Origin of the sequence: Streptomyces sp. V4I23 (assembly GCF_030817975.1) — a bacterium.
In the GTDB taxonomy this organism is placed as follows: domain Bacteria; phylum Actinomycetota; class Actinomycetes; order Streptomycetales; family Streptomycetaceae; genus Streptomyces.
In genome coordinates, this window is the sequence record NZ_JAUSZW010000004.1 from 2,917,091 (window position 1) to 3,141,832 (window position 224,742).

Consider the following 224,742-nt stretch of genomic DNA (forward strand, 5'->3'; position numbering starts at 1 on the left):
CGGCCCGGTCCGCGGTCATGGGCCCAGGGACCCAGGTTCGCGGGCCGGGGCCCACTGCGGTACGGATCGGGTCCGCACGCCGCCGCCCGGCGCTACGGTCTGGGCCATGCGTACATGGCGGGACGGAACAGCGGAGTTGACGGTCCCCGGCCGGGACACCCCGGTCGGCCTGCGGATCGCCGCCTCGTACCGGGCACGCACCCGCGGGCTGCTCGGCCGGGACGGGATCGACGGCGCGCTCATGCTGACCCCGTGCGCCGGCGTCCACACCTTCCGGATGCGTTTCACGATCGACGTGGCGTACCTGGACAGGGAGTTGAGGGTGCTGGACGTGGTGACGATGAAGCCGGGGCGCCTCGGCCGGGTCCGCTTGCGTTCCCGGCACGCCCTGGAGGCGGAGGCCGGGGCGATGGCGCGGTGGGGGGTGCGGCCGGGCGTACGGCTGGGCATACGGCCGGCCGGTGTCTAGGGCAGCTTCGCCGTCTGTGCGCGGATCAGCTCGGCCGGGACCTCGGGCGTCCTCGCGTCGACGAAGTTCGCCGTGTAGAAGGTGACGACGCTCGCGCCCCGGCGTACGACATGGAAGACGAGCGGCACCTCCGCGCCCGTGACCGCGCCCGTCACCTGGTAGGCGAAGGACTCGTCACCGGCCCGCGGTGCGGGCAGCGTCCGCACCGCGGAGTAGGTCGAGACCGAGTCCGCGCCGCGCGTGGTGAAGCCCCCCGCGCAGGCGTCCACGGCGGTGCGCAGCGAAGCGAGGACCTGCCGGGCGCCGCCGTTCCCGTGCGAGGTGAGGATCAGCGTGACCACGGTCTGCGTCTCCTCGCCCTCCTCCCTGGAGTCGACGGCGGTGCTGTACACGGTCGCCGCGGCGGCGGGTTCCGGCGTTCCGTTGATCACGGCGGCCAGCGGGGCGCAGGCCGGCCTGTCCGCCTTCTCCGTGCCGGGCTCGTCACCGCCCTGGAGGGGCGTGACCTCGTAACCGGGCACCTCGCCGGTGGCCAGCACGGCCTTGGCCAACTCGGCCTCGGTGAGGGTCCTGCCCGTGCTCGGGGGTTCGGCGGCGGGCGGCGCGGCGGAGCCGGACGGAGTCGGTGCGGTGTCCTTCCCGGCGGTGCCGGTCGGCGACACGGTCGCGTCGGCGGCCCTGCCGTCGCCGCCGTCCTTCGCCTCGTCCTCGCAGGCGGTGGCCGTCCCGGCCGTGAGCGCGACGGCCAGCGCGGCCGTCGCGACGCGCCGTGCCGTCCTGGTCCGGATCCCCGTGTTCATTGCGCTCCCGCCCGCTCGCCGATGTGCGTGGCACGCTAACAACCCGAACCGTCACGGCACATGGGCCCACGGGCCCATGCCCTCGGCCCCGCGCCGCGCGCTCTACCCGTGGGCGGACACCGGAGGGCGCAGCGACTCCAGCACCGTGTCGCCGCCGTGCTTCGCCACCCAGTCCGCCTCGTCCGCCCTGTTCCCCATACGGATGCCGAAGGTCCAGGCCGGGTCCAGGAACAGGCTGCGACCGCCGGCGAAGTCCAGCGCGAGGCCCCGGATGACCGGCGTAGGCGTGCCGCCTGCGCGTCCGGCACCCGACACGTACGCCCGCACCGCCAGGCAGCTCCACTCCTCCCTGCCGTCGCCGAACAACTGCTCGCCGTACGACGCCACCACGACCTCGTCCTCCGCCTCGGCCAGCAGCTCCACGTCGGACCAGTCGGCGGCCGTGACCCGCCGGGCGGTCAGGTGGTCGTACTGGCCCTCGGACGCGAGGCGCACCAGGCCCTCGTCGAGCCGCAGCCACACGATGAGCGGCTGCGGCCGGAACTCGGGGACAAAGTCGTCCCGGTCGATCCAGCCCGGGACGAGGACATCGCGCACACTGCGTCCCGTGAGCATCCCCGCGACCTCGCGCGCCATGCTGCTCATGAGGTCAGCCCTTCTTCTTCGGCACCTTCTTCGTGATCTGGATCCCGGTGTCCAGGCCCTCGCCGGTCGTGAGGGCGGTCCAGAAGTCACCGTTCTCCCGCAGGACGATCGTCACGCCCTTGCCACGATAGATCAGCGCCTCCGGCTCGCCCTTCTTCAACGTGCCCTTGCCGACGAGTTCGAACGTGCCGTCCTTGATCGCGTTCGCGATGTCCTCGCGGAAGCGCGGGCCGTCGTCCTTGAGCTTCTTGTACTTGGTGCCCAGGGCGTCCTCGACGAGCTTCTTGTGCCGCAGGAAGTGGTCCTTGAACTTCTTCGGGTCCCCCTCGCCGACGTCCGGGTTCCTGGCCGCGTCGACCTCCTCGGCGGACATGTCGCAGTCGTTGTTGTGCACGAGGGCACTGGCGGCGCCCACTCCGACGAAGTACGTGTGCACACCGGCCACCGCGAGGTCGTACGTCGTCTGCCGCTGCACGTAGTGCCGGGCCGCCAGCACGGTGAGGCTGCCGCCGGACCCGGTGCGGAGCCGGGCGCCGGGCCGGATGTCACCGGCGTCCTCCCAGCGGCGCTCACCGGCGAGCCAGAACGGGTGCGTGTCGGTGGCGGTGACGACGGCGGCACCGGATGCCGTCCGCACGGTGAGCCGGGTGAACTCCTTGTCGTCGTACGTCGTGAACGTCCGGGTGACCCGTCGGCCGCCGCTCTCCCCCGTACCGGGGTCCGCGGCCGCCACGCGTGTTCCGATGCGCACGGTCTCGATCGGCACCCGGCGTCCGTCGGCGAGCAGGACGGGCGTGCCGGACGGGAAGCTGTGCCGGACGGGGCAGGTCGTCGGTTTGTCGTCCGGTCTGTCCTCGTCCGGTTTCTTCTGGTTCGGGTCGTACTTCTTCCTGGCGTCCTCGAGCGCCTTCTCCGCGTCCTTGACGCGCTTGCGGTTCTTGAGGAGACCGGTCAGGCCGTCGTAGAGGTCGCCGCCGTGTTTCCTGAGCCGCTGGATGAGTTCGTACGCCTTCTTCCACTTCCACGGCGCTCCGTACTTGGCGGCGAGCTTGCCGACCGCGCCGCCGACGAGGCTGAGCAGCACGTTGATCAGCGTCTCGGTGCATGCCCCCATGTCGCCCTTGGTGACGCAGTCGAGGGCGTCGGTGATGCCGAGTTCGTCGGCGAGGATCTTGGCCAGCTCCTTGGCGGCCTGGACCGCCTTGTCCTGGTCGGCCTTCTCGGCGGCCTGGGCGTCCTGGAGCTCCTTGAGGGCCTTCTCGTAGACGATCTGTTCCGGAGTCCTCGGCACGGAGGAGTCGTCGCCCGGCACATCGGCCGGGTCGTCCTGCGTCGGCCTGCCGTCCTGTGCCTCGTTCCGCCGGCCGCCGTCGCCGCAGTCCCCGCCGCCCGTGATCCGGCAGACCTGCGCGTTGATCTTCTGCGTCAGCTCGGCGCCGATCCCGGTGGCCACGAGGGAGCCGATGATGGCCACGATCACGAGGCCCAGACCGACGTACTCCAACGGCGTCTGGCCACGGTCGTGCCGACGACGCCTGCGCAGACCGAGCAGCCGCGCATCGGTCCGGGGGGTGATCCCCCGCAGCCACCGGCGGCCGTGTCGGCGCACATCCCCCAGTACAGACATGGCTGCCAAGCTACGGACGGCCGGGGTGCCCGTCATGGGCCCAGGGGCCCATCGCAGGGCTCAACGAGCCTGTCGCGTTGGGATGTTGCGCCCCGCTGCGGCAGCATGCCGCGGTGTCCGGGGAGGCAGTTCTGCGCGCGAACGGGAATGTGAGGCCTACCGGCTCAGCGCCGGCAGGCCCCCACGCCACGAGCCTCGGCGAGAGCCGGTCAGGCGCGCGTGGCGCCGAGCAGCGGTATCCGCCTCTCTGCCATCCAGCGGCTACCGGCCGTCATGCGCGAGGTGACAGGGATCTCTCGGCACGCAGTTGCAGCCAGGTGGCCGTCAGCAGAGCTGCGGTGGCGGTGGACAGCACGGCCAGGGCAGTGCTGGTGTCCGGGGACCCGGGGGTGGAACTCCACCAGTACAGCTTCCACTGCGCGTCTTCGGGGAATTCCGTCCAGGAGGCGATCCAGTAATGCGGTGTCCAGGCACGGAAGTCCGTGGTGACGAGCGGCAGGGTGGCCGCCACGGGCCCCGCTCCCAGGACGGCGGCCGGGATGACGGCCCGCGCAGCGGCAGCCGCGCACGCGGTGAGCGTTGCGTAGAACGACAACACCAGCAGCGTCTTGGCGCAGGCGCCCATCGCATCGCCCCAGCCGGGTGGGGCCACCCCGGCCTCCACGGCCTCGGGATCAGCGGGCGTCGTCGGCCGCAGACCGGGCGGCGGACCGCCCGGAGGTTGCACGGCGTGGCTCACCTTTACGGCCACCCACAGCACCACCGCGGTGACGACCACGCTGAGCGCTGCGAGGAACAGCACGACGACGAGCTTGCGCACCACCAGCAGCGACACCCGTGTCTGGTACAGCCGCACCAGCGGCCACGTTCCGCTCTCCAGGCCCTCGGCCAGTACCACGCCGCCGACCAGCGCGACGAACGCCAGCCCGAGCAGGGAGGCATGGTGCCAGGCGGCCGCCTGCAACGCGCCGGCCGGAGTGGCGAGTGCGATCAGGCCCTTGTCCAGCCCGGCCGTCCCGCGCGGTACGGCCTCGAGGTACAGGAACACCGCACGTGCCGCCGCAGCAGCGGCGATCAGGACCGTCAGTACGGCTGCCGGCTGAGCCGCCAGCCGCACCTCTGCCCGCAATGGGGCAATGATCCGTGTCATGTCCCGCCTCTCACACCAGATTGCGCGGGCGGGTACGCCAGCTCTGCCACAACGCCAGGGAAAGCAGCGCGATCCAGGGCAGTGTCCGTACAGCGGGGGGAGTGGCCGAGTCCGACGCCGTGGTCCACAGATGGTCGTAGACGTTCAGCCCGGCGGACAGGCCCATTCCGTCGGCCAGGACGGGACCGGGCAGCCACTCCGTGACGGGCAGCGCGGTAACAGCCAGGACCAGCACCCCTACGAGCACCGTGCGCAACGGCATCCGTACCACTGCCGCCAGAGCGACAGCGGCCACACAGGCCACGCCGAGCACCAGCACGCCGGTACCGGCCCGCTGAAGTGCGAAGGACGAGACGTCGCCCGGCGAAACCAGGTGGTGGAGCGGAAGGGCGCGACGCGTGTGCATCACGGCCAGCAGCCATACCCCGGCAGACGCCACCGCGGCCGCCAGCAACGACCACAGCCAGAGCACGGCGGCCTTGGCCGACAGCAGTCGCCACAGCCGCTGCTCCTGAAGCAGCAGCGGCACGGCCGTCCCGCGTGACCATTCGCCGGCCGTGAAGAACGCGGCAAGAACCAGTACCGCGATCAGGCCGGGTGCGGTGGCGAGCCAGCCGAACGCCCAGCCGACGGCACCGAGGGGATGCTGGGCGAGTGCCATGTGCTCCGCGGTGGCGGTGAAGCCGGCCTCGATGTCCTGGTAGGCCGCGCGCGTGGTCTCCAGACCGGCCAAGCAGTCCTTGAGGAACGGCTCGGCAGGGACGTCGGGCGGGAGATTCGCCGTGTCCTCGGCGCAGCCCTCGGGGGTCAGCTTCTCCAGCCCGATACGCACGTTCTTCACGTTGTTGTGGGAAACGCGCTGCACGTTGAGTGTCTGGAGGGTGATGCCGACGGCCAGCAGCAGGAGAAGTGTCACGGGGAGCAGGCGGGGCAGTGTGCGGCGCAGTTCCGCGCCGAGGACGCGCAGCCAGGACTTCATGATCGCCCGCCTTCCGGCTCACCGGCTCGGGCCACCGGCCGCTGCTGGTTGAAGAACCAGTCCTCCAGGCCCTGTGGGCCGTCTGCCGCACCCAGCCCGAGTTGATCGACGGTGCCCGAGGCGCTCACGACGCCTTGGGAGATCATGACGATGCTGTCGCAGAGCCGGGCGATCTCGTCCAGTTGGTGGCTGGAGATGAGGATTCCGGCGCCGCGGGCCGCCTCCTCGGCAACGATGCTCCGAACCAGCCGGACTCCGGCCGGGTCGAGCCCGTTCGTCGGTTCGTCGAGGATCAGCAGATCGGGCTCCTTCAGCAGCGCGGCGGCCAGGGCGAGCCGCTGGCGCATGCCTTGGGAGTACGCACCGGCGCGACGCCGTGCGGCATCGGCGAGGCCGACTCGTTCCAGAACGCGATCGATGCGCCCGTCGTCGGGCAGGCCCGCAGTGTCGAGCAGCGTGCGCAGCATGCCGCGCCCGGTCATCCAACGGTAGAAGGCAGGGGCGTCCAGTGCCGCGCCGACGCGGGCGAGAACGGCGGGACGGAGCGGCAAGGGCCGGCCGAGAACCTGTACCTCGCCCGCGGTCGGGGCGACGAGGCCGGTGGCTATGCGCATGAGGGTGGTCTTGCCTGCCCCGTTGAGGCCGAGGAGGCCGGTCACCCGACCGGCCTCCACGCTCAGGGACACGCCGTCCAGCACGGTGCGCTTACCGTACGTCTTGACCACACCGCGACAGGAGAGAACGGGTGCCATGAGGGAATCCTTGCAGGTGATCAGGGGGAGGTGACGCGGTTGATGCTGAGGTTGAGCTCATCGACCACGCCGCCGGCGGGGGTCGATGCGACCCTCGCGTAGTAGTAGCCGTTGCCCTGGCCGGTGTAGCTCTTGGTGTAGGGGGCGTTGTCACACGACCAGTCGCGCCAGGCAACCCACTCGTCGAAGCCGGTGACCGACTTCTTGAAGTCGTAGGCGATGCGCCCCGAGTAGCGGGTCTGACACTGCGTCTGGTTGATGTACTGCGTGTAGGTGCCGACCGCGTACCACGTGGTGGTCTCATCTCCCGCCACGGCAGAGCGGAGGTAGCGGTTCGACGTGCTCCACGTGGCCGCAGAGGCACTGGTGGCAACTGCGCCTACCGCGAGAACGGCGAGCAGAGCGGTAACGCCGGCGCGGCGTATGCGGGCAGGGTTGATCGACATAAGTACTCCAGAGCGTGGCCGCGGCTCGTCCAAGGAGGGCGGCGAAAAGATTCAGCCAGCTGGCTGCTGCGTGATCATGAAGCGAAGCTCGAGTGACTGTCAAGTGGCGGATATGTAAAGGAGTTTGCGCGGCCCGTCGCACTCGCACAGCGCTTCGCCCGTGAAGCGCTTTCCTGCACCGCGCCCAGCTCACGCTGTGGGCATCCGCCGCCACTTCCTGCTGATACGAACCTCGGTCCCGCAGACCCCCACCACCTGCCGCAGACCTCGACGACGAAACCCAGCAGGCGCCGGAGCGCGATCCCGCTCAGGGTGTCCGCGACCGGCGCGACGATCTCGGACGCGACCGGCACCGGGGCAGCACAAACCGTCGAGCGCATGCGCCCTGCAATACGGAGATAACGGCGACGCGGGCGAGCGGCGGGGCCGGGTCAGCTCCGGCGGCCGGGGGCCGGCTCCCGTGCGTCGTGCTCCGCTCGCGCCTGCTCGACGTCGTCCAGGTGGAGGGCCGCCCACTCGGCCAGGGTGGCGAACAGCGGTGCCAGACTGCGCCCCAGCTCGCTGATCTCGTACTCCACGCGCGGGGGCACCTCGGGGTGGTACGTGCGCACGACCAGCCCGTCGCGCTCCAGTTGCCGCAGCCGCTGGGTCAGCACCTTGGGCGTGATGGTGGCGATGCGGCGTTCCAGCTCGACGAAGCGATGCCGGCCGTAGGTGTGGAGCGCCCACAGGATCGGCGTGGTCCAGCGGCTGAAGACGATGTCGACCACCGGGGCGATGGGGCAGGCCTGTTCCGGGTCGGCGCCGGGAGGCACCACGTGCATTGTGCTGTCGGTCACAACAAGCCCCTCTCCCCATTACTTTCCTCTAGGTACCTACTATGCCCGGGCCGATAGCTTCCTCGAGTCCACGGAGAAACGCGACACCGGGAGCGATACGTGATTGTGGTAACTGGGGCTACGGGCAACGTCGGTCGGCCGCTCGTGCACGCACTCGCCGAGGCCGGCGAACAGGTGACGGCGCTCTCGCGCGGGATGTCCGCGCCGCTGGACGTGCCGGCGGGCGTACGGCACCGGCGGGCCGACCTCGCCGATCCGGAGAGCCTGAAACCGGCCTTCGACGGGGCCGACGCGCTTTTCCTCCTGTACTCGGGCGACATGCTGGCGGCCGGCGCCGATGCGGGAGCCATCCTCGACGCGGGGCGGGCCGGTGGCGTCCGCCGGGTCGTCTTCCTGTCCTCCCAGGGAGTCGGAACGGGCCGCCACTCCCCTGAGTTCGAGGACCGCGTCAAGAGGTCGGGACTGGAGTGGACGGTGCTGCGACCGGGCGGTTTCGACTCCAACGCCTTCCAGTGGGCGGAGGCCGTCCGCACGCGGCGGACGGTGACCGCGCCGTTCGGTGACGTCGCCCTGCCCGCCATCGACCCGGACGACATCGCCGCGGTCGCCGAGGCCGCACTGCGCGAACCGGGGCACGGCGGCAGCACGTACGTGCTGACCGGGCCGGAGCCGGTCTCGCCCCGGCAGCAGGCCGCGGCGATCGGGGACGCGCTCGGCGAAGAGGTGCGGTTCGTCGAGCAGAGCCGCACGGAGGCACGGACGCAGATGCTGCGGTTCATGCCCGAGCCGGTCGTGGAGGCGACGCTCGGCATCCTGGGCGATCCGTCGCCCGAGGAACAACGGGTGAGCCCCGACGTCGCACGCGTCCTCGGCCGCGCGCCCGGCACGTTCGCCGAGTGGGCGACGCGCAACGTGGCGGCGTTCAGGTGAGTGGCATCTGACGGGCGCCGTCACACGGTTGGTGGGCCACCTCCTGCAGCCGACAGCACGCGCAGGCCGGGCCGCGTCGTGGCGCGCGGCCCGGCCTGGGTGGCGTCAGCCCTGGGAGCCACCGCCGCGTGGGTAGGAGACCTCCACGCGGCGGTTCTTCTTGCGGCCCTCCTCGTCGGAGTTGTCCGCGATCGGGAACTGCTCGCCGTAGCCGCGGACTTCGTAGGTGATTCCCGCGTCGCTGAGCGCCTTGGACAGGACCGAGTGCACGGCGTCCGCCCGCTGCTTCGACAGGACGTCGCCATGGGCGGAGGAACCGAGGTTGTCGGTGAATCCGAAGATACGGACCTGCTTCGCGTTCTCCTTCTTGATCTCGTTGGCGATCGCCTGGATCCGGCCGTTCGCCGCTGGGCTGAGCTTCGCGCTGTCCTTGCCGAAGAGGACTTCGGCCTGGAGGGCGTACTTCACGTCCGAGTTCGTGTCCTCCCGGCGCTCCTCACCGCCCTCGGACTCGATGACGGACTTGATGTCCAGCACCTTGGCCGGGGCGAGGGTGGCGCCGTCGACCATCTTGAGACCCGGGTTGTCCGCGTCCACCTCGACGGGCGGCGAGGCGGACGCCTCGGTGCCCGGCGGCACGCTCGGCTTGTCGTCCGCCCGTGCCTCGGTCGCGGACAGGACGTGGGATCCGACGAGGAGGGCTGCGGCGGTGAACGCCGTGAGCACGAACCGGGTGGACGGCCGGCGCATGGGGGTGTGGGTCATGGCGGCACTCACCCGGAGATCTCGACCGAGACGGTCGGGAACGTCGGCAGCTGGAAATCGATCTCGGTGGTCGACTCCGGAGGTGCCGGGAACTGGAAGAAGACCGGGATGGACTTCCCCGGGTCGATCTTGTCGAGACCGGAGGTGCACAGACAACGACCGTCGGTGTCGCGGAGAATGTAGTAACGCTTCTTGCCCGCCTTGTCGACGAGCGTCGCACCCGCCACCGAAATGCCTCCGGCGAGCACCTCCTGCTCCGTACCGCGCCACGGCGACATGTCGTAGAAGGCCTCGGCGCCGTTGTTCTTCATCTGACCGTTGACGGTGACGAAGCCGCCTGATTCCCGCTTGACGGAATTGATGACGAGATCGATGTCCTTCGGGCCCTTCACGGTCGCAAGAGTCGTACCGGTGTCCGGTACGACCTCTCCGGAGTCGTTGTTCTCCGAGCCGGGCTTCGCCGACGCGGTCTTCTCCTTCTCCGGCTTCTTGTCCGAATCCCCGCCGCAGCCGGCCACTGTGAGGGCCAGGGTGGCGGTGATCACCACCGCTGCCGCCCCCCTGCGGGCCTTCAGGATGCGCCGAATGCTCATGAGTGGAGTTCCTTCTCTCGTCGTTCGCTTGTCAATCGACCAACTGGACGTCGAAGAGGTCCTTCGCGTCGGGCAGGTCCGTCGGGTCGTCCTCGAGGTCCCAGCTCTTGGTCTTGCAGGTGAGCGTGGGAAGGATCTCGGCGTCGTCGGGAGGGTCGAAGGTGCACAGAGGCTTGACTGCGGCCTTGGCGTCGGCCGTGGCGTGCTTGCTCTCTGTTCCCGGGATGATCGACGTACCGACCGGCTTCTGCGTCTTGACGTAGGCGATGAAGGTCGGCCACGGCTCGAACGTCCGGTAGCACCCTTCCGCGTCAAGCACCGCGCCGTTCTTCTCGGCAAAGCGTGCGGCCGCTCCGCACGACGGAGCGATCTCCACCTTGCCGTCGAAGATGTCCTGCCACTTGGTCGGATCCTTGAGGGAGTCGAGCCACCGGCCCGCGAGCTTGTCACGCGCGTCCTGTGCCGCCGCGAGCGCCGCGGCGTCCGCCGCGCCCTGTGCGGTGTTCCGAGTGGCCGACGCCTGCCCCACTGCGAAGAAAGCGAACGCGAGGAAGAGCAGGCCCCCCACCATCACCACATAGATGGGGAATGCCTGCCCTTGATCCCTCGTGCTGCGGTTCGGCAAGCGGCTCAGCCGGCCTTGATCTTGTCGATCTGCTCGTTGATCTTGGTGGTGATCTTGCCGCCGATGCCCGTGCCCACGATCGCGCCGATGATCACGACGACCACCATGATGATGCCCAGGTACTCCAGCGCGGTCTGGCCCTTGGAGCGCTCGCGGTCGGTCATGCGGCTGACGACGGTGTTCTTCCAGCCGTTGACGCGGACCTGCGTGCCGACCGCGGCCTTCAGCAGAGTGTCGTTCGACATGTCGTCCCCCTTCGGGTTCGGCCGACCGGGCGCCGGCCGACTCGTACGTCTCTGTTGCGACGCCGGAAACGTACGGCCGACATGCGGTCGCCGAAGAGGGCCCCAGGGCCCAATCCGGGGCCCAATCAGCGGGCTGGGTCCTGCCGTGTTCAGCCACGGCCCCTCCCCGGGCCGCCATCGCTGCGTGCCGTGCCGATCCACACGGCGATCGCCTCGCTCCTGCTGACACTGTGAAGCTTCGCGAAGATACGATTGATGTGGTTCTTGACGGTCTTCTCGCTGATGAAGCAGGTGGCGGCGATCTGCTGATTGCTCATGCCCGACGCGATCAGGTCCATCACCTCCACCTCCCTCGCACTCAGGCCGAACTGGTCTTTGTCACGGGCAGGTTGTGGCACACCGGCGGAAAGCCCGGCGTCACCCCCGTGCCGCACGGACGACTGTCCCACATTCGATTGCAGATGCGAAGCATCTTCGCTCGGATTCCAGGAAGTCGAGACAATCGGAGCGGCGGGATGCGGCCGCACGGCCGGATGGCCGCCCGTGGGCGGGGCCGGTGGTTCGTACGCCGTGCCGAGTCCGTCCGGCAGCGGCTGCCCGCCCTGCCGGCCGGGCGCATGGCCGCCGCGGAACTCGGCCAGGAGCGCGTTCGCCGCGGTCGCCGTGAAGTGGGCGCGGCCCTCCCTCACGTCCCGTACGGCGGCGACGAGCTGGTCCGCGGTGAACTCGCCGTGCACGAGGTAGCCGCCCGCCCCCAGTCGCAGGGCCTCCTGCACGATCTCGTTCTCCCGGCTGTACGTCAGCATCATCACCGGCGCCGCCTGCACCAGATAGGGCAGGGCCGAGATGCCGTCGACGCCGGGCATGCGGACGTCGAGCAGGATGACGTCGGGCCGGTGCCGGCGGGCCGCTTCCACCGCCTGCCTGCCGTCGGCAGCCTCGGCGACCACCCGGATGTCGTCGCGCCCGCCGAGCAGGACCGTCAGCCCGGCTCTGACGACCGGGTTGTCGTCGGCGATGACCACCCGCAGGGGTGAGGAGGGAGGTGGGGGGAACGGCGGGGCCGAGTGGAGCGGAGTGGCGTGGGACGACGTGTGCTGTGAGACGTGGGGGGCGATGAACTGCTGACCCGACGTGCGTGAGCTCTCGTCCGGCATCGTGCGGCCTCCTCTCAGGAGTTGGTGCTTCGTGGGGAGCGGTAAATGTCGGGCTGCGCAGGCAGGACGGCCGCCAGCGGGAGGTCGAGGCGGACCTCCGTGCCTGCGGCCGTGCCGCGTCCGATACGGATACGTGCACCGATGCCCGCCGCGCGTTCGACCATCCCGACGAGGCCGAAGTGACCGGCCTTGCGCAGGGAGTCGAGCGTCGTTCCCGCGGGCAGCCCGCTGCCGTTGTCGAGGACGCTGATGCGCAGCATCCCGTCGACGATCCCCGTCTCGGCCCGCACCCGGGTGGCGTGCGCGTGGCGGCCGCTGTTCTCCAGCGCCTCGCCGGCGATCGTAAGCATCTGCCGGGCGACCGCGCGTGGGACCGGCGGTACGGGCGGGCCGCCGAGCCTGCGGAACTCCGCGCCGATGCCGGTGCGCCAGCCGAAGTCGTCCACCTTGGCGCGCAGTTCCTCGGTGACATCGACCCCGTCCGAGCGGAGGTCGTCGCTGCGGCGCAGGTCGCTGAGCAGTTCACGGGACTCGGCCGCGGCTCGGCGCGCGGAGCGGGCGACCAGTTCGGCCTGGTGCTTGACGGTGAGCGGGTCCATGCGGTCGGCCGTGGAGGCGAGGCCGTCGGCGGCGAGTGCCAGGCCGTGCAGGGTCTTGGCGACGGAGTCGTGCATCTCGCGGGCCAGCCGGGCCCGTTCGCCGCCGACCGCCTCGTTGACGGCGAGCCGGGCCCGGGCCTCGGTGAGGGCCTGGCTCGCGGCGCCGAAGCGCAGCAGCAGATTCCGCAGGGTGACCCCTATGGCGCCGGTGACGACGCAGAAGCCCGGCAGCAGCAGGGAGTTCCCCGCGGTGGCGACGGCGTCGGAGTCGGCGCCGTACACGGCGAACAGGATCAGGGCCTGGAGGCAGGCGAAGAAGGCCGCGCCGCGCCACCCGTAGGCGAGCCCGGCGAGCAGGGGCGTGCAGATGGTGACGTACCCGAGGGTGCTGTCGGGTCCGGCCGTGATGAGCAGGAGGGCGCCGAAGAGGGCGTCGAGGGCGAGCAGCGCGGGGTGCCTGAGCAGCAGCGGTCCCCAGCGCTCCCAGTCCCGGAAGAGCCCGTAGGAGAACATGAAGGTGACGAGCACGCCGGAGGCCACGAGGTAGGTGGGCACGCCCGGGTTGGCCGCGCCGAGTGCCAGCGGGGTGGCCAGGCCGATCATCGCCAGCCGGAAGCCGAAGACCTGGCGGCACAGCGCCTGCAGGGCGTTGACCTGGATGGCCAGGGTCGGCGCCTGGTCGGGATCTGCCGTGGCGCGGGCCAGGGAGGCCGGTCCGAGGCCTCCCGTTATCCTCCCGATGTGCAGGGCCACTGCGGTCCCCCCTCTGGCGGCGACGGCGTCACGGTGTCAGCCGCCGACCGAGCTGAAGTCGGCGTCGGCGCCGAAGACGAAGGCCGCGACGAGGAGGATCATGGTCGCCGGGACCATGATCGACGTGATGGTCAGCGTGGCCTTCGGGACCGCCTTGGACGCCCTGCGGCGGGCGTTCTGGGCGTCGGTGCGGCGCATGTCGTTGGCGATCTGGATCAGGGTCTCGGTGATCGGCGCGCCCAGCTCCTCGCCCTGCTGGAGGGCGGTGACGAACTGGGCGACCTGCTCCGACTCGTTGCGCCGGCGGAGCTCGTCGAAGGCTTTGCGGCGGCCGACGCCCATGTCCATCTGGCGCAGGGTGATGCGCAGTTCGTCGGCCCAGGGGCCCTCGTACTTGTCGGCGACGCGTTCCAGTGCCTCGCGGAAGCCGAGGCCGGCGCTGACCACGACGGCGAGGACGTCGAGGAAGTCCGGCAGAGTGCGCTCGATCTGCTCCTTGCGCTGCCGGACGGCGGCGAGGATGCCGACCTCCACCCAGAACAGCCCGAACGCGACCATGAAGAGGGCGAGGAAGGGCTGGCCGCGCAGGATCATGGCGAAGGCCCCGAAGAGACCGAGGAATCCGTAGACGGCGCGGCGGGCCGCGTACCGGTCGATGGTGAGGCCGCCGGGGTTTCCGGCGAGGTCGATCCTGCGGCGGACCTTGTTGACCCGAGCGGGGCCCATCATCCGCAGCACCGCGGGCGCGTAGCGCATGCCGAGGCGGTCGACGGCGGAGCCGACCGCGGTGGTGCGGGTGGCGCCGACCTCCAGGGCGACGGCGAGATCGCCGGGGAGCTTGGCGTCGGCGCGGTACATGCGGATGCCGTGGAAGGCTCCGACGACGCAGAGCGCCACGGCGAGGGCCAGGCCGAGTGCGATCATCGCGGTGCGCTCCTCCTCAGATGTCGATCTTGGACAGCCGGCGGATGACGAAGACGCCGAGGGCGTAGAGCACGAGGGCGACGACGACGGCGGCCTGGCCGATGAACGAGCTGGTCATGCGGTCGATCGCGCCGGGCATCACGCGGTCGAGCAGCAGCAGCGCGCCGAGTCCCATGGCGGGGACCGCGTAGGCGGTCATGTTGACCTGGGACAGCTGGGTGCGGACCTCGCGCCGGGTCTCCTTGCGTTCCTCCAGCGTCTCGGTGAGGTTGCGCAGGGAGCCGACCAGGGTGCCGCCGGCCCGGTTGGACAGGACCAGGGTGGTGACGAGCACGACGAGTTCACGGGAGGGGAGGCGTTCGGCGAGTTCGCCCAGGGCGTCGTCGACGGAGTGGCCGACGGCCAGCTTGTCGGCGACCCGGCCCAGTTCCTCACCGGCCGGCGCCTCCAGCTCCTCGGCGGCCATGGACAGCGCGGTGCGCAGGGCGAGGCCGGCCTGGGTCGCGTTGGCGAGGATGCGGGAGAGCTCGGGCAGCTGGTTGATGAACTTCTCGATGCGTTTGGCGCGCTGCCAGTTGAGGAAGGCGAACGCGCCCCAGATGCCGAGCAGTCCCGCGATGGGCCCGAAGAAGGACGCGAGGAGTGTCTGCGCCGTGATCCAGAGGCCTGCGGTCACCGCGACCATGTAGACGAAGAACTCGCCGGGCGTGAGGTCGAGGCCGGTCGCGGCGAGGCGCAGCTCGATCTTCCTTCCGAGGCCGGTCCCCCGCAGTCTGCGGTCGACGGCCGTGAAGCGCCGCCGGCGGCCGCCGCTCTCCTCGGTGCGGCCGGTGTGGGAGAGCCGGTCGAGCAGCGCGTGGTGCTGCGAGCGGCCCGCTGACCAGGCGTGGACGCCCATCACCGCGAGCACGCCGAACAAGAGCGTGCCGCCGATCGTGAGCAGTGCGGTGGTGGTCATGCGCGCTCCCTACTTGGCCTCTCGGACGGCGAGCTGGTCCTCGTACGCGGCGACGCCGAAGGCCTGCGGGACGGGCTGGCTCGCCATGAAGAGCCGGTCGGCGAGGCGCCGTGGCAGGGGGAAGTGCTCGTACGTTCCGTGGACGCGTCCGTCCGCGCCCATCGGCCGCGCGGCGAAGCGGGCGACGGTGGCCAGCCGGTACGGCTCCTGGCCCCGGGAGTGGAGGACCGCGATCTCGCTGATCTTGCGCGCGCCGTCGGCGTGGCGGGTGAGCTGCACGATGCAGTCGACGGCGCTGTTGATCTGGTCGCGCAGCGCCTCGAAGGGGATCTTCACCTCGGACATGGAGGCCAGCGTCTGGAGGCGCATCAGCGCGTCCTCACCGCTGTTGGCGTGGACGGTGGCGAGCGATCCGTCGTGACCGGTCGACATCGCCTGGAGCATGTCGAGGGTCTCGCCGCCGCGGACCTCACCGACGACGATGCGGTCGGGACGCATGCGCAGGGAGTTGCGCACCAGGTCGCGGATGGTGATCCGGCCCTTGCCCTCGACGTTCGCCGGGCGGGACTCCAGGCGGATCACGTGCTGCTGCTGGAGCTGGAGTTCCGCGGAGTCCTCGATCGTGATGACCCGCTCGCCCTCCGGGATGAGTCCGGACAGCGCGTTGAGCAGGGTCGTCTTGCCGGTGCCGGTCGCCCCCGAGACGATGATGTTCAGTCTGGCCTGGACGAGGGCGGAGAGCAGGTGGAGCATGTGCTCGTCGAGCGAGCCGAAGCCGATCATCTCCGAGAGCGTGAAGGCGCGCGGGAAGCGCCGGATGGTGAGCGTGGGGCCGGACAGGGACAGCGGCGGGATGATGACGTTGACACGCTCGCCGGAGGGCAGGCGGGCGTCCACCATCGGGTTGGACTCGTCGACCCTGCGGTTGACCGTCGACACGATGCGCTCGATCGTCTGCATGAGCTGCTCGTTGGAGGCGAAGCGCAGCGGCAGCATCTCGACGCGGCCGCCGCGCTCGACGAAGATCTGGTCCGGCCCGTTCACCATGATCTCGGTGATGGACGCGTCCTCCAGGAGCGGTTCCAGTACGCCGAGGCCGAGCGCCTCGTCCACGACCCGGCGGATGAGCTGGGAGCGCTCGGACGCGGAGAGGACCGGCCCCTCACGGCTGATGATGTGCCCGAGCACGCGCTCCAGCCTCGCCCGGCGCTCGGCCGCGGCCAGCGCCGACATCTCCGCGAGGTCGATCTCCTCGAGCAGCTTGGCCCGGTACGTGGCCACCAGATGGCCGTCGTCCCGCCCGCCCCCTCGGTCCTCGGGGGCCGTGATGCGTGCCCGCAGGCTCATGTGCGACTCCTTGGCGTACGGCGGTCTCAGTCCTTGGGCATGGTGGAACTGCGCTCGGCGTGGCCCCAGTCGTCGATTCCGGGCACGACGGAGGGGATCCTGACCCGGACGGTGGCGGTCACCTCGCCGCCTCCCGGCCGTGCGCTGTAGTCGAAGTCCCCCGGACCGTCGGACAGCCAGTCGCTGACGGCGCTGCGGCCCGCACGGCCGCCGTCCGTCCGCCAGTTGTCGTCGCTCTCGGCGCGTGCGGCGGCCCGTGCGGCCGTGCCCGCCTGGGAGGTGGCGTAGGCGGCGACGCCGAGTTGGACGGCTGCGAGCGCGAGGATCAGCAGCAGCGGCAGGAATCCCGCGAACTCCAGGGCCACCTGCCCGCGGTCGCTTCTCTTCGCCCCCGTCACGGCACCGCCCCCTCGTCCACCGCACTGGCGTGGCCCTCGACCTCGAAGGGGAAGTCGACGAAGCCGGGGAAGAGGACGGGGACCTTGAGCGTCACATCGGCCGCGTACATCCCTCCGGACGCCGGGCCGCAGGCGATGTCCCCGTTCCAGCTGCCCAGGTCCTCCCTGACCGCCGACCGGCACCGCTGATCCGACGACTGCCCGTAGGCGTCGGCCGCTCCCTGCCGAGCGCCCTCGTCGGCCGCGTTGCCCGCGCGGATGTACGTGTAGCCCAGCAGGGCCGACTGCCACAGCAGGACGCAGACGGCCGCGATGAGCGGCAGCATGCCCACGAACTCGACCGCCACCTGCCCTCGGTCGCCGCCGCGTCCGCGGGCCCGTGGCCGCCGCGGGTCACGGCCTGGCGTGGTACCGGCCCGTCCCGTGCTCGGTGGTGCGCTCTGCACGCGCATCGCTCAACTCTCCCCCTTGAGACCGCCGCCTCGCCGGCGGCGTACTCCGATGGAGCCCCGGTCGCCCCGGAACCTGCCGGCTCTGTCCTTCCCTTCGGGCGCCTTCACGATGCCCAGCTCGCCCGCGAGGCCCCACAGGGCCTGTTTCACCGTGGACTTGGCCTCCAGGTCCTGCATGCGGCCGGCGTCGACGGCGCCCTGCAGTTCCTTGAAGTTCGCGGGGACGACGGATCGCGCGGCGCGTGTGCCGGTGATCCGTTCGATCAGGGCGGGCTGGATCTCGGCGTTGCGTGTGAACCGGTTGACGAGCGTGATCGTCTCCTCGGCCTTGCGGATCTGCAGCCGGTCCCAGAGCCGGACCATGCGCTTGGCGGCCCGGACCGCCACCACGTCCGGGGTCGTCACCAGCACGGTCGTGTCGGCCATCTCGACGGCCGCCGCGTTGGCGCTGTTCATCTGGGTGCCGCAGTCGATGACCACGACCTCGTAGCGGTTGCGCAGGGCGCTGACGATCTGGCGCACCGCCCGGTCGTTGACCTCCTCGCCGCGTTCTCCGTCGGCGGGGGCGAGCAGCAGTCCGATGCCGGTGTCGTGGGTGAAGACGACGTCCTGGAGCACGCGGGGCGATATGTCCTGGATGCCGGCGAGGTCGACGATCGACCTCCGGAACTGCACGTCCAGGTAGGAGGCCACATCACCGGCCTGCAGGTCCATGTCCGCCAGCGCCGTCGTCATGCCCGAGGCGCGGGCGGCCAGCGCGAGCTGGACCGAGGCGAGCGTGGTGCCGACGCCTCCCTTCGCCCCGGACACGGTCACCACGATGCCGCCGGGGCCGGTGAACACGTCGCCGCTGTGGCCGAGATGGCGGCGCACGCCGAGCGACCAGGAGGCCGCGGCCTGGACGCGCTGGGTCAGTTCCTCGTACGAGAGCGGAAGCGCGACCAGCCCGCGCGCGCCGGAGTCCATGGCCGACGAGTACAGGCCGGGACTCGCGTCGGCGGTGACCAGGACGACGCCGACCGCGGGGAAGCGCAGCGCCACCTCCCGGATCAGCTCCAATGCCGGCACCGGCCCGATCCGCTCGTGCACCAGCACGACCTCGGGCAGCTCGTCCAGCGACTCGCCCGCCAGGCGCGCGAGCGTGTCGAGCAGCGAGGTCGAATCGGCCACCGGCGCGGCCGGTTCGGCCTCGGGCAGCTGGCTGAGCAGGGTGGCGATGGATCGGGCGGCGTCGGCGTCGCCGACGGCCGGGAGGATGCGTGTCGTCATCCGGCCCTCACTTGTTCCTGTCCTCGTCGAGGGTGTAGGTGCCTTCACCTGGACGAAGCGTGGTCGGACTGCCCTTGGCGATCAGGGCCAGGCGTACGTGGACGGCGAACGACTCGGCGAACGCCACGCGCTGGGCGTCCTGGGTGTTCAGGGCGAACGTGATGGGCACGGCCTGGGTCGCGGCGGCGTCGCGGTCGTCGCCCTTGGGCTCCAGGGCGGTGAGCCTGCCGACGTCGATGACCTTGGCGTTGGGGACGATGATCCGGGACTCGGCGACCTGGCCCTTGTCCCGGCCCTCGTCGTCGAAGGTGGCGAAGATGTTGACCAGATCGCCGGGGGTGATCTTGCCCGCGACACCGGTGGCGGCGTCGATCATGATGGCGATCTCCTGCTCGCCGTTCTCCAGCGCGGGGCGCTTGACGATCATGTCGGCCTGGAGCAGCGACCCTTTGTGCAGCTGGGTGACGGCGATCTTCCCCTCCACCACGGACAGGTCGGTGACCGCACTCGACGAGAGCCAGCGCTTCGGCATCGTGATCTTTTCGAACTGGCTCGGCTGGAGTTCCGTGTACGGAGCGACGTCCGATTTTATCCGGTAGGCCGTCACCTCCGGTCCGACCTTGGAATTCACATCGCTGATCACGGAAAGCACGCCGACGAACGCGCCGAAGGCGCACAGGACGGACAGGAGCAGAAGAATGACACCGCGGCGCTGCCGTGAATTCATGGGCGGGACGACCTCGTGGGGAGACGGACGGTTGGCGGACGGTGCGGGGACGGCCGGTGCCCGTGCCGGGTTTTCTCCCGCCACCGGTCCGGACGACCGCCCTGGTGCGACTACGATCCGGGACGCATAGGTGTTCCGTGGTTCAGGACACCGGGGCTCGATGTCCGGTTCTCCGCCGGCGCGAGCGGCGCCGAACAGAATTCACAGCGGTCGCCGATGATTTCGATGCCGCACCAGGAGCACTTCTCCCGTTTGACCGACGAGACGAGCTGGTAGACGAGCGTGATGTCGGGGAGGTGGGCGGCGAATTCGATCATTTTCGAGGTGCCCCACCAGCGGGGCGAATCACCCGGCAGTGCGGTCTCGTGCAGGGCCTGGCAGCGCCATGCGGGGGCGAGGGTCGCGGTGACCCACTCGCTCTGCAACTGCCCCTTCGCGACGATCAGCCGGTTGCCGAACTCCGGTCCGGCGAGCTCTCCGCTGCCGATCCTGATCAGGTGCGGCCGCGGGTTGGCCAGGACCGCGAACTGGGAGCCCGGCACCCAGGACTTGGCGTGCGACGTGAGGCTCACCGGCACCCGGTCGAGCCTGGCGACGGAGTTCAGCAGGGCCCCGGCGTAGACGTAGTGCGCGAGGAGCCGGGCGGCGGAGGCGACGATGCCCGCGCCGAAGTCGCAGATCGACAGCTGGCGCAGCTGGCGGACGAGCACGGCCACACCGAGCGGCGGCAGCGCCAGCTTCATCAGGGCGATGCGGTCGCTCTCCAGGACGGAGCGCACGGTGTGCAGTCTGCGTTCGTGGGCGACGGGGATCGAGGCGGGATACAGCGCCACCACATAGCCGTGCTGGTCCAGCAGCACCTGCATGTCGACGAGGGCGGCGTCGAGGGGCTGCGCGTGGGGAGGCGGCAACAGCGCTGCCGTGGGCGTGTGTTGGTCGGTGGGCGGTAACACCAGGTCAGCGCTGGTGACAGCGATCGCGGTCTGCACGCTCATTTCCCCGTTCGAATCCGGTCGCCGAACGTACGGCGACCGCTTCCTCACTGCTCGTGCTGCTGCATCAGCACTCTAACCACGTCCTGTGAGGCAGAGAACACCTTTCAGGTACCCCGCGGGCAACCCGTACGACTCGCACACGGCTGAAGGGGGACGAAGTCGTCGATTGCCGACTCCCGTCACACCAGTCAAGTTGCCGTGGTCACGACTGCCTTTGGGCCCTCGATTGGGTCCGCAGGCCCACGCCGGGCAGTCGTCGCCGTGCGTACGCTCCGATTCCGATTCCGCGTGCGAAAGGTGTGCGCGGCCGGGGAGGGGGACGTCGGATGAGACGGGACCAGGGGGCCACGGCGACCGAGTATCTCGGCGTGGTCGTGGTCGTCGCCACCGTCATCGGTGCCGTGACCGGATCCGGCTTGGGCAGCGCGATCACCGAAAAGATCATTTGCGCGATCGACGGTGGTCGGTGCGCCCCGGGAGGCACGTCCCGGGCCGCGCCGAAAACCGACGCCGACTACGAACCCCCGCTCTGCCAGATCTCCTCCATCAGCGACAGAGCCGGAGCCAAATCCAAGATCCTTTTCATCGAGTGGGGCGAGGAATACGGCTTCCAGCAACAGGTATTCCGCGCCAGGAACGACGTCAACGGCGACGGCAAGGTCGACGACGACGACCAGCAGGTCACGATGACCTTCACCGACGCCGCGTCCGTCGCCGCCAAGAAGGACTGGAAACCCGGCGCCAAGGTGGGCAAGTTCGGCTCCGACAAGGTCGAGCTCGGGGCCGGTGTCAAGGTCACCAACGGCGACACCTGGGTCTTCGACAGCGAGGCCGACGCCAAGGCCTTCCGGGACGACATCGAGCTGCTGAAGACGTACGAGCTCACCAACCGGCACGCGAACGCGCACGGCGGCGGCCTCGGCAACAGCATCCTCTACCTCTTCGGCAAGGGCCCCATGGCCGAGGAGGAGAAGCTGCGCGACCGCATCGAGGAGAAGCTGGGCGACCGGCACATCAGCTACGGCAAGGTCGGCCTGGAGGCCAGTGCCGCCGGCGGACTCAAGCTGAGCGCGGGCGACGAGAAGAAGCTCGGCGCCACGCTCGGCGGGAACTTCAAGTTCTCGCCCGAGGCCACCTGGACCGACAACGACCACAAGGGCACCAAGTCCTACACGTACTCCGCCGCCGTCGAGTACGGCGGCAAGGTCGGGTACGAGGCCGGGCCGATCAGCGGGGAGTCCTCCGCGTCCACCACGCAGACCGGCACCATCACCGTCACCCACGACAAGAGGACCGGCGAGCTCCTGCGCATCGACATGACCCGTACCGTCGAGAAGGGCGCCACCAAGGACGGCGCCAAGGTGGGCGGCGACAACGGCAGGTCCGGGGACGACAAGCGCGGCGGCAGCGGCGGCGTCAAGGGCTCCGACCAGACCACGGGCATCGAGGTCGTCACCAACTCGATCGTCGTCGAGCCCGGCGCCGAGGGCGCCGAGCAGCGCAGGATCGCGCAGGCGTGGCTGGACGGCAACGGGGACCGGGGGGCGCCGTTCGGCTACATGTTCTCCGACCACGCGCCGACGACCCGGCCCGGGAACGATGACCCGTTCGGCCAGTTGCTCTTCGACGAGGGGCTGTCGAGCCGGACGACGTACACGGGGCAGACCGAGGCGGCGGAGTACGGGTTCGAGCTCAACCTGGGGCTGAGCCTCGGCTTCTCGGTGTCGACCGAGAAGAAGGAGGAGACCCTCGACGACGCCCACTTCCTCGGAGCGCCGAACGGAAACAGCCGTGACTACGTCCCGTACAGCTACTGTGCGAACTGACCTGGCCGAGGGGAGCGCACACACCATGAGCAGCGGCACCTGCGTCAGCACCTGGAGCGGGCGAAGGGCGACCGGGCACAGACGTACGGCCCGGCGGGCGCTCGCGGCAGTCGTCCTCGTGGCGGCCGTCTCGTTCACCGCCGCGTGCGGGAACGGTCCGGCCGGGGCCGAGGTCCCCGAGGGCTGGCCCCGGCTGGCGACGGACTCCGTCACCGTGGCCCACCCGCCGGCGTTCAGGGAGCAGGGTGCGGGCGAGCGCAGCAAGTTCAACGCGGCCGCCGCCACCCTGGAGGAGGGCGGCCGGACGGTCGCCATGATCTCCGTCCAGCTCGACTACACCAACGCCGATTCGGTGGAGGAGGCCGCGATCGGCGCCGAGGCCGGTATCGCCCTCGGCGCCACCCTCGAGGGCCAGGAGGACCTGCGGGTCGCGGGGCCCGAGAAGGCGCGGGACGCGAAGCGGATCGACTTCACGTTCACCTCGACCGGTGAACAGGGCACGCCCGCCAAGGGCACCCGGGTCGCGGGCGTGATCGTCGCCGGCCTCGACTCCCGGGAGTCGACGTACGCGGTACGGATCGACGCGGCCGAGGGGCGCCTGTCCCCCGACGAGCTGAAGAAGATCATCGACAGCATCGCGGTCAAGTAGGCCCTCGACGCCCTGGAGGCTGCATCATGACGCGCTACGGCCACCCGGCGGTGCCCGCCCGGCGGGACGAGGGGCCGGGAGCGGGATTTCTCGCGCTGACGAAGTCCTGGGCGGCGGGCATCGTGGTGCTGCTGTTCACCGAGTACCTCCAGGTCACCCTGGTCTACGACACCTTCGGCGCCGCCCCGGCCGGGCTCGGTTCCTTCGGCGGGCGGCTGCTGCTGATCCACCTGCCGAACGCGCTGTGCGTCGCGCTGTCCGTCTGGGCCGCCGCACGGCTGCACCGGCCGCCCTTCCGGTACGTGACCGTCCGCCATCTGACGGCGGCTCTCGCCGTACCCGTGGCGGCCCAGGTGCTCGACATCGTGGTCCAGTGGCAGAACCTGGCCGCCGAGGGCCTGCTGATGTCCCATGCCGTGCTGGCGCTCGGCTGCGTGGCGGGGTGGTCCGCCGACCGGCTCCAGGAAGGGGACTGAGACGGGCGGCCGGGGCCCGCCTTCCTCCAGAGGTCTTGACAACCAGATTGGTCTGGACCAACTTGTACCTCCACGGTGGCCACCGTTCCGGGTCTCGGCTCCGGATCCTCCACACCCCCCAACTCCCCCACCGGAGGCTGCAAGTGGACCGCACCACACGCGCACGCAGATGGCTCGGCGCCGGCCTGGCGCTGGCCGTCGGCACCGGACTCGGTCTCATGGGCACGGCAGGCACCGCAGAGGCGGCCGACGTCAACGTCGCCAGGAACGCGGGCTTCGAGTCGGGGCTCGCCAACTGGACCTGTTCCGCGGGCAGCGGGGCCTCCGTGTCCTCCCCCGTGCACGGCGGCGCATCGGCCCTCAAGGCCACCCCCGCCGGCCAGGACAACGCCAAGTGCACCCAGACCGTGACCGTGAGGCCCAACTCGACGTACACGCTGAGCGCCTGGGTGCAGGGCGGCTACGCCTACCTCGGCGCGAGCGGCACCGGCACGAACGACGTGTCCGCCTGGACGCCCGGGACCGGCAGCTGGACCAGGCTGTCGACCTCCTTCACCACGGGTGCGAACACCACCTCGGTGACCGTCTACACCCACGGCTGGTACGGCCAGGCCGCCTACTACGCCGACGACGTGAGCGTCTTCGGACCCGACGGCGGAGGCGGCTCCGACCCCGACCCGGTCGTCCCCGCGGCCCCGGCCGCTCCGACCGTCGGGACCGTCACCTCCTCCTCCGTGGCACTGAACTGGCGGGCGGTGACCGGCGCGACCGGCTACAACGTGTACCGCGACGGCGCCAGGGTCCAGTCCGTGAGCGGCACGTCGGCCACGGTGACCGGACTGGCCGCGAGCACCGCGTACCGCTTCCAGGTGACGGCGACCAACGCGGCGGGCGAGTCCGCGAAGTCGGCCGCGGTCACCGGGACCACCGCTCCCGGCGGCAACCCGGGCAACCCGGCCGTGCCCCGGCACGCGCTGACCGGCTACTGGCAGAACTTCGACAACGGCGCGACGGTGCAGAAGCTGCGCGACGTGCAGGCGCAGTACGACATCATCGCCGTGTCGTTCGCGGACTCCACGGCCACCCCGGGCCAGATCACCTTCAACCTCGACCCGGCCGTCGGCTACTCCTCCGTCGCCGACTTCAAGGCGGACATCGCCGCCAAGAAGGCGGCGGGCAAGTCGGTGATCATCTCGGTCGGCGGCGAGAAGGGCAACGTCACCATCAACAGCGACGCCTCGGCGACGGCCTTCGCCGACAGCGCGTACGCCCTGATGCAGGAGTACGGCTTCAGCGGCGTCGACATCGACCTGGAGCACGGCATCAACGCCACGTACCTGACCAAGGCGCTGCGCCAGCTCTCCCAGAAGGCGGGTTCGTCCCTGGTCCTGACGATGGCCCCGCAGACCATCGACATGCAGAACACCGGCACCGAGTACTTCAAGACCGCGCTCGCCGTGAAGGACATTCTCACGGTGGTCAACATGCAGTACTACAACAGCGGTTCGATGCTCGGCTGCGACGGCAAGGTGTACTCGCAGGGCTCCTGGACTTCCTCACGGCGCTCGCCTGCATCCAGCTGGAGGGCGGCCTGGACGCCTCCCAGGTCGGCCTGGGCGTCCCCGCCTCGACGCGCGGCGCGGGCAGCGGCTACGTCGACCCGTCCGTCGTGAAGAACGCACTGGACTGCCTGACCCGCGGCGCCAACTGCGGTTCCTTCAAGCCCTCGAAGACCTACCCGGCCCTGCGCGGCGCCATGACCTGGTCCACCAACTGGGACGCGACGGCCGGCAACGCCTGGTCCAACGCCGTCGGCCCGCACGTCCACAGCCTGCCGTGACGGCACGCTGATCGACGAGGGCCCGTGCCGCCGCTCCCGGCGGCACGGGCCCCTGGGGGGTGCCCGGCGGATCGTGGCCGGGCACCCCCTCGTCGCACCCTGCGAGGTTCACCAGGGCAGGTCCCGCACCTGCTGCACGCACAGCACGACGAACAGCAGGCCCGCTCCCGCCAGCATCACGTTGCTGAGGATGCCGTTGCGCCACTCGGCGGGCGTCCGGGAGGAGTTGAGCAGCCAGACCAGCGTGAGCGCGAGGAACGGCATGAAGAACGCGCCGATCACGCCGTAGACGATCACCAGGCCGAACGGCTGGTCCAGGAAGAGCAGCGCCATGGGCGGGAAGGTGAGCCACAGCAGGTACGCGCGGAACGGCAGCGACTTCTCCCGGCTGCCGGACGCCACCTCCGTACCCGTCGTCGCCTCTCCCCTCTTGCGGTAGTTGGAGACGAAGTCGGCGAACATCAGGCTCACGCCGTGCCAGACGCCGATCAGCGAGGTGAAGGACGTGGCGAAGAAGCCGACGAGGAAGAGCTTGGCCGTGACGGTCCCGTAGCGGTCCGCGAGGACGTCGCCCAGGTCGAGCAGGCCCTTGTCGCCCTTGGCCAGTGCGACGCCCGAGGAGTGCAGCAGCTCGGCTCCGACGAAGAGCATGGCGACGACGAAGATGCCGGTCGTGAGGTAGGCGACCCGGTTGTCCAGGCGCATCACCTTCATCCAGCCGGTGTCGGTCCAGCCCTTGGCGTTGACCCAGTAGCCGTACGCGGCGAGCGTGATGGTGCCGCCGACGCCGCCGATCAGGCCGAGCGTGTAGATCAGCGAGCCGTCCGGCAGGACCGGCGCGAGGCCCGCGAAGGCGTCGCCGAGGTTGGGGGTCACCCGGACGGCCAGGTAGACGGTGATGACGAACATCACGCCGACCAGCACGGTCATGACCTTCTCGAACACGGCGTACCGGTTGAACCAGACGAACACCAGCCCGACCAGACCGCACAGCACGGCCCACCACTTGAGGTCCATCGTCCCGGGGAACAGGGCGTCGAGCGGGAGTGCGCTGGAGGACATCGCGGCGGCGCCGTAGACGAAGCCCCAGACGACGACGTAGATGACGAAGTAGACCGTGGTCCAGGACCCGAGGCTGCGCCAGCCGTCGAAAAGGGTCCGTCCGGTGGCGAGGTGCCAGCGCCCGGCAGCCTCCGCCAGGGAGATCTTCACGAGGCAGCCGATGACCGCGGCCCACAGGAGTGTGTAGCCGAACTTGCTGCCTGCGATGAGGGTGGCGACCAGGTCGCCGGCCCCGACACCGGTCGCCGCGACGACGATGCCCGGTCCGATGTACCGCCAGCTCGCCTTGCGCGGCCGGGAGGTGACCTCGCCGGTGCTCTCTTCGGTGGTGCCTGTCATGCGCAGCCGCCTTCCCGCTCGTCCCTCCGATGTGACTGGGTTACCCAAGCCGGATGCCGGTGATCCCGCAAGAGGTCCGGAAGGTGTCCGGCATCCGGCGGGCGGGCGTATGGCCGGGAGTCGCTATTGACCGGAGCATGCCAGAGTCGCACCATGAGCGCGCGAGCCACCGCCGCCGCGACCGCACACGCGCACACCCGTACCCCGCGCACACACATCCGCACGCACACCCCGTACCCCGCACCCCGCACACGCACTGAGCAACCCCCCACACCTCAGGAGCAGTTGCATGCGAATCCGCCCCCTGGGCAAACGGTCCGCCGCACTCGCGGCCGTCGTCGCCCTCGCCCTGGCAGCACCCCTGACCGCCAGCGCCTCGCCGTCGGCCGACCGGCCCGCGCCGGCCACCGCCGGTGAGGAGGAACGCACCCGGCAGTACCGCATCCACGGCCCCGACAGCGCCGCCGACCGCACGGCCGTCGCCGCCACCGGGGTGTCCGTCGACGAGGTGGACGACCACACGATCGTCGTCAGCGCCACCGCCGCCCAGGCGAAGCGGCTGCGCGCCCTCGGACACACCCTCACGGCCCTGCCCGGGCCGCCGGATCGCTCGGCGACGGCCGGCGTCGAGCCGTTCGACTTCCCCTCGGCCGACGCCAAGTACCACAACTACGCCGAGATGACGGCCGAGATCGACCAGCGCATCGCCCAGTACCCGGCCATCATGAGCAAGCGCGTCATCGGCAAGAGCTACCAGGGCCGCGACATCGTCGCCGTCAAGATCAGCGACAACGTGGCGACCGACGAGAACGAGCCCGAGGTCCTGTTCACCCACCACCAGCACGCGCGCGAGCACCTCACCGTGGAGATGGCGCTCTACCTGCTGCGCGAGTTCGGCGAGGACTACGGCAGCGACGCACGGATCAGGAACGCCGTGAACAGCCGCGAGATCTGGATCGTCCCCGACCTCAACCCGGACGGCGGCGAGTACGACATCGCCACCGGCTCCTACCGCAGCTGGCGCAAGAACCGGCAGCCCAACTCCGGATCCTCGTACGTCGGCACCGACATGAACCGCAACTGGAACTACAAGTGGGGCTGCTGCGGCGGTTCCTCGGGCTCCCCCGGCTCCGACACCTACCGGGGCACGTCCGCCGAGTCGGCGCCCGAGGTGAAGGTCGTCGCCGACTTCGTGCGCTCCCGGGCCGTCGGCGGCAGGCAGCAGATCAGGACGGCCATCGACTTCCACACCTACAGCGAGCTGGTGCTGTGGCCGTACGGGTACACGTACAGCGACACGGCCGCCGGCATGACGCAGGACGACCGCGACGCCTTCGCCGCCGTCGGCCGGAAGATGGCGGCGAGCAACGGCTACACGGCCGAGCAGTCGAGCGACCTCTACATCACCGACGGCTCGATCGACGACTGGCTGTGGGGCAACCAGAAGATCTTCGGCTACACCTTCGAGATGTACCCGCGCTCCTCGTCGGGAGGCGGCTTCTACCCGCCCGACGAGGTGATAGAGCGTGAGACCTCCCGCAACCGGGACGCCGTGCTCCAGCTGCTGGAGAACTCCGACTGCATGTACCGGTCGATCGGCAAGGAGTCCCAGTACTGCACCGGCTGATCCACTGCCTGACGGCGCCCGGGACCGGCGGTCCCGGGCGCCGTCAGGTGAACGCGATCCTCGACCACGGCCGGTCGGGGTCCCACTCCGGTACGACGCGCGCCATCGTCCGTCGGAACTCCTCCTCCGTGCGGGCCTCGTACAGCGGCGCGAACACCGGGTTGGAGCCGAACTCCCAGACCGCGCACAGGGGGTGCCGGGGCCGGCGGCCGGTCCGGTGCTGGGGGTGTGACCACCCGTCGACCCTGGAGGACGCGGAAGGGGCAGAGCTCGCGCCCTGCCCCTCCCCGTCGAAGCCCGCCCGCTAGATGACGAGGCTGAGCGCCGCCGCGACGGCGAAGCCCGCGACCGACAGCACCGACTCCAGGACCGTCCAGGACTTCAGGGTGTCCCGTTCCGAGATGCCGAAGTACTTGGAGACGATCCAGAACCCGCCGTCGTTGACGTGCGAGGCGAAGATCGAGCCCGCCGAGATCGCCATGATGACCAGCGCCAGGAACGGCTGCGAGTGGTCGCCGTTCTCGACCAGGGGCACGACGATGCCCGCGGTGGTGACGATCGCGACGGTCGCCGATCCCTGCGCCACGCGCAGCACCAGCGATATCAGGTACGCGAGGACGATGACCGGCAGGCCCACGTCGTTGAAGGTGTCCGACAGCGCCTGCGCGACACCGCTGGCCTTGAGCACGGCGCCGAAGACGCCGCCCGCGCCGACGACGAGCAGGATGTTGCCGACCGGCTTGAGGGACTGCGTGGACACCGACTCGAGGGACTTGCGGGTCCAGCCGCGCCGGATGCCCAGCAGCCAGTACGCCATGACCAGCGCGATCGTCAGGGCGACGAAGGGGCTGCCGAAGAACTCGATGACCGAGCGCGGGGTGGAGGGGTCGAGCGTGATGGAGGAGAACGTCGCGGCGAGGATGAGGATCAGCGGCGTACCGATGATCGTGAGCACGGTCCCCAGCGAGACCGGCGCCTCCTGGGGCACCCGGCCGGCAGCGGCCTGCTCGGCGTGGACGGCGGCCCTGGCGTCCTCCGCGGCCTCCACCATGTCCTGCGGGACCTCGACGAACAGCCGCTTGCCGATCCAGGCGGCGTAGCCCCAGGCGGCGAGCACGGCGGGGATGCCGACCACGACGCCCATGACGATGACCCAGCCGAGGGAGACGTTGAACAGGCCGGCGGCGGCGACCGGGCCGGGGTGCGGCGGCAGGAAGGCGTGGGTCATCGACAGACCGGCGAGCAGCGGCATCGCGTAGAGGATGATCGACTTGCCGGACCGCTTGGCGGCCGCGTAGACGATCGGCGCGAGGACGAAGATGCCGACGTCGAAGAAGACCGGGATACCGAAGATCAGGCCGGTGAGGCCCATGGCGAGCGGGGCGCGCTTCTCGCCGAACAGGCCGAGCAGGCGCGAGCTCAGCACCTCGGCGCCGCCCGACACCTCGAGTATCGCGCCGAGCATCGTGCCGAGGCCGATGATGATGGTGACGTGGCCGAGGATGCCGCCCATGCCGGTCTCGATGACGGAGACGGCGGCGGACCGCTGGACGGTGCCGAAGAGTTCGGTGACGGACAGGCCCGCGGCGAGTCCGACCGCGATGGACACGGCGAGCAGCGCGACGAACGGCTGCAGCCGCACCTTGATGATCAGCAGGAGAAGCAGGGCGATACCGAGGGCGGCGACGGTGAGGAGACCGGCGGTGCCGTCGATGAGGGTGAGCAGACCACCGGTGTGCGGGGTGGGTGGTGGGGGTGCGTCAGCGGCGATGAGCATGGGGGAGTGTCCGTTCCAGGCGGTTTTCGGCAAGGGGGGACCGCGGCACGGCGCATCGGGGAGGAGCGCCGTGCCGTACTGCTGCGGGTTCAGAAGGATCAGTCCAGGACTGCCAGGGCGTCGATCTCGATGAGCAGGCCGGCGGGGAGGCCGACGTAGACCGTCGTACGGGCGGCGGGGGCCACCGTCAGGTCCTTGAAGTACTCGTTGTAGATCTCGTTCATCTCGGCGAAGTGGGCCGTGTCGGTGAGGTAGACGCGGATCATCATCACGTCGTCCCAGGACGCGCCGCCCTCCTCGAGGATCGCCTTGACGTTGGCGAGCGTCTGGAGGGTCTGCTCGCGCAGGGTCGGCCCGGCCGGGGTGGGCGCCTGGCCCTCGACAGCGGGGAGGAACCCGACCTGTCCGGCGACCTGGAGGATGTTGCCCTTCCTGACGCCGTGCGAGAACTTCGCGGGCGGGGCGGTGTGGGTGCTCGGGGTGATCGCGGTCTTCTCGCTCATGCGCGTGCTTCCTTCTGAGGGGTGTGACCTGAGTACTCCCGCGTGATGGCGTCGGCGGTGCGCCGCACGAGCGGGAGAAGGGTGAGGAGTTCGTCGGCGGTGACGACGACGTTCGGCGCGGACACCGACATGGCGGCGACGGCCCGGCCGTCCGCACCGCGGATGGGGGCCGCGATGCAGTTGATCGACTCCTCGTGGCCGCCGAGGTCGGTGGCCCAGCCCTGTTCGCGCACGCTCGCCAGCTCCTTGAGGAAGGCGCCGGCGTTCGGGGTCGAACGGGACGTGTACATGGGGTAGTCGAGCTTCTCGGCGACGGTGCGCCGCTCGGGCTCGGGGAGGTCGGCCAGCAGCAGCTTGGCCACGGCCGCGACGGTGATGGCGACGGGCTTGCCGATCCGGGAGTACATCCGGACCGGGTAGCGGCTCTCGACCTTGTCGATGTAGAGGACTTCGCTCTCCTCGTGCACCGCGAGGTGGACGGTGTGCCCGATCTTCTCGTTGAGGTCGACGAGGTGGGGGTGCGCGATCTCGCGTACGTCGAGGTTCTCGACGGCCTCCTGCGCGAGGGCGATCAGCCTGGCGCCGAGGCGGTAGCGCTGGTCCTGCTGGCGGTAGACGAGGCCGTGCTCGTGCAGCGTGCGCAGCAGGCGCAGCGCGGTGGACTTGTGGACGCCGAGCCGGTCGGCGACCTGTCCGAGGTCGGCGGGCCCCTGCGCGAGCAGCGGCAGGATGCTCAGCGCGCGGTCGACGGTCTGGCTCATGGTGTACGTACCTCCTGGTCTGCCCCTGTCCACCCGGGGCCGAGGTGCAGTCTCCCCCAGGCGTCGTCGTCGAGGGCGACGAGCCGGTCGGCGTGCGCGGCGGCGGGAGGGGCGCCCAGGTCACCGGCGACGGTGAGGGTGGCGGCTGCGTACAGGTGCCCGTGCCGGAGCCGGTCCTTCACGGGCAGCCCGCGGAGGCTGCCGCCGAGGAAGCCGGCGGCGAAGGCGTCCCCGGCGCCGGTGGCGGCGACGACGCGTACGGACGGGGCGGGCACGTGCGTGACGCTGTCGTCGCGCGAAGCCGTTTCCCGCCCCGCCCTCCCCCTACGCCTGGCGGCGTGGGTGGTACCCCCATCCCGGACCGGGGCAGGCCCCGGATCCCGGAACGCCCCTCGGTGGTTGTCAGGGCTCCTCCCCGGGCCTCGCGCCTCGAGCTCCCCCAGACTTCGTCCGGGGGTGCCCCCAGGCGCGGCTGGATCTCGCGGAGCGGAGTCAGGCCGGCCGGGGGAGCTCGAGGACACCGCGCGGAGCGCGGTACGGGTCCGGGCGGAGCCCGGTTCGGGGAGTGGGGGCGCCCCGACGCCGCCAGGCGTAGGAGGGGCGGGGATAACCCCGCGGTCGAACGCCACCGCGCCCGCCGCGCCCCGCTTCACCACCAGCACCGACGGCTCCGGCAGCGCCTCGCGGATCGCGTCGGCGCCCCGCAGGCCCCACGCCTCCTCCGCCTCGTCCTCGCCCACGAACACGATGTCCGCGCCCCGGGCGAGCTCCAGCAGCACCCGCGCGCCCGACGCCGGGTCGCGCCACAGGCCCGGCCGGTGGTTCACGTCGAAGGAGACCGGCGGCCGGCCGTCCCGTCGTGCGGTCAGCTCCCGCATCAGCGCGAGGCAGTCCGGGGACAGGGCGGCGGTGATGCCCGAGAGGTGCAGCAGACGCCCGGACCACAGGTCCTCGCCCCGCACGTTCGCCGGCGACATCGCCGACGCCGCCGAGCCCGCCCGGTAGTACACGACCTCGTGCTCGTCCGTCGCCCGGTCGCCCGCCGTGCGGAAGTACACGCCCGTGGGGCGCTCGGCGTCGCACGTGACGGTCGAGGTGTCCACTCCGTACGCCGCGATCGCCTCCACGAGGTGGTCGCCGAAACCGTCCGCGCCCACGCGCCCGACCCAGCGCGCCCGGTGGCCCGCCGCCGCGAGGGCGCAGGCCACGTTGGACTCTGCGCCGCCGATGCCGCGGACGAACGACGGCACATCGGCGAGGCGGCCCGCACGGGTCGGCAGGAACGTGACCATGGACTCGCCGAGGCAGACGACGTCCACGGGGGCCTGCACGGTCACGGTCATGATCGCGGGGGCTCCTTGCTGGTCGGTCGCCAGGCACCATTGACCCGGCGTTGGCTCGGATGTTAGACAGCGCTAAGCGAAATACGCAATGGTCGTTGCAGAGAGTGCAACGCCACAGAGGAGGGCCCCATGGCTGCCGACAACGCCGTCGCACGACTCGCCGACGAACCGGTCGACCACCGCTTCAAGGCGCTCCCGCCCGACGCCGAGGGCCGGACCGTCGGCGAACTGGCGGCCGCCCGGCTCAACCTCTTCACCGGCGGCTTCACCACCCCCGTCCTGGCGCTGTCCGCCGAGTCGGTGGAGCACAACCTGGCACTCCTGGAGACGTACGCCGAGCGCCACGGCCTCGCCTTCGCTCCGCACGGCAAGACCTCCATGTCGCCGCAGCTCTTCGCCCGCCAGCTGAAGTACGGCGCCTGGGGCATCACGGCCGCCGTGCCGCACCAGGTCCGCGTCTACCGGGCGTACGGGATCGAGCGGATCTTCCTGGCCAACGAGGTGGTCGACGCGGCCGCCCTGCGCTGGATCGGACAGGAGCTCGACGCCGACCCCGGCTTCCGCCTCGTCTGCTACGTCGACTCCGTGCGCGGCGTCGAGCTGATGGACCAGGCGCTGCGCGGCACCTCGCGCCCGCTGGACGTCGTCGTCGAGCTGGGCGCGGGCGAGGGCGCGCGCACGGGCGCCCGTACGGAGGCGGACTGCGCGGCGGTGGCCGACGCGGTGGCCGCCACCCGGACCCTGCGGCTGGTCGGCGTCGCCGGATACGAGGGCGAGGTCCCTCAGGCCGACGCCGAGAGCGTGCGCGCCTGGCTGCGCCGGCTGGTGGCAGTGGCGGTGGACTTCGACAAGGCGGGCCGGTTCGCGGACTCCGGCGAGATCGTGGTCAGCGCGGGCGGCAGCGCGTGGTTCGACGCGGTGGCGGACGTGTTCGCCGAGATCCCCGAACTGTCCGCGCCGGTCCTCAAGTTGCTGCGCTCCGGCGCGTACGTCTCGCACGACGACGGCCACTACCGCCATCTGACCCCCTTCAACCGGGTGCCGGACGAGGGCGCGCTCCAGCCGGCGTTCCGCCTGTGGGCGCAGGTCGTCTCGCGTCCCACTCCGGAGCAGGCGTTCGTGAACGCGGGCAAGCGGGACGCGGCGTACGACCTCGACCTCCCGCAGGCGCAGGTCGTCCGCGACGCCCGCACCGGCGAGATCCGCCCGGCCACCGGCCTGACGGTCACGGCCCTGTCCGACCAGCACGGCTGGCTGCGGACCGAGCCGGGGGCGCGGCTGGAGGTCGGGGACTGGGTGGGACTGGGGCTGTCGCACCCGTGCACGAGCTTCGACAAGTGGCAGCTGATTCCGCTGGTGGAGGCGGACGGCACGGTCACGGACTACATCCGCACGTTCTTCTGAGCGGGAGCCGTTCCCCACCCCGAGAGGACCCCCATGGACCTGGTCATCCGCGACGTGCGCGTCATCGACGGCAGTGGCGGCGCCTCCTACCGCGCCGACGTCGGCCTCGCCCGCGGCCGCGTAGCCGCGATACGCCGGGAGGGCGAGCCCGCCCTCTCCGGCGCCCGCACTCTCGACGCCCACGGCCTCGCGCTCTCCCCCGGCTTCATCGACATGCACGCCCACAGCGACCTCGCCCTGCTGCGCGACCCCGACCACAGCGCCAAGGCGGCCCAGGGCGTGACCCTCGAAGTGCTGGGGCAGGACGGTCTGTCGTACGCGCCCGTCGACGACGCCACGCTCGCCCAGGTCCGCACGGCGATCACCGGCTGGAACGGCGGTGCGCCCGGAGACACGACCGTCGACTTCGACTGGCGCACGGTCGGCGAGTACCTCGACAGGCTCGACCGCGGCATCGCCGTGAACGCCGCGTACCTCGTCCCGCAGGGCACGGTGCGCATGTACGCCGTGGGCTGGGAGGACCGTCCCGCCACCGACGCCGAGCTGGCCCGGATGAAGCAGCTCGTCGCCGAGGGGCTGGAGCAGGGCGCCGTCGGCCTCTCGTCGGGGCTGACGTACACCCCCGGGATGTACGCGAACGACTCCGAACTCACCGAACTGTGCCGCGTCGTGGCCGCGTACGACGGCTACTACTGCCCCCACCACCGCTCCTACGGCGCGGGGGCCCTCGAGGCGTACGAGGAGATGGTGGCGCTCACCCGCGAGGCGGGCTGCGCGCTCCATCTCGCCCACGCCACCATGAACTTCGGGGTCAACAAGGGCCGGGCCCCGCAGCTGCTGACCCTGCTCGACGACGCGCTGGACGCGGGCGCCGACATCACCCTGGACACCTACCCGTACACCCCCGGCTGCACGACGCTCGTCGCCGTGCTGCCGAGCTGGGCGGGCGAGGGCGGTCCCGACGCGGTGCTCGCCCGGCTCCGGGACGACGAGACCGCGGAGCGCATCCGCCACCATCTGGAGGAGATCGGCTCCGACGGCTGCCACGGCGTGCCGGTGGAGTGGGACACGATCGAGATCTCCGGCGTGAACGACCCCGCCCTGGCGGACCACGTCGGCCGCACGGTGCTCGAGTCCGCGAAGGCGCGTGGCGAGGAGCCCTGGGTCACCGCCCGACGCCTGTTGATCGAGGACCGGCTCGGCTCGACGATCCTGCAGCACGTCGGCCACGAGGAGAACGTCCGCGCGATCATGCGCCACCGCGTCCACACCGGCGGCAGCGACGGCATCCTCCAGGGCCTCAAGCCGCATCCGCGCGCGTACGGCACCTTCCCGCACTACCTGGGCCGGTACGCCCGTGACCTGGGGATCCTGTCTTTGGAGGAGACGGTCGCCCATCTGACCTCGCGCCCGGCGGCCCGTCTGCGGCTGCCGGACCGCGGCCTGGTGCGCGAGGGCTACCGCGCCGATCTCGTCCTGTTCGACCCGGACACGGTCGCGGCCGGCTCCACCTTCGAGGCCCCGCGCACCCTGGCGACGGGCATCCCGCATGTGCTGATCGACGGCCGGTTCGTGATCGAGGACGGGGTCCGTACGGATGTGCTCGCCGGCCGCTCCGTACGGCGCACCCCCAACTGACGTGCCACGATCCCCCCGGATGCCAGGCGGCGTCCGCGGGATCGTCGCCCGGCACCCGCTAGTTCACCCCGCGCGGGCGGAACTGCACGCTGATCCGCGGGCCCACCGGACGCGCCGTCTTCGGCACGGCGTGCTCCCAGGTGCGCTGGCAGGAGCCGCCCATCACGACCAGGTCGCCGTGTCCGAGCGGGCGGCGGACCTGGATGCCGCCGCCGTGCAGCGGCCGCAGGACGAGATCGCGCGGGTCGCCGACGGACACGATGGCGACCATGGTGTCCTCCCGGGCTCCCCGGCCGATCCGGTCGCCGTGCCAGGCGACGCTGTCGTGGCCGTCACGGTAGTAGCAGAGCCCGGCCGTGACGAAGGGCTCGCCCAGCTCGTGCGCGTAGTGGCGCGACAGGGCGTCCCGCGCCTGTTCCAGCACGGGATGCGGCAGGGGGTCGTCCTCGCCGTAGTAGGCGAGCAGCCGGGGGACGTCCACGGTGCGCTCGTACATCCGGCGCCGCTCGGCACGCCACGGCACGGTGCCGACGAGCTCGTCGAACAGCAGATCGGCGCCGGTGAGCCAGCCCGGCAGCGCGTCCAGCCACGCCCCGTGCCCGAGGACCGTGCGGCGCACGCCGTCCAGGGGTGCGAGGCCGATCTCGTCGGCCTGGTCGAAGAGCGAAGCCTGCAGATGTGCTGCCATGCCCTCCACAGTAACCCCGTAACCGAACGTACGATCGAACGGAGACGTTCGTCCGGTGCGGCACAGGGCCGAGGCCGAGCACGCCTGGCCCCGCACGCCGACCTCCTCCGCAAGGGTCAGACTTCGCCCCGATCCGTTACCGGTGTCCGTTTGCGGCGTTGAACGAGAAGTGAAGGTCGCAAATCCCTGCGGCCCCCTCTGTTCCTTACAAGGAGAAGTTGATGTCGCGTATCGCGAAGGCCGCCGCTGTTGTCGCCAGCACGGGCGCCATCCTTGCCGGCGGCGCCGGCATTGCTGCCGCCGACGCCGGGACCCTCGGTGAGGCCGTCGGTTCCCCGGGCGTCGCCTCGGGCAACCTGCTCCAGGTCCCCCTCCACGTGCCGGCCAACGTCTGTGGCACCACGGTGGACGCCATCGCACTGCTCAACCCGGCCTTCGGCACCAGCTGCCTCAACGGCGACGCCGCCTGAGCACCGCTGCACCGGTCGCGGCCTCCCCTGTACCACTGGGGGAGGCCGCGACCCCGTTCCGTGCACGACGTCGCATGCGGACATCGAGGGCCGGCCGGAAGTCTCCCAGCCGGCCCTCGATCCGCACTTCGACATGCCGTCGCCCCTCCCCGTGGGTTGCTCTTGCGAAGCAATGGCGCTTCGGTGTTGACGACTTGGGCGCCCCCCCGCCTCACGCGGGAATCCCGCCGCGTGCACTCGAAAGGCCGTTCCCGCCGTACCCCGGTCGCACCGGCGCGGCAGTGACCTCGGCCGACGGATGCGCGTTGGCCCGCGTATGGCAAGGACTACCGCGCCGACTCGTTGGCAGCGCGTGCAGACGAGAACCGATTCGACGCCTGCGGCCCAGCAGCCGGGCAGCAGCCCCATCTACGAACAGCTGGCACGGGAGTGGGCGGCGGGCGGCCGGACCCTGCCGGGCCGGCCGGACGGGGACTGGGCACGGCTCACCCGCTTCCCCGCCCCCTCCGCCGAGGAGCAGCAGGTCCGTCCCGCTCCCCCGCCACCGCGGCGCGGCTGGCTCCACGACCGGCACGACACCTGAGCCAGGACTCGCTCAACAAGCCCTGCGTCGGCCCGCCGGCCAAGGCCGACGCCGGCTCCGTCGCCGCCGCGGGTGCCACGCCGCTGTCGCGCATCCTCAGCGGCATCCCGGTCCTGTCGGGCAACGGCACGAGCAACGACTGACGCCTCGCACACAGGAGCCCCGGCGCCGTCAGGGCGGCCGGGGCTCCTGCGCGTTTGGGCCCGGTCCGCCGGGACCGGCGGACCCTTCGTGTCAGCCGGTCCAGAAGTCCCACCACCGGGTCAGCACCAGCATCCCGATGATGCCGATGTGCAGCACCGGCAGCACCCACGTGAACTCGCCGAAGAAACCGCGCAGTCCGGCCGGCACGGGCAGCAGCCCGTGCCGCACGTTGTGCGAGGTCACGTACCAGAACATGACGATCGTGGCGACCCACGCCAGGCAGCACCACAGGCACAGCGCGTTGATCTCGTACAGCGACTGCTGCATCAGCCACGTGCAGAACCCGACCCCGAACAGCGTCCCCGCGTTGAACGTCAGCCAGTACCAGCCCGGAAAACGCGCGCCCGCCAGCAGGCTCACCCCGACGCCGATCACGACCGCGTATGTCACCAGCCCCAGCATCGGGTTGGGAAAGCCGAACGCGGACGCCTGGCCGCTCTCCATCACGCTGCCGCAGGACACCACCGGATTGAGACTGCACCCCGGCGTGAAGGTCGTGCCCGCGATCTTCGCCTCGAGGATCTTGAACTTGTCCAGCGTGATGACCCACGCCGCGAGCAGCCCCGCCGCACCCGTCACCACCAGCATCCAGGCGAAGGCGCGCCCCACGCCGACCGCCCCGCGGGCGGGACCCCTGACCGCCCGCCGCCTTCCCCTCTGTTCGACGGACAAGGATCCGGTCGCCGTATTTGTCATATTGAATTCACCACTCGCTCGACCTGATGGATTCGCCTATTGTGCCGCACGCGAAGTCGGCGATCGGGGCGCGGAATCCGTTCAGCATCACGGGTGAACGTGATGGCACCGACGACTCGTGCAACCCGTGTGCGGCATTCAGGTGAAGGTCCGCAACCGAACACACCGGTGCCAGTTGACCCGGCTGCACCGCGTTCGCGCGTTCATGACGAAACGGCCTGCCGGCCAAGGCCGACGGTCGGCTCCGTCGTCGGACTCGCCCCGGTCGCCGCGGTCAGCGACGTGCCGGTCCCCTCCGCCCCGCAGAACCAGCAGTGCGTCGAGAACTCCACCCCTGAGCACAGGGGCACTCCCATGCCCGGAATCAAATTCCGAACAAAAGCCGTGAAAATTCCTCAACTGATTCCGCGCACCTGTTCGAATCATTATATGTGGGGCATACGAGTGACTTTCCGAACCGGCAGTGGCCGACCGGTTTCCGACCGGGAATCGCATCGTTACTAGTTCTGCGGAAGGCGCATGCCCGCATGAAGGAAATGCGGCTGCGCGGCACGAAGGCCGTACCGCGTACCGTGCCCACTGCTGAAAGGATCGAAATGAAGCACAAGAAGGCTGCAGCCGTCGCCGCCGGTCTCGTCCTGGCTCTGGGCGGCGCCGCGCCCGCCGTTGCCGATGTGGGCGCCGAGGGCCTTGCCACCGGTTCCCCGGGCCTGCTTTCCGGCAACGTCATTCAGCTCCCGCTCCACGTCCCGCTGAACCTCTGCGGCAACTCGGCCAACCTGCTCGGTCTGCTGAACCCGGCCGCCGGCAGCACCTGCCTCAACGGCTGACGTTCCCTCCCTCGTCCCTGACGCGACATCGGATGGGGCCCCGAGGAGCGACGACGCTCCTCGGGGCTTCTCCGTGCCCCTGACACGCCCGCGCGCCGACGGACTGCGGACGAGGAGCGTGCCGCGCGCGTGGACCGGTCCGGGCGGTCTACGCGGACCGGACGCCGATCACCACCGTCGCGTCCAGTTCCTCGCACGCCTCGATCCGCGGAGCGAGGCCGTGCCGGGCGAAGGCTTCCGCGGTCCGCGCGGCCTGCCGCTCGCTCGTCTCGATGAGCAGCGCTCCGCCGGGCGCCAGCCACCGCGCGGCCCCCGCCGTCACCCGGCGCTGGATGTCGAGCCCGTCCGTGCCGCCGTCCAGCGCGACCAGCGGCTCGTGGTCACGGGCCTCGGGCGGCAGGAGGCCGATCTCACGGGTCGGCACATACGGGGCGTTGGCGACGAGGACGTCGACACGGCCCCGGAGCTCGGCGGGCAGGGGTGCGTAGAGGTCCCCCTCGTACACCCGGCCGCCGACGGTCGCGACATTGCGGCGCGCGCAGCGTACGGCGGCGGGCTCGATGTCGGCGGCGTGCAGTTCCCCGCCGCCGAGCGCGTGCAGCACGGCGGTGCCGAGGGCGCCCGAGCCGCAGCACAGGTCGACGACGACGGCACCGGGCGGGGCGAGCTCGACCGCGCACTCGACCAGGAACTCACTGCGCCGCCTGGGCACGAACACCCCTTCGTCGACGGCCATCCGCAGACCGCGGAATGCGGCCCAGCCGAGGACGTGCTCCAGGGGCCGGCCCGCCACCCGGCGCCCGATCATGGCGTCCAGCTCGGCGGCGTCACGGGCGGTGGAGAGCAGCAGTTGCGCCTCGTCCTCGGCGAAGACGCAGCCGGCGGCGCGGAGGGTGGTGACGACGGCGGAGACGTCGACGGGAACAACGGAGGGGGAGGAGAGAAGAGGGATCGGCGGAACCGACATGGAAGGCCTTTCGGAGACCGAAGGGCACCCGTACTCACCCGTGCCCGGTCACTCCGGGCCGTCCGCACGGTTACGGGGAGAGGGAACCCTGCCTGCATTCGCGGAAATGGGATCTCACCTCCCGGGTCGGTCCGTGCACTGCGTGAACGCACACCCTATCCCGCGGACCGGGCACTCCCCCGCCCAGGGGTGACTAGCGCCACATCCGCGGGCGTAACGACGGATTTCGTAGGTGGTCCCGGGGTCCGCAAAGCGCATTCGAAGGGGCTCGGGCGCGCCCACCAGCGGAAGCTGCAAAACGGGACATTCGCGCCACGCTTCCGTGGTCAGGAACTCGAAGCGATCACCGCCGGGCACCCGTAAGCTCGCGTCATGCAGGTGATCCAGTCCACGAAGCTCGCAAACGTCTGTTACGAAATCCGAGGCCCGGTCCTCGAGGAGGCGATGCGGCTCGAGGCAGCAGGTCATCGCATCCTCAAGCTCAACACCGGCAACCCCGCCGCCTTCGGATTCGACTGCCCGCCGGAGATCCTCGAGGACATCCTGCGCAACGTCGGCGGTGCGCACGGCTACGGGGACGCGAAGGGGCTGCTGTCCGCCCGTCGCGCGGTCATGCAGCACTACCAGACCAAGGGCATCGACCTCGACGTCGAGGACGTCTACCTGGGCAACGGCGTCTCCGAGCTGATCCAGATGTCGATGCAGGCGCTGCTCGACGACGGCGACGAGGTGCTGGTGCCCGCGCCCGACTACCCGCTGTGGACGGCGTCCGTGTCGCTGTCCGGCGGCACGGCCGTGCACTACCGCTGCGACGAGCAGTCGGACTGGATGCCCGACCTCGCGGACATCGAGCGCAAGATCACCGACCGCACCAAGGCGATCGTGATCATCAACCCGAACAACCCGACGGGCGCCGTCTACGACGACGAGATGCTGCGCAGTCTCACGGAGATCGCCCGGCGGCACCGTCTCGTCGTCTGCTCCGACGAGATCTACGACAAGATCCTCTACGACGGGGCGACCCACACGCCGACCGCCGCGATCGCCCCCGACCTGCTGGTGCTCACCTTCAACGGGCTCTCCAAGAACTACCGGGTCGCGGGCTACCGCTCCGGCTGGCTCGCGGTGTGCGGCCCGAAGGCGCACGCCTCCTCGTACATCGAGGGCCTGACGATCCTCGCCAACATGCGGCTGTGCGCCAACATGCCCGCACAGCACGCGGTGGCCACGGCGCTCGGCGGCCGGCAGTCGATCGAGCAGCTGGTCCTGCCCGGCGGGCGGCTGCTGGAGCAGCGCGACACCGCGTACGACCTGCTGACGCAGATCCCCGGAGTCACCTGCGTGAAGCCGAAGGGGGCTCTGTACCTGTTCCCGCGGCTCGACCCGTCGGTCCACAAGGTCAAGGACGACCGTCAGATGGTGCTCGACCTGCTGCGGGCCGAGAAGATCATGGTGGTGCACGGGACGGGCTTCAACTGGCCGGAACCGGATCACTTCCGCATCGTGACGCTGCCCTCGGCGAAGGACCTGGCGGACGCCGTCGGCCGGATCGGCAGCTTCCTGGGCGGCTACAGCCAGCACTGAGCACGACGGGCAGATGACGAAGTCCGGCTCCGCCACCGCATGCAGCTGACAAAGTCCCGATCGGACTCAACTTTAGACTGAATCCAATGTAGGATGGTCTCCTGACCGTGAGCAGGAGGCCATCCATGTACGAGCCGATCCGCACCAAGTCGGTCCACTCGATGGCCGACCAGGCGCAGTACCCGCACCGCAGCCGCGAGGAGGAGCTGGACATCCAGCTCGCCGGGCATCTCGCCGCACTCCTCGCCGTCACCGACGAGCTCGGTCTCGACACCGCGGCGGAGGCCATCGCGACCCAGGTGTCCCGGCTGCGCGGCGCGCCGCCCGCCCGGCATGCCGCGCTGACCCACGCCGACTCCGCCGCGCTCCACCAGCGCGCGCACGCTCTCGCGGGCCGCGCCCTGGTGGTCGCCGCGTCCCGCGCCGACACAGCCGCCGCGATCCTCGCCGCCGAGCGGATGGACGCGCACACCGCCGCGCTGCGCGACACGCAGCTGATCGGCGCTCCCTGACGGCCCCGGTCCGCGTGCCGAAGAAGGCGCGCGGACCGGGTGCCACCCGAGACATCGCGTGAGGCTGCCTTCCTTCATCGCTGCCCGACAGCCCCTCGGACCGGGCATGGCACGGCAACCGCTGCCCACACCCGACGGGCCGGGCCGGCCCCCGGCAGCCGAACACATCGTGAGCCGGTCACCCGCCCTCGGCCACCTCCGGCGTGTCGGACTGCTGGGCGTTCGGCGGCTCGCTTCCCTCGGGGCTCCTCTCCCCCGCACCGGCGGAATGACCGGCTGTTGCCCGACGGGTGCGCCGGAGAGCGAGCCGCGGATGCACGACGGCATCGGGCCGCCTTCGCGTCGCAGAGACCGTCGTCGCGACTCCGAACTGACCGGGACTCAGGCAATCTTCGCCATCCGCAGTGCACCCTGCCGTGATCAAAACACTGCGCGACAATACGTATGCCGCCACGGGCGCATCACCCCTGGCGACAATGGCAACGGCCTTTTCGTCGATGACGAATTGCCGAGCGGGCGAGCCCAAGGGACCGGCAGCGGCCGGGGGTTCACGACTTCCACGCCCCGCGCACCGCACCTCTCATGCGTACATTCGGGTGGACTGTACGCCCTGAGTCCCCGACGAATAGCGGCGGCATAAGGACCACCTCGTAACTTTGGTGAGCATGACGGTGGTTCGGACTCCGGTATCGCCGGCACCGCCCACGGGCTCCTGCATGTCAGCCACCTGAATCAGCCAAGTCCATTCCCTCCCTCACCGACTCCATGAGATGTGACCAAGTGAAACGTAGGCGATTGTGGGCAGGGCTCGCCGTAACGGCGGCGGCTGCCACCGGGGGCGTCATCTGGGCGATTCAGTCCCAGTCGGCCGCTGCCCCGGAAGCCGAGGACGCGTCGGCGACCCGGAAGGCCGTGGAGGCGCAAGCGCTTTTGCAGGCCGGCATTTTGCAGGGGAAGTACGAGGATTACGACGGGGCGGCCCGTACCTACAGGCGAGTGCTGGAACTGGATCCTGCAGCGAGCACGCCTGGTACAACCTGGGGGTCCTCGCGCAGCAGGACGGCAGGACGGCTGATGCCCGTGCCGCCTATGACAAGGCGCTGAGGATCGATCCGTCGTTCACGTCGGCTCTCTTCAATCAGGCGCTGCTGCTGAAATCGAGTGAGCCCGACCGGGCTCTCACACTCCTGAAGCGTGCCGTTGCCGCCAACCCGAAGGCGGCCACGGCCCATCTGCATATCGGGAACATCCTGGCGAAGAAGGACCGCGACGAAGAGGCCGAGGCTTCATTCCGTCGTGCCGTTGCGGCCGATTCCTCGCTGCATTCTCAACTGCCGGAATCCTTCAAGGATTCCGTAAGTCCCTCACCCTCACCGACATCGCGCCAGGCAGGTACCAGATGACGTCGACTGCGACACCGAGGTTCTCCGTCTTCACCCCCAGCCACCAGCCGCGTTTTCTCGATGAGTGCCTGGCGACGTTGCAGGCGCAGACCTGTTCGGACTGGGAGTGGATCGTCGTGCTCAACAACGGCGCCCGGTGGCGGCCGGAGCGACCCGACGAGCGTGTCCGTGTGGAGATCGCCGACGAAATCCGCGGCGTCGGAGCGGCCAAGCGCAGGGCCTGTGAACTGGCGCGCGGCGAGATCCTCGTGGAACTCGACCACGACGATCTCCTGGCAAAGGCGTGTCTGGCGGAGCTCGGCAAGGCATTCGACGCGCATCCCGACGCCGTTTTCGTCTACAGCAACACCGCGCACATCACCGAGGACGGGAAGCGGGACGAGTCCCGCTTCAACGAGACACACGGCTGGCAGTACGAGGAAGTCCGTGTCGACGGCCGCAAGCTGCTGGCAGCCAAGTCCATGGAACCGACGCCGCACAACGTCGCCTACATCTGGTACGCGCCCAACCACGTGCGGGCGTTCCGCAAGGACGCCTACGAGAAGGTCGGCGGGTACGACGCCACCCGTACGGTCCTGGACGACCAGGACCTGATGTGCCGTCTCTTCCATGCAGGGCTTCGGCGTAGTCGGGTGACGTCCGTTTCGTGATCATGTGAGTCCGAGGATGCTGAGGGGGCGGCGCGGGTCGCGGGCGTTGTGGCGGAGGCTGGCTGCGATGTTCCTGGTGCCATTCAGCCGGAGGGCTCCGATGGCGAGGTTGCGCCAGGTAGCCATGGCCCGGGGTGCGTTGCCGGTTCGCAGTTGGGAGGCGTCCTCGGCGAACGTGGTGTCTCTGACGTGGTGCAGGGCCTCGACTTTCCAGTGGTCGCGGACGAGTGTCGCCAGTTGGGCGGGGGTGGCCTGGCCGGCGGTCAGGCTGGTGACGGCGTAGACGGTCTTGACGGTGGTCTTGCCGGTCTTGCGGTCGGTTCGGCGGCGCTTGATCTGGACGGCTTGGCGGGCTCCGGGGAAGAACAGGTTGTTCACGGTGGCGGCCTTGATCCGGCGGATCTCCGAGCGGCCGTGGCCGGCGCCGTTGGTGCGGCCCTGAAGAGGGATGTCCTTCCAGGGAAGGGACTTGAGCTGTCTGCGCAGCTTCTTCTGGTTCCCCTTGACGATCGCGATGTAGTGGGCGCCGCGACTCAGGAGGTAGCCGGCGTGTTCGCGCTGGGTGTGCAGTGCGTCGCTGGTGACCACTACTCCGGCCAGGTCGGCGAGGTTGTCCAGCAGCGGTTGGAAGCAGGTGATTTCATTCGTCTTCTCCTGCACGTCGAGCTGGGCCAGCACGAGGCCGGTGGTGTGGTCGAGCGCGGCCAGCAGGTGGATCTTGCGGCCCTTGGCCCTGGCCGCGCCGCGCAGACTCTTTCCGTCGACGGCCAGTCCCCGTAATTGGCCCACGGTGTGGGTGCGGCGGTCTGCGAGCCAGGAGCCCACGGCCCGGTCCAGTGCGTCGCCGTCGATGCGGGCCAGCAGTCTGCGTACCGTCGTTTCCGCAGGAAGAAGCCGCTTCGGGCACAGTGGATCGGGCCTGACGCCGACGAGTTCGAGCAGGTGGGACGGGGTGTCCCCGATCCACTCGCCGACCGCCAGCAGAGAGGTGGCCCCGGCCAGCACCGCGCACGCGGTCAGTGCGAGCACGGCAGCCAGAGCGTGCCGTACTCCGCGTGGATCGCGCGGGTCGGGTACCTCGGCCAGCCGTTGCAGAAGGCCGGGGACTTCTGTCGGCATGGCTTCGGGATGCTCGCTGAGTTGGTCAAGGGCAGGCGGGATCAGCGATGATGCGTCGGCAGGCACGGTCTTCCTGGCAGGTCATGGGGCGTCGAGAACTCCATGATCTTGGAAGTCCGTGCCTGTCACTTCGCCAGGAGCCGTCGAGTGAGCAGACCCTCACAAGCGGTGTGCTGTCCCACTACGCCAAGACCCTGACTGCCATCGGCTCTGAAGAAGGCTAACCGAGCGGCAACTGCACACGTCGTCCGAGGCCGATCTCCTCCGCCTCATTGTTCGTGATCACCGCGAACGTTCCGCCCGGGATGCCCCGAAGTCCGGCCACACGCGACGCGACGGCCAAGAGATCTTCCTCAGCGGCCCCTGCGACGAAGAAGACGTACGACTCGCCGTACTCCTCTCCGTCGTCATGCACCTCCGCGTCTTCCTGTTCAACCAGGAAGTCCTCGACCAGGTCGATCCAGGGGAAGGGGTCGGAACCCTCCGGAGTGCCCGGGGCTTCCCGGAGGGGCACATGGATCTCAACGATGGTGTCCATGAAGGGCATTGTCACTGGTCAAGGCGCGGGCGCATGCACCCTTGCCCACTCCCGGAGCACCGCGCGACAGGAAAATCATCGTGAACCGGACATCGCGTGACTACGCCGAAGCCCTGTTCACGCGGGAACTTCGGATCGTTCTACGGCTCACAAGAGAACCTTTCTCATGAGACTTGAAGTGACCACTCCGCAGGCGCACGCACTCGAGAAGGCGCGCTCGGTACGCATGCGTGTCGCGTCGCCGATGGCTACGGACAGAAGAGGACTCTTCTCTCGCGGGACCGAATTACCGTGAATTGCCCCGCGTCGCGAACGGAGATCACTCGGGCGGCGGCCTTGTATGGAATGCCCGGCCGGACTCGGCCCTCATTGCGCAGGAGCGACCGGTCCTGTGCGCAGCAGTTCTTCTCGATGCGATCCGGACCCTCTTTGGGGCATGACGGCGTATCGGGAGCCCTCCAGCAGTCCCAGCAGATAGTTTCCGTATCCGCTCTTGCGCAGCGGCTGGGCCAGTTCCCGGAGCCGGTCGTCGTCGATGAGGCCGGCCCGCCAGACTGTCTCCTCGATGCAACCGACCTTGAAGCCCTGGCGCTCCTCGATCACCGGACGAACATGCAAGATGTTGTCGCCCAGAATGAGAGCGACCGACTCGTCGCCGATGAAGTCGGCCCCCGCACAAAAGCCTGGGCGATTCCTTCCGGACGCTCTTGCGCCATGTATTCCAGCCGCAGGCCCAGTTGACTTCCGTCGCCGAGCAACCGGCGGAACTGGCACTGGCCTTCGGGGGTGGTGACGAGCAGACGGTGGCGGGCGTCGGGCGCGAAAGGGCGGGGCCCCCGTACGCCGTCGTACGGGGGCCCCGGCCGAGAACGGCTCAGCCCAGGCGGGAAACCAGCGCGCGGTACTCGTCCCACAGCTCCTTGGGCGTGTGGTCGCCGAAGGTGTTGAGGTGCTCGGGGACCAGGGCGGCCTCCTCGCGCCACACGTCGGCGTCGACCTTGAGCAGGAAGTCGAGGTCCTCCTCGGGCAGGTCCAGGCCCTCGGTGTCGAGCGCGTCACGCGTCGGCAGGATGCCGATGGGGGTCTCGACGCCCTCGGCCTTGCCCTCCAGGCGCTCCACGATCCACTTCAGGACGCGGCTGTTCTCGCCGAAGCCGGGCCAGACGAACTTGCCCGCGTCGTTCTTGCGGAACCAGTTCACGTAGTAGATCTTCGGCAGCTTGGTCTGGTCCGCGCTCTTGCCGACCTTGATCCAGTGGGCCATGTAGTCGCCCATGTTGTAGCCGCAGAACGGCAGCATGGCGAACGGGTCGCGGCGCAGCTCGCCGACCTTGCCCTCGGCGGCGGCGGTCTTCTCGGAGGCGACGTTCGCGCCGAGGAAGACGCCGTGCTGCCAGTCGAAGGATTCGGTCACCAGTGGGACGGCGGAGGCGCGGCGGCCGCCGAAGAGGATCGCCGAGATCGGCACGCCCTTGGGGTCCTCCCACTCCGGCGCGATGATCGGGCACTGCGACGCGGGGACGGTGAAGCGGGCGTTGGGGTGCGCGGCCGGGGTCTGCGAGTCCGGAGTCCAGTCGTTGCCCTTCCAGTCCGTGAGGTGCTTCGGCGCCTCCTCGGTCATGCCCTCCCACCACACGTCGTTGTCGTCGGTGAGGGCGACGTTGGTGAAGACCGCGTTGCCCCACAGGGTCTTCATGGCGTTGGCGTTGGTGTGCTCGCCGGTACCCGGCGCGACACCGAAGAAGCCGGCCTCGGGGTTGATCGCGTAGAGGCGGCCGTCCTCGCCGAAGCGCATCCAGGCGATGTCGTCGCCGATCGTCTCGACCGTCCAGCCGGAGATCGTGGGCTCCAGCATGGCGAGGTTCGTCTTGCCGCAGGCGGACGGGAACGCGGCGGCGACGTACTTCGACTCGCCCTGCGGCGGGGTCAGCTTGAGGATCAGCATGTGCTCGGCCAGCCAGCCCTCGTCGCGGGCCATGACGGAGGCGATGCGCAGGGCGTAGCACTTCTTGCCGAGCAGGGCGTTGCCGCCGTAGCCGGAGCCGTACGACCAGATCTCACGGGTCTCGGGGAAGTGCGAGATGTACTTGGTGGAGTTGCACGGCCACGGAACGTCCTCCTGGCCCTCCTCGAGCGGCGCGCCCAGCGTGTGGACCGCCTTGACGAAGAAGCCGTCGGTGCCGAGCTCGTCGAGGACCGGCTGTCCCATGCGGGTCATGGTGCGCATGGAGACCGCGACGTAGGCGGAGTCGGTGATCTCGACGCCGATCGCGGACAGCGGCGAGCCGAGGGGCCCCATGCAGAACGGGACGACGTACATCGTCCGGCCCTTCATCGAGCCACGGAAGATCCCCGCTTCGCCAGCGAAGATCTCCTTCATCTCCCCCGGGGCCTTCCAGTGGTTCGTGGGGCCCGCGTCCGCCTCCTTCTCGGAGCAGATGAAGGTGCGGTCCTCCACGCGGGCGACGTCGGTGGGGTCGGATGCGGCGTAGTACGAGTTCGGGCGCTTGATCGGGTCCAGTTTCCTGAAGGTCCCCTTGGCCACCAGTTCCTCGCACAGCCGGTCGTACTCGGCTTCCGAGCCGTCGCACCAGACGATCTCGTCCGGCTGCGTGATCGCCGCGATCTCGTCGATCCAGGCGATCAGTTTCTGGTGGTTGGTGGGCAGGGGAGCCGCGATGTCGCGCGCCACGATCGCTCCTAAATGAGGGGATATGGGTTGTTGCCCCGTGGGGGCTGCGACCCGGATGCTTCGGCCTACTTGTGGCTGGCGCTCATCCGGTGCCGACCGCACTCATCTGATCATCGGTGCCGAGTGCCCATATGTCCAGAGGACCCCTCACGTGAGCATGGCCACTGATGCGTGAGCACGGCCACTCCCTCCCGTGACCTACGGGCGCGTAGGTAACATGCCGGGCATGACTGCAGCCTCGCCCGAAGTGACGGAGATGGACCCTCCCCCTGGGCCCTGCGGGCCCGGGAGGTGCCCCCAGCCGGTGAAGCCGAGGCTGCGGGGCTGGCTGCACGCCGGGATGTTCCCCGCCGTCCTGATCGCCGGGGTGGTCCTCATCGCGCTCGCCGACTCGACCCGCGGGCGGACAGCCTGCGCGATCTACGTCCTGACCGCCTGCCTGCTGTTCGGCGTCAGCGCGCTCTACCACCGGGGCACCTGGGGACCGCGGGCCACCGCCGTACTGCGTCGGCTCGACCACGCGAACATCTTCCTGATCATCGCGGGCACCTATACCCCGCTCACCCTGCTCCTGCTCCCCCACTCCACCGGCCGGGTGCTGCTGTGGGCGGTGTGGGCCGCGGCGCTGGCGGGCATCGCCTTCCGGGTGTTCTGGGTCGGCGCCCCTCGCTGGCTGTACACGCCCTGTTACATCGCGATGGGCTGGGCCGCCGTGTTCTTCCTGCCCGACTTCCTGCGGGAGGGCGGGGTCGCCGTCCTGGTGCTGATCATCGTCGGCGGACTGCTCTACAGCGTGGGCGGCGTGATCTACGGGATGAAGCGCCCCAACCCCTCACCGCGCTGGTTCGGCTTCCACGAGGTCTTCCACTCCCTCACGCTCGCGGCGTTCATCGTCCACTACGTGGGGATCTCGCTGGTGGCGTACCGGCACTCGTGAGGCCGGCACCGCAGCGCCCAGGCCTGCGTGAGCGCAAGAAGCTCAAGACGCGGACCGCGATCCGCCGCGCCGCGTACCGCCTGATCGCCGAGCAGGGGTACCACGCGACGACGATCGAGCGGATCGCGGCGGCCGCGGAGGTGTCCGCGTCCACGGTTGTCCGCTACTTCCCCGCCAAGGAGGACATCGTCGTCGGCGACGAGTACGCCCCGGCACTGGAGGTGCGGCTGCGGGCGAGGCCCGACACCGGGGAGGACCCCCTGGAGTCCCTGCGGGCCGTCCTGACGGACGCGGTGCGGACCGTCGTCGAGGACGACCGCGAGGACTTCGTCCAGCGCACGCGGCTGATGGCGGAGATCCCGGCGGTCCGCGCCCGGATGTCCGAGAACCTGGCCACCACCGCCGGGCTGCTGGCCCGAGCGGTGGCCGACCGCACCGGGCGTCACCGCGACGACCTGGAGGTGCGGGTGCTCACGGCGACGGTGCTGGCGGCGCTGCGCGAGGTGATCCTCCACTGGGCGGAGCACGGTCACCAGGACGATCCGGTCGAGCTGACGGACCGTACGCTGCGGGCGCTGAAGGGCGGAGTAAGCCTCCATTAGCGCGGGTCGGGCGGGGGAGTGCGGTGGCATGGCCCCGCGTGGTCCTCGCGGCCGGGCGGTCCGAGGGCAGCAGCCCCCGGACCGCGGCGGACCCGCTACCGCCTCACGTCCCCCTTCCCGCACGCCACCCCGTCACGGTCCGGGTCGAGGCGCAACGGGTCGTCCGCGCCGTTCACCGTCAGCCGGCCGTAGTCGTGCGCCTTCAGCCACGCGCAGCGTGCCGCCGTCGTCCGCCTCACGGTCTTCGGGAAAACGGCCGGCACGCAGACACCCGCGGCCCCGTAGTGCCGGTCGCATCCGGCGATCTGCGGCCTCACCGGCGCCGAACTCCGTTTCTTCAGCGGCTTCTTCGGCGCCTTGGCCGGCGCGTCGGCGAAGGAGTGCACATGCGCCGACGGGGCGTCCGCGGCCATCGCCGCCGGGCCCCCGAGGTGCACCCACTTCGCCACCGACGGCACCCCGTTCGCGTCGACGGCGAACAGCATGTACCAGCCCGGCGGCGCCAGGTTCGGGTTGCTGGTGACGTTCAGGTCGACGTTGTTGCCGTCGACGGTCATCGGCAGGTCCACGAAGCGCTGGTTCGGGTCGGACGAGTGCGTCACCGCCGCCGGGCGGATCAGCTCCGCCTTGGCGATCGGGCGGTCCACCGTGATCCGCTGCGTGTCGCCGTACGTCCACTCCCCGTCGATCACCGACGTGATCTGCGGACGTGCGCCCTTGAGCAGGTACGGCGGCGTGTAGAGGGACACGTTGTGGTTGTACGTGCCGTTGCCCGGGTTGTCGCCGACCGACATCACCCGGCCGTCCGGGAGCAGGAACGACGACGAGTGGTAGCCGCGCGGGATCGGGTCCGTCGCGAGGCCCGCCTCGTAGGTGTTCGTCACCGGGTCGAAGAAGGACGCCTCGTACACCGGGTCGGCCCGGTCGTGCAGCGCGCCGCCCGTCTCGAAGACCTTCCCGTCCGGCAGGAGCACCGCGGAGACGTACATCTTGCCCTCGGCACCGGTCTGCGGACGCCGTCCCTGGCCCTGGTCGACCTCGCCCTGCGGCAGCAACGGGCCGTGCACGTAAGCCGGGTCGGGCTGCTTGAGGTCGATGATGTCGGTGTACCGGTTGGCGGCCGGATTCGTGTTGACGTTGCCGCCGCCCATCGTCAGCACCCGCTGGTCCTGCGCGGGCGGCAGCAGCACGCTGACGGACTGGTCACGCACGTCCTTGGCCTGCAGGCCCGGGACGTCGGTGACGGTGTTGGCCTCGTAGTCGTAGACGGAGGCGCCGGTGCCGGGTGTGCCGTTGCCGAAGGTGTGGCTGCCGGAGTAGAAGAGCCGGCCGTCCTGCATGAGGATCATCGACGGGTACAGGCCCCAGTACGACCAGGTCTGCTCGACCTCGTCGATCGGCAGCCACTTGTTCTGCGCGGCGGAGAACTTCTCCGCGGTCACGTTGCCGGTGGAGTCCTGCTTCAGTCCGCCGAAGGAGATGACGTCGCCGTTGCCGAGGATCGTCGCCGACGGGTACCAGTGGCCGTCGTGCATGTCGTTCGTGCGGGTGTAGGTCTCGGTCTCGGGGTCGAAGACGTACGAGTCCTTCAGGCCCTGGTAGCCGATCCTGCCGTCGGCGGACGGATAGCCCTTGTTGCCGCTCATGATCAGGATCTTGCCGTCCTGGAGCTGCACATGGCCCGCGCAGAACATGTCGACCGGCGTCGGGATCGTACGGAACGTGCCCTTCGCCGGGTCGTACACCGCGGAGGTGAACGTGCCCGCCGCGAACTGCGCCGGGTCGTTGCCCGAGCCCGCGATGACGAGCACCTTGCTGTTGTGCATCACGACCGAGTGCATGGAGCGCACCGGGTTCTTCACGGGCAGGACGTCCCAGCGGCCCTCGATGCACTCCTCGGGGGTGCCCGTGCACTGCGGTGCGGGGGCGGGGACGGACACCTCCTCCATCACGTAGTCGTCGGTCGTGACCGAGCCGGTCCCGTACACCGACACACCCCAGGCGATCTTGTCGGTGCCGGGCGGGACGGCGGGTGTACGGACCTCGGCGCGCTGGTAACCGGCGCTCATGTCCAGGGCCTTGAGGTCGGTCCAGTACTGCCAGCCCGCCGTCGTGTCGCGCCGGAAGAGAGTGATCGACGTGTCGGGGGTCGTGGACTTGTACCAGAGGGAGAGGTCGTACTGCCTCTCGGGCGTGACCGTCGGCGCGCAGGTCGTGTTCTCGGTGATCAGCGCCTTGCGGTCGCCGTCGACGCGGCGCGTCAGCGAGACCTTCATCGCCTTCGAGCCAAAGTGGGCGTCGGCGACGGTCTCGAAGGAGAAGTCGTTGTCGCCCCAGCCGGACGTGGACCAGCAGGCCGGCATGTCGCCGGTGCCGGCCGTCTCGAAGCCGGGGTTGGAGATCAGGTTGGGCGGCCCCGCCTGCGCCGACTGCGGCGCGGAGACGAGGAGGGCCGTGGTCATGGCGCCGACCGCGAGCAGGGCGGTGCGGCGTCTGCGCGGGGACGAGTTCCGAAATGGTGGTGGCATGAGGTCCGTTCCTTCCGTGCGGCTCTCTGTCAGGGGCTGACACGTGCGCCGGCTCGGGCGGCACGCGGTGCGTTCCTCCTGCGCGGCAGGTAGACCAGCGCCTCCGTCGCCGCGAACCGGAGCACGAACGTGGTCAGCAGCGCCAGCGCGGTCGCGGGCAGCACCGCCATGTCCAGCCGGCCGACGAACAGGGCGATGAGCGGGATGCGCAGCAGCAGATCGGCGTTGGCGAGCAGTGCGAACCGGCAGACGCGGTCCGCCCAGTGCCGGTGATGGCGACGGCCGCGGAAGAGCAGCACCTCGATGAGGAGGAAGTTCCAGACCACCCCGAACTGGTTGGCCACGATCTCGGCCGGCAGGTAGTGCATGCCCGCAGCGGTCAGCAGGTGCAGTCCCAGCAGGTTCGGTACGAAGCCGGTGAGCCCGATCAGTCCGAACGCGATCATCCGCGCCACGGGCGACGCGGTGCGCAGCCCGACGAGGTGGCCGAGGAACCGCATCCCTTCCCGGGCCGTCGACTTGGACTCGCCGGCGAACCGGTCCTGGAAGACGAACGGCACCTCCGCGACCGTCTCGGGCCGGCAGCGCACTGCCAGCTCCAGCAGGATCTTGTAGCCGAGCGGCCGCAGGACGCCGGGGGTCACCACGCTGCGGCGGATGGCGAAGAAGCCGCTCATCGGGTCGCTGATGCCGCGCAGCCGCCCGGGGAACAGGCCCTTGGTCAGCCAGGTCGCGCCGCGGGAGACGGCGATGCGGTAGCCGCCGGCGAGACCTTCCCGGCTGCCGCCCCTGATGTACCGGCTGGCGACGACGAGGTCGGCCGACGCCCGCTCCCCCGCCGCCACCAACTCCGGTACGAGCGCGGGCGGATGCTGCAGGTCGGCGTCCATGACCACGATCCAGTCGGAACCCGCCTGCTTCATGCCCTCCACGACGGCGCCGCCGAGCCCGCCGGCCGGCTCGTCGCGGTGGAGTACGGAGACCGGGAAGGGGCAGTCCTGGGCGGCGGCGCGGATCACGTCGGGCGTGTCGTCGGTCGAGTCGTCGACGAAGACGACCTCGCAGGGCATCCGGGAGGGGACGGACTCGGTGAGCCGGCGGAGCAACGCGCGGATGTTTCCGGACTCGTTGAAGGTCGGGATCACGAGGGTGACGGCGCCTGGCTCGGGGACCTGGGCAGCACTCAGCTCCGGATCGCCGACTTCCTCGGCATCCGTACGGGGGGTGGTCACAATTGGCCTCCAGCGATCCGGCCGACTCGGCGGATCTCGATACGGTCCTCGCCCTCGCCGAACACGGCGACCGGCGTCGAATGCTCCAGAGCGGACTTCACGGTGGGCAGGTCGACCGCGTCACGTCGCACGGTCGGGGACGAGACGACGTAGTCGATGTCCCGCCAGCCGCCGGGCAGGGTCTTCGTGACGGCGGGGTCGAGGTCGGCCTTGTAGAACCAGATGGCGCCGGTGCCGGGCGTGAAGCCGTCGTGCACCAGGTCCAGCCACAGGGCGTCGTCGACGAGCACCCTCGTGCGGGCGGGGTCGTCCGCCTCGTCCTGGAGCCAGGCGGCCGCGGCACGGTAGGGGGCGTTGGCGTCGACGGTGAGGGCGGTGCGGTTGCCGTCGTACCAGCGGGGGGCGATGTACGCGGTGGCGGCCAGCGCGAGCAGGGTGGCCCCGCCGATGCGCGTGCCTCTCACGAGGCGGTCCGGCACGTTCCAGCCCCTCCGGGGCTGGAAACGCCCCCCGGGGCGGCGCAGCACCGCGTGGGCCACGCTGGCCGCGCCGCCTGCCAGGACCAGCGCGAGGAACGGCAGCGCCTGGATCACGTACATCGCCGGGAGGTAGCCCGACGGGCGCATCGCCACCGCCGCGAGGATCGCGACCGTCAGCGCGGGGCCCGCCAGCGCCCGCGCCGTCACCGACCAGCGCAGTGTGAGCAGCAGCAGGGCCGCGCCGGCCAGTCCGCCGAGCGGCAGGACCGTGTCGTAGTAGAGCCAGGACGTGAGGACCCCGTGCGAGCCCGAGCCCTCGTCGAGGATGAAGCCGGAGCCGGGCCGGCTCATCTGGTACGTGATCCCGCCGATCAGCGACACGTGGCCCGGGCCGGGGAACAGCTCGCTGTTGAGCAGCGCGTACAGCGGGTACGACAGGCCGATCAGCACGCACGCGGTGACCCCGCCGGTCACCGCGAACTTGCGGGTGTCGGGGTGGCTGTGCCGCCACATGCTCGCCAGCAGCCCGGGCAGCACCAGCAGCATCGTTTCTTTGGTGAGCACCGAGGTCGCCGCCGCGAGCCCCGCGGCGAAGTGGTGCCACAGGTGGCGGCTCGGGGACGCGGCCAGGCAGAACGCCAGGAGCATCCACATCACCGCGATGTTGTCGAGGAAGATCTCCCGCTGGAGGACGACCGACAGCGGCGAGAGGCCGAACAGCAGCATCGCGAGCCCCGCCGCCCAGCGCGGCAGGAAGAGCCGGCGTGCCAGCACGTACAGCAGCACCGCGCACACCGCGCTGACCACGAGCATCGCGAAGCGCATCGTGGCGACGGTCATCGACTCGGGTGCGATCAGCGACGGGATCCAGGTCAGGAACGCTATCTGGATCCAGCCGAGCGGCGGATGGTCGTACCAGTACGTGTAGTGGCCGAGCCCCTCGCCCTGCTGGACGGCCCACGCCTGGGCGAGGTAGGTGCCCTCGTCGTCGCTGAGCGCGGGGAAGCGGGTGATGTTCCAGCCCTGGACGACCATGATCACGCACAACAGGGCGGCGCAGAGCAGCAGATCGGGCCGCGAGCCGCGGAACCGTATCACGGGCCGGACGAAACCGGGCGCCGCCGGTGCGGTGCGCTGACCGGGCACGGTGACGGTGGCTTCCGGCGCCTCGGGCACGGAAGGCACGGTGGTCGTCACCGGCGGGCCTCCTCACGGGTCTCGGCCGGGCCGGTGAGGTGCGCGCCGACGTGGCGGGTCAGTTCCCACTCGTTGCGGCCGCGCTGCTCCCTCCAGACCGCGCGCACCGCGGCGCCGGCGAGGAGCATCTGGTAGAACGGGCCGCCGACGACGAGCTTGACGTAGTGGACGAGGCGGACGCGCAGGCCGTACTGCACCCCGAAGTCGTGCAGTCCGACGACCTCGAAGACGAACGTGACCATGGCCGTGATCAGCGGCAGGAAGGTGACGATGGCGATCCCGACGGGGACGTCGAGGAAGAGCGCGATGCCGACGTTCAGCGGGATGATCACTCCGGAGAACGCCTGGAAGAACGGCGTCATCAGGGTGTGGCGGGCGAGCATCCGCTGCCCGCGGCCCGGGAGCTGCTTCCAGTCCTTCTTGCGGTAGACCTGGAGGAAGCCCTGGTTCCAGCGGGTGCGCTGCTTGAGCAGGCTCATCAGCGTGCCGGGGGTCTCCTCGCGGGTGACCATGTCGCTGTCGTAGGCGACGACGACCTTCTTGCCGACGGACGACAGCCGTACGCCCAGGTCGCAGTCCTCGGCCAGGCACTCGGGGTCCCAGCCGCCGGCCTCGCGCAGCACGGTGGTGCGGACGAAGACGGTGTTGCCGCCGAGCGGGATGAAGCCCTTCAGGGCGTGCAGGTGGAGCCGGCTGCGGAACCAGAAGAAGTACTCCAGGCAGTTGCGCAGGCTGTACCAGCTGGAGTGGAAGTTGATCAGCTGCACCCCGCCCTGGACGACGTCCGCGCCGGTGGTGGTGAAGGCGTGGTCGACGTGTGCGAGGAGCTCCGGGTGCACCTGGTCCTCGGCGTCGAAGACCCCGACGATGTCGCCGCGGCAGTGCGGCAGCGCGGTGTTCAGCGCCTTCGGCTTGTTCTTCACCTCGTGGGTGTCGGTGACGACCCGTACCCGCACCGGGTCACGGTCGGCGGCCCGTTCGGCGACGGCGGTGGTCTGCGGGTCGTCGTGGCCGACGATGACGATGATCTCGAAGTTCGTGTGACTGGACTCCAGCAGCCGTTCGATGGTGTGCTCCAGCACCGCCTGCTCGTGGCGGGCGGGCAGGAGCAGTGAGAAGGACAGCCCGGCACGGCCGTCGGGCCGGTCGAAACGGGTCGACGCCAGCGTCTCCGGCGTGCGCCAGGCATGCATCTGCCACCAGAGCGTGAACGCCGCCATCCAGAACAGCGCAGCGGAAATGGCAACAACGAGCACCGATATGAGCACGAGCCCCCCTTGGCCCCCTGCGTCGCGGCAAAGGACCCCCTGGCCGTACGACGCACACAGAAAATCCCCGGCGTGCGTCAATTCCCCGTGCGCACGCGTCGGGTGGTCCGACTGGTCGTACGGACCATAGGGGCGGTACGTTTCATTCCGCTGGTCGCCCGATAAATGTGGCCGACGACGTCATATGTGGCCGACGATGTTCAGTGGGTGAGCTTTCGGCCCAATTCCGCCGCGTCTGTGGTGGGCGAGTCGCACACGAACGCGCGACAGACGTAGGCGGCCGCACTGCCATTCACCAGAGGACGGTCCCGCAGGAGCGGGAACTCCTCCCCGTCCGCCTCGCCCGCCGCCACGACCGCGCCCGGGGCCGTGGAGAGCAGCGCGACCCGGTGCAGCTCGCGGCGGTGAGGGTCGCCCTGCGCGCCCACGACCGCCACCTCGCGCGGCCCGTCCAGCAGCGCCTCCGCCACCGCGAGCCCCCATCCGATGAAGCGCGGCGCCCGGGGGCCCAGTGCCTTGACGACGCCCAACGCGCCTTCGGCGGCGGTGCGGTGGACCTCGGACCCGGTGTGGGCGGCGTACGACAACAGGGCTCCGGCCGCCGCGGACCAGCCGGAGGGAGCCGCGCTGTCGGTGGGGTCCTGGGGCCGGCGGATCAGCTGCTCGGCGTCGTGGGCGGTGTCGTAGAACGCCCCGCCCTCGCCCCTGAACCGGTCGATGACCATGTCCAGCAGGAACCCGGCGAACTCCAGCCAGGTCCCCTCCCCGGTGACCGCGGCGAGCGCGAGGAAGCCCTCGGCGACGTCGGCGTAGTCCTCCAGGACACCCGCGTTGGCGCCGGCGCGGCCGTCCTTGGACGTGCGGTGCATGCGTACGCCGCCGGCCGAGAAGTCCATGTGCAGCCGCACCAGCAGGTCGGCGGCCTCCGTGGCCCGCTCCACCAGGTCCGGGCGGTCGAAGTACGCGCCCGTCTCGGCGAGCGCGGCGATCGCGAGCCCGTTCCAGGCGGCCACCACCTTGTCGTCCCGGCCGGGCCGGGGCCGCTCCTCCCGTGCCGCGAGCAGCCGCGCCCGCAGCTCGGGACCGGCTTCGGCGCCGGGCAGCTGCAGCACGGAGGCGCCCTCCTCGAAGGTGCCCTCCTCGGTCACCCGGAACAGCCCGGCGGCCCGCTCGCCGTCCGCGTCGCCGAGCACCTCGCGCAGCTGCGCGGGCGTCCAGACGTAGAACGCGCCCTCGGCGTGCCCGCCGTCGGGCGTGTCGCTGTCCGCGTCGAGCGCGGAGGCGAAACCGCCCTCTGCCGTGCGCAGTTCGCGCACCATGAAGTCGGCGGTCTCCAGCGCGACGCGCCGCGCCAGGTCACTGCCGGTGGCTCGCCACAGGTGGGCGTAGACCCGGCAGAGCAGCGCGTTGTCGTAGAGCATCTTCTCGAAGTGGGGCACCACCCACTCGCGGTCCACCGAGTACCGGGCGAATCCGCCGCCGAGCTGGTCGTAGATCCCGCCGCGCGCCATCGCCTCGCAGGTGTCGGCCGCCATCTGCAGCGCCCCTTCGGCGCCGGTGCGGGCGTGGTGGCGCAGCAGGAACTCCACCGCCATCGACGGCGGGAACTTCGGGGCGCCGCCGAACCCGCCGTGCCGCTCGTCGTACTCCCGGGTCAGCCCGAGCAGCGCCTGGGCGAGCTCCTCCTCGCCGGGTACGCCCTGGCCGCCGTGGGCCAGCGAGCGCCCGGCGAGGTCGCGGGTGATCTTCTCCGCGACCTCGGTCACCTCGGCCCTCCGGTCCCGCCAGGCGTCGGTGACGCCCTCCAGCACCTGCTGGAAGGAGGGCATGCCGTGCCGGGGCTCGGGCGGGAAGTACGTACCGAAGTAGAACGGCTCCCCGTCCGGGGTCATGAACACGGTCATGGGCCAGCCGCCCTGCCCGGTCGCGGCCTGCACGGCCTCCATGTAGACGGCGTCGACGTCGGGCCGCTCCTCGCGGTCGACCTTCACGGACACGAAGTGCTCGTTCATCACGGCCGCCGTGGCATCGTCCTCGAACGACTCGTGCGCCATGACGTGGCACCAGTGGCAGCTCGAGTACCCGACGCTCAGCAGCACCGGCACCCCCCGCCTGCGCGCCTCGTCGAAGGCCTCGTCGGACCAGGGCCACCAGTCGACGGGGTTCTCGGCATGCTGGAGGAGGTAGGGGGAGGTGGCGTGCGCAAGTCGGTTGGCCATACCCCCATCCTGGCGCACGGGCCGGGGCGGTGCCCATGCGGCACGAGCGGGTTCGAGGGAACGGGCCGTGGCGGGCTGCTCACGCCGCGGAATCGGTGCGTCGCGGGACGTCGACCTGACGCGGCACACTCCCGCCGGCCTCGTGCGCGCGGCACACTTTCCGCATGACGACTCGGCGCGCGGCCGGTGGCCGCCCCTTCCCGTTACGCGACCCGGCCGCATGAACATCGAGACCGGCCTGGCCGTTGCCGCCATCGTGATCTCCGTCGTCGCGACCCGCATGGCGATGGTGCAGACCCGGATCGGCCACACGACCGCCGCGATCGCAGCGAACGAGGCCGCGCTCGCGGGGCTGCGCGAGCTGGAGCTGCACCTGCTGGACCGCAAGCTGCTGCCCTACTTCTACGAAGGCGCCGAGTGTCCGCCGGGGCACAAGGACCGGGACGCGGTGGCCACCCTGGCCGGGCTGCTCGCCGATGTCATGTGCACCGGCTTGCGTATGCACAACCGCCATGCCGGAGTCCTCTGAACCCCAGGGCCGTCCCGCCCGCCCCTCCCCATGCGCCTTCCCGCGCAGGACACTTGACGCCGCAACGAGTGGGTAGACGAACGAAATTGACGTACTTCTAGGGGGAACGGACATGCGCGACAGCCACCGGGCGGAAGCGGAGCGGCTGTTGGGCCGCGCCGTCGAGGAAGAGGTGCGGCGGACCGGGGGACGGACGGACGGCCCGGTCCTGCTCGCCCGCGGACAGGCCGCGCTGGACGGCATGGCCGCGAGCGCCGCAGAGGAGTACGCCGCGTACGAGCAGGCGCTCGCGGAGGCCGAGGCGGGGCAGCCGGCGCTCTCCGAGCGGTTCAGCAGGCGGAATCTGTCGACGCCCGCGCTGGTGACGGCGGTCGCGGCCGTCGCGGCGATCGGCGCGGACATCGCGCTGGGCACCGCGGCCGGCACGGCGCTCGGCGCGGGGGCCGTCGTCGCGGTCGCGGGGGCCGCGACCACGGTCGCCAAGGTCACCGCGTCGCACTGGCCGGCGGCGCACCGCAGGGCGGGCGCGGCGGGGCAACCGGGCGGCGTGGAGCAGCTGCGCCTGCAGTGGCTGACGGCGCTGGAGGTACGGGGCATCCGCCCGTTCCTGGACCAGCAGCGGATGCTGGCGTCCGCGGCGCGGCCGGCGAAGAAGGCCGCGGCGGCACCGCAGCTGCGCGGCGCCGACCGCAGCGCGGCGGCGCGCCGCCGGTCGGTGCTGGAGCAGTCGTTCGCTCATCTCCCCGAGTCCGGCGGGCCGTTCACGGGAAGGCGCGAGGAGCTGACGCAGATCGCCCAGTGGGTGCACGCGGCGCGCGCGGCGACGCAGACACGGCCGACGGTCGTCGTGCTGTACGGCGAGCCCGGCTCGGGGCGTACAACCCTGGCGGTGCGGGCGGCGCACCATCTCAAGGACCAGTTCCGGGGCGCGTGCGTGGTGGATCTGCGCGGCGAGAGCGGACGTCCGCTGTCCACGCGGGACGCGCTGCTGCACCTGCTGAACCGACTGGGCGCGCCGCGCGAGCAGCTGCTGTTCCGCGAGCGGTCCTCGCCTGAGCAGCAGGTGCGGCGGCTCGGCGAGCTGTACCACCAGCATCTGACGGGCCTGCCGGTGACCGTCGTCCTCGACGACGCGAGCGACGCCGAGCAGGTGCGGACGCTGCTGCCGGAGCGCTCGGACAGCCTGGTGCTGGTGACGGCGCGCCGTCCGTTGGAGCTGCCGGACGACGTTCCCGCCTGGATCCACCGGCTTCCGGTGGAGGCCCTGGACGCGGCGGGCGCCGACGAGTTGCTGCGGGCCGTCGCCGCGGAGCCCTCGGCCGCGCCGTACGACGCCCAGGCCGCCGACGCGGTCCGTGAGCTGTGCGGCGGGCTGCCGCTGGCGCTGCGGATCGCGGGCTCGTCCCTGGGCGAGCGCAGCCCGGACCGGCTGGCCGCGGACCTGGGGGCCTATGGGCCGGTGGACCCGGTGGAGCGTGCCCTGTGGCTGCGGTACACCGACCAGTCCGAGCAGGCACGACGGCTGCTGCGCCGCCTGGCGCTGGCCGGGCGCGCCTCGCTCGGGGCGGCGGCCGCGGCGGCGCTGCTCGGCGCGGACGAGCAGGAGGCGCAGCGGCTGCTCGCGACACTGGCGCGGGCGGGGCTCGTCGACCACGTACGGGCGAGCCGTTACCGGCTGCACGACGTCGTGCGGGCCTTCGCACGGGCCCGGCTGCTGGACGAGGAGGACGCGAAGGACCGCACGGCCGCGCAGGAGCGGCTGATCGGGAACTACGCGGACCTGGCCGGGGCGGTGATCCGCATGGTCGACGGGAAGATGTCGACCCGGGCCGGCCAGTTCGGCGCGCACGGCTTCGCGTCACTGGACGCGGCGCTGCGCTGGCTCGACGACGAGTCGAGCTTCATCACCTCCGCGCTGCGGCACGCCGAGGGCGTCGACCAGCAGGCCGTGCTCGGGCTGCTCGGGGCGCTGTGCGACTACTGCCTGCTGCGCGGCGACCTGTACCGACTGGGCGAGCTCACGGAACTGTCGCAGGCGGTGGACCAGGGGCTGCTGGAGCGTTCGGTGCGCTGGCGTACGGGTATCGCGGCCCGTCAGCTCGGCGAGCTGGACAAGGCGCGGACGACGCTGTCGTCCGTCGTCGGCCTGTACCGGGAGGCGCAGCACGACGCGGGCGCGGCACTCGCGCTGTGCTCGCTCGGCATCACGCTGCACCACCAGGGCAACCTGACGGAGGCGGCGGCGAGACTGCACGAGGCCATCGAGCTGCAGTCCTCGCCCGAGCAGGCCGAGGACCGCGCGTGGTCACTGCACGCCCTGGCCGCGGTGGAACGCGACCGGGCCAACCTGGCGGAGGCGCTGCGGCTGCTGGAGACCGCGCTGCGGCTGCACCGCGAGGGGGAGTCGCTGCACGGCGAGGCGTGGACGCAGTTCCAGCTGGGGCAGGTGTGCCTGCGGATGGGGGACGTCGCGGACGCAGAGGCGGCGCTGCGCACGGCGCTCGACCTGTACGGCCGCACCCGCGACGACCGCGGCGAGGCGTGGGCGCTGACCCAGCTGGCGCGGGCCCGGCTGGTGGACGGCGATCCGGGCGCGGCGGTGGACGAGCTGCGTGCGGCGCTGTCCCGTCACCGGGAGAACGAGGACGCCCGCGGCGAGGCGTGGACCCTGTACTACCTGGGCCAGGCCCTGGAGGAACGCGGCGACCGGGACGAGGCGGTGCGCGAGCTGGAGCGGTCGCGGACGATGTTCTCGCGGATGCGGGACGTGTACGGGCTGGCCTGCGCGCGCCACCACTCGGGCCGCGTCACGCGCGACCAGCGGGCGGCGCAGACGGGCAACCTGCGCAACTCGGGATTCGCCCGGCAGCTGCTGATGGACGCTCGCGCGGACTTCGCCCGCATCAAGGTCGCCCACGGCGAGGCGTGGACGTGCCTGGAGCTGGCCCTGATCGACGCGGGGAACAACCGGGCCCCGCAGGCGCTGGCACTGTGCGACGAGGCGGCGGAGCTGTTCGCGTCCTACGAGGACCGTCGCGGCGGGGACTGGGCGGCGTTCCTGCGCTGCACGCTGCTGCCGTACGCGTCCCCGGGCGGGACGGAGGTCGGCACGGTGGTGGCGCAGGAGGAACTGGCCGAACTGATGGCGTCCCCGCACGCCTTCAGGGACGCGAAGCTGGAGGACTGCGCGGAGGCGCTGACGGTGATGCTGGACCGCGGCATCCGCCTGGAGGACGGCTGGCAGGCCTGGCATCTGGGCCTGGTCCCGACCCGCCACGCGCGGGAGGTGATGGGCGTCCCCCTGGACGCCCGCAAGTGAGTCGTTGCCCGGCCCGTCCGGCATGGGCTCACCCCAGCCCGTCCGGCGCTTGAGGACACGCCCGCAGGGCGTGCCGCGCCCAGCGGCGGGAAGCCGCCGACGAAGCAGCAGGGGCCCCGCCCGGCGAACGAGCACCGCGCCCGTCCCGGGCAACGACGAGGCCCGGCCCGGCTCCCGCGGGGCCGGGCGCGGGCCGTCAGGCCGAGTCGCCCGCCGGCTTACGCGACGCGGGCTCCCGCGTCGGCTCCGGCTCCTCCTCGAAGTTCACGCGGCCCATGTGCCGGTTCATCGACTTCATCAGGGCCCACACACCGACCGCCAGGGCCGCGAACACGAGAAAGCCCAGGACACCGGGGGTGACCTTGTTCTCGTCGAGCTCCTTGGCGAGGGTGGCGACGTGCGTCAGGGCGAGGTTTGCGCTTGCGCTCATGTCAGGCATTGTCCCGGATGCCCGCGAAGAGGTCGTCCTCGGGGAGGGAGGTATCGACGAGCGACTTCGCCAGCTCGTACTCCTCCGTCGGCCAGACCTCCTTCTGGATCTCCATCGGCACGCGGAACCAGCCGCCGTCCGGATCGATCTGCGTCGCGTGCGCGATCAGCGCCTTGTCGCGGACCTCGAAGAATTCGGCGCACGGCACGTACGTGGTCAGCGTGCGCTCGGCGCGCTGGAACTCCTTCCAGCGCTCCAGCCACTCCCCGTACGGGGACTCCAGGCCGCGCGCGAGGAGCGCCTCGTGCAGGGCGACCGTGCGCGGGCGGTTGAAGCCCTGGTTGTAGTAGAGCTTCTGCGGCTGGTACGCCGGTCCGTACTCGGACTCGGGGAACGTCTCGGTGTCCGCCGCGCCGTCGAAGGCCACCATCGTGATCTTGTGGGTCATGATGTGGTCGGGGTGCGGGTAACCGCCGTTCTCGTCGTACGTCGTGATGACCTGCGGACGGAACGCACGGATCTTGCGCACCAGCTCCCCCGCGGCCTTGTCGACGTCCTCCAGCGCGAAGCAGCCCTCGGGCAGCGGCGGCAGCGGGTCGCCCTCCGGCAGGCCGGAGTCGACGAAGCCGAGCCACTCCTGCTTGACGCCGAGGATCTCCCGGGCCTCGTCCATCTCCTTCTTGCGGACCTCGTGGATGTGCTCCTCGATGTAGGCGTCGCCCTGGAGCTTGGGGTTGAGGATGGAGCCGCGCTCGCCTCCCGTGCAGGTCACGACCAGCACGTCCACCCCCTCGGACACATACTTGGCCATCGTGGCCGCGCCCTTGCTCGACTCGTCGTCGGGGTGGGCGTGCACGGCCATCAGTCGAAGCTGCTCAGTCAAGACTCGATCCTCATGATTCGTCGCGTCGTGCGGCTTCTATAGTGACCGAATCGGCGGACGGAAAATTCCTGTGCCACCGGCACTCGAGAGGAACGATCATGGCGGCTGTACGCGAGGAGCTACCGCAGGGGCGTTACGGCCGCTCCGCGGACGAGCGCGCGGACCGCAGGCTGCGCATGACCGGCGCCGTGCTCGGCGCGGGGCTGCTCGCGATGGTCGGCTGGTTCGGCTACGACTACATCGCCGGCCAGAAGATCAGCGCCGAGGTGATCAAGTTCGATGTCGTCGAGGGCGCGAACGAGGTCCAGGTGCACCTGGAGGTGCGCAAGGACAAGGACGCCACCGGCACCTGCACCCTGCGCTCGCTCTCGGAGGCCGGCGGCGAGGTCGGCCGCCTGGACGTGCGGATCGGCCGTACGGGCGAGAGCAGGATCGACCAGGTCGTGAAGATCCGTACGACCGAGCAGGCGACGAGCGCCGAGCTGGTGGGCTGCCGCGCCGCCTGACCGCGCGGTTCCACCGGGCGGGTCACTCGTTTGACCAGGGCCTTTTCCTCCTGATCGGTTTTGTCCTCCCCCTTTCGCCCCGGAATTGTTAGGCTCGTGGTTTCGCCCACTCGGGACGGACAATCCTTCTGAGTAGGGCGATGCTTTGTATCCCAGTACCTACGAGGAGCACCTGTGACCCAGACCAGCGACAACGTCACCTGGCTCACCCAGGAGGCGTACAACCAGCTCAAGGCCGAGCTGGAGTACCTGTCTGGTCCCGCGCGCACGGAGATCGCCAAGAAGATCGAGGCGGCCCGTGAGGAGGGCGACCTGCGGGAGAACGGCGGGTACCACGCGGCCAAGGAGGAGCAGGGCAAGCAGGAGCTCCGTGTGCGCCAGCTGACCCAGCTCCTGGACAACGCGAAGGTCGGCGAGGCCCCCGCGGACGACGGCATCGTCGAGCCCGGCATGGTCGTCACGATCGCCTTCGACGGCGACGAGGACGACACCCTGACCTTCCTGATGGCGTCGCGGGAGTACGCGAGCTCGGACATCGAGACCTACTCGCCGCAGTCGCCGCTGGGCGTCGGTGTGAACGGCAAGAAGGTCGGCGACGAGGCCGAGTACGAGCTGCCGAACGGCAAGAAGGCCATGGTGAAGATCCTCGAGGCCAAGCCGTACACCGGCTGATCCCCCCGCATCGCACGGCGAAGGGGCCGGACCGCGCCAGGCGCGGTCCGGCCCCTTCCCGCTGTCCGGCCGGGGCCGCTCAGGCGGTCGCCGAGCGGTACTTGCGCACGGCGAGGGTCCGGAAGACCGCGATGATGACGAGCGACCAGACGATCGAGGCGATCACGGGGTGCTGCATCGGCCAGGCGTCCGACGGCGAGGCGCCGGGGTTGCCGAAGAGCTCGCGGCAGGCCTGGACGGTGGCGCTGAAGGGGTTCCACTCCGCGATGTGCCGCAGCCACGGGGTGAGCTTGCTGGAGTCCACGAAGGCGTTCGAGATGAACGTGACCGGGAAGAGCCAGATCAGGCCGCCGGAGGTGGCCGCCTCGGGCGTGCGGACCGAGAGTCCGATCAGGGCGCCGATCCACGAGAACGCGTATCCGAGCAGAAGCAGCAGGGCGAAGGCGCCGAGGGCCTTGGCGATGCCCTCGTGGGCCCGCCAGCCGACGAGCAGTGCGACGACCACGAGGACGACGACGGTCAGCGCGGTCTGCACGAGGTCGGCGAGCGTACGGCCGGTGAGGACCGCGCCGCGGGCCATCGGCAGTGAGCGGAACCGGTCGATGAGGCCCTTGTGCATGTCGTCGGCGATGCCCGCGCCCGCGCCCGCGGTGGCGAAGGTGACGGTCTGGGCGAAGATGCCGGCCATCAGGAACTCGCGGTAGACCTCCGGGGAGGTCGACTGGCCGATCTGCATCGAGCCGCCGAAGACGTAACTGAACAGCACCACGAACATGACCGGCTGGATCATGCCGAAGATGATCATCTCGGGGATCCGGGTCATGCGGATCAGGTTCCGCTTGGCGACGACGAGCGAGTCGCTGACCGACTGCCCGAAACCGCCGCGCGGCCGGGGGGCCACGACGGTGGCGGCGTCCACTGAGGTGCTCACTTCGCGCTCTCCTTCCGGTTCTTGCGGCCGTGGGCCTGGGACCGGGCCTCCTGTTCCCCGTCGTCACTCTCGTCGGCGACCTCGGCCGCGTGCCCGGTCAGCGAGATGAACACGTCGTCGAGGGTGGGCCGGCGCAGACCGATGTCGTCGATCTCCACGCCGCGGGAGTCGAGGTCGCGGATGACCTCGGCCAGCAGCTTGGCGCCGCCGGTGACCGGGACGGTCAGCTTGCGGGTGTGCTCGGCGACCGTGACGTCGCCCTTGCCGTAGGCGGCGAGGACCTCACGGGCGGGGGCGATCTCCTCGGGCTGGTGGACGACGACCTCCACGCGTTCGCCGCCGGTACGCGCCTTGAGCTGGTCGGCGGTGCCGCGGGCGATCACCTTGCCGTGGTCGACGACGCAGATGGTGTCGGCGAGGTGGTCGGCCTCCTCCAGGTACTGCGTCGTGAGCAGCAGGGTCGTACCGCCCCTGACGAGCTCCTGGATGACCTCCCACAGCTGCTGACGGTTGCGCGGGTCGAGACCGGTGGTCGGCTCGTCCATGAACATCACCGGCGGGGAGACGACCAGTGCCGCGGCCAGGTCGAGCCGCCTGCGCATGCCGCCGGAGTAGGTCTTGGCGGGGCGGTCGGCGGCCTCGGCGAGGTTGAAGCGGTCCAGCAGCTCGCCTGCGCGGATCTTCGCGGCGCGCGCGTTCATCTGGTAGAGCCGGCCGACCATCTGGAGGTTCTCCCGGCCGGTCAGGTACTCGTCGACGGCGGCGAACTGACCGGACAGGCCGATGGACCTGCGCACCTCGTTGGGGTGCTTGAGGACGTCGATCCCGGCGACGACGGCGGAGCCGCTGTCGGGCCGGAGGAGGGTGGTCAGCACGCGCACGGTGGTCGTCTTGCCGGCGCCGTTCGGGCCGAGAAGTCCGAGGACCGTGCCTTCCGGGACGTCGAGATCGACGCCGTCGAGTGCCCTGACGTCGCCGAAGGTCTTCACCAGACCTTCCGCGTGGATGGCGCCTGGCATGGGGGTCTCCCAAGGGACAGGTGGAATGGGTCACTTCTGGACGCAAGCATGCAAAGGAACGCGCATCCACACAGGCGGATGCGGTCATGTGTTCACAGTATCGCGATACATCGCGTCTCATCAAGCGAGTCGCGACACTCGGAGCGCACGGATGCCGCGCGGTGGCCGCCGGAGCGCCCGCCGACCCGGCGGGCCTCAGTCGAGGATGGTGTAACCCTTGGCACGCAGGGCCGCCGCGACCTCCTCGCAATGTTCCGGCCCCTTCGTCTCCAGGTGCAGTTCCACTTCGACCTCCGTGAGCCCGAGCCGCGGATCGGTCCGCACATGACTCACGTCGAGGACGTTGGCGTCCGCCACCGACAGCGCCCCCAGCAGCCCGGCCAGCGCGCCCGGACGGTCCGTCAGACGCAGCCGCAGCGACAGGTACCGTCCCGCCGCCGCCATGCCGTGACGCAGGATGCGCTGCATCAGCAGCGGATCCACGTTGCCGCCCGACAGCAGTGCGACCACCGGGCCGTCGAACGACGCAGGATCGCTCAGCAGCGCCGCCACCGTGCTCGCCCCGGCCGGCTCGACCACCATCTTGGCCCGCTCCAGACAGAGCAGCAGCGCGCTGGAGAGCTCGTCCTCGGAGACCGTACGGACGTCGTCCACAAGATCGCCAATGATTTTGAACGGCACGTCCCCGGGCCGGCCGACCTTGATCCCGTCCGCCATCGTCGTCGGCGCCTCGATCGACACCGGCCGCCCCGCCGCCAGCGAGGGCGGATAGGCCGCCGCGCCCTCCGCCTGCACGCCGATCACCTTCACATCGGGCCGCAGCGCCTTCACCGCCACGGCGATGCCGGCCACGAGACCGCCGCCGCCGACGCCGACGAGGATCGTCCGCACCTCCGGGCACTGCTCCAGGATCTCCAGCCCGACCGTGCCCTGGCCCGCCACGATGTCCGGGTGGTCGAAGGGGTGGATGAACACCGCGCCCGTCTCGCGCGCGTACTGCTCGGCCGCCGCCAGCGTCTCGTCGACCACGTGCCCCACGAGCCGCACGTCCGCGCCGTACTCCCGCGTCGCGGCCACCTTCGGCAGCGGGGCGCCGACCGGCATGAAGACGGTGGAGCGCACCCCGAGCAGCGACGACGCCAGCGCGACACCCTGCGCGTGGTTGCCGGCGGACGCGGCGACCACTCCGGCCGCGCGCTCCTCCGGCCGCAGGCCGGCGATGCGCACATAGGCCCCGCGCAGCTTGAACGACCCGGTGCGCTGCAGGTTCTCGCACTTCAGGTGGACGGGCGCCCCCACGAGCCGCGTCAGGTGCCTGCTGCCCTCCATCGGCGTCATCCGCGCCACCCCGGCCAGCATCTTCTGGGCTCCGCGGATGTCGTCGAGGATGACGGAGCGCAGGATCTCGGGCGTGCGGAAGCTCATGGCACAAGTCTCGCAGTTCGCCCCGCCGACCGGGCCGCCGTCCGAATCCCGGGCGGTCTGCCGCAGGATTGTGCAGCGCCCGTACGCGCCACGGCCCGGCCGCGTACTCTGTCCCCCACCAACCGACCACCGCACGAGAGAGCCCCCCACTGCCATGCCCACTTCACAGGACATGACGACAGATCTCGCTCCCGGCCTCCTCGATGCCCTCCAGCACCAGGTGGCCGTCTTCGCCCGGCGCGCGGAACAGACCCGGCTCGGTGGCGTGGGCCAGGTCCGCAACTCCATGGACCGCGCCGCCTACCTGCTGCTCAACCGCCTCGACCAGGAAGGCCCCATGGGCGTCAAGGCGCTCGCGGCGGGCATGGGGATCGACTCGTCGACCGTGACCCGCCAGGTCGCTCCGCTCGTCGACACCGGCCTGGTCAAGCGCACCTCGCACCCGGAGGACGGCCGCGCCGTCGTCCTGCAGCTCTCCCCCCGCGGCCAGGCCCGCCTCGACGAGGTCCGCGCCTCGCGGCGCGAACTGATGCGGCAGGTCACGGAAGGCTGGACGGAGAGCGAGCGCGAGTCGTTCTGCACCCTGCTCACCCGCTTCAACACCGCCCTGTCCGCCCGCCAGGCCGGGCTGCCGCCGGCGGAGGCGGAGGCTTCGCCGGCCTCCTGACCAGGGCGGGGCCGATGGCCCCCGCCGACCCCTTGACCGGGGACGCGGCATGGGCCCTATATGAGGACGTGAGCGAGCGGAATCCGGCCAGGGACCGCCGCCGTGCCCGGGAATTCGACGCCTTCGTGGCGGGCGCGGCCGGCCGGCTGCTGCACGCCGCGACCCTGCTCACGGCCGAGCCCGCGGGCGCCAACCCGTACGCGCAGCACCTGCTCACCGCCGCGCTCGCCCGCACCTACGCCGACTGGGACCGGCTGCGCGGAGAGGACCCGTACGACCGCACCCGCCAGGAGCTCGCCAACCGCTTCGCGCGCGGCGCTTGGCGTCACCACCGCTCGGGGGACGGGGTGCTCGCCCGGCTCAGCCCGCAGGAGCGCCTGATCCTGGTGCTGCGGCTGTACGAAGGGGTCGCCGAGGAGCAGACCGCCGCGCTGCTGGGCATCCCCGCGGACCGGGTGCGCGCGATCTGCACACGGGCCGTCGCCGTCATGCGCAGCACTCCGCCCCGGCCTCCGGCGGCCCGGCTGCGGGCGGCGTCATGAGCGGCGCCGACCGCAAGGAGAGCGAGGTCCGCCGGATGATGGAGGGCCCCCTGCCCGCCGTGCCCGCCGATCTCGGCGTCCGCGCCGCGACCCACGGCGGACGACTGCTGCGCCGCCGGCGCGCGCTGCGCCGGGCGGCCTGGCTGCTGATCGTCGCCGCGGCCCTCGCCTTCGCGGTGTGGGCGACGGTGAACCAGCCGTGGGTGGCGCCGCCGTCGGAGACGACACCGCCGCTCGAAGGCTTCTGACGTGCGACGACGCGCACCGCGGCGAGGTCGTCCGTCCTGCCGCGTCCGCCGGTCCCTCCGGATCTATCCTGGAAACGAGCGGCACCCAGCGAGCCGAGGAGGCCCTCATGACCAGGAAAGTCGTCGACTGCCGCAAGAGCCCGAGCGTCTCCGGATGCACCCTCACCATCTCCGGCGAGGAGGACGAAGTCATACGGGCGGCCGCCGAGCACGCCGTGTCCGTCCACGAGCACACCGACGGCCCCGAGCTGCGGCAGATGATCCGTGACTCCCTCGAGGACGAGAAGGTCACTGCCTGACCCGGCACCCGCACATCGGGCCCCGGCCGTACCCGGCCGGGGCCCGATTGCGTACGACAGGGGTCAACTCCCTCAGCCGAGCGCCTGCTTGAGGTCCGCCAGCAGGTCGTCGGCCGCCTCGATGCCCACCGACAGCCGCACCAGGTCGCCCGGCACCTCCAGCGCCGAACCGACCACCGACGCGTGCGTCATCCGCCCCGGGTGCTCGATCAGCGACTCGACGCCGCCCAGCGACTCGCCCAGCGTGAACAGCTTGGCGCGGTTGCAGACCTCGACCGCGGCCGCCTCGCCGCCCTCGACCCGGAACGACACCATGCCGCCGAACGCCTTCATCTGCTTCGCCGCCACCTCGTGTCCCGGGTGCTCCGGCAGGCCCGGGTAGAGCACCGAGGTGACCTTCGGGTGCTTGGTCAGCATCTCCGCGACGCGGGTCGCGTTCTCGCTGTGGCGGTCCATGCGCACCGGGAGCGTCTTGATGCCCCGCAGCACCAGCCACGCGTCGAACGGGCCGGCCACCGCTCCCATCGCGTTCTGGTGGTACGCCAGTTCCTCGCCCAGCCCCGCGTCGGCCGCGATCAGCGCACCGCCCACGACGTCCGAGTGACCGCCCATGTACTTGGTCAGCGAGTGCACGACGACGTCGGCGCCGAGGGAGATCGGCTGCTGGAGGTAGGGGCTCGCGAACGTGTTGTCGACGACGAGCTTCGCGCCCGCCGTGCGCGCCACGTCCGCGACCGCCGCGATGTCCGTGATGCCGAGGAGCGGGTTCGACGGGGTCTCGACCCAGATCAGCCGCGTACGGTCGTTGACCGCCGCGCGCACCGCCGCCGGGTCCGAGGTGTCCGCCACGGAGAAGTCCACGCCCCACCGCTCGACCACCTTGGCGAACAGCCGGAACGTGCCGCCGTACGCGTCGTTCGGGATCACCACGTGGGCACCGGGCTTCAGCAGCGTACGCAGCAGGCAGTCCTCCGCCGCGAGCCCGGACGCGAAGGCCAGACCGCGCCGGCCGCCCTCGATCGCGGCCAGGTTCTCCTCCAGGGCGGTCCGGGTCGGGTTGGCGCTGCGGCTGTACTCGTAACCGCCCCGCAGCCCGCCCACGCCGTCCTGCTTGTAGGTGGAGACCTGGTAGATCGGCGGCACGACGGCGCCGGTCAGCGGGTCCGCGGTGTTGCCCGCATGGATGGCGCGGGTCTCGAAGCTGTGCAAGGTGTGGTCGTCGCTCATGAGGCCCGAGCGTAGTCCCGCGAGGGGCGGTGCGCGGCGCGGACCTGCCCGCCGTGGACGCGGCGGGCGTCCGGGACAATGGAGCCATGGAGATTCTCTGGTTCCTGATCGCGATGTGCATGCTGGCCGCGGTCATCGGCCCCGTCCTCAGGCGCCGCCACGCGGGCATCCGGCTGGCCCGCCCCGGCTCGCCCGACGCCGCCGACCCGGACGACTACGGCTTCCTGCGCCAGGAGGAGCTGGACGTGCGCCTGCCCGGACCGGACCAGGACCTCCTCGACGTGCTCGACGTCGTCCAGCGCACCCAGGACTGGCGCGCCGCCGCCCAGCTGCTCGCCGGCACGCCGAAGGAGGGCGAGGTGCGCTGGCAGCGCGTCCAGGCCTTCGCCGGCGCCGCGTCGCTGGAGCTCCAGCAGCAGCCCGGACAAGAGGGGCAGCGCGAAGCGCTTCAGCCAGGGGTGGTCGGGCGACGGGCGGGGGCGTGGCTGCGCGCCTGGCGCGCTCAGGCGCCGAAGGACGCGGGCGGCGCCCAGGTGCACGCCGAGTTCCTCGTCCAGCAGGCGTGGCGGTCGTCGGCCGCCGGCACGGACGACTTCCGGATCATCCTGGAGGAGGCCAGGTCCGTGTGCGCCGAGGCCGCGCTCCTGGCGCCCGGCGACCCGGTCCCGTACATCGTCGAACTGGCCGTCGCCCGCGGGCTCGGCGACTCACCGGAGCAGTTCGACCAGCTGTGGGCGAACGTCATCGACCGGGCGCCCACCCACATGGGCGCCCACCTCGCCGCCCTCCACTACCTGTGCGAGAAGTGGCACGGCTCCCGGGAGGAGGCCGACCACTTCGCGACGACCGCCGCCGCACGGGCGCCGCAGGGCTCGCTGCTCGCGGCCCTGCCGCTGTTCGCGGTGTACGAGCACCTGCCCGAGCTCAACCTGGTCACCGGCTTCTACCAGAGCGCCGTGGTCACCAAGGCCGTGGAAGGCGCCCTGTACGCGGTCCACTCGGCCCGCCCCGACGACCCGATGCTCGCGCACGTGCGCCATCTGCTCGTGATGTTCCTGGTCCGCTCCGAGCGCTGGGCCGAGGCGATGAACCAACTGGTCCACGTGGACGGCCACGTGGGCGCCCTGCCGTGGACGCACAACAGCGATCCGGCGGCCGAGTACGCGGTCTACCGCGCCCTCGCGGTGGCGGGCTACGAGGCCAACGGCGGCAGCCCGGCGACGCTTCCGCACTGACCCGGCGCGCCGCCCCGGACGGGGAGGCCGACCGGAATTCCCGGTGGCGCCGGGACGTTGTTCCCGGTGCCGTCACCGTGAAGGAGAACCGCCATGCTCTTCGGCCGTACGCCCGTGCTGCCCACCCCGGAGGAGGCCCTCAAGGGCCGCCCCGCCCCGTCCTTCACCGTCCCCGACCGCCACACGGTCCTCGGCAACCCGCTGCTGGGCCCCTACCCCGAGGGCCTGGAGGTCGCCGACTTCGCCCTGGGCTGCTTCTGGGGCGCGGAGCGGAAGTTCTGGCAGACGAAGGGCGTGTGGACGACCCTCGTCGGCTACCAGGGCGGCCACACCCCGAACCCGACGTACGAAGAGGCCTGCTCGGGCCTGACCGGCCACACGGAGGCGGTCCGCGTCGTCTTCGACCCCGCGGTCGTGTCGTACGAGCAGCTGCTCAAGCTGTTCTGGGAGTCCCACGACCCGACGCAGGGCTTCCGCCAGGGCAACGACGTGGGGACCCAGTACCGCTCGGCGATCTACACCCACTCCCCGGCCCAGGAGTCCGCGGCCAGGGCGTCGCGCGAGTCCTACCAGAAGGTCCTGACGGGCTCGGGCTACGGCACGATCACCACGGAACTGCTGCCGGCGGAGGGCCGCCCGTTCTATCCGGCCGAGGCGTACCACCAGCAGTACCTTTCGGACACCAAAAACCCGAACGGGTACTGCGGCCTGGACGGGACCGGCGTGTCCTGCCCCATCGGCGTCGCCAAGGCCGACGGGTGAGCACTGGCGTCACACCGACGCTGCTGGAAGCGCTGTGGCGGGAACGACGGCCGTCGGGCCCGCCCATTGCCCACACGTTCCGCAGCACGTACGCGGATCGCTGGGTGCGCTTCCACAGTCTCCCCGGCTCGAAGCGCTACCCGCAGTCCGAGGACGAGTACGCGATCGTCCTGGAGCGGCACAACACGATCCTCGACGAACTGTTCACGGGCCTGGAAGTGTTCGTCGTGACCATGGATTGGTCGTGCACACCGACCGGTCCCGCCGGCTACCCGACACCACGAGAGGAACTCCACCCCGACAGCGTCCGCTGGTGGATCGAATCGGACCAGGCCGACCCGGATCCGGAGTTCCACACCCACACTCGCCTCTTCGCCGATCGACGTCGGTGGCGACACGGCTGCGCCGATGACCTGCTACGCGCCGTCGCCGACGAGACGCTCGTCGAAATGTTCATCACCGACACGGGGCTTCAACGCATCCACCACCCATACGACGGCGGCGCAGACGTCATCCTCACCACGGCTGCCGAGCGAGACGAGCTTCGCAACCGGCACGCCGCCTGGCTCTCCAACCACCCTGCTGGCCTCTGACGAGCGGGAACTGCTACCTCGGCGTCTCTGGATCTCTGGACCTTAGACGGCCCGTCCGACCCACCAACAACGTAGGACCGGCTGAGGGCTGACACCAGCAGTACCTTTCGCGCAACACGGCTACTGCGGGCTCAGCGGGACGGGGTCAAGCTAAGTACCCCGTTCGAGACGAACTGGGGGGCGTCTTGCCCGACGGGCATCGCCCCGGCGCCGGACGTCACGGAGCAATAGCCTGCCATGCTCGTGTTGGACCCAACCGGCCGTGCCACCGACGATCACTCAGGACGGTGCCACGGCCGGTAAGCCCACCGTCTTAACGATGGCTCCATAGAGCGCCAGCCTTCCTGGAGCGGGTTTTCGGTCAAACCATGCGTCGAGGGCATGGCTCGCTACGTCCCTCGCCACGATTACAGACATGGCGACATCGGCGGCGAGAAGCAGTCGGCTCGGTGGTTTAGGGCAATGGTGGGGTGTCTTGGCTGGCGCTCTACTCATCGCCGCGTGGATCAATGGAGCAGCCGGCCCTGCGGTGATCATCGTCCTCTCCGCCGCTGTGCTCCTCTGGTCCTTCTTTCAAGCTCCGGTGACCTGTGGAGCGCCGGTCAGAGGACGGGACGACGGCTGCCGTAACAACGCAAGCGGCCTCCTCATGGGCTGCCACATCCGCCAGCACCGGTGGCAGAAGCTAAAAATGCTGATCGTTCGGCGGCGGGTCCGCGAGTTCTGCTCCGGACTGTTCTCGGACGGCAAGGCCACCCTCGTCACGCTTGCAGCAGTGGGAAGCTTTCTCTCCGGACTGGTGGCTTTGATACCCGGTGCTGCCGTCCACTGATCCGCAGCCGAACTCTGATAGCGCCGGCAGCCTTGGACGACCTCAGGCTTCGGTGAACTCTCGGAGTTCGCTCGTCGAGAGTCCAACGGTTGCCAGCGGCGTCATTGAAGGCCGCGACCGGTCGATTGTTGTCAACAGTCGCTTGGGAGCCCATCTTTGGCCTGATCCAGCCGATTATGTTCGTGGTCCCCTTCACGTACGTCTTCGATGACTCGATTCCTGGTGACCTCCATATCCAACGCGTTCGTGGACTCCCCGCAGATGGCGTCCTGGGTGCAACCGATCGCCAAGTGGAACCCGTTCAGCGCCACCGTCCAGGCATGCCGCAAGGTCTTCGGCGACCCGAACGTCTCACCGTCCGACGCCTGGCCGATGACCCACCCTGTCTGACCTCGATCATCTAATCTTGATCAACGCGATCTTCCGCACGCTCGCGGTCCGCAAGTACCGCCGGGCAGCCGGTTGGGCGTTCAGCTTCTTCGGTGCCCTACTATCCGAAATATAGAAACCGAAGATATCGCCAGTATGAAAGCTTTCGTGCGCCCATCGTCAGCGAGTCTCTTGATTGACTCAGATGATGCAGGTCAGTCGCACTTGCGCGAATATCGCCAATCTGATCATCCAGCTCTCTTCTTCGCTCCCTAAGGGCCTCCAATTCCTTCTGGTGTATATCCGCTAGGCGTGTACGACTAGCTGCGAGTTCCTGCCTAGCTTCGCTTCGCTTCTGCTCTGCCTCCTGGTCGACCGCCGACTTTCGAGCCAAGACTGACTCAAATCGCGGCTCGAAAGTCCTATCAATTTCCGCGCCTTCGTCCACAGACAGGCGCACAGGGCATGAAGCTCGAACCTCCTCTTCGCATTGCTGGCGCCACGCGTACAGAGCATCCGCCTTCGCTGGTCCGATTCCGGAAACTTTTACGGATCTTCCATCACCTGTCATCAGCAAGGCATCAGCTCCTCCTTTGATTCGTTTTACCCCAGATATGTCTGCCGCGGCACGAAGGCCAAGCTCCACAAGTGAAGAAATGTTCTTCGATGTGATCCCAGAAAGATGAGCATCAGAAAGCAAGAAAGACGGCAATCTCTTCCCCACCCAGGGCTCTTGAAGGGGGCGCAATTTTTCAGAGAAAACACGCTCTTTCTCCGCCTTTAGACTGCGCAACTCCTGGTCTAGCGCTTCTACTGCCGAGCTCCTAGCCGATTCGATCCGTGCGTACGTCCTATGAAGCTGGCGCGTCAGCTGTTGATTCTGATCAATATTCTTCTCGATCCTTTCTTCTTCGCCTTCTATGATCAGAGCGCGTTCATCGTGAGCTGTCGCATAATTGGCTGAGGCCTCTTTGGCCAGCATAAGAAGCTGATCCAAACTTCGCTGCTTCTTGCGGAGGGCATCTAGTTCGCCACGCCTGGCACGGGCGGTAGCAGCTAGGGCGAAGAATAGGGATGACATGCAAAATACGCAAAGAACGACGGCGTTAAAATCCACGTAGTGAGTCGTTCCTGCGATCAGCGGAGCAGTAGCGGTGAGCGCTCCGAGCAAAGCAAGAAGGAACTCTCGCAAATGGCGACCTTGAAACGATTCGACAGAAAAATCTTTCCTGATGATGTTCGTTGAAAGGTGACCATCGAGCCATGATGGCCGATCCATCTGCGCATCAGAAACGAGCTCCGAAGTGCTGTTGACTGGGTTGGGCCGCTCCACCTCTGTGTCAGTAGAAAATAGGTTCAAATCAAGCTTTGAGATCTCGTCAAAAGGCTTTTCGCACAGCAATCTAAGCTGGCTCATAGCAGTGTTGACTACAGGGTTAGAGTGACGCAAGAGTCGGGGAAAGTGCGCCGAGCTAGCCGGATCCGAGAAGTCATCTTCGGACAGGATCAAGTACTCACCGTCTGCCTCATGCAATTGCGTCCAAAGAGCAGGATCCGCAGCCACAGAGATCAGCGAAGCGTAAACCACCCATGCCGAGAAATTGTCCATATCGGGACCAAAATTATCGAGAGTCCGATGTGGAGACTGGTAGTTTCGATGCCCGGTTTCGTTGCCTCGTTGGCCAGCCAGCGCTGGCACGAAAAGACCGTCATAGTCGACCAATCGCAACGTGCCGTCTTGGGCAACTAGCAGATTGCCGTGCTGAAGATCACCGTGAGCTATATCGTTACGATCGAGATCATTTATGAGTTCTGCAAATCTGCGAGCCATCTCCGCCACCGCCGCCTGGTCTTGATGGTGGATGCTCAACCATTGCGATAGATGAACTCCCTCGACCCAATCCATTTTCAAAATGGGATATCGGACCCCTTCGACAAGAATTCCATCGGATATGTACTCGAAATCCATTTTCCATGGTTGCGAAAGGGACTCAGCGTCCACTTTAGCGAGGTGCTCACTGACCTTTTGATACCTGCCCTCTTGGTCGCTCACATGCCTTGTGAAGCACTTGATCGCCGTACGTCGCCGGCCGTCGGCGCCGATAAGTGAAAAAACGGTGGCTGAGCTCCCAGATATTGGCTTCGGCATCCCAATTGCATTCAGAACGGGCTTGGAGTTCCTGAGGTCATCACGGTGGAAGCAAAGTCGTGTGTCTTGAAGGGCGGTAGAGTACTGAGCTCCGGTCGGAAGTCTCCGAACTTTGTGTTCCTCAGCTACTTCAGCACGAAAGTCCGTCACCTGGTCACCCCGAAGTGCAGATATGCATAAGGGTGATGTCATCATTTTGCAAGGCACCGCTCGCCATCAAAGACGACAACCACGACTTGAATGCTGACCTATTTTCGGTACGACTGAATCTCCTTAGCTGATCCAGAATCCCTTTCAGTTCTCCCGGATGCGTGTTCTCAACAGTAGAAAGGAACCAGGCTGCAAGGGCGTCTGTCATGAGAAAGAAGTCATCGCCATGTCTGAAAGAGCCATCGAAGAAAGCTGTGCGCTGACAAACAAGGTCCCGATTGGCATTACTCCCGAGAAGATTCGGTGTATTACCGAAGTCAGCCGAATACTCGATGGGGAAAAGAGATATAACCTCTTGTCCTCGGAGTTGGAAGACACAGGAGTCCCCTAGAGCGGCCGCATGCCAGAAACCATCTTCCTTTCCCTCGTAGACCGGCTGGGCATGGCCGTAATCAAGGCGCACGGCTAACAGCGTGGCGAATGCCCCAGATGCCAATTTCGCCTCTTCGTACCATCTCAACGGGCGGCCATCGGTAACACGCTGATCAATGTAGCGGGCAAGCCACCTTTCCCAGTGGCCCACGAGTTGGTTAATGAAGTAACGGAAACTAGGACCGGGGCCCGTGAGAATTTCCGGAACCCAGTAGGCTCGGTGGGCAACACGCCGGGCGATCATGTTTGACCATGCCCGTGCAAACATGCTTTCCGACGCGCCATCGGAAATGACCGCTACTACCGGCCCGAAGCATTGCTCGCTGAGAGAACTCTTCGGGATGACGCAGTAGGAGTCCTCACACTCGACTTCGCTGTTTCCCTGTTTAGGTATTACTACAGCTTTCACTGTAACGAAATGAGAATTCACCGTAGGTCCGTGGAGCGTGTGCCGATGTCGAGGAACTGAACTACGGCACTGATATCTGCATTGTATACAAAACCGCGAGTTTCATCGCTCACTCGATAGCCCAACGATGTCGCATAAGAACGCATATGGCCGGGGAGTTGACTCGACATCGCGAACAACTGGCGGGAGTACGAGTCAGGCAGTGCAGCGTCAGAGTGAGGAAATGTTACGGGTTGACCGCCGGCCGCAGATACATGGAGGTTGAACAGAAGGGCTGCACCGTCTGCGGTTGTGTGGGTGCAAATAGCATGACCGGAATCGGCTGGATCGCCGTCTGTGGACTCGCCATCCGAGAGGTTGAGTACAATCGGAGGGAAGCTCCCCGGATACTCTTCCACCCAGCTAGCAACCAAATTATCCGCATACTGCAATGCTCGGTTCATTGGTGTACCCCCATCCGCTACTGGCTCCAGCCAAACCGGAAAGCTGGCAGCGGTGTCTACGAGACCACCTGCGCCGTCGGGCACTTTCTTGATGCGCTGGTCCACTCTTGCCGGGTTGTCTGCGATCTGAGAAAGGGGGACGAGATCGCGATCTGCGAGTTTACCGCTGAATGCGGATCCTACAGACTGGCCGTATCCAATGACCGCAACCTGAAAGTAGTCGCGAACTCCCGATTCTTTGGCACACTTGATTGTCAACTCGTATAGAAGGCGGTTGATGGCGTCCGCGACGACTTCTGATTTCGTTTGTGGGACGTCGCCACCGATCGCACTCGCCATGGATCCAGAGCGGTCCACCAAGAAGATGATGCAAGCGGGATTGGTACGGCTGATCTCTGCGGTATACACCATCTCGGCCTCCTGGACTGTGTGAGTCGGGTTGAGCCCAGGCTGCACCGTGGCGACTGGCCCCCCGTCAGGACACGCTAGTCTAGTGGGCTTTGTAGCGTAGGACAGACCTTCGGGTGAACCTGGGGTTGAGGCGAGCGAGGCTGAGCGCTTGGGACCTCTGGGGATTGGGCTCTCACTTTGCTGCCGGCTCACAGTGAGTGAAGGACTGGGCGTTTGGCAGTGGGCAGCGAGCGGCCAGGTTGCACACGACGTAAGAAGCGGAATTTAGGCTTCCGGACTGGTAAGGCACTCTACATTGACTGTGTCGGAGTGGAGGAGGGGTATGTCGGAGGACGAGAGCGGTGTCGGGAGACGGCTAGCTAGGTCTCTCAAGCGTCAAGCCGCTGAAGCAGAGGCTGTACTGCATACTCGACGTCGGGCAAACCGGTGGTTTCGGTTTAGTTCGGGAGTGGTGGCGTTCGCTGTCCTCTCTGCTGGATTGGCTTCTGCTGCTGCGTGGGGTAATGCAATAGTTGAAAAGTTTGACCTAGTTTGCAGTGTCCTGGTAGTGGCTTTCGGTGGAATTGCTATAAGTATCAAGAAGTGGGTTCGGCGTCGGGGGCTCCCCTCGCTTGAAGAGGCCGAGTCAAGCCTTGAGAGAATTCGGGATGATTTGCGCTGGACAGAGGCAGGCAACACTGTTGCCAGTCACGTTAGCCAAAGTCTCTACAAGGCGGATATATCTGCTCACATTTCGCAATATCAAGAGGAGAGCGACAAATATCGCAAAGTCCACAACAGGCTCCAGTCGGTAATTATTGTGGGATCTCTTTGTACAACGACAGTGGCTGCTCTGCAGGCGGGCCCCATGACGATTGATCGATGGTTCACAGTTGGTTTCAGCCTTGCTGTTGGACTTGCCGCGGGATTTATGGGATATTTTAAGTTTCGTGAGCGGAGTTTCTATCTACAGCAGACTGCTGACCTGATTGAGCAAGAGGTCAACGCGATGACCTTGGGTATCGCTGACTACTCGGGGCTGAGCCGTCAGGAGGCCCTCGCGCGTCTCGTTGAGAGAGTCGAAGTATTCCGAAATGAGCAGCGGCGCCGACAACAGCAATTGGACCAGCCGGTGGAAGAGCAGGTTGCTGGATCCGCTGAATGGAGTCGGTCTTCAGCCGGGCCGCCGAGCTGACTTGCTTGGCGATTTGAGGCTCAACTGAGCGAATACGTCGTTCTCCTGGACCGCTCGTGCACTGTGGACAGCCCAGGTACGGTCAAGAGCGTGTCTGGCGCGCGTCGGGTTGGTCACCCATTGGCGTGCGCTGGTTGATCGCGCGCGACTAGGGGAGCTGGTACGGGCATGGCGGTTGACGCTGCTCGCACGGATGAGGGGTTCACGTCGGCTAGGGCTGCGCAGGTGATGAGCGCGGCGTGCCGGGCGGCGGGGTTGGACGGCAGAGGGGCAGAGCTGATCCGGCTGGGAGAAAACGCGCTGTTCCGCCTGGACACGGCGCCGGTGATCGTGCGTGTGGCGCGGGGCGAGCCATGGCTACCCAAGGCTCGTGTCGAGGTGGCTGTGTCGCGGTGGCTGGCCGGGGAGGGGTTTCCTGCCGCACGCCTAGTCGACGGGTTGGATAAGCCGTTCTTGATCGATGGCCACCCGGTGACCTTCTGGCGCCTCATCGTCGAGGGCGACCGTAAGGCTACGTACGGGGAGCTGGGGGGCATCCTGCGGGATCTGCACTCCATGACGGTGCCTGCCGGGGTGGAGCTTCCGTCGTTCGACCCCTTCGATAAGCAAGAGCTGCGGATCCGCCGGGCACTGATCCCGGAAGACCACAGGGTCTTCCTCCGTAAGCGCTGGCGAGAGCTGCGTGATCAGTTCGAGGAGTTGAAGTTTGGGAGCCCGAAGGGGCCAGTGCACGGTGACGCGCACGTGCAGAACCTGATGGTGAACGATCGGAGTGAAGTCATCCTGATCGACTTCGAAGCCTTCTGCTTCGACCATCCCGAGTGGGATCTGATGGTTACGGCGGTGGAGCACCACAGCCTTGGATGGCAGACCGACGAGCAGTATGCCGACTTCGTGCGGGCGTACGGGCGGGACCTGTACGACTGGCACGGTTACGACACGCTCCGGCGGCTCCAAGAGTTCGGCATGACGACGTGGCTCATGCAGAACGTGCGGGAGGACGAAGGGACCGCGGCCGAGTACCGCCGGCGCATCGCTGCCTTGCGTAACGACGATGCGCCGCGCGACTGGCGCCCTTGGTAGCTGTTACTCATCCTCGTCCAGGCGGGCGAGTGCTTCGTTCACCCGCTCGTTGAAGGCGACGACGGCGGGGTTGGTCGCGTACGCACTGACCTCCGCCTGGAAGTCGGTGACGTAGCGCTGGAAGCGGGAGGACTGGAGGGAGTCGCCGCCGTCCACGGCAAGGCTTGCTGTGGTGACGGCGGCTTCCAGTTCGCCATTCAGTAGCTGACTCTGGGCGAGCACCATGCGGCAGAAGCCAAGGGTGCGGGCGTACTGCGGATCAGTCGTGTTTACCGCCCGCTGTGCGTGCTCGACCGCTTCACGGCGCATCTTCAGATCGCGGAAGCAGTGGCAGAACTCGCCCAAGAGCTCTGCGTCGTCGAAGTAGCTCAACCACGCCGGGTCCTCGGCGCTCTCGGCACGCTCGAAGTGGCGTTCTGCTTGGTTCATCGCAAGGGCCGCGCCAGTCCGGTCTCCCGCGTTGGAGAGCGCTCGGGCCTCCATCGACCAGTAATTCGCCATGGCACGCGGGGTGGCGCGGCCCTTGGCGCCTTCGACGGCCGCGCGGGCCAGCTGGATGGCCTGGGCGTGGTTACCAAGGTAGTTCGCCTGGTGGCTGAGGTTGCCGAGAATGCGGGAGCCGAACATGCGGTCGTCGATGACCTGGGCCAGGCGCAGTGTGGATGTGAGATACCGGTGGGCGAGCCGGTGGTTTCCGGAGTCGTATGCGGTCCACGCGAGCAGCTGGGAGACCTCGGCGGCGGCGCCGAATAAGGCCGTGCCTACCTTCTCGCTGTAGCTGGCGCTGAGCAGCGGCAGTACTTCATGGCGGAAGTAGTGCCGCAGCGCCTTGTGACCGTGGCCTCCGCCGTATTTGAAGTCGAGCTGCATGAAGGTGGCGGCGGCGTCCCTGATCGCCCGTACGTCGCGCATACCCACCCGTTGGTGAGCGGGTCTGTCTGCCTGGATGCCGTCGGGGCGCGCGATCATCCACGACAGAACCGCAGAACTGAGTTCGGCGTCCGCAATGATCAGTTGCTCGGATGTCACCGCGTCGGCGCGCTCTTGAGCGAGTCCGTCCAGCATGGACAGCACGTCGGGGACCGTGCTCGGATAGCTGATCGGCTCTGGTGCGGTGGGCCGTGTGTGGTCGAAGAAGCCGAGATCCCCTGGCGTGATGCGGCGGCCAAGCTTGGCGCTCAGTACGTCAGCCATGATCGCCGCTGTCTCCGGCTTGATCCCTGCGCCGTCTCGCCATCGCTGCACGGCAACGTGGGTGGTCCCGAGACTGATACCGCGCTGGGCGGCGGCATCCTTCATGCGCTTCGCAAGGCCCTTGTTAGAAACCCTGGCCTCGTCCATGACTGCGATCAACTGCGCGTTCGGCTCTCGGCTCATGCTCCCCTGCCAACCCGAGAATGACGGCGAGTGCTCATCCTGTCACAGCAGTATCACCCCGGGGGGTTCATCCGCGAACCCCTTTGGCTTTGCAGGTGTTCACGTGAACCCCCTGGTGAACGCTCCCGATCGCGCCCACTGCGCCGTGTACTGGCTTGCGTGAATCAAGCGGTGACATTAGGGCCGACGGAGGCTCAGAAGGGGACGTGATGGACGCGGGAAAAGCCGAGTACGTGGCGCGAGAGGTGGAGGCGTACGCCCACTGGTTCGCGGTGCCGGATCCGTCCGCCGACGCGCACTTTCTGGCGCTGACGCTCTTCGCTGAGTGCGGCGACGTGGCACGCATCGCTCGCGAGACGACGTCGGCATTCCTGCGCGGCATCGTGACGGGTGAAGTCGTGCATGACGCCCGACTGGCCATCTCGGAGCTGGTCGGGAACGTGGTGAACCATGCCGTTCCGGATCGTGGTCGAACCCGCCCTAACGGCTGTCGGCGCGTCGACGTGACCTTCAAGCTGTACCCGAAGTGGCTCTTCATCGGCGTCAAGGATGAGGACTCGACGCCACCGCTTCTCCCCATGGGCGACTTCCTCTGCCCGGAGCTGATGGGTGAGCTGACAGAGGCGGTTCTACCTGACAGCGGCCGTGGGTTGATGATCACTCAGCGGATGGCGGCGGCGGTGTGGTGGACGCCGGAAGAGGGCGGCGGCAAGACGGTCTGGTGCCGCTTTGACCTGGACGGCGGTGCTGAGAACAGACCGCACTGATGAGCTCCGGGCTGTCGCCCGTGTCGACTCCTTCGCGATCGGGAGTGCGGCGGCGACCCGGAAACGGTCGGAGTCTGACCCCTCCGGCCAACGGAGCGCGGTCCCTTCGGGACCACGGAGCTCCCCACTCCAGTAAGGGGCCGCGCTTCACAACCTCATACCGAGACCGGGCCACCCCGTCAGCCCTGGAAAGCGAAGGGTGGCCCGGCAGGGGACGCAGCGGTCCCCGGTGCCTGATGGTACCGGGGCCGCTGCGCTGCGTCGCTTCTGGCCCTTACTTCAAGCAAGTTGACGAGCTGTTATCTGCAACAGGGCTGAGGTGAGCGAGGGTGACTGGAGCGGGTGAGGACTGGCTCGGCGATGGGCTCGACGGCATCGCAGGTGTGGACTCCGGCCTCTGGGTGCCGGGAGTCGATTACGTGGCGGGCTGGCGTGAAGCTCGTGAGGCCGCTGATCGACTGAACCGGGCGCTGCTCGGCGCGGGGTTCGAGCTGTCCGCCGTACGGGCGGTGGCCTCCACGGACGAGAGCGGGCGCGGGGTCGTGCGCCTGGCGGGATGGCCCGGTGCGGTGGATCGGCTTGCGGTGCTCCTGGAGGCGCGGGCCGACGCCGACGGTGGTGCAGCATGAAGCGCCTTTTCGCTGGTGAGCGCGGCACGTGGGCACGTCGCCGGCCGCAGAGACTTTGGGCAGTAGCTGCCATGGGGCGAGAGAACAGGGGGCCTTACGCTCACCCGCGAACCGGGCTGGCTGTTGGCCTGCCCGCAATGGCCCGGTCGGCCCCCTGTTCTTCGAGGCTCGCCCCATGGGAGCTGCCTAAAGTCTCGGAGGCCGTCGACCCCCAGCCCACCACACCCCTGCCCACGACGGCCGCTCGACGCCTTACCTCCTCGGGTGTGCTGCGGTGTGGGGCGCCCGGCGTAGATCGCTGCCGGGCGCTTGCAGGGCTCTTCCGCGAGCAGCGGCACGGCTTCGGCGACTTCGAAGGGGATCAGCGTGCGGTGCATCGCGCGGGCGCCGGTGGCCTTATCGATCAGGAGCCGGTCGCAGCCGAACACGGCCTCTTCTTCGCCGAGTCCGAGCAGTGGGCCGGTGGCCTTCGTGGTGTGCGTGCGGTACGTGCTGGGTTCTTCGGCTTCGTCCCAGGCGTCGCCGTTGGGCATGCCGAACCGGCCGTCGGTGGTGCGGCTGATGCGGCGTTCGAGAGTGAGCGTGGGCTGGCCGTCGGAGCGGACGAAGCTGCCCTTGCCGTGGCGGACGTCGATCAGTCCTTCCGCGCGCAGCGCGGCGATGGCGTTCCGAACGGTAGGACGGGATACCCCGTAGCGGGCCATGAGCTGCGATTCGGACGGCAACAGGGAGTCAGGGGCGAACTCCCCCGACAGGATTGCCTCGCGGATTGCGGCGGCGACTTGCTGATAGAGGGCTCCTGGGCGCTGGATCTCCGACATCTCGGCGTCTCCGGTCTTAAGTCGGCGGCAAGAACATCCCAGCCACCGTCCGCCACCGTCCCCGGCTTTTCGTCACCCTCACCGCACCGTCCTTCGGCCCCGTCCACCGGGCTGGGGAGCTATGCCGCCCCCGCCGCGACCGTGGGAAGTGCGAACACGGGCGTCCCCTCGGCTGCGGCGCCCTCCATGAGCCGGATGAGCCCTCCGTCGGCCAACCCCTGTGCGCCGACTGCTACGACTACACGGGCCACGTGCTGTGGCACGCGCACGCATCCAAGCTGTGGGACCGGTTCGTTATCGACGTCCGGCGACGCCTCGCCTCCTCGGTCGGCCTCGTACAGTCCCACTTCGCAGAGCACGCCCGGCTGTCCACGTGCACGCTGTCGTCCGCCTCGACGGCCCTGCCGGACCGACCGACGAACCACCGGCCTGGGGCAGCGTCAACAATCTGGCCGATGCCGTTCGCGGCTCCGCGCGCCGAGTCCTGGTCCGCACCCCGTACAGCCCGGCCGTGGGGGAGCTGGCTCTGCGCTGGGGCGCCCAGGTCGACGCCCGACCACTGCACGCCGATGGTGACGGGCCTGACGATGACGCCGTAGCCGCGTACGTCGCGAAGTACGTCACCAAGGGAGCCAGCGAGACAGGCGCCGGCACTGACCACCCGGTCACTATCTGGGACGACATCGAGTCGGCACCGGTGAGTGGACACGTCCGCACCCTCATGCGGACCTGCTGGCGCCTCGGCAGCCTCCCCGAGTACGCACCCCTCCGCCTCCGCACCTGGACTCACACGCTCGGCTACCGGGGCCACATCCTTACCAAGTCCCGTGCCTACTCGACCACCTACGCGGCGCTTCGTGCTGACCGAGCACACCACAAGGGCCACGTCGACGCGCCCGACACGGTCACTGACAGGCACTGGCGCTATGTCGGCTCCGGCCACTCCTCCGGCGCCGCCCTCATCGCGGCTGGGATCGCGGAAGACCTCGCAACCAATCGCCAACTGGCGAAAGGAGATGCTGAGGACCGTGCGAAGCGGGGGGATGACGCGTGAACCATCCCAGCGCACGCGAGTGGGGCCGAGCACAGGCGGCCAAGTCACCGGCCTGGAGCGAGGAACGCTGGCGCCGAATATCGCAGATTCTCGGTGTTGACCTGGTCGAAAAACCCGAAGCGATTGAAGTCGAGGGTCACACCACGACCTTAGAAGACCGAGACGAGAAAGACTGAGGGGACACAGAGCTTCGGGTCCCCTCTGTCGCCCAGTCGTCTCTAGCCTTCAGTCCACTTAGGAACCAGAAGATCCGGATTGAACGGCCTCCTGCCTCCCCCACCCACAGGAAGGACGATCACAGCGTGCAATGCCTCTCGAATCAGCGCACGCTTCTGAGCCATGTCGTACTCGCCTGCGTACCATTTCTTGCGAACGTCGTCCGTTACTACAGAGGCACGCTGGACACGCAAAGCGTGCTGCTCACGGTCTTTGCGCAGTTGCTTGATGCGGGCCTCCATGTCCCGGTTCTCCGGGAAGAACAGCTCATCCGAGATCTCGTCCGCCTGCCATGCTCGAAGCATCTTCCGCTGCTTCCTGGTCAGGCGCTCAAGCTCCTCTTCACCTTCCCACTTGGAATCCACCGCCTTCATGACTGCTCTGCGCTCCTCCAGCTTCGCCAACACGGCCTCAGTGATGTACTCATCGACCTTCGCGCCGTTGCGGCCGCTTCCTCCGCAGCCCCCCATAGAACGGGAAGGGCATTGATAAACGAAGCCACCCGATAGATCCGGTCGCGTGCTAACCCTCATCGGCGCGTTGCAGATCTGACCGTCTTCCTTCGGCTTCCCACACCGGAGAATTCCCGTCAGCAGATGAGATGGAGTCCTGTAGTCGGTGATCGTACCGTCCGCCTTAATATTGGGCCCGACCCGCGACGAGAAGAGAGCGTCAATCGCCATCCATTCCTTCGGCGTAATGATGGGCTCCCACTGCCCGACGATCGGGATTCCGTCGGCATCACGCACCAATTCCCCGTTGTGCTTGCGCCAACCACACAGGCGGGGATTCCAAAGAGCGAGTTTGAGAGCCCGGGGCTGCCACTCGTTCCCATGGACTGTGCGCACACCCTCTTCTCGCCACTTCGCAAGGATGGAGTGCAACGACTTCCCTGCGATGACGTCGCGCGCCGCTTGCCTAAGAAGCTCAGCTTCCTCAGTGCGCAGAGTCCGCTTGTCGTCGTTCCAACCGAACGGCCGCTTACCGCCGACGGGAATTCCCAACTCGGCCCGCCGACGATGAGACCTACGGGTCCGGCGCTTGATCTTCCGCACCTCCGCCTTGGCGATCACCACGCCGAAGAGCCCCATGGACTCAACGTCCTCGTTGTAGAGGTCCTTGAGCCCCTTGGCGTCCGCGTAGACCCGGCCGTCCTCGTAGGTCAGTGCGTCCACGAACCGCTCGTAGTCACCAACTCGCCTCACAAGCCGGTCGTCGGCTACGACGATGGCGCCGCGTACCGGCTGGCCGTCCGGCAGGCGTCCGGCCCTGAGCACCTTCAACATGGCCTCAAAGTCCGGCCGGACGATCTCGGCCTTGGCGGCTGAGAGATCGTTGTCTGTGTAGTAGTGCACGATCTTGCAGCCCACCCTGGCGGCCGTCTCGTCGTTGACCTTGTGCTGGTCCTCGACTCCGTGGCCGTCTCTGGCCAGGTCCGCCGAAATGCGCGCGTAGGCCACCACCGGAACCAACTGGTCATCGTTGCTCACGCTGAACTCCCCCTACCGTCCTGGCAGTTCTCTAATACTGCCTGAAAAGTAGAAGTACCACCAGCAGTACCTCGACAAGAACCCGGCGGCTACTGCGGCATCGGCGGCACGGGCGTGAGCTGCCCGATCGGCGTGGCGCCGGCCGGCGGGTGAGCGCCGGCTCCGCGGGTTGATCCGCCGGGGGCTGCCGGATTTCCACCTACTTTTCCCCGGAAAGCCCCTGCCCCACAATCCGGAATAGTTCATTCCGAAACCTTTGGCCACCGCCTGTGCCGTCAGTCACAAGATGATCAAGGCCCTGTTTCCGTAACAGCGGTTGCTCGGCGTGTCCCCCACCGGCCCGCCGTCCGCCGGCACCGGCCACGCCCTGGGCACGGCACTGGCCACCCTGGCAGCGCCCCTCCCTCTGCTGGTGACCGGCCTTGTGCCCGGCTTTCCAGGGGCCAGGCGCCGCGTACTCGCGGGCATTCACGCCCTCTTCGGGGCCGCCGCGCTGTGGCTCACCTGGCGCCTGGGCGACTGGCTCTCGCTGCCCCCGGCCCTGTGGACCGCCGGTGCCGCGGTGATGGTGTCCGGCTTCCTGTTCACTGTCGGCCGCACCCGCGGGCGATGCGCGCACACGGAAGGCGCCAAGGACCGTACGACCGCCGGTGCGGCAGTCCGTGTCGTCGCCCTGTGGGCCGGCGGTCTGGCCGTGCTGCTCGCCCATCAACTGTGATCCCACCTCCCAACTCCCGCACTCACCAGGAGAAGCACATGTCGGTCAAGAAGCCCTCGGACGAACGCCGGAAGTCGTTCCCCCTGCAGATGCTCGGGTGTCTGCTCGCAGCGGGCTTGCTGTCCTTCCAGTCGCTTTCCGGCGACCGCCCCCTGTGGCTGCGGGTGATCTACGGTGCCGCGGCCCTGGTCCTCGCCACGGGAGTCGTCGTCTCGGTGACGACCCGGATCGCCTCTTCCCGCGCCTCCGACTGACGGCGGCCTGCGGATTCCTGCCCGTTAGGGTGTGCGCCGTGGGGATCAGTGAGCGAATCGTCACGGGGCCGGCCGCCGGAACGCGGGAGGCGGCGACGTGGTGGCGTGTCCCGCTGGTCGCGACGGGCGCCGTCGTGCCGCTGTACGTCCTGTGGACCCTCGTGCTCGCGACCGGCGGCGGCGACCTGGCGGCGCAGTTCGCCTGGTCCGGGTTCTTCGAGCGGCACCCCGGCTCCGCGTACAACCTGTCCTGGTACGGCGGCATGCACACCGCGAACTACAGCCTGCTGACGCCGCCGCTGATGGCGCTCCTCGGTGTGCGCACGGTGTCGGTCGCCGCCGGTCTCGCGGCGACGTGGCTGCTGGCGCTGCTGTTCGTGCGGCGCGGCGTGCGGCAACCGCTGGGGCCGGCGCTCGCGGGAGCGCTCGCGCTGTGGTGCAACATCGCGTCGGGCCGTACGACGTTCGCCGTGGGGGTCGCGATCGGTCTCGCGGCCGTGCTGTATGTGCGCCGCACGGCGCTCGCGGCGGCGTGCGCGGCGCTGGCGACGGCGGCGAGCCCGGTGGCCGGGCTGTTCCTGCTGGTCGTGGGCGCGGCGTACGGGCTGGACCGGCGGTGGCGCAGGGCGGCGGTGCTGGTGCTGCCGCCGGTGGCGGTGGTGGGCGCGGTGACGCTGCTGTTCCCGTTCGAGGGCGAACAGCCCATGGCCGCGGGCAAGGTGTGGCTGCCGGTCGTGCTCTCCGCGGTGACGGCCGTCGCGGCGCCGCGCGAGTGGCGGGTGGTGCGGTACGGCGCCGGGATCTACGGCGTGGGGGTCGTGCTCACGTATCTGATCGCCTCGCCGATCGGTACGAACGTGGAGCGGCTGCTGGGCCTCGCCGGTCCGCCCGTGCTGGTGGCGGCGGTGCTCGCGGGCGGTGTGGCGCCGATCCTGCGCACGCTGCTCGCCGCCGCGCTGGTGTTCAACGCGTACTGGCTGGCGGACAAGACGGAGGACGACCTCGTCGTCTCCAACGACGTGCCGGCGTGGGCGGCGCACACCGACGGTGTCGTGGCCGAGCTGGAGCGGCTGGGCGCCGACCGTACGCGGGTCGAGGTGGTGCCCGCCCGCAACCACCGCGAGGCGACCGCGCTCGCGCCGCACGTGAACATGGCGCGTGGCTGGAACCGCCAGCTGGACGTGGAGCGCGGGCGGCTGTTCTACGACGGGTCGCTGTCCCCCGCGACGTACCGCGCGTGGCTGGACCGCTGGGCGGTGGGCCTGGTGGTCCTGCATCACGGGAAGCCCGACGGACCCGCCGAGAGCGAGGCGGCGATCGTGCGGAGCGAACCGGCGTGGCTGGAGCGGGTGTGGCGGGACGCCGACTGGACGGTGTACCGCGTACGGGACGCGGTGCCGCTCGTAGGGGCTCCGGCGAGCGTGGTGCGCGGCGACGACGCGCAGCTGGTCGTCCGGATGCCCCGGGCGGGGACGGTGACGGTGCGGGTGGTGTACTCGCCGTGGCTGCGCGCGGAGGGGGCGTGTGTGCGGCCGGACGGCGCGTGGACGCGCCTGACCGTGCCGCACGCCGGTGAGTACCGGCTGGACTCGGCGTACCGGCCGCACCGTTCGGCGGGCGGCGACTGCGACTGAGCCCGGTGAGGCGGGATTGTCAGTGGCGTGTGTCACGCTCGGGCCATGATTGACCACATCTCGGTCCAGGTGGCGGACCCCGCGGCGAGTGCCGCGTTCTACGACCGGGTCCTCGCCGCGCTCGGCGCCAAGCGGCTGTTCGAGCATGACGAGGGCAGGGTGATCGGGTACGGGACCTCGTTCCCGTCCTTCTGGATCGGCCCGGTGACGACGGGCGGGCAGGCGCGCGAGGCCCATCTCGCGTTCTCCGCGCCCGACCGCGCCGCCGTGCGGGCCTTCTTCACGGCGGCGGTGGACGCGGGTGCGGAGGTGCTGCACGAGCCGCGGGTGTGGCCCGAGTACCACCCGGCGTACTACGGGGCGTTCGTGCGCGACCCGGACGGCAACAACGTGGAGGCGGTCTGCCACGTGCCGGAGCAGCCGTAGCGGGTGCGGGCGCGTCCTGCGGCCGCCCCGCCGGGCCGGTCCGCGCCATGGGCGGCGCGGTCGAGCACGGTGGTCGGCCGGGCCCGCCGGAGGATGCGCATCATGCCGCGGACTGCGCGGCGCGCAGCCGGGCCGCGGTAGCCGAGGCGTCGTAGCCGGGTGCGACCCCGTCGACGAGGACCACGTCGCCCGCCATGTGGCGGGTGCGCAGCGGTATCAGCTCCTGGTAGGCGGCGGACGCGTACCAGGCGCGCGCCTCGTCGATGCCGGGGAAGCCGATGACGACGAGCCCGCCCGGCCAGCTGCCTTCGAGGACCTCGACGGTGGCGCCGTGGACGAGGAAGCGGCCCCCGAAGGGGGCGAGGGTCGACTGGATGCGCTCCATGTAGGCGAACACCTCCTCGTCGAGGCGGGCTGCGGGGTACAGGTGGCCGACGGCGTACGCGGTCATGGTGTCCTCCCGGGATCGGGGCCGTTGCGGTGCCTCGATCCTGCCGGGAACGACGGCGCCCGGCGATTACCCGTGAGGTAACCGCCGGGCGCCGGCGCGTGCGTCAGATCGTCGCCGTGTCGATGACGAAGCGGTAGCGGACGTCGCTCGCGAGCACCCGCTCGTACGCCTCGTTGATCTGGTCGGCCCGGATCAGCTCGATCTCGGCCCCGAAGCCGTGCTCGGCGCAGAAGTCGAGCATCTCCTGCGTCTCGCGGATGCCGCCGATCATGGAGCCCGCGAGGGTCTTGCGGCCGCCAATGACGGAGAACAGGTTGAGGGAGACCGGCTCCTCGGGCGCACCGACGTTGACGAGGGCGCCGTCGGTCTTCAGCAGGCTCATGTACTTGTCGAACGGCAGCGGTGCGGACACGGTCGACACGATCAGGTCGAAGGTGCCGGCCAGCGCCTCGAACGTCGCGTCGTCGCTGGTCGCGTAGTAGTGGTCGGCGCCCAGCGCGAGGCCGTCGTCCTTCTTGCGCAGCGTCTGGGACAGCACGGTCACCTCGGCGCCGAGCGCGTACGCGATCTTGACGCCCATGTGGCCGAGGCCGCCGAGTCCGACGATGGCGACCTTCTTTCCGGGGCCGGCGTTCCAGTGGCGCAGCGGCGAGTACAGCGTGATGCCGGCGCACAGCAGCGGCGCGGCCTCGTCGAGGGACAGAGCCTCGGGAATGCGGACGGTGTAGTTCTCGTCGACGACGATGTGCGTGGAGTAGCCGCCGTAGGTGGGCTCCCCGTTCTTGTCGAGCGCGTTGTACGTGCCGGTCCCGCCCCGGGTGCAGTACTGCTCCAGGCCCTGCCGGCAGTACTCGCACTCGCGGCAGGAGTCGACGAAGCAGCCGACGCCGACGCGGTCGCCCACCACGAACCTGGTGACGCCGGGTCCCACCTCGGTGACCACGCCGGCGATCTCGTGGCCCGGGACCATCGGGTAGATGCCCTGGCCCCAGCCGTCGCGGGCCTGGTGGATGTCGGAGTGGCAGATGCCCGCGTACTTGATCTCGATCAGGACGTCGTGCTCCCCGACGGCACGGCGGGGGATGGTCGTGCGCTCCAGCGGCGCGCCCGCTGCGGGAGCCGCGTAGGCAGGGACAGAGGAAACGTTCGTGGTCATGGCCACAAGCCTGTCCGGTCCGGTGCCGGACACCCAGCCCCCTGCTGTGCCTACGTCCGCTGTGCCTACCACTGGCAGGGTCAGGACGGTACGACCGCACCGCCGCGCGACCCGGAATACTTGCTGCATGGACCAGCGTGCCGAACTCAGCGAATTCCTCCGGTCCCGGCGGGCCCGGCTGAAGCCGGAGGACGTCGGGCTGCCCGATTTCGGGCGTCACCGGCGGGTGCCGGGACTGCGCCGCGAGGAGCTGGCACAGCTGGCCGGTGTGTCCGTCGCGTACTACACGCGCCTGGAGCAGGGCAACGGGCAGAACGTGTCCACGGAGGTGCTGGATTCCATCGCCCGTGCGCTGCGCCTGACGGAGACGGAGCACGCGCATCTGACCCACCTGGCGAAGCCGAAGGCCAAGAAGAAGCGGGCGGCCGCGGCCCGGCCGCAGAAGATCCGGCCCCAGCTCCAGCAGCTGATCGACGCGATGGAGACGGTGCCCGCGCTGTTCCTCGGGCGGCGGCTGGACATCCTGGGGTGGAACCGCATGGCCCGCGCGCTGCTCGGCGACTTCGCGGCGATGGCGCCGGAGGAGCGCAACATGGCCCGGTTGATCTTCCTCGACCCGAACGCCCGCTCGCTCTACGCCGACTGGGAGTCCAAGGCGGTCGAGGTGGTGAGCGTGCTGCGGCTGTGCGCGGGCTGCTATCCGGACGACCCGCAGTTGTCGGCGCTGGTGGGCGAATTGTCTGTCAAGAGTGAGGAGTTCCGCTCGATGTGGGCGGCGCACACGGTGCAGGACAAGGGCCACGGCGTCAAGCGGCTGCACCATCCGCTGGTGGGCGAGCTGACGGTGGCGTACGAGACGCTGAGATTCCCCGACGACCACGACCTGTCGCTGGTCACGTACCACACCGAGCCGGGCAGCCGCTCGGAGGAGTCGTTGCGACTGCTGTCCGGCTGGGGCGTGGACGAGGCGGTGGACGCGGACGCCCGCTGAGCGGCGTCACTCCTTGAGCGTGGCCTGGAAATAGCCGGCCGTCCGCTCGCGCCGGTAGCCGAGGCGTTCGTTGACGGCCAGCATCGGGCCGTTGTCGTCAGCGACGGTCGTGCCGATCTCCCGCACGCCGGGGCACGCCGCGGCGACGACGCCCAGCATGTGGTGCTTGACGGCCGCGCCGAGACCGCGCCCGCGGTGGACGGGAACGACGACGGTGTCGTACTGGAGCGCCCTGGTGTCCGAGGGATCGCGCAGGACGAGCTCGGTGTAGGCGGCGACGGTCTCGGCTCCCTCCGCCCGGTGGAGGACCGCCGAGGACAGGATGACGCCGCCGCGGTCCCCCACCACCTGCGCCGCGGCGCGCACGCGTGCCGCGTCCCAGGCGCGCGGGGCCTGGTCCATGTCGCCGGTGGGCGCGTCCCGCATGGCGTCGTGGGCCTCGGCGAAGGCGTCGGCCAGCCGGTCGGGCACCACGCCGGTCCAGTGCGCGCAGGCGTACCCGTCGGGCAGGACGGGCTCCGCCGGGCGGGCGGCGAGCGCGGCGGGGATGTTCTGTACGTACCAGCCGAGCGGGAGCACGTTCTCGAAGCCGAGGCCGCGGGCGAACATCTCGCCCCGGCCGCCGCGTTCGACGACGGTGGACACGGAGGTCCGCCCGTCGTCGGCGAGCTGCGCGCGGGCGGCCTTCCACAGCGCGGCGCCGGTGCCCCGGTTCCTGGCGCGCGGGTGCACTACGAGGACGTCGAGGAAGGCGGTGTGCCGGTTGGCGTCCTCGTCGAACAGCACGAGCGTGGCCACGCCGTCGTACGAGCCGTCGGCGGCGACGGCGGCGAGGTGGACGGCGCGGGTGCGGGGCCCGGGGTGGCGGAGCTTGCCCGCGCTCTCGGCCCGGCCGGGCGGAGGCACGGTGGCGGGCAGGTCGTGCGTATGGGCGGCACGGACGACGTCGTGCCAGGCGTCGACGGCGTGGTCGGCGGGTGCGGCGGGCAGGCGCAGGACGGTCATCCGGTGGACGCTACGGGTCCGGGCGGGCCGCCGCAGGCGATTCGCGCCGCCGGCCGGGCCCCGGGCGGACTCGGGCCCGGCCCCGCACACGAAAGCGGCGGCCCCCGTGTCCGGGTGCCGCCGCTTCGTCGTCGTGTACGGGGCCTGGGTCAGACGGCGGAGCCGGCCTTCCACTGCGCCCAGTCCATGTTCCAGCCGTTCAGGCCGTTGTCCGGCTTGATGGTGGTGTCCTTGGAGTTCTTCACGATCACGACGTCGCCGATGATCGAGTTGTTGTAGAACCAGGCGCCCGGCTGCTTGGGGTCCTTCGCGCCCTTGACGTCGTTGAGGCCGACGCAGCCGTGGCTGGTGTTGGCGTTGCCGAAGACGGAGTCGGCGCCCCAGTAGTTGCCGTGGATGAACGTGCCCGACGTGGACAGCCGCATCGCGTGCGGGACGTCCTTGATGTCGTACTCGCCCTTGCCGTCGTCGTCGGTGAAGCCGACGGTGGCACCGTTCATCCGGGTCTCCTTGAACTTCTCGGAGATCACCATCTGACCGTTGTACGTGGGGTTCTCCGGCGAGCCGGCGGAGATCGGGATGGTCTTGACCGTCTTGCCGTCCTGCGTGACCGTCATGATCTTGGTGCTCGCGTCGACGGTGGAGACCTGGTTGCGGCCGATCGTGAACGAGACCGTCTTCTGCTGGACGCCGAAGACGCCGTCGGAGCCCTCGACGCCGTCGAGCGCGAGCTTCATGGTGACGGTCGAGCCCTCGGCCCAGTACTGCTCGGGGCGGAAGTCCAGACGCTGGTTGTTGAACCAGTGCCCGACGACCTCCTGGCCGCTGCTGGAAGTGACGGTGATGCCGGATTGGACGGCCTCGCGGTCGGTGATCGGCTTGTTGAAGGTGATCGAGACCGGCATGCCGACGCCGACGGTGGAGCCGTCCTCGGGCGTGAAGTTGCCGATGAAGCTGTTCGCCGGCGAGACGGTGGTGAAGGACGCGTTCTCGTGGGCCTCCAGGCCCGCGGCGTCCTTGGCCGTCGCGGCGATCTTGTACGTGGTGGAGCGCTGCAGCTGGCCGTCCGGCTTCCAGCTCTTGCCGTCGGAGGAGAGGGTGCCCGCGACGGCCGTGCCGTCCGCCGTGGTCATGGTGACCTCGGTCAGGGTGCCGTCGGTGACGGTCACCTTGGCGGCGTTGTTGATGCTGGCGTTGGTCGAGCCGTTCTTCGGCGAGATCGCTATTCGGGCCTTGGAGACCTCCTTGGCCGCCGCCTCGTCGACCTCGGCCTGCGACGCCTTCGACCTCTCGGCGCCGGCTTCCTTGTCCCCGCCCCCGTCACTGCATGCGGAAAGCACCAGCACGCCGCCGAGCACCGCGGATGCGGCCATCAGGCCCCTGCGCCGCTTGCTGTCCGTCATCACACGCTTCTCCATCGTTGCCGATTCCCCTGACCCTCATCCATGGACAACCCCCATCTCGGGGCATCCGGTTCCCCATCCGCAAGGGATGTGGGAAAAAACACCACTGCCTGGCGGCGTGACCCCCGACACCCACCTCACCGATGTGATCGACGCTGCTCCCGTCCCGACGGTTGCACGTGTCCCACAGATTCGGCGCGGTAATTCCGCGTCCCGGCGCGCCTGCCCGGCGGACCGGGACCTGAAGCGTGTCGTCTCGCGGAGGGCCGGCTGCCTCGCGTGCCACGGCGGGCGTCCGTTCCCCCTCCCATCATCCCTCTCGCCGGACCCGGCCCCGCGCACGGCTCCTGTCCCGGCCCCGCGCTACTGCCTCCGCTCGTCCTCGGCGTCCTCGGCGTCCTCGTCGTCGTACTCGTCGTCCTCGTCGCGGAGGCCGTCGAGGTCGTCGTCGAGGTCCCACTCCTGGGCCTCGGGGTCGTAGTCGACCTGCTCGCTGCTCCAGGACGCCTGCGCCAGCTCCACCCCGGGCACCTCGGCGACCAGGTCGAAGGGGTCGACGAGATACGCGAGGGCCTCCGCCTCGTCCTCGCGCACCGCGGACCGCGCGTGGGTGCGCTCCTCGTCCGGCATGAACTCGTCGGCGGCGATGCGCTCCAGTGCCGCGCCGGTCAGGACCTCGGAGTCCTCGATCTCCAGCACCAGCTCCACCCGCAGCCGTACAAACCGTGATGTCTCAGAAGTCGTCATGGAGCGGAGCGTAGGGTGCCCGGCCGCCCGGCTTTCCCGCGACCCGCTGCTTTCACTAGCATCAGCTCACCCGGCCAATTCGAGGATGCCTCAAGGGGGATCGAGTCCGTGTCCGTCGCACGTCGACCGCTGCTGACCGCCACTGCCGCAGGGACCCTGCTGTGTGCGCTGTGGTTCGTCCCCTCGGCGAACGCCACTGCCGAGAGGCAGGGCGCGCATCAGTCCGGCGCCGGCCCGGCCGCCGACTCGGAGACCTCGGGCGCGCAGGAGCTGCGGCTCGCGGAGACCGGCAGCGTGGACACCACCCCGTACGTGGTCGGCGGGACGGCCTTCCTGGCGGTCGGCGCCGGTTTCGTGGCGTACTCCGTGCGCCGGCGCGGCGAGTACGCCGTCTGACGCCCACCCGACGCGCCGAAAGGGCCGCTCCGCCGTCGCCGGCGGGACGGCCCTTCCGCTCGGGCGTCAGGCCAGCGGTCCGGTCACCGGCTCCACGGCCGCGACGAGCCTCCCCTCCCGTACGAACGCCTCCGCGGCGTCCAGGTCGGGCGCGAGGAAGCGGTCCGGGCCCGGCCCCTCGACGCCGGCCGCGCGCAGAGCGGCGATGGCGGCCTGCGAGGCGGGGGCCGGGGTCAAGTGGCGGCGCAGCTCGATGGCGCGGGTCGCCGCGTACAGCTCGACGGCGATGACGCGCGCCAGGTTGCCGACGGCGGTGCGCAGCTTGCGGGCGGCGGACCAGCCCATGGAGACGTGGTCCTCCTGCATGGCGGAGGACGGGATGGAGTCGGCGGACGCCGGGACGGCGAGCCGCTTCATCTCGCTGACCAGGGCGGCCTGTGTGTACTGGGCGATCATCAGGCCCGAGTCCACGCCGGCGTCGTCGGCGAGGAACGGCGGCAGGCCGTGCGAGCGGTTCTTGTCCAGAAGCCGGTCGGTGCGGCGCTCGGAGATCGAGCCGAGGTCGGCGGCGGCGACGGCGAGGAAGTCCAGGACGTAGGCGACGGGCGCACCGTGGAAGTTGCCGTTGGACTCCACCCTGCCTCCCCCAGAGCCTTCGGCCTGGGAGGTACCCCCACGCAGCACGATCGGGTTGTCGACGGCGGAGGCGAGCTCGCGGTCGGCGACCAGGCGGGCGTGCGCCATGGTGTCGCGGCCGGCGCCGGCGACCTGCGGGGCGCAGCGCACCGAGTACGCGTCCTGGACGCGGGGCGCTTCCTCCTCCTGGAAGTGGCCGGTGAGGCCCGAGCCCTTGAGGACGGCGAGCATGTTGGCGGCGGAGGCGCCCTGGCCGGGGTGCGGGCGGACGGTGTGCAGCTCGGGAGCGAGCACCTTCTCGGTGCCGAGCAGCGCCTCCAGGGACAGCGCGGCGGTGATGTCGGCGGACTTGTAGAGGCGGTCGAGGTCGGCGAGGGCCATGATCAGCATGCCGAGCATGCCGTCGGTGCCGTTGAGGAGTGCGAGGCCCTCCTTCTCGCGCAGCTCCACGGGCTCGATGCCGTGCTCGGCGAGCAGCTCGCCGGCGGGCCGCACGGTGCCGTCGGGGCCCTCGGCGTCGCCTTCGCCCATGAGGGCGAGCGCGCAGTGCGACAGCGGCGCGAGGTCGCCGGAGCAGCCGAGGGACCCGTACTCGTGGACGACGGGCGTGATGCCCGCGTTCAGCACGTCGGCCATGGTCTGCGCGACCTCGGGGCGTACGCCGGTGTACCCCGAGCACACGGTCTTGAGCCGCAGGAACATCAGGGCGCGCACGACTTCGCGCTCGACGCGCGGGCCCATGCCGGCGGCGTGCGAGCGGACGATGTTGCGCTGGAGCTGGGCACGGAGCTCGGGGCTGATGTGCCGGGTGGCGAGGGCGCCGAATCCGGTGGAGACCCCGTAGACGGGCTCGGGCTTGGCGGCCAGGGCGTCCACGATGGAGCGGGCCTCGGCGAGGGCGGTGCGGGCTTCGGCGGAGAGCTCGACGCGGGCGCCTTCGCGGGCCACGGCGATGACGTCATCGGCGGTGGTACCGGACGTCCCCACCACGACAGTTTGCATATCCATATTCAGCAGCGTACGGACTGAATCCCAACCTGTCACCAGTCGGCTCGGGACCCGCCCCTCACCGCCTCACGGCTCGCTCCAGGGCTCCTGGGCCTCCGCATCCTCCTCCGGGCGGGCGTCACGGAAGCGGCGGCGGTACTGCGGGGAGCGCGGCGGGCTGTCGGCGAGCCGCATGACGGCGCCGTCGCGGCCGGCGACCACGGGACGGGGCGACCGGGCCGCCTTCGCCCGGTACTGGGCGGCGTCCGCCAGCCGGAACAGCCGCCGGCCCGAGTGGACCTGGCCGATCGGGTCGCCGGTGGACGCCACCCCGCACGCGACCCCCGCCCCGAGCTCCAACTCGGCGGCCCTCACACACAGTTCGTCCGCCGTCTTGATCACCTCGTCGGCCGAGGGACCCACACTGACCAGACAGAACTCGTCACCGCCGAGGCGCGCCGCGAGGGCGCCCGGCAGCATCGCGCCGCACCGCGAGAGCACCGAGCCGAAGCGCTCCAGCAGACGGTCGCCGACCGCGTGCCCGAGTGTGTCGTTGACCTGCTTGAGGCCGTTGAGGTCGCACACCACGAGGCTCACCACCGAGTCGTCCCTGCGGTGCTGCTCCAGCGCCTCGTCCAGGCGGGTGTCCACGGCGCGGCGGTTGGCGAGGCCGGTCAGCGGGTCCGTGTACGCGAGCCTGCGCACCTCCTCCAGCCGCTCGGTCTGCACGATGCCCGCGGCCACGACCGAGGCGAGCACGGTGGCGAAGTCGGCGTCCTCCCGGTCGAAGACGGGGGCGCCGAGCGGCCGCGCCACGTACAGCTCGCCCCAGGCCCGGCCGTGCAGCACGATCGGGGCCACGACGCAGCAGCCGCGCCGGCGCCTGCGCAGCGCGGAGACCCTCTGGTGGCAGTAGCCGTGCCCCTCGGTGGCCGGTCCGTCCGCCGTCTCCACCCAGGCGTCGGGCTCGCCGCCGCCGGCCCACTGCTCGTGCAGGAACTCGGTGATCTCGGGAAATCGGTTCACCGGGTACGTCTCCGACTCGGGGAACTCCTCCTCCCCCTCGGCCCGTTGCCCGGCGTTGACCAGCACCTTGAGCCGGCCCCGCTCGCGCTCCCACACGGAGAGCGCGGCGAAGGTGCCGTCCAGCGCGACGCAGCCGCCCAGGGCCGCCGCCCGCCAGGACTCGCGCGGCGTGTGGGCGGCCGCCATCGCCTGCGCCAGTGCCACCACGGCCCGCAATCGCTGATCCTCAGCCATCACCCCAGCTTAGGGAGGTTTCGGCCGATTTGATCCGTTGACGCGGGTCACTCACCAGGCCAGGCGGGCTTCCGCTTCTCGTTGAACGCGGCGACGCCCTCGGCGCGGTCGCCGGAGAAGGCCGTCGCCCGCCAGGCCGCGTCCTCGACCTCGAGCCCCGCGCGCAGATCGAGCCCCTGCCCGAGCCGCATGGCCTTCTTGGCGTTGCGCAGGCCCACCGGCGAGTTGACCGCGATCCGCGCGGCGAGCGCGAGGGCCCCGGTGCGGGCGTCCTCCGCGAGCACGTCGACGAGCCCCAACTCCCGTGCCTCCGCCGCCTCCACACGCCGCGCGGTGAACACCAGCTCGGCGGCCCGCGCGGCCCCGACCCGGCGGGGCAGCAACTGGGTCCCGCCGCCGCCGGGGATCACGCCGACGGAGACCTCGGGCAGGCCGACCACGGCGGTCTCGTCGGCGACGATCACGTCGCAGGAGAGCGCGAGCTCGAACCCGCCGCCGAGGGCGAAGCCGTGCACGGCGGCGACGGTGGGCATGGGCAGCTCCAGCACACCGGTGTACGCCCCGCGGGCGGTGGGGCGCTGGCGCACGAGGTCGGCGTCGGAGAAGGAGTTGCGCTCCTTGAGGTCGGCGCCGACGCAGAAGGCGCGGTCGTTGCTGGAGGTCAGCACGGTGACGCGCACGTCCCGGTCGCCTGCGAGCGCGTCACAGGCGGCGCCGAGGGAACGGGCCATGTCGGTGGACACGGCGTTCATGGCCTTGGGCCGGTCGAGCACGAGCTCGGCGACGTGCCCCTGCTCGTGCCTGCGGACGACGACGAACTCCCCGAAGCGCTGCTCGGACTCCGACATGACAGCCACCCTCCCGGTTAACGCTGGTTCACTCCGCGCAGCCTAGCGCCCCACCGCCCGTGCCCCCGAGGCTTCCCCCGTTCCGGCGCAGCGCAGGGCCCGCATCCGACGCCACGGCCCCGGAGCCGACGCGGCGGCGCCGCGGAGCCGGGCACCACGGCGGCTCGGCCCCGCCGAGCCGCCGAGCCCGGAGTGCAACGCGCACCGCGAAGCGGCCGCTCCGGGGACGGCGCACGCGTGCTCAAGCCCCCCAGCTGGGGCCCTGCGCCGAAACCGGAGCCCCGCGCCGTGGAACAGGCGCGCCACAGGGCCAGGGGCCGCCCAGCCCGGAGGGCAACGCGCGTCGCGAAGCAGGCGCGTCAGGAGCCAGGAGCGCGGCGGTCTCGTCAGAGATGCGGGGAAGGGCGGGGTAGGGGGACTCTCACGCGGTGGGGCGCCGCGACAGCAGCCACGGCTCCACCACGCCCAGGCCGCGCACTGGGCGCTGCCACATCGGCTGGAGGCCGTAGCGGTAGGGCAGCGGCTCGTCGCTCTCCTTCTCCGCCGCAGCCGCCTCCGCCTCCGACCTCGGCGCGTCGCCCGTCCTGATCAGTTCCTCCGCGAAGGCGCCGTCCACCAGCACCGCGTCCTTCGGCGCTATCGACGTCAGCCGGCTCGCCAGGTTCACCGTCGTACCGAACACGTCGCCCATCCGCGTCGTGACCGTCCCGAACGCGATGCCCACCCGCAGCGCCGGCATCGTCTCGTCCTGGGTCATCGCGTCGATGAGCCGGAGCGCGATCTCCGCCGCCGTGCGGGCGTCGTCCGCCGCGTACAGGACCTCGTCGCCGAGGGTCTTGATGAGGCGGCCGCCGTGCGCCGCGACCAGGTCCGCGCACGTCGTCTCGAAGGACTCGACGAGCTCGCCCAGTTCCTCCTCCTCCAGGCGGCGCGTCAGCCGCGTGAAGCCGACGAGGTCCGCGAAGCCGACGGCGAGACGGCGGTCGACCATCTCCTCGTCGTCGGCGGCCTGCACGACCCGGCCGGTCGCCGCGGCGAGCTGGCGCCGCCAGACGTAGACGAGGAACTCCTCCAGCTCGGGCAGGAGCAGTTCGACGAGCGGATACGTGACCTCCGTGCGGGTCATGCCGGGCTCGGGCGGCTCCGTCAGCCCCTCCAGGAAGGAGTCGATCTGCCATTCGGCCAGCCGGGCGGTGGTCTGCCCGGTGGACCGGGCCACCTGCACGGCCATCGGCTCGCTCAGCAGGCCGGCCTCGACCAGACCGGCGAGCCGTCGCAGGGCCAGCACGTCGGCCTCGGTGAGCGCCTTGGCCTGGCCGATGTCGGCGAAGCCCATCGCCCGCCAGAAGCGGGAGGCCAGCTCCATGGAGACGCCCGCCGTCCGGGCGGCCTGGAAGGCGGTGTAGCGCCGCTCCGCGCCGAGGATGAGCTGTTCCAGGCGGATCGCCAGCGGGTCGTCGGTCGGCTCCGCCGTGTGGTCGACCTCGTGGTGCGGTGTCGGATGCACCGACCCGGAGCCGGAGCCCGCACCGGAGCCGGTGCCCCGATCGCCCGCGCCGGAAGTGGTGTCGTCGACGGTCACCACCCGCCTCCTGCCCGTTCCCTGCGCACTGCCCTGCCGATCTGTCGCTCGATCGCCTCAACGATACGGCAGGTGTGCCCCAGCTCACGTCCCGAGCGACGGACCGGATTCGCGGAGGTGGACGCACCACGTGGCCGCCGCCGCGCCCGCGCGGGCGCGGCGGAGTCCGCTTCAGTCCGCCGGCCGCAGATGCACGATGTCGCCCGCGCTCACCGCGATCCGCTCGCCGTTCCCGGCCGCCACCAGCACCACCCGGCCCTGACCGTCCACGGCCACGGCCTCCCCGGTGAAGGAGCGCCCGCCGGGAAGGTCCGCGCGCACCGTGCGCCCGAGGGTCGCGCAGCCCGCCGCGTACGCCTCCTGGACCCCGGACGCGGCCGGGTCGCCGCCGGCCGCGCGCCACTCGCCGTACCAGTGCTCCAGCGAGCGCAGCACGGCCCGCAGCAGGGGGTCACGGTCGGTGGACACGGCGTTCGCGAGCGCGAGGGAGCCCGCGGTGGGTACGGGCAGTTCGTCGGCGCGCAGGGTCACGTTGATGCCCATGCCGAGGACCACCGCGTCGTCCCCGGCGCGCTCGGCGAGGATGCCCCCGGCCTTGCGTTCCTCGCCGTCGACGGTCACCAGCAGATCGTTGGGCCATTTGAGGGACATGTCGGTGCCCGCGGACCGGGCGAGGCCGGTCGCGGCGGCGACTCCGGCGAGCAGCGGGAGCCAGCCCCAGCTCTCGGCGGGCACGCTGCCGCCGGGCCGCAGGAGTACGGAGAAGAACAGGCCGGAGCGCGCCGGCGCGCTCCAGGTGCGGTCCAGGCGCCCACGGCCCGCCGTCTGCTCCTCGGCGACGAGCACCGCGCCCTCCGGCAGGGACGCGGCCCGCGCCGCGAGGTCGGAGTTGGTCGAACCGGTGGCCGCGACCACGTCGAGCGAGGTCCACAGTGAGCCGGGGGCCAGCAGACCCCGGCGCAGCGCGGGGACGTTCAGAGGGGGGCGGTCGAGGTCGGACCAGCGGCTTGCGGGCGCGCCGTCAGGCGCATTGTCTGGCGTCATGCAAGCCAGGTTAGGTGTGGTAAACGCCGCACTGCCGAACGGTATCCGCGCCGATACGCTACGAGTCAGTAGCAACGGAACAGCTCATCGACTTCCATTACCGTCCCCGTGATCAGCCAGGGAGCCGCATCCCGATGTCCGAGCCGGAACAGATCGACATCCACACCACCGCGGGAAAGATCGCGGATCTCCAGCGCCGTATCGACGAGGCGACGCACGCCGGCTCCGCACGCGCCGTGGAAAAGCAGCATGCGAAGGGCAAGTTGACCGCCCGCGAGCGGATCGATCTGCTGCTGGACGAGGACTCGTTCGTGGAGCTGGACGAGTTCGCGCGCCATCGTTCGACCAACTTCGGTCTGGAGAAGACCCGCCCGTACGGCGACGGCGTCGTCACCGGTTACGGCACGGTCGACGGCCGTCCTGTGGCCGTCTTCTCGCAGGACTTCACCGTCTTCGGCGGCGCCCTCGGCGAGGTCTTCGGTCAGAAGATCATCAAGGTGATGGACTTCGCGCTGAAGACCGGCTGCCCGGTCATCGGCATCAACGACTCGGGCGGCGCGCGCATCCAGGAAGGCGTCAGCGCGCTCGGCATGTACGGCGAGATCTTCCGCCGCAACACCCATGCGTCCGGCGTCATCCCGCAGATCTCGCTGGTCGTGGGCCCGTGCGCGGGCGGCGCCGTCTACTCCCCCGCGATCACCGACTTCACGGTGATGGTGGACCAGACGTCGCACATGTTCATCACCGGCCCCGACGTCATCAAGACGGTCACCGGCGAGGACGTCGGCTTCGAGGAGCTCGGCGGCGCGCGCACGCACAACACCACGTCCGGCGTGGCGCACCACATGTCGGGCGACGAGAAGGACGCGATCGAGTACGTCAAGCAGCTGCTGTCGTACCTGCCGTCCAACAACCTCTCCGAGCCCCCGGCGTTCCCCGAGACCTCCGACACGGCGGTCGGCGACGAGGACCGGGAACTGGACACGCTCATCCCGGACTCGGCGAACCAGCCGTACGACATCCGCACCGTGATCGAGCACGTGCTGGACGAGGGCGAGTTCCTGGAGACGCAGGCGCTGTTCGCGCCGAACATCGTCACCGGCTTCGGGCGGGTGGAGGGCTTCCCGGTCGGCATCGTGGCCAACCAGCCGATGCAGTTCGCCGGCTGCCTGGACATCAACGCCTCGGAGAAGGCGGCCCGTTTCGTGCGCACCTGCGACGCGTTCAACGTGCCGGTGCTGACCTTCGTGGACGTGCCGGGCTTCCTGCCGGGCGTGGACCAGGAGTACGGCGGCATCATCCGGCGCGGAGCGAAGCTGATCTACGCGTACGCCGAGGCGACCGTTCCGCTCATCACGGTCATCACGCGCAAGGCGTTCGGCGGCGCGTACGACGTCATGGGCTCCAAGCACCTGGGCGCCGACCTGAACCTGGCCTGGCCCACCGCCCAGATCGCGGTCATGGGCGCGCAGGGTGCGGTGAACATCCTGCACCGCCGCACCATCGCGGCCGTGGAGGGCGTGGAGGAGCAGGAGGCCACCCGGGCCCGGCTGATCCAGGAGTACGAGGACACCCTGCTGAACCCGTACACGGCGGCCGAGCGCGGCTACATCGACGCGGTGATCATGCCCTCGGAGACGCGGACGCAGATAGTGAAGGGGCTGCGCCAGCTGCGCACCAAGCGGGAGAGCCTGCCGCCGAAGAAGCACGGCAACATCCCCCTCTAGGAGGCCAACGAGATGATCAAGGTCGTACGAGGCAACCCCACCCCCGAGGAGCTGGCCGCCGCACTGGCGGTGGTCCAGGCCCGGGCCGCGGCCACCGCGCAGGCCGCGGCCGGGACGTCGGCGCCGGTGATCGAGGGCTGGTCGGACCCGGCGCGGATCGCGCGCACCCGCAGGCCGATGCCGGGCCCGCGGTCGTGGGCGCGCAGCTACTGGCCGGTCTGAGGCCCTGAGCGGAAGGGCCGGGCCCGCGTCGCGGGGGCCCGGCCCTTGTCCATGCCCGGTACGGACGCGCTGGAGGTGCTCCGCGCGGGGGTCTTCGTGGGTTGAGTACGCGTACTCAGGCGCGAGGCGGCTCGCGGCCGCAGCATCGAAGGCATGCTGTGGTCCGACCCGAAGAACGAGCCTCCGAAGGAGCTGCGCGACATGCAGGCGATGCTCCGTCGCGCGGGGATCCTGCTGGCGCTGGCGATGGTGGTGGGGATGTTCGTGGCGGGCGTGCGGTGAGGCCGTTCCCCGACCCCGCCCTCCCCGGCCTGGCGGCCGCGGGCGGTGCCCCCATCCCGAACCGGGGCAAGCCCCGGCCCCCGTGGGCCTGCGCCCTGCCGGGTACGGGCTTCGGGGCTCTGCCCCCGAATCAAGCCCCGCCGGCGCTTGAGGCGTGGGGCTTGGGGCCGAGCCCAAACGAAAGCGCCGCGCAGACCAGCCCCGCCGGCGCTTGAGGCGCGGGCCCGGCCGGAGCCGCGCAAGCGCGTCGGCGCCGGAAGATCGGGAGGACCCCGCAGGGGGCCCGGTGGGCACCTAACATGGGCGCATGACCTCCCCCGCCCGCCCGCGTCTCGTGCTCGCGTCCGCCTCCCCCGCGCGGCTCAACCTGCTCAAGCAGGCCGGACTCGATCCGCACGTCATCGTCAGCGGCGTCGACGAGGACGCCCTCACCGCCCCCACTCCCGCCGAGCTCGCGCTCGTGCTCGCCGAGGCCAAGGCCGCCGCCGTCGCCGCGCGGCCCGAGGCGGCCGGCGCGCTGCTCATCGGGTGCGACTCCGTGCTGGAGCTGGACGGCCAGGCACTCGGCAAGCCCGCCGACGCCGAGGACGCCACCGCCCGGTGGAAGGCGATGCGCGGCCGGGCCGGCGTGCTGCAGACCGGGCACTGCCTCATCGACACGGCAACCGGCAGGCAGGCGTCCGCGACCGCCTCCACGATCGTGCGGTTCGGCGAGCCGACGGACGACGAGATCGCCGCCTACGTGGCCAGCGGCGAACCCCTCCACGTCGCGGGCGCGTTCACGCTCGACGGGCTCTCCGCTCCCTTCGTCGAATCCATCGAGGGCGACCACGGCAACGTCATCGGCCTCTCCCTGCCGCTGCTGCGCAGGCTCCTCGCCGAGCTGGGCTTCTCGATCACCGACCTCTGGGTCTGACCGTCACGCGGGCGCGGCCTCGGACGGGGCCGCCTCGCGTCCGGGCCCGTCCTCCGTGCCGTACGCGATCAGCGACAGCACCAGCAGGCCGAGCACGCCCATCATGTACGCGAACGCCGGCCACCCGACCAGGCCCACCGTGAGCGCCCCCAGCACCCCGTGCACGACCGCGCAGCCGATCAGCACGATGCGGGCGAAGCGGCCCGGCGCCCGGTCGCGTATGCCCGTCACCAGCAACAGGACGCCGCACAGCGCGAGGAACAGCCCCGAGCCGATCCCCATCCCCCACGTGCCGGCCACCATCGCGTCCGGGTCGAGGCCGTCCAGCGACATGCTCTGCACCTCGACGAACCGGGCCATGATCCCGTTGAGTACGACGATGCCGACGGCCTCCACCCACAGGACGAGCGCAGCCACGACGGCCACCGGTCTGCGCACCACGGCGCCCCCAACCCTCAGTTACCGGACGTACGTACGACAGCGTGAGGCTACTCACGGGTAAACACGGGGACAAGAGGTGTGACACTCTCTGTCACACGGCAAAGAATGATTGGGCCATTCGTAGGGACTCGACAAAGAAACCCGTTCGGCCGCTGGGCCCCCGAACAGAGACCTTGGCCACACCAGAGGGCTACTGTGCGAGGGAGGAACCCGTCGTACCGTGGTGCGACAAGGGATTTCGCGATCGAGCGAGCCTCGAATCACGCTCCGTGTGGGCAAGCTCACCATTGGGGACGGGTCGAAAGGCCGTGTCGGCAGTCCCTAAACTCAGCTTGTTTCAAGGAGGGAGCCATCGTGCGCAAGGTGCTCATCGCCAACCGTGGCGAAATCGCTGTCCGCGTTGCCCGTGCCTGCCGGGACGCCGGGATCGGATCCGTAGCCGTCTACGCCGATCCGGACCGGGACGCTCTGCACGTCCGCGCAGCCGACGAAGCGTTCGCCCTGGGCGGTGACACCCCGGCCGCCAGCTATCTGGACATGGCCAAGGTGCTTCAGGCCGCGGCCGATTCGGGAGCCGATGCCGTCCACCCCGGCTACGGCTTCCTGTCCGAGAACGCGGAGTTCGCCCAGGCCGTCATCGACGCGGGCCTGACCTGGATCGGCCCGCCGCCGCAGGCCATCCGCGACCTCGGCGACAAGGTCGCGGCCCGGCACATCGCCCAGCGCGCCGGCGCCCCGCTCGTCGCGGGCACGCCCGACCCGGTCTCCGGGGCGGACGAGGTCGTCGCGTTCGCGCAGGAGCACGGTCTGCCGATCGCCATCAAGGCCGCGTTCGGCGGCGGCGGCCGCGGGCTCAAGGTCGCCCGCACGCTCGAAGAGGTCCCCGAGCTCTACGACTCCGCCGTCCGCGAGGCCGTCGCCGCCTTCGGCCGCGGCGAGTGCTTCGTCGAGCGCTACCTCGACAAGCCCCGTCACGTCGAGACCCAGTGCCTGGCCGACCAGCACGGCAACGTCGTGGTCGTCTCCACCCGTGACTGCTCGCTCCAGCGCCGCCACCAGAAGCTGGTCGAGGAGGCCCCGGCCCCCTTCCTGACGGCCGAGCAGAACGCCGAGCTGTACCGCGCGTCGAAGGCCATCCTCAAGGAGGCCGGCTACGTCGGCGCCGGCACCGTCGAGTTCCTGGTCGGCGTCGACGGCACGATCTCCTTCCTGGAGGTCAACACCCGTCTGCAGGTCGAGCACCCGGTCACCGAAGAGGTCACCGGCCTCGACCTGGTGCGCGAGATGTTCCGTATCGCCGACGGCGAGGAACTCGGCTACGACGACCCGGCCGTGCGCGGCCACTCCTTCGAGTTCCGCATCAACGGCGAGGACCCGGGCCGGGGCTTCCTGCCCGCGCCCGGCACCGTCACCACCTTCCGCCCGCCGACCGGCCCCGGCGTCCGCCTCGACGCGGGTGTCGAGTCCGGCTCGGTCATCGGCCCGGCGTGGGACTCCCTGCTCGCCAAGCTGATCATCACCGGCGCCAGCCGTGAGCAGGCGCTGCAGCGCGCGGCGCGTGCGCTCGCGGAGTTCGAGGTGGAGGGCATGGCGACCGCCATTCCGTTCCACCGCGCGGTCGTGGCCGACCCGGCGTTCACCGCGGACCCCTTCCGGGTCCACACCCGCTGGATCGAGACCGAGTTCGTCAACGAGATCAAGCCGTTCGCCGTCCCCGCGGAGGCCGAGGAGGACGAGGCCGGCCGCGAGACGATCGTGGTCGAGGTCGGCGGCAAGCGCCTGGAGGTCTCCCTCCCGTCGTCGCTGGGCATGACGCTGGCGCGCACCGGCCTCGCGGCCGGCGCGAAGCCGAAGCGCCGCGCGGCGAAGAAGTCCACGTCGGCCGCCTCCGGCGACACCCTCACCTCCCCGATGCAGGGCACGATCGTCAAGGTCGCGGTCGAGGAGGGCCAGGAGGTCACCGAAGGCGACCTCATCGTCGTCCTCGAGGCGATGAAGATGGAGCAGCCGCTGAACGCGCACCGCTCCGGCACGATCAAGGGCCTGACTGCGGAGGTCGGCGCCTCGCTGACCTCGGGCGCCACGATCTGCGAGATCAAGGACTGACCCAGCACGTCGGCATGTGGGGCCTGCCCGTCCGCCCGAGCGGACCGGGCAGGCCCCACGTTCATGTCCACATCATGGCCGGGCGCCGATCCGGCAATGGCATCCTGGAACCGGGGGCGGACTCCGGAAGGACGAGGCGATGGCAACGAGTACGGCCGGCACGGCGGCAGGCACGGGCATGCCCGCACCGCGGCCCATGCGGGCCGATGCCCGCCGCAACTACGAACGTCTGCTCACCGAGGCGCGCGCCGTCTTCGCCGAGCACGGCACCGACGCGTCGCTGGAGGAGATCGCCCGCCGCTCGGGTGTGGGCATCGGCACCCTGTACCGGCACTTCCCCAACCGCCACGCGATGATGAGCGCGGTCTTCCAGGAGGCCCTGGCGGACCTGCTGGAGCGCTCCCGGGAACTGGCCGGCGCCGAGCAGCCCTGCGGGGCACTCGTGGAGTGGCTGCGCGCCCTCATCACTCATGCGGGTGAGTACCGGGGGCTGGCCCGCGCGCTCATGTCGGCGTCCGCCGACAAGGGTTCGGCGCTGGCGTCGTGCAGCGTGCCCCTGCGCGCGGCCGGCGAACAGCTGCTGACGCGGGCGCAGGACAGCGGCGCGGTGCGAACGGATGTCTCGATCGGCGATCTGATGCAGCTGACGAACGCGATCGCGCTGGCGGCCGAAGAGAGCCCCGACGACGGCCGGTTGGCGGACCGGCTGCTGACGCTGACGCTGCGCGGCCTGAAGGCGGACCGGCCGGACGGCGCTGCGACCGGATCATAAGCCCCCGGCGCGGCGGCCCGGCCGCCCGGGCTCGCCGCACGAGCCTCGCCGTACGAGCCGGCAGCCCGCGCGCACGGCCCCACGGGCCGGTGGACCTCAGGGCCCCGTCCTCCGCCGGGCCGGTGGGCGGAAAAGCGCGGGACGACCGCGCGGGCCCGCTGCTAGCGTCACCGGTATGAAGCGCGCTGCTGTGATCACGACGACGCCGGAGAGTGTCCCGGCGCGCTGACCTCTGTCTGAGTCCGAAGCCCCGGGGCGAGTGCCCCGGGGCTTCGCCGTGCACTCGCCTCCGCATCCGCGAGGAGCCACGATGCACGACCACCGCCGACTCGGCCGCGAGCTCGACCTGTTCGACACCGATCCGCTGATGGGCGCCGGCCTGCCGTACTGGCTGCCCGACGGCGCCGTCGTACGCCACGCCCTGGAGGAGTACGTCCGCGACGCCGAGCGCCGCGCGGGATACCGCCACGTGTACTCGCCCGTTCTCGGCAAACGCGAGCTGTACGAGATCTCCGGGCACTGGTCCCACTACAGCGAGGACATGTTCCCCCCGATGGATCTCGGCGGGGAGCAGGTGGTGCTGCGCCCGAGCCTGTGTCCCCACCACGCGCTGATCTACCGCTCCCGCTCGCACAGTTACCGCGAGCTGCCCCTGCGCATGGCCGAACTCGGCGGCATGTACCGCTCCGAGCTGTCCGGGGTGCTCGGCGGGCTGACCCGTGTCCGGGCGATCCAGCTGAACGACGCGCACGTCTTCTGCACCCTCGACCAGGTCGCCGGCGAGGCCCGCGCGGCCCTGGAGCTGATCGGGCGGGTGTACGCCGCGCTCGGCGTCACCCCGGCCCGCTACCGGCTCTCGCTGCCCGGCGCGGGCGGCAAGTACGTCGCGGACCCGGCGATGTGGCGGCGGTCCGCGGCCCTGCTGACCGAGGCGCTGGACGGCCTGGGCGTGGCGTACGAGGCGGTGGAGGGCGAGGCGGCGTTCTACGGCCCGAAGATCGATGTGCAGATCGCGGATCCGGCCGGGCGGGAGGCCACCCTGTCCACCGTGCAGGTCGACTTCCACCAGCCCGAGCGGTTCGGTCTCCACTACATCGGGCCCGACGGCGCACGGCACCGGCCGGTCATGGTGCACCGCAGCGTGATCGGCAGTCTGGAGCGGGTCGTCGCCCATCTCGTCGAGGCGCACGGCGGTGCGTTCCCGCCGTGGCTCGCGCCCACCCAGCTGGTGGTGCTCCCCGTCGCGGACGCGGAGCTGGACCAGGCGGGACGGCTGGTGGCGCGCTGCCTCGACCTGGGGCTCAGGGCAAGGCTCGCCGGTCCGGAGGAGGGCACTCTGAGCGCCCGTGTGCGGGCCGCGCGGCTCGTGCCGTACCAGGCGGTGATCGGTGCCAGGGAGGCGGCCGGCGACCTGGTCGCGCTGCGTCTGCGCGACGGCCGGCGACTGGAGGCACGGCCCGCCGAGGAGGTCCTGGGCCGCATCCGCGAGGTGGTCGGAGCGCACGGCACCGCGCTGTGGGACGACGCCGTGCGGTGAACTCAGCGGCGGCGGAGATCCGCGACCCGCGGCGCCCGTTCCTGCATCTGCTCCGGAGTCAACGAACCGCTGGTGCCGCGCAGTTGGGCGCGGGTACGGCGCTGGCCGGGGAGAGGGACCTCGTGACGGGCGGGGCCCGCCACCGCGGTCGCGCCCGCCACGGCGATCTGCACGCCCTGGTCCGCCAGCGCCTGCAGCTCCGTCGCGGCCCGGTCGTCGTGGGGCGGGGGCTCGTCCGTCACCAGGCGGGTGATCACGTCCGTCGGCACCGTCTGGAACATCGTGTCGGCGCCGAGCTTCGTGTGGTCCGCCAGCACGACGACCTCCGCGGCGGCCTGCACCAGCGCCCGGTCCACGCTCGCCGAGAGCATGTTGGACGTGGACAGGCCCCGCTCGGCCGTCAGCCCGCTCCCGGAGAGGAAGGCGCGCGAGACCCGCAGCCCCTGGAGCGACTGCTCGGCCCCGCTGCCCACCAGGGCGTAGTTGGAGCCGCGCAGCGTGCCGCCGGTCATGACGACCTCTACCCGGTTGGCGTGGGCCAGTGCCTGCGCCACCAGCAGGGAGTTGGTGACCACGGTCAGTCCCGGGACGCGGGCGAGCCGGCGGGCCAGCTCCTGCGTCGTCGTCCCGGCCCCGACCACGATGGCCTCGCCCTCTTCGACGAGTCCGGCGGCGAGGTCGGCGATGGCCGTCTTCTCGGCGGTCGCGGACAGTGATTTCTGCGGGAAGCCGGATTCGCGGGTGAAGCCGCCCGGCAGTACCGCACCGCCGTGCCGGCGGTCGAGGAGTCCTTCTGCCTCCAGTGCCCGCACGTCCCGCCGTACGGTCACTTCGGAGGTCTGGACGACGCGGGCGAGCTCCCGGAGCGACACGGCTCCGTTGGCGCGCACCATTTCGAGGATCAACTGACGACGTTCTGCAGCGAACACGAAACTGACAGTAACCCCAGCGCCCGTCAGTTTTCAGCTCTATGCGCCGGATAGCGGAAAATGCGCATTTGAGAGGCCGCCAAGTGGTATAGGCGGCCTCTCAGTTGATCGCTCGCCGCGTGGAGTGCCCGTACTTCGCCGGGTTTCGTCCCCCGCGGGGCGCCGTCAGCTCTCGGCGGTGGCCTTGCGGGTGTGCAGCTGGCGTGCGACCTCCGCGATCGAGCCCGACAGAGACGGATACACGGTGAACGCGTTTGCGATCTGTTCCACCGTCAGGTTGTTGTCGACGGCGATCGAGATGGGGTGGATCAGTTCCGAAGCGCGGGGCGACACGACCACACCGCCGACGACGATGCCGGTGCCCGGGCGGCAGAAGATCTTGACGAAGCCGTCCCTGATGCCCTGCATCTTGGCGCGCGGGTTGCGCAGCAGCGGCAGCTTGACGACGCGGGCGTCGATCTTGCCCGCGTCGAGGTCCGCCTGCGTATAGCCGACGGTCGCGATCTCCGGGTCAGTGAACACGTTCGACGAGACGGTCTTGAGGTTCAGCGGAGCGACCGCGTCGCCGAGGAAGTGGTACATGGCGATACGGCCCTGCATCGCCGCGACCGAGGCCAGGGCGAAGACGCCGGTGACGTCCCCGGCCGCGTAGACACCGGGAGCGGAGGTGCGCGAGACCTTGTCGGTCCAGATGTGGCCCGACTCCTTCAGCCGGACGCCGGCTTCCTCCAGGCCCATGCCCGCCGTGTTCGGGATGGCGCCGACGGCCATGAGGCAGTGCGAGCCGGAGATGACCCTGCCGTCGGAGAGCGTGACCTCGACCCGGTCACCGACCCGCTTGGCGGACTCGGCACGGGAGCGGGCCATGACGTTCATGCCCCGGCGGCGGAAGACGTCCTCCAGGACGGCGGCGGCGTCCGGGTCCTCGCCCGGCAGGACGCGGTCGCGGGAGGAGACGAGGGTGACGCGCGAGCCGAGCGCCTGGTAGGCGCCGGCGAACTCGGCGCCCGTGACACCGGAACCGACCACGATGAGCTCCTCGGGGAGCTCGTTCAGGTCGTAGACCTGCGTCCAGTTCAGGATGCGCTCGCCGTCGGGCAGCGCGTCGGGGATCTCGCGCGGGTGACCGCCGGTCGCGATCAGGACGGCGTCGGCGGTGAGCGTCTCCTCGGTGCCGTCGGCGGCGCGCACGATCACCTTGCGGGAGCCGTCCATCGCCTGCTGCCCGTCGAGGCGGCCGCGGCCGCGCATGACGCGGGCGCCGGCACGGGTGACGGAGGCGGTGATGTCGTGCGACTGGGCGAGCGCGAGGCGCTTGACACGCCGGTTGACCTTGCCGAGGTCGACGCCGACGACGCGGGCGGCCTGCTCGATGTGCGGGGTGTCGTCGGCCACGATGATGCCGAGCTCCTCGTAGGAGGAGTCGAAGGTCGTCATGACCTCGGCGGTGGCGATCAGGGTCTTCGAGGGCACGCAGTCGGTCAGCACCGACGCCCCGCCCAGCCCGTCGCAGTCGACGACGGTCACCTCCGCACCGAGCTGGGCGGCGACGAGCGCCGCCTCATAGCCGCCGGGTCCGCCACCTATGATCACGATCCGGGTCACGAAAAAGTCCGCCTCGCATTGTCGATCCCGGCCCGCCTGCCCGCTCTGCCGGGGGTCCGGGGTGCCCCCGGGGGAATGCAGTACGTACCTCATTGTCCCGCACCGCGTCCCGGTTCTCGCCCCGGGGCCGCGATACGCCCGCGACCACGGCACTTGCCGCTCACGAGGGGTCTCCCGGCCGCCGCGACCGCCCGGACGCGTCGGCCGTCTCTCCTTGCGCTCCCGTACCCTCGATCCCATGTCGCTCTACGCCGCGTACGCCGGCAACCTCGACGCGCGGCTGATGACCCGCCGCGCACCGCACTCGCCGCTGCGCGGCACCGGCTGGCTCAACGGCTGGCGGCTGACCTTCGGCGGCGAGCAGATGGGCTGGGAGGGAGCGCTGGCCACGATCGTGGAGGCGCCGCGCTCCCAGGTCTTCGTCGCGCTGTACGACATCGCGCCGATGGACGAGGACTCGATGGACCGCTGGGAGGGTGTCGGCCTCGACATATACCGGCGCATGCGGGTGCGGGTGCACACACTGGACGGCGAGGAGGCGGCCTGGGTGTACGTGCTGAACGCGTACGAGGGCGGCCTGCCGTCCGCCCGCTACCTCGGCGAGATCGCCGACGCGGCCGAGTCCGCGGGCGCGCCCCACGACTACGTCATGGAGCTGCGCAAGCGCCCGTGCTGACGCGGTGCCCCGGACTCCGGACGGCCGCCGATGGCACACATCCGTGACCGCGCGGTGACGCCGCGCCCCTTCGTCGGAAACGACAAGGCAACGATCCGAAGACCGTGTGCTGCGTCATCTACGCGCGTAGGGATTGTCGGGTTACCCTCATCGGCGTGAACGCATCTGTGAATCCGGACCTCCTCGGCGCTCTCGCCGACCCCCATGCCGCGGCCGACGCCGCCGCCGCGCGGCTGCGCGAGCTGACCGGCACCGAGACCCATGACGTCGCGCTGGTGATGGGCTCCGGCTGGGCCCCCGCGGTCGACGCGCTCGGCGCGCCCGAGGCCGAGTTCCCCGTCACCGAACTGCCCGGCTTCCCCCCGCCGGCGGTCGAGGGTCACGGCGGCAAGATCCGCTCCTACCGCATCGGCGACAAGCGCGCGCTGGTCTTCCTGGGCCGTACGCACTTCTACGAGGGCCGCGGCGTCGCCGCCGTCTCGCACGGCGTGCGCACCGCCGTGGCCGCCGGCTGCAAGACCGTCGTGCTGACCAACGGCTGCGGCGGCCTGCGCGAGGGCATGCGCCCCGGGCAGCCGGTGCTGATCAGCGACCACATCAACCTGACGGCCACGTCGCCGATCATCGGGGCGAACTTCGTGGACCTGACGGACCTGTACTCGCCGCGGCTGCGGGCGCTGTGCAAGGAGGTGGACGAGACGCTGGAGGAGGGCGTGTACGTCCAGTTCCCCGGCCCGCACTACGAGACGCCGGCCGAGATCAACATGGTGCGCGTGCTGGGCGGCGACCTGGTGGGCATGTCCACGGTCCTCGAGGCGATCGCGGCGCGCGAGGCGGGCGCGGAGGTGCTCGGCATCTCCCTCGTGACGAACCTGGCTGCGGGCCTTACGGGCGAGCCGCTGAACCATGAGGAGGTCCTGCAGGCGGGGCGCGACTCGGCGGCGCGGATGGGTGAGCTGCTGACGCGGGTGCTCGCGCGCCTCTGACCCGTCCGGCTCAACGGGGCACTGCGCTCTGCGCCCGGCAGGCGTGATTCGGTGCGCCCCGGGGCCCGTGGCGCAGCGCCTCGACGGGCGCGCGCTTCGGAGCGGCGCACCGCCGGCGCGGTGCTCTGCGACCCTGGCAGGCGCCGACCACGGGCCCGGGCTCGTGGGCCTCTGGGGGCTCTCCCGGGGCTGCGCCTCAGGCCGTGGCGAGCACCCTGGCGCACGCCCTCCGCGGGGCGCGCCCGGCCCGGGGGCTCTGCACCTGACAGGCGCCGGCCTCGGGGGCTCAACCCGGCCCGGTGGGCCGCGCGTCCTGGCGGAAGCCGGCTCCGGGTTCGCCGGGGCCCGTGGGCTTCCTGGGCTTTGCGTCCTCACGGGCGCGAACTTCGGGGGCTGCGCCCGGGCCGTGGCGTAGCGCCCTGGCGGACACGCGCTCGGGGCGCACCCGGCCTGGGAGCTCTGCACCCTGAGAGGCGCGGCCCGGGGACCCACGCCGGGCCCGTGGGCTGCGCGTCCTGGCGGACGGCGGCTCCTGGGTTCCGCCAGAGCCTGTACCCCGCTTCGCGCGGTGTCCTCGAACCCCCTACGGCCTGGCGGCCGTGGGTGGGGTCCCCCGGCGAAGCCAGGGGGAGTGCCGCCGGACGGGCCGGAATTGCGGCCCCGCCGGGGGGCGCCTCCCACGCCGCACGGCGTAGGAGGCACTTGAGGTGCGGGACTCCGGGCGGAGCCTCGACAAGAGCGCCGCACAACCAGCACCACCGGACCCACCGGGCAGCCCAGCCCGCCGGGCCCGTCAAGCCCCGCCGCTCGGCGCGGAGCCCCGGCAAGGGCGAAAGCGCGGAGCCCGACAGGAACGCCGCGCTGGGGCGGAAAAGCATCGCGCGTCGGCGCACGGCGCGCACACTCGACGTACGCACACACGAGAGGCGGACCTACCGTGCAGCAGGACCTCATCGCGCGGGCCCGGGCGTGGCTCGCGGAGGACCCGGACAGCGAGACCCAGGACGAGCTCGGCAAGCTCATCGAGGCCGGTGACCTCGCCGAGCTGGGCGACCGGTTCGGCGGGACGCTGCAGTTCGGGACCGCCGGACTGCGCGGGGAGCTGGGCGCCGGGCCCATGCGGATGAACCGCGTCGTCGTCATCCGGGCCGCCGCCGGGCTCGCCGCGTACCTCAAGGCCAAGGGTCAGGGCGACGGACTCGTCGTCATCGGCTACGACGCCCGCTACAAGTCGGCCGACTTCGCGCGCGACACCGCCGCCGTCATGGTCGCCGCGGGCCTGCGCGCCGCAGTGCTGCCGCGGCCGCTGCCCACTCCCGTACTCGCCTTCGCCATAAGGAAGCTGGGCGCCGTCGCGGGCGTCGAGGTCACCGCGAGCCACAACCCGCCCCGCGACAACGGCTACAAGGTCTACCTCGGCGACGGCTCGCAGATCGTGCCCCCCGCCGACGCGGAGATCGCCGCCGAGATCGGCGCGATCGCGAGCATCGACGACGTGCCGCGTGCCGAGGGCGGCTGGGAGACCCTGGGCGACGAGGTCCTGGAGGCGTACCTGGAGCGTACGGACGCGGTCCTGACCGCCGCCTCGCCGCGTACCGCCCGCATCGTCTACACGGCCATGCACGGTGTCGGCAAGGACGTCGTGCTCAGCGCCTTCGCGCGGGCCGGCTTCCCCGCCCCCGCGCTCGTGGAGGCACAGGCGGAGCCCGATCCCGCGTTCCCGACCGTCGCGTTCCCCAATCCGGAGGAGCCCGGCGCGATGGACCTCGCGTTCGAGACCGCCCGCCGGGTCCGGCCGGACGTCGTCATCGCCAACGACCCGGACGCGGACCGCTGCGCGGTCGCCGTCCCCGACGACTCCGCCGAGGCCGGGTGGCGCATGCTGCGCGGCGACGAGGTCGGCGCGCTGCTCGCCGCGCACCTCGTCCACAAGGGCGCCACGGGCGTCTTCGCCGAGTCGATCGTGTCCTCGTCCCTGCTGGGCCGCATCGCCCGGGCGGCGGGCCTCGGTCACGAGGAGACGCTGACGGGCTTCAAGTGGATCGCACGGGTCGACGGGCTGCGCTACGGCTACGAGGAGGCGCTCGGCTACTGCGTCGACCCCGGCGGCGTGCGCGACAAGGACGGCATCACCGCCGCGCTGCTCGTCGCCGAACTGGTCTCGGAGCTCAAGGAGCAGGGCCGTACGCTCTCCGACCTGCTCGACGACCTGGCCGTCGAGCACGGCCTGCACGCCACCGACCAGCTCTCGGTGCGGGTCGAGGACCTCGGCGTGATCGCCGACGCCATGCGCGCGCTGCGCGAGCGGCCGCCGGTGATGCTCGCGGGACTGCGGGTCACGAGCGCCGAGGACCTGACGCGGGGTACGGAGAAGCTGCCGCCGACGGACGGGCTGCGCTACTACCTGGACGGGGAGTTCACCGCCCGCGTGATCGTCCGGCCGAGCGGCACCGAGCCCAAGCTCAAGTGCTACCTGGAGGTCGTGGTGCCGGTCGCCGACGCGAGCGAGCTGGGCACGGCTCGCGAGCGGGCGGCCGGTGTGCTCGCGGACGTCAAGCGGGACCTCTCGGCCGCGGCGGGCATCTGAGGGCCGCCCTGCCCGATGCGCGTCCACCGCGCGTCGGGCAGCCGGAGCCTCCCCTGAACACAGGGCACCGGCTCCGGGCCCGTCAGGTCAGGCCGAGCACCAGGGCGAGCACCACCACGCCCGCCGTCACCGGCGCGAGCACCTCGTACGCCCAGCGCACCTGCGGCCCGCCCGGTGCGGACGAGCGCGGGCCCAGGTGCTCGGCCATGTCGCGCAGGTCCGCGATCGTCTGGTCCGCGGGCGCCATCCGCGCCTGCGAGTCGGTCACGTCCGCCGTCACGGAGGTGGCGCCGTGCGGGTCGTCGGTCGCGTTGCGCATCTGCCGCCGGGCGACCCGCTTGCGCTGGCGCAGCGAGACGGGGATGGCCCACAGCTGGTACTTCACGCCCTCCGTGGTGAACAGCTCGCTGGAGTACCCGGCCCGCACGTCGGCGACCGCGCTCCACGGCAGCGTGATCGTCCGGAACGGGTTCCTGATCCGCACCCGCTCCTCGTTCACGAAGACGGCGGGGCGGACGCTGAAGGCGACGATCAGCGGCACCACGACCAGCGCGGCCGCCAGCGCGAGCCACGGCGTGCGGCCCTCGCCGCGCACCAGGGCGTCCACGACCATCCAGGCGATCAGCGCGAGCAGCAGCCCGCCGCCCGCCATCCCGGCGGGCGACCGGAAGACCCGGTCGGCGTAGGAGGGCTCGGCAGGCTGCTGGGGGCTCGTCATGGGTCCGATTCTGCCGTACGCCCGCTGCGGTCGGCCGGGACCTGTCCCCTCGTCGCGACCGGAGTGCGACCGACCCGTGACCTCTCGGTGCGCCGCACCCCCTGTACAGGTCGCTACGCGCGTAGATATGCTCATCTGGTGACCATGCCCACCAATGCACCAGCATTCGCTGACGTGACCGCGTCCGACAGCACGCTGCGCCGCTTCCTGCACGGGCTGCCCGGCGTCGACGCCGTCGGCCTCGAAGCGCGCGCCGCGTCCCTCGGCACCCGTTCGATCAAGACCACGGCGAAGGCGTACGCCATCGACCTGGCCATCTCGATGATCGACCTGACGACGCTCGAAGGCGCGGACACCCCGGGCAAGGTCCGGGCGCTCGCCGCCAAGGCCGTCAATCCTGATCCGACCGACCGCACGACCCCGCACACCGCGGCGGTCTGCGTCTACCCCGACATGGTGGCGACCGCCAAGGCCGCCCTCGCGGGCTCCGACGTCAAGGTCGCCTCCGTCGCGACCGCCTTCCCGGCCGGCCGCGCCGCGCTCGACGTGAAGCTCGCGGACGTCCGTGACGCCGTGGCGGCCGGGGCCGACGAGATCGACATGGTGATCGACCGCGGCGCCTTCCTCGCGGGCGACTACATGAAGGTCTTCGAGGAGATCCGGGCCGTCAAGGAGGCCTCCGGCGACGCCCGGCTCAAGGTCATCTTCGAGACCGGCGAGCTCTCCACGTACGACAACATCCGCCGCGCCTCCTGGCTCGGCATGATCGCCGGCGCCGACTTCATCAAGACCTCGACCGGCAAGGTCGCGGTCAACGCCACCCCGGCGAACACCCTGCTCATGCTGGAGGCCGTCCGCGACTTCCGGGAGCAGACTGGGGTACAGGTGGGCGTGAAGCCCGCCGGCGGCATCCGCACCAGCAAGGACGCGATCAAGTTCCTGGTGCTGGTGAACGAGACCGCGGGCGAGGACTGGCTGGACAACCACTGGTTCCGCTTCGGCGCCTCGAGCCTGCTCAACGACCTGCTGATGCAGCGCCAGAAGCTGGCGACCGGCCGCTACTCCGGCCCCGACTACGTGACGGTGGACTGATCATCATGGCTTCCGCATTCGATTACGCACCCGCACCCGAGTCGCGGTCGGTCGTCGACATCGCACCGTCGTACGGCCTGTTCATCGACGGCGAGTTCACCGACGCCGCCGACGGCAGGGTCTTCAAGAGCGTCTCGCCCGCCAGCGAGGAGGTCCTCTCCGAGGTCGCCCAGGCCGGCGCGGAGGACGTCGACCGCGCGGTGAAGGCCGCCCGCAAGGCGTTCGAGAAGTGGTCGGTGCTGCCCGGCTCGGAGCGCGCCAAGTACCTGTTCCGTATCGCGCGGATCATCCAGGAGCGCAGCCGCGAGCTGGCCGTCCTGGAGACGCTGGACAACGGCAAGCCGATCAAGGAGACCCGCGACGCGGACCTCCCCCTGGTCGCGGCGCACTTCTTCTACTACGCGGGCTGGGCCGACAAGCTCGGCCACGCCGGCTACGGGCCGGACCCGAAGCCGCTGGGCGTCGCCGGCCAGGTCATCCCGTGGAACTTCCCGCTGCTGATGCTCGCGTGGAAGATCGCCCCCGCTCTCGCGACCGGCAACACGGTCGTCCTGAAGCCCGCCGAGACGACCCCGCTGTCCGCCCTGTTCTTCGCGGACATCTGCCGCCAGGCGGGCCTGCCGAAGGGTGTCGTCAACATCCTCCCGGGTTACGGGGACACCGGTGCGGCGCTCGTGGAGCACCCGGGCGTCGACAAGGTCGCCTTCACCGGCTCGACCGCGGTCGGCAAGGCGATCGCCCGCCAGGTCGCCGGCACGCGCAAGAAGGTCACCCTGGAGCTGGGCGGCAAGGGCGCCAACATCGTCTTCGACGACGCCCCGATCGACCAGGCCGTCGAGGGCATCGTCAACGGCATCTTCTTCAACCAGGGCCAGGTCTGCTGCGCGGGCTCGCGCCTGCTGGTCCAGGAGTCGGTCCAGGACGAGCTGCTGGCGTCGCTCAAGCGCCGCCTGTCCACGCTGCGCCTCGGCGACCCGCTCGACAAGAACACCGACATCGGAGCGATCAACTCCGAGGAGCAGCTGTCCCGGATCACCACGCTCGTGGAGCGGGGCGAGGCGGAGGGCGCCGAGCGCTGGTCCCCCGCCTGCGAGCTGCCGACGTCCGGCTACTGGTTCGCGCCGACGCTGTTCACGAACGTCACGCAGGCGCACACGATCGCCCGCGACGAGATCTTCGGCCCGGTGCTGTCCGTCCTGACGTTCCGTACCCCGGACGAGGCGGTCGCCAAGGCCAACAACAGCCAGTACGGCCTGTCCGCCGGCATCTGGACGGAGAAGGGCTCCCGCATCCTCGCGGTGGCGAACAAGCTCCGCGCGGGTGTGGTGTGGGCCAACACGTTCAACAAGTTCGATCCGACCTCGCCGTTCGGCGGCTACAAGGAGTCGGGCTTCGGCCGCGAGGGCGGCCGCCACGGGCTGGAGGCCTACCTCGATGTCTGAGTCGATGCGTCTGAGCGTCTTCAAGACCTACAAGCTGTATGTCGGGGGCAAGTTCCCCCGCTCCGAGAGCGGCCGGGTGTACGAGGTGACGGACTCGCAGGGCAAGTGGCTGGCCAACGCGCCGCTCTCCTCCCGCAAGGACGCCCGTGACGCGGTCGTCGCCGCGCGCAAGGCGTTCGGCGGCTGGTCGGGCGCCACCGCGTACAACCGCGGCCAGATCCTCTACCGCGTCGCCGAGATGCTGGAGGGCCGCAGGGGCCAGTTCGCGCACGAGGTGGCGGACGCGGAGGGGCTGTCCAAGTCGAAGGCGGCCGCGGTCGTCGAGGCCGCGATCGACCGCTGGGTCTGGTACGCGGGCTGGACGGACAAGATCGCGCAGGTCGTGGGCGGGGCGAACCCGGTCGCGGGCCCGTTCTTCAACCTCTCCACCCCCGAGCCGACGGGCGTCGTGACGATCCTCGCGCCGCAGGAGTCGTCGTTCCTGGGCCTGGTCTCCGTGGTCGCGCCGGTGATCGCGACCGGCAACACGGCGGTCGTGATCGCCTCCGAGAAGTCGCCGCTGCCGGCGCTGTCCCTGGGAGAGGTGCTGGCCACCTCGGATCTGCCGGGCGGTGTGGTCAACGTGCTGTCGGGGCGTACGGCGGAGATCGCGGCCCCGCTCGCAGCGCACCAGGACGTCAACGGCATCGACCTGACCGGCGCCGACGAGATCCTGGCGAAGGAGCTGGAGGTCGCGGCGGCGGACAACCTCAAGCGGGTCCTGCGTCCACAGGCTGTGGACAACGACTGGCCGGCCGATCCCGGCACCCACCGCCTGACGGCGTTCCTGGAGACCAAGACGGTCTGGCACCCCACCGGTTCGCTCGGCGCCTCGGGTTCGTCGTACTGAGCCCTCAGCGCGAAGCCCCCACGGCCGCGGCCGTGGGGGCTCTCCCGTGGCGCTTGCTGTGGGTGCGCCCGGCTGGGTGCGTCCGGCTGGGTGCGCCCGGCGCGCTACGGCAGCGCGCGCTTGGCCAGCGGGCCGGCCACCGGCAGGTCCTCGAGCGCCTGCCCGCGGGTGACGTGGTCCGTCACCAGCGTGGTGCTCACCGGCTTGAAGTCGGCGACCTGGGTGCCCACGGCGTTGTCGAGCGGGTCGACACCGGTGTTCGCCAGCGGGTTGAGCTGGAGGCTCTTGAGCTCGCCGACCCCGTCCACGGACCGGGTGACGGCGCCGGTGAGGGTCGTCAGTGGCGCGGTGGCGAGCGCGGTGCCGGGTCCGGCCACGGGCTGGGCGCGGACCGGCTCGGGGGCCGGAGCCGCCTGCGCGGCCGCCGAACTCGCGCCGAGGGCCGCGCCCGCCGCGGCGACGGTCAGTCCGGCGCGCACGAGCGTGTGGCGCCGCTGGGGGGAAGCTGCATGACGAGCCATGAATTCCTGCCTAATCGAGTAATCGTGAGCGCACGGACAGTGGTTGAGGTGTGAGACGGGCAACCACCCCGTCTCCGGGGGGTCCTCCTGGGCGGCTCCATGCGTCACACTTGTCTTCCGTGAGTTCCCAACCCATCCCGACCCGCGTCGTGCTGCTCGCGGGCCCCTCAGGTTCCGGAAAGTCGTCCCTCGCGGCCCGCACCGGACTGCCGGTCCTGCGTCTGGACGACTTCTACAAAGAGGGCAACGACCCGACGCTGCCCCGGGTGACGGGCAGTGCCGACATCGACTGGGACTCACCGGCGTCGTGGGACGCCGACGCGGCCGTCGCCGCCATCGTGGAACTGTGCGCCACCGGGCGCGCGGAGGTCCCCGTTTACGACATCGCGGCGAGCGCGCGCGTGGGCCGCGAGACGCTGGACATCGCCCGCACCCCGCTGTTCGTCGCCGAGGGCATCTTCGCGGCCGACCTCGTCCGCCGCTGCCGGGAACTCGGCGTACTGGCCGACGCGCTGTGCCTGCGCGGCCGCCCCTCCACGACGTTCCGCCGCCGCCTCGCGCGCGATCTCCGGGAGGGCCGCAAGTCGGTCCCGTTCCTGCTGCGCCGCGGCTGGCGCCTGATGCGCGCCGAGCGCGGCGTCGTCGCGCGCCAGACCGGTCTCGGCGCCCACCCGTGCGGCAAGGCCGAGGCCCTCGGGCGTCTCGCGGACGCGGCGGCCGGCCGCTGCCGTACGCTCGCCGCGCGCCAGCCCGCCTGACGCGGCCGGCTCCCGCGCGGGAGCCGCGGACATGGGAGCGGGGCCGGACAGAACCCCCCGGTCTGTCCGACCCCACTCCGTCTTCCCCCGTGGATCCCCGTGTCCCCCGTGTCCCCGTGGATCCCGTCCCGCCGTCTCCCCCGAAACAGCGGCCCCCGTTTCCCCCGTTGTCCCCCGTGTCCCTCGCCTTCAGGCCACCAGCTCGCCGAAGGACTCCTCCTCGTCACGGCCGAAGCTGAGGACCTCGTCCTCGCGCAGCCGGCGGAGCGACCGCCAGATGCTCGACTTCACCGTGCCGACACTGATGTCCAGGATGTCCGCGATCTCCGGGTCGGTGCGGCCCTCGTAGTAGCGCAGGACCAGCATCGTGCGCTGGAGTTCGGGAAGCCTGGCGAGCGCCTGCCACAGGACCGCGCGCAGCTCCGTGCCCCGCATCGCGTCGGTGTCGCCCGCCGTCTCCGGCAGCTCCTCCGTCGGGTACTCGTTGATCTTGCGCCGGCGCCAGGCGCTGATGTGCAGGTTGGTCATGGTGCGGCGCAGGTAGCCGCCGACCGCCGCCTTGTCGCTGATCCGGTCCCAGGCCCGGTACGTCGAGAACAGCGCGCTCTGCAGCAGGTCCTCGGCCTCGTACCGGTCGCCGGTCAGGTGGTAGGCGGTCGCGTACAGAGAGGCGCGGCGCTCCTGGACGTAGGCGGTGAACGCCGCTTCGGCGTCCGCCGCCCCGGCCTGGCCTGTCCGCTCCCCCGTGGCCTCTCCGTACGCCTCTCCCCCGTCAGGCACGGCCACCATGTAGGTCGCCTTGTGCTGACGCCCGGCGCCGCGAACGCACCCCCGTCCGTTCACCGCGCCGGACTTCTCGGCGCTCCGCGCGACGTCGTGGAGACGCGTGACAACTGCGCTTGAGGTGGTGCTGTGCAGTGCGTTCATCTCGCGCCCCCCGTCGAGTGGAGTCTGCTTGGTTCCGTGTGACAAGAAGCTTGCCCGGCCACTTTCATGGCGGTGTCCGCCGACTGTCACAGGCGCGTCACAGAGGCCGGGGACAACGGTGATGTACCAGGGAGTCGAACGAGGACGACCGCATGGGCCAGAATGGGCCCGTGCCTTTCCTGTTGCTGATCGAGGACGACGACGCCATCCGCACGGCTCTCGAACTCTCCCTGTCCCGTCAGGGCCACCGTGTGGCCACCGCGGCGACGGGAGAGGACGGCCTGAAGCTGCTGCGCGAGCAGCGGCCTGACCTGATCGTGCTGGATGTGATGCTGCCCGGGATCGACGGGTTCGAGGTGTGCCGCCGCATCCGGCGCACGGACCAGCTGCCGATCATTCTGCTGACCGCGCGCAGCGACGACATCGACGTGGTCGTGGGGCTGGAGTCCGGCGCCGACGACTATGTGGTCAAGCCGGTTCAGGGGCGGGTGCTGGACGCCCGTATCCGCGCCGTGCTGCGCCGCGGCGAGCGGGAGTCCACCGACTCGGCGACCTTCGGCTCCCTGGTGATCGACCGCTCCGCGATGACGGTCACCAAGAACGGCGACGACCTGCAGCTCACGCCGACCGAACTGCGCCTGCTGCTGGAGCTGAGCCGCCGGCCCGGCCAGGCCCTCTCGCGCCAGCAGTTGCTGCGCCTGGTGTGGGAGCACGACTACCTCGGCGACTCACGCCTGGTGGACGCCTGCGTGCAGCGGCTGCGGGCGAAGGTCGAGGACGTGCCGTCCTCACCGACCCTGATCCGTACGGTGCGTGGCGTCGGCTACCGGCTGGACGTTCCGCAGTGATCCACGGGGTGGGCGCGTGCGCGCCGGACGGGGCCGTTCGGTGAGCGGTGGTACGAACAGCGGCGCGGCGGACGGCACGAACGGCGGCGCGGGCGGGGCGGGCGTGCGGCGCGGTCCGCTCGCCGGGCTGCGCCTGACGAGCCTGCGACTGCGGCTCGTGGTCGTCTTCGCGCTGGTCGCGCTGACCGCGGCCGTGTCCGCTTCCGGCATCGCGTACTGGCTCAACCGCGAGGCGGTGCTGACCCGCACCCAGGACGCGGCGCTCGGCAACTTCCGGCAGGAGATGCAGAACAGGGCGGCGACGCTGCCGCTGCGGCCCACGCCGGCCGAACTGCAGAAGACCGCCGAGCAGATGGCGGGCGGCGGCGACTACAGCGTGGTGCTGATCGGCGAGCGCGCCGAGGGCAAGCCGGTCACCGGGGCGTCCGACCGCGACACCTTCACGATGGAGGACGTGCCGCAGTCGCTGCAGGACGCGGTGAACGACCGGCAGGACGTCGACGCCGGCAACTCCGAGCCGTACCACCTGTACTGGCAGCGCACCGAGCGCCGCGGCGAGCCCTATCTCGTCGGCGGTACGCGGATCATGGGCGGCGGGCCGACCGGCTACCTGTCCAAGTCGCTCGACCAGGAGCGCCAGGACCTCAACTCCCTGGCCTGGTCGCTGGGGATCGCCACCCTGCTGGCCCTGATCGGCTCGGCGCTGCTCGCGCAGGCCGCCGCCACGACCGTGCTCAAGCCGGTGCACCGGCTCGGCGAGGCGGCGCGAAGGCTCGGCGAGGGCAAGCTGGACACCCGGCTGCGGGTCTCGGGCACCGACGAACTCGCCGAGCTGGCACGGACGTTCAACAAGACAGCCGCGTCGCTGGAGAAGAAGGTCGCGGACATGAGCGCGCGGGAGGAGTCCAGCCGGCGCTTCGTCGCCGACATGTCCCATGAGCTGCGCACCCCGCTGACCGCGCTGACCGCCGTGACCGAGGTGCTGGAGGACGAGGCCGACAGCCTCGACCCGATGATCGCCCCGGCCGTGAACCTCGTGGTGAGCGAGACGCGGCGGCTGTACGACCTCGTGGAGAACCTGATGGAGGTCACCCGCTTCGACGCGGGCACCGCAAGGCTCGTGCTGGACACCGTGGACGTGGCCGACCAGGTCACCGCCTGCATCGACGCCCGCGCCTGGCTGGACGCGGTCGAACTGGACGCCGAGCGCGGGATCATGGCGCGGCTGGACCCGCGCCGGCTCGACGTGATCCTGGCCAACCTGATCGGCAACGCCCTCAAGCACGGCGGGTCCCCGGTGCGGGTGTCGGTGCGCCCCGGAGACGACGAACTGCTCATCGAGGTGCGCGACCACGGCCCCGGCATCCCCGAGGACGTCCTGCCCCACGTCTTCGACCGGTTCTACAAGGCCAGCGCGTCGCGACCGCGCTCCGACGGAAGCGGTCTCGGTCTCTCGATCGCCATGGAGAACGCCCACATCCACGGCGGCACCATCACCGCGGCCAACTCCCCCGACGGCGACGGCGCGGTCTTCGTGCTGCACCTGCCGCGCGACGTGTCCGCGCTCGCGGACTGCGAGGCGGCCGGGTCGGACGACGCGGACAGCGGGACCGGCGGCGGGCGGACCGAGGGGGACGCACAGTGATACTCCCCAGAACACGTGCGGGCCGCCGACCGGTGGCCGTGCTCGCCGTGCTCGCGGGCGCCCTCGTGCTCGCGGGCTGCGGGATCAGGCCCACCCAGGTGCCCGTGGACGCCGGGCCGGCGCCCTCGCGGGTGCCGTGCGAGGTGTCGGCCGTGGACATCGCCCCGCAGGCGGGACGTACGGGCATACCGGTCCGGGTGTACCTGGTGTGCGCCTCGCAGCTGGTGTCGGTCGACCGCATGGCCGGGACGACGGAGGAGAAGGCTCCGGCCGACCGGGTCGCGACCGCGCAGGCGGTGCTCGACGAGCTCCAGCGGGAGCCGTCGTCGCCCGAGCACGAGGCGGGCTTCTCGACCTACGTTCGCGGTCCGCTGCTGCTGAACGCCGGGCGGCGCGACGACCCCACGGGCACCCTGCGCCTGAGCCGCCAGCCGGAGGACCTGCCGCCGGCCGCGCTGGCGCAGATCGTGTGCACGCTGCTGGAGAACGGTGCGACGACGGGCGGCTCGGTGCTGCTGGGCGGCCCGGGCGAGTACGCCCCGCGCGCGTACACCTGCCCGGACGCGACCAAGGAGCGCCCCGACTCCGCGGTCCCGACGACGGACATGCCTCAGCCGGCCGGCTGACCCCGCGCGCCGGTCACGATCTGTGTCCGGGCGCACGGAGCATCCCGGGTCGTGCGGAACCGTTTCCGGGAGAGGCTGCGTCTTGGGGGGCGTGCAGCGTCAAGGTTCGAGCGGCCGTGCCGCCATCCGCTTCCGCACGGCGGGGCTCGTGCTCCTCCTCCTCCATCTGCTGCTCGTCGCCTGGCTGACACTGCGCCCGCGCGACGTGCTGTGGGTGACCGCGGCGAACCTGGAACCGTTCGCCGGCATCGAGGCCTCGCTGGCGCTGGGGCCGTCGGCGGCGGCCCGGCACATCGGCGGGGGCCTGCTCCTTCTCGCGCCGCTCGGCGTGCTGCTGCCCATGGCCGGCGGGCGGCTGGCCGTCTCCCCGTTGGCCTCGCTGGCCCGTACGGTCGCCGCCGGCGTGCTCCTGTCGCTCGGCATCGAACTGCTCCAGACCGGCGTGCCGGGCCAGGTCGTCGACATCGACTCGATCCTGCTCAACACCTGCGGCGTCGCGCTCGCGCACCTCGCCGTCGTCCCGGCGGGCCGCGCGCGGCTGCGCCGCAGACTGCTGCGCCCCGGCCGCGGGTCCGCGCTCCGTGAGGGCGGCCGCGGGCAGGAGCCCCGGGCCTCGCTCAGGGACGAGGGCTCTCAGGGGGCGACCCCGACGATTCCCAGGGTCGGGATCGCCCCGTAGAGCGACGCTTCGCCCCCCTTCGCGGCGCGACCATGGACACATCGGGAGCACGACGAGAGGCTCCCCGGACGGTCTCGCGAAGGAGCCCACCATGGCCGCACTTGCCCGCCCCCGTAACGGCCGCATGCTCGGCGGAGTGTGCGCAGCGCTGGCCCGGCGCTTCGGCATGTCCGCGACGACGATGCGCGTGATCTTCGTGGTCTCGTGCCTGCTGCCCGGACCGCAGTTCCTGCTCTACCTGGCGCTGTGGCTGCTGCTGCCGTCGGAGAAGACGGCCGCCGCCTGGTGACCCGTGCCGGAGGCGTCCCCGTCCCCGCGTGGCGACGGGGAGCGTCCCAGTCGCCCGTGCGACGCCGGGACGGTGCCTGATCGCGCCGCCGCTCGCGATCACGCTCGGGCTGGTTCCGACCGGCTGAGGGCAGGGCCTGGAGAACGCCTGGCGCTGTCGGCAGGAAATAGGCCGTGCCTCCGGCACGAACGCCGTGGGGCGCACACCCTGGCCGGGTGTACGCCCCACACGCGGACGGCCGTCGCGGCACGCCGGCCGGTTCGTCAGCCCGCGAGTCCGCCGGGCAGCAGGCCGCCGCCCAGCTCGCCCGTCTTCAGGCCGCCGATCAGGCCGCTGACCGGCGCGGCCGCGTCGTCGGACGCCAGCACCTTGCCGGCCGTCTGCTGGAGGGCGCCGGGCAGCACGGCGGTGGACTTCGCCAGGGCGGCCTGGCCACCGGCGAGGGACTGCGGGGCGCCCGCCGGGAGCTTGGCGGCGACCTCCTGGAGCGGCGTGAGCTGGGAGACGGCGCCCAGCGCGCCGGTGGTGTCGGGCAGCGCGGGCGCGGCGGAGGCGGTTCCCGCACCTGCAGCGGCGAAGGCGGCGCCGAGGACGGCGACACCGAGGGTCTTTGCGGAATGCTTCATCTCAGACAATTCCTTGGGGACGGAAATATGAGCGGCTCCGCAAGCTAGTCAGCTTGGCACAGGCACCGCAAACACCGCGAAGCGGCCGGATATTGACGCTTCCGGCCGCTTCGGTGTAGGCGTGTCCGCGGGCCCGCCGGACGCTCAGTTCCCGCTTGTGGCGGTCTGCCGGAACAGCCATTCGGATTTCAGCTCGGCGTAGCCGGGCTTGATCACATCGTTGATCATCGCCAGTCGTTCATCGAAAGGAATGAATGCCGACTTCATGGCATTGACGGTGAACCACTGCATGTCGTCGAGCGTGTATCCGAACGCCTCGGTCAGCAGCTCGAATTCGCGGCTCATGCTGGTGCCGCTCATCAGACGGTTGTCCGTGTTGACCGTGGTCCGGAAATGCAGTCGGCGCAGCAGGCCGATGGGGTGGGCGGCGTACGAGTCGGCCGCGCCGGTCTGCAGGTTGGACGTCGGGCACATCTCCAGCGGGATGCGCTTGTCCCGCACGTACGCGGCGAGCCGGCCCAGCTTCACGGAGCCGTCCTCGGCCACCTCGATGTCGTCGATGATGCGCACCCCGTGGCCGAGGCGGTCGGCCCCGCACCACTGGAGCGCCTGCCAGATCGACGGCAGCCCGAAAGCCTCGCCGGCGTGGATGGTGAAGTGGTTGTTCTCGCGCTTGAGGTACTCGAAGGCGTCCAGGTGCCGGGTGGGCGGGAAGCCGGCCTCGGCTCCCGCGATGTCGAAACCGACGACACCCGTGTCGCGGTAACGGTTCGCCAGTTCGGCGATCTCCAGGGCGCGGGCGGCGTGCCGCATCGCGGTCAGCAGCGCCCCGACGCGGATGCGGTGGCCGCTCTCCCGGGCGCGGCGCTCGCCTTCCCGGAAGCCGGCGTTGACCGCCTCGACGACCTGCTCGAGGGTGAGCCCGGCCTCCAGGTGCTGCTCGGGGGCATAGCGGACCTCGGCGTAGACGACGCCGTCCTCGGCCAGGTCCTCGGCGCACTCGGCGGCCACGCGGAAGAGCGCGTCGCGGGTCTGCATGACGGCGCAGGTGTGCGCGAACGTCTCCAGATACCGTTCCAGGGAACCGGAGTCGGCGGCCTCGCGGAACCAGATGCCGAGCTTGTCGGGCTCGGTCTCGGGCAGGGCCCCGTAGCCGCTGTCGCGGGCGAGTTCGACGATCGTGCCGGGGCGCAGACCGCCGTCGAGGTGGTCGTGGAGCAGGACCTTCGGCGCGCGGCGGATCTGGTCCTGGGTGGGCGAATTGAGGGTCTGGCTCGTCATCTGCGCACTCTAGCCCCTACGCGCGTAGAGCGCGCCCCCCGGCGAGGCCCGTCGATACGTAACAGTGACCGCGCGTACGGGTGGAGTACACCTGGCCTTCTGAGACTGTTGGGCCATGGCACACCACGCACTGCCCCGGTGGCGGGGGCGTCCGGACAGACCGGGCGTCGGGTCGGCAGCCCTACGTGAGACGGCGGTTGGGCGAGTGGAGCGCACCGGACGGACAGCGGCGCAGGCCCGGCTCGGCCGGCTGCCGGGGCGTTCCGGCGCACGCGGCGGCGCGGACGCGGCGGTTGCGGGCGTGGTCCTGCTGCTCCCGGACGGCGAGCCGGAGTCGGAGCGCCGGGCGTCGGCGCTGTCGTACGCGGCGGTGCTCCCGCTGGGCCGCGCGCTGGCGCGGGCGGGGCGCGCGGAGGGGCTGGTCGTGCACTGGGTGCGGTACCGCTCGCGCGGCTGGAACGGACCGGACGCGCGGCTCGCGGCGGACGCGAGCTGGGCGGTGGAGGAGGTCGTACGCCGGTACGGCGACGTTCCCGTGTGCCTGGCGGGACACGGCATGGGAGGCCGGGCGGCCCTGCACGCGGCGGGCCACCCGGCGGTCAACTCGGTGCTGGCGCTGGCCCCTTGGCTTCCGGAGGACGACGTGGCGGCGCCGCCGGAACCGGTGGAGCAGCTGGCGGGCCGCCACGTGCTGATCGTGCACGGCACGAACGACCGGACGACGGATCCGGAGCTGTCGTACCGGCTGGCGGAACGTGCGAAGAAGTCGAACCGGGACACGTGCCGCTTCGAGGTGCACTCGGACGGGCACGCGCTGCGGCAGTACCAGGAGGAAGTCCTGGCGCTGGCGGCGGACTTCGTGCGGGGCTCGCTGTTCACGCGGACGTACGCGCGCCCGGTGGCGGACGCACTGGCGGCTCCGCCGCCGCTGGGCCTGCGCATGCCGTTGGCGGCGGGCTTCGGCCGCGCCTTGCGCGCCTAGGCGGCCGTCAGAGTGGGTTGAGGCGGGGCTTGAGCAGGCAGAACTCGTTGCCTTCCGGATCGGCGAGGACGTGCCAGGACGCCTCCGCGGGCTGACCGATGTCGATGAGTTCGGCCCCGACGGCCAGGAGGCGTTCGAGCTCGGCGTCCTGATCGCGGTCGGTGGCGTTGACGTCGATGTGCAGCCGGGCATACCCGTTCTTCGGCTCGTCGCTGCGGATGAGGAAGATCGTCGGCTGCGGGCCGCCGAACCCTTCGCGCGGACCTATCTCGATGCAGCCCTCCTCCTCGCGATCGAGCACGACGAAGTCCAGGACCTCGCACCAGAACCGCGCCAGCACCTCGGGGTCGCGGCACTTGAGCACGAGCTCACTGATACGGCATGCCATTGACGAAACCAACTCTCGGGGTGGGAACTGCCGGGGGGCCGCACGCGCAACTCTTGGGCTCCCGCAGTGAGAACATTCTCGCGACCGTACCGGGCGAGGCGAGCAGGGGCGAAGTGTTTTGAGGCCCTCGCCTGGCCGGGCTGCTCCACGTCGGCGCCACTCGATCCTCGCCGATGCGAGGAAGCCTCGTTTCATCACGACTGCTCGCCGGCCGATTCGCGCTGCCGCCGCACGCTTCAACGCGTGGTGACAGTGCGAGGCAGGAGCAGGACCACCGCCACACCGACCGCCGCGAAGACGGCCCCGAGCGCGAACACGACGGTGAAGGCCCCCTCGCCCGGCAGGGCCGAGCCGGCAACCGAGTGGGCGCTGAGGATCGCGATGGCGACCTGGGTCCCGATGACACCGCCGACTGTGCGGACGACGGTGTTGAGGCCGTTGGCGGTGGCTATCGCATGTCCCGGCGCGAAGCGGACCACGAGCGACGGCAGTGCCGCGAAGCTGAGGGCGGCGCCCGTTCCCAGCAGTACGGAATCGGCGAGCACCTGGACCGGCGTGGCATGCCAGCGTGCCAGCGCCAGGCTCCCGGCGAGTATGAGCAGCAGCCCTCCGAGCAAGGGGGCGCGGTGGCCGAATGTCCGCTCCAGCACCGGTACGAGGGGTGCCACCAGGACCTGCAGCAGCGCCGAGGGGTAGCATGAGCAGGCCGGCGGCGGTGACGGTGAAACCGAATCCGGACGCGGCGCCTTCGGGCCCGTGCGCCGGCAGCTGGGCGAGCGTCGGCACGAGGAGGAAGAAGATCAGAGCCGCGGCGTAGAAGAGCGCCGCGGCGCAGTGGGTCAGCAGCATCGGCCGGTCGAGGAACACGCTCGGTTCGAGCAGGGGATGCGGTGTGCGCTTCTCGGCCACCGCCAAGGCGGCCAGAAGCACGGCAGCGGCAGCGAAGAGACCGAGCACCGGGGCGGAGAGCCATCCGGCGTGCGAGCCCTGGGTGATCGCGAGGAGGAGGGCCACCAGGGCGAGCGAGAGCAGGACGGTGCCCGCCACGTCCTGGGGTTCCTCCCGGCGCGCTGTGTCGTCGGGGATCCACCGGGCCACCAGCAGGAAGGCCACCGCGATGACGCCGGCGAGCACGGCGAACATCCACCTCCATGACGCATGGTCGATCAGGAGGCCGCCGATGACGAAGCCCAGCCCGGTGCCCGCGCCGATCATCGCGGACACCATCCCAAGGCCGTGGCCGATCCGCCGCGGGGGAAGCAGGGCGCTGATGAGGCCGAAGGACAGGGGAAGCGCGGCCGCTCCGGCGCCCTGCATCGCGCGCGCCAGGAGCAGGACCGGGAAGTTCCATGCGAGGGCCGCCAGCACGGTGCCGGCGCCGAAGACGGCGAGTGAGGCGAGCAGGACGCGGCGCTTGCCGCGCCGGTCACCGAAGCGGGCGAGCACCGGAGTGAGCACGGCGCCGGAGAGCAGGTAGAGGGTGAATACCCACGCGGCCCAGTCGCCGCTCACGCGGAAGTGCCGCTGGAACGTGGGCAGGGCCGGAGCGACCAGGGTCTGCAGCAGCCCGTAGGCCAGCACCGCGACGGAGAGCGCGGCAACCACACGGCCGGCGGGCGGACCGCTGCCCGGGCCGGTGTCCGGGCGGTCGCCCGTGGGCGAGACCGGGGGAAGGGCAGTGGTTCGGTCTTCCTGCGACATGACGACCTCTGATAGGGGACGGGCGACCGGCAGGGCCGTCACCGCGCCGAGGAGAGCTCGGCGCGACAACGGTGGTCAACTCCGCGAGCGGGGGGCGAGCGACTGGCAGAGCGGTCCGATCGGCGGAGTCACTGGCCCTGGTGAGCAAGCTCGTCCAGGGTCTGTACGCGCTGGACGATCTCCCACTTGCCGTTCACCTTGCGGAGCTTGTCGGTGTAGGTGCCGGTGGCGTAGACGGCGTGCTCCGTCTCGGTCTCCGCGACCCAGTACCAGGAACGGGCGGTGGCCGTCGTGCCGTTGACCTCGATCATGGCGGGTCCGGTCATGTGCCGCTTGCCCTTGGTGAAGCCCTTCTCGGCCAGGTCGATGAACATGGCCTTGATCTCGCTCCGGCCGTCGGCGGAGCCGAACGGGCTCCGGTAGTGACCGTCCTTGGCGTACAGGTTGGCGTAGCTGTCGGCGTCCCTGAGATCGATGGACATCTGGTGACGGTCTATCACCTCGCGGATGGCGAACCGATCGTTGGGGCTGTCGCTCTCCGTGGCGGTGGCGTTCCCACCCAGGAACACGCCGGCGGCCGCAGCACCGGCAAGGGCACCGATGACGGGGGCGGCCACCCTCCGGATGATCTTCATGTCGACTCCTCGGGTTAGTCAAAGCCATTGATAGTCACAACTATTACTAACTCGATCGTATTCCGGTCCGGAGGGTGGCGTCCAGCGCCGGGAGGAGCCGAGGAAGTCGGTCAGCGCGAAGCCGTGGGACGGGCACCCCGCTCACGGGCGGCACACTCCCGGACGGCAGGTACCCGTTGACGTTGCACAAGCGGCGGATGCCCTCCGCGGGCCGGTCGGCCGACCGGGCGGCGTCGTCGATCCGGGCACGGGCTTCCGGGAGCCACGGCGGCGGCAGAAAGGGCGCCGACGGCACCCAGCCGTCGGCGAGTCGTCCGCCGGTCGTCCGCTCAGCCAAGGGAACGCGGCCCGCGGCCCCGGCCACCCCCTCTGTGCCCACTATTATTACGGATGGTGACAGTCAATAACGCTTACGAGGGGAGTGCCGTAGTGCGGCGCAGCGAACGGAAGCAAAAGGATCCGGACCTCGGGAATCTGTCCACGCGCCTGCTCTTCTCGATCCAGAAGGAGCTCTTCGAGACGCTGGCCCAGCAGGGGCACCCTCAGCTACGGCCACAGCACGGGGCCGTGCTGGGCTTTCTCGACGAGGAGGGCACCCGGGCGACGGAACTGTCCCGGCAGTCGGGCACTCATAAGCAGGTCATCGGCAACCTGATCGACGAGCTGGAGGCCCTGGAGTACGTGGAGCGCCGGCCCGACCCCCGGGACCGGCGGGCCAAGCTGGTCGTCCCCACTCGCCGGGGCCGGGACCAGATGGAGAAGTCGGACGCAATCATGGCCGCCATCGAGCAGCGGCACGCAGAGGCGATCGGCGAGCGGAAGTACGCGGTGTTCAAGGGCGCCTTCCGGGAGATCACCGCCCAGCAGCTGGCACAGTTCGACGAGGTCGCGGCCAGCAGGCGGGAGCCGCGGAAGGGCACCGGTCGCTGATCCCGCCTCACAGCGGGACCACTTCGAAGGCGATCGCCGGCGGCACTGGAGATGATCACGTCGGGGCGGTGACCGCGGATGACGCGGGCGAGGTCGCGGCGCAACGCAATGCCGTACTCGACCGTGCCGTCGGCGGCGACCTGCTCGGCCGACCGCACCGTGGCGGTGCGGTCGGGAGGCATGGACTCGATTCCGGCCTCACCACGTGTGACCAGCAGGTCGACCACTGTCTTGCCCTGTGCGACCCAACGGGCGATCGCCGACGAGGCCCCGAACTCCAGGTCGTCCGGATGAGCCACCACCGCAAGCCCCCGGCGCCAGTCGTCCGCCACCGACTGCCGGAGCATCCGGGCAATGGTCATATCCGTGACAGTCACGATCCTTACTATACACATACTCGATCGAGCTGTTGCTCCAGCCCCTCAGCGCTCCTCGACGGTGAGGCGGGGTGCCGGGCTCTGCGGGGGACAGGGCCCGGCACCCGGTGAGCTCCTGCGGTGCGGTTACGGGGGATGCGCGCCGCGGGAGCGGCTCGGTGGCCGGACGGGTCAGCCGTTCTTGGAGTACACGGAGGACAGCTGACCGACCAGCGTGGCGAACGGCATGTCCAGCGCCCCATAGACCTCGTAGGCCTTCGGGTCGGCGTTGTCGGCGAGGATCTCGACCATCGTGGTCGCGTAGTCGGTGACGATGACGCCCGCCTGCTGCATGCGCAGCAGACCCGCCGTGCGCTTGGTCTCGCTGAAGGTGCCGGAGGCGTCGATGGCCGCGTAGGCGTCATAGCCGGCGGCCGTGGCGGAGATCGCCGGGAAGGCGAGGCAGACCTCGATGGAGACACCGGCGATGATCAGCTTCTTGCGGCCGGTGGCCTCGACGGCATGGCGGACGCGCGGGTCGTCCCAGGCGTTGACCGTGCTGCGGTCGACCACCGCAAGGTCCGCCGGGAGCACCTCGGCCAGCTCCGGTACCAGTGGCCCCCACAGGCCGTCCGCCCCGGTGGTGGTCACCACGGTGGGGATGTCCAGCACCTGTGCGGCCTTGGCCAGGGCTGCGACGTTGTGCTTGAGCGTGGCGACGCCGATGTCGCGCACGCCGGTGAGCAGACCGATCTGGTGATCGACGAGCAGCAGGGCGGCGTTGTCGCGGGTCAGAGGCTCGTGGAAGCGGCTGGTTCCGGGGAGGTTCTCGCTCATGGGGGGTCTCCTGTGCAGGGGCGGTCACCCCGCCCACGGTTTCGTCACAGCTTTGATAGTCAAAGACCTTGACTAGCTGCAGCCTATTCCCGCCTCGGCGGGAAAGACAAGGTCACGCCGTAGGAGACCTCCCAAACCGCCCGACGCCCGCTGCCTGGCAGCCCTGAAAAGAGTGCGCGAGGTGGGCCCCGCTTGGTCATGACAGGTAGCCCCCACCGGGCCCGGTGACCACTGCCGGTCTCGGGCAAGTCCCCAACTGCCCAGCACGGGCGCGTAGGCAGGGGCCGGGGGCGGCGGCCCCCGGTGGCCTCCGCCCCCGCGAGGTCTGGCCGCGTAGCCCCAGTTACGGGAAGGGGCATCACCGCGGCGCGAAGCTGCCGCAGCCGGAGGCAGGAGGACACTCGAAGCCTCTGCCCGGCGAGGAGTCCTGACCGCGGGAGGCCCGGCGGCGTGGGGCGGCAGCACCCGTGCCGCCCGAGGGGGCTGGGGGCGGAGCCCCCAGTCACGGGAATGGGCGGGGTGGGGGAAAGCCCCCCGGGCTACGCCAGCACGTTGCCGCGGCGGGAGAGCAGGAAGCGTTTGAACGCTGCCACCGGTGGCGTGTCCGGGTGGCCGTCCAGCCACGCCACGCCGATCTCGCGGACCGCCCTCGGCGCCGTGACCGTCAGTTCGACGACGCCCGGGCGGGCCACCGCGGGCGGCGGGAGGAGGGCGACTCCCAGGCCCGCCGCCACCAGTCCGCGCAGCGTCTCCGCCTCCTCCCCCTCGAACGCGACGCGCGGCGTGAAGCCCGCCTGCGCGCACAGGTCGTCGGTGATGCGGCGCAGCCCGTAGCCCGGTTCGAGCGTGACGAAGGCTTCGTCCGCGGCCTCCGCCAGGCGGACGCGCCTGCGCGCGGCCAGGCGGTGGTCGTCGGGGACGACCAGCCGCAGGCGCTGTTCGTCGAGGCGGCGCGCGACCAGGTCGGGTGCGTCCGGGACCGGCGAGGTCAGGCACAGGTCGAGTTCGCCGGCCCGGAGCCGTTCGATCATGGCCTCGCCGTAGTTCTGGACCAGGGTGAAGCGGATCCCGGGGTGGTCGGCGCGGAAGGCGCGGATCAGGCCCGGCACCGTTTCGGAGCCCATCGTGTGGAGGAATCCGAAGGCGACCTTGCCCGCGCGCGGGTCGGCGTCCGCCCGGACCGCCTCGGCCGCCCGCTCGATCTCGGACAGCGCCCGTTCCGCCGAGGTGAGGAAGGCGCGGCCGGCCGGGGTCAGCGACACCGTGCGGCCCTTGCGCGCGAACAGCGTGACTCCCAGGTCCTGTTCGAGCCGGACCATGGCGCGTGAGAGCGTCGACTGGGGCACGCCCATCTCCTGCGCGGCCCGTGTCACATGCTCCTCCCGCGCGACCCCCGCGAAGTACGCGAGCCGTGGCGCGAGCAGCAGCGCGATGTCTTCTTCGTAACTGCCTCGTGACAGGCGAGCCCCTGAACTGTGGTCATGCGCCATGGGAACGATTATCGCAGTTTCATGCATTGGACGCATGAAAAGGAGCGGCCTACCTTCGACATATGCCTCCTGCCAGTACCAAGGCGCCCACCACCGTGGGCGCCGCCTCGCCGTCCCCCGTCACCGACACCAGGCTCTCCCCCGGCGCGCCCGGCTACCGCCGCATGAGCTTCGCGCTCTTCGCCGCCGGAATGGCGACCTTCGCCCTGCTCTACTCCACGCAGGCACTGCTCCCCGCCGTCTCCGCCGACTTCGGCGTGACCGCCGGCGCCGCCAGCTGGACGGTGTCCGCCGCGACGGGCGCGCTGGCCCTGTGTGTCCTGCCGCTGAGCGCCCTGTCCGAGCGCTTCGGCCGGCGCACGGTCATGACCGTGTCGCTCGCGGTGGCGGTCGTCCTGGGGCTGCTGGTGCCGTTCGCGCCGAACCTGGAGTGGCTGGTGGCGCTGCGCGCCCTGCAGGGCGCGGCACTGGCGGGACTGCCGGCCTCGGCGATGGCGTACCTCGCGGAGGAGGTCAGGCCCAAGGCGCTGGTGGCGGCGATCGGCCTGTTCGTCGCGGGCAACAGCATCGGCGGCATGAGCGGCCGCATCCTCACCGGCTGGGTGGCCCAGCTCGCGGACTGGCGGGTCGCGCTCGCCGCGGTGGGCCTGATGGCACTGGCGTGCGCGCTCGTCTTCCGGGCGCTGCTCCCCCGGGCACGGCACTTCACGCCGGGTTCCCTCAGCCCCCTCGCCCTGGCGAGGACGGTCCGCGGCCACCTGGCCGACCCGCTGCTGATGCGGCTGTACGCGATCGGCGCGCTCTTCATGACCGTCTTCGGCGCGGTCTACACGGTGATCGGCTACCGGCTGGTGGAGGCTCCGTTCGACCTCCCCCAGGGCGTGATCGGCTCGATCTTCCTGGTCTACCTTGTCGGCACGGTCTCGTCCGCGGCCGCCGGGAAGCTGGTCGCGCGGCTGGGCCGGCGCGGCGCGCTGTACCTCGCGGTCACCACGACGGCCGCCGGTCTGCTGCTCTCGCTCGCCGATGCGCTGGCCGCCGTGCTGCTCGGCCTGGTCCTGATCACCGCCGGGTTCTTCGCCGGCCACGCCGTCGCGTCGTCCTCGGTGAGCCGTACGGCGAAGACGGGCCGCGCCCAGGCGTCGGCGCTGTACCAGTCCGCGTACTACCTGGGCAGCAGCGCGGGCGGCACCCTCGGCGCCATCGCCTTCCACGCCGGCGGCTGGTCCGGCACGGTGGCCCTCGGGCTCCTGGCGGTGTTCGGCGTCGTGTCGGTCACGCTGTACGGGACGCACGCGGCGCGGGCCCAGGAGCGGGCGCTGAACCCGGCCGCGGCGCACTGATCCGGAGCGCCTGCCGGATCAGGTGCCTACGTCGCCGGTGCCGAGGCGGCCGTTGACGCGACGGGGTATCCCGAGCACGTTGCGGTCGCGCAGCGCCGGCGGCAGCGCCTCCTGCGGGGCGGACTGGTGGCAGACCGGCCGCATGAACCGCCGGACCGCGGTGGCTCCCACCGAGGTGTGCAGCGGGGCGGTCGTCGCGGGCCACGGTCCGCCGTGGTGCATCGACCAGGTCACGGCCACGCCGGTCGGCCAACCGTTCCACACGAGTCGGCCCGCCCGCTCGACGAGCACCCCGGCGAGCGCGGCGAGGCGCCCGGCCTCGCCGTTCTCGGCGTGGAGGGCGGCGGTGAGCTGTCCGGGCAGCTCAGCGGCGAAGGGTGCGAGGTCGGCCTCGTCCTCGTACTCGACCACGAACGACATCGGCCCGAAGCACTCGGTCAGCAGCTCGGCCGCGTGGGCGCGGAGTACGGCGAGCGGCACGGACAGCAGAGCCGGGGCGGCGGCCGGTTCCGGTGCGGGCGCGCCGCCGTGGAGCGTGCGGACGCCGGGAACCTCGGACAGCCGCCGCAGCCCCGTGGTGTACCCGGCGTGAACGGACTCGCTGACCATGCGCGCCGGTACAACGCGCGCGACGGCGTCGGCGAGCTGCTGATCGAGTCCGTGCCCGGCGGGCAGGAGGAGCAGGCCGGGTTTGGTGCAGAACTGGCCGGCGCCCTGGGTGAAGGAGGCCACGTACTCCTCGACGAGGCGTTCGCCGCGGGCCGCGACCGCCCGCTCGGTGACGAACACGGGATTGATGCTCCCGAGTTCCCCGTAGAAGGGGATGGGCTCCGGCCGGGCCGAGGCCAGGTCGGAGAGGGCCCGCCCGGCGCGGGTGGATCCGGTGAACGCCGCAGCCTTGATGTGCGGGTCCTGAAGTGCCCTGCGCCCTGCGTCGAGGCCGGCGATCAGCGCGAACGTCCCGTGCGGCGCGCCCGCCGTGCCGAGCGCCGCCGTGACGTGGTGCGCCGTCCTTGCCGAGAGCCGGGGGTGTCCGGGGTGGGCCTTGACCACGACCGGGCAGCCGGCGGCCAGCGCCGAGGCCGTGTCACCGCCGGCGACACTGAAGGCGAAGGGGAAGTTGCTCGCCGCGAAGACGAGGACGGGGCCCAGCGGCACCATCATGCGGCGCAGGTCCGGGCGCGGCGGACCCCCGGAGCCCGGTGGCGGGACCACCGCGGTGTCGATGACTGCGTCCAGGTGGGACCCTTCGAGGACGGTGTCGGCGAACATGCGCAACTGCCCTGTCGTGCGCAGAAGTTCGGAGCTCAGCCGGTCGGTGGTCAGGCCGGTTTCCTCGTGGGCCAGCCCGACCAGTTCCTCTGAGGCGTCGTCGAGTGCGTCGGCCACGGTGCGCAGCATGCCCGCGCGGGCGTCGGGGCCGAGCGCGGCGAGAGCATGGGCCACGCCGGCGGCGTCGCGGGCGGCCGCGTCCACGCCCGGTGCGGTGGTGTCCGGGCACGTGGTGATGGTCGTCATCGTCCGTTCTCCCTGCTCCGGACGGTGTCCGGGGACAGCAGCCAATCCATGGCCGCCTTGCCTTCCACGACCGGGTTGGTGAGCGAGCCCACCCAGGAGATCTCGATGCGGACTTCGTCGCCGCGGCGCAGCGTCATCTCGAGGCCGGGTACGAGGCCCGTCCCGGTGGCGAGCACGACGCCCTCCGGGAAGTGGTCTGCGCGGAACAGCCACTCCACAAGGGACTCGATCCTGCGGTGCATGCGGCGCGTCGACGTGGTGCCCGAGTACAGGACGTGTCCGCCGCGGTCGACGGTCAGGGAGATGTCCAGGTCGTGGGGGTCGTCGACGAGCCAGGCGGGCCGGATCCCGGCGGCGAGGGCGCAGCTGCCGGCGTAGATCTTGGCCTGCGGAAGGTAGAGGGGGTTGTCGCCCTCGATCTGCCGGGAGCTGACGTCGTTGCAGACGGTGTAGCCGACGATCTCGGCGTGCGCGTTGGCCACGACGGCGAGCTCGGGCTCGGGGACGTCCACGGCCGAGTCGCTGCGGACTCCGATGGGCTCGCGGTCGGTGACGACGCGCCAGGGCACGGACTTGAAGAACAGTTCCGGCCGTTCGGCCTCGTAGACCTGCTCGTACACGGTGGCCTGGGTGCTCTCCTCCACGCGGGCCTCGCGGGATCGTTCGTATGTCACGCCGGACGCCCACACCTCCATCCGGCCGTCGGCGGGTGGCAGCAGGAGGACGTCCTGCTCGTCGGCGCTGGGGGCTGCGGCGGACTCCACCCGGTCCCTGATCTGCGCCAGCGGCAGGGTGAGCAGGTCGGACAGGCGTGTGAGGCCGGGCAGCGGGCTGATCTTGCCCGCCGTACGCACGCCGATGCGGACGTCGCCGCTCTCGCGGTCGGCGTAGCGGACGATGAGGGGTCCGGGGGCCGTGGAGTCGTCGATATCGGTCACGGTGCGTTCCTTTCTCCGTGAGTTCACAGGTACCGCGGGGTTCACAGGACGGTGGAGAGCTGCCAGGGAACGAATTCCTCGTCCCCGTATCCGAGTTCTTCACTGGCGGTGCGCCGGCCCGAGGCGACGTCGAGGATCAGATCGAAGATCTTCCGGCCCATCTCCTGAACGCTGTACGTCCCGTCCGCGACCGGCCCGCAGTCGAGGTCCATGTCGTCGGGCATCCGCCTGAACAGGTCGGTGTTGGTGGCCAGTTTGATGCTGGGGGTCGGCTTGCACCCGAAGGCGGAACCGCGGCCGGTGGTGAAGCACAGCACGGTGGCACCGCCCGCGACCATGCCCGTGGCGTTGACCGGGTCGTAGCCGGGAGTGTCCATGAAGACCAGTCCGCGGCCGGTGATGCGCTCGGCGTAGCGCACGACGTCGCACAGGGCGGTGGTGCCGCCCTTGGCGACGGCGCCGAGGGACTTCTCCAGGATGGTGGTGAGGCCCCCGGCCTTGTTGCCGGGCGAGGGGTTGTTGTCGATCGAGCTGCCGTCGCCCTGGACGTGCATCTCCCACCAGCGGATGCGTTCGATCAGCTTGTCGCCGACCTCGGAGCTGACGGCCCGCCGCGTGAGCAGGTGCTCGGCGCCGTAGATCTCCGTCGTCTCACCGAACACGGCCGTGCCGCCGTGCCGGACGAGCAGGTCGGCGGCCGCACCCAGGGCGGGATTGGCCGTCACCCCGGACCAGGCGTCGGAACCGCCGCACTCCATGGCGAGGAGGAGTTCGCTCGCCGGAACAGGCACCCGGCGCAGCGCCGCGGCTGCCGGAAGCATCTCCTCGATCGCCGCGACCCCGGCGGCCACGGTGCGCCGCGTGCCACCGATCTCCTGCACGGTCATCGTGCGTACGGGCCGGTCGAGGGTCCGGGGCCAGCCGCCTGCCAGGTCGCGGACCTGGTTGACCTCGCAGCCGAGGCCGAGGACGAGCAGCCCGGCGATGTTGGGATGCTGCGCGTAACCGGTGAGGGTGCGGCGCAGGATGTCGAAGCCTTCGTTCCCGGGGCCGCCGGTGCCGCAGCCCGCGGTGTGGGTGAGGGCGACGACTCCGTCGACACCGGGATACCGGCTGAGGATGCCGGAGGTCTCTACCTGCCGGGCGATGGCCCGGGCCGCGGTGGCGGAACAGTTCACGGTGGTGAGGACGGCAAGGTAGTTGCGGGTGCCCACGCGCCCGTCGGCGCGTACGTATCCGTCGAAGGTGGCGCGCTCACCAGCTGGGACGTACGCGGTCGGCCGGGCGTCGGCACCGGTCCGGTGGTCCCGGTCGAAGGCGCGGAACGCGAGGTTGTGGGTGTGGACATGGTCGCCGGCCGTGACGGGCCGGGAGGTGAAGCCGATGACCTGGCCGTACTTGCGGACCGCCGTGCCCTCGTCGAGGGCACGGGCGGCCAGCTTGTGCCCGGCCGGTACGGGCGCGGCGACGGTCATGGGGCGGCCGCTCGGGTCCGTGTAGGTGCCGGGGGCGATGTCCTTGCGTGCGACGTACACGTCGTCGCCGGGCTGGAGCCGGAAGGCGACGTGCTCGAGAAGCTGTGTGTTCACTCCGGGGTCCTCGGGGTCGGCCGGTGGGGCGCCGCGGTGTGCGCCGCGCCCCACCGGGGTTCGGAGCAGAGGCGAGAACGCGTCACGCGCGCGGGCGGACGGGCAGCGGTTCGGCGCGCTGGACGACGAATGCGTACGACAGGGCCCCGAGGACCGCGAAGGCCGAGACGACGAGCAGCGGGATGACGAAGGAGCCGGTGCGGTCGACGAGGTAGCCGACGAGCAGCGGGCTGCCGATACCGGCGAGGTTGGAGGCGAAGTTCTGGATGCCGCCGACGGACGCGACGTGCCGGTCGGAGGGGGCGACGTCCGCGGGCAGGGACCAGATGCCAGAGGCGGCGAAGGCGAGGCTCGAGTAGGCGACGGACAGCAGGGCCAGGGCCATCCAGGCCGCCGGGACGAGGACGGCGAGCCCGATGACGGAACCGCCCAGCATGCCGCTGATGATGACCGTCTTGCGCACCCGGGTGACGTCGGCACCACGCTTGATCGCCCGGTCGGCGAACCAGCCGCCGGCGTAGGCGGCGAACACCGCGCAGATCCCGGGCAGGGCCCCGAACACCCCGAGCTTGAGGAGGGTGAAGCCGCGCTCCTCGACGAGGTAGGTCGGGAAGAACGTGATGAAGAAGTAGATGCACATGTTGAGGCAGAAGAAGCCGAGCATCATGCCGCGCACCGTGCGGTAGCCGAACAGGTCGCGCCAGCGCAGTTTGCTCGCGGCGTCGCTGTCGGCGTCGGCGCTGCGGGCGCCGCCTGCGCGGATGTACGCGCGTTCGGCCTCGTTGGCCTTCGGGTGGTCCTCAGGGTCCCGGTACAGCCGCCACCACGCGAGCGCCCAGACGAGGCCCACCGCGCCGGTGACCACGAAGGCGGCGCGCCATCCGGCGAGGGCGACGAGCGCGGTGACGAGGGGCAGTGCGAGAACGCCGCCGACTCGTGAGCCCGAGTCCCAGATTGCTGTGGCGAGGCCGCGCTCGTGCCGGGGGAACCAGCGGGATACCACCTTGGCGCTGGTGGAGGGCGCGGGGCTCTCGCCGGCGCCGAGCGCGAGGCGCGCGCCGAACAGTGACGCGAAGTTCTGCGCGGCCGCCGTGAGCATGGTGAACACCGACCACCAGATCGAGGCGGTGGTGAAGGTACGCCGTGGGCCTACGCGGTCGACGTACCAACCGGCGACGAGTTGGCAGAAGTCGTAGGACCAGAAGAACGCGGCAAGGATCATGCCCTGCTGGAACTTGGTGAGGGTGATGTCCTCGCCGATGAAGGGGAGCGCGACGCCGAGGTTGGCGCGGTCGAGGTAGTTGATCGTGAGGCCGCCGAAGGCGAGCCAGACGATCAGCCAGCGGACGCGGGTCGCGCCGGCAGGCGCAGCCGTCGCCGCGGCGGCCGGACGGGCTGTGCTCTTCGGAGGGTTGGCGGGGGCGTGCGGGGCGGTCATCGGTGACGCACCTCCTGGACCGGTCCGGGGCGGCCGGCCGTACATGGACACAGACAGGAAGAGAGACGCGCGCGCAGAGTGGGGAGTCCCGAGCTTCGGGGCGCGGTAACGCACCGGAAATTCTCGATTCACGATCCTGTAGGATTCTGCAGGAAGGTTGGCACGGTGACGGGACCCCGTCAACCCATCGCGTGCGAAGATTTCGCCGGGACCGGGGAGGGCCCCGGCCAGTGGTGGAGGTGAGTCGTGACGCGTGACCCCGTAGCGGCGGCCGTACGGCTGCCCGCCCGGCAGAACCTGGCCGACGACGTCCACGAGGCGCTCAAGGCGATGATCATGGATCACGTCATCGAACCCGGCGCCCGCGTGAACGTGTACGCGCTCTCCCGCGAACTGGGGGTGTCCCAGACCCCCTTGCGTGAAGCCCTCGCACACCTGGAGGCGGACGGCCTGGTCGTGAAGGAGTCACTGCGGGGCTTCTTCGTCGCCCCGCTCATCTCACGCGCCCAGTTCGAGGACCTCTTCGAATTCCGGCTGCTCATCGAGCCGTGGTCCGCCGCACGCGCCGCGGAGCGCTGCGGCCCCGAGGGCCATCGGAGCCTGCGCGCCGAGCTCGCGACGTGCACCGATGTACCCGAAGGCGGCGAGTACGCGGACTACAAGGCGGTCGCGACGCACGACCACCGCTTCCATGTGCTCGTGGCGGAGCTGTCCGGGAACGACAACATGCCGCCGGCATTCGAGCGCACCAACTGCCACCTGCACATCTTCCGGCTCTTCTACCAGACGTACGTCGGCACGGCGGCGATCGACGAGCACGGCGCCGTAACCGACGCGATCACGGCGGGCGACCCCGAGGCCGCGGAGGCGGCCATGCGGCGGCACATCGAGAGCTCACGCGCCAGGCTGCGGGCGGCGTTCGACTGAGCGCACAGAGAGTACGCGCCAGAAACGCGCACATCGGGCGCGCACCCGACTCGCGCGCCGGAATCACGCCCGGAATACGTCGCGAATACGTCCCCCGTCCGTGCAACTACCGCTCCCCTTCGCGTGTCTCAACCGGCAGACCATCCTCACCGGAAGGGATGCGAAGGGGAGTTGGGGGACATGAGGGGCAGAATAGGACGTACGGGAGTGCTGCTCGGGCTGACCGGCATGCTGCTCCCGCTCGGCGTGGCGCTCGGCAGCGGCACCGCGCACGCCGCGTCGTGCACCACGTCGACGGGTCCGTACCAGAAGCAGGTCGAGAAGTTCCTCGGCCGCCCGGTCGACGGGCGCCAGTCGGCAACCGACTGCCAGGCGATCCGCGCCTTCCAGGCCAAGCACGGCATCACGCCCACGATCGGTTACGCGGGCCCGATCACCTGGCGCACGATGAACACGATGCTCGCGCAGCGTGCGGCGGGGAACAACCCGAACAAGGCGGGCAAGTGCCCGACCGACAAGGGCCGGATCGCGTGCGTCGACCTGACCCGGCAGCTCAGCTGGATCCAGGACGGCCGGACGCTCAAGTACGGCCCGGTGCCGGTGCGCACAGGCAAGAACGGCACCGAGACCCGCACCGGCGCGAAGAAGATCTACTGGCGCAACATCAACCACTGGTCGACGCTCTACAACGTGCGGATGCCGTACTCCCAGTTCTTCGACGGCGGACAGGCGTTCCACTCCACGACGAAGTCCATGTGGAACCCGCCCGGCTCCGGCGGCTGCGTGAACATGCGCTCCGCGGACGCGAAGGCATACTGGAACCTGTTGAAGAACGGCGACGACGTCTACGTGTACGGGCGCAAGCCCGGCACCTGAGCCCGTCGGTCACACGCCCCTCCACGGTCCCACGGGAGCGGCCCGGCCGCTCCCGGATTCACCGGCTCGGGCCTGATTGTCAGTGGGCTGCGGTAGCTTTCGAACCGCTGGTGCCGATGGGTGACAGGGTGGACCGATGAGTGACCTCGCTACGCAGGATCTCGACGCACGGCTGGAGCAGCACCGCAGGGAGCTGACCGGCTACTGCTACCGCATGCTGGGCTCGTCCTTCGAGGCCGAGGACGCGGTCCAGGACACCATGGTCCGCGCCTGGCGGAACATCGAGAAGTTCGAGGGTCGCTCCTCACTGCGCTCCTGGCTCTACCGCATCGCGACCAACGTCTGCCTGGACATGCTCAACGCGGGCAACCGTCGCGCGCGGCCGATGGACCTGACCGGCCCCACCCCGGTCACCCAGGCCCGGCTCAACGCCCGTCCGGAGATCACCTGGCTGGAGCCGGTGCCGGACGGGCGCGTGCTGCCGTCGGTCGTGGACCCGGCGGAGACGGCCGTGGAGCGGGAGACGATCCGGCTGGCGTTCGTCGCGGCGCTCCAGCACCTGCCGCCCAAGCAGCGTGCCGTGCTGATCCTGCGCGAGGTGCTGGCCTGGAAGGCGAGCGAGGTGGCCGAGCTGCTGGGCACCACGGTGGCCTCGGTGAACAGCGCCCTCCAGCGCGCCCGCGCCACGCTCGCCGAGCAGGAGCCGACGGCTGCGGACGCGGCGGCCCCGCTCGACGAGGAGCAGCAGGACCTGCTGAACCGCTATGTCGCGGCCTTCGAGGGGTACGACATGAAGGCCCTGACGGCGCTGCTCCACGAGGACGCGACGATGTCCATGCCGCCGTACGACCTGTGGCTGCGCGGGCACGACGACATCGTGGGCTGGATGCTGGGCGTCGGCGAGGTCTGCCGCGGCTCCCGGCTCGTCCCGACCGTGGCGAACGGCGTCCCGGCGTTCGCGCACTACCACCCGAGCCAGGACGGCGAGGGCTACGAGCCGTGGGCCCTGATCGTCCTGGAGCTGCGGGACGGCAAGGTCGGCGGGATGGACTTCTTCCTGGACACCAAGCGCTGGTTCCCGCTGTTCGACCTGCCGGCGCGGCTGGACAAGTCCGGGGCACCGGTCGAGGAGGCGGCGGACAGCGTCTAGGGCCGACGGGGCGGGGCCGGGGCGGCTCTAGGCGACTTCGCCCAGCTCCATCAGCCCGACGAGGCCGAGCAGGGCCACCAGGTCGGGCGGGGCGTTCCGCACGCGTATGCGGGTGCCATGGCGGCGGGCGGTGAGCTGGAGGCGGGCGAGGGCGTCGACGACGGCGAGGCTCGTCTGGGCGAGCCCGCCGACGTCGCACACCACCTCGGCCTGGCAGCGCCGCGCCGCACCGGCTCCAGCCGCCGTGCCCGGGTCCGGCACGGTGTCCGCCGCCGCTGCGCTGCCGGCCGGCGCCGGGTCGTCTTCCCGCGCCGTTCCGGGGGAGGACGCCGTCGTGCCGAGGTCCATCAGGAGAGCGCTCAACTCTTCGCACAGACGTGGCGCATCGCCGGGGGCGACCCTCCCGGCGATGCGCATGACGATCGGCTGCATGGCGTCCACACGGGGATGACCGGCGCCGCGGCGGGAACTCATCGCCTCGGCCCGCGCGGACTCGCCCCCTGCCGGGCGCCGGTGGCTCCCCGGGCTCAGGCGATGCGGTCCAGGACGATCGGGGTCGCCGTGAACTCCGTGCCCGCCGGGGCGATGTCGTAGGCGCCCTCCAGGGACTTCAGCGCGTAGTCGAACTTCTCCGGCGTGTCCGTGTGGAGCGTCAGCAGCGGCTGGCCCGCCGTCACCGTGTCGCCCGGCTTGGCGTGCATCTCGACACCCGCGCCGGCCTGGACCGGGTCCTCCTTGCGCGCGCGGCCAGCGCCCAGGCGCCAGGCGGCGATGCCGACGTCGTACGCGTCCAGGCGGGTCAGGACGCCCGAGGACGGGGCCGTGACGACGTGCTGCTCGCGAGCGACCGGCAGGATGGCGTCCGGGTCGCCGCCCTGGGCCGCGATCATCCGGCGCCACACGTCCATGGCGGAGCCGTCGGCCAGCGCCTTCGCCGGGTCGGCGTCCTTGATGCCGGCCGCGTCGAGCATCTCGCGCGCGAGCGCCAGGGTGAGCTCGACGACGTCGGCGGGGCCGCCGCCGGCCAGGACCTCGACGGACTCGCGGACTTCGAGGGCGTTGCCCGCGGTGAGGCCGAGCGGGGTGGACATGTCGGTGAGCAGCGCCACGGTCTTCACCCCGCTGTCGGTGCCCAGTGCCACCATGGTGGAGGCCAGTTCGCGGGCGTCCTCGATGTTCTTCATGAACGCGCCGGTGCCGACCTTCACGTCCAGGACGAGCGAGCCGGTGCCCTCGGCGATCTTCTTCGACATGATCGAGGACGCGATCAGCGGGATCGCCTCGACGGTGCCGGTGACGTCCCGCAGCGCGTAGAGCTTCTTGTCCGCGGGGGCGAGCCCGTCGCCCGCCGCGCAGATGACGGCGCCGGTGGTGTCGAGGACGTGCAGCATCTCCTCGTTGGACAGCAGCGCGCGCCAGCCGGGGACGGACTCCAGCTTGTCGAGCGTGCCGCCGGTGTGACCGAGGCCGCGGCCGGACAGCTGCGGCACGGCCGCGCCGCACGCGGCGACCAGCGGGGCGAGCGGGAGCGTGATCTTGTCGCCGACGCCGCCGGTGGAGTGCTTGTCGGCGGTCGGGCGGCTCAGCGAGGAGAAGTCCATGCGCTCACCGCTGGCGATCATCGCGGCGGTCCAGCGGGCGATCTCCGTGCGGTTCATGCCGTTCAGCAGGATGGCCATGGCGAGCGCCGACATCTGCTCGTCGGCGACCTCGCCGCGCGTGTACGCGTCGATGACCCAGTCGATCTGCTCGTCGCTCAGCTCGCCCCGGTCCCGCTTGGTGCGGATGACGGAGATGACGTCCATGGCATTCCTCCAGAGTCGCTCCACGCGGCCGAGTCGGCTCCAGACGCACAGAGCAAGGGTAGGGGAGCGGCCCTCCCACCGGAGCAGAAGGGCCGCGGGGAACAAAGGGGTTACGGCAGATGGCCGGGGCCGAAGGCATGCGGCAGCATCTCGGAGAGCGGCAGGACACCCGCCGGCGTGTCCAGCAGCAACTCCGGTCCGCCGAACTCGTACAGCAGCTGACGGCAGCGGCCGCACGGCACGAGCAGCGCGCCCTCGCCGTCCACACACGTGAAGTGCGTGAGCCGGCCGCCGCCGGTCGCCTGCAGCTGCGAGACCAGCCCGCACTCGGCGCACAGCCCGAGCCCGTACGAGGCGTTCTCGACGTTGCAGCCCGTGACCGTGCGGCCGTCGTCGACGAGGGCCGCCACCCCGACCGGGAAGCCCGAGTACGGGGCGTACGCGTGCGACATCGCCTCGCGCGCCAGCACCCGCAGAGCCTCCCAGTCGAAGCCGTCGGCCGCCGTCACTTGCCCTGGCCCCTGAAGTACGGCTGACCGTTGGCCCTGGGCATGCGCAGCCGCTGTGCGGACACCGCCAGCACGAGCAGCGTGGCGACATACGGCGCGGCGTCGACGAACTGGCTGGGCAGCTCGTCCGTCAACGCGTACCAGGTGAACAGCAGCGCGGAGAACGCCGCAGAGACCACGGCCTGGACGTACTTCTTCTTGTAGAGCAGCCAGAACACCGCGATCAGCAGCAGGATGGCGAGCAGCAGCAGCATCGCGTGGACGTTCTCCGCGCCGCCGCGCAGCTTGAGGCTGTCGGTGAAGCCGAACAGGCCCGCGCCCAGTGCCATTCCGCCCGGCATCCAGTTGCCGAAGATCATCGCGGCGAGACCGATGTAGCCGCGGCCGCCGGTCTGGCCCTCCTGGTAGATGCCGGTGATGATCGCGAGGAACGCGCCACCGAGGCCGGCCAGTCCGCCGGAGACGATCACGGCGATGTACTTGTACTTGTAGACGTTGACGCCGAGCGACTCGGCGGCGACCGGGTTCTCACCGCAGGAGCGCAGCCGCAGACCGAAGCTGGTGCGCCACAGCACCCACCAGGTGCCGGGGACGAGCAGCAGCGCGACGACGGTCAGCAGCGACAGGTTGGTGACCAGGCCGCCGAGGACGCCGGCCAGGTCGGACACGAAGAACCAGTGCTTGGCCTGGAGGTCGCCCAAGGCGTCGGAGAGCCCCGGGACCGTGATGCGCTCGATGGCGTCGATGCGCGGCGACTGCTTGGAGGAACCGCCCTCGGTCTCGGCGAAGGTGAAGTTCGACAGGTAGCGGGTGAGGCCGGTGGCCAGGATGGTGATGGCGACACCGGAGACGATGTGGTTGACCTTGAAGGTCACCGTCATCACCGCGTGCAGCAGACCGCCGAGCGCACCGCCGACGATGCCGAGCAGCACACCGGTCCACGGGCCCCACTGGTAGCCCGCCCAGGCACCGAACCAGGTGCCGAGGATCATCATGCCCTCGAGACCGATGTTGATGACGCCGGCCCGCTCGGCCCACAGTCCGCCGAGTCCGGCGAGGCCGATCGGCACGGCGAGCTGGAGCGCGCCGGAGACCTGGCCGACGGAGGTGAGGTCGTTCGCACCGCTGATGACCCGCACCAGCGAGAACAGGGCGAGTCCGCCTGCGATGATCAGCAGGATGACGGGCAGGGACAGCTTGCGGCGGCCGCCGCCCTTCTTGGGCGCGGTGCTCGCCATGGAGACGGTGCTCGTCGACTCGCTCATGCCGCCACCTCCTTCTTCTTCCGGGCCTGCGCGGCAAGCTCCTCGCCGACCTTCTGCTGCTGACGGCGGAGCCCGTACTGACGGACCAGTTCGTAGGACACGACGACCGCGATCACGATCAGGCCCTGCATGATCAGCGCGATCTCCTTCGGGTAACCCTCCAGGCCGATGCCTTCCGCCGTCTTGTCCAGGAAGGCGAAGAGCAGTGAGGCGAAGAAGATGCCGATCGGATTGTTGCGGCCGAGCAGGGCGATGCCGATGGCGGTGAAACCGACACCGACGGGGAAGCTCAGGCTGTACGTGTGGGTCTGGCCCAGCAGCATCGGCATACCGGCCAGTCCCGCCATGGCACCGGAGATGAGCATGGCGGTGAGGACCATCTTCTTGGCGTCCACACCGCTCGCCTGGGCGGCTGACTCACTGGCGCCGGTGGCGCGCAGGTCGAAACCGAAGCGGGTGCGATTCAGCACGAACCAGTAGACGATGCCGAGCGCGAAGGCGACGAAGGTGAAGCCGTAGATGGTGCCGCCGTCCAGCGCCAGGCCGGGGAACCAGCCGGACTCGGCGATGATTCCGGTGTTCAGGTCGTTGGAGCCCTCCGGGCGCACACCGAGGTTCGCCGGCAGGATCATCCAGGCGATCAGGCTGGTCGCGATGGCGTTGAGCATGATCGTGGAGACGACCTCGCTCACCCCGCGGGTGGTCTTGAGGACGCCCGCGATGCCGGCCCAGAAGGCGCCGACGGCCATGGCGACGAGCACGATCAGCAGGACGTGCAGCGGACCGGGCAGTTCCACCGCGGCACCGACGACGGCGGCGAGCATGACCGCGAGGCGGTACTGGCCGTCGACGCCGATGTTGAACAGATTCATCCGGAAGCCGATGGCGACGGCCAGGGCTGCCAGGTAGTAGATGCCGGTCTGGTTGACGATCAGGACCTGGACGTCCGTGAACTCGATCTGGTCGACCATCAGCCGGTACGGCTCGACCGGGCTGAGGTCGGAGAGCAGCAGCACCACGGAGCTGAGCAGGAAGGCCACGACCAGGGCGAGCGCCGGGCCGGCCAGGCCCAGGATCAGCCGGTCCTTGTCGAACTTCTTCATCGGCTCTCACCGTTCTCGTCGTGCTCGAGGTGTCCGGACGCGGCACCGGTCATGGCGGAGCCCAACTCCTCCGGGGTGATCGTGGCGGGGTCGGCGTCGGCGACCAGACGGCCGCGGTACATCACCCGCAGGGTGTCGGAGAGCCCGATCAGCTCGTCCAGGTCGGCGGAGATCAGCAGCACGGCCAGGCCCTCGTGGCGCGCCTCGCGGATCTGGTCCCAGATCTGCGCCTGCGCGCCGACGTCCACACCACGGGTGGGGTGCGCGGCGATCAGCAGCTTCGGCGCGTGGCTCATCTCGCGGCCGACGATCAGCTTCTGCTGGTTGCCGCCGGACAGGGAGGCGGCGGTGACCTCGATGCCCGGCGTGCGCACGTCGTACTCGCGCACGATGCGCTCGGTGTCCTGGCGGGCGGCCTTGAGGTCGAGCAGCCCCTTCTTGCTGTTCGGCTTCTCCGTCACATGGCCGAGGATGCGGTTCTCCCACAGCGGCGACTCCAGCAGCAGGCCGTGCCGGTGCCGGTCCTCCGGGATGTAGCCGATGCCGCCCTCGCGGCGCTTGCGGGTGGCCGCGTGCGAGATGTCGGCGCCGTCGAGCGTGACGACACCGGCGTCGGGGTCTCGCAGGCCCATCAGGGCCTCGATGAGCTCGGTCTGGCCGTTGCCCTCCACACCGGCGATGCCCATGACTTCGCCCTTGTGGATGGTGAATCCGATCCCGGCGAGGACCTCGCGGACCACGCCGTCGGGGTCGGTGGCCGTGAGCCTGAGGTCCTCGACCTTGAGCATCGGCACGTCCGTGACCGTCGACTCGCGGGTCTCCGGCGACGGCAGCTCGCTGCCGACCATCAGCTCGGCGAGCTGCTTGGGCGTGGTGCTCCTCGGGTCCGCGGTGCCGACCGTCGTACCGCGGCGGATGACCGTGATCTCGTCGGCGACCGACAGCACCTCGCCCAGCTTGTGCGAGATGAAGATGACGGTCAGGCCCTCGGACTTGAGTTCGCGCAGGTTGTCGAAGAGCGCGTCGACCTCCTGCGGGACGAGCACGGCGGTCGGCTCGTCGAGGATCAGTGTGCGGGCGCCGCGGTAGAGGACCTTGAGGATCTCGACGCGCTGGCGGTCGGCGACGCCGAGCTGCTCGACGAGGACGTCGGGACGCACGCCGAGGCCGTACGCGTCGGAGATCTCCTGGATCTTCTTCCGGGCCTTGGCACCGATGCCGTACAGCTTCTCGCCGCCGAGAACGACGTTCTCCAGGACGGTGAGGTTGTCGGCCAGCATGAAGTGCTGGTGCACCATGCCGATGCCCAGTGCGATGGCGTCGGCGGGGCTCGAGAAGGTGACCTGGTCGCCGCCGACGGTGATGGTGCCCTCGTCCGGCTTCTGCATGCCGTAGAGGATCTTCATCAGGGTCGACTTGCCGGCACCGTTCTCACCGACCAGGGCGTGCACGGTGCCCTGGCGGATCGTGATGTCGATGTCGTGGTTGGCGACGACGCCGGGGAAGCGCTTGGTGATGCCGCGCAGTTCTACGGCGGCAGGAGGGCTGGACGCGTTGATGACGCACTCTCCTTGGCGGGAAGGAGCGGGAGGGCAGGCGGAAAGGGCGGGCTGTGGTGGTCTTGGGGGCGTGGCGAAGTTATCGCGCCGGAACGCCCTCTACGCGCGTAGCGCTCCCGAATACCAAAACCCGGGGGCCGGAAATCGGTCCGCGGGCCGTGGGGCTCACGCCCCGGGCCCGCGGACCTGCGGTACCGGCCGCTCGGTTACGGAGCGGTCTGGACCTTGATCTTGCCGGCGGCGATGTCGGCCTTGGCCTTGTCGACCGCCGCGATGACGTCCGTCATCTTGGTGAAGGCCGGGTTGGAGCGGGACAGGGCGACACCGTCGTCCTCGAGGCCGTAGCGGATCTCACCGGTCTGCGGCTTGCCGTCCTGGACCGACTTGATCAGGTTGAACACGGCACCCGAGACGTTCTTGGTGACCGAGGTCAGGATCTGGTCCTTGTAGGCGGCCAGACCCTTCTGGTTGTACTGGTCCGAGTCGACGCCGATGGCCCACTTGCCGGCCTTGGCGGTCGCCTCGATCGAACCGGAGCCCGCGAGGCCGGCAGCCGCGTAGATCACGTCCGCGCCCGCGTCGAGCTGGCCCTGCGCCGCGGCCTTGCCGAGGTCCGGCTTCGAGAAGCCACCGAAGTCCGGCGGCTGCGTCAGGTACTGGACCTTGACGTTGACGCCCTTCTTGGTGTCCTTGACGCCCTGGACGAAGCCCGCCTCGAACTTCTTGATCAGCGGGGTCTCCACGCCACCGATGAAGCCGACGGTGTTCGTCTTCGTCACCTTGGCGGCGGCGACACCGGCCAGGTAGGAGCCCTGCTCCTCGTTGAACACCAGATTGGCGATGTTCGGGCCGGTCTTGGAAGTGTCGTCGATGAGACCGAAGGTCGTCTTCGGGAACTTCGGCGCGACCTCGGCGATGGCGGGCGCGTAGGCGAACCCGACACCGATCACGGGGTTGTTGCCGGCCCGCGCCAGCGCGGTCAGGCGCTGGATCTTGTCCGGGTCGCCCTCGCCCTCGCTGGGCTCGGCGTCGTTGCCCTCGATGTCGAGTTCCTTCTCGGCCTTCTCCAGACCGGCGAACGCGGCGTCGTTGAAGGACTGGTCGCCGCGGCCACCGATGTCGTAGGCGATGGCGGCCTTGCCGCCCTTGTCGTCCGAACCTGCGGAGGACGACGAGTCGCTGCCACACGCGGTGGCAGACAGTGCGAGAGCCGCGGACGCGATGCCCACGGTGGCGATCCTGGTGATCCGGCGCACTGGGGGGCTCCTTAAACCTGACCGAAAGCGCCACTTCCGGCGCTGGGTTCGCCGCGATCGTAACGCGCGTAGATGTCAGTTAAAGACCCGTTCATCAGTCGTTATCGGATCGTCGCGAACAAGCCACGCACCTGTGCGCCCTGTGCCGGGGCGGGCGCGTCGCCTCCGCGCCCCGGCGTGTCGTCGACAGGCACCGGATCGGACATCCGTACGGCGTCCGGACCGGGCGGGCGCCTCAGCGGGCCCCGAGACCTTCCAGCAGCGCCGCGGCGGTGAACAGCTCGACGCCGGCCGTGATGGCCTCCTCGTCGACGTCGAAGTCCCCGCGGTGCAGGTCGCGTCGCGTGGTGTCGCCGGGGGTCCGCACACCGAGGCGGGCCATGGCGCCCGGCACGTGCTCCAGGTACCAGGAGAAGTCCTCGCCGCCGAGGCTCTGCTCGGTGTCCTCGATCGCATACGATCCGCGGCGCGCGGCGTGCGCGTCGCGCAGCAGTTCGGTGACGGCCGGGTCGTTGACGACGGGCGGCACTCCGCGGATGTAGTCGATCTGCGACTTGGCCCGGTGCAGCGTGGCGACCTCGTCGATCGCGGCGTGCACCAGGTCGGGGGCGGCGCGCCAGCCCGCGAGGTCCAGGCAGCGCACGGTGCCGGAGAGCTCGGCGTGCTGCGGGATGACGTTGGGGGCGTGACCGGCCGTGATGCGGCCCCAGGTGAGGGCCAGGCCGGAGCGCGAGTCGACACGACGGGAGAGCAGCGCCGGGACCTCGATGGCGAGCTTCGCGGCCGCGGTGACCATGTCCGTCGTCAGATGCGGCCGGGCGGTGTGGCCGCCGGGCCCGTCGAGGGCGACCTCGATCCGGTCGCAGGCCGAGGTGATCGGGCCGGGCCGCAGTCCGATGGATCCCGCGTCGACCCGGGGGTCGCAGTGAACCGCGATGATCTTGCCGACGCCGTCGAGGACGCCGCATTCGATCGCGTCGGCCGCGCCGCCGGGCAGGACCTCCTCGGCGGGCTGGAAGAGCAGCCGCACCGGCTGCGTCAGCAGACCCTGCCGGTCGAGCTCGGCGAGCACCAGTCCGGCCCCGAGGACCGTGGTGGTGTGCACGTCGTGCCCGCAGGCGTGGGCGCGGTCGGGCACGGTGGAGCGGTACGGGACCCCGCTCTTGGTGTCCGGGATGGGAAGGGCGTCGATGTCGGCGCGGATCGCGAAGAGGGGCCGTCCGGGAGCGGAGTCCGTGCCGATGTCGCAGACGAGGCCGGTGCCCATGGAGAGGACCCGCGGCTTCAGGCCGGCCTGCTCGAGGCGGTCCTTGATCGCCGCGGTGGTGCGGAACTCCTGGTTCCCGAGCTCGGGGTGCATGTGGAGGTCGCGCCGGAAGGCGACGAGCTCCGTACGCAACGGCTCGGTCAGCCTGCCGGGCAGTGCGGCGTCGCCCGGCGTCGCGCCCGTGAAGGGCGCTGCGTCTGCGCCGGGCGTCTCGGCTTCTTCGGACTCGCGGGACATCAACTGGTTCACCCAGTGAAGGGTATGCCCCTCACGCCCCCAACTGCCGTGCGATCAACAAAAGATCAGCCTCATAGGCGAAGGAAACCTGGCCTGAGGTGCATAGCTGTTTGCCGTTGTGGGTAAGCTCACTCGCTCTTTTTGTCAGGTCGGCTCTGGTGCCGCACGCCGGTCGCCCCCCTTCAAGCGGGTGCCTGCAGCCGGTACACGTCCCGGGCCGTGCCCGTGACGACAGCCAGGAACCCCTGGGCACGCGGCGACGCGCTCGCTCGGAGCCACTCCGGCGCGATGTCGCAGACCGCCACCTTGATCCCCGTGCCCGCGAGGGCCAGCGGGAGGGTGTGCACGACCGTCGAAGGAAAACTCAGCACCGTTGAGCCTATCGGGCCCCTGCGGGCGATCAGCTCCAGCGGCAGGTCGGGGCGGACCACTTCCAGGCCCGTCTCGGCGGCGAGCCGGTGCAGCTTTCTCGGCGCTCTCCCTGCGGTGGGCGAAGTAACGGGTGGCGCCGTGGGCGCGGGCCAGCGTCGCGACCGCGTCCAGGTACTGCTCCAGGTCCACCACGCCCGTCTCCACCAACGAGGTCCCGACCATGTCGGCGCCCCGCGTGAGGGTCGGCGGCCCGAAGCGCTGCCGCGTCCAGGCGAAGTCGTTCGCCGTGACGGTGATCCCCGGCGCCTGCTCCACGGGCATCGAGGTGAAGACCTCGACATTGCGGGACCGGGAGGGGCTCAGCCTGCGCCGGGCCATGAAGGTCACTGGTGCGAGCACCAGCTCGCGCGGGCCGCGGCGCCCGCCGCGGCGGTGCCAGCGCACCAGCTGCTCCCCGCGGGCGACCTGTGCGACGAACTCCATGGTCGCCGTGCCGTCGTCGACCACGGTGAGATTCTTGCCGCCGACGAGCGTCAGCAGGAGCTGGACGTAGCGGGAGAACGGGTCCCCGATCACGATCCGCTCGGCCCGGCGCAGTATCGGGCCGAGCTCGCGGATGGTCCGCAGCGGAGCGCCGGCCCCGCCGCGCGCCTCCTGCCAGCGGACGGTGAACCCCTCGCCGCGCGCCAGCTCCGCCATGCGGCGCAGCTGGCCCCGCGACATGGGGTCGACGGGTGACAGGACGACCACGGTGAGGTCGGCTGCGGGATCACCGGTGGGGGCGGCACCGGAACCGGCGTGGGCCCACTCCAGGACGTTCAGGAGCTGGACCGGGCTCTCGACGAACGCGAGATTCACTGGCTTCACCTCGTGATGCCGGATCGGCGCGCCCGGCGGGGCCGGGGGCCTGGATGAATACGGCCGCGCGCGCCGGGCCCGGCCGCGGGGTGCACGCGGTGCGCGCGTGGCCCGGCTGGTGCGGGCATACGCCGGTGGGGGGCTTGTGCGTACGGGCACGCATGGCCGGCCTGTGCGGCCGCGCGGTCCTGCGGGTCGCGCGCAACGGCGGGTGTGCGCGCCCGCGCAGGGCACTCCGTGCGTGCGAGGGCCCCGCGCTCCCCGCGCCGGGCGCGAGTGGCCCGGCGCGGCGGGAGCGGCACCGCCGTGGCGGCAGGGCCGTCAGACCGCGGCAGGCTCACGGTCGTCCGCCTCGGCCACGACGCCGGCCACGCGGCGCAGCTTCTTCATGGGGCCGAGCTCGCTCTCGTAGACCTTCTTGACGCCGTCGCCGAGCGACTCCTCCACGACGCGGATGTCGCGGACGAGGCGGGTGAGGCCCTGCGGCTCCACGGAGGCGGCCTGGTCGGAGCCCCACATGGCGCGGTCGAGGGTGATGTGGCGCTCGATGAAGGCGGCGCCCAGGGCGACGGCCGCGAGGGTGGTCTGCAGACCGGTCTCGTGGCCGGAGTAGCCGATCGGGACGTTCGGGTACTCGGCCTGGAGCGTGTTGATGACGCGCAGGTTCAGCTCCTCCGCCTTCGCCGGGTACGTCGAGGTGGCGTGGCAGAGCAGGATGTTCTCGCTGCCCAGGACCTCGACCGCGTGGCGGATCTGCTTCGGGGTGGACATGCCGGTCGACAGGATGATCGTGCGGCCCGTGGCGCGCAGGGCGCGCAGCAGCTCGTCGTCCGTGAGGGAGGCGGAGGCGACCTTGTGCGCCGGGACGTCGAACTTCTCCAGGAAGGCGACGGCCTCGGTGTCCCACGGGGAGGCGAACCAGTCGATGCCGCGCTTCTTGCAGTGCTCGTCGATCGCGCGGTACTCGTCCTCGCCGAACTCGACGCGGTGGCGGTAGTCGATGTACGTCATACGGCCCCAGGGGGTGTCGCGCTCGATGTCCCACTGGTCGCGCGGCGTGCAGATCTCCGGCGTGCGCTTCTGGAACTTGACCGCGTCGCAGCCCGCGTCGGCGGCCACGTCGATCAGCTTGAACGCGTTCTCCAGGTCGCCGTTGTGGTTGATGCCGATCTCGCCGGTGACGTAGACGGGCCGGCCCGGGCCGGCGGTCTTGCTGCCGAGGGTGCGCAGACGGGTGGTGCTCATGGGGGGTATTTCCTTACTTCTCGGGGGAAAGGGGGGTGGTTTCAGGGGTGTGGAGGTGCGGGCCGAGGAGCCAGGCGGCGATCTCGCGGATCGCGCCCTCTCCGCCGGGCGTGGCAGTGACGGCACGCGCGGCGGCCCGTACGGAGTCGTGCGCGCTCGCGACGGCCACGGGCCAGCCGACGAGGTGGAAGCACGGGAGGTCGTTGACGTCGTTGCCGACGTACAGGACGCGCTCGGGCGCGATCCCCTTCTCCTCGCACCACTGCTTGAGGGCGAGGTCCTTGCGGTCGATGCCGTGCAGGACGGGGACCTGGAGCTTGCGGGCGCGTGCGGCGACGACCGGGTTCTGCTCGGTGGACAGGATCAGCAGCTCCAGTCCGGCCTTGCGCAGGTGGGCGACGCCGAGGCCGTCGCCGCGGTGGACGGCGACGATCTCGCGTCCGTCCGCGTCGATGAGGACCCGGTCGTCGGTCTGGGTGCCGTCGAAGTCCAGGACGACCGCGTCGACGTCCTCGCGGGCGGGCAGCGCGGCGCCGTCCAGCAGCGGCGCGAGCGCCCGGGCGCGGGCCAGGTCGTGCGGGTCGTCGACCTCGAGGACGCGGGCGGGGTCGGTGCGCACGAGTGCGGTGCGGCCGAAGAACCGGTGGCCGGCCTCGCGGAAGCCGGCGGCGTTCATCGCGTACGCGGCGCCGGTCTCCAGGAAGTCCTGCGGGCGGTCCTGGCGGCGGGGCCGGAAGGACGCGTCGTGGTTGACGCCGTAGCCGGAGCCGGTGGCCGTTGCGGTGCCGACGAGGACGGCGGTGGAGCCGACCGCCTGCGCCCCCGCGGGGTCCGCCGCGTCGGCGGGCTCGCTCTCGCGCCACACGAAGCCGTGGAAGGGGGCGACGGTCACCGCGCTGTCCGCGCCCTCCTCGACGACCGCGCGGGCGACGCCCTCGATGTCCTCGCGGGCGATGAACGGACTGGTGCACTGGACGAGCAGCACCACGTCGACGCGGTCGCCGTGCACGGCCTCGTGCGCGTCCATGGCGTGCAGGACGGCCGACTCGCTGGTGGCGGTGTCGCCGGCGATGGCGGCGGGCCGCAGCACGACCTCGGCGCCCGCGCCGCGCGCGGCCGCGGCGATGTCGGCGTCGTCGGTGGAGACGGCGACGTGGGTGACCAGCGGCGCGTCGAGGCAGGCGCGCACGGCGCGGGCGACGAGCGGCACACCGGCGACGGGCGCCAGGTTCTTGGCCGGGACGCCCTTGGATCCGCCCCGGGCGGGGATCACGGCGAGAACGGTCATCGGGGCTCCTGAGCAGTACGAGTGCGGTTCGGCCCCCGAGGGGGCCTCGTGCGGGACGCCGCCGCGCGGGCGAGCGGCGCGGGCGCCGCGGGCGCGGGGCAGGCCGTCGGGCGGCGGGGTGCGCGGGTCACAGTTCGCCCATCCGGCGGATGACCGGGGCCACGCGCTGGACGCCGTGGCGGTAGGCGCCGCGCGCCGCCCCGCGGACCGCGTCGCGTACCACCCGGCGCAGGCCCGTGACCTCCGCCTTCGGGGCCGCTCCGGGCAGCGGGACGCCGTCGGGGGCCAGGTGGTGGCGGGCGAGGATGTTCGGCAGGTAGCCCGGCGCCGTGCTCGGCGTGTAGTACGGCGCGATCGGCCCGGGCCCGTCGCCGAGCAGCAGCTTCGCGACCCGCGCGCGGGCCTCGTCGAAGGCGCTCTCGTACGAGCCTCCCCCTACGCCTGACGGCGTGGGGGGACCCCCAGCGGCCACGCCCTGACGGGCCAGCCACTCGGCGTCGGGCACGGGACGGTGGCCGCCGTCGAGCCGGTCCCAGGACGTCAGCAGGCCCGAGCCGAGGAAGTGGTGGTTGCCGAGCACCTCGCGCACCCCGAGGTCGCTGAGGATCGCGGTGGGGATGCGGCGGTGCAGGGACTCGAGGGCGGCGGTCGAGGAGACGGTGACCAGCAGGTCCGTGCGGTCCAGGACCTCGCCCATGTTCCCGTAGACCAGGCGGAAGTTGGACGGCAGTCCGCCCGGCAGCCGGTCCGCCAGCTTCTGGTACGGCAGCTCCTCCAGGTGCGTGGTGTGCTCGCCCGGCTTGGACCGGAGCTTGAGCAGGACCTCGCGCCGCGGGTGCAGCCGGGCGTGCTCGACGAGGCGGCGCAGCAGGTACGTACGGTCGGCGCGGCTGTCCGGCACGGAGGGCTGGGCGGCGAAGACGACGGTGTCGCGGCCCTCCTCCGGCCGGTACGGGGCGCCGCCGAGGAAGGGCAGCGCGGCCTCGGTGACGGCCGAGGCGTCGGCGCCCACCCCCTCGTACACGGCGCGGAAACGGTCCGCGTCGTGGCGGGAGTTGGCGAGGACGACATCGGCGCCGTGGCGCAGCAGCAGCCCGTCGGCGAGCTTCTCGTAGACGACGCCCACGTAGCCGGTGACGACGACGGGCCGGCGCGGGAGGTCCAGCGCGGCGAGGCCGTGCAGCATGGCCTGCACACCGCCGCCGACGAGTGCGAGGACGACGACGTCGTACGAGCCGTCCTCGACCGCCCGCAGGAACTCGTTCGCCGTCACCTCGCGCATCGCGTCGGCGCGCACGCCTACTTCGGCGAGCTGACGGGGTGTCGGGGTGGCCCGGCCGCGCAGCAGGAATCCGCTCAGCTCCACGGAGGTGCTCGGGGCGATACGGCGCGCGGTGAGCGCACCCCATTTCCACCGGGTGTCGGAGTCGGCGAGTACGGCTGTCCGTACGGCCTCGCTGGTACGTGTTGGCACGTCGAGGACGCTAGGAAGGCATTTCGTTTCACGGCCCAACTCGACTGCAACAACGGGTTAACAGAGCGCCTACGAACGGGGCGGTGCCCCCGGAAACGGGCGGGTTAACAAAGTCGACGCCCTGCGTTCACCTCCCATCCCTCCGACAGTCGATACGAATGCCGTGTGGCGACCTAGCGTCGCGCAGGTGGTTAAGCTCTCCGTCATCGTGCCGTTCTACAACGTGCAGACATACGCCCCGGACACACTGAAAAGCCTGCAGGCGAACGCCCGCGAGGACTTCGAGTTCCTTCTCGTCGACGACTGCTCGACGGATGGCACTCCGGAGATCCTGGAGCGGGCGGAGCGCTCGGTTCCGGGCGCTGTCCTGATCAGACATGAGCAGAACGGCGGGCTGGCCACCGCCCGCAACACCGGTCTGGACGCCGCGCGCGGCGAGTACATCACCTTCCTCGACGGCGACGACTGGCTGGCGCCCGGGCACTTCGAGGCGCTGCTCGCCGCCCACGAGAGCCTCGGCGTCGACTTCGTCCGCACGGACCACGTCCAGTGCACGGGCCGCGAGCGCAAGGTGCACCGGGCGCCCGTCGGCCGGCGCGGCGAGGTGCTGCGGCCGCGCGACTGGATCCTGCCCGCCGACCGCTCCACCGGTGTCGACTACCCCTACGCGTGGGCCGGGATGTACCACCGCAGGCTCGTCGACCAGGGGCTGCTGCACTTCACGCACGGGCTGCGCACCGCGGAGGACCGGCCCTGGATCTGGCGGCTGCACCGCGAGGCGGAAACCTTCGCGACGATCAGCCGGCTCGGAATCTTCTACCGGCGCGGAGTCGCTTCCTCACTGACGCAGATCGGCGACATCCGGCAGCTCGATTTCATCAAGGCATTCGACCAGGTGCTCGAGGAAACGGCGAATGACCCGGAGGCCGACCGCCTTCTTCCGAAGGCCGTCCGTACATACTGTGCCGTCATTTCCCACCACTTGGGATCGATCGAAAGGTTCGAGCCCGCCGTGGCACGGAAATTGCGCACCATGAGTGCCGCCGCCCTGAAGCGCATGCCGCAGGACGTTCTCAACGAGGCGCTCGACTCGATGGACATCGAGCGCGCCTCCCGGCTCCGCCGGGTGCGCCGCCGCCCCGCCCCGCTCACCGTGGAGGCGGCGGCCTGATGCCCACCACCCAGATCTTCTACGCGTCCTCCCTGTACGGAGCGGCGACCGTGGCCGCCGCGATCGACAGCGGCTGCTTCGCCGCCGCGGACCGGCGGCTCCTGCTCGTCGCCAACAACGCGACCACGCCCGAGACCACGCCTTCCCTGGACGAGATGCCCGGCTTCGAGCGGCTGCGCGGCCGCTTCGACGGGGTGCTGTCGTGGAACGAGGCCATCTCCCCCTTCCACCCGGGCGGCTGGTCGCCGCGCCAGGACGACATCCCGCTGTGGGAGAGGTACCTGCGGCAGCTGTGGGACCTCGGCGACGACCGCATCGAGCTGGCAGTCGAGTCGATCCAGGTCGCGCCCGCGCTGGCGATCGCCCAGCTCTTCCCGGACGCGGCGCTCGACGTGTACGCGGACGGGCTGATGAGCTACGGCCCCACCCGCAACAAGATCGACCCGCTGGTCGGCGAACGGGTGCGGCGGCTGTTCCACCTGGACCTGGTGCCGGGCCTGCGGCCCATGCTGCTCGCCGAGTTCGGGGCCGAGCCGCAGCTCGTTCCGACCGAGGCGTTCGTCAAGATCGTCGCGGAACTGTCGGACGTCCTGCCGGAAGCCGTACCCGGTGTCGGCGAGGGACCGGCGCTTCTGCTGGGCCAGTACCTCGCGGCACTCGGCATCATCACGCCCGCGGAGGAGGAGGCGCAGCACCTGCGCATGCTCAGGGCCGCGGTCGAGATGGGCCACCGGAACGTGGTGTTCAAACCGCACCCGACGGCCCCGGCCTCCTGGACCCGGACGCTGGAACGCGAGGCGGAGTCGCTGGGCGTCGGCCTCACGGTCGTGGACCGGCCGCTGCTCGCCGAGGTGCTCTACCGGCAGCTGCGGCCGAGCCTGGTCGTCGGCTGCTTCTCGACGGCGCTGTTCACGGCGGCCACGTTCTACGGCATCCCCGTCGCCCGGCTGGGCACGGAGCCGCTGCTGGACCGGCTCACGCCGTACCAGAACAGCAACCGCGTGCCGCTGACGGTGGTCGACGCGCTGGTCCCGGACCTCGCGGAGGGCGCGGCCGGGGCGCCGGCGGAGGCGGACGAACGGCTCACGGGTCTGCTGAGCGCGGTGGGCTTCGCGATGCAGCCGCAGATCCGCGCGGATCTGCGGCCGGCGGCGGAACGCTTCCTGAGCACGGCGCTCGACGCGTCGACGGTGCGCTACTTCAAGCGCCGCCGCCTGACGGTGCTGGGCCTGCCGGGCGGTCTCCCGGTGCCCCGCCATGCGGCGGTACGCCGCGTGGTGCGGCGGGCGCGGCGGCTGAAGCGCGCGCTGACCTGACGGTGCGCTGTGGCGCGGATCGGGGGCGCAGCGCCTGCGGCGGGCTGTTCCCCTACCCGCCCCTTCCCGTAACCGGGGGCTCCGCCCCCGGGCCCCCGCGCCTCAATCGCCGGCGGGGCTGACTTTGCAGGGGAAGACGCCCCGGGCAGCGGCCCAGCCCCTGCCGACCGGCCCCGCCGGGCCCGCGTCACGCGCTGCTGAGCGAGAGCTTCACCGCGAAGCCGAGGAACAGCGCGCCCGCCGCCGACGTCGCACCGGCCGAGAGCCGCCTGCGGCGGCGGAAGGCGGCGGCGAGCCGCGTACCGCCGAAGATCAGGGTCGTCAGGTACAGGAAGCTGCTCAGCTGCAGCAGCGTGCCGAGGACCAGGAAGGACACGGCCGGGTACGCGTACGACGGGTCGACGAACTGCACGAAGAAGGAGATCAGGAAGAGGATCGCCTTCGGGTTGAACAGGCTGATGATCAGCGCGCGGCGGTACGGGTTCTCCCCGGAGTCCGCCGCCGTCTCCGCCGTCTCGTCGCCGAACGACTCGCCGCGCGCACGCCACATCGCCCATGCCGCCCGCAGCATGCCGATCGCCATCCAGGTCAGATAGCCGGCGCCCGCGTACTTCACGATCATGAACAGCAGCGGAGTCGTCTGGAGCAGCGAGGCCGCGCCGAGCGCGGCGAGCGTCATCAGGACCGTGTCGCCGGTGAAGACGCCGGCCGCGGCCTTGTATCCGGTCCGGGTGCCCTTGCGGGCGGCGACGGACAGTACGTACAGCGAGTTCGGCCCCGGCAGCAGGATGATGAGGACGAGCCCGGCGAGATAGGTCGGCAGATTGGTGACACCCAGCATGAGGCGGAGTGTCGCACGGGGGTGCGACACTCCGCATCGGGGTTTCGTATGCCGGAATACCGGACTACCGGAATTTCAGAACGCGTCGGTGGGGACGTACGTGCCCCACACCTCCCGCAGCGCGTTGCAGACCTCGCCGACCGTGGCGCGCGCCCTGAGCGCCTCCTTCATCGGGTAGAGCACGTTGTCCGTGCCCTCGGCGGCCTTCTTCAGCGCGGCCAGGGCCTCGTCCACGGCCGCCTGGTCGCGCTCGGCGCGCAGCCGCGCGAGCCGCTCGGCCTGCTGGGCCTCGATCGCCGGGTCGACGCGGAGCGGCTCGTAGGGCTCCTCGGCGTCGAGCGTGAAGCGGTTGACGCCGACGACGACCCGCTCGCCCGAGTCGGTCTCCTGCGCGATGCGGTAGGCGCTGCGCTCGATCTCGTTCTTCTGGAAGCCGCGCTCGATGGCGTTGACCGCGCCGCCCATGTCCTCGACGCGCCGCATGAGGGCCACGGCCGCCGCTTCGACGTCGTCCGTCATCTTCTCGACCACGTACGAGCCGGCGAACGGGTCGACGGTGGCCGTCACGTCCGTCTCGTACGCGAGGACCTGCTGCGTGCGCAGCGCGAGGCGGGCGCTCTTGTCGGTCGGCAGGGCGATGGCCTCGTCGAAGGAGTTGGTGTGCAGCGACTGCGTACCGCCCAGGACCGCCGCGAGGCCCTGCACCGCGACGCGGACCAGGTTCACCTCCGGCTGCTGGGCGGTGAGCTGCACCCCGGCCGTCTGCGTGTGGAAGCGCAGCATCAGCGACTTCGGGTTCTTCGCGCCGAACTCCTCCTTCATCACCCGGGCCCAGATACGGCGGGCGGCGCGGAACTTGGCGACCTCCTCGAGGATCGTCGTCCGCGCGACGAAGAAGAACGACAGGCGGGGCGCGAAGTCGTCGACGTCCATGCCCGCGGCGACGGCGGTACGGACGTACTCGATGCCGTCGGCGAGGGTGAACGCGATCTCCTGCGCGGGCGAGGCACCGGCCTCCGCCATGTGGTAGCCGGAGATCGAAATGGTGTTCCACTTCGGGATCTCGGCCTTGCAGTACTTGAAGATGTCGGCGATCAGCCGCAGCGAGGGCTTCGGCGGGAAGATGTACGTGCCGCGGGCGATGTACTCCTTGAGCACGTCGTTCTGGATCGTGCCGGTCAGCTTGTCCGCGGGAACGCCCTGCTCCTCGCCCACCAGTTGGTAGAGCAGGAGGAGCAGCGCGGCGGGGGCGTTGATCGTCATCGACGTGGAGACCTTGTCCAGCGGGATCCCGCCGAACAGCACCCGCATGTCGTCGATCGAGTCGATCGCGACGCCGACCTTGCCGACCTCGCCGTGCGCGATGGGGGCGTCGGAGTCGTGGCCCATCTGGGTCGGCAGGTCGAAGGCGACGGACAGGCCCATCGTGCCGTGGGCGATGAGCTCCTTGTAGCGGGCGTTGGACTCGACGGCCGTGCCGAAGCCCGCGTACTGGCGCATCGTCCAGGGCCGGCCGGTGTACATCGTCGGGTAGACGCCGCGTGTGAAGGGGTACGCACCGGGCTCGCCCAGTTTCTCCGCCGGGTCCCAGCCCGCCAGGTCCGCCGGCCCGTAGACCGGCTCGATGGGCAGCCCCGACTCGGACTCGCGCGCCATGTGACTGTGCCTCCCGCTAGAACTTCCGGAACTGCCCGGCTTTTCGTTGCTACTGGCTGGTAACGACCCTCGCGACGGACTGTAGCGGTGTGGCGTGCGACGGGTGGAGGGCCCCGCGCTGGGACCTTCCTCACAACCGCTGTGTCGTCCTCGTCCCCCAACTGTTACCCCCATGATGCGCGGGATCGCGCAACCGGGCGGGAGGTGAATCTGTCTCACCAGGCACAAGGACAAAGAGGGCGATCATGCTCAGGGGGGCGATCATGCGCAGGAAAGACGTTGCGGTCAGAACGCTGGCGGCGGCGGCCGCGATGGCCGTGGCCGTGGTGACGGCCGGCTGCACGGCTCAGGCGGCGACCACGAAGCCGCAGGCCACCGCCACGCCGAGTGCGTCGCCCACGACCGCCGCGCCGTCGGCTTCGGCCACGCCCGAGCCGTCGAAGACGCCCTCGGCGTCGCCCAGCACCTCCGTTCCCGCGCCGAAGATCCTCATGGCTGCGGGCGCCAAGGGCGAGCAGGTGCGCGAACTGCAGGCCAGGCTCGCGCAGATCGGCTGGTTCGACGACAAGCCCACCGGGACGTACGGACCGGTCACCACCACGGCGGTCAAGGGCTTCCAGGGCAAGCGCGGCCTGCCCGCCACCGGCAGCACGGACGAGGTCACCTGGCAGAAGCTGCTCGGCATGACGACGAAGCCGACCCGCGACGAGCTGGACGGCAAGGAGGTCGAGAAGCCGAAGGCGAAGCTGGACCCGCGGTGCATGACCGGCCGCGTGATGTGCATCAGCAAGACCACCCGGACGCTGTCCTGGATGATCGACGGCAAGGTCCTGTCGACGATGGACGTCCGCTTCGGCTCGCAGTACACGCCGACCCGTGAGGGCGCGTTCAACGTGGGCTGGAAGTCCCGGCACCACGTCTCGACGATCTACCACACGCCCATGCCGTACGCGATGTTCTTCAGCGGCGGCCAGGCGGTCCACTACTCGTCCGACTTCGCGGCCCGCGGCTACAACGGCGCCTCGCACGGCTGCGTCAACGTCCGGGACAAGGGCAAGATCGCGGCACTGTTCGGCCAGGTGCGCACGGGCGACAAGGTCGTCATCTACTGGTGAGCCGCTTCGCACGAGCGAGGGCTTCGGGCCGGAGATACGGGCCGGAGAAGACCGGAGAAGAGAGGGCGCGGGCGGGACCGGGGGAACGTGTCCCGCCCGCGCCATGTGCGCTGAGCCGTGGGTACGGGGGGGAACCCCGGCTCTTCGCGCGGCCGATGACCAGTCGGCTCACTTCTTACTGCGCCACCGGCCGGAAAAACGTCACACCACCTCCGCGCGGGCGAAGAATCGCAGGTCAGAGGAGGCTTCCGGTCAAGCTCGCCGGGGTGTCCCCGGGCGCGGAAGCGGTCGGGGACGCGGTCGCCGACGGTTCCTGCGGGACGACCGTCCAGGAGACGGGCGGGACCTCGACGGGCTCGGCCTCCTGGGAGCCGGAGCCGCCGGAGTCCTCGCCGCCCGCGTCACGGTCGTCTTCGCCCTTGCCGTCCCCGTCACCGGAGCCGTCGTCCTTGCCGCCGCCGCCCGTGCCCTCGCCCGTACCGTCGCCGGCCTTCTCGGGGCCGAGCAGGCGGTCGCAGAACCGCTTCACGCCGTCCGCGCCCTTCGCCAGCTCCTCCAGGCGCTTCTTGCGCTCCGCGGCGAGGGTGCCGTTGCGGTAGTCCTTGCACGCCTCGACGGAGTCGCGCCGCAGCTCCGCGCCGCTGCCCAGACCACCCGCGCCCGGCGTCGCCTGGCCGCCGTCGCCCGGACCGCCGGAGCCGGTGCCGTCGGCGCCGGAGGACGGGCCGGTGGACTCGCCGCCGAGCGACGGCGGCGCCGGGGGCGTGGTGACGCCGGGGGGCGAGGACACGCCGCCGGAGGCGCCCGGCGTCTCGGACGTCAGGGGGCCTGGCGTCTCGGCGGCCGAGACTGAGGAGGCGGGCAGCGGGTGCTCGTCGCCGCCGAAGGGAGTGGGCAGGACGCCCGTACCGGCCGCGACCGCCACCCCGCCGAGTGCGACGGCGGCGACCGCCGCGGCGAGCCCGAAACGCACGGGGCGGCCGAAGCGCAGCCCGGAGAACGGCACGGCGGGTCGGGTCACCCGTACCGTGCCGAGGAAGTCACCCGCGGGTGCCGCCGCATCGGCCCTGGCCTTGCGGAACGCGGCCATGGCGGCCGCCTCGCCGGGCAGCTCGCCGTCGTCGTGGCGATATCCGGGACCGGCGGCGCCGTCCAGGACCTCGAAGAGCCGTGCGGCCTGCATACGGGCGTGTTCGTCGTGGGCCTCGACAGACTCGCCGCGCAGCAGCCGCTCCGCCGCGTCCCTGTCAAGCCACTCGTACCGCTCGTCGGCCATCACATGTCCTTCTGCGTCCGCGAGCGGGAATGCGTCACACCGGCCGGCGCGGTCGCGCCACGCCGGCGGCCGCGCTGCGGGGGCACTCCGTCGAGATCCGGAGGGGACCCTTCCTCCGCCGCACCGAGCGGACGACCGTCGGCCACCTGCGGTTTCGCCCCGACGTCGCCGAAGTGACCGCCCTCGTGCAGCAGTTCGGCGAGCCGCTTGAGACCGCGGTGCGCAGCGGTGCGCACGGCACCGGGACGCTTGCCGAGCGTCTGCGCGGCGCTCTTCGCGTCGAGCCCGACGACGACCCTGAGGACGACGGCCTCGGCCTGGTCCTGCGGCAGCTGGGCGATCAGCGCCATGGTGCTGTTGGTGGTGATCGACTCCATCGCCTCGGCGACGGTGTCGGAGTCGGCGGGCTTGCCCGTCAGCTCGGTCTCGTCGCCACCGACGGCGGGCCGGCGGCCGCGCATCCGTATGTGGTCGAGCGCGCGGTTGCGGGCGATACGCGCGGCCCAGCCCCGGAACCGGTCGGCGTCGCCGGTGAAGCGGTCGAGATCGCGCGCGATCTGCAGCCACGCCTCGGACGCGACGTCCTCGGCGTCCGTCTCACCGACGAGCGTGCGCACATAGCCGATCAGCCGCGGGTGCACGGTGCGGTACACAGTCCGGAAGGCGCCTTCGTCCCCGTCCTGAGCCGCGAGCACCGCGGCGGTCAACTCCGCGTCGTCCCCCAGCACTACCTCAACCTGTCTGAATCGCAGCTGGTCACCACTGCCGCGCCACCCTGCGCGAACCAGCACGCTACGTCGTCGTCCGGGTGCACGTCCATGCCTAGTACAAGCGGCAACAACCTAACAATGCAGCGCGCTGTGACAGAAAACGCACGCACGGCGCTGAGAGTAGTGCGGGGTACCACTGCGACCCCGCCCGAAGCGACGACCGGGGCCTCTCCTGTGGGGGGTGGCGGCCCCGGTCGTCCTTCTTTTCGCCCCTGCCCGGGGCCCTCGACCGGATGACCCGGCCTCCCGATCCGTAATCGATTCGATACGCAAGGCAGCGCTCACCACGCCGCGCGCCCACGCATTCCTCACACACCGGCCACGCGCCGGCCACTCTCTCCGCGCCGGGCGAGCGCCGTGTGCTGCGCCGATCCGGGTCTGTCCGCCCCGCCGATATGGTCTCCGGATGACACAGGAATTCGACCTCGTCCGGTCGCTCGAGGCGGCCGTCGAAGACCGCCGGGCCGCCTGGGAGTTCGTCAAGGGCTTCGCGGCCGACTGGACCGCCGAGCCGCTCGGCGCCGGCGACGGGTGGTCCGAGGCGGAACTCGCGGCCGCCGAGGAGCGCCTCGGACTGCGGCTGCCCGCCGCGCTGCGGGAGGCGTACGCCCTGCTCGGCCGGCGCACGGACCTGACCGGCAACCACGACACGCTCCGCACTCCGGCCGAGTTGTACGTCGACGAGACGGGCCAGGCGCTCGTCTTCCGCGACGAGAACCAGGGCGCCGCGCGCTGGGGCATCCTGCTCACGGACCTGGCCCGGGAGGACCCGCCCGTGCGCATGCGGCCCGACCTGGCCGACAAGAGCAGGGAGAAGTGGGAGGACTGGCTGGCCCGGACCTCGCTCGCGTTCGTGGAGATCGTGCTGTCGGAGTCGGTGCACGCCCCCGACGACCTCGTGGACGTGCTGGAAGCGCTGGAGGAGGACGACCTCGAGGAGCTGGAACAGCGCAGCGCCGGGCTGCCGTTCCCGCGGTATCCCGAGGGGGAGGAGCCGGGCACCCGCTGGTTCCTGCGCGACGGCGTGCTGCTGCGCGACGACGGGGCCTGGCTCATGGTCCGGGGCCGTACGGAGGAAGCGCTGGACGCGGTCCGGGAGGCGATCCCGGGCGACTGGCTGAACGGGTAGCGGCGGGGCGGCACCTGAGCGGGGCGCGGCTCGCGGCCGCGCCCCGGCACACGTCAGCCGATCGCGATCCGCGGGTTCGCCGACGGCTTGACCCACCCCATGAACAGGTCCATTGTCGCGCGCGGCACCGACACGCAGCCGGCCGTCGCGCCCTTGCCGTTGACGTGCAGGAAGATGCCCGCGCCACGGCCCGGGACGGCCGGCCACCGGTTGAAGTTGATGACCAGCGCCTTGGCGTACTGCGTCGGGTAGTTGATCAGGTGCTCGCTGCCGCGCTCACCGGACTCGGTGAGCGGGAAGTCCGCGCCCTCGGCCGTGTGCATCTGGTTGTAGTACTTCGACTCCGGGTCCTGCACCCACCAGTGGCTGTCGTTCACCTTCGTGTACGGCATCGCGGTGCCGCTCGACTCGACGCCGAAGCCCTCGGTGATCGTGTACGTGCCGGTGGGCGTGGTGTACGTGCTCTGCCTGCGCGTGGCCCCGTCGGTCACGCCGTTCGACCCGACCCGGCCCGCACTCGTGGAGAACTGCGCCTTCCAGCCCGCCGAACCCTTCTGCCACGCGGTGACCGTGGCGTACGAGCCGCTGGCCTTGACCGTGATGACCTGGGTCGCGTTGCCGACGTTCACGGGTACGGGGAAGTCGGGTGCGGAGGGCGCGGCCGTCTGCTCGCCGGACCCGCTGCCCGAGCCGCTGCCCTTGGCGCCCCCGGCCGTCGCCTTGGGGGTGGCGCTGCCGGACGCCTTTGCGTAGGCGGACGCGGAGGCCGAGGGCGACGCCGAGGCGGACGCGGACGCGGAGGCCGAGGCGGACGGGCTCGCCGACGCGGACGCGTCCCCCGACTCGTGCTCCCCCTGGCTCGCACCGGACGCGACGGAGGCCGCGGAACCGGCCGGCTCCTGGTCCCCGCACGCGGACAGGAGGGACATGGCGCCGACCACGGCGAACACGGAGGCATACCTACGGGAAGAGCGCAGCACGAAGTGATCCTTGGCTCGTCGGAACAGCGCGGCGGAACGGGCCGCGCCCGTCAAGGCGGCCGGTTATACCCGGCCGTGCCCCCGAAAAGCCAGGCGGCGGACATTCCGGACAGGAAGGAGAGCCGTTGTCAGCGGCCCAGGGTACGTTCCGTGGCCATGAGCTTCCACATGCACCTGCGCGCGGCGGAGGAATCCGCCGTCCAGGGACGCGACTTCGCCTGGCTGCTGGACTTCATGGGAGCGGCTTGGGACTGGGACGTCCATCAGGCCGAGTACGCCGCCGGCCTCGCGACATCCGTCGAGAAGGACTTCGGCACGGTCCACGACCTGTGCCAGGCGGGTGCGGACCTGCCCGCGGGAGCCGGCGGAGCGTGGGATCTCCCGGTCTACGGCGGCCATGTCGTGCACGACCCTTCCGACGGCCAACCGCCGTTCGCCCTGCTGACCGCTGCCGAGACGCGGACCGCGGCGGCGTTCCTCACGGACGTGCCGTTCGAGGCCCTGTGGGAATCCGCCGGCCCGAAGATCCACGCCTCGCTCGGCCCCGGCCGGGAGGAGGGCGAGGCCCGGGGCATCTACGCCGGGCACCACACGGACCTGCGCGCGTTCTACGGCCGGGCGGCCGGGGCGGGACAGGCGGTCGTGAAGGCGTTCTGGTACTGACCGGCCGGCGCATCCGGCGGACCTGTGCGTGACCACAGGCGTAGGACCCCGCCGCCTCAGTGCACGTCGAACTCGACGCGGTGCCGGACGTCCGCAGAGCACCGGAACACCCGGAGGTCCCCACACCTGCCCACCGTGATGCGCGTCGTACGGTCGCTGGCGACAGTGAACAGGAGCCTCATCGGGGCATCGCAGTCACGGCATCGGTATTCCCACGGATCGTTGAGGTGCCAGGTGGGCCAGCCACCGAACTTGCATCCCGCGACGCGCGTGATGACGTCACCGCCGTCCTCGCCGCCGGTCTCCTTCACCAGACGGTCCACGCTCTCCCTGAGGTCGTCAGGCAGCTCTTCCGGGTACGGGAAATCCGTCAGCGGCACCGGTGTCAGCGTGCACGGTCGCGGCGAGAAGCCGTAGTCCTCTTCCTCCTGCCGCACAGGAGCCGGGGGCGAGAACCGGTCCCGCGGCATGTCGGCTTCCCGCCGCCACCGGATCTCCACGACCGGGCTGACGTCCGCCTGCGGAGCCGGCGGGTCCCAGTGCACGTTCGGGCACCACAGGAGCTGGAACACATCGGCGTCCTTTGGCCACCAGTCCCCCGGCGCGTCCCGTCGAAAGACCTGCGCCACCGGCACCATCGCGACAGGCGGCAGCCCGGACGGCTCCAGTTCGTCGGGCACGGAGCAGTGCGGCCACGGCTCGTCCGCCGGCCACAGCAACGGACCGGCGACGGAACTCTCGTGGAGCCCCGGCGTCCCCTGCGTCGGATGCAGGACGACCGCCGGCCGGGCGTAAGGGGCGAGGCCCGGTACCGCGGCGAGGATCGCATCGACGGACGGCCTGGTCGAGTAAGGCAGCATGGCCGGATCCTAGGGTGCCCGCAGGCACACCCCAGGTGGGCCTTCACGTCGGCCGGTAGAAGCCGGTCCCGGAGCCGCGACCGGTGCCGGCAGTACGACGGCCGTCGTGGGCAGGCCGTCGCCGTCTCGTGCGGTCAGCACACTGAAGCCCGCGTCGGGGAAGACCAGTTCCGCTTCCCGGTCGACCACGCGCAGCCCCTGATCCCTCGCCTGCTCCCGCACGGCACCCCGAGGACGGCCCAGCAGCGGCACGCCCGCGTGTCCGAGCGACGTACGCCCCGTGAAGGCGATCCGTACGACGCTTCCGTCCACGTCGTACGAGAGGACCACGCCGCAGAAGAACGTGTGCAGCCGCACCCCGTGCAGGGTGACAGGGCACCGGGCGAGGCGATCTCAATCGCGTGCATCAGGTCGGCGTCGTCGTACTCGAAGAAGACGCAGGACTCGTCGGCGTACAGGTCCGTCAGCGGCGCGTCGGCGCCCCGCCGGAACGCGGAGTGGGGCCCGCCGCGCACGGCCCGCAACGAGGCGCGTGACTGCCCGAAGGCCGCGCCGGACACGCCGGTGAGGGGAACGATCTCCATCTCAGCGCACGCCCGCGGGGAGCTCGATCTTCCCTTCGTACGGGCCCTGGTTCTCCTCGGTGACCTGCTGCTCGAAGGCGATGTCCTGGCCGTTGTACGGAATCAGGAAGCCGAAGTCGAGGCGGTGGCTCTTGATCCGGTACGTCTTCGCGTCCAGGACCAGCACCTCCTCCAGGCCGGAGAGCGTCAACTGCCCGTCCTCGACCGGGATGCCCGCCTCGCGGAGCTGGGCGGCCGTGGGGTCGAACTCGCGCTTCGCCTTCTTCGCCCACGCCCGGCCCCGGACGGCGCTCAGCTTCTGCTTGCCGCTCACGACACGGAGTTCGACCGTGCCGCCGCTGTCCGTCTCGGTCACCTTCACCTCGCCGTCGGCGGCCTGCGCGTAGATCCGGAACTCGTCGACGACCGCGATCGGGTCCTCGGCCTTGTTCCGCATCTCCGGGTCGGCCGGGGACACGGCCTTGAAGTCGGCCGTGCCCTCCTTCAGAAAGCCCGCTTCGCCGACGACGTAGAGCTCCTCGGTCTTCTTCTTGCCCTTGCTGCTGGTGCTGACGCCCTGCGAGTGCAGCGCCGCCCGCCCGACGGCGCGCCGGACCGTGCCCTCGTAGGTCGCCGCGCTCTTCTGCCCCTGGAGCGTCAGCCCCTCATCGCCCTCCACGGAGAAGGTCCACGCGGACTCCTCCGCCATCGCCTTCTCGGCGAGGTCGAGGAAGTCCTCCGGAGACTCGGGCGCCTCGGACGGCTCGGGCGCCGGGGACGACGGCGCCGCCGCCTCCGGGCTCCCCGCCGCGGCCGGCTCCTCCGCCTCCGCACTGCACGCGGCCAGCGAGAGCGCGAGCGGGAGGACGAGCACGGCGGTGCGTCTGGGGCGAGTGCGCATGGACCTGTTCCTTACGTCGCGGCGTGGGCGGCGCGGACTGTACAGCAGCGCCCGGCCCGCGATCACCCCGGCGGACATTCCCGGCAACTCGGCCGTCAGGGGGTGTCACGGCCGGTCCTCGCTCCCGTAGCTCTGGAACCAGTGGGTGCCGAAGTAGCGGGCCGTCGAGAAAGGGTGCTCCCGTTCGGTGAGCATCCGGAGGACGAACTCGGCGGTCGTGCCGTCGAACCGGACCCACGAGTCGGGAATGTCCTCGGTCACGAGGACGGGCCACTTGTCGGGGTCGGGGTCCTCGGTGAGCCAGTAGAACTCGTCCGCCTGCTCGGAGCTCGCCCACTTCAGCAGCCCGCCCGGCGCCGGATACACCTCGTACGGCGCCCACAGATCGCTCCTGCGCGTTCTGGCCCACTCGCCCAGCCACTCGGCGTGCCGGACGATGTCCCCGCTCTCGAAGGCCGCGTCGGGTACCTGGAGTTGGAGAAAGCCGTCGAAGGCGCCCGCCCCGAAGAGCTCGGCGAGCCGCTTGTAGTCGCTCGGCAGCGCGGTCCCGAGCCGGGTCTCGACCGCCGCCCAGTCGACCGTGCGCATGCGGGTCGTGTCCCATCCCGTGACGGCGACGACCCCGTCCACCCAGGACGTCAGCTCCGCCGTCTGCGCCGCGGGGTCCTCCCGTTCGGCCACCAGCGCCACGAGCCGGACATCGTCCCCTGCCCGCGCGCTGCCGCATCCGATCCACCGGTCCGCGAACGCCCATCCGCGCATTTCCACGATCCGCTCGCCGAACGGGGCCAGCAGCGGCAGCCCGGTCCGCGCGGTCACCGTCGGATCGGCGAACCCGCCCATGGCGAGGTTCCGCGGCCGGCCGTACCGCCCGCCGAGCGCCTCTTGGAGAGCGGGAAGGCCGATCGCCTCCGAGGGCGCGAGGCATATGTGCCCCGAAGGATGCCCCGGCGTACCGCAGTTGAGGTCGCCCGTCCCGGGGGCGGCCACCCGGTGGACCGCCGAAAGGAGTTCTTCCAGGCGGAGCTCTTCACGTTCGTCCATGACCGGAATTGAAACGGACGCCACCGACATCAACCGCCCGCGGTCGCGTCATGAGGTCGCCCGTGACGAACAGCGCCGACCTGATCCCCACCCGGATACCGGACTACGACGGCGTCCCTTCCCGACGGCCGGGCCGGCAGCTCGCACCACACGGTCTTGCTGCCGGGCCCCTGTTCCACACCCCACCGCAGGGTCAGCGCGTCGAGCAGCGCAAGGCCCCGGCCCGACTCGTCGTCATGTGCGGCCTTGCAGAGGACTGGCCGGACCCGGGGGTCGGAGTCGGTCACCTCCAGGCGCGTACGGCCGCCGTCGCAGGACACCCGGACGGTGACGGGGACGCCCTCGCCGACGTGGCGGATCACGTTGGTGACGAGTTCACTCGCGCAGAGCTGGAGGTCGGTGCCGTAGTCCCGGAGCGCGCGACGGACGCCGGCCACGGCGGCCGCGGTGGCGAGCAGCTCCAGCGTCAGGGGTGGTCGCATCACGCAACTCCCTTGCGCAGGGCGGTGGTGAGGGCGCGGGCGGTGGGCACGTTGCAGTTGCCCAGCGCGATCAGCGGCCGGGCCGGGTAGCGGGCGGCGAAGGTCGGGAGGTCGACGCCGAGAGACGGGAGCGTGATGCCGTGCGCGGCGAGTGCGGCTCGCAGCTCCTCGGCGCAGTCCTGGGCGTCGGGTTGGTCGTGCATGGGGTTCACACCTTCCAGTGCGCTCTGTGACGAATCACTCACACACTGCCCACCGGGCACGTAGCTTGAAAAGTGTTCAGGCTCCCGGCTGTGAACTGCCCCGATGTGCGGCGAAGTTGGTACGGGCCGGGGAACGCCGGGAAGCGGGCGGTAAGCGGCACAGGGACGGTGGACGATGGGGCAGCGCAAGGACATCGACGGCTCGGCGAGCGTCCCGACCTTCTACGGCAGCGAGTTGCGCTGGAAACGGGAGGAGGCGGGCCTGACCCTCCAGCAACTGGTCGAGGGCAGCTTCTACGGCCCCAGCCACCTCAGCGAGATCGAACGCGGCACGCGCCGGATGCCGGCGGAACTGGCCGAGCACGTGGACACCGTGCTCGGCACGGACGGCTTCTTCAAGCGCCGCTGCGAGGACGTGCGGAAGGCGAAGCGGCGGGGCCACGCGAGCTACTTCGAGCGAGTGCTGGAGGCGGAGAAGCACGCCAAGGCCATCGAGGAGTGGTGCCCCACCTTGATTCCGGGCCTGCTCCAGACCGACACCTACGCACGTGCCCTGGTGAAGGCAGCCATGCCGCTGGCGCTGGACGAGGAGGTGGAGGAAAAGGTCAGTGCCCGGATGGCACGGGCCAGTCTCTTCGAGGACAACCACAAGACACCGATGTACTGGGCGATCCTTTCCGAGGTGCTGCTGCGCCAGCCGGTCCTGCCGCCGGAGCAGTTCGCCGAACAGTTGGAGCACATCGCCGCGCTGGCGCGCCGCCGCCGGATCGTTCCCCAGATCCTCCCGTGGAACTGCGGGCCGCACCCTCTCATGATGGGCATGGCCAAGGTCATGACCTTCCCCGACGCCCCGCCGTTGGTCTACTTGGAGTCGCAGCACAGCGGGGACACCATCGACGATCCGGCCCTCGTGGAGGAGTACCGCAGGTCGTACGATCTGCTCAGGGCCGCCGCAATGCCGCCGGAGGCGTCCCTCGCCATGATCGAGGAAGCGGCTGAGGATGTTCGAAATGGCAAGCACCAGGATTGACTTGAGCACCGCCGTCTGGCGCAAGAGCACCTACAGCAACGGCACCGGCGGGGACTGCGTCGAGGTCGCGGAGGCGTTTCCCGGTGCCGCCCAGTGGCGCAAGAGCACCTACAGCAACGGCGACGGCGGCGACTGCGTCGAGGTGTGCGACGCCCACACCGGCGTCGTCCCCGTCCGCGACTCCAAGGTCCCGAGCGGCCCGGTCCTCACCGTCACGGCCCCGGCCTGGACGTCGTTCGTCACGTCCCTCAAGTCCGGGCCCAGGCACAGCGTTTCGTAGCCCGGCCACCGGACCCGGCCTTCCTACGGCCGTCCCATCCCTCCCCCATCGCACGCCCGATCGTGTCGACGACGGTGAAGCAGCCCAGGACGAGGACGGCGGGACGGCGACCACCAGGAATGCCACCTTCACGGCGGACAGCCCTACCTCTGCCGGGACGGCCCACGCGCGGGTATCGGCCGGATGTCAAGGAGCCCGCACACCACTACGCCCGTCACCAGGAAGCCGGCCATGGCCGACAGCAGGGCGGCCTCTCCATACGACCGAGGGGTCAGCCTGAGTGCGAGGGTCGCGCCGGCGGCTCCGGCAAGGACCGCACAGCCGAGCCTGCCGACCATCCGGAGGGCGGCACGCCCGTCCCGCGCGTGAGGCCGTTCGTCCAGCGCGTCGCGGCCCGCAAGCGCGCACGCCACTGCGGCAGACAACGCACCTGCTGCCAAGCCCAGTTGCGGGTGTTCCGAACAAGAGCCCGTAGCGCACCGCCAGGGCCGGCACGAAGAACAGGGTCAGCCAGCGGCGCAGGGCGTGCACCACGAACGACAGGGTCGACGTCGCGGGCCTGTGACGCTCCGTTCTCGTTCTCGTCCTGGAGGAGTCTCGTCATGCTGACGTTGCCGTCAGCGTGGTCGCCGGAACGACATCCGGCGGGGCTTCCTCGGTGCCGAGCGGCGTGGTTCGACGGTCGGACGATGGGTCAGTTCGCCCGGAGCAGGGACCGTGCGGTGCTGCGCAGGTGGGTGCGGACCGCGTCCTGGCCGTCGAGGTAGCCACCTGCCATGGCACCGTCGCGCAGCAGCACCAGGGCCGCCGCAGCCGCGTCCGGTGTCGGGTGGCCGCAGGCGCGGGCCAGTTCGGCCAGCGTCTTGCGGAACCAGGCGCGGTGCGCCGCGATCAGCTGTCGGACCGGGTGCTGCGGGTCCGGGTACTCGGCGGCGGCGTTGATGAAGGGGCAGCCACGAAAGCCCGGCTCACAGATCTCTTCGGCAAGGCCCGCCACCAGCAGTTCAACGACGTGGGCAGGGTCCTTCGCGGCCGCGGCCGCCTGCGCCGCGCGGGCGCGGATGTCCTCGTCACGCGTGTGGAGGTAGGCCAGGACCAGCTCGTCCTTGCCGTGGAAGTGCCGGTAGAAGGTGGCCTTGGTGACCCCCGCCATGGAGATCAGCCGGTCCACCCCGACGGCCTGGATGCCCTCCGCGTAGAACAGCTCCGCCGCAGTGTCCAGGAGGCGCTGGCGCGGCTTGACGGAAGTCTCGGTGCTCATAGACGCAAACCTAACCGACACATTTGTCCCGCCGGTTTGACAGCAGCCGTTGGGCAGCCCAGGCTAGACAGAAAGAACGGTCTGTCTACTAAGGGCCGTCGATTTTAGGGAGCCTCCATGCCCGCACAGGCCATCCTGCTCGTCCACGGCCTCTGGATGACACCGCACAGCTGGCAGCCCTGGATCGAGCGCTACGTCGCACAAGGGCACACCGTGCACGCCCCGGCCTGGCCCGGCGTCTCAGAGCTCGGCGAGCCGCTCGACCACGACAAGGCCCCCGCCGGGCTGGGCGTGAAGGAGATCGCCGACCACTACGAGGCGTTTCTGCGGACCCTGCCCGAGCAGCCTGTGATCATCGGCCACTCCTTCGGCGGCCTGGTCGCCCAGATCCTGCTGGACCGCGGCTGGGGCCGGGCCGGTGTCGCACTCCACCCCGGCCAGCCGCGCGGCGTTCTCGGCCTGCCGCTGTCCGCGCTGCGCGCCGCCTGGCCCGTGCTCGGCAACCCCGCCAACCTCAACCGCACCGTGGCACTCACCGAGCGCCAGTTCCACTACGTTTTCGCCAACACCGTCTCCGCGGAACAGGCCGCCCGCGAACGTGCCGCCTGGGCGATCCCCGGGCCCGGCCGTCCACTCTTCCAGGCCGGCCTGGCCAACCTCACACCCAAGGCACGGGCGGCCACCTACGTGGACTACCGCAACGACGCCCGCTCCCCCCTGCTGCTGGTCGCCGGCACCGCCGACCGCATCGTCCCGCCGAGCGTCGTACGCGAAAACCACCGCCGCCACCTGCACTCCGAAGCGGTCACCGAGTACCGCGAGTACCCAGACCGCGACCACGGCACCTGCTTCCACGAGGGCTGGGAACAGGTCGCGGACGAGAGCCTGGCCTGGGCCGCGCAGTGGTGACGGCTTGTCCCAGCTCAGCGCTTCCCTTCGGAAGGAGCCGCACACACGTCGGTTTGAGCAGGTCGGGTGAGTGTCAGGACGGCTTGGACGAGGCTGGGGATGCGGGTGGTGCTGCAGCGGAGTTTCCGCTTCCGGTCATCCGCCGCTGCAGCGGTCCGCCGCCGCCGGCTACGCCGCGGGGCCGAGGCGGCCTTCGAGGACGGTCCGGGTGATCCGGGGACGGTCCCACAGGGCGAGGAGTTCGTTGGCGAGGGCCACGATCGGGAGCGGGTGCCGGTCGCCCTTCACCTCGATGACAGCGGCGGACACACTGCGCGGGACGGCACCTGCGTCGAGCAGGACGCGCCACTCCTCCGGCCCGAGGCCCAGGTACTCCAGCCCGGTCAGCTCGGCGATCTCCAGCGGATCGGCGAGCGTACCCGGGCTGGCCCTGAGGGTCCGCAGTCGAGGCAGCCCGACGACGGGGGCGAGGCCGAGCGGCTCGCCCTCCCACACGCCGATGCCGAGGACCTCCAGCTCGGGGTGGGCGGCGGCCTCCACACTGTCCAGGCTTCGAACGTTCACCCGGGCCACCACGGGCGGCTGCTCCCAGGGACGGCCGCCGCGATCCCGCCTGCGCCGGTCCAGCACCAAGTCGGTGACGGAGTCGGCGATCAGCTCCGCGCCGACGTTCTGCTCGTGGCCGATCATGATGATCTGCCCGGTGTGTCCGGCCGGGCCCGGTGTCAGGTCGACCGCCATCCGGTCGCCGCCGCCGTTGTCGCCGAAGACGATCCAGCCGGGTGAGCCGACCAGCCCCTGCACCGCGGCGTCCGGGGAGGTGACGACCGCCTCCGTCGCCGCGTATCGCCAAGGGCAGAGGCGGGATTTCGCGTCCGCGATGTACAGCCCGTCCAGGGCGAAGAGCTCGCATCCGACCGCGTCGGCGACGCGATCCTCCGCCTCGTAGTCGTAGTCGTCGCCCCAGTCCTGCCATCTCGCCCGTGTCACCCGGTAGAGCACCTTGAGCTCGTCGGGCAGCACGACGCCGAGGCGCGCTTCCGTCTCGGCGATCTCCGCCTCGGTGGCACCGATGGCGTCGGGAAGCCGCTCGCGGAGCGTCCGCTCCAGCAGTGTCAGGTCCGCCGACGGCGCCGGTCCCGCGCCGGGCACCGGCTCGGGAAGACGACGCCAGGGCTCGGGGACGGCGCCCTCGACCAGGACCAGCGCACCCAGGTAGGGACTGCCGATGTCGGACTCCACGGCCGGACCCGCGTCGAACAGGTTGAGGACGGTCTTTCCGTCGGGCCCGCTCTCCACCATGAAGGAGATGCCGTCCATGCCGTCGGCCCTGAGCGCGTGCTGCACCCGCTCCACGGCATCGAACTCGGCCTGCATGTCCTCGACCAGGAGGGCCTGTCCCGGTCGGGGGTCCGGCCACCGCACGGGCACGCTCCAACTGCCGTGGCTGATATGACCGGTCAGGTAACCACCCGGCGCGGCAAGCCGCTCCGTTTGGTGTGCCTGAACGAGCCGCAGCAAGGGCTCCCAGGTCGCGAAGTCGTGTATCGAGGGCAAGGTGGCCTCCGGTCATTCGGTTGGTCGCAGGGGACGTGATCGTCGGGCAAGGTCGCCGCTCGGGGCGGGGCGGCTCAGGACCTGGCGGTGGGGCCGCCGGTCAGCGTGCCCCGGTACGGCAACGCCCGCGATGGCGTGATTAGGTCGGCACGGTATCTTCCTCTCGCGGCGCGTCGAGCGTCTCTCCGCGCCGCGTCAGGGAGGGAAAAATATGCGCGTATCTCTGCTTCGGCGCCTGGCCGCGATGGCCACGACGCTGGGGCTCACCTCGCTCGGGCTCCTCGGCGCGGGCGCGGCGCCCGCACAGGCCGCGATCAGCGACTGCCCGGCGGGCTATTTCTGTGCCTGGAAGAGCGACAACGGCACAGGCACCATGTTCAAGACGAACACGAACAAGGCGACGCTCGGCACCTGGGACAACACGTTCCAGACCGTCGTGAACCACACGTCCAAGTTCGCCTGCCTGCACGACGACCCGAACTACGGCCAGGCCGGCGGCGTCTCCGTGTGGGCCCCCGACCCCGCGGGTACCGAGTGGGGCCACTCGGACGGCTTGGTCAGCTCGGTGAGGCTCGTCCCCACCGAGCGGGAATGCATCCTCCCGCCCTACCCGGAGTGGTACGCGACGACCGCGCCCCAGGCGGCGGGCTTCGGTGACCTGAACGCCGACCTCCGGGCCGACGTCCTCGTCCGGGACAAGGCGGGCCGTCTGTGGTTCCTGCCCGGCGACGGCACCGGGCGGCTGGTCGGCACCAGCGGCTGGAACGCCATGAACGCCCTCGTCCGGCACGGCGACTTCAGCGGTGACGGCCGCGAGGACGTGATCGCCCGCGAGGCGTCCACCGGGAAGCTGTGGCTGTACCCCGGCACCGGGACCGGCAGCCTCGGTACGCGCAAGCTCATGGGCAACGGCGGCTGGAACGCCATGAGCCGGATCGTCGCCTACGGAGACCTCTCCGGCGACGGCCGCTCGGACGTGCTGGCCGTCGAGAAGTCCACGGGCAAGCTGTGGCTGTACCCCGGCACCGGCGCCGGCACCCTCGGTGCCCGCAAGCTCATCGGCACCAGCGGCTGGAACAGCATGAACGCCCTGGTCGGGGCGGGCGACATGAACGGTGACGGCCGTGCCGACCTGATCGCACGCCAGGCCTCCACCGGGAACCTGTACCTGTACCCGGGCAGGACCGGAGCCCTCGGGTCCCGCGTGCTGATCGGCAACGGTGGCTGGAATGTCATGGACACGCTCCTGGGCCTGGGCGATGTCACCGGCGACGGCTATGGCGACCTCGTCACCACCACCAAGAGCAGCTATGTCGGCGAAGCATGCCGTGGCGTCGGCTGCCAGCTCGTCTACCCGGGCCGCGGCACCGGCGCGCTGGCCTCGCGCGTGGAGACAGCCACCGACTGGTGGAACCTGAACGGCTTCTTCTGATCCCACGGCTCCTCCAGGGAAAGGGCCTCCGCTTCCGGGCGGAGGCCCTTTTCCACGAGCGCCGAGCTTGCAAAATGCAAGCACTGCGACTAGTTTGGTTGCATGGCCACTCTCTACGTACGCGACCTGCCAGAGGAAGTCCTCACCGAGCTGAAGATACGGGCCGCACGCAACCACCAGTCGCTCCAGGCATACGCCCGATCCCTTCTCGAACAGGAGGCGGCCACCCCCGCTATCGAGGACGTGGTGGCCCGCATCCGGGCACGGGCTACGGCACGCCTTTCCACAGGCGAGGTGCTCCAGGACATCGACCGCGGAAGGCGACACGAGTGATCGCCATCGACGCCGGGGCGCTGGTGATGCTGCTGGCCGACGCCGGCCCCGTGGGAGAGGCGCTGCGCGACCGTGTCCAAGGCGAGCGGCTGCTCGCTCCCTACCTGGTCGACATCGAGGTGACGTCGGCACTGCTGGGACGCCATCGCGGCGGCAAGCTGACGGATCGGGAGCTGGAAGACGCACTTGCCGCGTTCGACGACCTGCCGATCCGACGTCTTGAGCATGTGCCCTTGCTCCCCCGTGTGCGAGAGCTCTTCACCAACCTGTCGGCTTACGACGCCACTTACGTGGCTCTGGCCGAAGGGTTCGACGTACCGCTCGTGACCAGCGACGGACGGATCAAGGACGGCGCGCGGGCGAAGCAGGCCAAGTGCGCGGTCGAGGTGTTCAACGAGAAGACGCTGCCCCCCGCAAGGAGCGGCTGAACCACCCGACCGGGAACCCGCTCTCAAGCTGCGCTGCGCCGACGTGGTCGCGCCGGCTCCATTGAAACGAAGACCGCGGCAACCGCGTCGAGGTCTGCCACGCGCCGCTCACATCGCCCCCGTCCGCGGCTCCAAGGTTCCCCCACGGCCCGGCCCCGACCGTTTTAGGGCAGGAATTCCCAGAACGGGCGGTCAGGCGCGAGGTTGCGAGAACACACCGTCACGTCCTCACCCCTGAGATAAGCCAACAACCACTCGCTGAACGTCATCTCGTAGAGAGTGTGGGCCGGACTGTCGAGCTCCTGAACCAGGACGCGCCAGGGCGACGAGGGCTCATCAGGAACGCGAAGGAACACCCATTCCCCGGTCATGGCCGACGCCACCGGCATCAACTCACCAGGGTTCGCCCCTACCGGACTGGGCAGGAACTCCGCCATGCCCTCCTCGCGCCAGAGCTCGAGATCCTCCCTGATGGTTTCTCCCAGACTGTGCAGAAGATGGCCTGCGGGGTGCTCCAGATACAACTGCCCGTTGATCACGATCGAACCGTAGGCGTTCACGATCTCACGGAAGTCCGCAGGGAATTCGACACCGAATTCCTGCTCCATTTCGATCCAAGACGCCGGATGCGACCAGTTGAACCGTGGTTCGCCCAACAGGGCTGTGATCTCTGGAAGCGTTGCCACCACTAGGTCCTTCTGGCACGTCGAGCCGATGTCCGTCTTGGAGTTGACCGTAGTACAGGAGAAAGTCAGTCGCCCGAGTAGCCGAAAATGCCCAAGTGGGTCGGCTCCGGCTCGTCACCGGCGTACAGGACGACGCACACGCCGGTCCACCGCATGCGGCACTCGTCCATCAACGTCTCCTCCGGGTCGGGCCGGAATCTGCTGACCGTACGGGCATGGGCGAGCAGTTCCCCGAACCGGCCGGGCGTCGGCCGATCGGTGCCGAAGTGGCGCACGATGCGGTCATGTGCCATCGGACGCAACGTCCCGTAGTCCTCGAGGTTGTGCGGCGACGGGGCGGCGGTGGAGTGGACGACGCGCTGGATGTCGAGGATCGAGTGGGTCCCTTCCTCACTCATGAACTCCTCGTCCTCCCACAGCTCCTCGAGGCTCTGGTACGTGTCGTCGTCGCCGTACAGTTCCTCGAAGACCTGCCGGTGCAGAACCTCCAACGACTCCTCGGCACTGCCTCGGTACGGAGTGACGTACTCCCAATGACTGGCACCCATCTCGCGCCCCTCCCGGTGACCTGTGAGACCTGTGAGCCCGGCGCGATCCTAGAGACGAGCACGGACAATGCCGTCCTGCGCCCCGCCGTTCACGAAACGTGCGGTGGGACGAACGGGCTCGGCACCTTCGTCCAGACGACCACCATGAGACCCAGGTCCACGAGACACAGCACCCAGGCACTGCGCCACCTGCGGGCCACCACGGCCGTGACGGCGAGAAACACCGCCGACCCGACCAGGCAGACGAAGGCGCCGGCGGCCGTGTCGGGATCGCTGGTGGGGGTCGTCCGAGAGCCCACGGCCGGAAGGGCCAGCACCAGCAGGCACAGCGCGCCGGGACCTGCCGCGCACGCGCCGCGCAGCCAGAGTCCGGCTCTGTGGTTCCCTGGCCGCATCAGGCGTACACCCGCTTGGCCACGGCCTCGTTTGCGGCGGCAGCCCTCTTGTAGAACTGGCGCAGTTCGCCGATGTGCGCCAACAGCGCCTCGACCATCCAGTCCGGCGCCGCACCGACCGTCCTGGCGTCCAGCCGGGACCGGTGCCGGCGGAGCAGGTACCGGTCATCGACGCCGTCAAGGAACGTGGACGCCGTCTGGACCATCTCCGGCCTCAAGAGCAGCAGTACGTCCAGGTGCTCGTCGAAGGTCGCGAGGTGTTCCCCTCCGAGGACCGGCAAGCACTCGGCTCCCATCGGCGGGAAGCCCTCACCCGTGAGGAGAACGTTCACCATCTGCCAGTCCTCGCCGAGGCTGCACAATATCCCGGAGCCGATCTCCTCCTGATACCGGTCGTTGTCCAAGGTCCCGGCGAAGCCCCGCTCCAGGTGATCCACCCCCTTCTCCACATCACGGACATGAACGCGGCGCATTCTCAACGAGGCACCCAAGCTTCTGCTCCTTGAACCAGCATGATGTCGATGTTCGGCGGGCTCGCTCCCGAGAGCCGCTCGAGGCACCCGCCACGTCGGCCAGTCACGAGCGCTGAGGAGTCGAGCAGACGCCCCGGAAGTCGGCCGGCAATGTGGACGGTAGGGTGCCACGCCGGATGGCCCGCTGCTGGATCAGCCTGATCCAGCAGCGGAAAGCACGGCCCGGCCCATGACGAACACCGGCATATCGGTATCGAAGACGGACACACCCAGACAGAAGGGCCGCCCGGCGAGCCGCCATTCAGACCACTCGACGAAGTTGAGGTCGTCGAACGACAGGTCGTCCCACTGCACCGTCTCGATTCGGCGGGCGATACCGGAGAGCAATTCGTCCCGCAAAGAACGGAAGTAGAGGATCTGCCCCGCCGCCGCATCCTCCAGGGCCTCGCTGCCCCGTTCCTCGAGGTCTTCCGGGGCGACCTCACGGAAGACGAAATCCGCGAGCCACTGCCCCTCCCCCATCGAGAGGAAGAGCGTGATCCCGCCGGATTCCCATTGCCGGCAGTAGGGCGGGGCGGTAGACCCCGCGGGAGCCCATCCCAAGCTCTCCAGCGCCTTGTTCAGGCCCTCGAGATCACCCGGGAATCCGCCCTCGGCAGCGGTGATGAGCGTGGCGCTCACTCTGCCCGTTCTCATCTGCGTCCCGTCCGCTCCTCTGCCCGGCTGGAATCGACCGGCCGCACCTCAATCGGCTCCTCTGCGTTGAGGTGGAGAACATAACCCGCCTCTTCATCGCCCAAGTCGGGCAACGGACAGACCGCGATGCCCGAACAGTTCAGCCACAGCCTGCTGGAGGAAGCGTCTTCTCGTTGAACACCTCGAGCACGCACGTGGCCTGCTTCGCATGCGCGCCGTCCTTGATACGTCCGTCGCTGGTGACGAGCGGTACATCGAACCCTTCGGTCAGAACCACGCAGGTGGCGTCGCAAGCGGCAGTGCCGACGTTACCTAGATGTCGACCAGGTAGGAAGCGAGCAGCGCTCACCCTGGACGCGGTCGCCGGCGACGCCGAATGTCAGCGTGGCATGCCATTGTGGCGGCCGGACGAAGCCAGGGAAGGAGCCGAGGTGGCCTCGCTGGGGGAACGGTTGCGGCATCGGAAGACCGAGGTCTTCGAGGGCGCGCTCTGCGACGCTGTGATGGACGGCCCTGCGGGCGAGGCCGAACTCGTAGCGGCATTGAACGATCTTCCTCCGAGCCGCCACGTGTCTGTGGTCGCGGTGCTGGGCGATGCCCAGGGCTCTGCGGGTCCACAGGCGCTGCGAAACGTCCTGACGGCTGAGGGTATGTCGCGGGATGTGCGGTGTGCGGCGGCACTTGCGCTGGCCAAGCGATGCGGGCCGGAGGCGTCGGCTGATCTTGCGCAGGCTCTGTCAGCCCGTGACGCGGTCCTGAGGAACTACGCCATGTTGGGCCTCGCCGGCGCGGGAGACGACAGTGCCTGGGACCAGGCGTTTGTCCGCTTGAGGCAGATCTTGCGCCGTTCGGAACCGCCCCCTGGCCTCCGCTTGCAGCACCTCTCAGTGCAGTCGCAAGTGGCATCAGCGATCTGCTATCTCGGTCGGCATCTCGATGGTGCTGGTGGCGAGCGCAGTGTTCGGTTTGTGGGTGAGGTTCGCGAACACTGGGATCGATTGGGTGCCGCTGAACATGTGTGGCTCACGGAGATGTGGCCGGGGTGCGTGCCAGATGGGCCACCAGCAGTTGAGGTTCTGCCACCGGAGGGCAGGCGTCTGGAATCCTGGATTCGTGATCCTCTCTTTGGTCCGGTGCACTGACGTCCAGTCACGATGATTTTCCCTTCCTCGCCTTGTATGCAACCCTTCGGAACAGGGATTGCTACTGAATCCCTGGAAGCGATCAACAACGTGGATCAGGTGATCACGGGGAGATCCTCACACGGTGGTGCCTCCTGTCACCAGGACAGGAGGCACCACCGTGTTCATTTTCAGGGCAGGAATTCCCAGAACGGGCGGTCAGGTGCGAAGTTACGGGAGCACAACGTCACATCCCGCCCCTTGAGATAAGCCAGCAACCATTCGCTGAACGTCATCTCGTAGAGAGTCCAGGCCGGACTGTCGAACTCCTGGACAACAACGCGCCAGCGCGACGACGGATCACCGGGAACGCGAAGGAATATTGCTTCCCCCGTCGTGGCCGTCGCCACCGGCATCAGTTCCCCGGGCTTCGCTCCTACCGGACTGGGCAGGAACTCCGCCATGTCCTCCTCGCGCCAGAACTCGAGATCCTCCCTGATGGTTTCTCCCAGACTGTGCAGAAGATGGCCGGCGGGGTGCTCCAGATACAACTGCCCGTTGATCACGATCGAACCGTAGGCGTCCACGATCTCACGGAAGTCCGCAGGAAATTCGACACCGAGTTCCCGCTCCAGTTCGATCCATGGCGCCGGGTCCGACCACCGGTACGCCTTGTCGTTGTAGACGCCAGTCGTCTTCTTCTTCGACTACTGTAGAACCCAAAATGAGGGCGGGGCTTCCCTTTCCACCGTTCGGCATTCGCTTACGACCCTACCCGCAGCCATGCACACGGCTACGCGCAGTTCACCGAACCAGCCGGTGCCGTTCATCAGCGAGTCCAAGGCGAACTCAGCCACTCACCGCAAAAGGCTCCGAATCACCCCATTCGCAATAAGCGGTTCCATTCCTGATCTCACTCTCAACCGCCTCAAACAGCCGTGACGGATCACTTGACTCCGGAAGGTTCGCTACATGACGATCCCGGCTCCACTCAGAAAGGAAGTGACCAGAAATAATTACGGACCGGAGAGCGTCTCGCGAGCCGGGGCGTTGACCGGAGGGCGCGGATCCGTGAAGAAGACCCGGAACACTTTCCTTCCAGATCGCGACAGAACGCCAGACACAAATCGCCGCCGGTCAGGGCGTGACGGCTCAGGACCTGGCGGTGGGGCTGGAAGCCAGGCGGCATGATGACCTCCGTGACGAACAGCGCGGAGACGCACCTTGCCCGGATACGCCAGAGTGCGTGGTTGTGCGACTGGATCCGTGATTGTTGCCGCCGCCTCAAAACCGAGAAAGCCCCGCCGAATTGATCGTTCGGCGGGGCTTCCTGGTTTCTTCTGAGTCGTACCCGAATTACCTATGCCCCGTACCCGGGTGCAGCAATAAGGACCGACTCGAAGTATCGCCCATCGTCATCGCCAGAGATCTCGGGAAGCGTCCTCCTCCAGAGCCCGATGAAGACATCGGGGGCCGAAATATTCAGCTCGTCCTCTTCAATTTCGAGCCGTACCATTTCGGATAGTCTCGAGATGACGACGTCGGCAGGTTCCTCGAACAGAGACAGGCCTCGGAAAATGACCTGAACGTCTCTCCCGGGGCGGAACAGCTCAATGGCGCGCACTACTCCGCTGCGATCGAAATCAAGAGAAATCGACAATTCGGAGTCGTAGTGAGCAAATCCCTTGTTTCTGACCTCCCCCTCGGCGGGAGGAACGAACCCCGGCAGCTCCTTCAGGGCCTGCTCGGCAGCTTCGATCGGCATGCCGATCTGGATGCTGCCAAACCCCCGAGGGGGGTCGAGATCGATGACCATGAATGACCTCCAGGACATCTGCGATGGACTACCACAGGGTCAATTGCACGTGAACCTGTCGTGGGACGCCGCGCAGTGCTTGGTACTGCGCGTTTCCGGCTAGAGCGCCAATCATATCGCCGATGGCGTTGTTGTACTTTCCGGGGAAGCGCGTGATGACGTCATTGATGTCATTCATCATGGCGTCATCAATGCGGCCGGACCTTACAAGGTCCGTCTGCATCATCTTCCAGGCCTTGGGCTCTGGGCGATTTCCTTGCCCCGTCGACCAGACCTGCCGATGGTCCGCCTTGTCCATCTGGATCGCCGGTCCCTTGCCGTACGAGATAGCCGTTCCGGTTGAGGCGTCCTGAGGCATGTGGTTGATCTCTTGGGGGCCCTTAAAGCCCGGCTGGTTCGCCGGCTTCAGGCTACCGTGCGTCCCGCCGACGTTACTTTTACCGCAGTTGTGAACCAGGACGGGAGCGCCGCCTGCGAGCACGTAGTACGTGTGGACGCCGTCGACGGTGAGGTTGTGGAGGCGCTGTGACCCGTGGGTCTCATCGATCGCCGTCACCTGGGCCCAGGTGCCGGCTGAGGTCTGGAGCCACATGCCGGGCTCGAGGTCCTCCGCGTTGACCCACTTGCCGAAGTCCGGCAGCCAGAACGGGTGCTCGTCCGTAGCCGTGATGGTCTCGGGCTTGGCGTCGCCGTCCTTGCCGTCGGGGTCGACGGTGAGGGTGATCAGGTGCTTGATACCGCTGTGGTCACGGGTGTCGGTGACCTCGCGGGCCTGCAGGTCGCCGGTCTCCGGGTCGGAGGCCAGGACGTACTCGCCCTCCTTCAGGTCCTCGATGTTCTTCGTGGACCCGTCGGCCATCAGCACCTTGGTGCCGGGGACGAAGCTGTTCTTCTTCGGCTTCTTGACCGGACAGCTGTCGCCCTTCTTCGGGGCCGGCTTACTCTCGGCCTTCTTCGACTTGGGCTTGGGCTTTGCCTTCGTCTCGTCCTGAGGCTTCTTGTGCTTCGGCTTGGCGTTGGACGCCTTGTTGCCACCCTTGATCGCGTCCGCGGCCTTCGCGCCCTTCTTTGCGTACTTCGCCGCCGTGGCAGCAGCGCCGATGCCAGGGATCGCCGCGGCCATCGACAGCGCCGCGTCCGCGTAGTTGCCCTCGGCCGCGTACCACACGCCGTTGGCGACGCCCGCGACCTCGCCGATCACCGGCACCATGCCCGCCACGTCCAGGGCCGCGTGGCCCACGTCCGAGAGCGAGACGTCGAAGCCGAAGAGGTGACCGTCGAGCTCCACGAAGGAGATCGGGTTGCCGCCCGCGAACGCGTACCGGTTGCCGGTGTACGGGTCGGTCGCCAGGCCCATGTCGTCCAGCGCGCCGCCGTATCGGGGGCTCGGCACTCCCTGTCCCCGTCCCGAGAGACGGGCCTCTAACCTCAATACCGGTAACTTAGGGTGTTTTTGTTCGCTTGACCCGTTTGGGCTTGGTGGCATCGACCACGGTGATGGCCGGAACGCGTGGGTGGTCTGTAACGCGGTGGGCGGCGCGTTTGAGGGGCCAGCTGGCGATTTTGCGTTTGATGACGCGGGGGTTGGACCGGCGGCGTCGCGGTGGCAGGAGGCGTTCGAGGAGTTCAGCGTGGGTGGCTTTGATGGCGCGGGCGAGTCTGACGGGGGGAAAGTGCCGCCTGGTCGGTGACCTGGCGGTGCACGACGCGCAGTGAGCGGGTGAAGGAGATCCGGTCGGGGTCTCGGTCGGCTTGTTGTGCGGCCTGGTGCATCAGTTGTCGGATGGCGTGGTGGACGAGCAGGAAGCCGTAGAGTTCCTGCTCGGCTCCGTCGGGGTGCTGGGACCGCAATACCAGGTGCGACCCGCCCAGGTGGGTCTTGATTTCGTCGAGGGTGGACTCGAACTCCCATCGCTGGGCGTAGAGGGCGGCGAGTTCCGCGGCGGGGGCCTTGTCCGGGTCAAGGATCGTGGTGATGAGCCGGTAGACCCCCTCGTGGCCGGTGATGGTGTACTCCACCGCGCGCACCGGCACCCCACGACGGGTGTGGTGGATGTCGCTCCGGTCGAAGATCTCGGTGAGGTAGGAGCCGTCCGACAACTGCTCGACCACCGGCAGCACGAGGTCTTTGCGGACTCGCCACAGCAGGTCCGCCCCAGTCGCCGCGGCATTGCACCACAGGTCCACGCCGTAGAAGCCACGGTCGGCCAGCAGCAGCAGCCCCGGCCGCAGGAACACCAGGACCGCCCGCGCCAGAGCCTGCTCTCCGGCGCGCAGAGCTCCGATCGCAGCGTCGAAGACGGCTTGGGTGCCGCATTCCACCAGGCCGACCATGCACAACTGCGGGTGGCCGACGTTCTGTTCGACCCGCCCGGAGCGGGGCGGACGGCCGAACCGCCTCCACATTCGCCTTCGTGTCAGGCAGGTCGAACGTGGTGCCGTCGATCGCGGTCAGCCGCCAGTCGCGGTAGAAGGCGCCCTGAGTGTCCCGTGAGGCGACCGGACGGCACACCCGCGCGAACAACTGCCGCAGAGGCGCCACACTCAACCGGGACCTGGCTTTCCAGATCGCAGCCGTACTCGGCACCGCCCACGACGCATGCCAACGCCGCGCACCCTGCAAACCCGCTGTCAGCAGTCGGGCGACCTCCTCATAGCTCTGCCCCGAGAACAGGCACATCGCCAGCACGAAGTAGACCACCAACCGGGCCGGCAACAGCCGGCTCCGCTGCTGCACCCGGCCCGTCTCCGCCAACACCTCGTCAACAAGCGACTGAGGAAACGCCTGGGTCAGCACCCCGACCGCGACCCGGTCCGACAGCCGCTCACCAGATGACTTCAGCTGACCTGCTCTTGGCACACCAACAACAACGACCGGATTACACCTAAGTTACCGGTATCGAGGCTAAACGGCATTGGCAGGACCTACGTGGCCAGTGCCCCCATTGGGCTAGTCACAGTGCAGCAGAGGCTGGGCTTCCTGAATCGGAAGTGAGCGATCGCCATTGCGCCACGCAACGAAGGGCGCCACGCTGAGAGGAAATCTCAGCGTGGCGCCCTCGCAACCTACCGGACTGACCTGCCGTCGTCAGGAATTGTGGATTACCACGATTTGTCGCCAGTCAGAACGATCACTACCTCATCGGGCTCATCGGTACCGTCTCCGTATACGTCGACTCGATTTTCTACATTCGGAACGGGAATCAGCAACCTCACCGATTCATTCGGATCCGAAATTTCAAGAGACGCCTGAGGAAGCGTCAACTTGGCTGAGTACACAAGGACTTTGCCGCTCGGCTGATAGGGCCCTTGCACGCATTGGACTGACGCTGGACCACTGGCAGCTTGCTGAACCGAGATGAACAGGGAGTCCGTACCACCGTGAACAACATCGGTCGCAGGATCCCAGCTTTCATGCGTGTCGGCGCTCCCGGGTGCGGCAGCAACAACGAGGCCATGCGCAAATCTCGTCGTACACGAGGCGAAGAGCATCATTGAACCCACCTACTGTCATGGTTTCCACACCGGGAAGTCATAGTACTCCTTGAGTAGCGTGCGCACGATCCCGCCCTGCTGCTTGGAACATGCCTTGCAGTGCGGATACAGAGTCCACGGACCGTTGGGTGCGAGCTTATTCGGCGGATTGTGGTCACCAGTCCAGTGACCGTCCTTGTACCCCGATTTGGTCGCCCCACATGAGGCGCAGCCATTTCGGTCACCGAACTCGTTCATCATCCGCTGCTCGTGAGCCAGGACGGTGTCACCGCGTTCAGCGGTCACTCCCTCTGCTTTCTGGCCCTTAATAGCAGGCCCGAGAGTCACATTGCAGAGTGTGTTTTCGTCGACGTTGTGCACCAGAACCGGCGTCGCCCCCGCCAGCACAAAGTACGTGTGCTGGCCGTCGACGGTGAGGTTGTGGACGCGCTGAGTGCGGTGCGTCTCGTCGATCGCGGTGATCTGGACCCAGGTGTCGGCCGAGGTCTCGAGCCACATGCCGGGCTCGAGGTCCTCAGCGTTGACCCACTTGCCGAAGTCCGGCAGCCAGAACGGGTGCTCGTCCGTAGCCGTGATGGTCTCGGGCTTGGCGTCGCCGTCCTTGCCGTCGGGGTCGACGGTGAGGGTGATCAGGTGCTTGATACCGCTGTGGTCACGGGTGTCGGTGACCTCGCGGGCCTGCAGGTCGCCGGTCTCCGGGTCGGAGGCCAGGACGTACTCGCCCTCCTTCAGGTCCTCGATGTTCTTCGTGGACCCGTCGGCCATCAGCACCTTGGTGCCGGGGACGAAGCTGTTCTTCTTCGGCTTCTTGACCGGACAGCTGTCGCCCTTCTTCGGGGCCGGCTTACTCTCGGCCTTCTTCGACTTGGGCTTGGGCTTTGCCTTCGTCTCGTCCTGAGGCTTCTTGTGCTTCGGCTTGGCGTTGGACGCCTTGTTGCCACCCTTGATCGCGTCCGCGGCCTTCGCGCCCTTCTTTGCGTACTTCGCCGCCGTGGCAGCAGCGCCGATGCCAGGGATCGCCGCGGCCATCGACAGCGCCGCGTCCGCGTAGTTGCCCTCGGCCGCGTACCACACGCCGTTGGCGACGCCCGCGACCTCGCCGATCACCGGCACCATGCCCGCCACGTCCAGGGCCGCGTGGCCCACGTCCGAGAGCGAGACGTCGAAGCCGAAGAGGTGACCGTCGAGCTCCACGAAGGAGATCGGGTTGCCGCCCGCGAACGCGTACCGGTTGCCGGTGTACGGGTCGGTCGCCAGGCCCATGTCGTCCAGCGCGCCGCCGTACATGTCACGCGTCAGGAACCGGTTCAGGCCCGGGTCGTAGTTCCGGAAGCCCATGTCGTACGTACCGGAGCCGTCGTCGTGACGTGCCGCGTTGTAGCGGTAGTCGTTGTACTGCTCCTTGTCCGGGTTCGCAGCGTCCGGCTTGTCCGCGCCGGTGAACTGCTTCTCGTCGTCGGAGCCGTACGCCGAATAACCGTACGTGGCCCGGGTGTTGCCGTCCGCCTTCGTGATCGCCTCCACGTCACCCTTCGGGTGGTAGAGGAACTGCGAGTACTCCTTCGTCGCATCCGTGTTGTGCTTGATCTGGGTCAGCTTCTGGCCCCACGGCGAGTACTGGTAGGACTTGGTCGCCTTGCCGGCGACCTCCTCCCGCAGCACCTTCGACTCCATGCCCAGGTACGTGAAGAGCGTCGTCTTCCCGCCCGTCCCGGACGTGGTCTCCTGCGCCGTGCGGTCGAACGCGTCGTACACGTACGACGTCGTCCTCGCCGACGCACCCGTGCCCGCCGTGTGCTCGTCGAGACGGTGTCCAGGTAGTCCGCCGCGTTGTCGGCGCGAACTCCGGCGCTGCGCGCCTCCGCTCCAAGGAGCCGTTTGCTCCCGGGGCTGAACCCCCGGGCTTCCACGGCAGAAATCAGCTGAAGTCGGGGGGCCGTGCTGACGTTCTTCTTCGGGTCGAAGACGGTGACCAGGTTGCCGACGTTGTCGGACTCGCTGGAGACCTTGTCGCCCTTGGCGTTCTCCACCGAGACGGGCTGGTAGATCGCGTCGTAGGTGTAGGTCGTGGTGTGGTCGCCGACCGTGGCCATCAGGTTGCCCGGGGCTCGGTGACGGTCTTGACGTTGCCGACCTTGTCGTACGTGGTGGTCGTGCGCCGCTCGCCGTCCGTCGCGACGTCCTTCGGCGCGAGCGATGTGGTGACCTGGTCGGCCGCGTCGTACACCGAGGACGACTCGGCGCCGCTCGGCGTGAAGACCTTCAGCAGGTTGTTGTTGGCGTCGCACTCGGGCGCCGGGGTGGTGATGTAGACACCGGCGGCCTTGGGCTGCTTCTGCACCAGCGGGCGGCCGAAGTAGTCGTATTCCACGGCAGGGTCACCGCCCTCTCGACGACCACGTACCGGCCGTACTGCGGGCGAGATACGAGATCTCGGCCGTGCCCTTGCCCGTGACCTCGTATGTCACTTCGGCGGTCGGCACCGCGCGCGGCTGTGGCCGCTCCTCGGCACTGAGCACTCCGTACGGACGACGGCGCCATAGGTGAGCTGCCGAGCTGCGGCGATTGCAAGCCCCTGCCGACTGCCCCTGGCCCCTTCTCCAGGTCGGCACTCACCGGACTGGCGGCCGTTGGTTCCACGCCGGGCCCTGTCCAGGGTTTCTTGGTGGTCCGGAACCGGCCCACATCCCCAGGCCGCGGCCACGCCGGCCGCGCAGGGCGCCGATGACTCGTCCCTGGGAGCGAGGCTGCCGGCGGAGGCCCAACCGGGCCGCGCGCGCCCGCGCCCCCGACACGAGCCATCTTGATCGGAAGGCACCTGGACGAGTAGTACCGCTGAATGACGATCGCCCCCAGCAACCCTGGGGGCGATCGCCATTCAATGTGCCTGCGGCTCAGCTGCCGATCAATCGACGCGGTCGCTCAGGCCCAGCACCTGCGGGCTGTCGCTGGAGAAGCCCCTGGGCATACCGGGTACGTGGATGGTCCGCCGGTACACGCCGGTCAGGAACTCGACAGCTCCGACCGGGAACTCCGACCAGTCGCTGTTGTCTCCGCAGACGACCACAGGCCCTGCGTCCGGGTCCGCGGGGCTCGTCGCCCAGTAGAAGGAGTCCCCCGAATTGGACTCCGCCCAGCTGATCAGGGCTCCTGGCTGGGGGAAGGGAACGTAGCCCTCGGTGTCGCCCATCTCGCACAGATCCTGAAGGATCTCGTTCTCCCTACACTCGGACGCCCATGACGCCTCGGCGCCGGGCCCGGGAACGGACACCTTCAGGAAGTCGTCGATGACCAGGATCGGATACGCCTCCGCCAGAGAGCGGAAGATCCGAGGGCAGCGCCGTCCCGAGGTTCGCCTCGAGTGCCACCCAGTCCACAGCGCGCCCGCCTGACACACGCCAGTGAGTCATCGACGGAAGTGTGGGCTCCAGCTCTTCGAGCCTCAGCATGTTTCTGCCAATCCGAATGTTCTTGACCGTCACGTTCTCGAACAGTGGGGCCGGAAGGGGCTGGCGGGGCACCCCTACGGGGCCTTCCCGGCCTGGGGTGCGTGGGGTGTCAGTCGGTGGACTCATTGGCCTCGGGGTTGGCGGACATTAGAGGGTCGGCGACGAACGTCCCCAATCCGACTTCGCCCCGCGTCCACCCTTGTTCCCGTACATGCCGCATGGCCTTCGCTGCCGTCGCGTTCACCACCCCGAACTCCTGGGCGATCTCCAGAGTGGATGGCACACGACTCCCCGGCGGGTAGGTCCCGTCCTGGATACGCCGGATGATCTCCGCTGCGATCTGTCTCCACAACGGGCGGGTGCGATCAAGGTCCATGGGATCAGCGTGGGTGACCACGGGTTTCCGCGCATCCGTAGATAACCGTGGATAACTGCGGATAGAGTGTCGCCTGTCACAGAAACGCCCCCAGGGCGGCCGGGCAAGGGCCGATCCCCAGGGGCTCACCGAAGATTGGACCTTCGGCTATGCGAAACCTTATCGCCGCGCTGCTCGCATGGCTGCTGGGCGTGCTGGCGCCCGGTTCCGGCCGGCGCCGGGCTGGCACTCTGCCCGGCACCCCGGCTTCCGCGTGGCGGACGGAAAGGATCCGCCCGACTGGCGCCCCTGCTCGACAGGGGCTAAGCGAGCAGTTCGGTCCGGCTCGGGGACGGACCGAACGGCCCAGGTCCCCGTACGGCCTCGGCGAGAGGCTCGACGGGGAGGACACGGCCCTCATCCGCCCCTACCTGGTCGAGCACGGGCGACACGAGGAGCGCGCCCGCCAGCGGTGGCGGTGCCTCACCGCCGTGATGGCAGCGGACTTCGGCATCGACCTGGACACCAGGGACGTGCATGCGACGGGAGCGGCCTGGTGAGGAAGCCGACCCCCGGCACGCAGACCCGGAAGCCCGTCCGCATGTGCGTGCGCTGCAACCACATCACGGAGACGCCCGTGCTCGTCTCGGAGGTGCACCAGAACTCCGGTCCCGGCTTCAACGTGTACGCGTGCTCGGAGTGCGCACCGCACTTCCCGCCGGTGCCGGATGTGCTCAACCTCCTCCAGGACAGGTACCGCGGGCACGGCGACCGTGCCGAGTGATTGCGCGGCGCACGGTGACCACGCCTGCGTCCGACCACGCCCAGGCCCGCCGCGCGCTCCCACGCCCCTGAACTCCGCGAGGAGCTGAGGCGTCCACGCTCCGCCGGATACGCTGGCGGGGCCCCACCCTGGAGGACACCGTGAGCACACAGCCGATTCACTCCGACCCGCAGCCGATGCCGCGCACGCAGAACGCCGTCGCTGCCGCTCTGCCCCCCGCGCAGCGCATGGAGTTCTACCGCGAGATGGGCGAAGCCACCCCCGAGACGATCGGGCACGTCCTGACGAACTGGTGGCTCCTCGTCCAGGTGGCAGGCGACCCTCAGACCGCTCGCACCGCCGCCGCGGTGAAGGCGCGTACCGCTCCCGGTCGCCCCGCGTCCACGGTCATGCGAGAGCTGCGGGAGCGCGGGCGGTGAGCGACGGGTACGACCCGTACGAAGGTCCCGAAGAGGAAGATCCGCTGACTCTCTCACCCCAGGTCGAAGAGATCCTCTTCAGCCTCGACACCCCCGCCGACGTGATGTCGGCCATCTCCTCCGTCATGGTCGAGATGCGAGAGGCCCTTGAACTGGGCGTGCTTCCTCCCAGCGGCCGGCCGCTCCCTGGCCTTCCCGGAGCGTATGTCTCGCCCATGCCGCGCGGACTCGGCCTCATCGAGTACCACGAGACCACCACGGCCAAGGGAGAGCACGGATTCTACCTCGCCCGCGTGATCAGAACCGACGATTACCCCACCGGGTTCTGACGCTGTAGTCGGGTCGCCCGGGGGATCCCACCCCCAGGCATCCGGCAGCGCCGAGCCATGCCTCACACCGCCTCTCGTGACGGCCTTCAACTGACCGGCCGACTACCCTGCCGCGAGCTGCACGGCACTGCGGGTGGAGCCGCTGAGGTGCTCGATTCCATGACCGCCGCCGGGCACCCTCGCGGTGCCCGGCGGCGTGGCCCGACCTGCCTGTCAGCCGGTCGGGCCGGTGGCGGCGGGGCCGGTCACCCCGCCCAGTGGTCGAGCCCCTGCTCCAGCAGCCGCTCCTCCTCGCTCTGGCTCAGGAAGAGCACGGGGTGGCTGCCCCAGAGCGAGAGGTCACTCAGAGGACATGCCGGGAACTCCGCCCGCATGACGCGAACGAGGAACTCGACCATCCCGCAGTCGTAGCGCCGCCAGACGCCCTTGCCCCGGTTGTATACGAGAACCGGCCATGAGGCAGGGTCGTCGCCGGAGGCGTCCCAGCAGAGGATGTCCGCGGCGGCGTCCGAACCCCAGGCGATCAGCCGCGGCTGCGTCCCTTCGCATGGGCAGTTGCTGCCGAACCTGCCATCGACTTCGAGGGCGCCAGTCCGACGCCAAGCTACCGACACCACGAACTTCCCGAGCACTACCAGCAGTACAACCGGGACCACGCCCGGCTGCGAGCGCCGGGCGAAAGCGCCTTCGCCCACTCAAGCAATGAGCCGTTTCCAACCTGATCGCTTGGCTGGTGCGACGGGTGGGCGCCCTGGCGTCGGGAAGTGGTGAAGCTCCTGGTAGAAGGATCGTCGACCAAGATCAACCCGCACCACCAGGAGCTTCGCGTGCTGGTTTACCCGTCGGCGATCGATCTGTCCAGCCAGAGCCTGCGCTTCCTCGCCCAGCACCTCGCCCACCGGCGGCGCGAGCTGGGCACCCGCTGGCGCAAACTCCCCGCCGGACAGCAGGCGTTGCTCGCCCTGGCTCACCTGCGCTGCGGCGACACCTACGCCCAGCTCGCCGCCGGCTTCGGGATCGGTGTCACCACCGTCTACCGCTACATACACGAGGCCGTCACCGTCCTGGCGGCCGTCGCCCCCACCCTGGAGCAGGCCGTAATGGCCACCTCCGCCAAGGCGTTCGTCATTCTCGACGGCACGCTGCTGCCCATCGACCGGATCGCCGCCGACCGCCCGTTCTACTCCGGCAAACACAAGAAGCACGGCATGAACGTGCAGGTGATCACCGACCCCTTCGGACGCCTTATCTGGGCCTCGCCTGCTCTACCCGGCGCCACCCACGACATCACAGCCGCCCGCACCCACCGCGTCATTGGCGCTCTGGCCGAGGTAGGCATCAAGTGCTTTGCGGACAAGGGATATCAGGGTGCGGGAAGCACCGTGGTCGTCCCCTTCCGGGGCAAGCACCGGAACCTGTCCGCCGGCAAGCAGGCGGTCAACGTCGCCCATGCGAAGATCCGCGCCGTGGGCGAGCAGGCCATGGCCACGCTCAAGGGCTGGCGCCTGCTGCGCAAGCTGCGCTGCAGCACTACCAGGATCACCGACATCGTCAAGGCCGTCCTCACCCTCCACCTCGCGTCAGCGTGAGGCGGGAACGGCTCATTAATTACCGTGCGCGGTGTACAGCGGACACCGCATCTGGTCGAGTCCGGAGCGGCCGCAGCACTGCCATCCCTTCCTCGAGCCCGACCTTCATGGCGAAGTCGAACCGGTCGACCTCCAAACACAACTCCACATCGGTGGGGTGAGCACCGCGGCGTCGCCCGCTGCGCAGGTCGTCCGCAGCTGGGGAGGTGCGGGCACGGCGCAGATAGGGGCCGGCGTCGAGACGAGCCCCGGCCAGGAGCCGATCCAGATACTCGGCGCAGGCCAGATCCTCGGCGGCACAGCCCTCCTCGCCGGTGGCCACGAACGTCACCGAGTCGGCGCCAGCATCCGCCAGGGCCCGGGCCGTCGCGCCGGCCACAACGAAACTGGCGCACAGCGCCAATTTCGCCTCGACAACCGCCAGGGCCCCAACCGTGCCCGCAGTGGTCTTTTGAATCACGGTGCGGCCGGCCAAGTCGGCCTCCTGGATCAGGCCAGGGGAGTTGACCAGGTCGAACCCGCTGACCGGTGCCCCATCCTTGAGCGCAAGCCAGCCCGGGTGACACGCCTTGATCGCCAGTGCCTCGCCCACGTCGGCAGCGAGAACGATCTTGTCTGCCCCGCGGTGGAAAGCCCATGCGGCGGTGGTGAACGCCCGCATGACATCGATCACAACAGCCACCTGTTCGGTGCCGTCCACGTCGGGTATTCCGACCACTCGCGAGTCCATGCCGGGATGGTCGCAACCCGCTGAAGCGGTCCACAAGACACGTTCACGATCTTTCGGCGACTCGGGATCTGCTGGGCGGCTACCTCGCGGGCACGCGCTCGAGTATCGGGCGGGCCAGCGGGGAGACCAGCGGCTCGTCGCCTGTGGTCTGACCTAGACCTTCAGCAAGTTGGAAAGGGCTCAGTCTCCGGGTCCGCCTTTCCGACGCGCGCCACGATGTGCACGGGGTCGGTGCGTTGCTCCACTATCACCTCGCTTTGATCACTGTGGGTCACAGGTGCTGACTCGCCTGCCACCACCCGGTGGGCGTGGCCAGGGTGTTTCCTCGGTTACCCCACATGTAGATGAAGTCCGCGCCGGTTGCCTCGACGCCTCGCTTCATCGCGCCTTCTGGCAGGTGCCGCACGGCCCGATCCGACGTCTTGAGCATGTGCCTCTGCTCCCCCGCGTGCGAGAGCTCTTCGCCAACCCGTCCACTTGCGACGCCACTTACGTGGCTCCGGCCGAAAGGTTCGACGTACCGCTCGTGACCAGTGACGGACGGATCAAGGACGGCGCGCGGGCGAAGCAGGCCACGTGCGCGGTCGAGGTGTTCAACGACAAGACGCTGCCCCTGCAAGGAGCGCTTAACCACCCGACCGGGAATCCGCTCTCACCGGGTGGAACGGCCCGATTCAGGCCGTACCACCCGGTGGATCACGGTTGCCAGGAGCCATCGAGCCCGGCGTCGCAGGGCCTCGCACACCGATACGGCGACGGGTCCGACGTGCCGGGGTGCTGGTCCGACACGACGAGCCGCAGGTGATCGTCCCTGTGCCGCAGGGAGAGGCAGAGCTCCGCGCTGGGCGCGAGCCGCGCTGTGACGGCGACCCGGAACTCGGTGGAGTCGGTGCGCGCGTCCCACTCTTTATGGGCCGGCCGTAGCGCCGTGGCCCGCGCCGGAGTTGCACATCTGGATGATCTTCTCGGCTTCCGACTCCCGGCCCGCCAGTCGCCCGCCTTCCCTGAGCTCCGAGTCGGTCATCTGTGGGGCAAGCTGGAAGATCTCGTGCACCCCTTCGAAGTTGTGGAACTCAAGCATCTTCAGAAACCATTTGACGGCGACGACCCGATTCTCTTCCGTTCCGATCCCGTCCCTGTGCCAGGAGCCCGCTGCCATCATGGCCGCGACATGGCCCAGGTCGCCCGCCCTCTCGTACCAGTGGAGGGCCTCCTCGTCCCGGTCCATGTCTGACAGAACATCACCGAGTTTGGCCGCGGCCTCGTCAATACCGGCTTCCGCCGCTACGCGCAACCAGCGGACGGCCTCGGACACGTCACGGGGACCATCTTCCTCATCGAGGTAGAAGACGCCGAGATTATGTGCGGCGATCACGTCCCCCTCGCGCGCGGCAGCCAGAAACAGCTCCTCCGCCTTCACCAAGTCCCGATCAACACCAGCGCCCTCGACGTAGAGGTAGCCCAGGGACCGCCGGGCTTCATTGTTCCCGAACTCCACGGCCTTCCCGAACCACACGGCGGCTTCCGCCGGATTCCCCTCCCAGGCGAGCAGAATCCCACCGAGTACGCTCTGACTGTCCGGATCCTCCCCTCGCGCCGCCTGCTCCAAAGTTGGACGAAACTGTGCGAGCCGCCGACGACCTTCCTCGCTCCCAGCCTGCGCCGCTCTGAGCAACCACCTCCCTCGATCTGCAGTATCCGAGACTTCGGCGATGGCCAGCATCGCATCGGCATCGTCGGCCTCAGCGCGCGCCAGTAGTTCTTCACGGCGACTCCCGTGATTGGTCATGCAGTTCTCCTGAAGTGACTGACTGTGCAAGAACAGCGGGGCCTCCCCGGCATGCTACCGGAGAGGCCCCAATTCATTTCACCCCTATGGACACTTTACCAGGGGGAGAATTCCTGGTCTCCTGTCCGACGGAATATCCGCATCCCAATCGGATCAGAAACCGCAATGTCCACATTGTGCTTGTAGGCGAACCAGGAGGCGAATTCCTGGCAGGGGCCGCACATTTCACGGTCCACGACCACATCGCTCTTACCCATATTGTCGACGATGGCCTGGACCTCAACGTGAGAGTCCTGGTACTTCCCGACTATTCCATTGTCTCGGAAGTGCGGAATCGGGGGCATTCCCATGTTCACCCGCTCGGCGGAAACCTGGGCGATGTCCACCTTCTCCATCGACTTGGGCTTCTTCGCCGACCAGCCGGACCGGTACGCCTTGTCGTTGGAGACGCCAGTCGTCTTCTTCTTCGACTTACTGGGGATACCTGCCTTGGACGGGTCTCCGACCCTCGTCTTGCATTCTTCGATTCCCTCGTTGTGGGTCAGGACCTCGAACGTGCCCAGAACGACGAAGTAGGTGTGGACACCGTCCACGGTGAGGTTGTGGACGCGCTGGGTACGGTGGGCTTCATCGATCGCGGTGACCTGAGCCCACGTGCCGGCGGAGGTCTGGAGCCACATGCCGGGCTCGAGGTCCTCTGCGTTGACCCACATGCCGAAGTCGGGCAGCCAGAACGGGTGCTCGTCCGTGGCCGTGATGGTTTCGAACTTGGCGTCGCCGTTGTCGCCGTCGGGGTCGACGGTGAGGGTGACGAGGTGCTTGAGACCCTCACCGGTGATGGTGTCGGTCACCTTGCGGGCCTGCAGGTTCCCGGTCTCCGGGTCGGAGGCCAGGACGTACTCGCCCTCCTTCAAGTCCTCGATCTTCTTGGTGGACCCGTCGGCCATCAGGACCTTGGTGCCGGGGATGACGCTGTTCTTCTTCGCCGGCACCTTGCAACTGCCGCCCTGCTTCTTCGGCGCAGGCTTGTCCGCGGTCTTCGTCGGCTTCGGCTTGGACGTCTTGGGCTTGGCCGTCGGGGCGTTCTTGCCGCCCTTCACCGCGTCCGCGGCCTTCGCGCCCTTCTTGGCGTACTTGGCCGCCGTCGCCGCCGCGCCGATACCCGGGATCGCTGCCGCCATCGACAGGGCCGCGTCCGCGTAGTTGCCCTCGGCCGCGTACCACACGCCGTTGGCGACATCCGCGACCTCGCCGATCACCGGCACCATGCCCGCCACGTCCAGGGCCGCGTGGCCCACGTCCGAGAGCGAGACGTCGAAGCCGAAGAGGTGACCGTCGAGCTCCACGAAGGAGATCGGGTTGCCGCCCGCGAACGCGTAACGGTTGCCCGTGTACGGGTCCGTCGCCAGGCCCATGTCGTCCAGCGCGCCGCCGTACATGTCACGCGTCAGGAACCGGTTCAGGCCCGGGTCGTAGTTCCGGAAGCCCATGTCGTACGTACCGGAGCCGTCGTCGTGACGTGCCGCGTTGTAGCGGTAGTCGTTGTACTGCTCCTTGTCCGGGTTCGCAGCGTCCGGCTTGTCCGCGCCGGTGAACTGCTTCTCGTCGTCGGAGCCGTACGCCGAATAACCGTACGTGGCCCGGGTGTTGCCGTCCGCCTTCGTGATCGCCTCCACGTCACCCTTCGGGTGGTAGAGGAACTGCGAGTACTCCTTCGTCGCATCCGTGTTGTGCTTGATCTGGGTCAGCTTCTGGCCCCACGGCGAGTACTGGTAGGACTTGGTCGCCTTGCCGGCGACCTCCTCCCGCAGCACCTTCGACTCCATGCCCAGGTACGTGAAGAGCGTCGTCTTCCCGCCCGTCCCGGACGTGGTCTCCTGCGCCGTGCGGTCGAACGCGTCGTACACGTACGACGTCGTCCTCGCCGACGCACCCGTACCCGCCGTGTGCTTGGCGATCCGGTCGAAGCCGTCGTAGGTGTACTTCTCCTGCACCGACCCGTTCGACGAGACCGTGTCCAGACGGCCCAGCGGGTCGTAGTTGTACGTGGAGGCGACACCGCCCGCGGACGTCTTCAGCAGACGGTTGCGGTCGTACGTCGACGTCGACGTGACAGTGCCCACCGTCTGCTCGACGATGTTGGAGTTGCCGTCGTACGTGTACTTCTCCGTACCCGCCGCGTCACCGGTCTTGGTGACCGTGTCGATCCGGTCCTGCGGGTCGTAGACGAACGTCGAGACGGTGTCCAGGTAGTCCGCCGCGTTGTCGGCGTTCATGACCTTGGACGTGTCCTTGGAGCGGTTCCCGTTCGGGTCGTACTCCAGGTCGTGCGAGGCGACGACGGTGCCGGTGCTCTTCTTCTCCACCTGCGACTTGACCGCGCCGTTGAGCCAGTAGGCGTAGTCGACGGTGTTCCCGTTCGGCTTCGTCTGCTTCAGCGGCTGACCGCGGTCGGTGTAGGTGAACGTGGTGATCTGCTGGTTGCCCGCCGTCGGCGAATCCGCGTTCGTGATCTTGTTGATCATGTCGCGGACGTCGTACTCGGCCTTCGACCACGTCACGTCGTGCGTGGTCTCGACCGGGTTGCCGTTGACGTCGTAGGCCAGCGCGGTCGTGTTCTTGACCGTCGTGCCGAGCTTCTCCTCGACCTTCGTGAGCTGGTTGAGGTCGTCGTAGGTCATCGCGTACGCGTCGGCCTTCGCACCCGGCGAGAGGTCCTTGACCTCGGCCAGCAGACCGTTGACGTCGTACCGGTAGGTGAAGTCCTTCTTCTCGTTGTCGGTCTCGCCCGTGTTCGAGCGGACGAGCTTCAGACCGTCGGCGACGACCGTGCCGTCGGCCAGGTCGGACAGCGTGACCTTCTGGGTACCCGACTCCGTGAAGGAGTACGAACCCAGCGAGACCCACTCACCGGAACGGGTGGTCTGGTTCACCGGCTTGGTGACCTCACCGCCCGCGTGGGTGATCTTGAACGGTGCGTTGGTCGCCGCGCCGGTCACGGCACCGTGCCGGACGAAGACCTCGTACGTGCCGTCCTGCGGGATGTTCAGCTGCCAGGTGAAGGAGTCGAGGCCGAGTCCCTTGGGGTGCGTACGGACGTCGTAGCCCCACTGGCCCATGGCCTGCGAGGCGCCCCAGTTGCCCTGCGCCGCCGTGTTGTGGACGTCGCTGGAGTCGACGACCACGACCTGGTTGCCGACCGGGATGCCGTCGTCGGAACGGGCCTTCTGGTTGCCCGACGGGTAGAAGTCCCACGTCATCGTGCGCTGCGACGAGCCGCCGGCCGAGGTCAGCGTGTTCTTCGTCTGCTGGCCGAGCGCGTTGTAGTCGTACGACGTGGTGATCTCGAACGGGTCCTTCGCGGACTTCGTCCACCCGTTGTCGTAGTAGGTGTACTGGGTGTCGTTACGGACGGTCTGGCCCTGCGACGGCGGGGCCGAGACACGCTCCAGCTGACCGACCGAGTCGTAGAAGAAGAACGTCTTGTCCGGGGTGGCGTACTTGACGTTGTCCTTGTCGAACGGGCGGAGCTGCTCCTTGACCCGGTTCAGCTCGTCGTACACCGTCTCCGACGTGAAGTCGGTCGCGTCGTCGGTGGTCTCGACGCCGCGCGGACTGATCTCCTTCGTCTGGTTGCCGACCTCGTCGTACTCGAAGCGGGTCGTCCGGTAGGTGATGACACCGGAGCCGTCCTTCGAGTACGGGACCTTGATCTCCTTGACCAGGCCGCGCCGGTCGAAGACCGTCTCGCTCGTGTTGCCCTCGGCGTCCGTCGCCTTGGGCGAGCGGCCGTCGAGGTCGTACTCGACCGTGGTGAACTTGCCGGCCGCGTCCGTCGTCTTCGTGACCCGGTGGTTCAGGTCATAGGCGTACTTCGTGGTGAAGTCGGCGGGGTCGGTGGTGGCGTTCTTCTTCGGGTCGACGACAGTGACGATGTTGCCGACGTTGTCGTACTCGCTGGAGACCTTGTCACCCTTGGCGTTGACCACGGAGACGGGCTGGTAGATCTCGTCGTAGGTGTAGGTCGTGGTGTAGTCGCCGACCGTGGCCGTCAGGTTGCCCTTGGGCTCGGTGACGGTCTTGACGTTGCCGACCTTGTCGTACGTCGTGGTCGTGCGCCGCTCGGGGTCCGTCGTGAGGTCCTTCGGCGCGAGCGAGTCGGTGACCTGGTCGGCCGCGTCGTACACCGAGGACGACTCGGCGCCGCTCGGCGTGAAGACCTTCAGCAGGTTGTTGTTGGCGTCGTACTCGGGTGCCGGGGTGGTGATGTAGACGCCTGCCGCCTGGTCCTTCGGCTGCTTCTGCTCCAGCGGGCGGCCGAAGTAGTCGTAGGACTGGGTGACCTTGGCGCCCTTGGCGTTGATGACCTCCTTGGTGTTGCCGCGCTCGTCGTAGACGAAGTTCGTGGAGTTGTTCAGCGCGTCCGTGATCTTCGTCGGGTAGCCGTGCGGGCCGAAGCCGAAGTACGTGGTGGCGTGGCCGTTCGCGTCGGTCTGCTTGGTGGGCTGGCCGTACGCGTCGTACTCGGTGGTGGCGGTGTAGTCACCGGCCGTCGCCGAGGCGACGCCCTCCGGGTCCGTCACCGACGTCTGGTTGCCGAACTGGTCGTAGCCGAACTCCCAGACGTTGCCGAGCGGCGAGGTCTTGCGCCACAGGTCGGCGGAGTAGCCGTCGATCCGCGTCGTGTACTCGAACTTCGTCGCGTTGGCGGGGTAGGAGGCCGGGTTGCAGTAGTCCGTCGGGTTGAACTGCGTCCAGGACTTGGTGACCTCCGCGTCCCACGTCCGCAGCGGGTAGCCCGTCTTCGGGTCGTAGCAGGAAGCGGTCTTGGCGCCGTTGGCCTGCTCCATGTAGACGACGTTGTTGTCCGCGTCCCAGCTGAGCTTGGTGGTCTGGGCCTTGGCGTTCGTCATCTGCACCGGGCGCGCGAAGTCGTCCAGGACGTGGTCCGTGGCGCGCGACTCGGCGTCGGTGACCTTGGTGTCGGTGAACTTGGTGTTCAGGACATTGGGCTTGTACGCGAAGTTCGTGGCGAAGTTCCGGCGATCGGTGATCGTCTTGGTCCACCAGTGGTACTTCGGGTCGTCACCCACCTGCGGCGCGTAGTACGCGAAGGAGGTCGCGTTGCCCCGCGGGTCGGTCGCCTTGACCAGCTTGACGTTCTTGTTGCCCTGCGTGGCGTCGTAGGTGAACTTGAACACCTTCGGCTGCGTCCAGGCCTCACCGTCGATGATCTGGCCGAGCAGACCCTTCGTGGTGTAGTAGAACGTGATCTTCCGACCCGAGATGTCCGTCATGGACTTCACGTGGTCGTAGATCTTCGAGTTGGTCAGGTTGGTGCCGGAGACCTTCGCGCCCGTGTCGTCGATGTACTGGTAGGACGCGTCACCCTTCTTGTAGTACTCCAGGGTGAGGGTCTGGCGGCCGGCCGGGTCCGTGATGTAGGTCAGGAACTTGGTCGGCTTGTTGTTGGACCTGCGCTCCTCGTACGTGAACGTCTGCGTGTTGCCGTCGTTGTCGACAGCGGACGTCATGTAGCCGTCGCAGCCGAACAGGAACCGCGTGCCGTCGGGGCGCGTGAGCGTCCAGGCGTCCGGGACCGGGTCCGCGGTCGGCTTGCAGTCCAGGCCCGACTTCTTCGTCAGCTTGAAGTGGACGCCCGCGGGGGCCTTCCACACGCTGTTGACGCTGTCCCAGCGGAAGACGTGCGTGGTGCCGTCACCGTCGGGGAGCCGGACCTCGGTCGGGTTCGGGTTCGGATGGAAGTCCAGCGGCGCGCCGAGGCGCGTCGGACCGGAGACCTGCGCCGACCAGCCGTGGCCGAGGACCGTGTCCGAGGTGTCCAGGGTGTTGTAGGCCAGGCGCGCGAAGGTGTTGAGACCGCGGCCCGGGTTGTTGATGGCGTTGTACTGCCACACGCCGTTGCCGGACGCCACGTTGTTCATGAAGCTCGAACCGGCGCCGGTGTTCTTGCCGGTGTAGCTGTAGAACTTCTCCAGGCCCAGCGTGTTGGAGGTCGGGTCCTCGACCGCCACGTTCTGCTTGAGCGGCGGGATGCCGCCGGTGCCGGCGGAGAGCCAGGTGCCATCCGAGATCTTCCGGACGTCCCAGCCGAGCACGTACTCGTTGCGCTTGTTGCCGGAGTCGGAGTTGATCGGGGTGGCGACCTTGGCCTGGATGGTGGCCGACTTGCCCGGCAGCAGGGCCGGGATCGCGGTCTTCAGCTGGTTGCCGCCGGTCGTCACGTCCGTGCCGTCCGGGAGCTTCCAGGTGTAGGAGAGCTCGCGCTCACCCGTGGCCCACGCCGTCGACGTGGTGTTGGTGACCGTGAACTCCACGGTGTACGTGGTGTTCGGCGTCATCCGTGCCGGAGTGGTGGGCGCGTAGTACGTGTCCTCCGTGGTGGAGTCGACGTAGATCACGCGCAGCAGCGGGCGCAGCTGGGGGTCGGGTGCGGCGGCGGACAGGAAGATGGAGCGTTCCTGCGGGCCCGTCGTCGACTCGTCCTTCAGCTTGATCAGGGTGCCCTTGTTGCTGGTGGGCGTCTTGACCCAGCCCTGGGTGAGGGACGTGGCGTCCCACCAGTGGCGTCCGAGATCGGTGTTGAACGCCGGCACGTAGTCGGAGACGACCGAGGAGTGGTCGCCGCCGGGCGTGGTCCACGCGGTGGTGGAGTTGGCGTTGTTCCAGGTGGCCTGGGTCTCGGTGAAGTCCCGGGTCAGACCGTGGAGGTTGTACTGGGCCTTGGACGTGGCGACGTCGCGCGTGGTCATCGTGGACCACAGGAAGACCCGGCTCTCCAGCACCGTCGCGGTGGTGGGGATGGTGGTGGTGGGCCACTTGATGACCGCGCGGGTGCGGTCGTAGGTGGGGGAGTTGTTGCCGACCGTCAGCCAGTCCTGGCCGACCGTGCCCTGCTCGATGGTGTTCAGGTTGGTCGTCGGCTTCAGCGAGGACAGCGTGGTGTCGGTGACACCGGCGCCGGCCTGGATGAGGCGCATGGTGCGACCGGCCTTGGGGATGCCGACCACGCGGGTCGGGGAGCCCAGCACCTGGCCGTCGGCCGTCTTGACCGCGATCTGGTAGTAGTACGACTTGCCGATCTCCGCGCTGCTGGAGTCCGGGGTCGGGACCGCGGTGGTGTCGGTGTAGGTGGTGGCCGTCTTGGCGATCGGCGCGACCAGCGTCGCGGCCGAGGGCGTGAACACCTGCTGTGTGGAGCGGTGCAGCTGGTACTCGGCGATGTCGAGGTCCGTGTCACCGGTGGTGTTCTTGTACGCCGCCCAGGACAGCTCCGGACCGGTGCCGTGCACGACGGTCGGCGAGTTCAGCGAGGTGCCGACCTTGCCGAAGGTGACCGTCAGGCGCGGGATGGTGGACGTCTCGCCGCCGTAGTCGTAGTCCCCGGCCTCGTACTGCGGACCGCCGAGCGGCGCGGTGGAGGACTCGTCGACGGCCTTGATCACGAAGCCGTAGTTCGGCGACGTACCCGACACCCACTTCTGGACCGTGTCGCCGACCCGGAAGTTGTGCCACTGGTTGTACTCGCCGACGTCCTTGCGGATCTGCGCCGGGTTGACCAGCCGGACCGCGTCGGCGATCGTCCGCTTGGTCGCATCCCCGGTGTCCCCGAGGACGATCTTGCCGGTGTTGCCCTTGGCGAAATCGATCTGCGTGGTGCCGAGCTGACGCCAGCCCGTGGTGCCGGTGGCCTGGTTGACCGTGAAGTTCGCGGTCGGCTCGGCCGACGTCACCGTGTACGGGGCGGCCGTCGCACCGTCCGCCTGCACCGGAGTGTGGACCTCGACCTTGTAGTCCGTGGCATCGACGATGTTCGGCTGCCACGTGTACGACTCACCGGTCGCGGTGTTCTTGTTGTACGCGTAGTCACTCGCGTAGCCCGTGCCGGTCACCCGCGGCCACTCGCCGACCGCTGCCGTGCCCGTGTCGCCGTCGTCCATCAGGACCGTGGTCGCGGACTGCTCGCCCACGAACGTGCTGGTCTTGTCCCACGTCGCCGTGGTCTCGTCCCACGCACCGGTCGCCCGGCGCACCTCCACGTCCACATTCGTCGAACCGGAGGTGTGGACCTGGTCGAAGTACATCGACAGCTGCGCCGTGTCGATCTTCGACCCGGCCGGGATCTCGTCCAGCGGGAAGTAGATCAGCGAACGGGCGATGCCCGAACTGCTGGTCTTGCCCGCCGACATGTCCCACGTGCTGTTGAAGTTCGTCGTCGGCGCGTCCGAACGCACCATGACGTCCTGCGACACCGACGCCGACGGCGCGATCGTGATCGTCGGGTCGATCACCACCGGGTACTGACGCTCCGGCGCCGCCAGCCACTTGGCATCCGGAGTGACGGTCAGCCGCCACTGCTTTCCGTGCCGGGACAGCTCCTGCGCCACCTTCGCGCTGTACGAGGTGCCGTACGGAGACGCCTTGTCCTTCTTCGCGTCCGTCATGAACGCCGGAGGAATCACCAGCACCGGGTTCGCCGGATCCTCGCCGAACAGGGCGATCGAACCGTCGCCCCGCTCCTTCGGCTCCAGAGCGCCCGCGTCCAGCGTGAAGGTGAACTTCACCGGCTCGGCGGGCTTTTCGGCCAGGGTGATGTTCTCCTTCACCCGGCCCCGGCCCACCCGGTAGGCGACGTCCGCACCCGACGCCAGGCCCTTGTAGGTGACCGTGTCACCCTTCGCGGACGGCGCGACGCCCTTGGCCGCACCCTCCAGGCCGAGCGTGACCGCGTGCCCCGCGGCCGTCTCGAACCGCACCAGCCGTGACGGGTCCTTGCCGAACCAACTACGCCCGGTGTTGGTCGTGTTCGCGAACTCGAAGCCCTTCGCGTCCGAGGCACGCACCGTCGTGTCGATCGGCTTCCACGACCCGCCCGACCGGTACGACACGGGCCTGGCCGACAGCTCGGCCTCCACCCGCCCGTCCGACATCTGCCAGAACCGCGCCTGCGGCGTACGCCGCTCGACCAGCTCCTTGACCCGCTTCGCGGGCGGCAGCTTCTCGCCCTTGGGCAGCTTCTCCCGGCTCGGGATCTCCAGCTTGCCGCCCACCGGCGGCTTCGCGGCCTTGGCCTCGTCCTCGTCCGAGAACCAGCCCGCTATCGTGTCGACGACGCCCTTGTCGTCGTCCTTTCCTGGCGAAGACGGTGGGGCCGCATAGGCGACCTGCGGCAGCAGCGTTCCCGCCACCGCCGACACCACCAAACAGGAGATATATCTCCCGTAGGGGATTTTCACCTCGATACCTTTCCGTACGGCGCACCGCACCCACCGAACGGAATTGCTCCGCAGGCGAAAACGGCACGCCGAATAAGCCCGCCGGGGAATTCCGACGCGCCTGAACAGTGCCGCTCTCCTGCGCGCGAGCAGGGGTAGGACCACCTCGCGAGCGCGGCAGCGGATTATGGATCAGGTGACTGATGTCTCGTCAAGCGGTCGGACATACAGGGGCAATGGAGCGCTGATTCGCCGTCAGTTCGTCCCTTTCTTCCCCTCACTCGCGCGCGCGTTCCCCTGTGGTGTATAACCGCGGCCTGGTTCCACGTGAAACCGCTTTCCCGCGCGGGGATCACGGAGCTCCGGAATTCCGGTGCTCCCGGTCGGCAATGCGCGGCGGCGGGACGGAGAGACGGCAGGCGCTGATCCGAGGGGGGTTGGCCTGCCGCCCATCGGAGTGCGGTCGCGGCGGACGTCCGCGGCCGCATCCGGTGGGGCAACTCCACGTGGGCGTCGATCACTTGCGTACGAGGGATGGGGCATGAGTCCGAGAAGAGCCCGCGCACCGCGGACGAGCACGGCACGACGCACGGTCTGGCTGGTGGCGGGAGCCGTCGTTCTCGGGGGCGGCGGGGTCACGGCCGTGGCCGTCACCGGCTCCTCCGGGGACGCGGGCGCGGGCGACAGCGCGCGTCCGGCGAAGGCGCACGTCCTGCCGCTGGACGGCAAGGACCCGAAGCAGCGCACGCTGCCGCGTACGGACACGCAGATGTTCTCGCTGGTGGGGGTGTCCTGGGAGGACAGCGCCGACGCCTTCGAGGGCACGGCCCAGATCCGTACCCGCAGTGCGGACGCGGGCACCTGGTCGGACTGGCGCGGCCTCGAGTTCGGCATCCAGGCGCCGGAGTCCGCCGAGGGCGGCACGTCCGGCGTGCGCGGCGCGTCCGAGCCGCTGTGGGTGGGGCCCTCGGACGCCGTCGAGGCGCGGGTCCTGGCCGACGGCGAGGAGACCGCGGTCCCGAAGGCGCTGCGGCTGGACATGGTCGACCCGGGGACGGTGGACGGCGAGACCGCCAAGGGCGTGAGCGGCGGCGGCAAGGTACGGACGACGGCGAAGCCCGAGCGTTCGAAGTCGCCCGGCAAGCCGGCGGCGGAGCCGTCGGAACCGGTCGCGTCCACCGCGCCCTCCGAGAGCACCGGCGGTGAGCCGACGGACCAAGCGCCGCCCGCCTCGCCGACCGTGGCGCCCGCCGAGTCGAGCGACGCCCCGGCCGAGCCCGCGCCGTCCGTCAGCGAGGAGCCCACCGCCTCCGCCGAGCCCGCGCCGAGCCGGACGCCCGCCGAGCCGTCGGAGCCCGCGCCGTCGCAGGAGCCGACCGTGGCGCCGTCTGCGAGCGAGCCGTCGTCCGAGCCGCCGGCCGAGTCCTCGGCTCCCGCGGAGCCGACGGCCTCACCGTCGGAGCCGGCCCCGTCCACCGGCCCGACGGACGTCCCGACCGCCGACCCGAGCGGCACCCCGGCTCCGAGTGACAGCACGCCCGCGCCGACCGCGCCCGCGATCGTGAGCCGGGCCGAGTGGGGCGCGGACGAGTCGCTCGTCCAGGACCCGCCGGCGTACCTCGGCAAGGTCGACGCGGTGTTCGTGCACCACACGGCCGGTACGAACGACTACGACTGCTCCGAGTCGCCCGCCATCATCCGCGCGATCCTCACGTACCACGTAAAGACGAACGGCTGGAACGACGTCGGCTACAACTTCTTCGTCGACAAGTGCGGCACGGTCTTCGAGGGCCGCGCGGGCGGCGTGGACAAGCCCGTCCAGGGCGCCCACACGTACGGCTTCAACGGCTACTCGTCCGGTGTCTCCGTCCTCGGCGACTACGAGAACGGCGGTACGCCGACGGCCGCGGCCCAGCAGGCCGTCGCCGACATCTCCGCGTGGAAGCTCGGACTGCACGGCGTCGACCCGGAGGCCAAGGTGACGCTCACCGCGGCCGCCGACACCGGGGTGTGGAAGAAGGGCGACAAGGCCACGCTGTACACGATCTCCGGACACCGTGACGGCTACGCGACCCTGTGCCCGGGCAGAACGCTGTACTCCGCCCTGCCGGGGATCCGCACGGCGGCGGGCGCGTCCCCGTACGCCGCGGGCTGAGCCGACAGGTGCGGCGGCGGCCGGCGCCCTGGCGGGGCGCCGGCCGCCGCCGTCGTTCCGGGAAGTCCCGAAACGTCCTGGGGCGTCGGTCAGGACTGGGAGCGCGCTCTGCGGGACAGCGCCGCGCGCAGCACCCGCCGGCCCTCGGTGGCCAGGTCCATGGCACGGCGCAGGCCGGCGGTGCCCTCGGTCGCCAGGAGGATCTCCAGGATCTGTATCTGGCGCCGCTCCTCCCCCGCGACGAGGGGCCCGTCGGCGCCGTCGGTCGGGTCGAGCTCCTGGTGGACCTCGAGCGCCAAGGCGGAGCACGCCGACGCCCACTCGGCGAGCCGCTCGGCCACCCACTCGGAGGGCGCGGCACCGATCATCTGCCGTACCGGTGCGGCCGCCTCGTCCGCGGCGGGGACGGCGTCGAGCGCGGCCCTGGCGGTGGCGAGCCGATCGGCCCAGCCGTCCTCGCCCGCGGCGATGCCGGACCACAGCGGGCGGAGCACGTCCATCTCGTCCACGAGCAGCGGCAGGCAGCGGTCCAGGCAGGCGAGCCCGCTCGCGGCGAGAGCGCGCTCGTCCGCCCCTGCGATCAGTTCCGTCAGGCTCTTGGACGTCATACGGACGCCTCCCATCGGCGACGAAGTCACTGCTCTTACAGCGCCCGATGGCTCGAATGCGTCACTCTGTGACTGAAGTCCAATACTCAACGATTTTGTCCCGGCGCTCGTCCGCCCCGTGCTCAGCCCAGCGTCCGCGCCAGCTCCGTGAAGGACTGCCAGTCGCGCGCGGGCATGCGCGGGTCCCACAGCTTCTGGGCCGTGGCCTGGAGCGGCCGGCGGATGCCCGCCGCGACCTGGTCCTGTGTCTGGGAGTTCGCGAGGTCGCACCAGACGGCGAAGCGGCCGCCGAGGATCTGCGACGAGTACCGCTGCGGCACCGGCTGGGTGCCGCGCAGCACCAGCGGTGTCCACTCCTCGTAGATCCGGCGGCCGGTCGGGTACGTGAACTGGTTCGGCTCGCCGAGCACGTAGTAGAGGTACTCGTCGTTGAGGTTCACCAGCTTGCGGCCCTCGGCCAGGTACTCGTCGGGCGGGCGCGCCCCGATCTCCTTGCCCGTCCAGTACTCGACCTCGATGTTCTTGTCGGCGCTCACCACTCCCCCGGTGAAGAACCCGTCGTTCCACGCCTTGGGCTGCTTCTTCCGTTCGCGCACCACGGCCGCGCGGTCGTTCAGCCAGCCCTCGGCGAGGTCCTGGACGCCGGCTCCGGCGCCGTACTTCTCGCGGGCGGCCGTCGCCAGCTGCGGGTAGGAGGCGGCCGGGTCGCTCACGGTCAGCGCCTGGTACTCGTCGGCGCCGACGTGGAACCACGCGCCCCCGAACAGCGCGGTGTACTCGCGCAGCAGGTCGTCGACGATCTTCGCGGCCCCGGGGTTCGAGATGTCGATCGCGCCCTGCCGGGGCACTCCCTGCACGTTGCGCAGCTGGAGCTGAGGATGGGCGCGCAGCACGGCGCCCAGGTGTCCGGGCGAGTCGATCTCGCCGACGACGGTGATGTGCAGCCGGGCGGCGAGCGCCAGGATGCGGCGGACCTCGGCCTTGGTCAGATGCGGATCGGAGACGATCTCGGGGTGCGAGTCGGACTGGATGCGGAAGGCCTGGTCGTCGGAGAAGTGCAGCCCGAGCTGGTTCAGCTTGAGGTCGGCCATCTCGCGCAGCCGGTCCTCTATCCATCCGGCGGTGAAGTGCTTGCGGGCGATGTCGACGTTCAGTCCGCGCTGGGGGCGGTCGGGCCGGTCGCGTACGACGCCTTCGGGCATCGCGCCGCCGGAGCGCACGGCCTGCTTGAGGGTGCGGGTCCCGTAGAAGACGCCGGCCTGGTCGGGGCCGGTGATGCGGACCCGTCCGCCCCGGGTGGCCAGGGTGTACGACTCGGGGGCGCCGCCGCCCGTGAGCGCCAGCTCCACGTCGCCGGAGCGGGCCGCGTTCGTGCCCCGGAAGCCCAGCTTCAGCTCCTGGGCGATCAGGCGGCCCTCGTCCGCCAGCTCCTCGCTGCCCTTGGCGACGACGACGGCGCTGTCCGCCGTGCGGCTCCAGCCGGGGCCGCGGGCGGCCTGGTGCTCGCGTACGGAGGGGATGGTGGCGGGCGGTCTCGACAGGGCGTGGCTGCGGGTGGGGCTCGGCGTGGGGGACGGAGTGCCGGGTGCGGCCCGGTCCGGGGCGGTGAGGGGCGCCGCCCGTCCGTCGTCGGAGCAGCCGGTCATGGTGCCCGAGAGGACGGCGACGGCGGCGGCCATCGCCCCGGTGACCTGCCTCTTTCGCGAACGCCTCATCATGCGCAAAACCTCCCGGATGCGGATGAACCCGATCGAAGTACACCGACCGTCCTGTCCAGACTCCACCCTCGGCGTCCATCGCATGAGCCCAAACTCTCCCGTTCGGGTGAAATTTGCGCATCCATCGGACAACTCTCGACACCCGTCGATAGCGTTGCGACTCATCCTTCCCTCCCTTTCCAGCCGTCCCGCTGGCTTTTCGAGGAGTCCCCGCTGTCCAGCGATTCCCACGCCGGCACCCCTGAGCGACCGTCGGCACTCCGCTCCACCCGGAGCACTCTCGCCCCCTCGCCCATACCGCCCCGGCACGGCACGCCGACGGGACTCGCCCACTTCAACGGCGCACCGGCCGAGGCCGCCGAGGCCCTCCTGCTGACCTGCTGCGGAAGCCTCCGCTGGGCCCGCCGGGTCGCGGCCCACCGGCCCTACCCCGACCTCGATGCGCTGCTGGCCGCCTGCGACGAGGCCGGGTACGACCTCACCCCCACCGACATGCACGAGGCGCTGTCCCGCGAGTCCTCCGCCGCCCTGCACCCCCGCGCACCCCAGGCGGCGCACACCGCGCTCGCGGCCGCGCACGCCGCCTACGAGAGCCGATTCGGGCACGCGTTCGTCATCTGTCTCGACAAATACGGCCCGGACGAGCATCTCGATCAACTACTCACCGGTATTCACGGCCGGCTCTCCCACGAACCTGACGAAGAACGGTCCGTTTCCGCCGACGAACTGCGCGCCCTCGCGCGCGCCCGGGTGGCCCGGGCCATGGCCGGCCGTCCGTAGTCCGGCGTCGGGTGTCCGCATGGCGCCGCGTCTAGCCCGTCCGGGCCTTTTGGCTGCCTGTTTGATCACACCTGTGGACCCGGCGCGAACGAACCGACAACACGTCGCTACGATGGCCGGGGCCGGTGGACCGTACCCGGCCGGGCCAGACCGACACCCGCTGTGCTTGTTTCAAGTAGAAGATGGCGGCAGGCCCCAATCCCCGCTCCCGGAGGGTTCTTCCGTGCCGGCTGGAACGCTGTACCGCGGCCGGGAAGGAATGTGGTCCTGGGTGGCTCACCGAGTCACCGGCGTCCTCATCTTCTTCTTCCTGTTCGTACACGTGCTGGACACCGCGCTCGTCCGCGTCTCCCCCGAGGCGTACGACGAGGTCGTCGCCACCTACAAGACGCCGATCGTCGCGCTGCTCGAATACGGCCTCGTCGCCGCGATTCTCTTCCACGCGCTCAACGGCCTGCGTGTCATCGCCGTGGACTTCTGGTCCAAGGGCCCGCGCTACCAGAAGCAGATGCTCTGGACCGTGATGGCCGTCTGGATTGTGCTGATGGCTGGAGCGCTGTACCCGGTGCTCGGCCATGCCGCTCGTGAACTGTTCGGGAGCTGAGGCGAGAGATGTCCACTGAGGTTTCTTCCTCGATCGGCGAGGTCGAGGGCGGGCGCGTCTATGACGTCGACAACCCGGCCCCGTACATCGAGGCCCCGCGCAAGCGCACCAAGAAGACCCCGAAGTCGACCCGGGGCAACTTCGAGATGGCCGCATGGCTCTTCATGCGCCTCTCGGGCATCGTCCTCGTCGTCCTGGTCATCGGCCACCTGCTGATCCAGCTGGTGCTCGACGGCGGCGTCTCCAAGATCGGCTTCGCCTTCGTGGCCGGCCGCTGGGCGTCCCCGTTCTGGCAGACCTGGGACCTGCTGATGCTGTGGCTTGCCATGCTGCACGGCGCCAACGGCCTCCGCACTGTCATCAACGACTACGCGGAGCGCGCGAACACGCGTCTGTGGCTCAAGGGCCTGCTGTACACCGCCACGGTGTTCACCATCCTTCTGGGCACGCTGGTGATCTTCACCTTCGACCCGAACATCCGCTAGGCACGGGGCTGAGGTAATCCACTCATGAAGATCCACAAGTACGACACCGTCATCGTCGGCGCCGGCGGCGCCGGCATGCGCGCCGCCATCGAGGCGACGAAGCGCAGCCGCACCGCCGTGCTGACGAAGCTCTACCCGACCCGCTCCCACACGGGCGCCGCGCAGGGCGGCATGGCCGCCGCGCTGGCGAACGTGGAGGAGGACAACTGGGAGTGGCACACCTTCGACACGGTCAAGGGCGGTGACTACCTGGTCGACCAGGACGCCGCCGAGATCCTGGCGAAGGAGGCCATCGACGCCGTCCTCGACCTGGAGAAGATGGGCCTGCCGTTCAACCGGACCCCGAACGGCACCATCGACCAGCGCCGCTTCGGCGGTCACTCCCGCAACCACGGCGAGGCCCCGGTCCGCCGGTCCTGCTACGCCGCGGACCGCACCGGCCACATGATCCTCCAGACGCTGTACCAGAACTGCGTCAAGGAGGGCGTGGAGTTCTTCAACGAGTTCTACGTCCTGGACCAGCTGATCACCGAGGTCGACGGCGTCAAGACGTCCGCCGGCGTGGTCGCCTACGAGCTGGCCACCGGCGAGATCCACATCTTCCAGGCGAAGGCCGTGATCTACGCGTCCGGCGGCACGGGCAAGTTCTTCAAGGTGACCTCCAACGCGCACACCCTGACCGGTGACGGCCAGGCCGCCTGCTACCGGCGCGGTCTGCCGCTGGAGGACATGGAGTTCTTCCAGTTCCACCCGACGGGCATCTGGCGCATGGGCATCCTGCTGACGGAGGGCGCCCGCGGTGAGGGCGGCATCCTCCGCAACAAGGACGGCGAGCGCTTCATGGAGAAGTACGCGCCGGTCATGAAGGACCTCGCGTCCCGTGACGTCGTCTCACGCTCCATCTACACGGAGATCCGCGAGGGCCGCGGCTGCGGTCCCGAGGGCGACCACGTCTTCCTGGACCTGACCCACCTGCCGCCGGAGCAGCTGGACGCCAAGCTCCCGGACATCACCGAGTTCGCGCGCACGTACCTCGGCATCGAGCCCTACACGGACCCGATCCCGATCCAGCCGACCGCGCACTACGCCATGGGCGGCATCCCGACCAACGTCGAGGGTGAGGTCCTCAGCGACAACACCACCGTCGTCCCCGGTCTGTACGCCGCCGGTGAGGTCGCCTGTGTGTCGGTGCACGGCGCCAACCGCCTGGGCACCAACTCGCTGCTGGACATCAACGTCTTCGGCAAGCGGGCCGGCATCGCCGCCGCCGAGTACTCCGCGAAGGCCGACTACGTCGACCTGCCCGAGAACCCGGCGTCGTTCGTCCAGGAGCAGGTCGAGCGCCTGCGCAACTCCACGGGCTCGGAGCGCGTCTCGGTGCTGCGCAAGGAGCTCCAGGAGACGATGGACGCCAACGTGATGGTGTTCCGCACCGAGCAGACGATCAAGACCGCGGTCGAGAAGATCGCCGAGCTGCGCGAGCGGTATCTGAACGTGTCCATCCAGGACAAGGGCAAGCGGTTCAACACGGACCTGCTGGAGGCCATCGAGCTGGGCAACCTGCTCGACCTGGCCGAGGTCATGGCCGTCTCCGCCCTGGCCCGCAAGGAGTCCCGCGGCGGTCACTACCGCGAGGACTTCCCGAACCGCGACGACGTCAACTTCATGCGCCACACCATGGCGTACCGCGAGGTGGGCGACGACGGCTCCGAGACCGTCCGTCTCGACTACAAGCCGGTCGTCCAGACCCGCTACCAGCCGATGGAGCGTAAGTACTGATGGCTACCCCCGTCATGGACAAGGCCGAGGCGGTGGCCAAGGCCGCCTCTCCGTACATCACGGTCACCTTCCGGATCCGCCGCTTCAACCCCGAGGTCTCGGACGCGGCGGTCTGGGAGGACTTCCAGATCGAGATCGACCCCAAGGAGCGCGTGCTCGACGGTCTCCACAAGATCAAGTGGGACGTCGACGGCTCGCTGACCTTCCGCCGCTCGTGCGCGCACGGCATCTGCGGCTCCGACGCCATGCGGATCAACGGCAAGAACAGGCTCGCCTGCAAGACGCTGATCAAGGACATCAACCCGGAGAAGCCCATCACGATCGAGGCCATAAAGGGCCTGACGGTCCTCAAGGACCTGGTCGTGGACATGGAGCCGTTCTTCCAGGCGTACCGCGACGTGATGCCGTTCCTGGTCACCAAGGGCAACGAGCCGACGCGTGAGCGTCTGCAGTCCGCCGAGGACCGCGAGCGCTTCGACGACACCACCAAGTGCATCCTGTGCGCCGCGTGCACGTCCTCGTGCCCGGTGTTCTGGAACGACGGCCAGTACTTCGGCCCGGCGGCGATCGTCAACGCGCACCGCTTCATCTTCGACTCGCGTGACGAGGCGGGCGAGCAGCGCCTGGAGATCCTCAACGACAAGGACGGCGTGTGGCGTTGCCGCACCACGTTCAACTGCACGGACGCCTGCCCTCGTGGTATCGAGGTCACCAAGGCGATCCAGGAAGTGAAGCGCGCGCTGATCACGCGCCGCTTCTGATGCAGCAGATGCCACAGATCTTCGTGTGACGTGGCGTCAAGGGCCTCGACTCCCGCCCGTGGAGTCGAGGCCCTTGCCCGTATCGCCGTACGGGCTTCACCGACCGGGGGCGGACCTGGCAGGATCGGGGAACGTCTGACGTGACGCAGCAGGAAAGCGGGGACGAGATGACCGAGCCCAATCCGTACAGGGACGGAGAGCCCGAGTACCAGTGGGGGCCGACGCAGCCGCCGGGGACGCCGGCGTACGGCTACCCGAACGCGGCACCGGGCTACGGCTATCCCCAGGACCCGCCTCCCTCCTACGCCCAGACGCAGCCCGCCGGTGTGCCGGTCCCGGTGACGGGCGGCCCGCCCGCCCCGACGGGCGGTCAGCCGCTGGTGTCGATCGGTGACATCACCGTCATGGGCGACTCGATCGTGACACCCGCCGGGTCGATGCCGCTGCGCGGCGCGGTGTGGAACGCGACGGACATGTCCCGCACCGAGGAGAAGATCCCGACGCACGCGATCGTGCTCGCCATCGTCTTCTTCATCTTCTGTCTGCTCGGTCTGCTCTTCCTGCTGATGAAGGAGAAGCAGACGACCGGCTTCATCCAGGTCACCGTCACCAGCAACGGCAAGCACCACTCGACGATGATCCCGGCGCGGGGCCCGGAGACCTTCCAGCAGGTGATGGGGCAGATCAACTACGCGCGCTCGCTGAGCAGCATGTAAGCGGCGGCTGCAGCCCGCTTGCCCGGTCCGCCGGGTCCTCGCCTGTCAGCCGGCGAGGGCCCGGCGGATCACAGTTGGCTCAGGATCGTCGGGTCGGTGATCTCGGAGTCCCGCGCCAGCAGTGTCGCCTTGCTGAGGATCACGGTGAGCATCCGGTCGCCCTCGAACGGCAGGAAGCCGGGGTCCGCGGCGGTCGCTCCCCGCTCGGGGACGATGCACAGATAGCGCTCATGCGGGTCGATCAACACGTTGCCGGAGCCCAGGTGGATGCGGTAGGCGTGGCGGTCGCCGCGGACGTGGAGGAACCGGCCCTCGACCGTGCACCGGTCGGCTATGGCGAGCCGGGCCACGAGCCGGGTCAGCAGGTCCCTGCGGGTCGCGGCCGTCTCGGACAGCTCGCCGAAGCCGTACGCGCTCCAGTAGTCGCGGAAGCGGCCGCGGGGGCCGCCGTCCTGCCAGGTGGGGTCGTTGCCCACGGAGGAGACGCCGACGAACAGGTCGACGTCGCGCAGGGCTTCGGACAGCACGAGCGCCGGGACCTCGCTGAGCGGCACCGGCTCGGCGGGCGCGGTGCGGCTGAACCGGTTCGTGCTCGGGCGGTACTCCCCGCCGCCCGCGTGCGCCCAGTTCGCCGGGGCGTCGATCCGGTGGAAGCGGACCTGGTCGGTGGTGATGCGGGCGTATGCCCCCGAGTCGGTGAGGTCGCCGTCCTCGCTGCCGCCGACGCCCTCGATCCAGTACTCCGCGCGCAGGCCCCACTCGGGCAGCTCGCGGACGGCCGGCGGGTACGCGTCGTCGACGCACAGCCGCAGCTTGGCGGTCCAGCCGCGCACCGCCGCCAGGGCGTTGAACTGGTACTGGCCGAGGATGTGGCCGGCGAAGCGGTTGGAGTACGTCCCGGTGGTGCGCTCGGCGTCGGTGAGGGGATACACCTCGCGGTGCGTCTGCTTGAACGGCTGGGTGACGCCGAGCTGTTCGAGCCGGTCGCGCCAGGCCGCGATCTCGCGGTCGGGCCGCCCCACCGGATGCCACAGCTCGACGCGGGCCCCCGCCTTCGGGACGCAGACCGGGTCGCCCTCGAGGGTGCGGATGTCCGTGCCGTCGAACGCGACGGGTGTGTCCCCGACCAGCCAGATCAGCCGGCGTGCGAGGGTGCCGACGATCGGATGGTCGAGGAAGCGCTCGCGCCAGCTCCAAAGCTCCCAGCCGCGGCGGGCCAGGAACAGCCGGTCGAGGCGCTCCGAGACGGCCGTGAGCATCCTGTCGATGTCCTTGACCGCGGCGCGCAGCTCCTTGACCTCGTCGGGGAAGTCGCGCCGGACGGCGGCGGGCACGGACTTGACCGTCTTGCCGGCGGCGGTGCGCCAAGTGAGGACCGCTTTGCCGCCGTGGATCTCCAGGACGGCGGTGCTGTCGCCCAGTCGCCGCTCGCCCCGGCCCACTTCGGTGAGCCCGTACGAGGGGACGGCCAGCTCCTCGATGTCCTCGCGGGTCAGGCCGAGGGCCTCGGCCTTGGCGTCGAGCGCGGCGCTCAGCTGCTTGAGCGTGCCCTTGTACGTCACCCGGGTGGACAGCCGGGCGAGCTCGGCGAGCGCGGCGTCGCCGTCCGCCAGGGACAGGGCGGTCACGCCCGCGTTCGCCACCTTGGGGGCGCGGGGGCCGATGCCGCGGACCTTGCGCAGCGCGGTCTCCACGAGGGCGCCGAGCGCGCGGGCCACGTCCTGCGACGGCGGCAGCAGTGCGGCGAGCCAGGCGAGGCCGCGCAGCGCGTCGGTGTTGTACGGGTCGAACAGCGCGTTGTGGTCGCGGTCCCGGGGGGCGACGTACAGCGGATGGGTGCGCGGCGAGCCGGTGCGGTCGAGCCAGTCGAGCACCAGGCGGCGGGCGGCCTCCGTGCCGATCTCGTCGATCAGCGCGGCCGCCGCCCTGTTCCAGGCGGCGGACGGCTTGGCGGCGGTGGCCTGCTTCAGGTGCATGAGCAGCCGCCGACCCGGGTCCCCGAGCTCGGCGGCGTCGGCGAGGGCCCGGTCCGCCCAGGCCTCGCCCGGGTTGAGCACCGGGTCCTCTATGCGGTCGAGCAGGGCCTGCAGCTCGGGCGAGTAGGCGTAGGTCTCCAGCATCGTGCGGCGCAGCAGCGCGACGAACGGACCCGGCAACCGGCCGCCGGCCTCCTGCTCCTCGCGCACCAGCGTGATCAGCTCGTGGTACTGGTGCAGTGAGTGGGCGGTGCCGAGCTCCTCCATCCGGCTCCGGCGCGCGATCTGAGCACGGCTCATGTCAGCCACCCACCAGCGGGACGAGCCGGAGGAAGGTGACCTCGGTGGCGGCGCCGAGGTCGACGGTCTCGTCCAGCTCGGTGATCTGGCGGTCGCCGACGAGCACCAGGAAGCCGCCCCGCCCGAAGGCCTCGACGGCACGCTCACCCGCCCGCTCCCGGTCCTCGCCGCCCGCGCCCGCCTCCTCGGCGGCGCGGCGGCGGATGAGCTCGCGCAGCGCGAGGCGCTCCTCGGCGACCTGGAGTCCGAGGGCGTCACCCCGGGTTCCCGATGTCGTCTCGTCGACGAACCTCACGTGTGCCATGCCGGAAGAGTAGAAGCCCCCTCTGACAGTCAGCCGCGGCGGGGCAACTCCCGGGGTGGGGAGGGCGTTCGAAGAACGCCCTCCAGGGCCACCGTCGCCTGTGTGCCGCTGACGCGCTCGATGGCGTACAGCCGCCCCACGCCGGGCGCCCGGCCCCCGGCCCTCACACCTGCCTTGAACATGTTCAAAAGGAGGTCTACAGTCATGTCCATCAGCTTTTGAACATGTTCAAGGGAGGGTGGGGCATGGACCTCACTGTTGTCGC

General features: G+C 70.0%; 211 protein-coding genes and 10 pseudogenes (1 of these 221 running past the window's edge). 93 read left to right on the forward strand and 128 right to left on the reverse strand.

From position 1 onward, the window contains the following. Positions 1-106: 106 nt before the first annotated feature. Complete coding sequence (locus QFZ82_RS15240; protein WP_307713700.1) at positions 107-469, forward strand: DUF192 domain-containing protein; 363 nt, start codon at positions 107-109, stop codon at positions 467-469. Here the strand turns inward: QFZ82_RS15240 and QFZ82_RS15245 are convergent. The 8 genes from QFZ82_RS15245 to QFZ82_RS15280 all read right to left on the reverse strand — a co-directional run bounded on the left by QFZ82_RS15245 (position 466) and on the right by QFZ82_RS15280 (position 7,692). After that, complete coding sequence (locus tag QFZ82_RS15245) at positions 466-1,269, reverse strand: hypothetical protein (protein WP_307713701.1); 804 nt, start codon at positions 1,267-1,269, stop codon at positions 466-468. The genes QFZ82_RS15240 and QFZ82_RS15245 overlap by 4 nt on opposite strands. Before the next feature lie 102 nt (positions 1,270-1,371). Further along, a complete protein-coding gene (locus QFZ82_RS15250; RefSeq protein ID WP_307713702.1) occupies positions 1,372-1,914 on the reverse strand; it encodes a hypothetical protein in 543 nt (180 codons plus the stop codon). 4 nt (positions 1,915-1,918) lie between these two features. After that, the gene (locus tag QFZ82_RS15255) at positions 1,919-3,541 is read right to left on the reverse strand and encodes a Hint domain-containing protein (protein ID WP_307713703.1); all 1,623 of its coding nucleotides are present in this window, start codon (positions 3,539-3,541) and stop codon (positions 1,919-1,921) included. A gap of 271 nt (positions 3,542-3,812) precedes the next feature. Next, the gene (locus tag QFZ82_RS15260; RefSeq protein WP_307713704.1) at positions 3,813-4,691 is read right to left on the reverse strand and encodes a hypothetical protein; all 879 of its coding nucleotides are present in this window, start codon (positions 4,689-4,691) and stop codon (positions 3,813-3,815) included. A gap of 10 nt (positions 4,692-4,701) precedes the next feature. Next, positions 4,702-5,670, reverse strand: a complete 969-nt coding sequence (locus QFZ82_RS15265; RefSeq protein ID WP_307713705.1) for a hypothetical protein — start codon at positions 5,668-5,670, stop codon at positions 4,702-4,704. Further along, the gene (locus tag QFZ82_RS15270; RefSeq protein WP_307713706.1) at positions 5,667-6,368 is read right to left on the reverse strand and encodes an ABC transporter ATP-binding protein; all 702 of its coding nucleotides are present in this window, start codon (positions 6,366-6,368) and stop codon (positions 5,667-5,669) included. The genes QFZ82_RS15265 and QFZ82_RS15270 overlap by 4 nt, the downstream gene beginning before the upstream one ends. 74 nt (positions 6,369-6,442) lie before the next feature. Next, positions 6,443-6,868, reverse strand: a complete 426-nt coding sequence (locus tag QFZ82_RS15275) for a hypothetical protein (RefSeq protein ID WP_307713707.1) — start codon at positions 6,866-6,868, stop codon at positions 6,443-6,445. A 431-nt stretch (positions 6,869-7,299) separates the two neighbouring features. Beyond that, complete coding sequence (locus tag QFZ82_RS15280; RefSeq protein WP_307717724.1) at positions 7,300-7,692, reverse strand: helix-turn-helix domain-containing protein; 393 nt, start codon at positions 7,690-7,692, stop codon at positions 7,300-7,302. A 114-nt stretch (positions 7,693-7,806) separates the two neighbouring features. Here QFZ82_RS15280 and QFZ82_RS15285 point away from each other — a divergent pair, with 114 nt between their 5' ends. Further along, positions 7,807-8,637, forward strand: a complete 831-nt coding sequence (locus tag QFZ82_RS15285) for an NAD(P)H-binding protein (RefSeq protein WP_307713708.1) — start codon at positions 7,807-7,809, stop codon at positions 8,635-8,637. A gap of 105 nt (positions 8,638-8,742) precedes the next feature. Here QFZ82_RS15285 and QFZ82_RS15290 read toward each other — a convergent pair whose 3' ends face one another. From QFZ82_RS15290 to QFZ82_RS15355, 14 genes are all read right to left on the reverse strand, one after another. Continuing rightward, the gene (locus tag QFZ82_RS15290) at positions 8,743-9,402 is read right to left on the reverse strand and encodes an OmpA family protein (RefSeq protein ID WP_307713709.1); all 660 of its coding nucleotides are present in this window, start codon (positions 9,400-9,402) and stop codon (positions 8,743-8,745) included. An 8-nt stretch (positions 9,403-9,410) separates the two neighbouring features. Beyond that, a complete protein-coding gene (locus tag QFZ82_RS15295; protein WP_307713710.1) occupies positions 9,411-9,995 on the reverse strand; it encodes a hypothetical protein in 585 nt (194 codons plus the stop codon). 31 nt (positions 9,996-10,026) lie between these two features. After that, positions 10,027-10,620: a pilus assembly protein TadG-related protein gene (locus QFZ82_RS15300; protein ID WP_307713711.1), complete on the reverse strand. Its 594-nt coding sequence runs from the start codon at positions 10,618-10,620 to the stop codon at positions 10,027-10,029. Positions 10,621-10,625: 5 nt separating this feature from the next. After that, the gene (locus tag QFZ82_RS15305) at positions 10,626-10,865 is read right to left on the reverse strand and encodes a hypothetical protein (protein WP_307713712.1); all 240 of its coding nucleotides are present in this window, start codon (positions 10,863-10,865) and stop codon (positions 10,626-10,628) included. Positions 10,866-11,014: 149 nt separating this feature from the next. After that, positions 11,015-12,022, reverse strand: a complete 1,008-nt coding sequence (locus QFZ82_RS15310) for a response regulator transcription factor (RefSeq protein WP_307713713.1) — start codon at positions 12,020-12,022, stop codon at positions 11,015-11,017. A gap of 14 nt (positions 12,023-12,036) precedes the next feature. Beyond that, positions 12,037-13,374 (reverse strand): sensor histidine kinase, encoded by a 1,338-nt coding sequence (locus QFZ82_RS15315; protein WP_373429284.1) that lies wholly within the window; start codon positions 13,372-13,374, stop codon positions 12,037-12,039. Between the two features lie 36 nt (positions 13,375-13,410). Beyond that, complete coding sequence (locus QFZ82_RS15320; protein ID WP_373429285.1) at positions 13,411-14,298, reverse strand: DUF5936 domain-containing protein; 888 nt, start codon at positions 14,296-14,298, stop codon at positions 13,411-13,413. A 16-nt stretch (positions 14,299-14,314) separates the two neighbouring features. Then, complete coding sequence (locus QFZ82_RS15325; protein ID WP_307713714.1) at positions 14,315-15,256, reverse strand: type II secretion system F family protein; 942 nt, start codon at positions 15,254-15,256, stop codon at positions 14,315-14,317. Positions 15,257-15,265: 9 nt separating this feature from the next. Continuing rightward, positions 15,266-16,603 carry a CpaF family protein gene (locus QFZ82_RS15330; protein WP_307713715.1) on the reverse strand — a complete coding sequence of 446 codons (1,338 nt, stop codon included), beginning with the start codon at positions 16,601-16,603 and terminating at the stop codon, positions 15,266-15,268. Positions 16,604-16,629: 26 nt separating this feature from the next. Continuing rightward, positions 16,630-17,001 carry a TadE/TadG family type IV pilus assembly protein gene (locus QFZ82_RS15335; protein WP_307713716.1) on the reverse strand — a complete coding sequence of 124 codons (372 nt, stop codon included), beginning with the start codon at positions 16,999-17,001 and terminating at the stop codon, positions 16,630-16,632. Beyond that, positions 16,998-17,348 carry a TadE/TadG family type IV pilus assembly protein gene (locus QFZ82_RS15340; RefSeq protein WP_307713717.1) on the reverse strand — a complete coding sequence of 117 codons (351 nt, stop codon included), beginning with the start codon at positions 17,346-17,348 and terminating at the stop codon, positions 16,998-17,000. Before QFZ82_RS15340 ends, QFZ82_RS15335 begins: the two co-directional genes overlap by 4 nt. Before the next feature lie 108 nt (positions 17,349-17,456). After that, on the reverse strand, positions 17,457-18,722 hold the full coding sequence (locus QFZ82_RS15345; RefSeq protein ID WP_307713718.1) for an AAA family ATPase: 1,266 nt from the start codon (positions 18,720-18,722) through the stop codon (positions 17,457-17,459). Positions 18,723-18,729: 7 nt separating this feature from the next. Continuing rightward, entirely contained in the window at positions 18,730-19,449 is a 720-nt protein-coding gene (gene cpaB / locus QFZ82_RS15350) for a Flp pilus assembly protein CpaB (protein ID WP_307713719.1), read from the reverse strand. A 110-nt stretch (positions 19,450-19,559) separates the two neighbouring features. Continuing rightward, a complete protein-coding gene (locus tag QFZ82_RS15355; protein WP_307713720.1) occupies positions 19,560-20,444 on the reverse strand; it encodes a hypothetical protein in 885 nt (294 codons plus the stop codon). Between the two features lie 326 nt (positions 20,445-20,770). Between QFZ82_RS15355 and QFZ82_RS15360 the strand changes: the two genes are divergently transcribed. From QFZ82_RS15360 to QFZ82_RS15375, 4 genes and pseudogenes are all read left to right on the forward strand, one after another. Then, positions 20,771-22,270: a hypothetical protein gene (locus tag QFZ82_RS15360; protein WP_307713721.1), complete on the forward strand. Its 1,500-nt coding sequence runs from the start codon at positions 20,771-20,773 to the stop codon at positions 22,268-22,270. A gap of 25 nt (positions 22,271-22,295) precedes the next feature. Further along, the gene (locus QFZ82_RS15365) at positions 22,296-22,919 is read left to right on the forward strand and encodes a hypothetical protein (protein ID WP_307713722.1); all 624 of its coding nucleotides are present in this window, start codon (positions 22,296-22,298) and stop codon (positions 22,917-22,919) included. Between the two features lie 26 nt (positions 22,920-22,945). Next, entirely contained in the window at positions 22,946-23,395 is a 450-nt protein-coding gene (locus tag QFZ82_RS15370; protein ID WP_307713723.1) for a hypothetical protein, read from the forward strand. Positions 23,396-23,538: 143 nt separating this feature from the next. Next, positions 23,539-25,235: pseudogene (locus QFZ82_RS15375) on the forward strand (chitinase). Between the two features lie 108 nt (positions 25,236-25,343). Here the strand turns inward: QFZ82_RS15375 and QFZ82_RS15380 are convergent. After that, positions 25,344-26,636 carry an Nramp family divalent metal transporter gene (locus QFZ82_RS15380; protein WP_307713724.1) on the reverse strand — a complete coding sequence of 431 codons (1,293 nt, stop codon included), beginning with the start codon at positions 26,634-26,636 and terminating at the stop codon, positions 25,344-25,346. 289 nt (positions 26,637-26,925) lie between these two features. Between QFZ82_RS15380 and QFZ82_RS15385 the strand changes: the two genes are divergently transcribed. Continuing rightward, positions 26,926-28,263: a M14 family metallopeptidase gene (locus tag QFZ82_RS15385; RefSeq protein WP_307713725.1), complete on the forward strand. Its 1,338-nt coding sequence runs from the start codon at positions 26,926-26,928 to the stop codon at positions 28,261-28,263. Between the two features lie 304 nt (positions 28,264-28,567). Here QFZ82_RS15385 and QFZ82_RS15390 read toward each other — a convergent pair whose 3' ends face one another. The 4 genes from QFZ82_RS15390 to QFZ82_RS15405 form a co-directional block, all read right to left on the reverse strand. Continuing rightward, positions 28,568-30,040: a GntP family permease gene (locus QFZ82_RS15390; protein WP_307713726.1), complete on the reverse strand. Its 1,473-nt coding sequence runs from the start codon at positions 30,038-30,040 to the stop codon at positions 28,568-28,570. Between the two features lie 98 nt (positions 30,041-30,138). Beyond that, entirely contained in the window at positions 30,139-30,543 is a 405-nt protein-coding gene (locus QFZ82_RS15395) for a RidA family protein (RefSeq protein ID WP_307713727.1), read from the reverse strand. After that, the gene (locus tag QFZ82_RS15400) at positions 30,540-31,304 is read right to left on the reverse strand and encodes an IclR family transcriptional regulator (RefSeq protein ID WP_307713728.1); all 765 of its coding nucleotides are present in this window, start codon (positions 31,302-31,304) and stop codon (positions 30,540-30,542) included. The genes QFZ82_RS15395 and QFZ82_RS15400 overlap by 4 nt, the downstream gene beginning before the upstream one ends. Next, the gene (locus QFZ82_RS15405; RefSeq protein ID WP_307713729.1) at positions 31,301-32,647 is read right to left on the reverse strand and encodes a sugar kinase; all 1,347 of its coding nucleotides are present in this window, start codon (positions 32,645-32,647) and stop codon (positions 31,301-31,303) included. Before QFZ82_RS15405 ends, QFZ82_RS15400 begins: the two co-directional genes overlap by 4 nt. Before the next feature lie 129 nt (positions 32,648-32,776). On the opposite strand from QFZ82_RS15405, the gene QFZ82_RS15410 reads away from it, so the two are divergent. Next, positions 32,777-34,051, forward strand: coding sequence for an amino acid deaminase (locus tag QFZ82_RS15410; protein ID WP_307713730.1), 1,275 nt, complete (start codon positions 32,777-32,779; stop codon positions 34,049-34,051). Positions 34,052-34,084: 33 nt separating this feature from the next. Further along, complete coding sequence (locus tag QFZ82_RS15415; RefSeq protein WP_307713731.1) at positions 34,085-35,689, forward strand: amidohydrolase family protein; 1,605 nt, start codon at positions 34,085-34,087, stop codon at positions 35,687-35,689. Positions 35,690-35,747: 58 nt separating this feature from the next. Here QFZ82_RS15415 and QFZ82_RS15420 read toward each other — a convergent pair whose 3' ends face one another. After that, a complete protein-coding gene (locus QFZ82_RS15420; protein WP_307713732.1) occupies positions 35,748-36,377 on the reverse strand; it encodes an alpha-ketoglutarate-dependent dioxygenase AlkB in 630 nt (209 codons plus the stop codon). Positions 36,378-36,598: 221 nt separating this feature from the next. Here QFZ82_RS15420 and QFZ82_RS15425 point away from each other — a divergent pair, with 221 nt between their 5' ends. Further along, positions 36,599-36,847: a chaplin gene (locus QFZ82_RS15425; RefSeq protein WP_307713733.1), complete on the forward strand. Its 249-nt coding sequence runs from the start codon at positions 36,599-36,601 to the stop codon at positions 36,845-36,847. Between the two features lie 352 nt (positions 36,848-37,199). Next, positions 37,200-37,430 carry a hypothetical protein gene (locus tag QFZ82_RS15430; protein ID WP_307717987.1) on the forward strand — a complete coding sequence of 77 codons (231 nt, stop codon included), beginning with the start codon at positions 37,200-37,202 and terminating at the stop codon, positions 37,428-37,430. Positions 37,431-37,664: 234 nt separating this feature from the next. Here the strand turns inward: QFZ82_RS15430 and QFZ82_RS15440 are convergent, their stop codons facing one another. Continuing rightward, on the reverse strand, positions 37,665-38,330 hold the full coding sequence (locus QFZ82_RS15440; protein WP_307713734.1) for a vitamin K epoxide reductase family protein: 666 nt from the start codon (positions 38,328-38,330) through the stop codon (positions 37,665-37,667). Positions 38,331-38,926: 596 nt separating this feature from the next. Here QFZ82_RS15440 and QFZ82_RS15450 point away from each other — a divergent pair. Next, on the forward strand, positions 38,927-39,160 hold the full coding sequence (locus QFZ82_RS15450) for a chaplin (RefSeq protein WP_307713735.1): 234 nt from the start codon (positions 38,927-38,929) through the stop codon (positions 39,158-39,160). Between the two features lie 148 nt (positions 39,161-39,308). Here QFZ82_RS15450 and QFZ82_RS15455 read toward each other — a convergent pair whose 3' ends face one another. Next, on the reverse strand, positions 39,309-40,127 hold the full coding sequence (locus QFZ82_RS15455) for a putative protein N(5)-glutamine methyltransferase (RefSeq protein WP_307713736.1): 819 nt from the start codon (positions 40,125-40,127) through the stop codon (positions 39,309-39,311). 372 nt (positions 40,128-40,499) lie between these two features. Between QFZ82_RS15455 and QFZ82_RS15460 the strand changes: the two genes are divergently transcribed. The 4 genes from QFZ82_RS15460 to QFZ82_RS15470 all read left to right on the forward strand — a co-directional run bounded on the left by QFZ82_RS15460 (position 40,500) and on the right by QFZ82_RS15470 (position 44,276). After that, positions 40,500-41,711 (forward strand): pyridoxal phosphate-dependent aminotransferase, encoded by a 1,212-nt coding sequence (locus tag QFZ82_RS15460; RefSeq protein WP_307713737.1) that lies wholly within the window; start codon positions 40,500-40,502, stop codon positions 41,709-41,711. Between the two features lie 125 nt (positions 41,712-41,836). After that, positions 41,837-42,223, forward strand: coding sequence for a hypothetical protein (locus QFZ82_RS15465; RefSeq protein ID WP_307713738.1), 387 nt, complete (start codon positions 41,837-41,839; stop codon positions 42,221-42,223). A 797-nt stretch (positions 42,224-43,020) separates the two neighbouring features. Next, a complete protein-coding gene (locus QFZ82_RS39785) occupies positions 43,021-43,626 on the forward strand; it encodes a tetratricopeptide repeat protein (RefSeq protein WP_373429286.1) in 606 nt (201 codons plus the stop codon). After that, the gene (locus QFZ82_RS15470; RefSeq protein WP_307713739.1) at positions 43,623-44,276 is read left to right on the forward strand and encodes a glycosyltransferase; all 654 of its coding nucleotides are present in this window, start codon (positions 43,623-43,625) and stop codon (positions 44,274-44,276) included. The genes QFZ82_RS39785 and QFZ82_RS15470 overlap by 4 nt, the downstream gene beginning before the upstream one ends. 159 nt (positions 44,277-44,435) lie before the next feature. Here QFZ82_RS15470 and QFZ82_RS15475 read toward each other — a convergent pair. From QFZ82_RS15475 to QFZ82_RS15490, 4 genes and pseudogenes are all read right to left on the reverse strand, one after another. Beyond that, positions 44,436-45,395: pseudogene (locus QFZ82_RS15475) on the reverse strand (ISAs1 family transposase); the annotation flags it as partial. A gap of 220 nt (positions 45,396-45,615) precedes the next feature. After that, complete coding sequence (locus QFZ82_RS15480) at positions 45,616-45,933, reverse strand: hypothetical protein (RefSeq protein ID WP_307713741.1); 318 nt, start codon at positions 45,931-45,933, stop codon at positions 45,616-45,618. Between the two features lie 366 nt (positions 45,934-46,299). Continuing rightward, the gene (locus QFZ82_RS15485) at positions 46,300-46,536 is read right to left on the reverse strand and encodes a hypothetical protein (RefSeq protein ID WP_307713742.1); all 237 of its coding nucleotides are present in this window, start codon (positions 46,534-46,536) and stop codon (positions 46,300-46,302) included. Between the two features lie 271 nt (positions 46,537-46,807). Further along, entirely contained in the window at positions 46,808-48,625 is a 1,818-nt protein-coding gene (locus QFZ82_RS15490) for a phosphoenolpyruvate carboxykinase (GTP) (RefSeq protein WP_307713743.1), read from the reverse strand. Between the two features lie 256 nt (positions 48,626-48,881). On the opposite strand from QFZ82_RS15490, the gene QFZ82_RS15495 reads away from it, so the two are divergent. Further along, a complete protein-coding gene (locus QFZ82_RS15495; RefSeq protein WP_307717727.1) occupies positions 48,882-49,562 on the forward strand; it encodes a hemolysin III family protein in 681 nt (226 codons plus the stop codon). Continuing rightward, positions 49,559-50,164, forward strand: coding sequence for a TetR/AcrR family transcriptional regulator (locus QFZ82_RS15500; RefSeq protein ID WP_307713744.1), 606 nt, complete (start codon positions 49,559-49,561; stop codon positions 50,162-50,164). The genes QFZ82_RS15495 and QFZ82_RS15500 overlap by 4 nt, the downstream gene beginning before the upstream one ends. A gap of 95 nt (positions 50,165-50,259) precedes the next feature. Here QFZ82_RS15500 and QFZ82_RS15505 read toward each other — a convergent pair whose 3' ends face one another. From QFZ82_RS15505 to QFZ82_RS15525, 5 genes are all read right to left on the reverse strand, one after another. Then, positions 50,260-52,626 (reverse strand): glyoxal oxidase, encoded by a 2,367-nt coding sequence (locus QFZ82_RS15505; RefSeq protein WP_307717728.1) that lies wholly within the window; start codon positions 52,624-52,626, stop codon positions 50,260-50,262. 95 nt (positions 52,627-52,721) lie between these two features. Then, entirely contained in the window at positions 52,722-53,924 is a 1,203-nt protein-coding gene (locus QFZ82_RS15510; protein ID WP_307713745.1) for a glycosyltransferase family 2 protein, read from the reverse strand. Next, on the reverse strand, positions 53,921-55,600 hold the full coding sequence (locus QFZ82_RS15515; protein ID WP_373429287.1) for an ArnT family glycosyltransferase: 1,680 nt from the start codon (positions 55,598-55,600) through the stop codon (positions 53,921-53,923). The genes QFZ82_RS15510 and QFZ82_RS15515 overlap by 4 nt, the downstream gene beginning before the upstream one ends. Next, positions 55,597-56,868, reverse strand: a complete 1,272-nt coding sequence (locus QFZ82_RS15520; protein WP_307713746.1) for a glycosyltransferase — start codon at positions 56,866-56,868, stop codon at positions 55,597-55,599. The genes QFZ82_RS15515 and QFZ82_RS15520 overlap by 4 nt, the downstream gene beginning before the upstream one ends. A gap of 200 nt (positions 56,869-57,068) precedes the next feature. Next, the gene (locus QFZ82_RS15525; RefSeq protein WP_307713747.1) at positions 57,069-59,087 is read right to left on the reverse strand and encodes a thioredoxin domain-containing protein; all 2,019 of its coding nucleotides are present in this window, start codon (positions 59,085-59,087) and stop codon (positions 57,069-57,071) included. Between the two features lie 220 nt (positions 59,088-59,307). Here QFZ82_RS15525 and QFZ82_RS15530 point away from each other — a divergent pair, with 220 nt between their 5' ends. Together QFZ82_RS15530 and QFZ82_RS15535 are read left to right on the forward strand one after the other, a co-directional pair. Next, positions 59,308-59,616 carry a hypothetical protein gene (locus QFZ82_RS15530; protein WP_307713748.1) on the forward strand — a complete coding sequence of 103 codons (309 nt, stop codon included), beginning with the start codon at positions 59,308-59,310 and terminating at the stop codon, positions 59,614-59,616. A gap of 112 nt (positions 59,617-59,728) precedes the next feature. Further along, complete coding sequence (locus QFZ82_RS15535; RefSeq protein ID WP_307713749.1) at positions 59,729-62,935, forward strand: tetratricopeptide repeat protein; 3,207 nt, start codon at positions 59,729-59,731, stop codon at positions 62,933-62,935. A gap of 196 nt (positions 62,936-63,131) precedes the next feature. Here QFZ82_RS15535 and QFZ82_RS15540 read toward each other — a convergent pair whose 3' ends face one another. Further along, positions 63,132-63,374: a hypothetical protein gene (locus QFZ82_RS15540; RefSeq protein WP_307713750.1), complete on the reverse strand. Its 243-nt coding sequence runs from the start codon at positions 63,372-63,374 to the stop codon at positions 63,132-63,134. After that, positions 63,367-64,248, reverse strand: coding sequence for a mycothiol conjugate amidase Mca (gene mca / locus QFZ82_RS15545; RefSeq protein ID WP_307713751.1), 882 nt, complete (start codon positions 64,246-64,248; stop codon positions 63,367-63,369). The genes QFZ82_RS15540 and mca overlap by 8 nt, the downstream gene beginning before the upstream one ends. Positions 64,249-64,346: 98 nt before the next feature. On the opposite strand from mca, the gene QFZ82_RS15550 reads away from it, so the two are divergent. Together QFZ82_RS15550 and greA are read left to right on the forward strand one after the other, a co-directional pair. Then, positions 64,347-64,754 (forward strand): DUF4307 domain-containing protein, encoded by a 408-nt coding sequence (locus QFZ82_RS15550; RefSeq protein ID WP_177152128.1) that lies wholly within the window; start codon positions 64,347-64,349, stop codon positions 64,752-64,754. A gap of 174 nt (positions 64,755-64,928) precedes the next feature. After that, positions 64,929-65,426 carry a transcription elongation factor GreA gene (gene greA, locus QFZ82_RS15555; protein WP_177152127.1) on the forward strand — a complete coding sequence of 166 codons (498 nt, stop codon included), beginning with the start codon at positions 64,929-64,931 and terminating at the stop codon, positions 65,424-65,426. Between the two features lie 79 nt (positions 65,427-65,505). On the opposite strand, the gene QFZ82_RS15560 is transcribed toward greA, so the two are convergent. The 3 genes from QFZ82_RS15560 to ilvA all read right to left on the reverse strand — a co-directional run bounded on the left by QFZ82_RS15560 (position 65,506) and on the right by ilvA (position 68,801). After that, positions 65,506-66,357, reverse strand: coding sequence for an ABC transporter permease (locus QFZ82_RS15560; RefSeq protein WP_307713752.1), 852 nt, complete (start codon positions 66,355-66,357; stop codon positions 65,506-65,508). Next, on the reverse strand, positions 66,354-67,376 hold the full coding sequence (locus tag QFZ82_RS15565) for an ATP-binding cassette domain-containing protein (protein WP_307713753.1): 1,023 nt from the start codon (positions 67,374-67,376) through the stop codon (positions 66,354-66,356). The genes QFZ82_RS15560 and QFZ82_RS15565 overlap by 4 nt, the downstream gene beginning before the upstream one ends. Positions 67,377-67,571: 195 nt before the next feature. Further along, positions 67,572-68,801: a threonine ammonia-lyase gene (gene ilvA, locus QFZ82_RS15570; protein WP_307713754.1), complete on the reverse strand. Its 1,230-nt coding sequence runs from the start codon at positions 68,799-68,801 to the stop codon at positions 67,572-67,574. A 154-nt stretch (positions 68,802-68,955) separates the two neighbouring features. Between ilvA and QFZ82_RS15575 the strand changes: the two genes are divergently transcribed. The 4 genes from QFZ82_RS15575 (at position 68,956) to QFZ82_RS15590 (ending at position 70,557) form a co-directional block, all read left to right on the forward strand. Continuing rightward, a complete protein-coding gene (locus QFZ82_RS15575; protein ID WP_307713755.1) occupies positions 68,956-69,468 on the forward strand; it encodes a MarR family winged helix-turn-helix transcriptional regulator in 513 nt (170 codons plus the stop codon). 14 nt (positions 69,469-69,482) lie between these two features. Beyond that, positions 69,483-70,010 (forward strand): sigma factor-like helix-turn-helix DNA-binding protein, encoded by a 528-nt coding sequence (locus tag QFZ82_RS15580; RefSeq protein WP_373429288.1) that lies wholly within the window; start codon positions 69,483-69,485, stop codon positions 70,008-70,010. Further along, entirely contained in the window at positions 70,007-70,258 is a 252-nt protein-coding gene (locus QFZ82_RS15585; protein WP_177152121.1) for a hypothetical protein, read from the forward strand. The genes QFZ82_RS15580 and QFZ82_RS15585 overlap by 4 nt, the downstream gene beginning before the upstream one ends. A gap of 107 nt (positions 70,259-70,365) precedes the next feature. Next, positions 70,366-70,557 (forward strand): DUF1059 domain-containing protein, encoded by a 192-nt coding sequence (locus tag QFZ82_RS15590; protein WP_307713756.1) that lies wholly within the window; start codon positions 70,366-70,368, stop codon positions 70,555-70,557. 72 nt (positions 70,558-70,629) lie between these two features. Here QFZ82_RS15590 and QFZ82_RS15595 read toward each other — a convergent pair whose 3' ends face one another. Beyond that, positions 70,630-71,784: a cystathionine gamma-synthase gene (locus QFZ82_RS15595; protein WP_177152119.1), complete on the reverse strand. Its 1,155-nt coding sequence runs from the start codon at positions 71,782-71,784 to the stop codon at positions 70,630-70,632. Between the two features lie 86 nt (positions 71,785-71,870). Between QFZ82_RS15595 and QFZ82_RS15600 the strand changes: the two genes are divergently transcribed. The 5 genes and pseudogenes from QFZ82_RS15600 to QFZ82_RS15620 all read left to right on the forward strand — a co-directional run. Beyond that, positions 71,871-73,019, forward strand: coding sequence for a hypothetical protein (locus QFZ82_RS15600; protein WP_307713757.1), 1,149 nt, complete (start codon positions 71,871-71,873; stop codon positions 73,017-73,019). A gap of 93 nt (positions 73,020-73,112) precedes the next feature. Further along, a complete protein-coding gene (gene msrA / locus QFZ82_RS15605; RefSeq protein ID WP_307713758.1) occupies positions 73,113-73,781 on the forward strand; it encodes a peptide-methionine (S)-S-oxide reductase MsrA in 669 nt (222 codons plus the stop codon). After that, positions 73,778-74,374: a hypothetical protein gene (locus QFZ82_RS15610; protein ID WP_307713759.1), complete on the forward strand. Its 597-nt coding sequence runs from the start codon at positions 73,778-73,780 to the stop codon at positions 74,372-74,374. Before msrA ends, QFZ82_RS15610 begins: the two co-directional genes overlap by 4 nt. Positions 74,375-74,789: 415 nt before the next feature. After that, positions 74,790-75,206 (forward strand): hypothetical protein, encoded by a 417-nt coding sequence (locus QFZ82_RS15615; protein ID WP_307713760.1) that lies wholly within the window; start codon positions 74,790-74,792, stop codon positions 75,204-75,206. Between the two features lie 216 nt (positions 75,207-75,422). Then, positions 75,423-75,711: pseudogene (locus QFZ82_RS15620) on the forward strand (hypothetical protein); the annotation flags it as partial. Here the strand turns inward: QFZ82_RS15620 and QFZ82_RS15625 are convergent. From QFZ82_RS15625 to QFZ82_RS15635, 3 genes are all read right to left on the reverse strand, one after another. Beyond that, positions 75,697-77,628: a hypothetical protein gene (locus QFZ82_RS15625; protein WP_307713761.1), complete on the reverse strand. Its 1,932-nt coding sequence runs from the start codon at positions 77,626-77,628 to the stop codon at positions 75,697-75,699. The pseudogene QFZ82_RS15620 and the gene QFZ82_RS15625 overlap by 15 nt on opposite strands. A gap of 250 nt (positions 77,629-77,878) precedes the next feature. Then, on the reverse strand, positions 77,879-78,736 hold the full coding sequence (locus tag QFZ82_RS15630) for a hypothetical protein (RefSeq protein ID WP_307713762.1): 858 nt from the start codon (positions 78,734-78,736) through the stop codon (positions 77,879-77,881). Further along, positions 78,733-79,569 carry a vWA domain-containing protein gene (locus QFZ82_RS15635; RefSeq protein WP_307713763.1) on the reverse strand — a complete coding sequence of 279 codons (837 nt, stop codon included), beginning with the start codon at positions 79,567-79,569 and terminating at the stop codon, positions 78,733-78,735. Before QFZ82_RS15635 ends, QFZ82_RS15630 begins: the two co-directional genes overlap by 4 nt. A 448-nt stretch (positions 79,570-80,017) precedes the next feature. On the opposite strand from QFZ82_RS15635, the gene QFZ82_RS15640 reads away from it, so the two are divergent. Together QFZ82_RS15640 and QFZ82_RS15645 are read left to right on the forward strand one after the other, a co-directional pair. After that, a complete protein-coding gene (locus tag QFZ82_RS15640) occupies positions 80,018-80,743 on the forward strand; it encodes a DUF4231 domain-containing protein (RefSeq protein WP_307713764.1) in 726 nt (241 codons plus the stop codon). A 168-nt stretch (positions 80,744-80,911) separates the two neighbouring features. Continuing rightward, positions 80,912-81,826, forward strand: coding sequence for a phosphotransferase enzyme family protein (locus tag QFZ82_RS15645; protein WP_307713765.1), 915 nt, complete (start codon positions 80,912-80,914; stop codon positions 81,824-81,826). 3 nt (positions 81,827-81,829) lie between these two features. On the opposite strand, the gene QFZ82_RS15650 is transcribed toward QFZ82_RS15645, so the two are convergent. Then, complete coding sequence (locus tag QFZ82_RS15650; protein WP_307713766.1) at positions 81,830-83,203, reverse strand: sporulation protein; 1,374 nt, start codon at positions 83,201-83,203, stop codon at positions 81,830-81,832. A 209-nt stretch (positions 83,204-83,412) separates the two neighbouring features. Between QFZ82_RS15650 and QFZ82_RS15655 the strand changes: the two genes are divergently transcribed. Beyond that, positions 83,413-83,970, forward strand: coding sequence for an ATP-binding protein (locus QFZ82_RS15655; RefSeq protein ID WP_307713767.1), 558 nt, complete (start codon positions 83,413-83,415; stop codon positions 83,968-83,970). 329 nt (positions 83,971-84,299) lie between these two features. Then, a complete protein-coding gene (locus tag QFZ82_RS15660; protein ID WP_307713768.1) occupies positions 84,300-84,599 on the forward strand; it encodes a hypothetical protein in 300 nt (99 codons plus the stop codon). A 290-nt stretch (positions 84,600-84,889) separates the two neighbouring features. Here the strand turns inward: QFZ82_RS15660 and QFZ82_RS15665 are convergent. Then, positions 84,890-85,420, reverse strand: a pseudogene (locus QFZ82_RS15665) (GntR family transcriptional regulator); the annotation flags it as partial. 35 nt (positions 85,421-85,455) lie between these two features. Here QFZ82_RS15665 and QFZ82_RS15670 point away from each other — a divergent pair. Both QFZ82_RS15670 and QFZ82_RS15675 read left to right on the forward strand, forming a co-directional pair. Further along, positions 85,456-86,474: pseudogene (locus QFZ82_RS15670) on the forward strand (replication initiator). Next, positions 86,471-86,650 carry a hypothetical protein gene (locus tag QFZ82_RS15675; RefSeq protein ID WP_307713769.1) on the forward strand — a complete coding sequence of 60 codons (180 nt, stop codon included), beginning with the start codon at positions 86,471-86,473 and terminating at the stop codon, positions 86,648-86,650. Before QFZ82_RS15670 ends, QFZ82_RS15675 begins: the two are co-directional and overlap by 4 nt. 42 nt (positions 86,651-86,692) lie before the next feature. On the opposite strand, the gene QFZ82_RS15680 is transcribed toward QFZ82_RS15675, so the two are convergent. Next, on the reverse strand, positions 86,693-88,180 hold the full coding sequence (locus QFZ82_RS15680; protein WP_307713770.1) for a recombinase family protein: 1,488 nt from the start codon (positions 88,178-88,180) through the stop codon (positions 86,693-86,695). 55 nt (positions 88,181-88,235) lie between these two features. Between QFZ82_RS15680 and QFZ82_RS15685 the strand changes: the two are divergent. From QFZ82_RS15685 to QFZ82_RS15705, 5 genes and pseudogenes are all read left to right on the forward strand, one after another. Then, positions 88,236-88,333: pseudogene (locus tag QFZ82_RS15685) on the forward strand (peptide-methionine (S)-S-oxide reductase); the annotation flags it as partial. Between the two features lie 172 nt (positions 88,334-88,505). Then, positions 88,506-88,898, forward strand: a complete 393-nt coding sequence (locus tag QFZ82_RS15690) for a hypothetical protein (RefSeq protein WP_307713771.1) — start codon at positions 88,506-88,508, stop codon at positions 88,896-88,898. A gap of 38 nt (positions 88,899-88,936) precedes the next feature. Further along, positions 88,937-89,152, forward strand: coding sequence for a hypothetical protein (locus QFZ82_RS15695; RefSeq protein ID WP_307713772.1), 216 nt, complete (start codon positions 88,937-88,939; stop codon positions 89,150-89,152). 44 nt (positions 89,153-89,196) lie between these two features. Further along, positions 89,197-90,786, forward strand: coding sequence for a hypothetical protein (locus QFZ82_RS15700; protein WP_373429418.1), 1,590 nt, complete (start codon positions 89,197-89,199; stop codon positions 90,784-90,786). A 45-nt stretch (positions 90,787-90,831) separates the two neighbouring features. Continuing rightward, the gene (locus QFZ82_RS15705) at positions 90,832-91,212 is read left to right on the forward strand and encodes a VOC family protein (RefSeq protein ID WP_307713773.1); all 381 of its coding nucleotides are present in this window, start codon (positions 90,832-90,834) and stop codon (positions 91,210-91,212) included. 100 nt (positions 91,213-91,312) lie between these two features. Here the strand turns inward: QFZ82_RS15705 and QFZ82_RS15710 are convergent, their stop codons facing one another. Further along, a complete protein-coding gene (locus tag QFZ82_RS15710) occupies positions 91,313-91,663 on the reverse strand; it encodes a DUF1330 domain-containing protein (RefSeq protein WP_307713774.1) in 351 nt (116 codons plus the stop codon). 103 nt (positions 91,664-91,766) lie between these two features. Beyond that, entirely contained in the window at positions 91,767-92,819 is a 1,053-nt protein-coding gene (locus tag QFZ82_RS15715; protein WP_307713775.1) for an NAD(P)-dependent alcohol dehydrogenase, read from the reverse strand. A gap of 127 nt (positions 92,820-92,946) precedes the next feature. Between QFZ82_RS15715 and QFZ82_RS15720 the strand changes: the two genes are divergently transcribed. Further along, complete coding sequence (locus QFZ82_RS15720) at positions 92,947-93,810, forward strand: helix-turn-helix transcriptional regulator (protein ID WP_307713776.1); 864 nt, start codon at positions 92,947-92,949, stop codon at positions 93,808-93,810. Positions 93,811-93,816: 6 nt separating this feature from the next. Here QFZ82_RS15720 and QFZ82_RS15725 read toward each other — a convergent pair whose 3' ends face one another. The 3 genes from QFZ82_RS15725 to QFZ82_RS15735 form a co-directional block, all read right to left on the reverse strand. Beyond that, entirely contained in the window at positions 93,817-94,815 is a 999-nt protein-coding gene (locus QFZ82_RS15725; RefSeq protein ID WP_307713777.1) for a GNAT family N-acetyltransferase, read from the reverse strand. 149 nt (positions 94,816-94,964) lie between these two features. Continuing rightward, positions 94,965-96,233 carry an Ig-like domain-containing protein gene (locus QFZ82_RS15730; RefSeq protein WP_307713778.1) on the reverse strand — a complete coding sequence of 423 codons (1,269 nt, stop codon included), beginning with the start codon at positions 96,231-96,233 and terminating at the stop codon, positions 94,965-94,967. Between the two features lie 348 nt (positions 96,234-96,581). Beyond that, entirely contained in the window at positions 96,582-96,965 is a 384-nt protein-coding gene (locus QFZ82_RS15735; RefSeq protein ID WP_307713779.1) for a hypothetical protein, read from the reverse strand. Between the two features lie 108 nt (positions 96,966-97,073). Between QFZ82_RS15735 and QFZ82_RS15740 the strand changes: the two genes are divergently transcribed. Next, the gene (locus tag QFZ82_RS15740; RefSeq protein WP_307713780.1) at positions 97,074-97,361 is read left to right on the forward strand and encodes an LAETG motif-containing sortase-dependent surface protein; all 288 of its coding nucleotides are present in this window, start codon (positions 97,074-97,076) and stop codon (positions 97,359-97,361) included. Between the two features lie 66 nt (positions 97,362-97,427). Here QFZ82_RS15740 and hutH read toward each other — a convergent pair whose 3' ends face one another. The 5 genes from hutH to QFZ82_RS15765 all read right to left on the reverse strand — a co-directional run bounded on the left by hutH (position 97,428) and on the right by QFZ82_RS15765 (position 103,718). Next, a complete protein-coding gene (hutH, locus tag QFZ82_RS15745; protein ID WP_307717732.1) occupies positions 97,428-98,999 on the reverse strand; it encodes a histidine ammonia-lyase in 1,572 nt (523 codons plus the stop codon). A 72-nt stretch (positions 99,000-99,071) separates the two neighbouring features. After that, positions 99,072-100,244, reverse strand: coding sequence for a diguanylate cyclase domain-containing protein (locus QFZ82_RS15750; RefSeq protein WP_373429289.1), 1,173 nt, complete (start codon positions 100,242-100,244; stop codon positions 99,072-99,074). Between the two features lie 47 nt (positions 100,245-100,291). Next, positions 100,292-101,092: an enoyl-CoA hydratase/isomerase family protein gene (locus QFZ82_RS15755; protein ID WP_307713782.1), complete on the reverse strand. Its 801-nt coding sequence runs from the start codon at positions 101,090-101,092 to the stop codon at positions 100,292-100,294. Between the two features lie 421 nt (positions 101,093-101,513). Next, positions 101,514-102,674, reverse strand: coding sequence for an adenylate/guanylate cyclase domain-containing protein (locus QFZ82_RS15760; protein WP_307713783.1), 1,161 nt, complete (start codon positions 102,672-102,674; stop codon positions 101,514-101,516). 171 nt (positions 102,675-102,845) lie between these two features. Further along, positions 102,846-103,718: a biotin--[acetyl-CoA-carboxylase] ligase gene (locus tag QFZ82_RS15765; RefSeq protein WP_307713784.1), complete on the reverse strand. Its 873-nt coding sequence runs from the start codon at positions 103,716-103,718 to the stop codon at positions 102,846-102,848. Between the two features lie 134 nt (positions 103,719-103,852). On the opposite strand from QFZ82_RS15765, the gene QFZ82_RS15770 reads away from it, so the two are divergent. The 4 genes from QFZ82_RS15770 to QFZ82_RS15785 all read left to right on the forward strand — a co-directional run bounded on the left by QFZ82_RS15770 (position 103,853) and on the right by QFZ82_RS15785 (position 106,865). Continuing rightward, positions 103,853-105,445 (forward strand): acyl-CoA carboxylase subunit beta, encoded by a 1,593-nt coding sequence (locus QFZ82_RS15770; RefSeq protein ID WP_307713785.1) that lies wholly within the window; start codon positions 103,853-103,855, stop codon positions 105,443-105,445. A gap of 12 nt (positions 105,446-105,457) precedes the next feature. Continuing rightward, a complete protein-coding gene (locus QFZ82_RS15775; protein WP_307713786.1) occupies positions 105,458-105,667 on the forward strand; it encodes an acyl-CoA carboxylase epsilon subunit in 210 nt (69 codons plus the stop codon). A gap of 153 nt (positions 105,668-105,820) precedes the next feature. Further along, complete coding sequence (gene mmpB, locus QFZ82_RS15780) at positions 105,821-105,949, forward strand: morphogenic membrane protein MmpB (protein ID WP_256356346.1); 129 nt, start codon at positions 105,821-105,823, stop codon at positions 105,947-105,949. 307 nt (positions 105,950-106,256) lie between these two features. Further along, entirely contained in the window at positions 106,257-106,865 is a 609-nt protein-coding gene (locus tag QFZ82_RS15785; protein WP_177152088.1) for a nucleoside triphosphate pyrophosphatase, read from the forward strand. 3 nt (positions 106,866-106,868) lie between these two features. On the opposite strand, the gene QFZ82_RS15790 is transcribed toward QFZ82_RS15785, so the two are convergent. Beyond that, entirely contained in the window at positions 106,869-107,303 is a 435-nt protein-coding gene (locus QFZ82_RS15790; RefSeq protein WP_307717733.1) for a hypothetical protein, read from the reverse strand. A 357-nt stretch (positions 107,304-107,660) separates the two neighbouring features. Between QFZ82_RS15790 and QFZ82_RS15795 the strand changes: the two genes are divergently transcribed. The 3 genes from QFZ82_RS15795 (at position 107,661) to thrS (ending at position 111,721) form a co-directional block, all read left to right on the forward strand. Then, complete coding sequence (locus tag QFZ82_RS15795) at positions 107,661-109,412, forward strand: biotin carboxylase N-terminal domain-containing protein (RefSeq protein WP_307713787.1); 1,752 nt, start codon at positions 107,661-107,663, stop codon at positions 109,410-109,412. Positions 109,413-109,551: 139 nt separating this feature from the next. Continuing rightward, positions 109,552-110,184: a TetR/AcrR family transcriptional regulator gene (locus QFZ82_RS15800; protein WP_307713788.1), complete on the forward strand. Its 633-nt coding sequence runs from the start codon at positions 109,552-109,554 to the stop codon at positions 110,182-110,184. A 310-nt stretch (positions 110,185-110,494) separates the two neighbouring features. After that, positions 110,495-111,721: a threonine--tRNA ligase gene (gene thrS / locus QFZ82_RS15805; protein WP_307713789.1), complete on the forward strand. Its 1,227-nt coding sequence runs from the start codon at positions 110,495-110,497 to the stop codon at positions 111,719-111,721. 2 nt (positions 111,722-111,723) lie between these two features. Here thrS and QFZ82_RS15810 read toward each other — a convergent pair whose 3' ends face one another. Further along, the gene (locus tag QFZ82_RS15810; RefSeq protein WP_373429419.1) at positions 111,724-112,614 is read right to left on the reverse strand and encodes a DeoR/GlpR family DNA-binding transcription regulator; all 891 of its coding nucleotides are present in this window, start codon (positions 112,612-112,614) and stop codon (positions 111,724-111,726) included. Between the two features lie 201 nt (positions 112,615-112,815). Further along, positions 112,816-114,255, reverse strand: a complete 1,440-nt coding sequence (locus QFZ82_RS15815) for an NAD(P)H-quinone dehydrogenase (RefSeq protein WP_307713791.1) — start codon at positions 114,253-114,255, stop codon at positions 112,816-112,818. Between the two features lie 238 nt (positions 114,256-114,493). On the opposite strand from QFZ82_RS15815, the gene QFZ82_RS15820 reads away from it, so the two are divergent. The 3 genes from QFZ82_RS15820 (at position 114,494) to QFZ82_RS15830 (ending at position 118,504) form a co-directional block, all read left to right on the forward strand. After that, positions 114,494-114,931: a gamma-glutamylcyclotransferase gene (locus tag QFZ82_RS15820; RefSeq protein ID WP_215183342.1), complete on the forward strand. Its 438-nt coding sequence runs from the start codon at positions 114,494-114,496 to the stop codon at positions 114,929-114,931. Positions 114,932-115,086: 155 nt separating this feature from the next. Next, the gene (locus QFZ82_RS15825) at positions 115,087-115,917 is read left to right on the forward strand and encodes a purine-nucleoside phosphorylase (RefSeq protein ID WP_373429290.1); all 831 of its coding nucleotides are present in this window, start codon (positions 115,087-115,089) and stop codon (positions 115,915-115,917) included. Positions 115,918-116,854: 937 nt separating this feature from the next. Then, positions 116,855-118,504 (forward strand): phospho-sugar mutase, encoded by a 1,650-nt coding sequence (locus QFZ82_RS15830; RefSeq protein WP_307713792.1) that lies wholly within the window; start codon positions 116,855-116,857, stop codon positions 118,502-118,504. A gap of 82 nt (positions 118,505-118,586) precedes the next feature. Here the strand turns inward: QFZ82_RS15830 and QFZ82_RS15835 are convergent, their stop codons facing one another. Further along, positions 118,587-119,222: a PH domain-containing protein gene (locus QFZ82_RS15835; protein ID WP_307713793.1), complete on the reverse strand. Its 636-nt coding sequence runs from the start codon at positions 119,220-119,222 to the stop codon at positions 118,587-118,589. A gap of 138 nt (positions 119,223-119,360) precedes the next feature. Between QFZ82_RS15835 and deoC the strand changes: the two genes are divergently transcribed. From deoC to QFZ82_RS15850, 3 genes are read left to right on the forward strand one after another with little or no spacing between them, the layout of a single operon-like run. Further along, complete coding sequence (deoC, locus tag QFZ82_RS15840; protein WP_307713794.1) at positions 119,361-120,314, forward strand: deoxyribose-phosphate aldolase; 954 nt, start codon at positions 119,361-119,363, stop codon at positions 120,312-120,314. A 5-nt stretch (positions 120,315-120,319) separates the two neighbouring features. Then, positions 120,320-121,756 carry an aldehyde dehydrogenase family protein gene (locus QFZ82_RS15845; protein ID WP_307713795.1) on the forward strand — a complete coding sequence of 479 codons (1,437 nt, stop codon included), beginning with the start codon at positions 120,320-120,322 and terminating at the stop codon, positions 121,754-121,756. Beyond that, a complete protein-coding gene (locus QFZ82_RS15850) occupies positions 121,749-122,645 on the forward strand; it encodes an aldehyde dehydrogenase (protein WP_307713796.1) in 897 nt (298 codons plus the stop codon). The genes QFZ82_RS15845 and QFZ82_RS15850 overlap by 8 nt, the downstream gene beginning before the upstream one ends. Positions 122,646-122,749: 104 nt before the next feature. Here QFZ82_RS15850 and QFZ82_RS15855 read toward each other — a convergent pair whose 3' ends face one another. Beyond that, positions 122,750-123,166 (reverse strand): hypothetical protein, encoded by a 417-nt coding sequence (locus QFZ82_RS15855; RefSeq protein ID WP_307713797.1) that lies wholly within the window; start codon positions 123,164-123,166, stop codon positions 122,750-122,752. 119 nt (positions 123,167-123,285) lie between these two features. Here QFZ82_RS15855 and QFZ82_RS15860 point away from each other — a divergent pair, with 119 nt between their 5' ends. Continuing rightward, complete coding sequence (locus QFZ82_RS15860) at positions 123,286-123,924, forward strand: uridine kinase (protein ID WP_307713798.1); 639 nt, start codon at positions 123,286-123,288, stop codon at positions 123,922-123,924. 189 nt (positions 123,925-124,113) lie between these two features. Here the strand turns inward: QFZ82_RS15860 and QFZ82_RS15865 are convergent, their stop codons facing one another. Then, a complete protein-coding gene (locus QFZ82_RS15865) occupies positions 124,114-124,851 on the reverse strand; it encodes a SigE family RNA polymerase sigma factor (protein WP_307713799.1) in 738 nt (245 codons plus the stop codon). Positions 124,852-125,021: 170 nt separating this feature from the next. On the opposite strand from QFZ82_RS15865, the gene afsQ1 reads away from it, so the two are divergent. From afsQ1 to QFZ82_RS15890, 5 genes are all read left to right on the forward strand, one after another. Beyond that, complete coding sequence (afsQ1, locus tag QFZ82_RS15870) at positions 125,022-125,699, forward strand: two-component system response regulator AfsQ1 (protein ID WP_307713800.1); 678 nt, start codon at positions 125,022-125,024, stop codon at positions 125,697-125,699. Between the two features lie 103 nt (positions 125,700-125,802). Continuing rightward, entirely contained in the window at positions 125,803-127,344 is a 1,542-nt protein-coding gene (locus tag QFZ82_RS15875) for a HAMP domain-containing sensor histidine kinase (RefSeq protein ID WP_307717734.1), read from the forward strand. Then, positions 127,341-127,970 (forward strand): hypothetical protein, encoded by a 630-nt coding sequence (locus QFZ82_RS15880; RefSeq protein ID WP_307713801.1) that lies wholly within the window; start codon positions 127,341-127,343, stop codon positions 127,968-127,970. The genes QFZ82_RS15875 and QFZ82_RS15880 overlap by 4 nt, the downstream gene beginning before the upstream one ends. A 91-nt stretch (positions 127,971-128,061) precedes the next feature. Then, positions 128,062-128,649, forward strand: a complete 588-nt coding sequence (locus tag QFZ82_RS15885; RefSeq protein ID WP_307713802.1) for a VanZ family protein — start codon at positions 128,062-128,064, stop codon at positions 128,647-128,649. A 91-nt stretch (positions 128,650-128,740) separates the two neighbouring features. Then, positions 128,741-128,938, forward strand: a complete 198-nt coding sequence (locus QFZ82_RS15890; protein ID WP_177152072.1) for a PspC domain-containing protein — start codon at positions 128,741-128,743, stop codon at positions 128,936-128,938. A 263-nt stretch (positions 128,939-129,201) separates the two neighbouring features. Here the strand turns inward: QFZ82_RS15890 and QFZ82_RS15895 are convergent, their stop codons facing one another. Continuing rightward, a complete protein-coding gene (locus QFZ82_RS15895; protein ID WP_307713803.1) occupies positions 129,202-129,564 on the reverse strand; it encodes an ATP-binding protein in 363 nt (120 codons plus the stop codon). A gap of 144 nt (positions 129,565-129,708) precedes the next feature. After that, complete coding sequence (locus QFZ82_RS15900) at positions 129,709-130,845, reverse strand: adenosine deaminase (protein ID WP_307713804.1); 1,137 nt, start codon at positions 130,843-130,845, stop codon at positions 129,709-129,711. A 250-nt stretch (positions 130,846-131,095) separates the two neighbouring features. Here QFZ82_RS15900 and QFZ82_RS15905 point away from each other — a divergent pair, with 250 nt between their 5' ends. Further along, a complete protein-coding gene (locus QFZ82_RS15905) occupies positions 131,096-131,827 on the forward strand; it encodes an alpha/beta hydrolase (protein ID WP_307717735.1) in 732 nt (243 codons plus the stop codon). 7 nt (positions 131,828-131,834) lie between these two features. On the opposite strand, the gene QFZ82_RS15910 is transcribed toward QFZ82_RS15905, so the two are convergent. The 4 genes and pseudogenes from QFZ82_RS15910 to QFZ82_RS15930 all read right to left on the reverse strand — a co-directional run bounded on the left by QFZ82_RS15910 (position 131,835) and on the right by QFZ82_RS15930 (position 134,551). Further along, positions 131,835-132,215 (reverse strand): VOC family protein, encoded by a 381-nt coding sequence (locus QFZ82_RS15910; protein WP_307713805.1) that lies wholly within the window; start codon positions 132,213-132,215, stop codon positions 131,835-131,837. Positions 132,216-132,451: 236 nt separating this feature from the next. Continuing rightward, the gene (locus tag QFZ82_RS15915) at positions 132,452-132,898 is read right to left on the reverse strand and encodes an MFS transporter (RefSeq protein WP_307717736.1); all 447 of its coding nucleotides are present in this window, start codon (positions 132,896-132,898) and stop codon (positions 132,452-132,454) included. 1 nt (position 132,899) lies between these two features. Further along, positions 132,900-133,916, reverse strand: a pseudogene (locus QFZ82_RS39790) (MFS transporter); the annotation flags it as partial. Between the two features lie 128 nt (positions 133,917-134,044). Further along, entirely contained in the window at positions 134,045-134,551 is a 507-nt protein-coding gene (locus QFZ82_RS15930; protein WP_307713808.1) for a nuclear transport factor 2 family protein, read from the reverse strand. A 429-nt stretch (positions 134,552-134,980) separates the two neighbouring features. Between QFZ82_RS15930 and QFZ82_RS15935 the strand changes: the two genes are divergently transcribed. After that, on the forward strand, positions 134,981-135,481 hold the full coding sequence (locus tag QFZ82_RS15935; protein WP_307713809.1) for a MarR family winged helix-turn-helix transcriptional regulator: 501 nt from the start codon (positions 134,981-134,983) through the stop codon (positions 135,479-135,481). Positions 135,482-135,624: 143 nt separating this feature from the next. Here QFZ82_RS15935 and QFZ82_RS15940 read toward each other — a convergent pair. The 3 genes and pseudogenes from QFZ82_RS15940 to QFZ82_RS15950 form a co-directional block, all read right to left on the reverse strand. Then, positions 135,625-135,876 (reverse strand): annotated as a pseudogene (locus tag QFZ82_RS15940) (PIG-L deacetylase family protein); the annotation flags it as partial. 153 nt (positions 135,877-136,029) lie between these two features. Beyond that, positions 136,030-136,674, reverse strand: a complete 645-nt coding sequence (locus QFZ82_RS15945; protein ID WP_307713810.1) for an isochorismatase family protein — start codon at positions 136,672-136,674, stop codon at positions 136,030-136,032. Between the two features lie 539 nt (positions 136,675-137,213). Beyond that, complete coding sequence (locus tag QFZ82_RS15950; protein WP_307713811.1) at positions 137,214-138,164, reverse strand: LysR family transcriptional regulator; 951 nt, start codon at positions 138,162-138,164, stop codon at positions 137,214-137,216. Positions 138,165-138,226: 62 nt separating this feature from the next. Here QFZ82_RS15950 and QFZ82_RS15955 point away from each other — a divergent pair, with 62 nt between their 5' ends. Continuing rightward, on the forward strand, positions 138,227-139,507 hold the full coding sequence (locus QFZ82_RS15955) for an MFS transporter (RefSeq protein ID WP_307713812.1): 1,281 nt from the start codon (positions 138,227-138,229) through the stop codon (positions 139,505-139,507). A gap of 18 nt (positions 139,508-139,525) precedes the next feature. On the opposite strand, the gene QFZ82_RS15960 is transcribed toward QFZ82_RS15955, so the two are convergent. From QFZ82_RS15960 to QFZ82_RS15975, 4 genes are all read right to left on the reverse strand, one after another. Continuing rightward, on the reverse strand, positions 139,526-141,025 hold the full coding sequence (locus tag QFZ82_RS15960) for an aldehyde dehydrogenase (NADP(+)) (RefSeq protein WP_307713813.1): 1,500 nt from the start codon (positions 141,023-141,025) through the stop codon (positions 139,526-139,528). Continuing rightward, complete coding sequence (locus QFZ82_RS15965) at positions 141,022-141,963, reverse strand: fumarylacetoacetate hydrolase family protein (protein ID WP_307713814.1); 942 nt, start codon at positions 141,961-141,963, stop codon at positions 141,022-141,024. Before QFZ82_RS15965 ends, QFZ82_RS15960 begins: the two co-directional genes overlap by 4 nt. 41 nt (positions 141,964-142,004) lie before the next feature. Then, positions 142,005-143,552 carry a UxaA family hydrolase gene (locus QFZ82_RS15970; RefSeq protein WP_307713815.1) on the reverse strand — a complete coding sequence of 516 codons (1,548 nt, stop codon included), beginning with the start codon at positions 143,550-143,552 and terminating at the stop codon, positions 142,005-142,007. Between the two features lie 82 nt (positions 143,553-143,634). Next, positions 143,635-144,990: an MFS transporter gene (locus QFZ82_RS15975; RefSeq protein WP_307713816.1), complete on the reverse strand. Its 1,356-nt coding sequence runs from the start codon at positions 144,988-144,990 to the stop codon at positions 143,635-143,637. Positions 144,991-145,236: 246 nt separating this feature from the next. On the opposite strand from QFZ82_RS15975, the gene QFZ82_RS15980 reads away from it, so the two are divergent. From QFZ82_RS15980 to QFZ82_RS15990, 3 genes are all read left to right on the forward strand, one after another. Further along, positions 145,237-145,917 carry a GntR family transcriptional regulator gene (locus QFZ82_RS15980; RefSeq protein WP_307713817.1) on the forward strand — a complete coding sequence of 227 codons (681 nt, stop codon included), beginning with the start codon at positions 145,237-145,239 and terminating at the stop codon, positions 145,915-145,917. A 228-nt stretch (positions 145,918-146,145) separates the two neighbouring features. After that, the gene (locus tag QFZ82_RS15985; RefSeq protein WP_307717737.1) at positions 146,146-146,793 is read left to right on the forward strand and encodes a L,D-transpeptidase family protein; all 648 of its coding nucleotides are present in this window, start codon (positions 146,146-146,148) and stop codon (positions 146,791-146,793) included. A 136-nt stretch (positions 146,794-146,929) separates the two neighbouring features. After that, positions 146,930-147,943 carry a sigma-70 family RNA polymerase sigma factor gene (locus QFZ82_RS15990; RefSeq protein WP_307713818.1) on the forward strand — a complete coding sequence of 338 codons (1,014 nt, stop codon included), beginning with the start codon at positions 146,930-146,932 and terminating at the stop codon, positions 147,941-147,943. 27 nt (positions 147,944-147,970) lie between these two features. Here the strand turns inward: QFZ82_RS15990 and QFZ82_RS15995 are convergent, their stop codons facing one another. The 12 genes and pseudogenes from QFZ82_RS15995 to QFZ82_RS16050 all read right to left on the reverse strand — a co-directional run bounded on the left by QFZ82_RS15995 (position 147,971) and on the right by QFZ82_RS16050 (position 162,181). Continuing rightward, positions 147,971-148,375 (reverse strand): STAS domain-containing protein, encoded by a 405-nt coding sequence (locus tag QFZ82_RS15995; RefSeq protein WP_307717738.1) that lies wholly within the window; start codon positions 148,373-148,375, stop codon positions 147,971-147,973. A gap of 95 nt (positions 148,376-148,470) precedes the next feature. Next, positions 148,471-149,748, reverse strand: a complete 1,278-nt coding sequence (locus QFZ82_RS16000) for a thymidine phosphorylase (protein ID WP_307713819.1) — start codon at positions 149,746-149,748, stop codon at positions 148,471-148,473. Positions 149,749-149,858: 110 nt separating this feature from the next. Then, entirely contained in the window at positions 149,859-150,257 is a 399-nt protein-coding gene (locus QFZ82_RS16005) for a cytidine deaminase (protein WP_307713820.1), read from the reverse strand. Then, positions 150,254-151,522, reverse strand: a complete 1,269-nt coding sequence (locus tag QFZ82_RS16010) for an ABC transporter permease (protein ID WP_307713821.1) — start codon at positions 151,520-151,522, stop codon at positions 150,254-150,256. Before QFZ82_RS16010 ends, QFZ82_RS16005 begins: the two co-directional genes overlap by 4 nt. Next, on the reverse strand, positions 151,519-152,625 hold the full coding sequence (locus tag QFZ82_RS16015) for an ABC transporter permease (RefSeq protein ID WP_307713822.1): 1,107 nt from the start codon (positions 152,623-152,625) through the stop codon (positions 151,519-151,521). The genes QFZ82_RS16010 and QFZ82_RS16015 overlap by 4 nt, the downstream gene beginning before the upstream one ends. Continuing rightward, entirely contained in the window at positions 152,622-154,151 is a 1,530-nt protein-coding gene (locus QFZ82_RS16020; RefSeq protein WP_307717739.1) for an ABC transporter ATP-binding protein, read from the reverse strand. Before QFZ82_RS16020 ends, QFZ82_RS16015 begins: the two co-directional genes overlap by 4 nt. Positions 154,152-154,390: 239 nt before the next feature. Next, entirely contained in the window at positions 154,391-155,440 is a 1,050-nt protein-coding gene (locus QFZ82_RS16025) for a BMP family protein (protein WP_307713823.1), read from the reverse strand. Between the two features lie 235 nt (positions 155,441-155,675). Beyond that, positions 155,676-156,944, reverse strand: a complete 1,269-nt coding sequence (locus QFZ82_RS16030) for an amidohydrolase (protein WP_307717740.1) — start codon at positions 156,942-156,944, stop codon at positions 155,676-155,678. Positions 156,945-157,126: 182 nt separating this feature from the next. Continuing rightward, positions 157,127-158,174, reverse strand: a pseudogene (locus QFZ82_RS16035) (hypothetical protein). 321 nt (positions 158,175-158,495) lie between these two features. Next, entirely contained in the window at positions 158,496-159,419 is a 924-nt protein-coding gene (locus tag QFZ82_RS16040) for an N-acetylneuraminate synthase family protein (protein ID WP_307713824.1), read from the reverse strand. A 13-nt stretch (positions 159,420-159,432) separates the two neighbouring features. After that, positions 159,433-160,707 (reverse strand): acylneuraminate cytidylyltransferase, encoded by a 1,275-nt coding sequence (locus QFZ82_RS16045; RefSeq protein ID WP_307713825.1) that lies wholly within the window; start codon positions 160,705-160,707, stop codon positions 159,433-159,435. Between the two features lie 127 nt (positions 160,708-160,834). Further along, entirely contained in the window at positions 160,835-162,181 is a 1,347-nt protein-coding gene (locus tag QFZ82_RS16050) for a DUF6716 putative glycosyltransferase (protein ID WP_307713826.1), read from the reverse strand. Between the two features lie 187 nt (positions 162,182-162,368). Between QFZ82_RS16050 and QFZ82_RS16055 the strand changes: the two genes are divergently transcribed. Then, positions 162,369-163,352 carry a glycosyltransferase family 2 protein gene (locus QFZ82_RS16055; protein WP_307713827.1) on the forward strand — a complete coding sequence of 328 codons (984 nt, stop codon included), beginning with the start codon at positions 162,369-162,371 and terminating at the stop codon, positions 163,350-163,352. Beyond that, a complete protein-coding gene (locus QFZ82_RS16060) occupies positions 163,352-164,668 on the forward strand; it encodes an alpha-2,8-polysialyltransferase family protein (protein ID WP_307713828.1) in 1,317 nt (438 codons plus the stop codon). Before QFZ82_RS16055 ends, QFZ82_RS16060 begins: the two co-directional genes overlap by 1 nt. 187 nt (positions 164,669-164,855) lie before the next feature. Here the strand turns inward: QFZ82_RS16060 and leuE are convergent, their stop codons facing one another. After that, on the reverse strand, positions 164,856-165,509 hold the full coding sequence (gene leuE / locus QFZ82_RS16065) for a leucine efflux protein LeuE (protein WP_307713829.1): 654 nt from the start codon (positions 165,507-165,509) through the stop codon (positions 164,856-164,858). A gap of 75 nt (positions 165,510-165,584) precedes the next feature. Continuing rightward, a complete protein-coding gene (locus tag QFZ82_RS16070; RefSeq protein ID WP_307713830.1) occupies positions 165,585-167,165 on the reverse strand; it encodes a methylmalonyl-CoA mutase in 1,581 nt (526 codons plus the stop codon). A 263-nt stretch (positions 167,166-167,428) separates the two neighbouring features. On the opposite strand from QFZ82_RS16070, the gene QFZ82_RS16075 reads away from it, so the two are divergent. Then, positions 167,429-168,280 carry a L,D-transpeptidase family protein gene (locus QFZ82_RS16075; protein ID WP_307713831.1) on the forward strand — a complete coding sequence of 284 codons (852 nt, stop codon included), beginning with the start codon at positions 167,429-167,431 and terminating at the stop codon, positions 168,278-168,280. 235 nt (positions 168,281-168,515) lie between these two features. Here the strand turns inward: QFZ82_RS16075 and QFZ82_RS16080 are convergent, their stop codons facing one another. After that, positions 168,516-169,556 (reverse strand): hypothetical protein, encoded by a 1,041-nt coding sequence (locus QFZ82_RS16080; protein ID WP_307713832.1) that lies wholly within the window; start codon positions 169,554-169,556, stop codon positions 168,516-168,518. After that, positions 169,556-170,284 (reverse strand): RNA polymerase sigma factor, encoded by a 729-nt coding sequence (locus QFZ82_RS16085; RefSeq protein WP_307713833.1) that lies wholly within the window; start codon positions 170,282-170,284, stop codon positions 169,556-169,558. Before QFZ82_RS16085 ends, QFZ82_RS16080 begins: the two co-directional genes overlap by 1 nt. A 448-nt stretch (positions 170,285-170,732) precedes the next feature. Here QFZ82_RS16085 and QFZ82_RS16090 point away from each other — a divergent pair, with 448 nt between their 5' ends. Next, positions 170,733-171,455, forward strand: a complete 723-nt coding sequence (locus QFZ82_RS16090; protein ID WP_307713834.1) for an SMI1/KNR4 family protein — start codon at positions 170,733-170,735, stop codon at positions 171,453-171,455. A gap of 53 nt (positions 171,456-171,508) precedes the next feature. Here the strand turns inward: QFZ82_RS16090 and QFZ82_RS16095 are convergent, their stop codons facing one another. Beyond that, positions 171,509-172,435 (reverse strand): L,D-transpeptidase family protein, encoded by a 927-nt coding sequence (locus tag QFZ82_RS16095; protein WP_307713835.1) that lies wholly within the window; start codon positions 172,433-172,435, stop codon positions 171,509-171,511. 156 nt (positions 172,436-172,591) lie between these two features. Here QFZ82_RS16095 and QFZ82_RS16100 point away from each other — a divergent pair, with 156 nt between their 5' ends. Beyond that, a complete protein-coding gene (locus QFZ82_RS16100) occupies positions 172,592-173,098 on the forward strand; it encodes a DUF1877 family protein (RefSeq protein ID WP_307713836.1) in 507 nt (168 codons plus the stop codon). Between the two features lie 56 nt (positions 173,099-173,154). Here QFZ82_RS16100 and QFZ82_RS16105 read toward each other — a convergent pair whose 3' ends face one another. From QFZ82_RS16105 to QFZ82_RS16130, 6 genes are all read right to left on the reverse strand, one after another. Further along, on the reverse strand, positions 173,155-173,958 hold the full coding sequence (locus QFZ82_RS16105; RefSeq protein WP_307713837.1) for a DUF1963 domain-containing protein: 804 nt from the start codon (positions 173,956-173,958) through the stop codon (positions 173,155-173,157). Positions 173,959-173,967: 9 nt separating this feature from the next. Further along, positions 173,968-174,315, reverse strand: coding sequence for a hypothetical protein (locus tag QFZ82_RS16110; RefSeq protein ID WP_307713838.1), 348 nt, complete (start codon positions 174,313-174,315; stop codon positions 173,968-173,970). A gap of 228 nt (positions 174,316-174,543) precedes the next feature. Continuing rightward, positions 174,544-175,422 (reverse strand): hypothetical protein, encoded by an 879-nt coding sequence (locus QFZ82_RS16115; RefSeq protein WP_307713839.1) that lies wholly within the window; start codon positions 175,420-175,422, stop codon positions 174,544-174,546. Positions 175,423-175,527: 105 nt separating this feature from the next. Beyond that, a complete protein-coding gene (locus tag QFZ82_RS16120) occupies positions 175,528-176,466 on the reverse strand; it encodes a hypothetical protein (protein WP_307713840.1) in 939 nt (312 codons plus the stop codon). 29 nt (positions 176,467-176,495) lie between these two features. Then, positions 176,496-176,948 carry an ATP-binding protein gene (locus QFZ82_RS16125; protein ID WP_307713841.1) on the reverse strand — a complete coding sequence of 151 codons (453 nt, stop codon included), beginning with the start codon at positions 176,946-176,948 and terminating at the stop codon, positions 176,496-176,498. Continuing rightward, the gene (locus QFZ82_RS16130; RefSeq protein WP_307713842.1) at positions 176,948-177,151 is read right to left on the reverse strand and encodes a hypothetical protein; all 204 of its coding nucleotides are present in this window, start codon (positions 177,149-177,151) and stop codon (positions 176,948-176,950) included. The genes QFZ82_RS16125 and QFZ82_RS16130 overlap by 1 nt, the downstream gene beginning before the upstream one ends. A gap of 175 nt (positions 177,152-177,326) precedes the next feature. Here QFZ82_RS16130 and QFZ82_RS16135 point away from each other — a divergent pair, with 175 nt between their 5' ends. After that, a complete protein-coding gene (locus QFZ82_RS16135) occupies positions 177,327-178,181 on the forward strand; it encodes a helix-turn-helix transcriptional regulator (RefSeq protein WP_307713843.1) in 855 nt (284 codons plus the stop codon). Beyond that, on the forward strand, positions 178,162-178,461 hold the full coding sequence (locus QFZ82_RS16140) for a DUF397 domain-containing protein (protein ID WP_307713844.1): 300 nt from the start codon (positions 178,162-178,164) through the stop codon (positions 178,459-178,461). The genes QFZ82_RS16135 and QFZ82_RS16140 overlap by 20 nt, the downstream gene beginning before the upstream one ends. 694 nt (positions 178,462-179,155) lie before the next feature. Here QFZ82_RS16140 and QFZ82_RS16145 read toward each other — a convergent pair. Then, positions 179,156-179,722, reverse strand: coding sequence for a TetR/AcrR family transcriptional regulator (locus QFZ82_RS16145; protein WP_307713845.1), 567 nt, complete (start codon positions 179,720-179,722; stop codon positions 179,156-179,158). Positions 179,723-179,839: 117 nt separating this feature from the next. Between QFZ82_RS16145 and QFZ82_RS16150 the strand changes: the two genes are divergently transcribed. Continuing rightward, a complete protein-coding gene (locus QFZ82_RS16150) occupies positions 179,840-180,631 on the forward strand; it encodes an alpha/beta hydrolase (RefSeq protein WP_307713846.1) in 792 nt (263 codons plus the stop codon). 168 nt (positions 180,632-180,799) lie between these two features. Here the strand turns inward: QFZ82_RS16150 and QFZ82_RS16155 are convergent, their stop codons facing one another. Beyond that, positions 180,800-182,188, reverse strand: coding sequence for an SMI1/KNR4 family protein (locus QFZ82_RS16155; RefSeq protein WP_307713847.1), 1,389 nt, complete (start codon positions 182,186-182,188; stop codon positions 180,800-180,802). 211 nt (positions 182,189-182,399) lie between these two features. On the opposite strand from QFZ82_RS16155, the gene QFZ82_RS16160 reads away from it, so the two are divergent. The 3 genes from QFZ82_RS16160 to QFZ82_RS16170 all read left to right on the forward strand — a co-directional run bounded on the left by QFZ82_RS16160 (position 182,400) and on the right by QFZ82_RS16170 (position 184,381). Beyond that, positions 182,400-183,620, forward strand: coding sequence for an FG-GAP-like repeat-containing protein (locus QFZ82_RS16160; RefSeq protein ID WP_307713848.1), 1,221 nt, complete (start codon positions 182,400-182,402; stop codon positions 183,618-183,620). Positions 183,621-183,722: 102 nt separating this feature from the next. After that, on the forward strand, positions 183,723-183,953 hold the full coding sequence (locus tag QFZ82_RS16165) for an antitoxin (RefSeq protein ID WP_307713849.1): 231 nt from the start codon (positions 183,723-183,725) through the stop codon (positions 183,951-183,953). Then, entirely contained in the window at positions 183,950-184,381 is a 432-nt protein-coding gene (locus QFZ82_RS16170; protein ID WP_307713850.1) for a type II toxin-antitoxin system VapC family toxin, read from the forward strand. The genes QFZ82_RS16165 and QFZ82_RS16170 overlap by 4 nt, the downstream gene beginning before the upstream one ends. A gap of 164 nt (positions 184,382-184,545) precedes the next feature. On the opposite strand, the gene QFZ82_RS16175 is transcribed toward QFZ82_RS16170, so the two are convergent. From QFZ82_RS16175 to QFZ82_RS16240, 14 genes and pseudogenes are all read right to left on the reverse strand, one after another. Further along, entirely contained in the window at positions 184,546-185,067 is a 522-nt protein-coding gene (locus QFZ82_RS16175) for an SMI1/KNR4 family protein (RefSeq protein WP_307713851.1), read from the reverse strand. 65 nt (positions 185,068-185,132) lie between these two features. Then, a complete protein-coding gene (locus QFZ82_RS16180) occupies positions 185,133-185,615 on the reverse strand; it encodes a hypothetical protein (protein WP_307713852.1) in 483 nt (160 codons plus the stop codon). A gap of 89 nt (positions 185,616-185,704) precedes the next feature. Beyond that, positions 185,705-186,010 carry a hypothetical protein gene (locus tag QFZ82_RS16185; protein ID WP_307713853.1) on the reverse strand — a complete coding sequence of 102 codons (306 nt, stop codon included), beginning with the start codon at positions 186,008-186,010 and terminating at the stop codon, positions 185,705-185,707. Further along, positions 186,010-186,447, reverse strand: a complete 438-nt coding sequence (locus QFZ82_RS16190; protein ID WP_307713854.1) for a DUF1877 family protein — start codon at positions 186,445-186,447, stop codon at positions 186,010-186,012. Before QFZ82_RS16190 ends, QFZ82_RS16185 begins: the two co-directional genes overlap by 1 nt. A 228-nt stretch (positions 186,448-186,675) precedes the next feature. Further along, on the reverse strand, positions 186,676-187,164 hold the full coding sequence (locus QFZ82_RS16195) for a hypothetical protein (RefSeq protein ID WP_307713855.1): 489 nt from the start codon (positions 187,162-187,164) through the stop codon (positions 186,676-186,678). 154 nt (positions 187,165-187,318) lie between these two features. Then, positions 187,319-187,456: a hypothetical protein gene (locus QFZ82_RS16200; protein ID WP_307713856.1), complete on the reverse strand. Its 138-nt coding sequence runs from the start codon at positions 187,454-187,456 to the stop codon at positions 187,319-187,321. A gap of 1,035 nt (positions 187,457-188,491) precedes the next feature. Beyond that, positions 188,492-188,941: an SMI1/KNR4 family protein gene (locus QFZ82_RS16205; protein WP_373429420.1), complete on the reverse strand. Its 450-nt coding sequence runs from the start codon at positions 188,939-188,941 to the stop codon at positions 188,492-188,494. Positions 188,942-189,660: 719 nt separating this feature from the next. Continuing rightward, positions 189,661-190,116 carry a hypothetical protein gene (locus tag QFZ82_RS16210; RefSeq protein WP_307713858.1) on the reverse strand — a complete coding sequence of 152 codons (456 nt, stop codon included), beginning with the start codon at positions 190,114-190,116 and terminating at the stop codon, positions 189,661-189,663. Between the two features lie 28 nt (positions 190,117-190,144). Beyond that, positions 190,145-191,509: a polymorphic toxin-type HINT domain-containing protein gene (locus QFZ82_RS16215; RefSeq protein ID WP_307713859.1), complete on the reverse strand. Its 1,365-nt coding sequence runs from the start codon at positions 191,507-191,509 to the stop codon at positions 190,145-190,147. Positions 191,510-191,742: 233 nt separating this feature from the next. After that, positions 191,743-192,976, reverse strand: a pseudogene (locus QFZ82_RS16220) (IS4 family transposase). Positions 192,977-193,626: 650 nt separating this feature from the next. Further along, the gene (locus tag QFZ82_RS16225) at positions 193,627-195,366 is read right to left on the reverse strand and encodes a polymorphic toxin-type HINT domain-containing protein (protein WP_307713860.1); all 1,740 of its coding nucleotides are present in this window, start codon (positions 195,364-195,366) and stop codon (positions 193,627-193,629) included. A 337-nt stretch (positions 195,367-195,703) separates the two neighbouring features. Then, the gene (locus QFZ82_RS16230; protein ID WP_307713861.1) at positions 195,704-195,982 is read right to left on the reverse strand and encodes a hypothetical protein; all 279 of its coding nucleotides are present in this window, start codon (positions 195,980-195,982) and stop codon (positions 195,704-195,706) included. A gap of 534 nt (positions 195,983-196,516) precedes the next feature. Further along, positions 196,517-196,801 (reverse strand): hypothetical protein, encoded by a 285-nt coding sequence (locus tag QFZ82_RS16235; protein ID WP_307713862.1) that lies wholly within the window; start codon positions 196,799-196,801, stop codon positions 196,517-196,519. A gap of 368 nt (positions 196,802-197,169) precedes the next feature. Further along, the gene (locus QFZ82_RS16240; protein ID WP_307713863.1) at positions 197,170-197,436 is read right to left on the reverse strand and encodes a GntR family transcriptional regulator; all 267 of its coding nucleotides are present in this window, start codon (positions 197,434-197,436) and stop codon (positions 197,170-197,172) included. A 149-nt stretch (positions 197,437-197,585) separates the two neighbouring features. Here QFZ82_RS16240 and QFZ82_RS16245 point away from each other — a divergent pair, with 149 nt between their 5' ends. The 4 genes from QFZ82_RS16245 (at position 197,586) to QFZ82_RS16260 (ending at position 198,947) form a co-directional block, all read left to right on the forward strand. Continuing rightward, a complete protein-coding gene (locus tag QFZ82_RS16245; RefSeq protein ID WP_307713864.1) occupies positions 197,586-197,975 on the forward strand; it encodes a hypothetical protein in 390 nt (129 codons plus the stop codon). After that, positions 197,972-198,199 carry a hypothetical protein gene (locus tag QFZ82_RS16250; protein ID WP_307713865.1) on the forward strand — a complete coding sequence of 76 codons (228 nt, stop codon included), beginning with the start codon at positions 197,972-197,974 and terminating at the stop codon, positions 198,197-198,199. The genes QFZ82_RS16245 and QFZ82_RS16250 overlap by 4 nt, the downstream gene beginning before the upstream one ends. A gap of 140 nt (positions 198,200-198,339) precedes the next feature. Beyond that, entirely contained in the window at positions 198,340-198,618 is a 279-nt protein-coding gene (locus QFZ82_RS16255) for a hypothetical protein (protein WP_307713866.1), read from the forward strand. Further along, the gene (locus QFZ82_RS16260; protein WP_307713867.1) at positions 198,615-198,947 is read left to right on the forward strand and encodes a hypothetical protein; all 333 of its coding nucleotides are present in this window, start codon (positions 198,615-198,617) and stop codon (positions 198,945-198,947) included. The genes QFZ82_RS16255 and QFZ82_RS16260 overlap by 4 nt, the downstream gene beginning before the upstream one ends. Before the next feature lie 245 nt (positions 198,948-199,192). On the opposite strand, the gene QFZ82_RS16265 is transcribed toward QFZ82_RS16260, so the two are convergent. Further along, a complete protein-coding gene (locus QFZ82_RS16265) occupies positions 199,193-199,642 on the reverse strand; it encodes a hypothetical protein (protein ID WP_307713868.1) in 450 nt (149 codons plus the stop codon). A gap of 132 nt (positions 199,643-199,774) precedes the next feature. Here QFZ82_RS16265 and QFZ82_RS16270 point away from each other — a divergent pair, with 132 nt between their 5' ends. Beyond that, positions 199,775-200,536 carry a transposase family protein gene (locus QFZ82_RS16270; protein WP_307713869.1) on the forward strand — a complete coding sequence of 254 codons (762 nt, stop codon included), beginning with the start codon at positions 199,775-199,777 and terminating at the stop codon, positions 200,534-200,536. A 19-nt stretch (positions 200,537-200,555) separates the two neighbouring features. On the opposite strand, the gene QFZ82_RS16275 is transcribed toward QFZ82_RS16270, so the two are convergent. From QFZ82_RS16275 to QFZ82_RS16290, 4 genes are all read right to left on the reverse strand, one after another. Further along, positions 200,556-201,266, reverse strand: a complete 711-nt coding sequence (locus tag QFZ82_RS16275) for a 2-phosphosulfolactate phosphatase (RefSeq protein WP_307713870.1) — start codon at positions 201,264-201,266, stop codon at positions 200,556-200,558. A gap of 271 nt (positions 201,267-201,537) precedes the next feature. Next, positions 201,538-201,696, reverse strand: coding sequence for a hypothetical protein (locus tag QFZ82_RS16280; protein WP_307713871.1), 159 nt, complete (start codon positions 201,694-201,696; stop codon positions 201,538-201,540). Positions 201,697-202,173: 477 nt separating this feature from the next. Next, positions 202,174-203,055, reverse strand: a complete 882-nt coding sequence (locus tag QFZ82_RS16285) for a tetratricopeptide repeat protein (RefSeq protein WP_307713872.1) — start codon at positions 203,053-203,055, stop codon at positions 202,174-202,176. Between the two features lie 95 nt (positions 203,056-203,150). Continuing rightward, positions 203,151-211,313, reverse strand: coding sequence for a DNRLRE domain-containing protein (locus tag QFZ82_RS16290; RefSeq protein WP_373429421.1), 8,163 nt, complete (start codon positions 211,311-211,313; stop codon positions 203,151-203,153). 1,519 nt (positions 211,314-212,832) lie between these two features. Between QFZ82_RS16290 and QFZ82_RS16295 the strand changes: the two genes are divergently transcribed. After that, positions 212,833-214,446, forward strand: a complete 1,614-nt coding sequence (locus QFZ82_RS16295) for an N-acetylmuramoyl-L-alanine amidase (protein WP_307713874.1) — start codon at positions 212,833-212,835, stop codon at positions 214,444-214,446. An 89-nt stretch (positions 214,447-214,535) separates the two neighbouring features. On the opposite strand, the gene QFZ82_RS16300 is transcribed toward QFZ82_RS16295, so the two are convergent. Both QFZ82_RS16300 and QFZ82_RS16305 read right to left on the reverse strand, forming a co-directional pair. After that, positions 214,536-215,054 (reverse strand): hypothetical protein, encoded by a 519-nt coding sequence (locus tag QFZ82_RS16300; RefSeq protein WP_307713875.1) that lies wholly within the window; start codon positions 215,052-215,054, stop codon positions 214,536-214,538. A 122-nt stretch (positions 215,055-215,176) separates the two neighbouring features. After that, the gene (locus QFZ82_RS16305; protein ID WP_373429291.1) at positions 215,177-216,772 is read right to left on the reverse strand and encodes a glycoside hydrolase family 20 protein; all 1,596 of its coding nucleotides are present in this window, start codon (positions 216,770-216,772) and stop codon (positions 215,177-215,179) included. A gap of 372 nt (positions 216,773-217,144) precedes the next feature. Between QFZ82_RS16305 and QFZ82_RS16310 the strand changes: the two genes are divergently transcribed. The 6 genes from QFZ82_RS16310 (at position 217,145) to QFZ82_RS16335 (ending at position 221,897) form a co-directional block, all read left to right on the forward strand. Next, complete coding sequence (locus tag QFZ82_RS16310; protein WP_373429422.1) at positions 217,145-217,552, forward strand: 2-oxo-4-hydroxy-4-carboxy-5-ureidoimidazoline decarboxylase; 408 nt, start codon at positions 217,145-217,147, stop codon at positions 217,550-217,552. A 223-nt stretch (positions 217,553-217,775) separates the two neighbouring features. Further along, on the forward strand, positions 217,776-218,156 hold the full coding sequence (gene sdhC / locus QFZ82_RS16315; protein ID WP_307713876.1) for a succinate dehydrogenase, cytochrome b556 subunit: 381 nt from the start codon (positions 217,776-217,778) through the stop codon (positions 218,154-218,156). A gap of 8 nt (positions 218,157-218,164) precedes the next feature. Then, positions 218,165-218,641 (forward strand): succinate dehydrogenase hydrophobic membrane anchor subunit, encoded by a 477-nt coding sequence (locus QFZ82_RS16320; RefSeq protein WP_307713877.1) that lies wholly within the window; start codon positions 218,165-218,167, stop codon positions 218,639-218,641. 24 nt (positions 218,642-218,665) lie between these two features. Then, entirely contained in the window at positions 218,666-220,420 is a 1,755-nt protein-coding gene (gene sdhA, locus QFZ82_RS16325; RefSeq protein ID WP_307713878.1) for a succinate dehydrogenase flavoprotein subunit, read from the forward strand. Then, complete coding sequence (locus tag QFZ82_RS16330; protein WP_307713879.1) at positions 220,420-221,181, forward strand: succinate dehydrogenase iron-sulfur subunit; 762 nt, start codon at positions 220,420-220,422, stop codon at positions 221,179-221,181. Before sdhA ends, QFZ82_RS16330 begins: the two co-directional genes overlap by 1 nt. A gap of 167 nt (positions 221,182-221,348) precedes the next feature. Beyond that, a complete protein-coding gene (locus QFZ82_RS16335; protein ID WP_177153366.1) occupies positions 221,349-221,897 on the forward strand; it encodes a hypothetical protein in 549 nt (182 codons plus the stop codon). Between the two features lie 68 nt (positions 221,898-221,965). On the opposite strand, the gene QFZ82_RS16340 is transcribed toward QFZ82_RS16335, so the two are convergent. Both QFZ82_RS16340 and QFZ82_RS16345 read right to left on the reverse strand, forming a co-directional pair. Continuing rightward, positions 221,966-224,173, reverse strand: coding sequence for a DUF4132 domain-containing protein (locus QFZ82_RS16340; RefSeq protein WP_307713880.1), 2,208 nt, complete (start codon positions 224,171-224,173; stop codon positions 221,966-221,968). A gap of 1 nt (position 224,174) precedes the next feature. Further along, the gene (locus tag QFZ82_RS16345) at positions 224,175-224,477 is read right to left on the reverse strand and encodes a hypothetical protein (protein WP_307713881.1); all 303 of its coding nucleotides are present in this window, start codon (positions 224,475-224,477) and stop codon (positions 224,175-224,177) included. 245 nt (positions 224,478-224,722) lie between these two features. Here QFZ82_RS16345 and QFZ82_RS16350 point away from each other — a divergent pair, with 245 nt between their 5' ends. Continuing rightward, positions 224,723-224,742, forward strand: the start of a protein-coding gene (locus QFZ82_RS16350; RefSeq protein WP_307713882.1) for a hypothetical protein. 424 nt of this gene lie beyond the right edge of the window; the window shows 20 of its 444 coding nt (coding positions 1-20); its start codon is at positions 224,723-224,725; its stop codon lies off the right edge, out of view.

Coding starts and splice junctions, on each gene's coding strand:
- QFZ82_RS15240 (WP_307713700.1), top strand. CDS start 107: ATGCGTACATGGCGGGACGGAACAGCGGAGTTGACGGTCCCCGGCCGG.
- QFZ82_RS15245 (WP_307713701.1), bottom strand. CDS start 1,269: ATGAACACGGGGATCCGGACCAGGACGGCACGGCGCGTCGCGACGGCC.
- QFZ82_RS15250 (WP_307713702.1), bottom strand. CDS start 1,914: ATGAGCAGCATGGCGCGCGAGGTCGCGGGGATGCTCACGGGACGCAGT.
- QFZ82_RS15255 (WP_307713703.1), bottom strand. CDS start 3,541: ATGTCTGTACTGGGGGATGTGCGCCGACACGGCCGCCGGTGGCTGCGG.
- QFZ82_RS15260 (WP_307713704.1), bottom strand. CDS start 4,691: ATGACACGGATCATTGCCCCATTGCGGGCAGAGGTGCGGCTGGCGGCT.
- QFZ82_RS15265 (WP_307713705.1), bottom strand. CDS start 5,670: ATGAAGTCCTGGCTGCGCGTCCTCGGCGCGGAACTGCGCCGCACACTG.
- QFZ82_RS15275 (WP_307713707.1), bottom strand. CDS start 6,868: ATGTCGATCAACCCTGCCCGCATACGCCGCGCCGGCGTTACCGCTCTG.
- QFZ82_RS15280 (WP_307717724.1), bottom strand. CDS start 7,692: ATGCACGTGGTGCCTCCCGGCGCCGACCCGGAACAGGCCTGCCCCATC.
- QFZ82_RS15290 (WP_307713709.1), bottom strand. CDS start 9,402: ATGACCCACACCCCCATGCGCCGGCCGTCCACCCGGTTCGTGCTCACG.
- QFZ82_RS15295 (WP_307713710.1), bottom strand. CDS start 9,995: ATGAGCATTCGGCGCATCCTGAAGGCCCGCAGGGGGGCGGCAGCGGTG.
- QFZ82_RS15305 (WP_307713712.1), bottom strand. CDS start 10,865: ATGTCGAACGACACTCTGCTGAAGGCCGCGGTCGGCACGCAGGTCCGC.
- QFZ82_RS15310 (WP_307713713.1), bottom strand. CDS start 12,022: ATGCCGGACGAGAGCTCACGCACGTCGGGTCAGCAGTTCATCGCCCCC.
- QFZ82_RS15320 (WP_373429285.1), bottom strand. CDS start 14,298: ATGATCGCACTCGGCCTGGCCCTCGCCGTGGCGCTCTGCGTCGTCGGA.
- QFZ82_RS15325 (WP_307713714.1), bottom strand. CDS start 15,256: ATGACCACCACCGCACTGCTCACGATCGGCGGCACGCTCTTGTTCGGC.
- QFZ82_RS15330 (WP_307713715.1), bottom strand. CDS start 16,603: ATGAGCCTGCGGGCACGCATCACGGCCCCCGAGGACCGAGGGGGCGGG.
- QFZ82_RS15345 (WP_307713718.1), bottom strand. CDS start 18,722: ATGACGACACGCATCCTCCCGGCCGTCGGCGACGCCGACGCCGCCCGA.
- cpaB (WP_307713719.1), bottom strand. CDS start 19,449: ATGAATTCACGGCAGCGCCGCGGTGTCATTCTTCTGCTCCTGTCCGTC.
- QFZ82_RS15355 (WP_307713720.1), bottom strand. CDS start 20,444: ATGAGCGTGCAGACCGCGATCGCTGTCACCAGCGCTGACCTGGTGTTA.
- QFZ82_RS15360 (WP_307713721.1), top strand. CDS start 20,771: ATGAGACGGGACCAGGGGGCCACGGCGACCGAGTATCTCGGCGTGGTC.
- QFZ82_RS15365 (WP_307713722.1), top strand. CDS start 22,296: ATGAGCAGCGGCACCTGCGTCAGCACCTGGAGCGGGCGAAGGGCGACC.
- QFZ82_RS15370 (WP_307713723.1), top strand. CDS start 22,946: ATGACGCGCTACGGCCACCCGGCGGTGCCCGCCCGGCGGGACGAGGGG.
- QFZ82_RS15380 (WP_307713724.1), bottom strand. CDS start 26,636: ATGACAGGCACCACCGAAGAGAGCACCGGCGAGGTCACCTCCCGGCCG.
- QFZ82_RS15385 (WP_307713725.1), top strand. CDS start 26,926: ATGCGAATCCGCCCCCTGGGCAAACGGTCCGCCGCACTCGCGGCCGTC.
- QFZ82_RS15390 (WP_307713726.1), bottom strand. CDS start 30,040: ATGCTCATCGCCGCTGACGCACCCCCACCACCCACCCCGCACACCGGT.
- QFZ82_RS15395 (WP_307713727.1), bottom strand. CDS start 30,543: ATGAGCGAGAAGACCGCGATCACCCCGAGCACCCACACCGCCCCGCCC.
- QFZ82_RS15400 (WP_307713728.1), bottom strand. CDS start 31,304: ATGAGCCAGACCGTCGACCGCGCGCTGAGCATCCTGCCGCTGCTCGCG.
- QFZ82_RS15405 (WP_307713729.1), bottom strand. CDS start 32,647: ATGACCGTGACCGTGCAGGCCCCCGTGGACGTCGTCTGCCTCGGCGAG.
- QFZ82_RS15410 (WP_307713730.1), top strand. CDS start 32,777: ATGGCTGCCGACAACGCCGTCGCACGACTCGCCGACGAACCGGTCGAC.
- QFZ82_RS15415 (WP_307713731.1), top strand. CDS start 34,085: ATGGACCTGGTCATCCGCGACGTGCGCGTCATCGACGGCAGTGGCGGC.
- QFZ82_RS15420 (WP_307713732.1), bottom strand. CDS start 36,377: ATGGCAGCACATCTGCAGGCTTCGCTCTTCGACCAGGCCGACGAGATC.
- QFZ82_RS15425 (WP_307713733.1), top strand. CDS start 36,599: ATGTCGCGTATCGCGAAGGCCGCCGCTGTTGTCGCCAGCACGGGCGCC.
- QFZ82_RS15440 (WP_307713734.1), bottom strand. CDS start 38,330: ATGACAAATACGGCGACCGGATCCTTGTCCGTCGAACAGAGGGGAAGG.
- QFZ82_RS15450 (WP_307713735.1), top strand. CDS start 38,927: ATGAAGCACAAGAAGGCTGCAGCCGTCGCCGCCGGTCTCGTCCTGGCT.
- QFZ82_RS15455 (WP_307713736.1), bottom strand. CDS start 40,127: ATGTCGGTTCCGCCGATCCCTCTTCTCTCCTCCCCCTCCGTTGTTCCC.
- QFZ82_RS15460 (WP_307713737.1), top strand. CDS start 40,500: ATGCAGGTGATCCAGTCCACGAAGCTCGCAAACGTCTGTTACGAAATC.
- QFZ82_RS15465 (WP_307713738.1), top strand. CDS start 41,837: ATGTACGAGCCGATCCGCACCAAGTCGGTCCACTCGATGGCCGACCAG.
- QFZ82_RS15470 (WP_307713739.1), top strand. CDS start 43,623: ATGACGTCGACTGCGACACCGAGGTTCTCCGTCTTCACCCCCAGCCAC.
- QFZ82_RS15480 (WP_307713741.1), bottom strand. CDS start 45,933: ATGGACACCATCGTTGAGATCCATGTGCCCCTCCGGGAAGCCCCGGGC.
- QFZ82_RS15495 (WP_307717727.1), top strand. CDS start 48,882: ATGGACCCTCCCCCTGGGCCCTGCGGGCCCGGGAGGTGCCCCCAGCCG.
- QFZ82_RS15505 (WP_307717728.1), bottom strand. CDS start 52,626: ATGACCACGGCCCTCCTCGTCTCCGCGCCGCAGTCGGCGCAGGCGGGG.
- QFZ82_RS15525 (WP_307713747.1), bottom strand. CDS start 59,087: ATGGCCAACCGACTTGCGCACGCCACCTCCCCCTACCTCCTCCAGCAT.
- QFZ82_RS15530 (WP_307713748.1), top strand. CDS start 59,308: ATGAACATCGAGACCGGCCTGGCCGTTGCCGCCATCGTGATCTCCGTC.
- QFZ82_RS15535 (WP_307713749.1), top strand. CDS start 59,729: ATGCGCGACAGCCACCGGGCGGAAGCGGAGCGGCTGTTGGGCCGCGCC.
- QFZ82_RS15540 (WP_307713750.1), bottom strand. CDS start 63,374: ATGCCTGACATGAGCGCAAGCGCAAACCTCGCCCTGACGCACGTCGCC.
- QFZ82_RS15550 (WP_177152128.1), top strand. CDS start 64,347: ATGGCGGCTGTACGCGAGGAGCTACCGCAGGGGCGTTACGGCCGCTCC.
- QFZ82_RS15565 (WP_307713753.1), bottom strand. CDS start 67,376: ATGCCAGGCGCCATCCACGCGGAAGGTCTGGTGAAGACCTTCGGCGAC.
- ilvA (WP_307713754.1), bottom strand. CDS start 68,801: ATGAGCTTCCGCACGCCCGAGATCCTGCGCTCCGTCATCCTCGACGAC.
- QFZ82_RS15575 (WP_307713755.1), top strand. CDS start 68,956: ATGCCCACTTCACAGGACATGACGACAGATCTCGCTCCCGGCCTCCTC.
- QFZ82_RS15580 (WP_373429288.1), top strand. CDS start 69,483: ATGGCCCCCGCCGACCCCTTGACCGGGGACGCGGCATGGGCCCTATAT.
- QFZ82_RS15585 (WP_177152121.1), top strand. CDS start 70,007: ATGAGCGGCGCCGACCGCAAGGAGAGCGAGGTCCGCCGGATGATGGAG.
- QFZ82_RS15590 (WP_307713756.1), top strand. CDS start 70,366: ATGACCAGGAAAGTCGTCGACTGCCGCAAGAGCCCGAGCGTCTCCGGA.
- QFZ82_RS15595 (WP_177152119.1), bottom strand. CDS start 71,784: ATGAGCGACGACCACACCTTGCACAGCTTCGAGACCCGCGCCATCCAT.
- QFZ82_RS15600 (WP_307713757.1), top strand. CDS start 71,871: ATGGAGATTCTCTGGTTCCTGATCGCGATGTGCATGCTGGCCGCGGTC.
- msrA (WP_307713758.1), top strand. CDS start 73,113: ATGCTCTTCGGCCGTACGCCCGTGCTGCCCACCCCGGAGGAGGCCCTC.
- QFZ82_RS15615 (WP_307713760.1), top strand. CDS start 74,790: ATGGCGACATCGGCGGCGAGAAGCAGTCGGCTCGGTGGTTTAGGGCAA.
- QFZ82_RS15635 (WP_307713763.1), bottom strand. CDS start 79,569: ATGGTGTATACCGCAGAGATCAGCCGTACCAATCCCGCTTGCATCATC.
- QFZ82_RS15645 (WP_307713765.1), top strand. CDS start 80,912: ATGGCGGTTGACGCTGCTCGCACGGATGAGGGGTTCACGTCGGCTAGG.
- QFZ82_RS15650 (WP_307713766.1), bottom strand. CDS start 83,203: ATGAGCCGAGAGCCGAACGCGCAGTTGATCGCAGTCATGGACGAGGCC.
- QFZ82_RS15655 (WP_307713767.1), top strand. CDS start 83,413: ATGGACGCGGGAAAAGCCGAGTACGTGGCGCGAGAGGTGGAGGCGTAC.
- QFZ82_RS15695 (WP_307713772.1), top strand. CDS start 88,937: ATGTCGGTCAAGAAGCCCTCGGACGAACGCCGGAAGTCGTTCCCCCTG.
- QFZ82_RS15705 (WP_307713773.1), top strand. CDS start 90,832: ATGATTGACCACATCTCGGTCCAGGTGGCGGACCCCGCGGCGAGTGCC.
- QFZ82_RS15710 (WP_307713774.1), bottom strand. CDS start 91,663: ATGACCGCGTACGCCGTCGGCCACCTGTACCCCGCAGCCCGCCTCGAC.
- QFZ82_RS15715 (WP_307713775.1), bottom strand. CDS start 92,819: ATGACCACGAACGTTTCCTCTGTCCCTGCCTACGCGGCTCCCGCAGCG.
- QFZ82_RS15720 (WP_307713776.1), top strand. CDS start 92,947: ATGGACCAGCGTGCCGAACTCAGCGAATTCCTCCGGTCCCGGCGGGCC.
- QFZ82_RS15725 (WP_307713777.1), bottom strand. CDS start 94,815: ATGACCGTCCTGCGCCTGCCCGCCGCACCCGCCGACCACGCCGTCGAC.
- QFZ82_RS15730 (WP_307713778.1), bottom strand. CDS start 96,233: ATGGAGAAGCGTGTGATGACGGACAGCAAGCGGCGCAGGGGCCTGATG.
- QFZ82_RS15735 (WP_307713779.1), bottom strand. CDS start 96,965: ATGACGACTTCTGAGACATCACGGTTTGTACGGCTGCGGGTGGAGCTG.
- hutH (WP_307717732.1), bottom strand. CDS start 98,999: ATGCAAACTGTCGTGGTGGGGACGTCCGGTACCACCGCCGATGACGTC.
- QFZ82_RS15750 (WP_373429289.1), bottom strand. CDS start 100,244: ATGGCTGAGGATCAGCGATTGCGGGCCGTGGTGGCACTGGCGCAGGCG.
- QFZ82_RS15755 (WP_307713782.1), bottom strand. CDS start 101,092: ATGTCGGAGTCCGAGCAGCGCTTCGGGGAGTTCGTCGTCGTCCGCAGG.
- QFZ82_RS15765 (WP_307713784.1), bottom strand. CDS start 103,718: ATGACGCCAGACAATGCGCCTGACGGCGCGCCCGCAAGCCGCTGGTCC.
- QFZ82_RS15770 (WP_307713785.1), top strand. CDS start 103,853: ATGTCCGAGCCGGAACAGATCGACATCCACACCACCGCGGGAAAGATC.
- QFZ82_RS15775 (WP_307713786.1), top strand. CDS start 105,458: ATGATCAAGGTCGTACGAGGCAACCCCACCCCCGAGGAGCTGGCCGCC.
- mmpB (WP_256356346.1), top strand. CDS start 105,821: ATGCTGTGGTCCGACCCGAAGAACGAGCCTCCGAAGGAGCTGCGCGAC.
- QFZ82_RS15785 (WP_177152088.1), top strand. CDS start 106,257: ATGACCTCCCCCGCCCGCCCGCGTCTCGTGCTCGCGTCCGCCTCCCCC.
- QFZ82_RS15800 (WP_307713788.1), top strand. CDS start 109,552: ATGGCAACGAGTACGGCCGGCACGGCGGCAGGCACGGGCATGCCCGCA.
- thrS (WP_307713789.1), top strand. CDS start 110,495: ATGCACGACCACCGCCGACTCGGCCGCGAGCTCGACCTGTTCGACACC.
- QFZ82_RS15810 (WP_373429419.1), bottom strand. CDS start 112,614: ATGGTGCGCGCCAACGGAGCCGTGTCGCTCCGGGAGCTCGCCCGCGTC.
- QFZ82_RS15820 (WP_215183342.1), top strand. CDS start 114,494: ATGTCGCTCTACGCCGCGTACGCCGGCAACCTCGACGCGCGGCTGATG.
- QFZ82_RS15835 (WP_307713793.1), bottom strand. CDS start 119,222: ATGACGAGCCCCCAGCAGCCTGCCGAGCCCTCCTACGCCGACCGGGTC.
- QFZ82_RS15845 (WP_307713795.1), top strand. CDS start 120,320: ATGGCTTCCGCATTCGATTACGCACCCGCACCCGAGTCGCGGTCGGTC.
- QFZ82_RS15850 (WP_307713796.1), top strand. CDS start 121,749: ATGTCTGAGTCGATGCGTCTGAGCGTCTTCAAGACCTACAAGCTGTAT.
- QFZ82_RS15855 (WP_307713797.1), bottom strand. CDS start 123,166: ATGGCTCGTCATGCAGCTTCCCCCCAGCGGCGCCACACGCTCGTGCGC.
- QFZ82_RS15865 (WP_307713799.1), bottom strand. CDS start 124,851: ATGAACGCACTGCACAGCACCACCTCAAGCGCAGTTGTCACGCGTCTC.
- QFZ82_RS15890 (WP_177152072.1), top strand. CDS start 128,741: ATGGCCGCACTTGCCCGCCCCCGTAACGGCCGCATGCTCGGCGGAGTG.
- QFZ82_RS15895 (WP_307713803.1), bottom strand. CDS start 129,564: ATGAAGCATTCCGCAAAGACCCTCGGTGTCGCCGTCCTCGGCGCCGCC.
- QFZ82_RS15900 (WP_307713804.1), bottom strand. CDS start 130,845: ATGACGAGCCAGACCCTCAATTCGCCCACCCAGGACCAGATCCGCCGC.
- QFZ82_RS15910 (WP_307713805.1), bottom strand. CDS start 132,215: ATGGCATGCCGTATCAGTGAGCTCGTGCTCAAGTGCCGCGACCCCGAG.
- QFZ82_RS15930 (WP_307713808.1), bottom strand. CDS start 134,551: ATGAAGATCATCCGGAGGGTGGCCGCCCCCGTCATCGGTGCCCTTGCC.
- QFZ82_RS15945 (WP_307713810.1), bottom strand. CDS start 136,674: ATGAGCGAGAACCTCCCCGGAACCAGCCGCTTCCACGAGCCTCTGACC.
- QFZ82_RS15950 (WP_307713811.1), bottom strand. CDS start 138,164: ATGGCGCATGACCACAGTTCAGGGGCTCGCCTGTCACGAGGCAGTTAC.
- QFZ82_RS15955 (WP_307713812.1), top strand. CDS start 138,227: ATGCCTCCTGCCAGTACCAAGGCGCCCACCACCGTGGGCGCCGCCTCG.
- QFZ82_RS15960 (WP_307713813.1), bottom strand. CDS start 141,025: ATGACGACCATCACCACGTGCCCGGACACCACCGCACCGGGCGTGGAC.
- QFZ82_RS15975 (WP_307713816.1), bottom strand. CDS start 144,990: ATGACCGCCCCGCACGCCCCCGCCAACCCTCCGAAGAGCACAGCCCGT.
- QFZ82_RS15985 (WP_307717737.1), top strand. CDS start 146,146: ATGCTGCTCCCGCTCGGCGTGGCGCTCGGCAGCGGCACCGCGCACGCC.
- QFZ82_RS15990 (WP_307713818.1), top strand. CDS start 146,930: ATGAGTGACCTCGCTACGCAGGATCTCGACGCACGGCTGGAGCAGCAC.
- QFZ82_RS15995 (WP_307717738.1), bottom strand. CDS start 148,375: ATGCAGCCGATCGTCATGCGCATCGCCGGGAGGGTCGCCCCCGGCGAT.
- QFZ82_RS16000 (WP_307713819.1), bottom strand. CDS start 149,748: ATGGACGTCATCTCCGTCATCCGCACCAAGCGGGACCGGGGCGAGCTG.
- QFZ82_RS16010 (WP_307713821.1), bottom strand. CDS start 151,522: ATGAGCGAGTCGACGAGCACCGTCTCCATGGCGAGCACCGCGCCCAAG.
- QFZ82_RS16015 (WP_307713822.1), bottom strand. CDS start 152,625: ATGAAGAAGTTCGACAAGGACCGGCTGATCCTGGGCCTGGCCGGCCCG.
- QFZ82_RS16030 (WP_307717740.1), bottom strand. CDS start 156,944: ATGTCCCGCGAGTCCGAAGAAGCCGAGACGCCCGGCGCAGACGCAGCG.
- QFZ82_RS16040 (WP_307713824.1), bottom strand. CDS start 159,419: ATGAGCACCACCCGTCTGCGCACCCTCGGCAGCAAGACCGCCGGCCCG.
- QFZ82_RS16045 (WP_307713825.1), bottom strand. CDS start 160,707: ATGACCGTTCTCGCCGTGATCCCCGCCCGGGGCGGATCCAAGGGCGTC.
- QFZ82_RS16060 (WP_307713828.1), top strand. CDS start 163,352: ATGCCCACCACCCAGATCTTCTACGCGTCCTCCCTGTACGGAGCGGCG.
- leuE (WP_307713829.1), bottom strand. CDS start 165,509: ATGCTGGGTGTCACCAATCTGCCGACCTATCTCGCCGGGCTCGTCCTC.
- QFZ82_RS16070 (WP_307713830.1), bottom strand. CDS start 167,165: ATGGCGCGCGAGTCCGAGTCGGGGCTGCCCATCGAGCCGGTCTACGGG.
- QFZ82_RS16075 (WP_307713831.1), top strand. CDS start 167,429: ATGCGCAGGAAAGACGTTGCGGTCAGAACGCTGGCGGCGGCGGCCGCG.
- QFZ82_RS16080 (WP_307713832.1), bottom strand. CDS start 169,556: ATGGCCGACGAGCGGTACGAGTGGCTTGACAGGGACGCGGCGGAGCGG.
- QFZ82_RS16090 (WP_307713834.1), top strand. CDS start 170,733: ATGACACAGGAATTCGACCTCGTCCGGTCGCTCGAGGCGGCCGTCGAA.
- QFZ82_RS16100 (WP_307713836.1), top strand. CDS start 172,592: ATGAGCTTCCACATGCACCTGCGCGCGGCGGAGGAATCCGCCGTCCAG.
- QFZ82_RS16105 (WP_307713837.1), bottom strand. CDS start 173,958: ATGCTGCCTTACTCGACCAGGCCGTCCGTCGATGCGATCCTCGCCGCG.
- QFZ82_RS16115 (WP_307713839.1), bottom strand. CDS start 175,422: ATGCGCACTCGCCCCAGACGCACCGCCGTGCTCGTCCTCCCGCTCGCG.
- QFZ82_RS16120 (WP_307713840.1), bottom strand. CDS start 176,466: ATGGACGAACGTGAAGAGCTCCGCCTGGAAGAACTCCTTTCGGCGGTC.
- QFZ82_RS16125 (WP_307713841.1), bottom strand. CDS start 176,948: ATGCGACCACCCCTGACGCTGGAGCTGCTCGCCACCGCGGCCGCCGTG.
- QFZ82_RS16130 (WP_307713842.1), bottom strand. CDS start 177,151: ATGCACGACCAACCCGACGCCCAGGACTGCGCCGAGGAGCTGCGAGCC.
- QFZ82_RS16135 (WP_307713843.1), top strand. CDS start 177,327: ATGGGGCAGCGCAAGGACATCGACGGCTCGGCGAGCGTCCCGACCTTC.
- QFZ82_RS16140 (WP_307713844.1), top strand. CDS start 178,162: ATGGCAAGCACCAGGATTGACTTGAGCACCGCCGTCTGGCGCAAGAGC.
- QFZ82_RS16145 (WP_307713845.1), bottom strand. CDS start 179,722: ATGAGCACCGAGACTTCCGTCAAGCCGCGCCAGCGCCTCCTGGACACT.
- QFZ82_RS16150 (WP_307713846.1), top strand. CDS start 179,840: ATGCCCGCACAGGCCATCCTGCTCGTCCACGGCCTCTGGATGACACCG.
- QFZ82_RS16160 (WP_307713848.1), top strand. CDS start 182,400: ATGCGCGTATCTCTGCTTCGGCGCCTGGCCGCGATGGCCACGACGCTG.
- QFZ82_RS16165 (WP_307713849.1), top strand. CDS start 183,723: ATGGCCACTCTCTACGTACGCGACCTGCCAGAGGAAGTCCTCACCGAG.
- QFZ82_RS16180 (WP_307713852.1), bottom strand. CDS start 185,615: ATGGGTGCCAGTCATTGGGAGTACGTCACTCCGTACCGAGGCAGTGCC.
- QFZ82_RS16185 (WP_307713853.1), bottom strand. CDS start 186,010: ATGCGGCCAGGGAACCACAGAGCCGGACTCTGGCTGCGCGGCGCGTGC.
- QFZ82_RS16210 (WP_307713858.1), bottom strand. CDS start 190,116: ATGGTCATCGATCTCGACCCCCCTCGGGGGTTTGGCAGCATCCAGATC.
- QFZ82_RS16235 (WP_307713862.1), bottom strand. CDS start 196,801: ATGGGCGACACCGAGGGCTACGTTCCCTTCCCCCAGCCAGGAGCCCTG.
- QFZ82_RS16240 (WP_307713863.1), bottom strand. CDS start 197,436: ATGGACCTTGATCGCACCCGCCCGTTGTGGAGACAGATCGCAGCGGAG.
- QFZ82_RS16245 (WP_307713864.1), top strand. CDS start 197,586: ATGCGAAACCTTATCGCCGCGCTGCTCGCATGGCTGCTGGGCGTGCTG.
- QFZ82_RS16275 (WP_307713870.1), bottom strand. CDS start 201,266: ATGGACTCGCGAGTGGTCGGAATACCCGACGTGGACGGCACCGAACAG.
- QFZ82_RS16280 (WP_307713871.1), bottom strand. CDS start 201,696: ATGCTCAAGACGTCGGATCGGGCCGTGCGGCACCTGCCAGAAGGCGCG.
- QFZ82_RS16285 (WP_307713872.1), bottom strand. CDS start 203,055: ATGACCAATCACGGGAGTCGCCGTGAAGAACTACTGGCGCGCGCTGAG.
- QFZ82_RS16290 (WP_373429421.1), bottom strand. CDS start 211,313: ATGGTGCGTTCGGACGCGCCGACGACGAACTTCAACAGCACGTGGGAC.
- QFZ82_RS16295 (WP_307713874.1), top strand. CDS start 212,833: ATGAGTCCGAGAAGAGCCCGCGCACCGCGGACGAGCACGGCACGACGC.
- QFZ82_RS16300 (WP_307713875.1), bottom strand. CDS start 215,054: ATGACGTCCAAGAGCCTGACGGAACTGATCGCAGGGGCGGACGAGCGC.
- QFZ82_RS16305 (WP_373429291.1), bottom strand. CDS start 216,772: ATGATGAGGCGTTCGCGAAAGAGGCAGGTCACCGGGGCGATGGCCGCC.
- QFZ82_RS16320 (WP_307713877.1), top strand. CDS start 218,165: ATGTCCACTGAGGTTTCTTCCTCGATCGGCGAGGTCGAGGGCGGGCGC.
- sdhA (WP_307713878.1), top strand. CDS start 218,666: ATGAAGATCCACAAGTACGACACCGTCATCGTCGGCGCCGGCGGCGCC.
- QFZ82_RS16330 (WP_307713879.1), top strand. CDS start 220,420: ATGGCTACCCCCGTCATGGACAAGGCCGAGGCGGTGGCCAAGGCCGCC.
- QFZ82_RS16335 (WP_177153366.1), top strand. CDS start 221,349: ATGACCGAGCCCAATCCGTACAGGGACGGAGAGCCCGAGTACCAGTGG.
- QFZ82_RS16340 (WP_307713880.1), bottom strand. CDS start 224,173: ATGAGCCGTGCTCAGATCGCGCGCCGGAGCCGGATGGAGGAGCTCGGC.
- QFZ82_RS16345 (WP_307713881.1), bottom strand. CDS start 224,477: ATGGCACACGTGAGGTTCGTCGACGAGACGACATCGGGAACCCGGGGT.